232 protein-coding genes, 1 tRNA gene and 2 pseudogenes (2 of these 235 running past the window's edge) are annotated in these 217,657 nt (G+C 68.8%); 92 read left to right on the forward strand and 143 right to left on the reverse strand.

What is annotated here, in order from left to right; genetic code table 11:
• The 3 genes from BUR28_RS11440 to argH all read right to left on the reverse strand — a co-directional run.
• On the reverse strand, positions 1–132 hold the beginning of the coding sequence (locus BUR28_RS11440) for a DUF2834 domain-containing protein (protein ID WP_074220242.1). Its footprint begins 195 nt before the window's first position; the window shows 132 of its 327 coding nt (coding positions 1–132); it begins with the start codon at positions 130–132; its stop codon lies off the left edge, out of view.
• A gap of 138 nt (positions 133–270) precedes the next feature.
• Entirely contained in the window at positions 271–552 is a 282-nt protein-coding gene (locus BUR28_RS11445; RefSeq protein ID WP_139307562.1) for a hypothetical protein, read from the reverse strand.
• Entirely contained in the window at positions 549–1,940 is a 1,392-nt protein-coding gene (argH, locus tag BUR28_RS11450) for an argininosuccinate lyase (RefSeq protein WP_074220244.1), read from the reverse strand. Before argH ends, BUR28_RS11445 begins: the two co-directional genes overlap by 4 nt.
• Before the next feature lie 24 nt (positions 1,941–1,964).
• Here argH and BUR28_RS11455 point away from each other — a divergent pair, with 24 nt between their 5' ends.
• Together BUR28_RS11455 and BUR28_RS11460 are read left to right on the forward strand one after the other, a co-directional pair.
• A complete protein-coding gene (locus BUR28_RS11455; RefSeq protein ID WP_074220245.1) occupies positions 1,965–2,522 on the forward strand; it encodes a TlpA family protein disulfide reductase in 558 nt (185 codons plus the stop codon).
• The gene (locus tag BUR28_RS11460) at positions 2,519–3,052 is read left to right on the forward strand and encodes a CIA30 family protein (protein WP_074220246.1); all 534 of its coding nucleotides are present in this window, start codon (positions 2,519–2,521) and stop codon (positions 3,050–3,052) included. The genes BUR28_RS11455 and BUR28_RS11460 overlap by 4 nt, the downstream gene beginning before the upstream one ends.
• On the opposite strand, the gene BUR28_RS11465 is transcribed toward BUR28_RS11460, so the two are convergent.
• Positions 3,046–3,618, reverse strand: coding sequence for a DNA-3-methyladenine glycosylase I (locus BUR28_RS11465; RefSeq protein ID WP_074220247.1), 573 nt, complete (start codon positions 3,616–3,618; stop codon positions 3,046–3,048). The genes BUR28_RS11460 and BUR28_RS11465 overlap by 7 nt on opposite strands.
• Before the next feature lie 131 nt (positions 3,619–3,749).
• On the opposite strand from BUR28_RS11465, the gene BUR28_RS11470 reads away from it, so the two are divergent.
• The 4 genes from BUR28_RS11470 (at position 3,750) to BUR28_RS11485 (ending at position 7,755) form a co-directional block, all read left to right on the forward strand.
• On the forward strand, positions 3,750–4,589 hold the full coding sequence (locus tag BUR28_RS11470; RefSeq protein WP_074220248.1) for an EAL domain-containing protein: 840 nt from the start codon (positions 3,750–3,752) through the stop codon (positions 4,587–4,589).
• Between the two features lie 152 nt (positions 4,590–4,741).
• Positions 4,742–5,917, forward strand: coding sequence for an acetyl-CoA C-acetyltransferase (locus BUR28_RS11475; RefSeq protein WP_074220249.1), 1,176 nt, complete (start codon positions 4,742–4,744; stop codon positions 5,915–5,917).
• Between the two features lie 98 nt (positions 5,918–6,015).
• Positions 6,016–6,738: an acetoacetyl-CoA reductase gene (gene phbB, locus BUR28_RS11480; protein ID WP_074220250.1), complete on the forward strand. Its 723-nt coding sequence runs from the start codon at positions 6,016–6,018 to the stop codon at positions 6,736–6,738.
• A 144-nt stretch (positions 6,739–6,882) separates the two neighbouring features.
• Positions 6,883–7,755, forward strand: a complete 873-nt coding sequence (locus BUR28_RS11485; protein ID WP_074221617.1) for an aromatic amino acid exporter YddG — start codon at positions 6,883–6,885, stop codon at positions 7,753–7,755.
• Here BUR28_RS11485 and BUR28_RS11490 read toward each other — a convergent pair.
• The 3 genes from BUR28_RS11490 to BUR28_RS11500 all read right to left on the reverse strand — a co-directional run bounded on the left by BUR28_RS11490 (position 7,746) and on the right by BUR28_RS11500 (position 9,000).
• The gene (locus BUR28_RS11490; protein ID WP_074220251.1) at positions 7,746–7,913 is read right to left on the reverse strand and encodes a YdcH family protein; all 168 of its coding nucleotides are present in this window, start codon (positions 7,911–7,913) and stop codon (positions 7,746–7,748) included. The two genes, BUR28_RS11485 and BUR28_RS11490, sit on opposite strands and share 10 nt — an antisense overlap.
• Positions 7,914–8,017: 104 nt before the next feature.
• Complete coding sequence (locus BUR28_RS11495; RefSeq protein WP_254813735.1) at positions 8,018–8,776, reverse strand: tRNA1(Val) (adenine(37)-N6)-methyltransferase; 759 nt, start codon at positions 8,774–8,776, stop codon at positions 8,018–8,020.
• A gap of 2 nt (positions 8,777–8,778) precedes the next feature.
• Positions 8,779–9,000 (reverse strand): putative signal transducing protein, encoded by a 222-nt coding sequence (locus BUR28_RS11500; RefSeq protein ID WP_074220253.1) that lies wholly within the window; start codon positions 8,998–9,000, stop codon positions 8,779–8,781.
• A gap of 55 nt (positions 9,001–9,055) precedes the next feature.
• Here BUR28_RS11500 and BUR28_RS11505 point away from each other — a divergent pair, with 55 nt between their 5' ends.
• Entirely contained in the window at positions 9,056–10,060 is a 1,005-nt protein-coding gene (locus BUR28_RS11505) for a polyprenyl synthetase family protein (RefSeq protein WP_074220254.1), read from the forward strand.
• Here the strand turns inward: BUR28_RS11505 and BUR28_RS11510 are convergent.
• The 3 genes from BUR28_RS11510 to BUR28_RS11520 all read right to left on the reverse strand — a co-directional run bounded on the left by BUR28_RS11510 (position 10,053) and on the right by BUR28_RS11520 (position 14,367).
• Complete coding sequence (locus BUR28_RS11510) at positions 10,053–10,913, reverse strand: 4-(cytidine 5'-diphospho)-2-C-methyl-D-erythritol kinase (protein ID WP_074220255.1); 861 nt, start codon at positions 10,911–10,913, stop codon at positions 10,053–10,055. The two genes, BUR28_RS11505 and BUR28_RS11510, sit on opposite strands and share 8 nt — an antisense overlap.
• Positions 10,903–12,555: a tetratricopeptide repeat protein gene (locus tag BUR28_RS11515; protein ID WP_083626798.1), complete on the reverse strand. Its 1,653-nt coding sequence runs from the start codon at positions 12,553–12,555 to the stop codon at positions 10,903–10,905. The genes BUR28_RS11510 and BUR28_RS11515 overlap by 11 nt, the downstream gene beginning before the upstream one ends.
• 162 nt (positions 12,556–12,717) lie before the next feature.
• Positions 12,718–14,367, reverse strand: coding sequence for an electron transfer flavoprotein-ubiquinone oxidoreductase (locus BUR28_RS11520; protein WP_074220256.1), 1,650 nt, complete (start codon positions 14,365–14,367; stop codon positions 12,718–12,720).
• A gap of 279 nt (positions 14,368–14,646) precedes the next feature.
• Here BUR28_RS11520 and greA point away from each other — a divergent pair, with 279 nt between their 5' ends.
• The 3 genes from greA to BUR28_RS11535 all read left to right on the forward strand — a co-directional run bounded on the left by greA (position 14,647) and on the right by BUR28_RS11535 (position 16,588).
• On the forward strand, positions 14,647–15,117 hold the full coding sequence (gene greA, locus BUR28_RS11525; protein WP_074220257.1) for a transcription elongation factor GreA: 471 nt from the start codon (positions 14,647–14,649) through the stop codon (positions 15,115–15,117).
• Positions 15,118–15,135: 18 nt separating this feature from the next.
• Positions 15,136–16,161: a hypothetical protein gene (locus BUR28_RS11530; RefSeq protein WP_074220258.1), complete on the forward strand. Its 1,026-nt coding sequence runs from the start codon at positions 15,136–15,138 to the stop codon at positions 16,159–16,161.
• A gap of 121 nt (positions 16,162–16,282) precedes the next feature.
• Positions 16,283–16,588, forward strand: coding sequence for a hypothetical protein (locus tag BUR28_RS11535; RefSeq protein ID WP_074220259.1), 306 nt, complete (start codon positions 16,283–16,285; stop codon positions 16,586–16,588).
• Between the two features lie 44 nt (positions 16,589–16,632).
• Here BUR28_RS11535 and mobA read toward each other — a convergent pair whose 3' ends face one another.
• A complete protein-coding gene (gene mobA, locus BUR28_RS11540) occupies positions 16,633–17,238 on the reverse strand; it encodes a molybdenum cofactor guanylyltransferase MobA (protein WP_074220260.1) in 606 nt (201 codons plus the stop codon).
• Positions 17,239–17,317: 79 nt separating this feature from the next.
• Here mobA and BUR28_RS11545 point away from each other — a divergent pair, with 79 nt between their 5' ends.
• Positions 17,318–18,025, forward strand: a complete 708-nt coding sequence (locus BUR28_RS11545; RefSeq protein ID WP_074220261.1) for an AzlC family ABC transporter permease — start codon at positions 17,318–17,320, stop codon at positions 18,023–18,025.
• Entirely contained in the window at positions 18,022–18,351 is a 330-nt protein-coding gene (locus BUR28_RS11550; protein ID WP_074220262.1) for an AzlD domain-containing protein, read from the forward strand. Before BUR28_RS11545 ends, BUR28_RS11550 begins: the two co-directional genes overlap by 4 nt.
• Before the next feature lie 11 nt (positions 18,352–18,362).
• Here the strand turns inward: BUR28_RS11550 and BUR28_RS11555 are convergent, their stop codons facing one another.
• From BUR28_RS11555 to BUR28_RS11570, 4 genes are all read right to left on the reverse strand, one after another.
• Positions 18,363–18,980, reverse strand: a complete 618-nt coding sequence (locus BUR28_RS11555) for a hypothetical protein (RefSeq protein ID WP_371441593.1) — start codon at positions 18,978–18,980, stop codon at positions 18,363–18,365.
• Positions 18,981–19,176: 196 nt separating this feature from the next.
• Positions 19,177–19,626: a DUF6173 family protein gene (locus tag BUR28_RS11560; RefSeq protein ID WP_074220263.1), complete on the reverse strand. Its 450-nt coding sequence runs from the start codon at positions 19,624–19,626 to the stop codon at positions 19,177–19,179.
• On the reverse strand, positions 19,616–20,665 hold the full coding sequence (locus BUR28_RS11565; protein WP_074221620.1) for an MBL fold metallo-hydrolase: 1,050 nt from the start codon (positions 20,663–20,665) through the stop codon (positions 19,616–19,618). The genes BUR28_RS11560 and BUR28_RS11565 overlap by 11 nt, the downstream gene beginning before the upstream one ends.
• Positions 20,665–22,380 carry an acyl-CoA dehydrogenase gene (locus BUR28_RS11570; RefSeq protein WP_074220264.1) on the reverse strand — a complete coding sequence of 572 codons (1,716 nt, stop codon included), beginning with the start codon at positions 22,378–22,380 and terminating at the stop codon, positions 20,665–20,667. The genes BUR28_RS11565 and BUR28_RS11570 overlap by 1 nt, the downstream gene beginning before the upstream one ends.
• Positions 22,381–22,512: 132 nt before the next feature.
• On the opposite strand from BUR28_RS11570, the gene BUR28_RS11575 reads away from it, so the two are divergent.
• Positions 22,513–23,466: an L-threonylcarbamoyladenylate synthase gene (locus BUR28_RS11575; RefSeq protein WP_371441594.1), complete on the forward strand. Its 954-nt coding sequence runs from the start codon at positions 22,513–22,515 to the stop codon at positions 23,464–23,466.
• A 3-nt stretch (positions 23,467–23,469) separates the two neighbouring features.
• Here the strand turns inward: BUR28_RS11575 and BUR28_RS11580 are convergent, their stop codons facing one another.
• Positions 23,470–24,099 carry a YqgE/AlgH family protein gene (locus BUR28_RS11580; RefSeq protein WP_256370884.1) on the reverse strand — a complete coding sequence of 210 codons (630 nt, stop codon included), beginning with the start codon at positions 24,097–24,099 and terminating at the stop codon, positions 23,470–23,472.
• Between the two features lie 65 nt (positions 24,100–24,164).
• Between BUR28_RS11580 and BUR28_RS11585 the strand changes: the two genes are divergently transcribed.
• Positions 24,165–24,977, forward strand: coding sequence for a protein-disulfide reductase DsbD domain-containing protein (locus BUR28_RS11585; RefSeq protein WP_074220267.1), 813 nt, complete (start codon positions 24,165–24,167; stop codon positions 24,975–24,977).
• A 48-nt stretch (positions 24,978–25,025) separates the two neighbouring features.
• On the opposite strand, the gene BUR28_RS11590 is transcribed toward BUR28_RS11585, so the two are convergent.
• The 5 genes from BUR28_RS11590 to BUR28_RS11610 all read right to left on the reverse strand — a co-directional run bounded on the left by BUR28_RS11590 (position 25,026) and on the right by BUR28_RS11610 (position 31,935).
• A complete protein-coding gene (locus BUR28_RS11590) occupies positions 25,026–28,439 on the reverse strand; it encodes an efflux RND transporter permease subunit (protein ID WP_074220268.1) in 3,414 nt (1,137 codons plus the stop codon).
• A gap of 3 nt (positions 28,440–28,442) precedes the next feature.
• On the reverse strand, positions 28,443–29,897 hold the full coding sequence (locus BUR28_RS11595) for an efflux RND transporter periplasmic adaptor subunit (RefSeq protein WP_074220269.1): 1,455 nt from the start codon (positions 29,895–29,897) through the stop codon (positions 28,443–28,445).
• Positions 29,898–29,999: 102 nt separating this feature from the next.
• Positions 30,000–30,542 (reverse strand): molybdenum cofactor biosynthesis protein B, encoded by a 543-nt coding sequence (moaB, locus tag BUR28_RS11600; protein WP_074220270.1) that lies wholly within the window; start codon positions 30,540–30,542, stop codon positions 30,000–30,002.
• Complete coding sequence (locus tag BUR28_RS11605) at positions 30,539–31,144, reverse strand: metallophosphoesterase family protein (protein WP_074220271.1); 606 nt, start codon at positions 31,142–31,144, stop codon at positions 30,539–30,541. Before BUR28_RS11605 ends, moaB begins: the two co-directional genes overlap by 4 nt.
• Positions 31,141–31,935: a uracil-DNA glycosylase gene (locus BUR28_RS11610; RefSeq protein ID WP_074220272.1), complete on the reverse strand. Its 795-nt coding sequence runs from the start codon at positions 31,933–31,935 to the stop codon at positions 31,141–31,143. Before BUR28_RS11610 ends, BUR28_RS11605 begins: the two co-directional genes overlap by 4 nt.
• 103 nt (positions 31,936–32,038) lie before the next feature.
• Here BUR28_RS11610 and BUR28_RS11615 point away from each other — a divergent pair, with 103 nt between their 5' ends.
• Genes BUR28_RS11615 through plsY form a run of 4 tightly spaced genes read left to right on the forward strand, consistent with a single transcriptional unit; the run spans position 32,039 to position 35,302 of the window.
• Positions 32,039–32,998, forward strand: a complete 960-nt coding sequence (locus BUR28_RS11615; protein WP_074220273.1) for an aspartate carbamoyltransferase catalytic subunit — start codon at positions 32,039–32,041, stop codon at positions 32,996–32,998.
• Positions 32,991–33,419 (forward strand): hypothetical protein, encoded by a 429-nt coding sequence (locus BUR28_RS11620; RefSeq protein WP_074220274.1) that lies wholly within the window; start codon positions 32,991–32,993, stop codon positions 33,417–33,419. Before BUR28_RS11615 ends, BUR28_RS11620 begins: the two co-directional genes overlap by 8 nt.
• Positions 33,416–34,690, forward strand: coding sequence for a dihydroorotase (gene pyrC / locus BUR28_RS11625; RefSeq protein ID WP_074220275.1), 1,275 nt, complete (start codon positions 33,416–33,418; stop codon positions 34,688–34,690). The genes BUR28_RS11620 and pyrC overlap by 4 nt, the downstream gene beginning before the upstream one ends.
• 3 nt (positions 34,691–34,693) lie before the next feature.
• Complete coding sequence (gene plsY / locus BUR28_RS11630; protein WP_074220276.1) at positions 34,694–35,302, forward strand: glycerol-3-phosphate 1-O-acyltransferase PlsY; 609 nt, start codon at positions 34,694–34,696, stop codon at positions 35,300–35,302.
• Positions 35,303–35,381: 79 nt separating this feature from the next.
• Here the strand turns inward: plsY and BUR28_RS11635 are convergent, their stop codons facing one another.
• From BUR28_RS11635 to BUR28_RS11645, 3 genes are read right to left on the reverse strand one after another with little or no spacing between them, the layout of a single operon-like run.
• Positions 35,382–36,752 (reverse strand): glutamate--cysteine ligase, encoded by a 1,371-nt coding sequence (locus BUR28_RS11635; protein WP_074220277.1) that lies wholly within the window; start codon positions 36,750–36,752, stop codon positions 35,382–35,384.
• A gap of 60 nt (positions 36,753–36,812) precedes the next feature.
• Positions 36,813–37,328: a hypothetical protein gene (locus BUR28_RS11640; protein ID WP_074220278.1), complete on the reverse strand. Its 516-nt coding sequence runs from the start codon at positions 37,326–37,328 to the stop codon at positions 36,813–36,815.
• Positions 37,325–38,059: a 16S rRNA (uracil(1498)-N(3))-methyltransferase gene (locus BUR28_RS11645; protein ID WP_074220279.1), complete on the reverse strand. Its 735-nt coding sequence runs from the start codon at positions 38,057–38,059 to the stop codon at positions 37,325–37,327. The genes BUR28_RS11640 and BUR28_RS11645 overlap by 4 nt, the downstream gene beginning before the upstream one ends.
• 13 nt (positions 38,060–38,072) lie before the next feature.
• Here BUR28_RS11645 and ubiA point away from each other — a divergent pair, with 13 nt between their 5' ends.
• The 3 genes from ubiA (at position 38,073) to BUR28_RS11660 (ending at position 41,314) form a co-directional block, all read left to right on the forward strand.
• On the forward strand, positions 38,073–39,038 hold the full coding sequence (gene ubiA, locus BUR28_RS11650) for a 4-hydroxybenzoate octaprenyltransferase (protein WP_074221621.1): 966 nt from the start codon (positions 38,073–38,075) through the stop codon (positions 39,036–39,038).
• 64 nt (positions 39,039–39,102) lie between these two features.
• Positions 39,103–41,001: an OmpA family protein gene (locus tag BUR28_RS11655; RefSeq protein ID WP_074220280.1), complete on the forward strand. Its 1,899-nt coding sequence runs from the start codon at positions 39,103–39,105 to the stop codon at positions 40,999–41,001.
• Complete coding sequence (locus BUR28_RS11660; RefSeq protein ID WP_074220281.1) at positions 40,988–41,314, forward strand: hypothetical protein; 327 nt, start codon at positions 40,988–40,990, stop codon at positions 41,312–41,314. Before BUR28_RS11655 ends, BUR28_RS11660 begins: the two co-directional genes overlap by 14 nt.
• A 38-nt stretch (positions 41,315–41,352) precedes the next feature.
• Here the strand turns inward: BUR28_RS11660 and BUR28_RS11665 are convergent, their stop codons facing one another.
• From BUR28_RS11665 to BUR28_RS11745, 17 genes are all read right to left on the reverse strand, one after another.
• Entirely contained in the window at positions 41,353–41,790 is a 438-nt protein-coding gene (locus BUR28_RS11665; protein ID WP_074220282.1) for a molybdenum cofactor biosynthesis protein MoaE, read from the reverse strand.
• A gap of 3 nt (positions 41,791–41,793) precedes the next feature.
• Complete coding sequence (gene moaD, locus BUR28_RS11670) at positions 41,794–42,042, reverse strand: molybdopterin converting factor subunit 1 (protein ID WP_139307563.1); 249 nt, start codon at positions 42,040–42,042, stop codon at positions 41,794–41,796.
• Positions 42,039–42,605, reverse strand: a complete 567-nt coding sequence (gene pgsA / locus BUR28_RS11675; RefSeq protein WP_074220283.1) for a CDP-diacylglycerol--glycerol-3-phosphate 3-phosphatidyltransferase — start codon at positions 42,603–42,605, stop codon at positions 42,039–42,041. Before pgsA ends, moaD begins: the two co-directional genes overlap by 4 nt.
• Before the next feature lie 18 nt (positions 42,606–42,623).
• On the reverse strand, positions 42,624–44,504 hold the full coding sequence (uvrC, locus tag BUR28_RS11680) for an excinuclease ABC subunit UvrC (protein ID WP_074220284.1): 1,881 nt from the start codon (positions 44,502–44,504) through the stop codon (positions 42,624–42,626).
• Between the two features lie 301 nt (positions 44,505–44,805).
• Positions 44,806–45,588, reverse strand: coding sequence for an SDR family oxidoreductase (locus BUR28_RS11685; protein WP_074220285.1), 783 nt, complete (start codon positions 45,586–45,588; stop codon positions 44,806–44,808).
• Positions 45,585–46,589: a calcium/sodium antiporter gene (locus BUR28_RS11690; RefSeq protein ID WP_074221623.1), complete on the reverse strand. Its 1,005-nt coding sequence runs from the start codon at positions 46,587–46,589 to the stop codon at positions 45,585–45,587. Before BUR28_RS11690 ends, BUR28_RS11685 begins: the two co-directional genes overlap by 4 nt.
• Positions 46,590–46,598: 9 nt before the next feature.
• Complete coding sequence (locus tag BUR28_RS11695) at positions 46,599–46,781, reverse strand: hypothetical protein (RefSeq protein ID WP_074220286.1); 183 nt, start codon at positions 46,779–46,781, stop codon at positions 46,599–46,601.
• A gap of 3 nt (positions 46,782–46,784) precedes the next feature.
• Positions 46,785–47,585, reverse strand: coding sequence for a S49 family peptidase (locus BUR28_RS11700; protein ID WP_074220287.1), 801 nt, complete (start codon positions 47,583–47,585; stop codon positions 46,785–46,787).
• A 126-nt stretch (positions 47,586–47,711) separates the two neighbouring features.
• Positions 47,712–47,924, reverse strand: coding sequence for a hypothetical protein (locus tag BUR28_RS11705; RefSeq protein WP_074220288.1), 213 nt, complete (start codon positions 47,922–47,924; stop codon positions 47,712–47,714).
• A gap of 180 nt (positions 47,925–48,104) precedes the next feature.
• Positions 48,105–48,896, reverse strand: a complete 792-nt coding sequence (locus tag BUR28_RS11710; RefSeq protein WP_074220289.1) for an ABC transporter permease — start codon at positions 48,894–48,896, stop codon at positions 48,105–48,107.
• Positions 48,893–49,627: an ABC transporter ATP-binding protein gene (locus BUR28_RS11715; RefSeq protein WP_074220290.1), complete on the reverse strand. Its 735-nt coding sequence runs from the start codon at positions 49,625–49,627 to the stop codon at positions 48,893–48,895. Before BUR28_RS11715 ends, BUR28_RS11710 begins: the two co-directional genes overlap by 4 nt.
• Positions 49,624–50,244 carry an ABC transporter ATP-binding protein gene (locus BUR28_RS11720; RefSeq protein WP_074220291.1) on the reverse strand — a complete coding sequence of 207 codons (621 nt, stop codon included), beginning with the start codon at positions 50,242–50,244 and terminating at the stop codon, positions 49,624–49,626. Before BUR28_RS11720 ends, BUR28_RS11715 begins: the two co-directional genes overlap by 4 nt.
• Positions 50,241–50,990 carry an ABC transporter permease gene (locus BUR28_RS11725; protein ID WP_074220292.1) on the reverse strand — a complete coding sequence of 250 codons (750 nt, stop codon included), beginning with the start codon at positions 50,988–50,990 and terminating at the stop codon, positions 50,241–50,243. The genes BUR28_RS11720 and BUR28_RS11725 overlap by 4 nt, the downstream gene beginning before the upstream one ends.
• Positions 50,991–50,999: 9 nt before the next feature.
• Positions 51,000–51,971 carry an ABC transporter substrate-binding protein gene (locus tag BUR28_RS11730; protein WP_074220293.1) on the reverse strand — a complete coding sequence of 324 codons (972 nt, stop codon included), beginning with the start codon at positions 51,969–51,971 and terminating at the stop codon, positions 51,000–51,002.
• 67 nt (positions 51,972–52,038) lie between these two features.
• Positions 52,039–52,482 carry a cupredoxin domain-containing protein gene (locus BUR28_RS11735; protein ID WP_074219394.1) on the reverse strand — a complete coding sequence of 148 codons (444 nt, stop codon included), beginning with the start codon at positions 52,480–52,482 and terminating at the stop codon, positions 52,039–52,041.
• Positions 52,483–52,519: 37 nt separating this feature from the next.
• Entirely contained in the window at positions 52,520–53,488 is a 969-nt protein-coding gene (locus BUR28_RS11740) for a YVTN family beta-propeller repeat protein (RefSeq protein ID WP_139307564.1), read from the reverse strand.
• Positions 53,489–53,496: 8 nt separating this feature from the next.
• Positions 53,497–54,684, reverse strand: a complete 1,188-nt coding sequence (locus BUR28_RS11745; RefSeq protein WP_074220295.1) for an ABC transporter substrate-binding protein — start codon at positions 54,682–54,684, stop codon at positions 53,497–53,499.
• A gap of 120 nt (positions 54,685–54,804) precedes the next feature.
• Between BUR28_RS11745 and BUR28_RS11750 the strand changes: the two genes are divergently transcribed.
• Positions 54,805–55,323, forward strand: coding sequence for a DUF3280 domain-containing protein (locus BUR28_RS11750; protein WP_083626614.1), 519 nt, complete (start codon positions 54,805–54,807; stop codon positions 55,321–55,323).
• Positions 55,324–55,328: 5 nt separating this feature from the next.
• Positions 55,329–56,156: a quinoprotein dehydrogenase-associated SoxYZ-like carrier gene (locus tag BUR28_RS11755; protein ID WP_074220296.1), complete on the forward strand. Its 828-nt coding sequence runs from the start codon at positions 55,329–55,331 to the stop codon at positions 56,154–56,156.
• Here BUR28_RS11755 and BUR28_RS11760 read toward each other — a convergent pair.
• The 6 genes from BUR28_RS11760 to BUR28_RS11785 all read right to left on the reverse strand — a co-directional run bounded on the left by BUR28_RS11760 (position 56,150) and on the right by BUR28_RS11785 (position 62,102).
• Positions 56,150–56,704: a PQQ-dependent catabolism-associated CXXCW motif protein gene (locus BUR28_RS11760; RefSeq protein ID WP_074220297.1), complete on the reverse strand. Its 555-nt coding sequence runs from the start codon at positions 56,702–56,704 to the stop codon at positions 56,150–56,152. The genes BUR28_RS11755 and BUR28_RS11760 overlap by 7 nt on opposite strands.
• The gene (locus tag BUR28_RS11765; protein WP_074220298.1) at positions 56,701–57,552 is read right to left on the reverse strand and encodes a substrate-binding domain-containing protein; all 852 of its coding nucleotides are present in this window, start codon (positions 57,550–57,552) and stop codon (positions 56,701–56,703) included. The genes BUR28_RS11760 and BUR28_RS11765 overlap by 4 nt, the downstream gene beginning before the upstream one ends.
• Entirely contained in the window at positions 57,530–58,060 is a 531-nt protein-coding gene (locus tag BUR28_RS11770) for a c-type cytochrome, methanol metabolism-related (protein WP_074220299.1), read from the reverse strand. Before BUR28_RS11770 ends, BUR28_RS11765 begins: the two co-directional genes overlap by 23 nt.
• A gap of 89 nt (positions 58,061–58,149) precedes the next feature.
• A complete protein-coding gene (locus BUR28_RS11775) occupies positions 58,150–59,952 on the reverse strand; it encodes a methanol/ethanol family PQQ-dependent dehydrogenase (RefSeq protein WP_074220300.1) in 1,803 nt (600 codons plus the stop codon).
• A 190-nt stretch (positions 59,953–60,142) separates the two neighbouring features.
• Positions 60,143–60,979 carry an S-formylglutathione hydrolase gene (fghA, locus tag BUR28_RS11780; RefSeq protein WP_074220301.1) on the reverse strand — a complete coding sequence of 279 codons (837 nt, stop codon included), beginning with the start codon at positions 60,977–60,979 and terminating at the stop codon, positions 60,143–60,145.
• A 10-nt stretch (positions 60,980–60,989) separates the two neighbouring features.
• Positions 60,990–62,102: an S-(hydroxymethyl)glutathione dehydrogenase/class III alcohol dehydrogenase gene (locus tag BUR28_RS11785; protein WP_074220302.1), complete on the reverse strand. Its 1,113-nt coding sequence runs from the start codon at positions 62,100–62,102 to the stop codon at positions 60,990–60,992.
• Positions 62,103–62,242: 140 nt separating this feature from the next.
• On the opposite strand from BUR28_RS11785, the gene BUR28_RS11790 reads away from it, so the two are divergent.
• On the forward strand, positions 62,243–62,845 hold the full coding sequence (locus tag BUR28_RS11790) for a hypothetical protein (protein ID WP_074220303.1): 603 nt from the start codon (positions 62,243–62,245) through the stop codon (positions 62,843–62,845).
• Positions 62,846–62,848: 3 nt separating this feature from the next.
• Here BUR28_RS11790 and BUR28_RS11795 read toward each other — a convergent pair whose 3' ends face one another.
• A complete protein-coding gene (locus tag BUR28_RS11795; RefSeq protein ID WP_074220304.1) occupies positions 62,849–63,895 on the reverse strand; it encodes a quinoprotein relay system zinc metallohydrolase 2 in 1,047 nt (348 codons plus the stop codon).
• A 143-nt stretch (positions 63,896–64,038) separates the two neighbouring features.
• On the opposite strand from BUR28_RS11795, the gene BUR28_RS11800 reads away from it, so the two are divergent.
• Positions 64,039–64,845, forward strand: coding sequence for a quinoprotein dehydrogenase-associated SoxYZ-like carrier (locus BUR28_RS11800; RefSeq protein WP_074220305.1), 807 nt, complete (start codon positions 64,039–64,041; stop codon positions 64,843–64,845).
• 114 nt (positions 64,846–64,959) lie between these two features.
• Here the strand turns inward: BUR28_RS11800 and BUR28_RS11805 are convergent, their stop codons facing one another.
• The 5 genes from BUR28_RS11805 to BUR28_RS11825 are packed head-to-tail and all read right to left on the reverse strand — an operon-like array spanning position 64,960 to position 70,181.
• Positions 64,960–65,316, reverse strand: coding sequence for a hypothetical protein (locus BUR28_RS11805; protein ID WP_074220306.1), 357 nt, complete (start codon positions 65,314–65,316; stop codon positions 64,960–64,962).
• Positions 65,313–65,993, reverse strand: coding sequence for a hypothetical protein (locus BUR28_RS11810; RefSeq protein ID WP_074220307.1), 681 nt, complete (start codon positions 65,991–65,993; stop codon positions 65,313–65,315). The genes BUR28_RS11805 and BUR28_RS11810 overlap by 4 nt, the downstream gene beginning before the upstream one ends.
• A gap of 46 nt (positions 65,994–66,039) precedes the next feature.
• The gene (locus tag BUR28_RS11815) at positions 66,040–68,274 is read right to left on the reverse strand and encodes a PAS-domain containing protein (protein ID WP_074220308.1); all 2,235 of its coding nucleotides are present in this window, start codon (positions 68,272–68,274) and stop codon (positions 66,040–66,042) included.
• Positions 68,271–69,434 (reverse strand): FIST N-terminal domain-containing protein, encoded by a 1,164-nt coding sequence (locus BUR28_RS11820; RefSeq protein ID WP_074220309.1) that lies wholly within the window; start codon positions 69,432–69,434, stop codon positions 68,271–68,273. Before BUR28_RS11820 ends, BUR28_RS11815 begins: the two co-directional genes overlap by 4 nt.
• Before the next feature lie 12 nt (positions 69,435–69,446).
• Positions 69,447–70,181, reverse strand: coding sequence for a response regulator (locus tag BUR28_RS11825; RefSeq protein ID WP_074220310.1), 735 nt, complete (start codon positions 70,179–70,181; stop codon positions 69,447–69,449).
• A gap of 259 nt (positions 70,182–70,440) precedes the next feature.
• Here BUR28_RS11825 and BUR28_RS11830 point away from each other — a divergent pair, with 259 nt between their 5' ends.
• On the forward strand, positions 70,441–71,286 hold the full coding sequence (locus BUR28_RS11830) for an HTD2 family dehydratase (RefSeq protein WP_074221625.1): 846 nt from the start codon (positions 70,441–70,443) through the stop codon (positions 71,284–71,286).
• Positions 71,283–72,497, forward strand: coding sequence for a CoA transferase (locus BUR28_RS11835; protein WP_139307565.1), 1,215 nt, complete (start codon positions 71,283–71,285; stop codon positions 72,495–72,497). Before BUR28_RS11830 ends, BUR28_RS11835 begins: the two co-directional genes overlap by 4 nt.
• 19 nt (positions 72,498–72,516) lie before the next feature.
• Here the strand turns inward: BUR28_RS11835 and BUR28_RS11840 are convergent, their stop codons facing one another.
• From BUR28_RS11840 to BUR28_RS11900, 13 genes and pseudogenes are all read right to left on the reverse strand, one after another.
• A complete protein-coding gene (locus BUR28_RS11840; protein ID WP_254813737.1) occupies positions 72,517–73,218 on the reverse strand; it encodes a lysozyme family protein in 702 nt (233 codons plus the stop codon).
• A gap of 297 nt (positions 73,219–73,515) precedes the next feature.
• A pseudogene (locus BUR28_RS19050) lies at positions 73,516–74,127 on the reverse strand (ferritin-like domain-containing protein).
• Between the two features lie 140 nt (positions 74,128–74,267).
• Positions 74,268–75,188: a cation diffusion facilitator family transporter gene (locus BUR28_RS11850; protein WP_074220312.1), complete on the reverse strand. Its 921-nt coding sequence runs from the start codon at positions 75,186–75,188 to the stop codon at positions 74,268–74,270.
• A 165-nt stretch (positions 75,189–75,353) separates the two neighbouring features.
• Entirely contained in the window at positions 75,354–75,674 is a 321-nt protein-coding gene (locus BUR28_RS11855) for a hypothetical protein (protein ID WP_074220313.1), read from the reverse strand.
• Positions 75,675–75,832: 158 nt separating this feature from the next.
• On the reverse strand, positions 75,833–76,186 hold the full coding sequence (locus BUR28_RS11860; protein ID WP_074220314.1) for a hypothetical protein: 354 nt from the start codon (positions 76,184–76,186) through the stop codon (positions 75,833–75,835).
• A 197-nt stretch (positions 76,187–76,383) separates the two neighbouring features.
• Positions 76,384–76,950 carry an RNA polymerase sigma factor gene (locus BUR28_RS11865; protein WP_074220315.1) on the reverse strand — a complete coding sequence of 189 codons (567 nt, stop codon included), beginning with the start codon at positions 76,948–76,950 and terminating at the stop codon, positions 76,384–76,386.
• 180 nt (positions 76,951–77,130) lie between these two features.
• The gene (locus tag BUR28_RS20810; RefSeq protein ID WP_217693523.1) at positions 77,131–77,232 is read right to left on the reverse strand and encodes a dodecin domain-containing protein; all 102 of its coding nucleotides are present in this window, start codon (positions 77,230–77,232) and stop codon (positions 77,131–77,133) included.
• A gap of 289 nt (positions 77,233–77,521) precedes the next feature.
• Positions 77,522–78,964, reverse strand: coding sequence for a dihydrolipoyl dehydrogenase (locus tag BUR28_RS11875; protein WP_074220316.1), 1,443 nt, complete (start codon positions 78,962–78,964; stop codon positions 77,522–77,524).
• 301 nt (positions 78,965–79,265) lie between these two features.
• Positions 79,266–79,547 (reverse strand): hypothetical protein, encoded by a 282-nt coding sequence (locus tag BUR28_RS11880; RefSeq protein WP_074220317.1) that lies wholly within the window; start codon positions 79,545–79,547, stop codon positions 79,266–79,268.
• A gap of 116 nt (positions 79,548–79,663) precedes the next feature.
• Positions 79,664–80,020, reverse strand: a complete 357-nt coding sequence (locus tag BUR28_RS11885) for a SpoIIAA family protein (protein WP_175566943.1) — start codon at positions 80,018–80,020, stop codon at positions 79,664–79,666.
• A gap of 61 nt (positions 80,021–80,081) precedes the next feature.
• The gene (locus BUR28_RS11890; RefSeq protein WP_074220319.1) at positions 80,082–80,663 is read right to left on the reverse strand and encodes an HdeD family acid-resistance protein; all 582 of its coding nucleotides are present in this window, start codon (positions 80,661–80,663) and stop codon (positions 80,082–80,084) included.
• Between the two features lie 68 nt (positions 80,664–80,731).
• The gene (locus BUR28_RS11895) at positions 80,732–81,019 is read right to left on the reverse strand and encodes a sll1863 family stress response protein (protein ID WP_074221627.1); all 288 of its coding nucleotides are present in this window, start codon (positions 81,017–81,019) and stop codon (positions 80,732–80,734) included.
• A 34-nt stretch (positions 81,020–81,053) separates the two neighbouring features.
• Complete coding sequence (locus BUR28_RS11900; RefSeq protein ID WP_074220320.1) at positions 81,054–81,488, reverse strand: hypothetical protein; 435 nt, start codon at positions 81,486–81,488, stop codon at positions 81,054–81,056.
• A gap of 260 nt (positions 81,489–81,748) precedes the next feature.
• On the opposite strand from BUR28_RS11900, the gene BUR28_RS11905 reads away from it, so the two are divergent.
• On the forward strand, positions 81,749–82,615 hold the full coding sequence (locus BUR28_RS11905) for a Crp/Fnr family transcriptional regulator (RefSeq protein ID WP_083626620.1): 867 nt from the start codon (positions 81,749–81,751) through the stop codon (positions 82,613–82,615).
• A gap of 14 nt (positions 82,616–82,629) precedes the next feature.
• Here the strand turns inward: BUR28_RS11905 and BUR28_RS11910 are convergent, their stop codons facing one another.
• Entirely contained in the window at positions 82,630–83,022 is a 393-nt protein-coding gene (locus tag BUR28_RS11910; protein WP_254813738.1) for a CBS domain-containing protein, read from the reverse strand.
• 130 nt (positions 83,023–83,152) lie between these two features.
• On the opposite strand from BUR28_RS11910, the gene BUR28_RS20110 reads away from it, so the two are divergent.
• A complete protein-coding gene (locus BUR28_RS20110) occupies positions 83,153–83,317 on the forward strand; it encodes a hypothetical protein (protein WP_175566944.1) in 165 nt (54 codons plus the stop codon).
• Between the two features lie 43 nt (positions 83,318–83,360).
• Here the strand turns inward: BUR28_RS20110 and BUR28_RS11915 are convergent, their stop codons facing one another.
• Positions 83,361–83,624, reverse strand: coding sequence for a hypothetical protein (locus BUR28_RS11915; protein ID WP_074220323.1), 264 nt, complete (start codon positions 83,622–83,624; stop codon positions 83,361–83,363).
• A gap of 122 nt (positions 83,625–83,746) precedes the next feature.
• Between BUR28_RS11915 and BUR28_RS11920 the strand changes: the two genes are divergently transcribed.
• The gene (locus BUR28_RS11920; RefSeq protein ID WP_074220324.1) at positions 83,747–84,385 is read left to right on the forward strand and encodes a hypothetical protein; all 639 of its coding nucleotides are present in this window, start codon (positions 83,747–83,749) and stop codon (positions 84,383–84,385) included.
• Positions 84,386–84,409: 24 nt separating this feature from the next.
• Here BUR28_RS11920 and BUR28_RS20115 read toward each other — a convergent pair whose 3' ends face one another.
• Both BUR28_RS20115 and BUR28_RS20815 read right to left on the reverse strand, forming a co-directional pair.
• Positions 84,410–84,598 carry a hypothetical protein gene (locus BUR28_RS20115; protein ID WP_074220325.1) on the reverse strand — a complete coding sequence of 63 codons (189 nt, stop codon included), beginning with the start codon at positions 84,596–84,598 and terminating at the stop codon, positions 84,410–84,412.
• Between the two features lie 71 nt (positions 84,599–84,669).
• A pseudogene (locus BUR28_RS20815) lies at positions 84,670–84,789 on the reverse strand (hypothetical protein); the annotation flags it as partial.
• Between BUR28_RS20815 and BUR28_RS20120 the strand changes: the two are divergent.
• The 3 genes from BUR28_RS20120 (at position 84,734) to BUR28_RS11935 (ending at position 87,298) form a co-directional block, all read left to right on the forward strand.
• A complete protein-coding gene (locus tag BUR28_RS20120) occupies positions 84,734–84,871 on the forward strand; it encodes a hypothetical protein (RefSeq protein WP_175566945.1) in 138 nt (45 codons plus the stop codon). The pseudogene BUR28_RS20815 and the gene BUR28_RS20120 sit on opposite strands and share 56 nt — an antisense overlap.
• 332 nt (positions 84,872–85,203) lie before the next feature.
• Positions 85,204–86,649 (forward strand): TrkH family potassium uptake protein, encoded by a 1,446-nt coding sequence (locus BUR28_RS11930; RefSeq protein ID WP_074220326.1) that lies wholly within the window; start codon positions 85,204–85,206, stop codon positions 86,647–86,649.
• Between the two features lies 1 nt (position 86,650).
• Positions 86,651–87,298, forward strand: coding sequence for a potassium channel family protein (locus tag BUR28_RS11935; RefSeq protein ID WP_074220327.1), 648 nt, complete (start codon positions 86,651–86,653; stop codon positions 87,296–87,298).
• Here BUR28_RS11935 and BUR28_RS11940 read toward each other — a convergent pair.
• The 6 genes from BUR28_RS11940 to BUR28_RS11965 form a co-directional block, all read right to left on the reverse strand.
• Positions 87,235–87,681, reverse strand: a complete 447-nt coding sequence (locus tag BUR28_RS11940; protein WP_074220328.1) for a YbaN family protein — start codon at positions 87,679–87,681, stop codon at positions 87,235–87,237. The genes BUR28_RS11935 and BUR28_RS11940 overlap by 64 nt on opposite strands.
• Positions 87,682–87,756: 75 nt before the next feature.
• A complete protein-coding gene (locus tag BUR28_RS11945; protein WP_074221628.1) occupies positions 87,757–88,473 on the reverse strand; it encodes a FadR/GntR family transcriptional regulator in 717 nt (238 codons plus the stop codon).
• 16 nt (positions 88,474–88,489) lie between these two features.
• Positions 88,490–89,449, reverse strand: coding sequence for an ABC transporter ATP-binding protein (locus BUR28_RS11950; RefSeq protein WP_139307640.1), 960 nt, complete (start codon positions 89,447–89,449; stop codon positions 88,490–88,492).
• Complete coding sequence (locus BUR28_RS11955; RefSeq protein ID WP_074220330.1) at positions 89,446–91,314, reverse strand: dipeptide/oligopeptide/nickel ABC transporter permease/ATP-binding protein; 1,869 nt, start codon at positions 91,312–91,314, stop codon at positions 89,446–89,448. Before BUR28_RS11955 ends, BUR28_RS11950 begins: the two co-directional genes overlap by 4 nt.
• Before the next feature lie 7 nt (positions 91,315–91,321).
• Positions 91,322–92,269, reverse strand: a complete 948-nt coding sequence (locus BUR28_RS11960) for an ABC transporter permease (protein ID WP_074220331.1) — start codon at positions 92,267–92,269, stop codon at positions 91,322–91,324.
• A gap of 103 nt (positions 92,270–92,372) precedes the next feature.
• Positions 92,373–93,953 carry an ABC transporter substrate-binding protein gene (locus BUR28_RS11965; protein WP_074220332.1) on the reverse strand — a complete coding sequence of 527 codons (1,581 nt, stop codon included), beginning with the start codon at positions 93,951–93,953 and terminating at the stop codon, positions 92,373–92,375.
• A gap of 102 nt (positions 93,954–94,055) precedes the next feature.
• On the opposite strand from BUR28_RS11965, the gene BUR28_RS11970 reads away from it, so the two are divergent.
• The 7 genes from BUR28_RS11970 (at position 94,056) to BUR28_RS12000 (ending at position 101,000) form a co-directional block, all read left to right on the forward strand.
• Positions 94,056–94,724, forward strand: a complete 669-nt coding sequence (locus BUR28_RS11970; protein WP_074220333.1) for a DUF1028 domain-containing protein — start codon at positions 94,056–94,058, stop codon at positions 94,722–94,724.
• Positions 94,714–95,931 (forward strand): M20 family metallo-hydrolase, encoded by a 1,218-nt coding sequence (locus tag BUR28_RS11975; RefSeq protein WP_074220334.1) that lies wholly within the window; start codon positions 94,714–94,716, stop codon positions 95,929–95,931. Before BUR28_RS11970 ends, BUR28_RS11975 begins: the two co-directional genes overlap by 11 nt.
• Positions 95,932–96,054: 123 nt before the next feature.
• Complete coding sequence (locus tag BUR28_RS11980) at positions 96,055–96,879, forward strand: DeoR/GlpR family DNA-binding transcription regulator (RefSeq protein WP_254813739.1); 825 nt, start codon at positions 96,055–96,057, stop codon at positions 96,877–96,879.
• Positions 96,876–97,976 carry an ABC transporter ATP-binding protein gene (locus BUR28_RS11985; RefSeq protein ID WP_074220336.1) on the forward strand — a complete coding sequence of 367 codons (1,101 nt, stop codon included), beginning with the start codon at positions 96,876–96,878 and terminating at the stop codon, positions 97,974–97,976. The genes BUR28_RS11980 and BUR28_RS11985 overlap by 4 nt, the downstream gene beginning before the upstream one ends.
• A gap of 12 nt (positions 97,977–97,988) precedes the next feature.
• Positions 97,989–99,251 (forward strand): ABC transporter substrate-binding protein, encoded by a 1,263-nt coding sequence (locus BUR28_RS11990; protein ID WP_074220337.1) that lies wholly within the window; start codon positions 97,989–97,991, stop codon positions 99,249–99,251.
• Positions 99,252–99,303: 52 nt separating this feature from the next.
• Positions 99,304–100,197 (forward strand): carbohydrate ABC transporter permease, encoded by an 894-nt coding sequence (locus BUR28_RS11995; protein ID WP_074220338.1) that lies wholly within the window; start codon positions 99,304–99,306, stop codon positions 100,195–100,197.
• Positions 100,194–101,000, forward strand: coding sequence for a carbohydrate ABC transporter permease (locus BUR28_RS12000; protein ID WP_074220339.1), 807 nt, complete (start codon positions 100,194–100,196; stop codon positions 100,998–101,000). The genes BUR28_RS11995 and BUR28_RS12000 overlap by 4 nt, the downstream gene beginning before the upstream one ends.
• Positions 101,001–101,130: 130 nt before the next feature.
• On the opposite strand, the gene BUR28_RS12005 is transcribed toward BUR28_RS12000, so the two are convergent.
• Together BUR28_RS12005 and BUR28_RS12010 are read right to left on the reverse strand one after the other, a co-directional pair.
• On the reverse strand, positions 101,131–101,775 hold the full coding sequence (locus BUR28_RS12005) for a cytochrome b/b6 domain-containing protein (protein WP_074220340.1): 645 nt from the start codon (positions 101,773–101,775) through the stop codon (positions 101,131–101,133).
• A complete protein-coding gene (locus BUR28_RS12010; protein ID WP_074220341.1) occupies positions 101,775–102,074 on the reverse strand; it encodes a PepSY domain-containing protein in 300 nt (99 codons plus the stop codon). The genes BUR28_RS12005 and BUR28_RS12010 overlap by 1 nt, the downstream gene beginning before the upstream one ends.
• A gap of 138 nt (positions 102,075–102,212) precedes the next feature.
• Between BUR28_RS12010 and BUR28_RS12015 the strand changes: the two genes are divergently transcribed.
• The 3 genes from BUR28_RS12015 to BUR28_RS12025 are packed head-to-tail and all read left to right on the forward strand — an operon-like array spanning position 102,213 to position 104,538.
• Positions 102,213–102,512, forward strand: coding sequence for a PepSY domain-containing protein (locus BUR28_RS12015; protein ID WP_074220342.1), 300 nt, complete (start codon positions 102,213–102,215; stop codon positions 102,510–102,512).
• Entirely contained in the window at positions 102,512–103,183 is a 672-nt protein-coding gene (locus BUR28_RS12020; RefSeq protein WP_074220343.1) for a response regulator transcription factor, read from the forward strand. Before BUR28_RS12015 ends, BUR28_RS12020 begins: the two co-directional genes overlap by 1 nt.
• Complete coding sequence (locus BUR28_RS12025; RefSeq protein ID WP_074220344.1) at positions 103,180–104,538, forward strand: sensor histidine kinase; 1,359 nt, start codon at positions 103,180–103,182, stop codon at positions 104,536–104,538. Before BUR28_RS12020 ends, BUR28_RS12025 begins: the two co-directional genes overlap by 4 nt.
• A gap of 272 nt (positions 104,539–104,810) precedes the next feature.
• Here the strand turns inward: BUR28_RS12025 and BUR28_RS12030 are convergent, their stop codons facing one another.
• From BUR28_RS12030 to BUR28_RS20125, 9 genes are all read right to left on the reverse strand, one after another.
• Positions 104,811–105,302 carry a hypothetical protein gene (locus BUR28_RS12030; RefSeq protein ID WP_074220345.1) on the reverse strand — a complete coding sequence of 164 codons (492 nt, stop codon included), beginning with the start codon at positions 105,300–105,302 and terminating at the stop codon, positions 104,811–104,813.
• A 136-nt stretch (positions 105,303–105,438) separates the two neighbouring features.
• Positions 105,439–105,795, reverse strand: coding sequence for a GlsB/YeaQ/YmgE family stress response membrane protein (locus tag BUR28_RS12035; protein ID WP_254813740.1), 357 nt, complete (start codon positions 105,793–105,795; stop codon positions 105,439–105,441).
• A 39-nt stretch (positions 105,796–105,834) separates the two neighbouring features.
• Positions 105,835–106,815 (reverse strand): L,D-transpeptidase, encoded by a 981-nt coding sequence (locus BUR28_RS12040; protein WP_074220083.1) that lies wholly within the window; start codon positions 106,813–106,815, stop codon positions 105,835–105,837.
• Positions 106,816–106,876: 61 nt separating this feature from the next.
• Entirely contained in the window at positions 106,877–107,173 is a 297-nt protein-coding gene (locus BUR28_RS12045; protein ID WP_074220346.1) for a hypothetical protein, read from the reverse strand.
• Between the two features lie 117 nt (positions 107,174–107,290).
• Positions 107,291–107,596, reverse strand: a complete 306-nt coding sequence (locus BUR28_RS12050) for a hypothetical protein (RefSeq protein WP_074220347.1) — start codon at positions 107,594–107,596, stop codon at positions 107,291–107,293.
• A gap of 79 nt (positions 107,597–107,675) precedes the next feature.
• On the reverse strand, positions 107,676–107,975 hold the full coding sequence (locus tag BUR28_RS12055) for a hypothetical protein (RefSeq protein ID WP_074220348.1): 300 nt from the start codon (positions 107,973–107,975) through the stop codon (positions 107,676–107,678).
• 24 nt (positions 107,976–107,999) lie between these two features.
• Positions 108,000–109,325: an META domain-containing protein gene (locus BUR28_RS12060; RefSeq protein ID WP_074220349.1), complete on the reverse strand. Its 1,326-nt coding sequence runs from the start codon at positions 109,323–109,325 to the stop codon at positions 108,000–108,002.
• Positions 109,326–109,479: 154 nt separating this feature from the next.
• Complete coding sequence (locus tag BUR28_RS12065; RefSeq protein ID WP_175566946.1) at positions 109,480–109,947, reverse strand: helix-turn-helix transcriptional regulator; 468 nt, start codon at positions 109,945–109,947, stop codon at positions 109,480–109,482.
• An 11-nt stretch (positions 109,948–109,958) separates the two neighbouring features.
• On the reverse strand, positions 109,959–110,513 hold the full coding sequence (locus tag BUR28_RS20125; protein WP_074220351.1) for an AraC-like ligand-binding domain-containing protein: 555 nt from the start codon (positions 110,511–110,513) through the stop codon (positions 109,959–109,961).
• Positions 110,514–110,866: 353 nt separating this feature from the next.
• Here BUR28_RS20125 and BUR28_RS12075 point away from each other — a divergent pair, with 353 nt between their 5' ends.
• Positions 110,867–113,467 carry a response regulator gene (locus BUR28_RS12075; protein ID WP_074220352.1) on the forward strand — a complete coding sequence of 867 codons (2,601 nt, stop codon included), beginning with the start codon at positions 110,867–110,869 and terminating at the stop codon, positions 113,465–113,467.
• Here BUR28_RS12075 and yaaA read toward each other — a convergent pair.
• From yaaA to BUR28_RS12090, 3 genes are all read right to left on the reverse strand, one after another.
• Entirely contained in the window at positions 113,464–114,240 is a 777-nt protein-coding gene (yaaA, locus tag BUR28_RS12080) for a peroxide stress protein YaaA (RefSeq protein WP_074220353.1), read from the reverse strand. The genes BUR28_RS12075 and yaaA overlap by 4 nt on opposite strands.
• A gap of 60 nt (positions 114,241–114,300) precedes the next feature.
• Complete coding sequence (gene recQ / locus BUR28_RS12085; RefSeq protein WP_074221630.1) at positions 114,301–116,343, reverse strand: DNA helicase RecQ; 2,043 nt, start codon at positions 116,341–116,343, stop codon at positions 114,301–114,303.
• A gap of 96 nt (positions 116,344–116,439) precedes the next feature.
• Positions 116,440–116,730, reverse strand: coding sequence for a YggT family protein (locus BUR28_RS12090; protein ID WP_074220354.1), 291 nt, complete (start codon positions 116,728–116,730; stop codon positions 116,440–116,442).
• 143 nt (positions 116,731–116,873) lie between these two features.
• Between BUR28_RS12090 and BUR28_RS12095 the strand changes: the two genes are divergently transcribed.
• The 6 genes from BUR28_RS12095 (at position 116,874) to arfB (ending at position 122,006) form a co-directional block, all read left to right on the forward strand.
• On the forward strand, positions 116,874–117,407 hold the full coding sequence (locus BUR28_RS12095; RefSeq protein WP_074220355.1) for an acyl-CoA thioesterase: 534 nt from the start codon (positions 116,874–116,876) through the stop codon (positions 117,405–117,407).
• 83 nt (positions 117,408–117,490) lie between these two features.
• Complete coding sequence (locus BUR28_RS12100) at positions 117,491–118,843, forward strand: MFS transporter (protein WP_074220356.1); 1,353 nt, start codon at positions 117,491–117,493, stop codon at positions 118,841–118,843.
• Positions 118,828–119,715, forward strand: a complete 888-nt coding sequence (mepA, locus tag BUR28_RS12105) for a penicillin-insensitive murein endopeptidase (protein ID WP_074220357.1) — start codon at positions 118,828–118,830, stop codon at positions 119,713–119,715. Before BUR28_RS12100 ends, mepA begins: the two co-directional genes overlap by 16 nt.
• On the forward strand, positions 119,688–120,644 hold the full coding sequence (locus tag BUR28_RS12110) for an esterase-like activity of phytase family protein (RefSeq protein WP_074220358.1): 957 nt from the start codon (positions 119,688–119,690) through the stop codon (positions 120,642–120,644). The genes mepA and BUR28_RS12110 overlap by 28 nt, the downstream gene beginning before the upstream one ends.
• A 64-nt stretch (positions 120,645–120,708) precedes the next feature.
• The gene (locus BUR28_RS12115; RefSeq protein WP_074220359.1) at positions 120,709–121,329 is read left to right on the forward strand and encodes a queuosine precursor transporter; all 621 of its coding nucleotides are present in this window, start codon (positions 120,709–120,711) and stop codon (positions 121,327–121,329) included.
• A gap of 254 nt (positions 121,330–121,583) precedes the next feature.
• Positions 121,584–122,006: an alternative ribosome rescue aminoacyl-tRNA hydrolase ArfB gene (gene arfB, locus BUR28_RS12120; RefSeq protein WP_074220360.1), complete on the forward strand. Its 423-nt coding sequence runs from the start codon at positions 121,584–121,586 to the stop codon at positions 122,004–122,006.
• A gap of 13 nt (positions 122,007–122,019) precedes the next feature.
• Here the strand turns inward: arfB and serB are convergent, their stop codons facing one another.
• Entirely contained in the window at positions 122,020–122,895 is an 876-nt protein-coding gene (serB, locus tag BUR28_RS12125; protein WP_074220361.1) for a phosphoserine phosphatase SerB, read from the reverse strand.
• Between the two features lie 154 nt (positions 122,896–123,049).
• On the opposite strand from serB, the gene BUR28_RS12130 reads away from it, so the two are divergent.
• The 10 genes from BUR28_RS12130 to pnp all read left to right on the forward strand — a co-directional run bounded on the left by BUR28_RS12130 (position 123,050) and on the right by pnp (position 133,122).
• Complete coding sequence (locus BUR28_RS12130) at positions 123,050–124,207, forward strand: phosphoserine transaminase (RefSeq protein ID WP_074220362.1); 1,158 nt, start codon at positions 123,050–123,052, stop codon at positions 124,205–124,207.
• Positions 124,208–124,290: 83 nt separating this feature from the next.
• Entirely contained in the window at positions 124,291–125,886 is a 1,596-nt protein-coding gene (gene serA / locus BUR28_RS12135; protein WP_074220363.1) for a phosphoglycerate dehydrogenase, read from the forward strand.
• A 79-nt stretch (positions 125,887–125,965) separates the two neighbouring features.
• A complete protein-coding gene (locus BUR28_RS12140; protein ID WP_074220364.1) occupies positions 125,966–126,691 on the forward strand; it encodes a metallophosphoesterase in 726 nt (241 codons plus the stop codon).
• A gap of 4 nt (positions 126,692–126,695) precedes the next feature.
• A complete protein-coding gene (locus BUR28_RS12145; RefSeq protein WP_074220365.1) occupies positions 126,696–127,202 on the forward strand; it encodes a DUF1643 domain-containing protein in 507 nt (168 codons plus the stop codon).
• A 38-nt stretch (positions 127,203–127,240) separates the two neighbouring features.
• Positions 127,241–128,152 carry an alpha/beta fold hydrolase gene (locus BUR28_RS12150; protein WP_074220366.1) on the forward strand — a complete coding sequence of 304 codons (912 nt, stop codon included), beginning with the start codon at positions 127,241–127,243 and terminating at the stop codon, positions 128,150–128,152.
• A 222-nt stretch (positions 128,153–128,374) separates the two neighbouring features.
• Positions 128,375–128,941: a hypothetical protein gene (locus BUR28_RS12155; RefSeq protein ID WP_074220367.1), complete on the forward strand. Its 567-nt coding sequence runs from the start codon at positions 128,375–128,377 to the stop codon at positions 128,939–128,941.
• 75 nt (positions 128,942–129,016) lie between these two features.
• The gene (locus BUR28_RS12160) at positions 129,017–129,316 is read left to right on the forward strand and encodes a DUF5665 domain-containing protein (RefSeq protein ID WP_074220368.1); all 300 of its coding nucleotides are present in this window, start codon (positions 129,017–129,019) and stop codon (positions 129,314–129,316) included.
• A 132-nt stretch (positions 129,317–129,448) separates the two neighbouring features.
• Entirely contained in the window at positions 129,449–129,718 is a 270-nt protein-coding gene (gene rpsO, locus BUR28_RS12165; RefSeq protein WP_074220369.1) for a 30S ribosomal protein S15, read from the forward strand.
• Positions 129,719–129,827: 109 nt separating this feature from the next.
• The gene (locus tag BUR28_RS12170; protein ID WP_074220370.1) at positions 129,828–130,799 is read left to right on the forward strand and encodes an NAD(P)H-binding protein; all 972 of its coding nucleotides are present in this window, start codon (positions 129,828–129,830) and stop codon (positions 130,797–130,799) included.
• A gap of 184 nt (positions 130,800–130,983) precedes the next feature.
• Positions 130,984–133,122 (forward strand): polyribonucleotide nucleotidyltransferase, encoded by a 2,139-nt coding sequence (gene pnp / locus BUR28_RS12175; protein ID WP_074220371.1) that lies wholly within the window; start codon positions 130,984–130,986, stop codon positions 133,120–133,122.
• Between the two features lie 70 nt (positions 133,123–133,192).
• Here pnp and BUR28_RS12180 read toward each other — a convergent pair whose 3' ends face one another.
• Complete coding sequence (locus BUR28_RS12180) at positions 133,193–133,849, reverse strand: peroxiredoxin (protein WP_074220372.1); 657 nt, start codon at positions 133,847–133,849, stop codon at positions 133,193–133,195.
• A gap of 124 nt (positions 133,850–133,973) precedes the next feature.
• Here BUR28_RS12180 and BUR28_RS12185 point away from each other — a divergent pair, with 124 nt between their 5' ends.
• A complete protein-coding gene (locus BUR28_RS12185) occupies positions 133,974–135,455 on the forward strand; it encodes an aldehyde dehydrogenase family protein (protein ID WP_074220373.1) in 1,482 nt (493 codons plus the stop codon).
• 72 nt (positions 135,456–135,527) lie between these two features.
• Here the strand turns inward: BUR28_RS12185 and BUR28_RS12190 are convergent, their stop codons facing one another.
• From BUR28_RS12190 to BUR28_RS12200, 3 genes are read right to left on the reverse strand one after another with little or no spacing between them, the layout of a single operon-like run.
• Positions 135,528–136,175 (reverse strand): RluA family pseudouridine synthase, encoded by a 648-nt coding sequence (locus BUR28_RS12190; protein WP_074220374.1) that lies wholly within the window; start codon positions 136,173–136,175, stop codon positions 135,528–135,530.
• A 52-nt stretch (positions 136,176–136,227) separates the two neighbouring features.
• A complete protein-coding gene (locus BUR28_RS12195; protein WP_074221631.1) occupies positions 136,228–136,680 on the reverse strand; it encodes a GAF domain-containing protein in 453 nt (150 codons plus the stop codon).
• Positions 136,680–137,852: an acetyl-CoA C-acyltransferase gene (locus BUR28_RS12200; protein ID WP_074220375.1), complete on the reverse strand. Its 1,173-nt coding sequence runs from the start codon at positions 137,850–137,852 to the stop codon at positions 136,680–136,682. Before BUR28_RS12200 ends, BUR28_RS12195 begins: the two co-directional genes overlap by 1 nt.
• Before the next feature lie 88 nt (positions 137,853–137,940).
• Here BUR28_RS12200 and BUR28_RS12205 point away from each other — a divergent pair, with 88 nt between their 5' ends.
• The 3 genes from BUR28_RS12205 to BUR28_RS12215 all read left to right on the forward strand — a co-directional run bounded on the left by BUR28_RS12205 (position 137,941) and on the right by BUR28_RS12215 (position 140,585).
• A complete protein-coding gene (locus tag BUR28_RS12205) occupies positions 137,941–138,285 on the forward strand; it encodes an STAS domain-containing protein (RefSeq protein WP_074220376.1) in 345 nt (114 codons plus the stop codon).
• On the forward strand, positions 138,282–138,767 hold the full coding sequence (locus tag BUR28_RS12210; RefSeq protein ID WP_139307566.1) for an ATP-binding protein: 486 nt from the start codon (positions 138,282–138,284) through the stop codon (positions 138,765–138,767). Before BUR28_RS12205 ends, BUR28_RS12210 begins: the two co-directional genes overlap by 4 nt.
• Positions 138,768–139,004: 237 nt before the next feature.
• Entirely contained in the window at positions 139,005–140,585 is a 1,581-nt protein-coding gene (locus BUR28_RS12215; protein ID WP_074220378.1) for a gamma-glutamyltransferase family protein, read from the forward strand.
• 14 nt (positions 140,586–140,599) lie between these two features.
• Here the strand turns inward: BUR28_RS12215 and hspQ are convergent, their stop codons facing one another.
• Entirely contained in the window at positions 140,600–140,926 is a 327-nt protein-coding gene (hspQ, locus tag BUR28_RS12220; protein ID WP_074221632.1) for a heat shock protein HspQ, read from the reverse strand.
• Positions 140,927–141,010: 84 nt separating this feature from the next.
• Here hspQ and BUR28_RS12225 point away from each other — a divergent pair, with 84 nt between their 5' ends.
• Both BUR28_RS12225 and BUR28_RS12230 read left to right on the forward strand, forming a co-directional pair.
• Positions 141,011–141,892 carry an AEC family transporter gene (locus BUR28_RS12225; protein WP_074220379.1) on the forward strand — a complete coding sequence of 294 codons (882 nt, stop codon included), beginning with the start codon at positions 141,011–141,013 and terminating at the stop codon, positions 141,890–141,892.
• Positions 141,893–141,974: 82 nt separating this feature from the next.
• Entirely contained in the window at positions 141,975–142,550 is a 576-nt protein-coding gene (locus tag BUR28_RS12230) for a transglycosylase SLT domain-containing protein (protein ID WP_074220380.1), read from the forward strand.
• A gap of 1 nt (position 142,551) precedes the next feature.
• On the opposite strand, the gene BUR28_RS12235 is transcribed toward BUR28_RS12230, so the two are convergent.
• The 4 genes from BUR28_RS12235 to BUR28_RS12250 all read right to left on the reverse strand — a co-directional run bounded on the left by BUR28_RS12235 (position 142,552) and on the right by BUR28_RS12250 (position 148,600).
• Entirely contained in the window at positions 142,552–143,151 is a 600-nt protein-coding gene (locus BUR28_RS12235) for a LolA family protein (protein ID WP_074221633.1), read from the reverse strand.
• Positions 143,152–143,234: 83 nt separating this feature from the next.
• A complete protein-coding gene (locus BUR28_RS12240; protein ID WP_254813742.1) occupies positions 143,235–145,922 on the reverse strand; it encodes a DNA translocase FtsK in 2,688 nt (895 codons plus the stop codon).
• A gap of 28 nt (positions 145,923–145,950) precedes the next feature.
• Positions 145,951–147,132 (reverse strand): aminotransferase class I/II-fold pyridoxal phosphate-dependent enzyme, encoded by a 1,182-nt coding sequence (locus BUR28_RS12245; RefSeq protein ID WP_074220382.1) that lies wholly within the window; start codon positions 147,130–147,132, stop codon positions 145,951–145,953.
• Positions 147,133–147,268: 136 nt separating this feature from the next.
• Positions 147,269–148,600: an amidase gene (locus tag BUR28_RS12250; RefSeq protein WP_074220383.1), complete on the reverse strand. Its 1,332-nt coding sequence runs from the start codon at positions 148,598–148,600 to the stop codon at positions 147,269–147,271.
• Between the two features lie 85 nt (positions 148,601–148,685).
• Here BUR28_RS12250 and BUR28_RS12255 point away from each other — a divergent pair, with 85 nt between their 5' ends.
• Positions 148,686–149,912 carry an FAD-dependent monooxygenase gene (locus BUR28_RS12255; protein ID WP_074220384.1) on the forward strand — a complete coding sequence of 409 codons (1,227 nt, stop codon included), beginning with the start codon at positions 148,686–148,688 and terminating at the stop codon, positions 149,910–149,912.
• Between the two features lie 75 nt (positions 149,913–149,987).
• Here BUR28_RS12255 and BUR28_RS12260 read toward each other — a convergent pair whose 3' ends face one another.
• The 5 genes from BUR28_RS12260 to BUR28_RS12285 form a co-directional block, all read right to left on the reverse strand.
• A complete protein-coding gene (locus BUR28_RS12260; protein WP_074220385.1) occupies positions 149,988–151,010 on the reverse strand; it encodes an alpha/beta hydrolase family protein in 1,023 nt (340 codons plus the stop codon).
• A gap of 330 nt (positions 151,011–151,340) precedes the next feature.
• Positions 151,341–151,493: a Trm112 family protein gene (locus tag BUR28_RS12270; protein ID WP_139307641.1), complete on the reverse strand. Its 153-nt coding sequence runs from the start codon at positions 151,491–151,493 to the stop codon at positions 151,341–151,343.
• Positions 151,494–151,519: 26 nt separating this feature from the next.
• Positions 151,520–152,164: an LON peptidase substrate-binding domain-containing protein gene (locus tag BUR28_RS12275; RefSeq protein WP_074220388.1), complete on the reverse strand. Its 645-nt coding sequence runs from the start codon at positions 152,162–152,164 to the stop codon at positions 151,520–151,522.
• A gap of 27 nt (positions 152,165–152,191) precedes the next feature.
• Positions 152,192–153,103: a thioredoxin gene (trxA, locus tag BUR28_RS12280; protein ID WP_074221634.1), complete on the reverse strand. Its 912-nt coding sequence runs from the start codon at positions 153,101–153,103 to the stop codon at positions 152,192–152,194.
• Between the two features lie 72 nt (positions 153,104–153,175).
• Positions 153,176–153,964, reverse strand: coding sequence for an exodeoxyribonuclease III (locus tag BUR28_RS12285; protein ID WP_074220389.1), 789 nt, complete (start codon positions 153,962–153,964; stop codon positions 153,176–153,178).
• Between the two features lie 144 nt (positions 153,965–154,108).
• Here BUR28_RS12285 and BUR28_RS12290 point away from each other — a divergent pair, with 144 nt between their 5' ends.
• Positions 154,109–155,512, forward strand: a complete 1,404-nt coding sequence (locus tag BUR28_RS12290) for a methyl-accepting chemotaxis protein (RefSeq protein ID WP_074220390.1) — start codon at positions 154,109–154,111, stop codon at positions 155,510–155,512.
• Positions 155,513–155,718: 206 nt separating this feature from the next.
• Here BUR28_RS12290 and BUR28_RS12295 read toward each other — a convergent pair whose 3' ends face one another.
• The gene (locus BUR28_RS12295) at positions 155,719–157,056 is read right to left on the reverse strand and encodes an alanine/glycine:cation symporter family protein (RefSeq protein ID WP_074220391.1); all 1,338 of its coding nucleotides are present in this window, start codon (positions 157,054–157,056) and stop codon (positions 155,719–155,721) included.
• Between the two features lie 119 nt (positions 157,057–157,175).
• Positions 157,176–157,862: a response regulator transcription factor gene (locus BUR28_RS12300; RefSeq protein ID WP_074220392.1), complete on the reverse strand. Its 687-nt coding sequence runs from the start codon at positions 157,860–157,862 to the stop codon at positions 157,176–157,178.
• Between the two features lie 158 nt (positions 157,863–158,020).
• Here BUR28_RS12300 and ribA point away from each other — a divergent pair, with 158 nt between their 5' ends.
• Positions 158,021–159,100 carry a GTP cyclohydrolase II gene (gene ribA, locus BUR28_RS12305; RefSeq protein ID WP_074220393.1) on the forward strand — a complete coding sequence of 360 codons (1,080 nt, stop codon included), beginning with the start codon at positions 158,021–158,023 and terminating at the stop codon, positions 159,098–159,100.
• A gap of 7 nt (positions 159,101–159,107) precedes the next feature.
• Here the strand turns inward: ribA and BUR28_RS12310 are convergent, their stop codons facing one another.
• Positions 159,108–159,290, reverse strand: a complete 183-nt coding sequence (locus BUR28_RS12310) for a hypothetical protein (RefSeq protein WP_074220394.1) — start codon at positions 159,288–159,290, stop codon at positions 159,108–159,110.
• A 139-nt stretch (positions 159,291–159,429) separates the two neighbouring features.
• Here BUR28_RS12310 and BUR28_RS12315 point away from each other — a divergent pair, with 139 nt between their 5' ends.
• Positions 159,430–159,924, forward strand: a complete 495-nt coding sequence (locus BUR28_RS12315; protein ID WP_074220395.1) for a L,D-transpeptidase family protein — start codon at positions 159,430–159,432, stop codon at positions 159,922–159,924.
• A 9-nt stretch (positions 159,925–159,933) separates the two neighbouring features.
• On the opposite strand, the gene BUR28_RS12320 is transcribed toward BUR28_RS12315, so the two are convergent.
• The 3 genes from BUR28_RS12320 to BUR28_RS12330 all read right to left on the reverse strand — a co-directional run bounded on the left by BUR28_RS12320 (position 159,934) and on the right by BUR28_RS12330 (position 163,920).
• A complete protein-coding gene (locus BUR28_RS12320; protein ID WP_074220396.1) occupies positions 159,934–160,587 on the reverse strand; it encodes a YggS family pyridoxal phosphate-dependent enzyme in 654 nt (217 codons plus the stop codon).
• A 9-nt stretch (positions 160,588–160,596) separates the two neighbouring features.
• Entirely contained in the window at positions 160,597–162,753 is a 2,157-nt protein-coding gene (locus BUR28_RS12325) for a tetratricopeptide repeat-containing sulfotransferase family protein (RefSeq protein WP_074220397.1), read from the reverse strand.
• A gap of 126 nt (positions 162,754–162,879) precedes the next feature.
• On the reverse strand, positions 162,880–163,920 hold the full coding sequence (locus BUR28_RS12330; protein ID WP_074220398.1) for a porin: 1,041 nt from the start codon (positions 163,918–163,920) through the stop codon (positions 162,880–162,882).
• Between the two features lie 244 nt (positions 163,921–164,164).
• On the opposite strand from BUR28_RS12330, the gene BUR28_RS12335 reads away from it, so the two are divergent.
• The 5 genes from BUR28_RS12335 to BUR28_RS12355 all read left to right on the forward strand — a co-directional run bounded on the left by BUR28_RS12335 (position 164,165) and on the right by BUR28_RS12355 (position 169,601).
• Positions 164,165–164,692 (forward strand): DUF3576 domain-containing protein, encoded by a 528-nt coding sequence (locus BUR28_RS12335; protein WP_074220399.1) that lies wholly within the window; start codon positions 164,165–164,167, stop codon positions 164,690–164,692.
• Between the two features lie 113 nt (positions 164,693–164,805).
• Positions 164,806–167,412, forward strand: coding sequence for a leucine--tRNA ligase (gene leuS / locus BUR28_RS12340; RefSeq protein WP_074220400.1), 2,607 nt, complete (start codon positions 164,806–164,808; stop codon positions 167,410–167,412).
• On the forward strand, positions 167,399–167,893 hold the full coding sequence (lptE, locus tag BUR28_RS12345) for an LPS assembly lipoprotein LptE (RefSeq protein ID WP_074220401.1): 495 nt from the start codon (positions 167,399–167,401) through the stop codon (positions 167,891–167,893). The genes leuS and lptE overlap by 14 nt, the downstream gene beginning before the upstream one ends.
• Positions 167,890–168,912, forward strand: a complete 1,023-nt coding sequence (holA, locus tag BUR28_RS12350) for a DNA polymerase III subunit delta (protein WP_074220402.1) — start codon at positions 167,890–167,892, stop codon at positions 168,910–168,912. Before lptE ends, holA begins: the two co-directional genes overlap by 4 nt.
• A gap of 101 nt (positions 168,913–169,013) precedes the next feature.
• The gene (locus BUR28_RS12355; RefSeq protein ID WP_074221635.1) at positions 169,014–169,601 is read left to right on the forward strand and encodes a glutathione S-transferase family protein; all 588 of its coding nucleotides are present in this window, start codon (positions 169,014–169,016) and stop codon (positions 169,599–169,601) included.
• Here BUR28_RS12355 and BUR28_RS12360 read toward each other — a convergent pair.
• Positions 169,577–170,821, reverse strand: coding sequence for a TIGR03862 family flavoprotein (locus BUR28_RS12360; RefSeq protein ID WP_074221636.1), 1,245 nt, complete (start codon positions 170,819–170,821; stop codon positions 169,577–169,579). The genes BUR28_RS12355 and BUR28_RS12360 overlap by 25 nt on opposite strands.
• On the opposite strand from BUR28_RS12360, the gene BUR28_RS12365 reads away from it, so the two are divergent.
• Complete coding sequence (locus BUR28_RS12365) at positions 170,820–171,116, forward strand: HNH endonuclease (RefSeq protein WP_074220403.1); 297 nt, start codon at positions 170,820–170,822, stop codon at positions 171,114–171,116. The two genes, BUR28_RS12360 and BUR28_RS12365, sit on opposite strands and share 2 nt — an antisense overlap.
• Here BUR28_RS12365 and BUR28_RS12370 read toward each other — a convergent pair.
• Together BUR28_RS12370 and BUR28_RS12375 are read right to left on the reverse strand one after the other, a co-directional pair.
• On the reverse strand, positions 171,113–171,739 hold the full coding sequence (locus BUR28_RS12370; RefSeq protein WP_074220404.1) for an enoyl-CoA hydratase/isomerase family protein: 627 nt from the start codon (positions 171,737–171,739) through the stop codon (positions 171,113–171,115). The two genes, BUR28_RS12365 and BUR28_RS12370, sit on opposite strands and share 4 nt — an antisense overlap.
• Positions 171,736–172,491, reverse strand: a complete 756-nt coding sequence (locus tag BUR28_RS12375) for an SDR family oxidoreductase (RefSeq protein WP_074220405.1) — start codon at positions 172,489–172,491, stop codon at positions 171,736–171,738. Before BUR28_RS12375 ends, BUR28_RS12370 begins: the two co-directional genes overlap by 4 nt.
• A gap of 141 nt (positions 172,492–172,632) precedes the next feature.
• Between BUR28_RS12375 and BUR28_RS12380 the strand changes: the two genes are divergently transcribed.
• The 6 genes from BUR28_RS12380 (at position 172,633) to lpxK (ending at position 178,843) form a co-directional block, all read left to right on the forward strand.
• Positions 172,633–174,156 carry a DUF2125 domain-containing protein gene (locus tag BUR28_RS12380; RefSeq protein ID WP_074220406.1) on the forward strand — a complete coding sequence of 508 codons (1,524 nt, stop codon included), beginning with the start codon at positions 172,633–172,635 and terminating at the stop codon, positions 174,154–174,156.
• A 68-nt stretch (positions 174,157–174,224) separates the two neighbouring features.
• Complete coding sequence (locus BUR28_RS12385) at positions 174,225–175,571, forward strand: TldD/PmbA family protein (RefSeq protein ID WP_074220407.1); 1,347 nt, start codon at positions 174,225–174,227, stop codon at positions 175,569–175,571.
• The gene (locus tag BUR28_RS12390; RefSeq protein WP_074220408.1) at positions 175,558–176,331 is read left to right on the forward strand and encodes an inositol monophosphatase family protein; all 774 of its coding nucleotides are present in this window, start codon (positions 175,558–175,560) and stop codon (positions 176,329–176,331) included. The genes BUR28_RS12385 and BUR28_RS12390 overlap by 14 nt, the downstream gene beginning before the upstream one ends.
• 81 nt (positions 176,332–176,412) lie before the next feature.
• Positions 176,413–176,658: a DUF4170 domain-containing protein gene (locus tag BUR28_RS12395; RefSeq protein WP_074220409.1), complete on the forward strand. Its 246-nt coding sequence runs from the start codon at positions 176,413–176,415 to the stop codon at positions 176,656–176,658.
• Positions 176,659–176,669: 11 nt separating this feature from the next.
• Positions 176,670–177,842, forward strand: a complete 1,173-nt coding sequence (locus BUR28_RS12400; RefSeq protein WP_074220410.1) for a 3-deoxy-D-manno-octulosonic acid transferase — start codon at positions 176,670–176,672, stop codon at positions 177,840–177,842.
• Positions 177,842–178,843: a tetraacyldisaccharide 4'-kinase gene (lpxK, locus tag BUR28_RS12405; RefSeq protein ID WP_074220411.1), complete on the forward strand. Its 1,002-nt coding sequence runs from the start codon at positions 177,842–177,844 to the stop codon at positions 178,841–178,843. The genes BUR28_RS12400 and lpxK overlap by 1 nt, the downstream gene beginning before the upstream one ends.
• Here lpxK and BUR28_RS12410 read toward each other — a convergent pair.
• The 3 genes from BUR28_RS12410 to BUR28_RS12420 are packed head-to-tail and all read right to left on the reverse strand — an operon-like array spanning position 178,830 to position 181,177.
• The gene (locus BUR28_RS12410) at positions 178,830–179,972 is read right to left on the reverse strand and encodes a CaiB/BaiF CoA transferase family protein (protein ID WP_074220412.1); all 1,143 of its coding nucleotides are present in this window, start codon (positions 179,970–179,972) and stop codon (positions 178,830–178,832) included. The two genes, lpxK and BUR28_RS12410, sit on opposite strands and share 14 nt — an antisense overlap.
• A gap of 4 nt (positions 179,973–179,976) precedes the next feature.
• Positions 179,977–180,645: a DsbA family protein gene (locus tag BUR28_RS12415; RefSeq protein ID WP_074220413.1), complete on the reverse strand. Its 669-nt coding sequence runs from the start codon at positions 180,643–180,645 to the stop codon at positions 179,977–179,979.
• Between the two features lie 13 nt (positions 180,646–180,658).
• On the reverse strand, positions 180,659–181,177 hold the full coding sequence (locus BUR28_RS12420; RefSeq protein WP_074220414.1) for a DUF721 domain-containing protein: 519 nt from the start codon (positions 181,175–181,177) through the stop codon (positions 180,659–180,661).
• A gap of 84 nt (positions 181,178–181,261) precedes the next feature.
• Between BUR28_RS12420 and mutY the strand changes: the two genes are divergently transcribed.
• Positions 181,262–182,320 carry an A/G-specific adenine glycosylase gene (gene mutY, locus BUR28_RS12425; protein ID WP_371441595.1) on the forward strand — a complete coding sequence of 353 codons (1,059 nt, stop codon included), beginning with the start codon at positions 181,262–181,264 and terminating at the stop codon, positions 182,318–182,320.
• An 88-nt stretch (positions 182,321–182,408) separates the two neighbouring features.
• On the opposite strand, the gene BUR28_RS12430 is transcribed toward mutY, so the two are convergent.
• The 4 genes from BUR28_RS12430 to BUR28_RS12445 all read right to left on the reverse strand — a co-directional run bounded on the left by BUR28_RS12430 (position 182,409) and on the right by BUR28_RS12445 (position 185,623).
• On the reverse strand, positions 182,409–183,044 hold the full coding sequence (locus BUR28_RS12430; protein ID WP_074220416.1) for an NAD(P)-dependent oxidoreductase: 636 nt from the start codon (positions 183,042–183,044) through the stop codon (positions 182,409–182,411).
• Between the two features lie 201 nt (positions 183,045–183,245).
• The gene (locus tag BUR28_RS12435; protein WP_074220417.1) at positions 183,246–184,349 is read right to left on the reverse strand and encodes a site-specific DNA-methyltransferase; all 1,104 of its coding nucleotides are present in this window, start codon (positions 184,347–184,349) and stop codon (positions 183,246–183,248) included.
• Between the two features lie 99 nt (positions 184,350–184,448).
• The gene (locus BUR28_RS12440; protein WP_074221637.1) at positions 184,449–185,087 is read right to left on the reverse strand and encodes a ribonuclease HII; all 639 of its coding nucleotides are present in this window, start codon (positions 185,085–185,087) and stop codon (positions 184,449–184,451) included.
• A 113-nt stretch (positions 185,088–185,200) separates the two neighbouring features.
• The gene (locus BUR28_RS12445; protein WP_074220418.1) at positions 185,201–185,623 is read right to left on the reverse strand and encodes a hypothetical protein; all 423 of its coding nucleotides are present in this window, start codon (positions 185,621–185,623) and stop codon (positions 185,201–185,203) included.
• Between the two features lie 183 nt (positions 185,624–185,806).
• Between BUR28_RS12445 and BUR28_RS12450 the strand changes: the two genes are divergently transcribed.
• From BUR28_RS12450 to BUR28_RS12460, 3 genes are all read left to right on the forward strand, one after another.
• Complete coding sequence (locus BUR28_RS12450; RefSeq protein WP_074221638.1) at positions 185,807–186,100, forward strand: hypothetical protein; 294 nt, start codon at positions 185,807–185,809, stop codon at positions 186,098–186,100.
• A 92-nt stretch (positions 186,101–186,192) separates the two neighbouring features.
• Entirely contained in the window at positions 186,193–186,831 is a 639-nt protein-coding gene (locus BUR28_RS12455) for a winged helix-turn-helix domain-containing protein (protein ID WP_254813809.1), read from the forward strand.
• A gap of 39 nt (positions 186,832–186,870) precedes the next feature.
• Positions 186,871–188,442 (forward strand): hypothetical protein, encoded by a 1,572-nt coding sequence (locus BUR28_RS12460; protein ID WP_074220420.1) that lies wholly within the window; start codon positions 186,871–186,873, stop codon positions 188,440–188,442.
• A gap of 4 nt (positions 188,443–188,446) precedes the next feature.
• On the opposite strand, the gene BUR28_RS12465 is transcribed toward BUR28_RS12460, so the two are convergent.
• The 12 genes from BUR28_RS12465 to BUR28_RS12520 all read right to left on the reverse strand — a co-directional run bounded on the left by BUR28_RS12465 (position 188,447) and on the right by BUR28_RS12520 (position 203,605).
• A complete protein-coding gene (locus BUR28_RS12465; RefSeq protein ID WP_074220421.1) occupies positions 188,447–190,159 on the reverse strand; it encodes a dihydroxy-acid dehydratase in 1,713 nt (570 codons plus the stop codon).
• 9 nt (positions 190,160–190,168) lie between these two features.
• On the reverse strand, positions 190,169–191,611 hold the full coding sequence (locus tag BUR28_RS12470) for an NAD-dependent succinate-semialdehyde dehydrogenase (protein ID WP_074220422.1): 1,443 nt from the start codon (positions 191,609–191,611) through the stop codon (positions 190,169–190,171).
• Positions 191,612–191,619: 8 nt separating this feature from the next.
• Positions 191,620–193,518 carry a thiamine pyrophosphate-binding protein gene (locus tag BUR28_RS12475; protein WP_217693524.1) on the reverse strand — a complete coding sequence of 633 codons (1,899 nt, stop codon included), beginning with the start codon at positions 193,516–193,518 and terminating at the stop codon, positions 191,620–191,622.
• Positions 193,493–195,025 carry a tripartite tricarboxylate transporter permease gene (locus tag BUR28_RS12480; protein WP_074220424.1) on the reverse strand — a complete coding sequence of 511 codons (1,533 nt, stop codon included), beginning with the start codon at positions 195,023–195,025 and terminating at the stop codon, positions 193,493–193,495. Before BUR28_RS12480 ends, BUR28_RS12475 begins: the two co-directional genes overlap by 26 nt.
• A 54-nt stretch (positions 195,026–195,079) precedes the next feature.
• Positions 195,080–195,595 (reverse strand): tripartite tricarboxylate transporter TctB family protein, encoded by a 516-nt coding sequence (locus tag BUR28_RS12485; RefSeq protein WP_074220425.1) that lies wholly within the window; start codon positions 195,593–195,595, stop codon positions 195,080–195,082.
• A 4-nt stretch (positions 195,596–195,599) separates the two neighbouring features.
• A complete protein-coding gene (locus BUR28_RS12490) occupies positions 195,600–196,562 on the reverse strand; it encodes a Bug family tripartite tricarboxylate transporter substrate binding protein (RefSeq protein WP_074220426.1) in 963 nt (320 codons plus the stop codon).
• A gap of 106 nt (positions 196,563–196,668) precedes the next feature.
• Entirely contained in the window at positions 196,669–197,601 is a 933-nt protein-coding gene (locus BUR28_RS12495; protein WP_074220427.1) for a sugar phosphate isomerase/epimerase family protein, read from the reverse strand.
• A gap of 65 nt (positions 197,602–197,666) precedes the next feature.
• Entirely contained in the window at positions 197,667–198,686 is a 1,020-nt protein-coding gene (locus BUR28_RS19510) for a xanthine dehydrogenase family protein molybdopterin-binding subunit (protein ID WP_074220428.1), read from the reverse strand.
• On the reverse strand, positions 198,686–200,563 hold the full coding sequence (locus BUR28_RS19515) for a molybdopterin-dependent oxidoreductase (RefSeq protein WP_074220429.1): 1,878 nt from the start codon (positions 200,561–200,563) through the stop codon (positions 198,686–198,688). Before BUR28_RS19515 ends, BUR28_RS19510 begins: the two co-directional genes overlap by 1 nt.
• The gene (locus BUR28_RS12510) at positions 200,556–201,473 is read right to left on the reverse strand and encodes an FAD binding domain-containing protein (protein ID WP_074220430.1); all 918 of its coding nucleotides are present in this window, start codon (positions 201,471–201,473) and stop codon (positions 200,556–200,558) included. The genes BUR28_RS19515 and BUR28_RS12510 overlap by 8 nt, the downstream gene beginning before the upstream one ends.
• A 60-nt stretch (positions 201,474–201,533) precedes the next feature.
• The gene (locus tag BUR28_RS12515) at positions 201,534–202,697 is read right to left on the reverse strand and encodes a zinc-dependent alcohol dehydrogenase (protein WP_074220431.1); all 1,164 of its coding nucleotides are present in this window, start codon (positions 202,695–202,697) and stop codon (positions 201,534–201,536) included.
• Between the two features lie 62 nt (positions 202,698–202,759).
• Positions 202,760–203,605, reverse strand: coding sequence for an IclR family transcriptional regulator (locus BUR28_RS12520; RefSeq protein ID WP_139307569.1), 846 nt, complete (start codon positions 203,603–203,605; stop codon positions 202,760–202,762).
• Positions 203,606–203,786: 181 nt separating this feature from the next.
• Between BUR28_RS12520 and BUR28_RS12525 the strand changes: the two genes are divergently transcribed.
• On the forward strand, positions 203,787–204,230 hold the full coding sequence (locus BUR28_RS12525) for a BLUF domain-containing protein (RefSeq protein WP_074220433.1): 444 nt from the start codon (positions 203,787–203,789) through the stop codon (positions 204,228–204,230).
• A gap of 29 nt (positions 204,231–204,259) precedes the next feature.
• Here the strand turns inward: BUR28_RS12525 and BUR28_RS12530 are convergent.
• Positions 204,260–204,336, reverse strand: a tRNA-Arg gene (locus BUR28_RS12530).
• A 113-nt stretch (positions 204,337–204,449) separates the two neighbouring features.
• On the opposite strand from BUR28_RS12530, the gene BUR28_RS12535 reads away from it, so the two are divergent.
• Genes BUR28_RS12535 through BUR28_RS12550 form a run of 4 tightly spaced genes read left to right on the forward strand, consistent with a single transcriptional unit; the run spans position 204,450 to position 208,039 of the window.
• Positions 204,450–205,526 carry a LacI family DNA-binding transcriptional regulator gene (locus tag BUR28_RS12535; RefSeq protein WP_074220434.1) on the forward strand — a complete coding sequence of 359 codons (1,077 nt, stop codon included), beginning with the start codon at positions 204,450–204,452 and terminating at the stop codon, positions 205,524–205,526.
• Between the two features lie 45 nt (positions 205,527–205,571).
• Positions 205,572–206,309 carry a glycosyltransferase family 2 protein gene (locus BUR28_RS12540; protein WP_217693525.1) on the forward strand — a complete coding sequence of 246 codons (738 nt, stop codon included), beginning with the start codon at positions 205,572–205,574 and terminating at the stop codon, positions 206,307–206,309.
• The gene (locus tag BUR28_RS12545; RefSeq protein ID WP_074221639.1) at positions 206,299–206,607 is read left to right on the forward strand and encodes a lipid-A-disaccharide synthase N-terminal domain-containing protein; all 309 of its coding nucleotides are present in this window, start codon (positions 206,299–206,301) and stop codon (positions 206,605–206,607) included. Before BUR28_RS12540 ends, BUR28_RS12545 begins: the two co-directional genes overlap by 11 nt.
• A complete protein-coding gene (locus BUR28_RS12550; protein WP_074220436.1) occupies positions 206,585–208,039 on the forward strand; it encodes an ArnT family glycosyltransferase in 1,455 nt (484 codons plus the stop codon). The genes BUR28_RS12545 and BUR28_RS12550 overlap by 23 nt, the downstream gene beginning before the upstream one ends.
• Before the next feature lie 7 nt (positions 208,040–208,046).
• Here the strand turns inward: BUR28_RS12550 and BUR28_RS12555 are convergent, their stop codons facing one another.
• The 3 genes from BUR28_RS12555 to dctP all read right to left on the reverse strand — a co-directional run bounded on the left by BUR28_RS12555 (position 208,047) and on the right by dctP (position 211,914).
• A complete protein-coding gene (locus tag BUR28_RS12555) occupies positions 208,047–209,402 on the reverse strand; it encodes a TRAP transporter large permease (protein ID WP_074220437.1) in 1,356 nt (451 codons plus the stop codon).
• A 3-nt stretch (positions 209,403–209,405) separates the two neighbouring features.
• A complete protein-coding gene (locus BUR28_RS20130; RefSeq protein WP_074220438.1) occupies positions 209,406–210,716 on the reverse strand; it encodes a TRAP transporter small permease subunit in 1,311 nt (436 codons plus the stop codon).
• Positions 210,717–210,813: 97 nt separating this feature from the next.
• Positions 210,814–211,914, reverse strand: coding sequence for a TRAP transporter substrate-binding protein DctP (gene dctP, locus BUR28_RS12565; protein WP_074220439.1), 1,101 nt, complete (start codon positions 211,912–211,914; stop codon positions 210,814–210,816).
• A 196-nt stretch (positions 211,915–212,110) separates the two neighbouring features.
• On the opposite strand from dctP, the gene BUR28_RS12570 reads away from it, so the two are divergent.
• A complete protein-coding gene (locus BUR28_RS12570) occupies positions 212,111–212,728 on the forward strand; it encodes an exopolysaccharide biosynthesis protein (protein ID WP_254813744.1) in 618 nt (205 codons plus the stop codon).
• 20 nt (positions 212,729–212,748) lie between these two features.
• On the opposite strand, the gene BUR28_RS12575 is transcribed toward BUR28_RS12570, so the two are convergent.
• The 6 genes from BUR28_RS12575 to BUR28_RS12600 all read right to left on the reverse strand — a co-directional run.
• Positions 212,749–213,447 carry an acylneuraminate cytidylyltransferase family protein gene (locus BUR28_RS12575; protein WP_074220440.1) on the reverse strand — a complete coding sequence of 233 codons (699 nt, stop codon included), beginning with the start codon at positions 213,445–213,447 and terminating at the stop codon, positions 212,749–212,751.
• Between the two features lie 210 nt (positions 213,448–213,657).
• Positions 213,658–214,326, reverse strand: a complete 669-nt coding sequence (locus tag BUR28_RS12580; protein ID WP_074220441.1) for a class I SAM-dependent methyltransferase — start codon at positions 214,324–214,326, stop codon at positions 213,658–213,660.
• 2 nt (positions 214,327–214,328) lie between these two features.
• Positions 214,329–215,369 carry a GNAT family N-acetyltransferase gene (locus BUR28_RS12585; protein WP_074220442.1) on the reverse strand — a complete coding sequence of 347 codons (1,041 nt, stop codon included), beginning with the start codon at positions 215,367–215,369 and terminating at the stop codon, positions 214,329–214,331.
• Positions 215,370–215,380: 11 nt separating this feature from the next.
• Positions 215,381–216,433: an N-acetylneuraminate synthase family protein gene (locus tag BUR28_RS12590; protein ID WP_083626630.1), complete on the reverse strand. Its 1,053-nt coding sequence runs from the start codon at positions 216,431–216,433 to the stop codon at positions 215,381–215,383.
• Positions 216,430–217,611 carry a UDP-N-acetylglucosamine 2-epimerase gene (gene neuC / locus BUR28_RS12595; protein ID WP_074220443.1) on the reverse strand — a complete coding sequence of 394 codons (1,182 nt, stop codon included), beginning with the start codon at positions 217,609–217,611 and terminating at the stop codon, positions 216,430–216,432. The genes BUR28_RS12590 and neuC overlap by 4 nt, the downstream gene beginning before the upstream one ends.
• Positions 217,612–217,625: 14 nt before the next feature.
• Positions 217,626–217,657 carry the 3' portion of a phenylacetate--CoA ligase family protein gene (locus tag BUR28_RS12600; RefSeq protein ID WP_175566947.1) on the reverse strand. It continues 1,180 nt past the right edge of the window, so the window shows 32 of its 1,212 coding nt (coding positions 1,181–1,212); its start codon lies off the right edge, out of view; its stop codon occupies positions 217,626–217,628.

Below are 217,657 nucleotides of genomic sequence, written 5' to 3' on the forward strand. Positions count from 1 at the left end.
GTTGACATACCACGCGTCGATCATGCCCGCGAAATCCTGGCCGTTGGCGAAATACCAGCTCAGGAAATAATACATCGGGTGAATGGCGCCCCAGATCGCGAGCGCCAGAAAGATCAGTCTCATCGGCGACATCAGCGGTTTCCTCCTGTCACGCCAAACTCGGCCGTGCCGGTGACGGTGATTGCGGGTGACGGCCCGGCGGGGCGTTCGGGCGGGCCGTCGGCGCCGCACCCGGCGAGCAGGGCGGCCAGCAGCGACGCGCGCAGAAGTCTAGAAGCCAAGGCGAATCCCTCCCCTGCCCAGCCCCACGCGCACCGGCAGGCCGCGCGGCGCGACCGAGGCGGTGGCGCCGCCCGTGCCCACGGTGACATCGGTGCTGGCGGTGTCGATCACCCGAACCGCGGCGGCCGGGCCGGACGGCCCGCCCGCGACGGTGACGTTGCCCGAACTGACCCGGCCCGCGGCCTGGCCGTCCGGGGTGACGGCGACCTGCCCCGAGGGCGCGCCGCAGGCGGCGAGCCCCGTCAGCACCATGGCCGCCAGTCCTCTCATCCGAGCCGTTCCTTCCAGCGCGCGATCTGCGCCCGCACCTGGGCGGGCGCGGTACCGCCATAGCTTACACGGCTGGCGACCGAGTTGTGCACCCCCAACACGTCGAACACGTCTTCGCAGATGCCGTCATGCACCAATTGCAAGTCGGCCAGCGTCAGGTCCGGCAGGTCGCAGCCCTTGGCCTCGGCCATCGCGACCAGCCGCCCGGTGACGTGGTGCGCCTCGCGGAAGGGCAGGCCGAGGTCGCGCACCAGCCAGTCGGCGAGGTCGGTGGCGGTGGAAAACCCGCTGGCGGCGGCGGCCTCCAGCGCGGGGCGGTTCGCGGCCATGTCCCTGACCATGCCCTCCATCGCGGCGAGCGCCAGCATCAGGTTGTCGGCCGCGTCGAAGACCTGTTCCTTGTCCTCCTGCATGTCCTTGGAATAGGCCAAGGGCAGGCCCTTCATCACGGTCATCAGCGCCACGTTCGCCCCGAAGATGCGCCCGATCTTGGCGCGGATCAGCTCCGCCGCGTCGGGGTTCTTCTTCTGCGGCATGATCGAGGAGCCGGTGGAGAAGCGGTCGCTGAGCGCAACGAAGCGGAACTGCGCCGAGGACCAGATCACCAGCTCTTCGGCGAAGCGCGACAGGTGCATCGCGCAGATCGAGGCGGCCGAGAGGAAGTCCAGCGCGAAATCGCGGTCGCTGACCGCGTCCAGCGAATTCGCGCAGGGCCGGTCGAAGCCCAGCGCCGCGGCCGTCATCTCGCGGTCGATCGGGAAGGAGGTGCCGGCCAGCGCCGCGGCGCCGAGCGGGCATTCGTTCATCCGGGCGCGCGCGTCGGCAAACCGGCCCATGTCGCGGCCGAACATCTCGACATAGGCCATCATGTGGTGGCCCCAGGTCACCGGCTGCGCCGTCTGCAGATGGGTGAAGCCCGGCATCACCCAGTCGGCGCCGACCTCGGCCTGGTCGACCAGCGCGCGGATCAGCGCCTCCAGCCCGGCGATTGCGGCGTCGATCTGGTCGCGCACCCAGAGCCGGAAATCGGTCGCCACCTGGTCGTTGCGCGAGCGCGCGGTGTGCAGGCGGCCGGCCGGTTCCCCGATGGTCTCCTTCAGCCGCGACTCGACATTCATGTGGATGTCCTCCAGCGCCGAGGAGAACACGAACTTGCCCGACTCGATTTCTGACAAGACCGTGAGCAGCCCTTCCCGGATCGCCTCGGCATCCGTATCGCTAAGGATGCCCGTGGCCGCCAGCATCGCGGCATGGGCCCGCGAACCGGCGATGTCCTGGGCCGCGAGCCGCTGGTCGAACGAGATCGAGGCGTTGATCGCCTCCATGATCGCGTCCGGCCCGGCGGCGAAGCGCCCGCCCCACATCGCGTTGGATTGGTCCTGGGTCATGGGAAAGGCCCTTCGGAGGAATACATGTCGTTGATCAGGTCGCTCGTGCTCTACACGGCCCTCGCGCTCGGTGCAAACGCCGCTCTTGCCGGCACGGCGGCGCTGGAGGCGCTGCGCGAGGGCGGCATGAAGAAGCTGAACTTCCACGCCGCGGCGCGCCCCGTGCCCGAGGCCGTTCTGATCGACGCGACGGGCGCCGAACGGGACCTGTCGGACTATCGCGGCCAGTGGGTGGTGCTGAATTTCTGGGCCACCTGGTGCGCGCCCTGCCGGCACGAACTCCCCGCGCTCGACCGGCTGCAGGCCGAGTTGGGCGGCGACAGCTTCGCCGTGGTCACCGTGGCGACCGGACGCAACTCGCCGCAGGGCATCGACCGGCTGTTTTCCGAGCTTGAAATCCGGCATCTTCCGAAATGGCAGGACAAGGACTCCGCGCTCGCCCGGCAGATGGCGGTGATGGGCCTGCCGGTAACCGTGATCCTCGACCCCGAGGGGCGCGAGATCGCGCGCATGCAGGGCGACGCGGAATGGGACAGCGACAGCGCCAAGGCGATCGTGGCGGCGCTGTTGGACGGGACATGAGGCGGCTGGCGGCGGCGTTCGCGCTGGCGCTCGCGCTGCCCGCAATGGCGGCCGGAGCGATGGAACCGATCACCAAGAAGACCGCGCGCGACTGGTCTTTCCTGAGCGACCAGGTGATGGGCGGCGTGTCCGACGGCCGCGCCGCCTATGCCGAGGAGGGCGAGACGGGCTTCCTGCGCCTCACCGGCGATGTCAGCACCGAGAATCGCGGCGGGTTCCTGCAGATGCGGCGCGATATCGACCCGCCCGAGGGGGCCGAGGGACTCGTTCTGAAGGTGCGCGGCAACGGCGAGCGCTATTACGTGCACCTGCGCACGCGGGGCCTGAAGATGCCCTGGCAGTTCTACCAGGCGCCGTTCGAGACCTCGGCCGACTGGCGCGAGGTCCGCATCCCGTTTTCGGCCTTCGCGCCGAAAGGCGGGTTCCAGCGTGCCACCCTGCGCCCCGGCACCGTCGAAAGCCTCGGCATCGCCGCCTATGGCCGCGACCATGTTGCGGATGTGTCCGTGGCCGGGGTCGGCTTCTACTGACCGAGCTCCGCCACCTGCGCATGGCGCGGGCAGGTCACGAGATGGTCGTTCACCATCCCCACCGCCTGCATGAAGGCATAGGTGATGGTCGGGCCGCAGAACCGGAAGCCGTGGCCGCGCAAGTCCTTCGACACGCGGCGCGAAAGCGGCGTCTCGGCGGGCACCTCGTCGAGCGTGGCGAAGCGGTTCTGCACCGGGCGGCCGTCGACATAGCGCCACAGGAGGTCCGAAAACCCCTCGCGCGATTCGATCTCGAGCCAGGCGCGGGCGTTGCCGATGGTGGCCTCGATCTTGCCGCGATGGCGCACGATTCCGGGGTCGGCCAGCAACCGCGCGACCTCGGCCTCGCCCCAGCCCGCGATCACCTCCGGCTCGAAGCCCGCGAAGGCCGCGCGGAACGCCGCGCGCTTTCTGAGAATCGTGATCCAGCTCAGGCCCGCCTGGAATCCGTCGAGAATCAGCTTCTCGAACAACGCCCTCCCGTCGCGCTCGGGCATGCCCCATTCGGTATCGTGATACGCGACATAAAGCGGATCCGTTCCGCACCAGCCGCACCGCTCTCCCATCGAAATCTCCTTGAAACACGGGCCATTGGCCCCGAAGCCCCAAGTTATGACGAATTGGAACTAAATACGAACATTCATTCCGCTTTAACCGCAGGAGGCCCATCAGGGTCGGGCCGAAGCGGAGGGACAGCATGCCGAGCGCCAAGATCGAACCGAATCTCACCGTCGAAACGGGCCAGGACAGCCCGCTTTCCGCGGCCATCACGCAGCGCGACCGCGACATCATGCAGACGGTGCAAAGCGCGATCAGGCGGCGCGAAGTGCTCTTGGCGTTTCAGCCCGTCGTGCAGGCCGTCGAACACGGCCAGACCGCCTTTTACGAGGGGCTGATCCGGGTGATCGACGAGTCCGGCCGGGTGATTCCCGCGCGCGACTTCATCGACACGATCGAAACCACCGAACTCGGCCGGATGATGGACTGCCTCTCGCTGGAAATGGGCCTGATCGCGCTCGCCGAGGCCCCCGATCTCCGGCTCGCGGTCAACATGTCCGCCCGCTCCATCGGCTATCCGCGCTGGAAGAAGATCCTCGACCAGGGCCTTGCGCGCGACGACACCATCGCCGAGCGGCTGATCCTCGAGATCACGGAAAGCTCGGCCATGGTCATGCCCGACCTCGTCACCGTGTTCATGCGCGACCTGCAATCGCGCGGCATCGCCTTCGCGCTGGACGATTTCGGCGCGGGCTACACCGCGTTCCGCTACCTGCGCGAGTTCTACTTCGACATCCTCAAGATCGACGGCCAGTTCATCCGCGGCATCGCCGACAATCCCGACAACCAGGTGCTGGCCTCGGCGCTGATCGCCATCGCCCAGCATTTCGACATGTTCACCGTGGCCGAGAACGTCGAGACCGCGCGCGACGCCGCCTGGCTGGCGGCCTCGGGAATCGACTGCATGCAGGGCTTCGCCTTCGGCGCGCCCTCGCTGGTGCCGCCCTGGCGCGAGGGCCGCGAGAAGCGCCGCGCCTGACACCGCGCCACGGCGCCGCGGCGGGGCGGCAAGCCATTGCCGACACGTTCTCTTTGCCGCCTGCCTTCCCCCCATGAGGGGGTGCCTTTCCGCGTCCGCATCCCCTATAGTCCGCCGCGATACGCCACCTGAGGGGGAAAGGACCAGAACCCATGACCAACGTCGTCATCGTCTCGGCCGCGCGCACGCCGGTCGGCAGCTTCAACGGCGCCTTCGCCACCGTGCCGGCCCACGACCTGGGCCGCGTGATGCTCGAAGCGCTGGTGGAGCGCGCCGGCATCGACACGTCCGAGGTGTCCGAGACCATTCTGGGCCAGGTGCTGACCGGCGGCCAGGGCCAGAACCCGGCGCGCCAGGCGCATATCAATGCCGGCCTGCCCATCGAATCGGCCGCCTGGGGCATCAACCAGGTCTGCGGCTCGGGCCTGCGGGCGGTGGCGCTGGCGGCGCAGCACATCCAGCTGGGCGACGCGCAGATCGTGGCCGCGGGCGGGCAGGAGAACATGACGATGAGCCCGCATGTCGCCAACCTGCGCGCCGGCCACAAGATGGGCGACATGAAGTTCATCGACTCGATGATCAAGGACGGGCTGTGGGACGCCTTCAACGGCTATCACATGGGCCAGACCGCCGAGAACGTCGCCGAGAAGTGGCAGATCAGCCGCGAGCAGCAGGACGCGTTCGCGCTGGCCAGCCAGAACAAGGCCGAGGCCGCGCAGAAGGCGGGCAGGTTCAAGGACGAGATCGTGCCGGTGACCATCACCCATCGCAAGGGCGAGACGATCGTCGAGGACGACGAATACATCCGCCACGGCGCCACCATCGAGAACATGCAGAAGCTGCGCCCCGCCTTCGCCAAGGACGGCTCGGTCACCGCGGGCAACGCGTCGGGCATCAATGACGGCGCGGCCGGCGTGCTGGCGATGAGCGCGGAAGAGGCCGAGAAGCGCGGGCTGGAACCGCTGGCGCGCATCGTCTCCTACGCGACCGCGGGGCTCGACCCGTCGATCATGGGCACCGGTCCGATCCCGGCCTCGCGCCGCGCCCTGGAGAAAGCCGGCTGGAAACCCGAGGACCTGGACCTCGTCGAGGCGAACGAGGCCTTCGCCGCCCAGGCCTGCGCGGTCAACAAGGACATGGGCTGGGACCCCGAGATCGTGAACGTGAACGGCGGCGCCATCGCCATCGGCCACCCGATCGGGGCCTCGGGCGCGCGCGTGCTCAACACGCTCCTGTTCGAGATGAAGCGCCGCGACGCCAAGAAGGGGCTCGCGACGCTGTGCATCGGCGGCGGCATGGGCGTCGCGATGTGCGTCGAACGGCCCTGACGCCGGGCACGACGGAACGGGCGCGCAATATTGTTGCGCGCCCTCTTCATTTTCCGTAACACCATGTCCGACACACCGGCACCCATTCTGGAGGAATCATGGCAAGAGTTGCACTCGTCACCGGCGGCACCCGTGGCATCGGCGCGGCGATCTCGAAGGCGCTGAAGGACGCGGGCTATTCGGTCGCCGCGACCTATGGCGGCAATGACGAAGCCGCGAAGAAGTTCACCGACGAAACCGGCATCCCCACCTTCAAGTGGAATGCCGCCGACTACGATGCCTCCAAGGCCGGAATCGAGAAGGTCGAGGCCGAGCTGGGCCCCATCGACGTGGTGGTCGCCAACGCGGGCATCACCCGCGACGCGCCGTTCCACAAGATGACGCCGGAGCAGTGGAAAGAGGTGATCGACACCAACCTGACCGGCGTGTTCAACACCATTCACCCGGTCTGGCCCGGCATGCGCGAGCGCAAGTTCGGCCGGGTCATCGTGATCTCGTCGATCAACGGGCAGAAGGGCCAGTTCGCGCAGGTCAACTATGCCGCGACCAAGGCGGGCGATCTGGGCATCGTCAAGTCGCTGGCGCAGGAGGGCGCGCGTTTCGGGATCACCGCGAACGCGATCTGCCCGGGCTATATCGCGACCGAAATGGTGATGGCGGTGCCGGAAAAGGTGCGCGAGGCGATCATCGGGATGATCCCGGCCGGCCGCCTCGGCGAGCCCGAGGAGATCGCGCGCTGCGTCACCTTCCTCGCCTCGGACGAGTCGGAGTTCATCAACGGCTCGACCATCTCGGCCAACGGCGGGCAGTTCTTCGTCTGAGGCGCCGTGCGCCGCCGGCCTCCGGCGGGGATATTTGAAGCCAGAAGAAGGGGGGGAGCGGCGCTCTCCCCTTTTTCGTCGGCCCGCGGGTGCACGCGGGGAACGGTCTGGCCGGCCCGCCGGTCCCGCGTTATGGCTCGGCGCATGTCCCGTAACCGCGCAACCGCCACCGGCTTCGTCGCCGTTCTGCTCTGGGCGCTGCTGGCGCTCTTTACCGTGGGGTCCGCGCCGGTGCCCCCGTTTCAGCTGAACGCGATATGCTTTGCCATCGGCGGGGCGCTCGGGCTCATCTGGGTGGCGAGGACGGGCGGGGCGCAGGCGCTTCGCGCCGTGCCGCTGAGGGTCTATCTCTTCGGCACGGCGGGGCTCTTCGGCTATCACGCCTTCTATTTCTCGGCGCTGCGCCTCGCACCGCCGGCCGAGGCCGGGCTCATCGCCTATATCTGGCCGCTGCTGATCGTGCTGTTCTCGGGGCTTCTGCCCGGCGAACGCCTGGGGGCGGGCCATGTGCTGGGCGCGGTGACGAGCTTTGCCGGGGCGGCGCTGATCGTGGCGAAGGGGGGCGCGGGCTTCGACGGCGCGGCCCTGCCGGGCTACGGGTTCGCGGCCCTGTGCGCGCTGACCTGGTCGAGCTATTCGGTGCTGTCGCGTCGCCTGGGCGCCACGCCGACCGCCACGGTCGCGGTGTTCTGCCTGGCCAGCGCCGCGCTGTCGCTGCCGTTCCATCTGGCGTTGGAGGACACGGCCTGGCCGACCGGGCCGATCGGATGGCTCAGCGTTCTGGCGCTCGGTCTGGGGCCCGTCGGGCTGGCGTTCTATGTCTGGGACATCGGCGTGAAGGGCGGCGACATCCAGCTTCTCGGCGTCGCGAGCTACGCCGCGCCGCTGCTGTCGACGCTTGTCCTTGTCGGGGCGGGCATCGCTGCGCCGACCCCGACCCTTTTCGCCGCCGCGATCCTGATCACCGGCGGGGCAGCGCTGGCCGCGCGGGCCAGCGCCCGGCTGGCTCAGCCGTGAGACAGCCGTTCGATCTGTTCCTTGATCCGGAGCTTCTGTTTCTTGAGTTCGGCGATTTGGAGGCCGTCCGCCGCGGGCGTTCGCTGCGCCTCTTCCACCTGTTCCGAGAGAGCCTGGTGTTTCCTGCGGAGTTCCTGCAGATGCGAACTCAGGTTCATGGGAATGCTCCTCTCCTGGTGCCGTTAGGGGAGTTAAGTGCACCACGAAAACGCCGTCTTGTCACGCCCTTGAAACCGGCGGATTCGCGCTTAACGGGTTCGGGTCAGGCCGGCCAGGCCAGTGCGGCGCCCTGTCGCAGAACCGCGAGGATCGCCGGGGCGTAGCTTTCGCCATCGCGCTCGTGGCGCTCTCCTGCGTGCAAAATCAAGGCATTATGCAACCGGAAGGCGCCTCGCCCGCCCTTGCGCGCGCGCAGCAGCGCGAGCTTGGGGGAACGCCCCGGCCGCGGTGCAAGCGGCAGAACCTCGATACTACCTAAACGTGCGGACTCGGCCGCCGACAGCAGTTCGGGCAGGCGTTCGATTCGCTGGATGGCGGTGAGGCGACCGCCGGGCACCAGCCGCCGCGCGGCGATGCCGAACCACAGCGCGAGCGGCGTATCCTCGCCCAGCGCCCGCTCGCGGCCCGGCTCGGGCGCGCGACTGCCCCGCTCGCGCCGGTGATAGGGCGGGTTGGCGATCACGTGGTCGAAGCTGCGCGCCCTCAGCGGTGCGGGCAGCGTCGCGAGATCGGCGGTCGTCACCTCGAACGCGATCCCCGTCTCGGCGGCATTGCGGCGGGCCAGCGCGGCGTAGGCCTCTTGCAGTTCGACGCCCGCCAGGTCCAGCCCCGGCAGGCGGGCGCCGAGGCACAGGCTCGCCACGCCCACCCCGCAGCCCAGTTCCAGCACCGACTGGCCGGGACGCGCCGGAACGGCGGCCGCCAGGAGCACCGGGTCGATGCCCGCCCGATAGCCTTTCTCGGGCTGCCAGACCGCGAGCCGCCCCCCCAGAAACAGGTCATGCGTCAGGCCGTCTGCCACGCTCAGTCGCCTTCGCTGACCTCGATCCCGTTGTCGCGCAGAACCGCGCGGGCCAGGAACAGGTCCCGGTCCGCCACCATGATCCGGCGCGGCAATACGCCTATTGATCCTTCCAGCACGCTCATGTGGACATCCATATGAAAGCAGTCTATCTCCTCCCCCTGGAGCAGCGCCGAGACATACGCTATGAGCGTCGGGTCATTGGTGCGTATCAGTTCTTTCATGCCAGCGACTTAAGGGCAGAAACTCCCCTTTGTCGAGAAACCTGACGAGGCCGTGATGGGCTTGGACGACGCAATCAGCAAACCGCATGAGCGTCTGGGTGCGCTGCTTTCGGGAGAGATGGCAGAGGTCGACCGGTTGATCCGCGAGCGGATGCGGTCGGAATACGCCCCCCGGATCGACGAGGTCGCCGCCCATATCGTGGGCGCGGGCGGCAAGCGGCTGCGGCCGATGCTGACCATCGCGGCGGCGCGGATGTGCGGCTATGACGGCCCCTATCACGTCTACCTCGCGGCGACGGTGGAGTTCATCCATACCGCCACGCTCTTGCACGACGACGTGGTGGACGAAAGCGGCCAGCGGCGCGGACGGCCCACCGCGAACCTTCTGTGGGACAACAAGTCCAGCGTTCTGGTGGGCGACTACCTGTTCGCGCGGTCGTTCCAGTTGATGGTGGCGCCGGGCAATCTGCAGGTGCTGGACATCCTCTCGAACGCCGCCGCGGTGATCGCCGAGGGCGAGGTGCTGCAACTGACCGCGGCGCGCGACCTGAAGACGACCGAGGAGATCTATCTGAAGGTGGTGCGCGGCAAGACCGCCGCGCTGTTCGCCGCCGCGACCGAGGTGGGCGGCGTGATCGCGGGGATGCCCGAGGAACAGCAACGCGCGCTGCATACCTATGGCGACGCGCTGGGGGTGAGCTTCCAGATCGTCGACGACCTGCTGGATGTGGCGGGCGACGCCAAGACGACCGGCAAGAACATCGGCGACGATTTCCGCGAGCGCAAGCTGACGCTGCCGATCATCAAGACCGTGGCCGCCGCCGACGACGACGAGGAGCGCGCCTTCTGGAAGCGGACCATCGAGAAGGGCGACCAGCGCGAGGGCGACCTGGAGCACGCGCTGTCGCTGATGGCCGGGCACGGCGCGATCGCGGCGACGCGGGATGACGCGCTGGCCTGGTCGGCGCGGGCCAAGGAGGCCCTGACCCACCTGCCGGACCACGAGATCCGCGACATGCTGAGCGATCTGGCCGATTACGTGGTGGCGCGGATCAGCTGAGCGCGCGCGTCTCTGCCCTGTAGGGGCTCGCGGCGGCGACCCACCACCCCGGCGCGCCGGTCCCGATCAGACGGGCCGCGTCCTCGGCCTGGTCGCGGGTGTCGTAGAGTCCGAAACAGGTCGCGCCCGAGCCGGACATGCGGGCCAGGTGGCAGCCCTCGGTCGCGGCGATCACGTCCAGAACCTCGCGGATCACGGGGGCCTGCCGGCGGGCCGGCGGCTCCAGGTCGTTGCGCTGTTCGCGCAACCAGTGCGCCATGACCGCGGCGCTGGACCAGCCGGGCGGGTGCGGCATCGGCGGGTTGTCCTTGCGCGCCAGGGCCTGGAACACCGCCGGCGTCGAGACCTCGACGCCCGGATTGACCAGCAGGAGGCCCATCCGCTCGGGCAGCTTCGGCCCCGCGACGATCTCTTCGCCCACGCCGCGCATCCGCACCGGCCGCGGGTCGAGACAGACCGGCACGTCGGCGCCGAGGCCAAGCACCGCGACGTCGGACGGCAAAGGACGGCCCCAGAGCGCGGCCAGCCCGCGCAATGCCGCCGCCGCGTCGGACGATCCGCCGCCGATGCCGGCCGCGGCGGGCAGGTACTTCTCGAGCGTGATCGCCGCGCCCTCGCGGCCCCCGAACAGCTCGGCCGCCCGCAGCACGAGGTTGCGCCCGTCGGTGGGCACGCCCTCGGCGCGCGGGCCGGTCACCCGGAGCGTCAGGGACTCGGCGGGGGCAAAGCGCAGCCGGTCCCCCGCATCGGCGAAGATCACCAGGCTGTCGAGCAGGTGATAGCCGTCGGCCCGCTGCCCGGTGACATGCAGGGTCAGGTTGATCTTGGCGGGCGCGAAGGCCTCAACCGTCATTGGCGGCACTGAGGGGCGGCGCCCCCTCTTCTTCCAGGACCCGGTCGAGGCCGACCTCCAGCTTGCGGCGGATGCGCTCGGCCTCCTCTTCCTCGGGGTCGAAGGACAGCGCCCGGCGCCACTGGAACCGGGCCTCGGTCTTGCGCCCGACCGCCCAGTAGACGTCGCCGAGATGGTCGTTGACGATGGGGTCGATCGGCATCAGTTCGGCGGCGCGCTCCATGTGCGGCACGGCCTCGCCGTAACGGCCCAGCCGGTAGAGCACCCAGCCGAGGCTGTCGGTGATGTAGCCGTCGCCGGGGCGCGCCTCTACCGCGCGCTCGATCATCCCGAGCGCCTCGTCGAGATTGGTCTGCATCTCGACGAAGGAATAGCCCAGATAGTTCAGCACCTGCGGCTGGTCCGGCTGGAGTTCCAGCGCCTCGCGGAAATCGGCCTCGGCCTCGGGCCACATGTCGAGCCGTTCATGCGCGATGCCCCGGGCGTAATAGACGATCCACTGGGGCTGGGCGGGGTCCTCGAACAGCGCGATGGCGGCGTCATAGGCCTCCAGCGCCGCGTCGTAACGTTCCTCGCCGCGCAGCGTGTCGCCCAGGGTGACATGCACGATGGGCACGTCCGGGAAATCCTCGGTCAGGCCGCGCAGCACCGAGATCGCCCCCTCGACATCGCCCGCCCGGCGCATCGCCTCGGCACGGCCGAGTTCGGCGGCGTAGAAGGCCGGGTCGTCGGAGGGCACGTGCGCGTAGGTCTCGATCGCGAGCTCGTAGCGTTCCTGGGCTTCGAGCAGCGTGGCGGCCAGCAGGATCGCGTCGGCATTCGACGGCGCCAGGTATTCGGCCAGCCGCGCATACATCAGGGTATAGCTGTCGACCGCATCCCCGTTGAGCGCGCCGGCCACAGTGTAGAGCACCTCGGACGCGCCGTCCGTAGCATCCCGGACGATGTCGAAGGCCAGCGTTTCACCGGCGGCGAGCCGCGCGCGGAGCCCCGCGATGCCGGGGTCGAGTTCGATCCCGAAGGTTGCATCGATCAGCTCGATCGCGGCCCCGTTGCGCTCGAGTTGGCTGAGCACCTGGGCGTGCGCGATGATGCCCCGGCGGGTGGCCCGCAACGGCCCCTCGGCCTCGCCCGACAGGATCCGGTCGGCGCCCTCGAAATCGCCGGCCGCGGCCAGCGCAAGCGCCTTGTGATAAAGCCCGAACGCCTTGAGCCCCGTCGTCTCGGCCGCCGCGTCGAACGCCGCGAGCGCCTCGGACATCTGGCCTTCGCCGAAATGCGCCCACGCCGCCAGCAGGGCATCCACCAGCGGCGCGGTCTTCCGGCCCGCCTCCAGGTCGGCCAGGAACTGCGCCCAGTCGCCGCGCCGGGCCTGCTCGACCACGATCACGAGGTTCGCCATCTGGCTGGTATTGGCGCCGGATTCGAGCCGGCGGGCCACCGGCACGGCCTTGTCCACCTGGCCGAGGCCGACATAGGCCGTCAGGGCGTTTTCCAGAAGCCGCGGGTTCGACGGGTCGCGCACCAGCGCCTCGCCGTAATACTGCGCCGCGGCGCGGTAGTCGCCGTACATGCTGGCGTGGCGGGCGGCGAGATAGGCCCCGGAAAGCCCCTGCTGCGCCTTCGCGGGCATCGCCAGCATCAGAACGGAAAGCCCCGCAGCGGCGGCGATGGCAAGGCGCGGGCGGTCAGACGTCAAGATGGAACTCCGGTCGGCATGCGCGACAAGGTAGAGCCCGCGGCGCCGCAAGGCAATGCGCACGCCCCGGCCCCGCGGGGAAAGGGCGTTGCCGTCGCGCGGAAGTTACATGTTCGGATAATTCGGCCCGTCGCCGCCCTGCGGCGTCACCCAGTTGATGTTCTGGCTGGGATCCTTGATGTCGCAGGTCTTGCAGTGCACGCAGTTCTGGAAGTTGATGACGAATTCCGGCTTGCCGTCCTTCTCGACCACCTCGTAGACGCCCGCCGGGCAGTAGCGCGTGGCCGGTTCGGCGTATTCCGGCAGGTTGACGTCGATCGGGATCGACGGGTCCTTGAGCTGCAGGTGGCAGGGCTGGCTTTCCTCGTGGTTGGTGAACGAGGACGCCACGTTGGTCAGCCGGTCGAAGCTGAGCACCCCGTCGGGCTTGGGATAGTCGATCTTCTCGAAATCCCCGGCCTTGCCGGTATGGGCCGCGTCGGTCTTCTGGTGGTGGAGCGTGCCCAGCGGGTTCCGGCCGGTGAGGTTGGCCACCCACATGTCGAACCCGCCCAGCGCGGTGGCCAGGAAGTTGCCGTAATGCGACCAGAGCGGCTTGACGTTCTTCACCCGCTTGAGGTCCTTGGCGATGGGGCCCGCATGCAGCGCGGTGTCGTAGTCTTCGAGCGTATCGCCCGAGCGGCCCGCCTTGATCGCCGCGACCGCGGCCTTGGCCGCCTCGATCCCCGACATCATCGCGTTGTGGTTGCCCTTGATCCGGGGCACGTTCACGAGCCCCGCCGAACAGCCCAGCAGCACGCCGCCGGGGAAGGCCGCCTGCGGGATCGACTGGTAGCCGCCCTCGGAAATCGCCCGCGCGCCGTAGGCGATGCGCTTGCCGCCCTTCAGAAGGTCCGCGACGATCGGGTGATGCTTGAACCGCTGGAACTCCATGTAGGGGTAGAGATACGGGTTCTCGTAGTTCAGGTGCACCACGAAGCCGATGAAGAGCTGGTTGTTCTCGGCGTGGTAGATGAACGAGCCGCCCCCGGCATTGCCGTTGAGCGGCCAGCCCATGGTATGTGTGACGGTCCCCTCACGGTGCTTGGCAGGGTCGATCTCCCAGACTTCCTTCATGCCGATGCCGAATTTCTGGGGATCGCGCCCCTCGGAGAGACCGAACTTGCCGATCACCTGCTTCGACAGCGAGCCGCGCACGCCTTCGCCGAGGAAGACGTACTTGCCGTGCAGTTCCATGCCCGGTTCGTAGTTCGGCCCCGGCGTGCCGTCGGGGTTGCGGCCGAACTCGCCGGCGACCACGCCCTTCACCCGGCCATCGTCACCCCAGACGATTTCCGAGCACGCCATGCCGGGGAAGATCTCCACCCCCAACGCCTCGGCCTGTTCGGCCAGCCAGCGGCAGACATTGCCCATCGAGACGATGTAGTTGCCGTGGTTGTTCATCAGCGGCGGCATCAGCCAGTTGGGGAAGCGCATCTTGCCCGCCTCGCCCAGGAAGATGAAATTGTCCTCCTTGACCGGCACGGTCACCGGCGCGCCGCGGTCCTTCCAGTCGGGGAACAGCGCGTCGAGGCCGACCGGGTCGAGCACCGCGCCCGACAGGATATGCGCCCCCACCTCGGAGCCCTTTTCCAGCACGACGACATCGAGATCGGCGTCGAGTTCCTTGAGCCGGATCGCGGCCGACAGGCCCGACGGCCCCGCCCCCACGATCACGACGTCGTATTCCATGGATTCCCGTTCGATCTCGGCCATCAGACTTCCCCTCTCGACGGGCATCCGCGCCGCCGCGGTTAATACATCCCGCAAACCGTTAGCGCAGCGCGCCGTCCAATTCAATTGCGACGCAACATCATCTCGCTGCTACGCGGCATGGCGCGGTCCGGCGTCTTCCTGGGGGCGGCGGAAGCACGCCCGGCGCCCGACCTGACCCCTTGCAATCCGCCGCAAGCTCGGTTCAGGTGTGGGGCGAAGCCGAGCGGAGGCGGGCCGGATCGAAGCCCGCCCCCGGAACAAATCGTCCTGAAGAGTGCTATGGAAAAGATACCGATGACCCGCGCGGGCCATGCCGCGCTCGATGAAGAACTGAAAGCGCTCAAGAGCGTCGAGCGGCCGGCGGTCATCCGGGCGATCGCCGAGGCCCGCGAGCATGGCGACCTGTCGGAGAACGCCGAATACCATGCCGCGCGCGAGAAGCAGAGCTTCATCGAGGGACGGATCAAGGAACTCGAGGGACTGCTGTCGCGGGCCGACGTGATCGACCCGGCCAGGCTGTCGGGGCCGATCAAGTTCGGCGCCACGGTCACGCTGGTGGACGAGGACACCGACGAGGAGCGGACCTACCAGATCGTCGGCGAGGCCGAGGCCGATATCGAGAACGGGCTGCTGAACATCAAGTCGCCGCTGGCGCGCGCGCTGATCGGCAAGGAGGAGGGCGACAGCGTCGAGGTGCGCACGCCCGGCGGCGAACGCAGCTACGAGGTGCTGCAGATCCGCTACGTCTGACGCCGGGAGCGGGGAAACATGTCCGGGGAGCGCAAGGACAAGCCGTTCGATCTGGGCTTCTTCGTGCCGCTCGGCCGCGAAGGCGGGGTCACGGCCTCGGACATCGTCGCGCTGGCGCTGAGCGTCGCGTGGCTTTGCATCGCCGGCGCGGTCTTCGCCTTCGTGGGGCGCGACGCGGGCGCGCCGGGCGCCGCCCCGCTCGGTCACATCCTGGTGCTGCTGGCGGTCGTCACGCCGGTCGCGCTGATCTGGGTGGGCGCGGCGGCGACAAAGAGCGCCCGCATCATGCGCCAGGAGGCCGCCCGGCTGGAAGCCGCCATCGACGCGTTGCGGCAGAGCCACATCCAGCAACAGCAGAACGCGGGCGTCGACGTCCGCCCGGCGCTCGAGAAAAAGCTGGAAGAACTCGCCCGCGCCCAGCGCCAGACCGAGAGCGCGCTGGCCACCTTCGCCTCGACCCGCGCCAGAGAGCCCGAGCCGGCCGCGCCGCCCCCCGCCGCCCCCCGCGCGGGCGCAGAGCCGGAGGCGCAGGCCTCGCTCGCGCTCGGGGCCCCGGCCGAGGCGTTGCGGCCGCCGCTGGAGACCCACGAGCTGCTGCGCGCGCTCAATTTTCCCGAGACGACCGGCGACCGCGAAGGGTTCCGGGCGCTGCGCCGGGCGCTGGAGGACCGGATGGCCGCCAAGCTGGTGCGCTCGGCCCAGGACGTGCTGACCCTGCTGAGCCAAGACGGCATCTACATGGACGACCTCAAGCCCGACCGGGCCCGCCCCGAGCTTTGGCGCCGTTTCGCGCAGGGCGAACGGGGCCCCGCGGTGGCGGCGCTGGGCGGCGTGCGCGACCGATCCTGCCTTGCGCTGACGGCGGCGCGCATGAAGCAGGACCCGATCTTCCGCGATGTCGCCCACCATTTCCTGCGCCAGTTCGACCGCCTGATGGTCGAGTTCGAACAGACCGCCAGCGACCAGGAGATCAGCGATCTCGCCGAGACCCGCACCTCCCGCGCGTTCATGCTCCTGGGGCGGGTGACGGGGATGTTCGGCTAGGCCCGCCGCGGCCGCGCGGGGCGCGGGACGCTCCGCCTCATTGCGGATCGGTGGCGCACGGGGTAAGGACATCTCCGGTCGGCGGCCCGTATCGCCGACGCAATCGCGAAGGAGGCAAGAGTTGTTCCAGGTCCTTGCGCTATACCTCGTCCTGTCGCTCATGCTGCTGCTCGGCGCCGCCGCGATGGAGCGCAGCGCGATCCTTGCCAAGCGGATGGGGCCGAACGGCCGCGCGCTTTTGCTGGCGCTGGCGATCTCGGCGGCCGGTGCGCTGCTCGTCACCGCGGCGGCGGCCTTCGCCTGGGGATGGATCAACATGCTCCACGTTCTGGGCGGCCTGATCCTCTATCACGGGATCATGGGCGTGTTCCTGGTGCACGGTCTGCAGGAAGTCTCCGCCCGCGCGTTCGGGCACGAGCCGTCCTGACGCCGCCGCGCCACTGAGCGCGGGCCGGCACCGGGCCAGGGGCCTCACCGCGCATTTTCGGCCAGATACCGTTCGGCGCTTGCCAGGTCGTCGGGAGTGTTCACGTTGAAGAACGGGTCCACCGCGCCGATGGCAAACGTCACCGGCACCGCCCCCCGCGCCCCGACGAAAGCCTCCATCCTGCGCGTGCCGGCGGCCAGCGCCGTGCGGAGCGGGCTGCGCAGGTCCACCCGCCAGAGCGCCGCCGTGGGATGGCGCCGCCCGCCGGATTCCGCGAACGCCACCGCGGCGTCGGCCCGCGCGCGCGCCTCGGCCAGCCGCGCCACCAGATCTTGCGGCAGAAACGGCGTGTCGACCGCCACCGTGGCAAGCAGATCGGCCCCCGCGTCCGCCGCCCAGTCGAGCCCGGCGAGAACGCCCGCAAGCGGCCCCTGCCCGCCGGGGCGCGTATCGGCAAGCACCGGCATCCCCGCCGCCGCATAGGCCCGGGGCGGCCCGTTTGCACTGAGGGCGAGCGCGTCCACCTGCGGGCCGAACCGCGCCGCCACACGGGCGAGCAGGGGGGCGCCGCCAAGCCGGATCAGCGCCTTGTCCGCGCCGCCCATCCGCCGCCCCTCTCCACCGGCCAGGATCACCCCGGCGATCCGCATGGCGCCTCCGACCTTACCCGTTGCATCGTGCGTCCCGACGGCGTACCCCCGCCGGGCACCCCCAAGGTAGAGCCCGCGCATGTCCGCCTCCACCGCCAAATCGCAGTATTGGACCGGCGTGCGCCACGGCGCGCCGTTCATGGTGGTCGTGGGGCCCTTCGCCCTGCTGTTCGGCGTGGTGGGCACCGAGGCCGGCCTGAACCTGGCCGAGGTGATGGGCTTTTCGGTCGTCGTGATCGCCGGCGCCTCGCAGTTCACCGCGGTGCAACTGATGGCGGACGAGGCGCCGACGCTCCTGGTGATCGTCACGGCACTGGCGGTGAACCTGCGCATGGCGATGTATTCCGCCGCGCTGACGCCGCATCTGGGCGCCGCGCCGCTCTGGATACGCGCGCTCGCCGCCTATTTCCTGGTCGATCAGACCTACGCGCTCGGCCAGGCGCGGTTCGAGGCGCGCCCCGAGATGACCCTGTCCGACCGGGTCGCCTACTATTTCGGCGCGGTCACGCCGATCTGCCCGCTGTGGTATGCCGCGACCCTGGCCGGCGCGCTGATCGGCGAGGCGATCCCGCCGGGCTACGCGCTCGACTTCGCGGTGCCGATCACCTTCCTCGCGATGGTCGCCCCCGCGCTCCGCACGCTCGCCCATGTGGCCGCGGCGGTCGTCTCGGTGCTGGTGGCGCTGCTGCTGGCCGGGCTGCCCTACAGCCTGGGCGTGCTGGTCGCCGGGGTCGCGGCGATGGCGGCCGGCGCGCAGGTCGAACTGTGGCTGGGGCGGCGCGCATGACCCAGTCGCCGCTGGTGATATGGCTGGTCATCCTCCTGCTCGGGATCGGGACCTTCCTGATCCGGTTCTCGTTCATAGGGCTGATCGGCGACCGCCGCCTGCCCGCCTGGCTGCTGCGCCACCTGCGCTACACGCCCGTCGCAGTGCTCCCCGCCCTGGTGACGCCGCTTGTCGTCTGGCCCGAGGCGACCGGCGGCGAGCCCGACCCCGCGCGCATGCTGGCGGCGCTGGCCACGCTGGGCGTGGGCTACGCCACCAAGAACGTGCTGGCCGCGATCGGGGCGGGCGGGGTGACGCTTTACGGCATGCTGTTCCTGCTGGGCTGACGCCCGCGGCGTCAGCCGTTCGCGCCGGCGGTCTGCTGGGCGCGCAGGAGGTCGCGATTCTCGTCTGCGTCGTCGTCGCGCACCGTCTCGGTCCGAACGCCGGGCAAGGCGCCGAAGGCCGCCATGATCGGCCTCGGCCGCACGGTGCGCGGGATCGTCTCGAAGCCCGGAAGGCGGTTGAGGATATCGCTGGTCGAGCGGCCGCAAAGCGCCTTGGACACGGCGCCGTACTCCCGGGCGATGCGCAGGGCCTGCTCGGCCACGCCGGGGCTGACCTCCACCGTCTGCAGGACCACGCGGTAGGTTTCGCGCGCGTGGTAGTCGAGGTAGAGGTCGAGGATCTGGGGCGTGATGCCGTGATGCAGGTCGTTGCGTTCCGGCGCGGCGCGGTGCCACCAGCTGCCCGCCGGGTCGAACAGCACGCGCTCGCTGGCGTTGATCATCAGCGCGGAATGCGCCCCCGAGTTGGACCGGTTCGAGACGACCGTGATCAGCGTGACGCTGGGCGGCCCCGGATGGCGATAGGCGGCGCGCGCGACGGCCTCGTCGGGCGCCCAGACGGGCTGGGCGCAGCCGGCCAGGAGCGCGGGCAGCAGGAGGCCGAGCAGCAAACGGCGGATGGCGGTCACGCGATCCGTCGGGGCGCCGGAGGGTTGCGCGCGCATCTGCCTGAACGCGCGGGCCCGACGGCGAAAAAGAGCGCCGCCGGCGCAAGCGAAAGCGTCGGTCAGGACCCCGCTGCCGGCGCGGCAGTGGCTTGTCATGGGGCGATTTTCCCGTGTCGGACCCGTTGGGCGTGCACGCTAGTCGATCCGCGCGGGGCTGTCACGCCCCGTCCGGCCCTGCGTCCTCGTCCTCAAGCTCGCGGGCCAGGCGGAAGCCGATGCGGCGGGGCGCCGCCTCGGCCGTGCTGCGCGGCATCGCCCGCAACATGACGTTGAGTTGGCTGACATGCTGGACGAGCTGGGTGCGCGCGCCGGTCCCGTCCGTGCCGTAGAAGGTGATGATATCGGGGTCGAAATAGCCGATCCCCTCGATCCGGATCACCCCGGGCTCGCCCCCGGTCAGCCCGATCGCCACCTCGTGCTCGTTGTCGAGCTGCTCCTCGAAGTTCTGCAGGTAGAGGATCAGCCGCTGATAGGCCCATTCGGCCGGGCTCTTCCGCTTGACCGGCTTGCGCGCCACGGTCTCCGGCAGGGGCCGCTGTTCGGCCGTCTCGGGCGCATCGGGGTCGGCATGGACCGCGCGGGCCTTCGGCGTGTCGTCATCCGGCATGGCGCACCGCCTGGAACAGCCACGCCCCGTCGTCGCGCTGCCAGCGGCGCGCCCGCCCGGTGAGGTAGAGGTGATTGAGATGCCCCACGGCCTCCACCAGCGCGAGCACATATTCCCCCGGCCCGATCTCGCGCTTGAAGAGCGGCAGGAAACAGTCGCAGGCGGTGCGCGGCTCGGCAAGATGCTCGATCAGCCGGGCAAGCGCGCCATGGTGGTTTTCGGCCAGTTGCCGCAACCGCATCGGCAGGCCGGTAAAGGGCAGCTTGTGGCCCGGCAGGACGAGGTGATCCTCGCGGGCGTGGCGCGCGAAACGGGTGCAGCTTTCCAGCCAGCCGGCGACGGAATCGTTCAGCGGCTCGGTCGCGTAGACCCCGAGATTGGGCGAGATCGACGGCAGGAGCTGGTCGCCGCCGATCACCAGGTGGTCGTCGCGGCTCCAGAGCGTGACATGGTCGGGCGCGTGCCCGTCGCCCAGGCGCACGTCCCAGTCGCGCCCGCCGGCGCGGATAACGTCGCCCTCGCCGAGATTGCGGAAGCCCAGCGGCATCGGCGCCACCGTGTCGGCGAAGTTGAAGGGCCGCTGGTTCGCGCGTTCCTCGTAAAGCGCCGGGTCCATTCCCGCGCCCCGCCAATGGGCGAGCGTCTCGGGCGCGGGGCGCTCCTGCTCGTCCATCTGCAGCATGCGGGCGAAGAGCCAGGCCACCCGCGAGGTCCAGAGGTCGGCCCCGGCCTCCTGGAACCAGCCGGCCAGCCCCACGTGGTCGGGGTGGTGGTGGGTCAGGATCACGCGGGTCACGGGCTTGCCCGCGAGCGGGCCGGCCAGCAGCGCTTCCCACAGCGCCCGGCTCTTGCGCGAGGCGATGCCGGTGTCGACGACGCTCCACCCGTCGCCGTCGTCCAGCGCGAAGACGTTGACGTGGTCGAGCGCCATCGGCAGCGGCAGGCGCAGCCAGAGCACGCCCTCGGCGATCTCGACCGCGCCGTCCGGCGCGGGCGGCTCGGGCAGCGGGTAGCGGATGGGAGAGACGGCGCCGTCCATCATGCCGCCAGATCGTCCGGCGAAAGCGCGTAGAGATCCGCCGCCCCCGCCCGCGCCTGCGCCAGAAGCGCGGCATGCTCGGGCAGGCGGCGCGCGATATAGATCCGCGCGAGCGCCGTGCGCGGCCCCGCCCCGCCGGCGGCCATCGCCGCGGCGAGATGCAGATGACCGCCGAGAAGGCGCGCCCACGCCCTGAGGAACGGCACCGCCCCGGCAAAGCGGTCTTCGAGGTCCTGGCTCAGCATCCACTCCGTCGCCTCGCGCAAGCTCTCGGCGGCGGCCCAGACCTCCCCGGCAAGCTCGGGCAGGACGCGCCGCACCGCCTCGGCCGCCTGCTCGATTTCTTCCAGCAGGCGCCAGGCCGCCTCGCCGCCATCGGCGAGCTTGCGGCCGACGAGGTCCATCGCCTGGATGCCGTTGGTGCCCTCGTAGATCGTTGCCACGCGCACGTCCCGCAGGAATTGCGCGGCGCCCGTTTCCTCGACATAGCCCATGCCGCCATGGACCTGGATGCCCTCCGAGGCCACCTCGACCCCGATATCGGTGCCGAACGCCTTGGCGATCGGCGTGAGAAAGGCCGCGCGCGCGGCCCAGTCCGCCTCACCGGTCGCGGTGGACATGTCGATCGCGACGGCGCAGGAGAGCGCGATGGCGCGCGCGGCGAAAATCTCGGCCTTCATCGTGGCCAGCATCCGCCGCACGTCGGCATGGTCGACGATGGCCCCGGAGCCGTCGCCCACCGGCGTCGCCCCCTGCCGACGCTCCGTCGCGTAGGCCAGCGCCTGCTGGTAGGCGGCCTCGGCCACGCCGATCCCTTGCGTCCCGACCGCCAGGCGCGCGTTGTTCATCATGGTGAACATCGCGGCCAGCCCCTTGTTCTCCTCGCCCACCAGCCAGCCGGTCGCGCCGTCATACTGCATTACCGCGGTCGGGCTGCCATGCAGGCCCATCTTGTGTTCCAGGCTGACCACGCGGAGCCGGTTGGCGACACCCGGCGCCCCGTCCGCGCCGGGAATGTTGCGCGGCAACAGGAACAGGCTGATCCCGCGCGACCCCGGCGGGGCATCGGGCAGCCGCGCCAGCACCAGGTGCACCACGTTCTCCATGAAATCGGCGTCGGCCCAGGTGATATAGATCTTCTGCCCGGTGATCGCGTAGGTGCCGTCGCCGTTCGGGCGCGCGACGGTGCGCAGCGCGCCGACATCGCTGCCGGCCTGCGGTTCGGTCAGGTTCATCGTCCCCGACCACGCGCCCGCAATCAGCTTGGGCAGATACAGCGCCTTGATCGCGTCGCTCGCGTGATGGGTCAGCGCCTCGATCTGGCCCTGGGTCAGGAGCGGGTTGGTCTGCAGCGCGAGGCAGGCCCCGCTCATCATGTCGTTGACCGCCGCGGCCAGGGTCTGGGGCAGCCCCATGCCGCCATGGTCCGGGGAGGCGGCAAGCCCGACCCAGCCGCCCTCGGCCAGCGCGCGCTGGCCCTCGGCGAAACCGGGGCTGGTGCGCACCACACCGTTTTCCAGCCGCGCCGGGTGCAGGTCGCCGGCCCGTTGCAGCGGCGCGAGCACCTCGTCGCAGAGCTTGCCGGCCTCCGACAGGATCGCCGCGGCGACATCGGGCGTCGCCTCGGCAAAGCGCGGCGTTGCCGTCACCTGGCCCAGCCCGACGACATGCTCGCAGATGAAGCGGACCTCCTCCACCGGGGCTCGGTACGGCATGGCTTCCTCCCTCGCGATGCGGCCTGTTCCCGCGCCGGCACATCCTGTATGTGACCCCGAAGCGCCCGTCAAAGCGTAACCGAAGCCGCCGGCCCATCAAGGCACGACGCCACGTCAAAGGAGATTGCCGCCGTGTCCGCAGAGCTGCTGCCGCCCGATGCGGCGGGCTTGGCCCGCGCCGCGGAGATGCTACGGGACGGCGGGCTCGTCGCCTTCCCGACCGAGACGGTCTACGGGCTGGGCGCGGATGCGACCTCGGACAGAGCCGTGGCGCGGGTGTTCGAGGCCAAGGGCCGGCCGCGGTTCAACCCGCTCATCATCCACCTGCCCGACATCGCCGCGGCGCGCCGCGTCGCGCGCTTCGGCGACGCGGCCGAGCGGCTGGCCGACGCGTTCTGGCCGGGCGCGCTGACGCTGGTTCTGCCGCTGCGGCCCGAGGCCGGCCTGTCGCCGCTGGTCAGCGCGGGGCTTCCGACCGTGGCGCTGCGCGTGCCAGACCACCCGATGGCGCAGGGGCTGCTTGCCGCGTTCGGCGGCCCGGTGGTCGGGCCCTCGGCGAACCCGTCGGGCAGCGTCAGCCCGACCCGAGCCGCGCATGTGCTGGCCGGGCTGGGCGACCGGATCGCGGCGGTGGTGGACGGCGGCCCCTGCGCGGTGGGCGTGGAATCGACCATCGTGGGCACCGACCCGGCGCCCACGCTGCTGCGCCCCGGCGGGCTCCCCGTCGAGGCGATCGAGGCCTGCCTCGGCGCCCCGCTCGCCTCCCGCGGCGCGGAAGCCGGGGTCACTGCGCCGGGGCAGCTTTCGTCGCATTACGCCCCCGGCGCGCAGGTCGTGCTGGAGGCCTCGACGCCGCCTTCCGGCGCGCTCTGGCTGGGCTTCGGGCCGGGCTGCGACGGGGCGACGCTGAACCTGTCGCCCTCGGGCGATCTGGTCGAGGCGGCGGCCAACCTGTTCCACGCGCTGCGGGAGCTCGACGCCCGCGCCGCGCCCGGACAGCCGATCGCGGTGGCGCCGGTCCCCGACCACGGCCTTGGACGGGCGATCAACGACCGGCTGCGCCGGGCCGCCGCACCGCGAGACTGAGACTCAGGCCCGCCCCGCTGCGGGCGACAGCATCAACGGGTCGATCCCGAGCGTGCCGAGCGCCCGCTCCCATTTGGTCGCATCGCTCTTGTCGAAGACGAGGTCGGGCGCCGCATCGCAGGTGAGCCAGCCGTTCTCCTGGATCTCGCCCTCCAGCTGCCCCGGCCCCCAGCCGGCATAGCCAAGCGCCAGAAGCGACTCGGCGGGGCCCTCGCCCCTGGCGATGTCCTCCAGGATATCCAGCGTCGCGGTCATGCCGAACCGGGTGTCGACCCGCAATGTCGTGTCGCTGCCGGAATTGTAGTCGCCGCTGTGCAGGACGAACCCGCGCGCATGTTCCACCGGCCCGCCGAAATGCACCCGGATGTCGCGCGCGCCGGGGGCCTTTGGAATGTCGAGCTGGTCGAGCAGGTCCGAGAAGGACAATTCCGCCATCGGCTTGTTGACGATCAGCCCCATCGCGCCCTCCTCGGAATAGGCACAGAGGAACACCACGCTCTTGTCGAAGCGCGGGTCGCCCATGCCTGGCATCGCGATCAGAAGCTTGCCGCCAAGTTGCATTCTGCACCTTCCGCTTGTGCGTTCCCTTGACAATGTGGCGCGGGCCGGGCCCGCGCAAGGGCGCGCGGGCACTATTTTCGCGGCCCTCTCGCCCGAAAGTGATTTCCTGCCCGCGGCGGCATCCCTATCTTGGCGGCATGAGTTACACCCTGTTCCGTTCCCTGTGCGCCGCCGCGCTGCTTGCCGCCGCGGCGGTCCCGACCGCAAACGCCGACGCGCCGGAAGGCGTGATCAGCGCCGAGTTCATTCCCGGCTGGCAAACCGACCGCGGCACCTACATGGCCGGTCTGCACCTGCGGCTGGCCCCCGGCTGGAAGACCTACTGGCGCGCGCCCGGCGATGCCGGCATTCCGCCCCGCTTCGACTGGGCGGGGTCGCGGAACATTGCGGGCGCAGAGCTGCACTGGCCGACGCCGCGGGTGTTCGTCTCGAACGGGTTGCGGACGATCGGCTACGAGAACGACGTCGTGCTTCCGATCGAGATCACCCCGCAGGAGGCCGGCCGGCCGATGGACCTGCGCGGCCGGGTCGAACTTGGGGTCTGCCAGGACATCTGCATGCCGCTGGAGCTCAGCCTGACGGGCCACCTGCCCGACGCGCCCCGCCCGGCGCCGATCCGCGCCGCCCTCGCCGACCGGCCGATGAGCGCGGGCGAAGCGCAGGTGCGGGGCGTGCGCTGCGCCGTCGAGCCGATTTCGGACGGGCTGCGGCTGACCGCCGAGATCGACCTGCCCACGCTCGGGGGGCGCGAGGCGGCGGTGTTCGAACTGGCCGACCCGTCGATCTGGATCTCGGAGGCGGACATGACGCGTGACGGCGACCGCCTCGTTGCGCGCGCCGACCTGGTGCCGGTGAGCGGACAGCCCTTCGCGCTCGACCGCTCCACGGTGCGGATCACGCTTCTGGGGGAGAGCCGGGCCGTCGATATCCGCGGCTGCACGGGGCGCTGACCGCCCCAGGGCCGCGCAAGTGCCGCGCCGGGACGTCCCGGAGAATTGTCACGCGCGGCGCGACCGGACCGCACCGCGCCGGCTGAACACGAGGGCAGCGACGGCGTAGACCAGGATCAGGAACACGCCCGACGCGGCGACGAAGAGCGCCAGGGCCACGCCCATGCCCGCCGCCTCGCCCAGCCCGGGCCAGATCGCGGCGAGCGCGCCCGACACGGTGCCCGTCACCATCGCCGCCCCCAGCGTCATCGCGAAGAGCACGCCGAGACCCAGCGCCGCGCCCCCTGCCACGACCGCCATGCCGCGCGCGCGGGAGGACACGCCGAAGGCATGGCGCACGGCCCGCACCTGCCGGCCGATATCGTGCTGCGCCGCCAGCAACGCCGGGACCACCAGCAGCACCAGCACCACGCCGAAGCCCAGCCCGTAGACCAGCGTGATGACGGTGGGTTTCAGGAACTGCGCCTGCTGCGAGGTTTCGAACAGAAGCGGCGCAAGGCCCAGAACGGTCGTCAGCGTGGTCAGGATCACGGGCCGGAGCCGATCCGCCGCCGCATCCACGATGGCCGGCTCCAGCCCGCGCGTTTCGGCGTATTCGTCGACCGTGCTGACCAGGACGATCGAGTCGTTGATGATGATTCCCACCATCCCGATCAGGCCGACCACGGTGAACATCGACAGCGGCACGTCCCAGACCATGTGGCCGTAGATCGTGCCCACCAGCCCGAACGGGATGATCGCCATTACCACCGCGGGCCGCGTCCAGCTCGAGAAGATCCAGGCCAGCACCAGATAGATGCCCAGAAGGCAGAGGATCAGCCCGTCGCGCGCATCCGACAGGAATTCCCGCTCCTGCTCGGCCAGCCCCGACAGCCGCCAGGCGACGCCCTTTTCGCTTTCGATCCGGGGCAGGATCACCTCGCGCAGCTCGTCCATGATCTCTTCGGCGCGGGCCGGATCGTCCTCGGACAGGTCGCCGCTGACCGAGACGACTCTCAGGCCGTTCTCGCGCCGGACGGTCGAGAAGCCGGTGCGCTCTTCCACCGTCACGAGATCGGCCAGCGGCAGGTATTCGCCCGAGGGCGCGCGCAGGAGCGTGCGTTCGAGGAAATCCGACGTCAGCTCGCCCGCGGGCAGTTCCACGCGGATCGCCGAAGACCGCGGGCCGTCGGGGAAGGTGGCGGCCTCGATGCCGTTGAGCCGGTCGCGCAACACCCGCCCGAGGCTGTCGATGGTGAAGCCCAGCGCCGCGCCCTGGGGCGTGAGGTCGAGGATCAGTTCCTCCTTGTCGTAGGCCATGCTGTCCTCGAGCGCGGAGACCTCGCCATAGGGGGCGAGCGCGGTCTTCAGCGCCTCGGCCGCCGATTTCAGCGTGTCGGCCTCGGCGCCGTAGAACTGCACGTCGAGCGCGTCGCCGCCCGGCCCCGACCGCCAGCCGCGGAAACTGACCGTCTCGGCCTTCGGGTGCTGGCGGACCTCGTCCTGCAAGGCGGCCACGAACTGGAACGAGGAATAGGGCCGCAGGTCGGGGTCGATCAGCTCGATCGCGATGGACCCCAGGAGATCGACATCCTTGGTGTCCGCGCCCGACAGCCCGCGCCCGGTATTGCCGCCGATTTCGGCGATCACGTAGTCGACGGGGTTGCGGCCGTGTTCCTCTGCGTAGCGGTCGGCCACCGCCTCGGTCGCGCGCTGCATCTCGCGCATCATCTCCAGCGTGTCGGCGCGGGTGGCGCCCGGCAGCATCGCGAAATTGCCCGAGACGGAACTCTGCTCGGGCGCGTTGAAGAAGCGCCACGGGATGTCGCCGCGGATGAACAGCGCGACCTGGCCGGCCAGCAGCACCACGGTCAACGCCAGAACCGGGTAGCGCGCCCGGATCACGAACCACATGAAGGGCCGGAACAGCCGCTCGCGCGTCCAGCGGAAGGCGCGGTTGAAGACGCGCGAGGGCAGGTCGTACCAGTGGTCTTTCGCCGAGTGCATCAGCGCGTGCGCCATGTGGTTCGGGAGGATCAGGAAGCACTCCACCAGCGAAGCGGTCAGCACCGCGATCACGGTGAAGGGGATGTCGGCGATCATGTGGCCGAACCGCCCGCCCACGGCGACCAGCGCGAAGAAGGCGATGATCGTGGTCAGGGTCGCGGAAAACACCGGCGCCGACATCCGCCGCGCGGCGTTCTCGGCGGCGGTCACCGGGTCCTCGCCCAGCTGGCGCGCCCGGAAATCGGCATGCTCGCCCACCACGATCGCGTCGTCGACCACGATGCCCAGCGTGATGATCAGCGCGAAGAGCGAGATCATGTTGAGGGTGAGTCCCGCCACATACATCAGCGCGATGGTGGCCAGCATCGCGACGGGAATGCCGGCCGCGACCCAGAAGGCGGTGCGCGCGTTGAGAAACAGGAACAACAACGCCAGCACCAGACCCAGCCCCAGCAGCCCGTTGTCGAGCAGGATGTCGAGCCGGCCCGAGATGTATTCGGCGCGGGTGCGGATCAGGTCGACCGAGACGCCTTCGGGCAGGGTCGTCTCGAGATCGGCCACGACGCCCTCGACCCGGCGCTGCAACGCGATCGCGTCGCCCCGGTCGGACCGGTCCACCCGGATCGAGATCGCCGGGTCCTCGCCCACGAAATAGGTGCGCTCGCGGTCCACGCCCTCGACGCGCAATGTGGCGACGTCGCCGACGGTCAGCGCCGAGCCGTCCGGGTTCGAGCGCAGGACCAGCGCGGCGATCTGGTCGGCCGCGCGCGTCTCCACGCCGGTCCGCACCCGCGCGTTGCCGCCGCCCACGTCGCCGGCCGGGGCGGTGTCGACCTCGGCCGCGATCACCGCGGCGATCTCGGCCATGGTCACGTCGTGGCGGATGAGTTCCGCGGACGGCACCTCTATGATGGTCTCGGGCGCGGCGAGCCCCCGTATGGTCGTGCGCGTCACGCCCTCGGCGAAGAGCCGCGCCACCAGTTCGTCGGCGAACCGGCCCAGCTGGTCCACCGCCACGGGCCCGGTGAGGACGATGTCGGTCACCCGGTCGCGCCAGGCGCCGCGGCGCACCTCGGGCTCCTCGGCCTCCTCGGGCAGTTCGGTGATCCCGTCGACGGCAGCCTGCACCTCGTCGGCGGCGCGGCCCATGTCCCAGCCGGGCTCGAAATCCAGCGTGATCGAGGCCCGCCCCTCGGTGGAGCGGGAGCCGGTCTCCTCGACCCCCTCCACCGCCATCAGCGCGGGTTCGAGAAGCTGGACGATCCCGGCATCGACATCCTCGGCCCCCGCCCCTTCCCAGACGACCGAGACGGTGACGTTGTCGATCACGATATCGGGGAAGAACTGCGCCCGCATCCGCGGCGCGGCGGCCAGGCCCAGCGCGATCAGTACGACCAGCAACAGGTTGGCGGCCGTGCGGTGGCGGGCGAAGTAGGACAGAACCCCGCCGGCGGCGCTGGGGATGCGGCGCGCCACGGCCTAGCCCCCCATCCGGGATTCGATCCGCTCGACCATGCCGGCGGGCACGAGGTCCTGTTCCAGCTGGGCCCTGACCCGCGCCTTGGCCTCGCTGGGCATCATCGCGCTGCCCTCGATGAAGGCGATAAGGGCGGCCCGGCGCTCGGGCGTCAGCGCGACCATCTCAGGCGGCGCGGGCGCGGCATCCGCCTCGGGACGGATCGGGCGCACCTTGATGCCGGCGCCCAGAAGCGGTGTGCGTTCGGCCACCACCTCGCGCCCGGCAAGCCCCGCGGCCCGCACGATCACGTCGTCGCCCTGGCGCCGCAACAGTTCCACCGGGGCGCTCTCCAGCCTGTCGTTCCCGGTCAGCACCAGCACCTCGGAGGCGGCGTTCAGCGCCGTCGACGGCAACCGCGCGACCCGGTCGAGCGCCGGCTCCTGCAACCGGACCGTCACGAAATCGCCCGGCCGGAAGCCGGGGGCCGCGTCGAGCCGGGCATAGAGCAGCCGGCCCACCTGCCCCTCGGCCACCGCGCCGCTTTCGCGGGTCAGCTCTCCCGACGCCTCGAGATCGGCACCGAACACGTCCAGCACGGCCGTCACCGGCATCGGCTGCATCGCGCCGTCCTGCAACAGCCGCGTGTATTGCCCGGTCGAGACGCGGAAGGCGACTTCCAGCGCGTCCGGGTCGATCAGGTCGGCCACCCGCTCGTTCGCCGAGACCAGCCCGCCCTCGACCAGCGAGACGTCGCTGAGCACGCCGCCGAAGGCCGCGCGCAACTCGGTGTCGGCAAGGTCGCGCTCGGCCTCGGCCAGGGCGATGCGCGCGCGGGCCAACGCGGTGCGGGCCGTGGCCAGCGCGGCCTCGGCCTGGGCGACGGACTGGCGGCGCGCGACCACCGCCTGGCTCGCGGCCGCCGCGGCGAACTCCGCCTCCTCCACCATGGCGTCGGTGCCGACCCCGCGGTCACGCAGGTCGCGCTGGCGGCCCAGGGCCTGCGCGCGCAACCGCGCCTGGTCTTCGGTCGCGACCAGTTCCTCGCGCGCCAACTCCAGCGTGCGTTCGGCATCGGCCAGGTCGGCCTCGGACTCCTCGAGGTCGGTTCGCGCGATGTCGAGCGCCCATCGCGCGTCGCTCGGGTCCACCCGCAGGATCACCTCGCCCGCCGCGACGCGCCCGCCTTCCTCGAACGCGGGGTGCAGCTCGACCACACGCCCGCCGGCCGCGGCGCGCAGTTCAAGCGTGCGGCGCGAGCGGACCTCGCCGAAGGCGGTCAGGACGGGAGCGATGGTCCGGGGCTCCACCCGCACGACATTGACCGAGAAGACCCGCTCCCGCGCCGGGCGCTCGCGCGGTTCGTCGGACAGACGCGCCTGGATCGCCGAGGTGACGGAATGGCCCGCATAGGCCAGCAGACCGGCAGTCACCGCCAGCAGGAACAGCCCGACGAGGCTCCGGCGGAGAAATCCCATTTGCCAACTTCCTTTTCCGGCCGGGGAAACCGTCACGCGCGTCAATCACATAGTGGCCGGGCGCGCGGGCGCCAAGCCACTAATGCGTTACGCAGGATGCAGCTATTTCCGTCGCCGGTGTTCGTCGAGGCGGGGAAAGATCTCGACGAAGTTGCAGGGGCGGTGCCGGTAATCGAACTGGTGGACGAGGATCTCGTCCCAGGCATCCTTGCAGGCGCCGGGGCTGCCGGGCAGCGCGAAGAGGTAGGTGCCCCGGGCCACCCCGCCGGTCGCGCGGCTTTGCACCGCGGAGGTGCCGATCTTCTGCATCGAGACGATGGTAAAGACCGTGGCGAAGGCCTCGATCTCCTTTTCGTAGACGTCCCGGTGCGCGTCGACGGTGACGTCGCGCCCCGTGAGCCCGGTGCCGCCGGTGGAGATCACCACGTCGATCTCGGGGTCGGCGCACCACGCGCGCAACTGCTCGGCGATGGTCGGCCGCTCGTCGGGCACGATCCTGCGGTCGGCGACGACATGGCCCGCCCCTTCGATCCGGTCGACCAGGGTCTGGCCGGAGCGGTCCTCCTCGGGCGTGCGGGTATCGGACACGGTCAGCACCGCGACCCGGACGGGCACGAACGCCTTGGCCTCGTCGATCCCGCTCACGCCGCGCCCTCGATCTCGAACCAGTTGACCGAGGGGCCGAGATTCACCACGCGGGTCTCGCCGATCATGCCCGCCTTCCCCCAGCAGTCGTGGATGTGGCCACAAAGCGCGAGTTGCGGACGGCAGCGCTTGATGACCTCGCGGATCGCGACGGACCCCACCGACTGGCCCGTGGACGTGACATCGGCCACGCCCTTGGGCGGGGAGTGGACGACCAGCACGTCGGTCTTGACGCAACCGGCCATCAACTCTTCGGCCTCCGCCTCGGTCAGGTCGCAGGACCAGTCGCCGAACGGCGTGGGCGGCACACCGTAACCGAGGCCGAAGAACCGCACGCCGCCGATCTCGCAACCGTCGCCGTGCAGCACATGGGCGCCCCGGGGCGCGGCCAGTCGCAATTCCTCGTCGCTTTCACAATTGCCGGGCACCATCACGAAGGGGCGGTCGATGCCCGACAGCATCTCCATGGCCTGGTCCAACCCCTCGCGGCGGTTGCAGAAATCGCCCGCGCCGATCACCACGTCGGCCTCCGGCGCGGCGGCGACCAGTTGCGCGGCGGCGCGCCGCGAAAGGTGCAGGTCGGAAAAGGCGAGTATCTTCATGGGGTCTCCTTCAGGCGGGCCTGCAGCATCAGCAGATCGTGCCAGGCCTCGCGTTTCGCATGCGGGTTTCGAAGCAGGTAGGCGGGGTGGAACATCGGCAGCGCCGGGCGACCGAGCGCCTCGCCCCACTTGCCGCGCAGGCGCGTGATTCCCTTGCGGCCCAGAAGCGCGCCGCAGGAATGGTTGCCCATCAGCACCAGCACGTCCGGGTCCACCAGCGCCACGTGGCGTTCGACGAAGGGCAGCAGCATCGCCACCTCGTGGGGTTTCGGGTCGCGGTTCTGCGGCGGGCGCCAAGGCAGGATGTTGGTGATGTAGAGCGCCTTTTCGGCCGCCGGGGCCGCCCGGCCCATCCCGATGCAGTCGAACATCCGGTCCAGAAGCTGCCCGGCACGGCCGACGAAGGGCTTGCCCTGGATATCCTCATCGCGGCCCGGCGCCTCGCCGATCACCATGACGCGGGCCGCCGGGTTGCCGTCGGCGAAGACGAGGTTGCGCGCGCCCTTCTTCAGTTCGCAATGGGCGAAGTCGCCAAGCGCCGCGCGCAGCGCGTCGAGATCGCGGGCCGCGGAGGCCGCGGCGTGGGCGACCTCGACCGGGTCCACCTCGGGCGCGGGCGGCGGGAGGTCCGGGCGCGGCGGCGTCTGCGGCCCGGCGGCCGGCACGGCGGGGCGGGGCGGCTCGGCCTCGTAGCGGTTCACGGGCGTATCCCCGATCGCCTCGGTCGCGCCGAGTTCGATCTGCCAGCGCAGCAGCGCCAGCGCCGTATGCCCGTCCAGTCCCGACTCCATGGCCAGAGGCTAGGCCGCGCCGCGGGCGGCGGCAATGGGCATCGGGTCCCTTGCCGGGCCCCGGCACGCTTCCTATAAGCGGGGCGATCATGTCGGAGGCCCCATGACGTTCCGCTTGCGCCACCTGCTGGGCATCGAGCCGCTCGGTCCGGGCGATATCCGCGCCGTCCTCGACCTCGCCGACCAATATGTCGACCTCAGCCGCAGCACGACGAAGCATTCCGATATCCTGGCCGGGCTGACCCAGATCAACATGTTCTTCGAGGCCTCCACCCGCACCCAGGCGAGCTTCGAGATCGCGGGCAAGCGCCTTGGCGCGGACGTGATGAACATGGCGATGCAGGCGTCCAGCATCAAAAAGGGCGAGACGCTGATCGACACGGCGCTGACGCTGAACGCGATGCATCCCGACCTGCTGGTGGTGCGGCATCCGCAATCGGGGGCGGTGGATCTGCTGGCGCAAAAGGTCAATTGCGCGGTGCTGAACGCGGGCGACGGGCGGCACGAACACCCGACCCAGGCGCTTCTCGACGCGTTGACGATCCGGCGGGCCAAGGGGCGGCTGCACCGGCTGGTGGTGGCGATCTGCGGCGACATCGCGCATAGCCGCGTGGCCCGGTCGAACATTCAGCTGCTGGGCAAGATGGAGAACCGGGTGCGCCTGATCGGCCCGCCCACGCTGATCCCCGCGCGGGCCGCCGAGTTCGGGGTCGAGGTCTATGACGACATGCGCGAGGGGCTGGCGGGCGCCGACGTGGTGGTGATGCTGCGCCTCCAGAAAGAGCGGATGGATGGAGGCTTCATCCCCTCGGAGCGCGAATACTACCACCGCTTCGGGCTGGACGCCGAGAAGCTGGCCCATGCCAAGGACGACGCCATCGTGATGCATCCCGGGCCGATGAACCGCGGCGTGGAGATCGACGGCACGCTGGCCGACGACATCAACCGATCCGTGATCCAGGAACAGGTCGAGATGGGGGTGGCGGTCAGGATGGCGGCGATGGACCTTCTGGCGCGGAACCTGCGCGCCGAACGCGCCGGGGAGGGCGGCGTCTATGTTTGATCCGACCAAGGAAACGCCGCCGGAGGCGGACGAGCGGGCGGTGGCGCGCTTCCGCGCCGACCGCGGCACCTACATCAAGGCGCATCTGTTGCTGGCGCTCGTGGGCGGTGCGGTGGCAACGGCCGTGCTGGCGGCGATCGGCAATCCTCACCCCTGGGTCGGGATCGTGGCCGCGGTGCTGGGTGTCGGCGTGCGCGGCGCCTACCTGATGAGCGAGGAACTGTCGGCGGTCTGGACGCTGACCGACCGCGCGCTGGTCGGCCCAGACGGGCGGCGCGTGCTTCTGGAAAACGTCGAGAAGGTGCGCAAGCTCGGCAGCGCGGCGCAGGTGATCACGCGGACCGGCGACAAGCACCTGATCAAGTTCCTCGCCGACCCCGACGCGGTGCGCGCGCAGATCGATGGGGCGCGGGGCGCATGAGGACGGCCTTCACCGACGCCCGCCTGATCGACCCCGAGGCCGGGACCGACGCGCCCGGGTGGCTGCTGGTCGAGGACGGGACGATCCGCGCCACCGGCACCGGCGAGGCGCCCGCGGCCGAGCGTGTCGTCGACTGCGCCGGCAAGTGCCTCGCCCCCGGTATCGTCGATATCGGCGTGAAGGTCTGCGAACCGGGCGAGCGGCACAAGGAGAGCTTCGGCTCGGCCGGAGCGGCGGCCGCGGCCGGCGGCGTGACCACGATGGTCACGCGTCCCGACACGGTGCCGGCCATCGACACCCCCGAAGTGCTGGAATTCGTCATCCGCCGCGCGCGCGAGGCCAGCCCGATCCGCATCAGGCCGATGGCCGCGCTGACAAAGGGGCGCGCCGGGCGCGAGATGGTCGAGATCGGATTCCTGCAGGATGCGGGCGCCGTAGCCTTCACCGATGGCGACAGGGTGGTCGAGAACACCAAGGTGCTGAGCCGCGCCATGACCTATGCGCGCAGCCTGGGCGCGCTGGTCATGGCGCACCCGCAGGAGCCGGGCCTGTCGGACGGGGCCTGCGCGACCAGCGGCAAGTTCGCCTCGCTGCGCGGGCTTCCGGCGGTCTCGCCCATGGCGGAACGCATGGCGCTGGATCGCGACCTGGCGCTGGTCGAGATGACCGGCGTCAAATACCACGCCGACCAGATCACCGCGGCCCGCGCCCTGCCGGCGCTGGAACGCGCCAAAGCCAACGGCCGCGACGTGACCGCGGGCGTGTCGATCCACCACCTCACGCTGAACGAGCTGGACGTCGGCGACTACCGCACCTTCTTCAAGGTGAAACCGCCGCTCAGGGCCGAGGACGACCGGGTGGCCCTGGTGGAGGCGGTCGGCACGGGGCTCATCGACGTGATCTCCTCGATGCACACGCCGCAGGACGAGGAATCGAAACGCCTGCCCTTCGAGGAGGCGGCCAGCGGCGCGGTGGGGCTGGAGACGCTTCTGCCCGCGGCGATGCGGCTGTATCACGCCGGCGCCATCGACCTGCCGCGGCTGTGGCGCGCGCTGTCGCTGAACCCGGCGCGGCGGCTGGGACTGGAGGGCGGCCGCCTGGCGGCAGGCGCGCCGGCGGACCTGGTGCTGTTCGACCCCGAGTCTCCGTTTGTCCTGAACAGGTTCGCGCTTCGGTCGAAGTCGAAGAACACGCCGTTCGACGGGGCCAGGATGCAGGGCCGCGTGCTGGGCACCTGGGTGGCTGGCAGCCGCGTTTTCGGAGAGGACTAGACGATGCCCGTTTTCGACACCGCGCCGCTGATCCTGGGTCTGGTCGCGCTGGCGGCCTATCTGCTGGGTGCGGTGCCCTTCGGCATCGTGATGGCACGCCTGTTCGGGCTGGGCGATTTGCGCAAGATCGGCTCGGGCAATATCGGCGCGACGAACGTGCTGCGCACCGGCAACAAGCTGGCGGCGTTCCTGACGCTGGCGCTGGACGCGGGCAAGGGCGGCATCGCGGTGCTGATCGCCCGTGCGCTGGCCGGCGAGGACGCGGCGCAAGTCGCCGGGCTCGCCGCCTTCCTGGGCCATGTTTTCCCGGTTTACCTGGGGTTCAGGGGCGGCAAGGGCGTGGCCACCTTCCTGGGCACGCTGCTGGCGCTGGCCTGGCCGGTGGGGCTGGCGGCCTGCGGGACGTGGCTGATCGTGGCGGCGGCGCTGCGCTATTCGTCGCTGTCGGCACTTGTCGCGGCGGGGCTGGCGCCGGTCTGGGCGATCGTGCTTGGGCATGGCGACATGGCGGTTCTGGGCGCGCTTCTGGCGGTGCTGATCTATGTCCGCCACGCGGAGAATATCCGCCGGCTGCGGGCCGGGACCGAGACCAGGATCGGCAAGAAGGGCTGACCGGCAAGCGCCGGACGCCATAGCCGCATGTGAGTGCCGTGTGGCCTTTGTCAGCTCCGGTGCGCCCGCCGGGCCGGTGTCAGTAGCTGAACTCGGCGTAAATCCGGCTGAGATCGCCCTGCCAATCGCCGTGATACTGTTCCAGCAACTCGTCCGCGGGCGCCTTGCCGGTCTCGACGCTGTCTTCCAGCGCGTGCAGGAAGTGGCGTTCGTCCTGCACCATGCCGCCGAGGCCGGGGCGCGCCCGCGCCTTGAGGCCCGAGCGGGCGATCAGAACCACCTCGGCGGCGAGCGACAGCATCGAACGCCCGTTCACCACAGCCTGAAGCCCGTCGACCGAGGCGGCCACGCGCCAGGCCTCGCGGGTTTCGGCATCCCAGTGCTTGACCAGGTCCCAGGCGGCATCCAGCGCCGACTGATTGTAGGTCAGCCCCACCCAAAGCGCGGGCAGCGCGCAGAGCCGCCGCCACGGGCCGCCATCGGCGCCACGCATTTCGATGAACTTCTTGATGCGGGCCTCGGGGAAGATCGTGGTCAGGTGGTCGGCCCAGTCCGAGAGCGTCGGCGTCTCGCCCGGCAGGGCCGGCAGCTTGCCGTTCAGGAAATCGCGGAAGGACTGGCCCAGCGCGTCGATGTATTCCCCGTCGCGGTAGACGAAATACATCGGTACGTCCAAGGCATAGTCCACCCACCGCTCGAAGCCGAACCCGTCCTCGAACACGAAGGGCAGCATGCCGGTCCGCGCGGGGTCGAGGTCGCGCCAGACGCGGGAGCGCCAGGACTTGTGACCGTTGGGCTTGCCCTCGAGGAAGGGCGAGTTGGCGAAAAGCGCGGTGGCGACGGGTTGCAGCGCCAGTGCGACGCGCAGCTTTTTCACCATGTCGGCCTCGGAGGCGAAGTCGAGATTCACCTGCACGGTGCAGGTGCGATACATCATCGTCTTGCCCATGGTGCCGACGCGGTCCATGTAGTCGGTCATCAGCCGATAGCGCCCCTTGGGCATCATCGGCATGTCCTCGTGGCGCCAGATCGGTGCGGCGCCGAGGCCGATGAAGCCCACCCCGATCTCGTCGGCGACATCCTTCACCTCGCGCAGGTGCTCGTTCACCTCGTCGCAGGTCTGGTGGATGGTCTCCAGCGGCGCGCCGGAGAGCTCGAGCTGGCCGCCCGGCTCCAGGCTGACATTCGCGCCGTCCTTCTGCAGGCCGATGATGTTGTCCGACTCGAAGATCGGGTCCCAGCCGTGGCGGTCGCGCAGGCCCTCCAGCACCGCCTTGACCGAGTGGGGGCCGTCATAGGGGATGGGCTTCAGCGTATCCTTGCAATAGCCGAACTTCTCGTGCTCGGTGCCGATCCGCCAGTCGTCCTTCGGCTTGCAGCCGGCCTCGAGATATTCAGCCAATTGGGCATGGGACTCGATCGGGCCGCCGCCGGACTGGGGAATGGACATGGGGCAACGGCCTCCGGTTCGTTCGCGTCGTTCGGCCCGTCACCTGCGGCGGTCGGTCGCTCAAGTCAAGGCCGGACGGCCCTCCCGGCGCCAGACCGTGACCGGCCCGTCACTCGGGGGCCTGTCGAGCGCGGCGAGGATATGCCCGGCCCGCGCGCCGGGCAATGAGACGAAAGCATCGAACAGGGCATCCGCACCCTTGGCGGCGGCGGGGATCGTGACTGTCGGATAGCCCTCTTGCGACAGGCGCCAGCAGCGCGCGCCCTGCCGGTCGAAGACCATCTCGACGGTATCGAGTTCGCTGAGCGCGACAAAGCCGCCGTTGTCCGGCGCAAGATAGGTAATCTGGCCCTCGTCCACCTGCACCACGCCCGGCGCGCGGCCCTCGGCATGGAAGCGAAGCTGCCGGATCGCCGCGACGGCCAGTCCGGCCCCGACAAGCACGAAGAGCACCCCCAGCCCCTGATAGAAATAGCCGCCGAAGCCGAACACCCAGCCCCCCACGGCCGCGACGAACAGCGCCCCGAAGAGATCGCGCCAGCGCAACAGCCGCGCGAGGATCTCGGGCCGGATCATGCCCAGTCCCCCAGCGCCTGCTGCCAGACGGTCAGCGCCGCCACCGCCGCCGTGTCGGCGCGCAGCACGCGCGGGCCGAGGCTGACCGGATGCGCAAAGGGCAGCGCGCGGAGGCGGTCGCGCTCGGCCTCCGAGAACCCGCCTTCGGGGCCGATGAGAATTGCCCAGGGGCCGGGGGCGGCGTCGCCCAGCGCGCGGCCCGCACCGGCCAGCATCTCGTCGCAGAACATCAGCCGGCGGCCGTGGGGCCAGCCCTCCAGCACCTCGGACAGTTTCCGCATCTCGCAGACCTCTGGCACGAAGGTGCCGCCGCATTGCTCGGCCGCCTCGACGGCATGGGCCTGCAGCCGGTCGCGGCGGATTCGCTCGGCATTGGTGAAATCGGTCTGCACGGGGCAGATGCGCGCCGCGCCCATCTCGGCCGCCTTCTCGACGATGAAATCGGTGCGCGCCTTCTTGATCGGCGCGAAGAACAGCCACAGGTCCGGGGGCGGCTGCAAGGGCCGGGTTTGCGCCTCGCAGACCAGCGTGCCGCCCTTCTTGCCGGCCTCGGCCACGCGGGCCAGCCATTCGCCCGACCGGCCGTCGAAGACCAGCACCCGGTCGCCGGCGGCAAGCCGCATCACGGAAAAGAGATAATGCGCCTGATCCCGCGACAGAGGAACGGTTTGCCCCTCCCCCAAGGGCTGCTCTACATAGAGCCTGATTTTCGCTGACCGGCTATCGCTCATGGGGGTCATTGATATGCCTGACACCGCCGAAACGCCAGAGCCGCAGGGCCAGGTCGCCGATGCCTACAAGGGCAACTGGGTCGACCGCGAGGCACCCGATTGGGCGCGGCCCTATCTGCGGCTGTCGCGCGCGGACCGTCCGATCGGGACGTGGCTCTTGCTGCTGCCCTGCTGGTGGGGCGTGGCGCTGGCCGCGGCCGGCACGGGGTTCCGCTGGATCGACATCTGGATCGTGCTCGGCACCGGGATCGGCGCGTGGCTGATGCGGGGGGCGGGCTGCACCTGGAACGACATCACCGACCGCGAGATCGACGCGGGCGTGGCGCGCACCCGGTCGCGGCCGATTCCCTCGGGGCAGGTGTCGGTGACGAACGCGGTCGTCTGGATGGTGCTGCAATCGCTGACCGCGTTCCTGATCCTCATCACCTTCAACGGGGCTGCCATCGCCATGGGCGTGGCCTCGCTGGGGCTTGTCGCGATCTATCCCTTCGCCAAGCGGTTCACCTACTGGCCGCAGATCTTCCTTGGGCTCGCGTTCAACTGGGGCGCGCTTCTGGCCTGGGTCGCGCATACCGGCTCGCTGGGCTGGCCGGCGGTGTTCCTCTATGCCGCGGGCATCTGCTGGACGATCTTCTACGACACGATCTACGCCCACCAGGACAAGGAGGACGACGCCCTGATCGGGGTGAAGTCCACCGCCCTGCTGTTCGGCGACCAGACCGCGCTGCGCCTGCAGCAGTTCCTGGTCGCGAGCCTGATCCTGATGGCGCTCGCGGCGCTGGGTGCGATCGGCCCGGCCGAGAACCGGACCGCCGTCATCGTGGCGCTGATGGGGGTGGCGGGCTTCGGCGCGCATCTCTACTGGCAGTTGCGCCAGCTCGATATCGACGACGGCGACACCTGTCTTGCATTGTTCCGCGCGAACCGCGATGCCGGGCTCATTCCGGTGCTGTTCTTCGGCCTCGCGGTCCTGGCATGATGGCGCAGCGCCCGTGCCCGCCCAGAGAGGAACGTCCCGTGACCCCGACCGCCGGGAGACGCGCATGACCCACCTGGCCTATCGCCTGCTGACGCCCGCCGTGATCGCGCTGGCCGCCGGGCTTTGCCTGATCGCGGCGCTGGCGGCGGTGGACCTGCTGGAGTCGCGCACCGGCAAGGCGGTGCGCACCGCGCTTGCCGAGGCGGGGATCGACTGGGCCACCGCGGAGGCCGACGGCATGCTGGTGCATCTCGCCGGCACCGCCCCCGACGAGGCGGCGCGGTTCCACGCGCTTTCGGCGGCCGGGGCGGTGGTCGACGCGGCCCATGTGCTCGACGGGATCGAGGTCGAGCCGCCCAACGCGCTGTCCCCGCCCGAGTTCGGGGTGGAGCTGCTGCGCAACGACGGCGGCATCTCGGTCATCGGGCTGCTGCCCGAGGCCACCGACCGCGACGCGCTGGCCCGCACCCTGTCGCGCATCGCCGGGCGTAAGACCGTCACCGACATGCTGGACAGCGCCAGTCACCCGGCCCCGGACGGGTGGGAAGCCGCGCTCGACTTCGGGCTGGAGGCGCTCGAACGTCTGGAGAGCGCCAAGGTCTCGATCGCGCCCGGCCGCGTGGCGATCAACGCGATCTCGGACAGCGCGGCCCGGAAGGCGCGGCTGGAACGCGATCTTGCCGCCGCGGCGCCCGAGGGGCTGGAACTCGCCCTCGACATTTCCGCGCCCCGGCCGATGATCGCGCCGTTCACCCTGCGCTTCCTGCTGGACGACGGCGGCGCCCGTTTCGACGCCTGCGCCACCGACAGCGCGGTCGCGACCGAGGCGATTCTCGACGCCGCCCGGCAGGTCGGCTATGTCGGCACGCCCGACTGCCTGCTGGGCCTCGGCGTGCCCGATCCGGGCTGGGGGCAGGCGGTGGCCGAGGGGATCGCGGCGCTCGGCCGGATCGGCGGCGGGGCGCTGACCTTCTCGGACGGCGACGTGACGCTGGTGGCCCGGACCGGCAGCGACCGGGCGCGGTTCGACAAGGCCGTCGCCGATTTCGAGGCCGCGCTGCCGGCGCCGTTCGACCTGCACGCGGTCCTTGCCGAACCGGTCAAGGTGGATGGAAGCGGCGGCGAGGACGGTCCCGCCGAGTTCGTCGCCACCCTCAGCCCCGAGGGCCTGGTCCAGTTGCGCGGTCGGGTGCCCGACGCGCTGGCGCTGGCGGCGGCCGAAAGCTATGCGCGGTCGCGCTTCGGCCGCGAGCGCATCCACGCGGCGATGCGCATCGACCCGGCATTGCCCGAGGGCTGGCCGCTGCGCATGCTGGCCGGGCTCGAGGCGCTTTCGCAGCTGCGCAACGGGTCGGTGATCGTGCAGGCCGGCTTCGTGAAACTCAGCGGGCTCACGATGGACGACACCGCGAAGGCGCGAATCGCGCGCACGCTTTCGGACCGGCTGGGGGACGCGCAGGATTTCCAGCTGGAGATCACCTATCGGGCGCCGCCGGCGGTGCCCGACAACCGGCCCTCGCCCGCGCAATGCGTGGCCCGGATCGGCGAGATCCTCGCCAAGGAGAAGATCACCTTCGCGCCCGGCTCGACGGACATCGAGGGGTCGGCGGTGCGGGTGGTCGACCGGATCGCCGACGTGCTGCGCGGCTGCCCCGGCGCACGGATCGAGATCGGCGGGCACACCGACAGCCAGGGCGGCGAGGAAATGAACGCCTCGCTCAGCCAGCGCCGGGCAGAGGCGGTGCTGACCGCGCTGATGGCGCGGCGCGTGCTGACCTCGAACCTGACCGCGAAAGGGTATGGCGAAAGCCGGCCGATCGCGGATAACGGAACCGAGGACGGCCGCGAGGCGAACCGACGGATCGAGTTCCGCCTGATCCCGGCGGAGGATACGGACGCAAGCGAACAACCCGATCAAGACACCGCGACGGCGGGCGACGGAGGAGAGGATGGACAGGACTGAGTTCGTGATCGTTACGGCGCTGGTGTTGTTCGCGGCGTTCCTCCTGGGATGGGCCGCCTCCTGGCTGGTGGGGCGCCTGACGCGCGTGACGCACGAGAACATGGACGATCTCGACCACATGGCGCATGCCCTGCACGAGGCCGAGGAAAGCCGCGACCAGGCGATCGCCTATCTGCATCAGCGCGAAGCCGAGCTGACCAACCGTCTCAGCCAGTCCGAGGCGGAACTGCGCGCGGCGATGGACGGGCTGAGGGACGCGCGCCACGAGGCCGACGAACTGCGCGCCTATGTCGAACGGATCAGCGCGGACTAGCGCCTGACGCCGCGACGGTCGGCCCGCCGCCTGCGGCCTCACCAGCGGCCCAGCGCGGCCTCGTCCTCGTCCTTCGCCGCCACCCAGGCCGCGCCGTCGGCGCCGTATTCCTTCTTCCAGAACGGCGCCCGGGATTTCAGGAAGTCCATCAGGAACTCGGCCGCGGCAAAGGCATCGGCGCGATGCGGCGCGGCGGTGGCGACCATCATGATCGTCTCGCCCGGCCGCATCGGGCCGACGCGGTGGATCACGAGACAGTCCTTCAAGGCCCAGCGCGCGACGGCCTCGGACGCGATCTTCGCGAGCGCCGCCTCGGTCATGCCCGGATAGTGTTCCAGCTCCATCCGGTCGAGCCCGCCATCGTCGCGCACCCGCCCCGCGAAGGTCACCACCGCGCCCACGTCGGGGCGCCCGGCGGCGAAGCTCGCGCATTCCGCGCCGAAATCGAACGGCTCGGCCTGGACGCGCACCCGCACCGGTCAGCCCCCCGTCATCGGCGGGAAGAACGCCACCTCGCGCACGCCGGCCAGCGGCGCGTCGAATTCGGCCAGGTCCTGGTCCACCGCGACGCGCAGCGCCGAAAGGTCGGCGAAGGCCGCGGCATACCGCTCCTCCCGCGCCTTCAACTCCTCGACGAGCTCCGCGACCGTGGCGGCGGAGGTCTCGACCCGTTCCTTCGGCAGGCCGATCCGTTCGCGGACCCAGGCGAAATACAGCACGTCGATCATTTGCCCGTCTCCTCCCGCAGATGGGGCCAGGCCTTGAGAAAATACTCCGTTCCGGTCACGAAGGTCAGCCCCGCGGCAAGCAGCAGCAGCCCCGTGCCCAGCACCTCCACCGCCGCGGAGGCGAAGAGGCCATGGGCGAGCAGCACGGTCAGCGCCACCATCTGCACCGTGGTCTTCCACTTGGCGAGCCTGGTCACCTGAAGCTGGCGCGCGCTCGCGCCCAGGAATTCCCGCAGCCCCGAGACGAACACCTCGCGGAACACGATGACGCCGGCGGCGAGGGTGATCCAGAGCGGCATCCCGAACTGCGCCACCACCACCAGCAGCGCCACCAGCACCATGGCCTTGTCGGCAATCGGGTCGACCATCGCGCCGAAGCGGCTGGTCTGGTTCCAGGCGCGCGCGATGTAGCCGTCCACCCAGTCGGTGATCGAGGCGCCGACGAAGACCAGCACCGCGACGAGGTCGGCGGTCGGGCTGTCCCAGACGAAGTAGATCAGCGGGAACAGCAGCGCGGCGAACAGGCGCAGCACCGAGAGGATGTTGGGCAGGGTCCATGTCATGCCCCGCTCCTTACCGCGTCAGCCGCGCTCATGGAAGAAGGCGTGGATCTTCTCGGCCAGGCTGTCGGAAATGCCGTCCACGGCCTTGAGGTCGGCCAGCCCCGCCCGGCTGACCGCCTTGGCGCTGCCGAAATGGGTGAGCAGCGCGCGCTTGCGGGTAGCACCCACGCCGGGGATTTCGTCCAGCGGCGTCGCGCCCACGGCCTTGGACCGCTTCTGGCGATGCGCGCCGATGGCGAAGCGGTGCGCCTCGTCGCGCAGGCGCTGGGTGAAATACAGCACCGGGTCGTTGCGCTTCAGCGCGAAGGGGCGCTGGCCGGGGCGGTGGAACTCCTCTTTCCCGGCGTCGCGGTCGATGCCCTTGGCGACGCCGACCACGGGGATGTCCTCGACGCCCAGATCGCCGAGGATACCCGCCACCGCCGCGACCTGTCCGGCGCCGCCGTCGATCAGCAGCAGGTCCGGCCAGGTTTCGCCCTCGCGGTCGGGGTCTTCCTTCAGCAGACGCTGGAAGCGGCGGGTGAGAACCTCCTTCATCATGCCGAAATCGTCACCCGGCGTCAGGCTGTCGCCGCGGATGTTGAACTTGCGATACTGGCTTTTGACAAAGCCCTCGGGGCCGGCCACGACCATCGCGCCCACCGCGTTGGTGCCCTGAATGTGGGAGTTGTCGTAGATCTCGATCCGCTTCGGCGGCGCGTCGAGGTCGAACGCCTCGGCCAGCCCGGCGAGCAGCTTGCCCTGGGCGGCGCTTTCGGCCAGCCGGCGGCCCAGGCTTTCGCGGGCGTTGCGGGCGGCGCCGGCGACGAGGTCGGCCTTTTCGCCGCGCTGGGGCATCGCGATCTGGACCTTGCGGCCCGCGCGCTCCGACAGGGCCTCCTGCATCAGCGCCCGGTCCTCGATGTCGTGGGACAGCAGGATCAGCCGGGGCGGCTCCTTGTTCTCGTAGAACTGGCCGAGGAAGCCGCGCAGAACCTCGGCCGCATCGGCGCCCGAGCCGGTTTTCGGATAGTAGTCGCGGTTGCCCCAGTTCTGGTTCGCGCGGATGAAGAACACCTGCACGCAGGCCTGCCCGCCCTCCATGTGGAGCGCGACGACGTCGGCCTCGGCCACGCCGCGGGGGTTGATGCCCTGTACCGACTGCACCTGCGTCAGCGCGCGAATGCGGTCGCGCAGCGCGGCGGCGCGCTCGAATTCCAGCGCCTCGGCGGCGGCCTCCATCTCGGCGGCCAGCGCCTCCTGCACACCGGTGGATTTGCCCTGCAGGAAGCGTTCGGCGTCGCGCACCGAAGCCGCGTACGCCTCTTCGGAGATGCGCCCGACGCAGGGGCCGGAACAGCGCTTGATCTGGTAAAGCAGACAGGGCCGCGTCCGGCTTTCGAACATCGAATCCGAGCAGTTCCTGAGCAGGAACACCTTCTGCAGCTGGTTCAGCGTGCGGTTGACCGCGCCCGCCGACGCGAAGGGGCCGAAATAGGCGCCCTTCTCGGTCTTGGCGCCGCGATGTTTCCGGATCTGGGGGAAGGGATGATCCTTGGGGATCAGGATGTTCGGGAAGCTCTTGTCGTCGCGCAGCAGCACGTTGTAGCGCGGCTTGAGCTGCTTGATGAGGTTCTGCTCCAGCAGGAGCGCCTCGGTCTCGGTGCGCGTGCTGAGGAACATCATCGAAGCGGTCTCGCGGATCATCCGCGCGATCCGCGCCGAATGGCCCGAGGGCTTGGCGTAGTTCGCCACCCGCTTCTTCAGGTTCCGCGCCTTGCCGACGTAAAGGACCCGGCTCTCGGCATCGAGCATCCGGTAGACGCCGGGGGAGTTGTCCAGCGTCGGCAGGTAGGACTGGATGCAGGCATGTCCCGTGGGCCGGGCGTCCACGTCGGGGTCGGTCGTCGGTGCGGTCATGTCAGGCAGATCGTGATTCCTCGCCTTGGCTGCAACGCAAAATGACTTGTATCAAGACAAAACATGTCCACGAAATCTGTGGATAAGTCTGCGCATAAGCTTGGGGCGTCGCGAAATTTTAATTGTTTTCCGCCCCGTTCAATGGTTTGCTCAATTTTTAGGCGACATATCATGCCATTGATTTACAAGGATTATTTCTTGCGCCCGGACAAATCTCTGAAATTCCTAAAGAATTCGTGAAGATAATATGACCCTCCGACGGGCGGTGGAAAAGTTAACGGACGCGGCGAGCGCGGGACGCCTACTCCACCCCGAGCACGTCAGGGGTTTGCCAGGCCAGGTGCTGCCCGCCATCGACGCAGATCAGCTGCCCGGTAACCCCCGGCGCGGCGAGGAAATAATCGAGCGCCGCACAGATCTCGTCGGGGCTTCCGCCGCGCCCGAGGATCGTCGCGGCGCGCTGCCGGGCGAAGTGATCCTCGCTCTGCCGGCCGCCGCGCAGCGTCGGCCCCGGACCGATCGCGTTGACCCGGATCGCCGGGGCCAGCGCCTGGGCCGCCGTGCGGGTAAAGGCCCAAAGGCCCATCTTCGCCAGCGTGTAGGTCATGAACTCGGGCGTCGGCTTCAGCACCCGCTGGTCGATCATGTTGACGACGAGCCCGGAGGCGCAGGGCTCGCCCGCTTCGCAAACCCCATGCTCGGGGGCCTGGTGCGCGAATGCCTGCGTCAGCAGGAACGGGGCGCGCAGGTTCGACCCGATGTGTCGGTCCCAGCTTTCGCGCGTCGCGGTGTGGATCGTGTCGTGTTCGAAGATCGAGGCGTTGTTGACCAGCACGGTCAGCGGCCCGCCCAGCGCCTCGGCCGCGCGGCCGACCAGCGCGCCGGCCTCCGTTTCGTCCAGCAGGTCGGCCTGCAGCGTGGCGGCCCGGCGGCCCAGCGCGCGAATTTCGGCGGCGGTCTCTTCGGCCGCCTCGGCGCTGCCGGCGTAATGCACCGCCACGTCGACGCCGCGCTCGGCCAGGTGAAGCGCCATCGACCGGCCCAGGCGCCTGGCCCCTCCGGTCACGAGTGCCCGTTCCGTCATGTCAGCACCATCAGGATGTAAAGAGCGTACAAGCCGAGGAAAACGGCGCCCCAGGCGCGGCCCAGCCCCCACTTCAGGAAGATGAAGGGCACCAGCAGGACCGAAGCCCCCAGCATCACCCACAGGTCGAACCGCAGCATTTCGGCCGGCACGGGGATATCGCCGACCAGGCTTGCCAAGCCGATGATCGCGAGCAGGTTGAACATGTTCGACCCGATCACGTTGCCCATCGCCACATCCGCCTGCCGGCGCAGCGCCGCCATGACCGTGGTTGCCAGCTCGGGAAGCGAGGTGCCGAGGGCCACCAGCGTGAGGCCGATCACCGTCTCGGACACGCCCAGGGTGCGGGCGATGTTCATGGAACTGTCGACCAGCAGATCGGCGCCCAGGGGCAGGCCCAGCAGGCCGAGCGCCAGGAACACCAGGATCTTGGGCCAGCCGAGGCTGGGGTCGGCGCCTTCGATCTCGTCGATCTCCGGCTCGGCGGGCGCGTCCGGGGCCGCGCCTGCGCCCGGATCAGGCGTTGGCCCTGCCAGCACGGCGTTGTCGCGGCGGTAGTTACGGGCCGACAGGAAGGCGTCGGCCAGCACGACGGTCAGCACCGCCAAGAGCGCGAGCCCATGGACCCAGGTCAATGGCCCGACGAGGCACAACGAGAGGAAGAACAGGCTGGCCGCCAGCATCAGGGTGTAGGTGCGGCGCGTGTCGCATTCGTGGGTGCTGAGCCCCGTCATCAGCGCCGGCACGCCCAGAACGAGCAGCACGTTGGCCGTGTTCGACCCCACGACATTGCCCAACGCGATGCCCGGCGCGTTCTCGAGCACCGCCTTGACGGAGATCAGGAGTTCCGGCGCCGACGTGCCGAAGGCCACGATGGTCAGGCTGACGATCAGCGCCGGCACGCCGAGCCGGAGCGAGAGGTTGACCGCGCCCCGCACCAGGCTGTCGCCGGCCAGAAGCAGGATCGTGAGCCCGAGCGCGGCATAGAGCAGATCGACGATCACGTGGCGTCAGCCCTTTCCGCAGGGGCAGGGCCCGCTGCCGATCCGGTGCCGTCCGCAATGGAGGCATTTCGCTGGCCGCGCCCGGCCCAGCGAGAGACGCCCCGCCCGGGGGCGCGGCAGGCGCAGGCGGCCGAACATGGCGAGCACCGCCATGCCGACCAGGAACAGGGACACGATCTTGACTATCATCGCTCAGAGCCCGTAACGCGCCCAGAGCGCGCGTGCTTCGACTTCCTCGGCGATCGCCGCAACCGAGGGCGCGCCGAGCCGCGTCCACAGCCCCCGGCGCGGCGTGTGCAGCGCGAATCTCACCTTGTCGCCGAATCGTTCCTTCATCTTCGGCACAAGGTGTCCGATGCCGTCGGCCAGGCCGAGCTTGACCGCCTCGTCACCGGCCCAGACATCCCCGGTGAACAGGTTCGTGTCGGTGGCGAGCTTCGCGCCGCGGCGCGCGCGCACATGCGCCTTGAACGCCTCGTGAATCGGGGTCTGAAGCTGCATCAGCCGCTCCACGTCCTCCGATTTCTCCGGCTGGAACGGGTCGAGAAAGCTCTTGCTCTCGCCCGCGGTGTGCACCCGCCGCTCCACGCCGTAGCGGGCGATCAGCTCGGGAAAACCGAAGCCCGCGTAGATCACCCCGATGGAGCCGAGGAGCGAGGCGCGGTCGGCCCAGATCTCGTCCGCCGCGCAGGCGAGCCAGTAGCCGCCCGAGGCGGCCACATCCTCGACGAAGGCATAGACCGGCAGCTCGTGCTCCTGCGCCAGCCGGCGGATCCGGGCGGCGATCAGCGCGCTTTGCACGGGCGACCCGCCGGGCGAGTTGATCGCGAGCGCCACCGCCCTGGGCCGGCCGCGCCGGAACGCCCGCTCGATCACCTGGGCAAGACCCGCGTCGGACAGGCTCGTGCCCCGCGGCGAGGCCGCGATGGGGCCGGAGAGACGGACCACCGACACAAGGGGGCCGGATTTCAGGAAGGGGAGCCAACGTTGCATGGCCTCGCATGTAGGCCGGGCGAAAGCCCCGAACAAGGCGGCAGTTCAAATGGCCCGCACCTGTTGCGCCATCGCCGCCCGCGCTCCCGGCGGCGCCGGTCGCCCAAGCGCGGCGGCCGCACGCGGTCAGACATCCTTTTGCGCGGTATCGAGGTAGCGGCAGGTCCAGCGCGAAATCGTCCAGTCCGGATGCGTCCGCACCCAGCGGGCCAACTCGGGCTGGGCGCCCATCGTGCAGGTCATGGGCGAGATCTCGGTGAAGATCAGGCTGCGTTCCTCGCAGAGGCCGGGGGCGGTCTGGGCCGCGCTGAAACAGGCGATGAAGACGAGTTCGATCATGGGGGACCTCGCTGGTCAGCTCCTGCCGCAAGGTTGGCAGGAAACCCTTCGCGAAGCGTTGACGCACCGCCGGGCGGACGCAATGCTGCGCTGCGGCGCGATGAATGCTGCAGACGCAAATCCGACATTTGAGCAGTCCTTGCGGCATCTGCCCTGTTTCCGGGCAATCCCTGCCCGTCTCTAGCCGCGCCGCCGCATCAGGCCGCGCGCCGGGTCGTACCCGACGAGCGACAGCAGGAAGAAGACGACGAATCCTGCGCAGACCCAGAACAGCGCCCAGGGGTTGAAGCTGCCATAGAGCGAAAACCGGATCAGTTCGACCGCGTGGGTAAAGGGGTTCGCCGCGCAGATGTCGCGCAACAGGTCCGAGCTCTCGGCCATCTTCCACAGCGGGTAGAGCGCCGTGGACAGGAAGAACATCGGGAAGATCACGAAGTTCATCACGCCGGCGAAATTCTCCAGTTGCTTGACCGTCGAGGAGATCAGCAAGCCCAGCGCGCCCAGCATCAGCCCCGAGAGCACCAGCGCCGGAAACACATAGAGATAGCCCAGGGGCGGCATGGCGATCCCGAAGAGGGCGGCGATCCCGAGGAAGGCGTAGACCTGCAACAGCGAAACCGCGACGCCGGCAAGCAGCTTGCAGAACAACAGCCACCAGCGCGGCTGCGGCGAGGTCAGCAAGAGCCGCATCGAACCCATTTCCTGATCGTAGACCAGCGCCAGCGAGGACTGCATCCCGTTGAACAGCTGGATCATCCCGCAAAGGCCGGGGACGATGTAGACCTCATAGGTGATGTAGGTCTGGTAGGGCGGGATAATCGACAGACCCAGCGCCGCGCGGAACCCCGCGGCGAAGACCACGAGCCAGACCAGCGGCCGCACCAGCGCCGAGAGAAAGCGCCCCCGCTGGTGCACGAACCGCAGAGCTTCGCGCGTGACGATGGCGGTCAGGGACGTCAGCCAGCCTTTCATGCCCGCGCCTCGTTGCCGCCGGTCATCTCGATGAAGGCGTCGATCAGCGGGCGGTTGCCCGCCACCTCGGCCGCCGTCGCCTGTTGCAGCACGCGGCCGCGATGCAGCACCACCACGTCATCCCCGGGCTCGATCTCGTCCACCAGATGCGTGGCCCAGAGCACGCTCAGCCCCTCGGCGGCCAGGTCGTGCACATGGTCGGTGATCGCGCGTCGCGCCGCGGTATCGAGGCCGACGGTCGGTTCGTCGAGCAGAAGCACCTCGGGGTCGTGGACCAGCGCACGCGCGATCTCCATCCGCCGCCGGTGCCCGCCGTTCAGCGCGCGCACCGTCTCGCCCGACCGTTCGCGCATGTTGAGCCTGTCGAGGGCGGCGGCGATCCGCCGCTCGGCATCGCGTCCCGACAGGCCATGCAGGGCCGCGAAATAGCGCATGTTGCGCATCACCGTCATGTCGAGGTCCAGCGTCGGCTGCTGAAAGACGATACCGATGCGGCTGAGCGCGTCGAGCGGCGCGCGCGCAATGTCGTGGCCGGCAACCTCGATGGTACCCTGCCGGGTCACCAGAAGCCGCGTGAGCAGGGAAAACAGGCTGGACTTGCCCGCGCCGTTCGGGCCGAGGAGTGCGCAGAACCGGCCACGCCCGAGGGTGAAGGACACGTCGTCCAGCGCCGTCTTCGCCCCATAACTGAGACTGACATGCGCAACGCGGATCGCGGGGCTTCCGGTCATCGGGACGCCTTCGCGCGGGGGGCGGACGGGCGCAGCGTGGCCGGGGTGCCTTCCAGCAGCAGGATGCGGTCGGCCAGCCGCTCGGCCTCCGCCCGCGCATGGGTGACGAAGAGCGTCGCCGGACGCGCCTCTGCGATCAGCGTTTCGGTGAGCGCCAGCATGGTCTCTGCCGTCTCCGCGTCGAGCGAGACGAAGGGTTCGTCCATGATAAGAAGCTCGGGCGGCCCGGCGAAGGCGCGGGCCAGCGCGAGGCGCCGCTGCTGGCCGAGCGAGAGCTGGCCGGGATAGGCGCGCGCCTTGTCGGCGATGCCGACGCGCGCCAGCATCTCGCGCGCTGCCGCCCGCGTCAGGCCGGGATGGACGATGCGCAGGTTGGCCAGCGCGCTCCGCCAGGGCAGGAGTGTCGGCTCCTGGAACACGAAGGCCAGCCGCTCGGGCCGCGCCACCTCGCCCTCGAAGTCCGGGTCGAGGCCCGCGACGATCCTCAGCAGCGTCGACTTGCCGATCCCCGAAGGCCCGAGCAGCGCGACGGTTTCGCCCGGCGCCACCTCGAAGGCGATGGGGCCGAGCACGGGCGTGGACCCGAAGGACTTACCGCGAACATCGACCCGGGTCATGCGTCGCGCCAGCGCCGCGCGCGCCGCTCCCAGGGCTGGAGGATCAGCCACTCGACGGCCAGCATCACCGCGATGAAGGACAGGGCATAGACCAGCACCATGCCCACCTCGAAGAGTTGGAAATAGAGGTGGATCTGGAACCCGATCCCGCTGGACCGGCCCAGGAACTCGACCACGAGGACGATCTTCCAGATCACCGCCACCCCGCCGCGCGCCGCCGCCGCGATGAAAGGCGCGAGTTGCGGCAGCAGCACATGGCGCAGCCGCGCCCGGCCACTCATACGGTAGACCCGCGCCATCGCGTCGAGATCGGGCGACAGCGCGCGCGCGCCCTCGCGGATCGTCACCGTCACGTTCGGCACCTTGTTCAGCGTCACCGCCGTGATCGCCGCGATCTCGTTCAGCCCGATCCAGAGGTAGCACAACACGATCAGCACCAGCGCGGGCAGGTTCAGGAACACCACCAGCCAGGGGTCGAGCCAGCGGTCGAGCCGCGGATTGCGCCCCATCGCGAAGCCCAGGATCAGCCCCAGCCCCATGGCCAGCGCAAAGGCCCAGGCGACGCGGATCAGCGTCTGGCCGAGGTGATACGGCAAGGCCCCCGCGCGCATCTCGGCAAGGAACGGGCCCACCAGGGCGAAGGGCTGCGGCAAGACCTGCGGATCGGCGGTCAACGCCGCCGCGACGACCCAGAGGCCCAGCAGGCCAAGCAGCGAAACCGCCGGGACGCCGAGCCGTGCGAGCATGCGCCGCGCTCACTCGACGTCGACGAACAGGCCCGCGGGCAAGGTCGTGGCCTGGCCCACCAGGTCCTCTCCGCCGAGTTCGGCCATCAGATTCAGGAACATGTCGGCGGCCTCGGGATCGACATTGCCCGCTTGCGGGATCCCGGCGCGCCAGGCGTCGCGCAGCCGCACGAACTCGGCATCGGACTTGGCGTTCATGATCGGGCGGATCGCCTCCCATGCCGCGTCGCTTTCCAGCAGCAGCGCCTTGGCATCGCGCGAAGCGGCGTAAAGCGCCTTGCCGATCCCCGGGTGCGCGTCGAGGAAGCCGTCCTTCAGCACGTAGCTGAGAAGCGGGGTCTCGGGGTCGAGCCCCAGCGCCTCGGACGCCGTGCCGACCGAGATCAGCTCGCGCATGCCGGCCGCCTGCATCTTGGCGAGGAAGTGCCAGAAATTGATCGCCCCGTCGGTCTCGCCCGAAAGCCCGGCCTTGAAGATCAGCGGCGGCGCGCCGAAGACCTGCTCGGTGCGGGCCTGAAGGTCGATGCCGTATTCGCGGCTGGCATAGGCGCGCAGGATCAGCCAGCTCTTGTCGAGCGGGCCGCCGGCGATGCCGATCTTGCCGCCATCCAGATCAGTCAGGTCTTCCGCGTCGCTGTCCTCGGGCACGACCAGCCCGCCCACAGCGGTGGAATAGGGAATCGCCACGTAGTCCTTGCCGGCGGCCCGCTGACGGGCGACCCAGATCCAGTCGGCGACCGCCATGTCGGCCTCGCCGCCCTCCAGCGCCACGCGGGTGCCGCCGTTGTCGGCATAGGGCTCCACCACGAGGTCGAACCCGTGGGCGATATCGAAGCCGTTTGCCTCGATGGTGGCGAGTTCCCAGTTCACGGTGCCGATCTTGAGCACCGCGGCCCGGAGTTTCGGCACGTCCTCGGCAAGTGCCGGCACTACGGCAAGCGCGAGCGCGGCAGCGCAGAGAGCGGTGCGAACGAGGGTCATGGCTGTGCCTCCTGCTGGTTTCGGGCCCGGCCCGGCCCGGAAGCTAGGCGCCGGGCGATATCTCCGGTCAACGGATTGCGAACTGGACGCGCTGGCTGTCCCCGGTGGAGCCGGGGATTTTCAACTCGACGGAGCCGGGCTTGATCGCGACGAAGGAAATCCGCGCCGCGCCGGCGGCGTCGAATTCCAGGCTGTCCACGGCCATCGGGCGGATCTCGATGTCGTTGATGACGATCTCGTTGATCCAGATGTTGCGGAAAAACCCGGGACCCGACAGCGCCAGCTCGGCCGAGCCGTCGGCGGTGATCTCCAGCTCGTAATAGGCGCCCGACTGCAGCTCGACGGGCTGGTCGCCCGAATGCAGCGGCTGGCCCGAGGCCAGCGTCAATTCGATCGGCGCGCCGCGGTTGCAACTGGCCAGAAGCCCGGCGAAACCCAGTTCGTCGCAGAGCGGCGCGGCGGCGGCGGGGCCCGCCATCAGCGCCGCGGCAAGCGCCAGTGAACATCTCATTCCGTTTCCTCCCTCGGTATCCGTTTTTCCTGCCGTCTCACTCCGGCGCCACGACCACGCCCCAGGGCTGCTGGCCGACCTGGACCGAGCGGATCGCCTTGCGGGCTTCGACGTCGATCACCGTGATGTCGTTGGAATTGCCGTTCGTCGTCAGCAGGTATTTCTCGTCAGGCGTGAACGCGAGTTGCCAGACCCGCTGGCCGACCATGATGTAGTCGACGACCTCGTGGCTTTCCTGGTCGATCACCGCCACCCGGTTGGCCGGCCCCAGCGCCACGAAGAGCCACTTGCCGTCCGAGGTCGCCTTGGCGCCCACCGGCTGCAGCCATTCCGGCAGCACGCCCGGCACCTCGAACTCGATCTTGTAGGACAGGCTCGGCGTGCCGTCCCCGGCGATGTCGATCACGCTGACCGTTCCGCCGATCTCGGCGGTCACGAAAAGCTTCTCGCCATCGGCCGTGTATTGCGCGTAGCGGGGGCGCTGGTCGACGAGGATATTGTGCTTGATCTCGAAATCCTCGGTCGAGATGAAATGCGCCATGTTCGTGGTCTCGGAGGTGTTGATGACCACCGAGGCGTCGGGGCTGATCGCCATCCCCTCGGGCTCCACCCCCACCGGCACCTCGGCCAGCACCTGGCGGGTTTCGGTATCGACCACCGTCACCAGGTTGTCGTCCTCGTTGGCGATGTAGAGCGGGTTGCCCGAATGATCGAGCACGAAGAGTTCCGGGTCGGGCCCCGAGGGCAGGGTGTAGAGTTCCTCGTAGGTCTCGGCGTCGAAGACCCGCACCGTGTCGTCGTCCGAGGCGCAGACATAGACCAGCGCGCCGTCCGGGCTCATGGTGATGCCGCGGGGACGGTTGCCGGCCGGAAACTCGTGGATCACCTCCCAGGTATCGCTGTCGATCACCGTGACCGTGTTGCCCTTCTCGTTGGACACGAAGACCTTGTTGGCCAGCGCGGGCGAGGCGAGAAGCGTGGTGGCCAGAAGAGCGATGCGCAGCATCTTGGACCTCATTCGAAAGCGTTGCAGTCGGACTCGGGCGCGTCGAGGCCCATCGTGTCGAGCGGCGAGCGCTGGTGCAGAAAGCCGTCCTGGGGAGAGACGCTTACGTTGATCCGGCCGTCGTAAAGCAGCACCGGCTGACGCAACTGGCCGTTCCAGGGGCGGAACGTCACCGGCACGCCCTTGAACGCCGCGAGTTCGAATTCCTCGCCCAGCACGTACTCCCTGATGGTCGCGGGGTCGGCCGACCCGGTGCGCGTCACCGCCTCGCCGATGACGCGCAGCGCAAGCCAGACCTGGTAGTCCTCGGGGCGGACATAGCGGCCCGTCAGCGCCTCGAAGCGGGTCTGGAACTGCGTCGCGCCCCAGGCCTCCAGCGTGGGATTGAAGGTGTTGGGGCGCAGCCCGGCCGAGCCCAGCACCGGGCGCGGTTCCCACAGGTGGAACGGCAGATAGGGCACGAAGACGTCGGAGGCGTCCGCGGCGATCACCACGTCGTGGTCGCGCGCATCCTGGGTGAAGACCGGCAATTGCCGCTGCACCAGGACATGGCCGGTATCGGTGCGGCGCGAGCCGCCGGTATCCTCGAACTCGCGTTCCTCGACGATCCGTGCGCCGAATTTCCGGGCCGCGGCGCGGTAGGCGTCGGCCAGCGCGCGGTCGGGCGGGTTCGACCCGTGGATCAGGAACCAGCGGTCCCAATTCTTCCAGATCGCGAACTGCGCCACCGCATCGGCCATCATCGCGTTGCTGGGCACCACATGCAGCAGGTTCGCCCGGCACGCCGCGTCGCGGAGCGCCGTTTCCTGCGCCGCTGCATTCAGCACCAGCACATCGGACCCGGCGCGGTCGGCCAGCCGGACCACGTCTTCGCCCCGGCCCAGAACGACGACCAGACCGAGACCGTCGGCAAGCATCTCGTCGAGCGCCGCATCGGCCGCCTCGGGCGGGGCCAGCGCCGTTTCAATGGCGTATGTGTGGCCGAGGAACCGCCCCGTGCTGGCGTTGTCCTCCTCGCCGAGCGCCGCCCCCGCGAAGCCGAGATCGTCGGGCACGATGTCGAACCGCGAAATCGGCGCGAGGCGGGGATAATCGATGCGGAGCACGCCGGCGCGCACCTCGACTGCCCATGCCGCGCCGGCACCGCTGGTCAAAGCCATCAGGCCCGCCAGAAGCAGGCCGTACACCCTTGGCATGCCAATCCTCCCCTGCGCCTCTTTCCGGGCGCCGGATCGATCCTGCCAGAACGCGGGCGCGAGGGGAAACATATACTTAAGGCGCATTGCGCAAAGCCGGGGCCGTACTAGGCTTGGACGATGTTGACGCATGTCCTGACCCGTTGCGCGGCGCTGGTCCTTGCGGGGATCATCGCTGGGCCGCTGGCGGCCCAACCGGCACTGGAGCCCGGGGCAGAGGTGGCCTTCCTGGGCCTGACCTTCATCGACACCTCCACCGAAGGCGCCTATTTCGGCGCGCGCGAGGACGAGCAGGCGCGCATCGGGCTGCTGGAGCGCGAAGTGCGCACGCGGTTCGAGGCCGAAGGCTTCGACCTGGTCGACCTCGCCCCGATCGCCGAGGAACTCGACCGCATCGTGAACCCGGCGGAGTGCTATGGCTGCGACGTGCGCATGGCGCAGAAGCTCGGCGCCGATTACGTTCTGGTCGGCGAAGTGCAGAAGGTGTCGAACCTGATCCTGTCGATGAACCTCGTGATGCGCGAGACGGACGAGGGCGCGATGGTGCGCGGCCTGTCAGTCGATATCCGCTCGAACAGCGACGAGTCCTGGTTGCGGGGCATGCGCTACATCCTGAAAAACCATTTCTTCAAGGAGTGAGGACAATGTCCCCTGCCCGTCTGCCGACAGCCGCCGCGTTGTGCCTGTCGGTCGTGATGCTCGCGGCGCCGGTTACGGCCGCCACCGCATGGGAGGATATCCGCGCAAGCCTTTACGGAGACCGGCCGATCACGGAGGCCGGCACGCATATCGCGGTCGAAAGCCCCTATCGGACCGGCAATGACGCCCGCACGCCCATCGGCATCCGTGTGACGGGGCCGAATGGCCGGCTGGTCGACCGGGTCAGCGTGATCCTCGACGAGAACCCGATGCCGGTCTCGGCGGTGCTCGACCTCGCCCGGCCAATGCCCTCGGTGTTCTTCGAGGTCACGCTGCGCTTCAACGGCCCGACGCCGCTGCACGTGGTGGCCGAAACCGCGGACGGACAACTTTACGTGACCGAGGCCTTCGTGAAGACCTCGGGCCAGGGAGCCTGCGCCGCCCCGCCGGGCACCGACCCCGACGCCGCCCTGGCAAGCCTCGGCGAGATGACCATCGAGATGCAGGCGCCGGCGTCGTCGGGGGATGCGGCGGCACGGCTGGGGGCGCTCGCGGGGCGGGAAGCCCGGGTCGACGTGAATATCAGCCATCCCAGCCATTCCGGCCTGCAGATGGACCAGATCTCGCTGTTGTTCATCCCGATGCGCTATGTCGAAACCCTCGACATCGACCTCGACGGCCAGCCCTATGCGCAGGTGACGGGCAGCATCTCTCTGAGCGAGAATCCGCGGATCGGCCTGTCGGCGCCCGGCGCGACGCGGTCGGTGGGGGTGACCATGACCGATACCGACGGCACCGTGACCCGGGCCGAACGCAGCTTGCCGGGTTACTGAGCGCCGGGTTCGTCCGGTTCGGCCTCCAGCCGCTCGACGGGGTAGTCGAAGAAGGTCCAGCCGTCGGTGCCCTCGGGGAACCAGTAGACTCCGGTGTAGCCGTCCTCGAGCGCGCGCTTGGCGGCGTTCCAGCTCATCCAGCAGTCGTCGAGGCAGAAGAACAGGACCGGATGCGCGGTGTCGCCGCCGGTCGCCTTGTCCAGTCCCGCGCGGAAATAGGCATGGGTCACTTCGGCGATGGCGCCGTAGCCCACGTTCGGCAGCCAGATCGCCCCCGGAATGGAATAGCGCGGCTTGTCGCGCCAGATCGTGCCTTCGGGCAGGTTGGCGGGCCGGGGGGCGCGCGGGTTCACGTCGATGAAGGCCACATCGCCGGTTTCCCAGAGCGCGTGCGCCTCTTCCGGCCCCACCACGGTGCCGCCCGCAAGCGTCTCGGGCACCGGGCTTCGGTAGTCCTCCATCCGATAGCCCTCCGGCTCGGCCACCTGGGCGGCGGCAGGCTGCGCCAGGGCGAGGAGCAGCGCGAGGCCCGCGCTCCGGGCCGTCATTGCCCGCTGTCGAGCACCGACGTCCCGAAATCTTCCAGAAGCGGCACGCCCGCCTCGCGCAGGATCGCGTTGATCTCGTCCTGGTTGCGTCGGATCAGCGAGTTGAGTTGGCGTTGCCAGACCTTCTCGCCCTGCCGGACGCCCATCGTGATGCGGTAGAACAGCCGCGGCGGCAATTCCTCGTGGATCAGCGGAATGACCTTGAACTCGGGGTAGCCCTCCTTGACCAGCGGCCCGCCGATCGGCCCCCAGAGCAGCGCACCGTCGATCTCGCCGGCCTTGAGGGACGCCAGCATGTCGGGACCGGGCGACTCGTAACGCCGGTCGACCATCAGGTGGTAGGGGCGCGCCTTCGCGACCAGCCCATGGCGGGCAATATGCGTCGCCGGCGGGCTGCCCGCGACGACACCGAGCGAACTGCCCTGGAGCGCCGGGTCGGACAGCGCCTCGACCCCGGCCAGCGGCCCGTCCTTCGGCACCACCAGCACATAGGCCGAGGTGAAATAGTGGTTGGTGTTCAGCACCAGCTCGTGGCCCTGGGCATAGCCCATCACCACGTCGCAGCGATTGGCGCGCAGGGTGTTGCGGATGAAGCCGGTCGCCATCGGATACCAGGTGTAGTCGACCGGAAGCTCCAGTTTGGCAGCGAAGAGTTCGGCCAGCCGGTTCTCGTAGCCGGTGCCGTCCTCGCTGGACATCGGATAGTTCGCGGGATCGGCGCAAACCCGGAACGCGGTCTGCGAGACCAGGTCCGAGGTTTGCGCCAGCCCGACACCCGCCTGGGAGGTCAGCAGGGCCGCGCCGATCGTCGCCGCGACGAGGCGTTTAGCCCCCCGCCATGCATGCATCTTCGAACTCGCGAATGGCATCGGCCTTGGCTTCCTTCTGGGCCGGGCGGCCGCGGGGCAACGCACCATCGCCGCGGGCCTCGAGATAGACATAGATGTCGTCGATGTAGCACATCACGTTCTTGTTCGTCCCGAAGGACGGCATCACGTTCTGATGCGAGGCGTCGACATTCTCGATGCCGTTGGAAACCGTGTAGACGAAATCGTAGTAGTCCATGCGCACGACCGCGTCCTTCAGCGGCGGCGCATAGGTCGACCCCATGCCGTCGGGCCCGTGACACACGTGGCATTCCGCGTGGTAGCGACGAAAACCGGAAAAGGTCAGCCAGTCGACGGTCCCGTCCTCGGCAATGAAATAGGTCGGCACGCCGTCGTCGTTGTAGTAGCGCCCTTCCTCCTTGTAGGCGGCCGGGCCGTCACCCGCGATTTCGCGGTTCTCCGTCGCGCCGCCGGCGCCGGCGACACCCGCGACCGCGCTGAAGACCAGCACGCGTGCAATACTCTTCATGGTTCCTCCCTGGACATCGTATCGGTCCCTTCTTGGGAATTGGCACGGGCCCTCGGACCCGTGCCAATCCTTTCGCATATGCGCGCCGATCAGTCGGGCAGCGCGAAGACGGTCAGTTGCCCGCCGAGCGCCGTGTAGTCGCTGAGCGCGGCATAGCCGCCCACGGCGCCCAGACCCTCGTTCGGGTTGGTCAGACCGGCCGCCAGACCGATCCCGGCCCAGCCACCGACACCCGACAGGATGCCGATATACTGCTTGTCGTCATGGGTGTAGGTCATGACGTTGCCGATGATCCCCGACGGGGTCTTGAAGCGGTAAAGCTCCTCGCCGGTCTCCGAGTCCACGGCCTTCAGGTACCCTTCGAGCGTGCCGTAGAACACCACGTCGCCCGCGGTGGCCAGGGCGCCCGACCAGACCGAGAACTGCTCGGGGATCGACCACTTGATCTCGCCGTTGATGTTGTCCCAGGCGATGAAGTTGCCCATGCCGCCATGGCTGTCGGGCGCCGGGTACATCGACAGCGTCGCGCCCACATAGGGCTGGCCGGCGGTGTAGCTGACCCGGAAAGGTTCGTAGTCCATGCAGACATGGTTCGTCGGGATGTAGAACGTTTCGGTCTTCGGCGAGTAGGCCGAGGGCTGCTGGTCCTTGGTGCCGAGCGCCGCCGGGCAGATGCCGGTGGTGTTCACGTCCTCGCCGTTCTGCGCGGTCGAGTATTCCGACACCACCTGCGGCCGGCCGTAGGTCTCGGACTCGGGATCCATGTCGACGCCGGTCGTCCAGTTCACCGCCGGGTCGTACTTCGCGGCAACCAGAAGCTCGCCGGTCTCGCGGTCCATCGTGTAGGACAGGCCGTTCCGGTCGGGATGGGTGAGAAGCTTGCGCATCTCGCCGTCCACTTCCTGATCCGTGAGGATCATCTCGTTGACGCCGTCATAGTCCCACTCGTCATGCGGCGTCATCTGGTAGAGCCACTTGGCCATCCCGGTATCGGGGTCGCGGGCGAAGATCGTCATCGAGTACTTGTTGTCGCCCGGACGCTGGGACGGGTTCCAGGTCGAGGGGTTCCCTGTGCCGTAGTAGAACAGGTCGAGTTCCGGGTCGTAGCTGTACCAGCCCCAGGTGGTGCCGCCGCCGATCTGCCACTGGTCGCCTTCCCAGCTCTCGAGCGACGAGTTCTCGCCGATCGGCTCGCCCAGGTTGGTCGTCGCCTCCGGGTCGACCAGCATTTCCTCGTCCGGGCCCATCGAATAGGCGCGCCAGACCTGCTCGCCCGAGTTCATGTCATATGCGGTCACGTGGCCGCGCACGCCGAACTCGCCGCCCGAGATGCCGACGATGATCTTGTCCTTGACCGGCAGCACGGTCGCGGTGTTCGTCTCGCCCTTGGAGGGATCGCCATTGACCGCGGTCCAGACGACTTCGCCGGTCTCGGCGTCCAGGGCCACGACGGTGGTGTCGGCCTGGTGCAGGAAGATCTTGCCCTCGGCATAGGCCACGCCGCGGTTCACGGTGTCGCAGCACATCACCGGGATGACGCTGGAGTCCTGCTTGGGCTCGTATTTCCACTTGATCCGCCCGTCATCGTTCAGGTCGAGCGCGTAGACGATGTTCGGGAACGGCGTATGCACGTACATCGTGTCGCCGATCACCAGCGGGCTGCCCTCGTGGCCGCGCAGAACGCCGGTCGAGAAGGTCCAGGCCACCTGCAGGTCGCCCACGTTGTCGCGGTTGATCTGGTCGAGCTCGGAATAGCGCTGGTTGGCGTAGTCCCCGGTCTGGATCACCCACTGGCCGGGGTCGTTTATCAGCTCGATCAACGCCTCGTTGGCCATCGCCGCCGTGCCGACGCTCAGCGCCGCGACAGAGGTGAAAGCGAGAAGGTTCTTCATGGTCAACTCCCTAGAGATTCTCTTGGTGGTCTTGGTTCCGCCCGGCCCCCTCGGGCACGGCTCGGAACAGGCGCGTCACCGGCGTTCGTTCTCTCCTCCCCCGCCGGTGCGGCACTCGGGTCTTGTCGGCGGTCTCTCCTCTTTCTTTTCGGCGGATCGGGTGGTCGGCCCGGCTCCACCGTGTTGCGGTTCAGTGCTGTGGCCGGCACAAACGTTCGGCGTGCCATGCCACATGATCCCCGGCGAAGGTCGCCACGAAAAAGTAACTGTGGTCGTAGCCCGGCTGCATCCGGACCACGCCCGATTGCCGCCGTCCGGCGAAGGCTTCGGTCAGCGCCTCCGGGCGTAACAGGTCCAGGAACTGGTCGCCCGCGCCCTGATCGATCAGGATCGAATCCTTCCAGCCATGTTCCCGCAGCAGCAGCGCGGCATCGTAGCACGCCCAGGCGGATTCGTCGTCGCCCAGATAGGCGCTGAGTTGTTTGCGGCCCCAGTCCGACCGGGTCGGATTGGCGATGGGCGCGAAGGCCGAGAGCGATGCGAACCGGTCGGGATTGCGCAGCGCAAGCGTCAGCGCCCCGTGCCCGCCCATCGAATGGCCGGTGATCCCGTGCCGGTCGGCAAGGGGAAACTGGTCGAGCACCACCCCGCGCAACTCCTCCAGCACGTAGTCGTACATCCGGAAATGCGGCTCCCACGGCGCGCGCGTCGCATTCACGTAGAAGCCCGCCCCCTGGCCGAGGTCATAGGCCTCGTCGTCGGCCACCCCCTCGCCCCGCGGCGAGGTGTCGGGAAAGACGACGGCAATCCCGTGCTCGGCGGCATGTTCCTGGAACCCGCCCTTCACCATCGCGTTCTCGTGGGTGCAGGTCAGCCCCGAGAGATACCAGAGGACCGGAACGGGCCCGTCCTCGGCCTGGGGCGGCAGGTAGACGCCGAAGGTCATGTCCACGCCGCAGGCGCGCGACGGGTGGGTGCAGACCATCTGCACGCCCCCGAAGCACCTGTTCTGCGTGACGACGTTCATGCCCGCCCCCTCAATAGACCACCACGCTTCTGATGGATTTTCCTTGGTGCATGAGGTCGAAGCCGTGGTTGATCTCGTCCAGCGTCAGGGTGTGGGTGATCATCGGGTCGATCTCGATCTTGCCGTCCATGTACCACTCCACGATCTTCGGCACGTCGGTCCGGCCGCGCGCACCGCCGAACGCCGTGCCCTTCCAGACCCGCCCGGTGACCAACTGGAACGGCCGGGTCGAAATCTCGGCCCCCGCCGGCGCCACGCCGATGATGATCGACTCGCCCCAGCCCTTGTGCGCGCATTCGAGTGCGGCGCGCATCACGTTCACGTTGCCGGTGCAGTCGAAGCTGTAATCCGCGCCGCCCTTCGTCAGGTCGACCAGATAGGGCACCAGGTCGCCCTCAACCTCGGCCGGATTGACGAAATCGGTCATCCCGAAACGCTCGCCCATCTCGCGCTTCGCGGGGTTGAGGTCGACGCCGACGATCTGGTCTGCGCCCACCAGCCTGAGCCCCTGGATCACGTTCAGACCGATGCCGCCCAGCCCGAACACCACCGCCCGGCAGCCGGGCTCCGCCTTGGCGGTGTTGATCACCGCGCCCACCCCCGTGGTCACGCCGCAGCCGATGTAGCAGACCTTGTCGAAGGGCGCGTCGGGGCGGATCTTCGCCACCGCGATCTCGGGCAGCACGGTGTAGTTCGAAAACGTCGAGCAGCCCATGTAGTGATAGAGCGGGTCGCCATCCAGCGTCTTGAACCGCGAGGTGCCGTCGGGCATCAGGCCCTGGCCCTGCGTCGCGCGGATCGCCTGGCAGAGGTTGGTCTTGGGGTTCAGGCAGTATTCGCATTCGCGGCATTCCGGCGTGTAGAGCGGGATCACGTGATCGCCCGTCTTGACGCTGGTCACGCCGGGGCCGGTCTCCACCACCACGCCCGCGCCCTCGTGGCCCAGGATCGTCGGAAACAGCCCCTCCGGGTCGGCGCCCGAGCGCGTGAACTCGTCGGTGTGGCAAAGCCCCGTGGCCTTGATCTCCACCAGAACCTCGCCCGCCTTCGGGCCGGCAAGCTCCACCTCCGTCACCTCCAAAGGCGAATCCGCCCGAAACGCAACCGCAGCACGCGTCCGCATGCACGTCCTCCCCAATGTCCCATTCGTTCGGCCAAAGTATGAAAGCCGCCCCACGGTGCGACAATTGCGACCTTGGTGGGTATTGGGCGCGATGGACAGCCACGCGATCCTCGCTAGACTTGCGCGCAAGGGAGGGAACGATGCGGACATTCGCGATCATGGCAACGGCCGCGCTGGCGATGACGGCCCCGGCGCAGGCCGCCGATTTCTCCGACCCGACCTGGCCCTGCATCCAGCGCAAGGTCGAGCGGCTCTCACCCGGGCTGATGTGGCCCCACCCCATCGAGGAAATGGAGCATTCGCCGGAAACGGCTGCTGCGATCGACGACCTTGCCGCACGCATCGCGCTGCGTCGGGTATCGCTGGACGAACTCGCGCCGCGGATCGAGGCGTTCGTCGCCGCGCACGGGTCCGACCCCGCGTTGCTCGGCCAGGTGTTCAAGGCCGGCTTCGAACGCCTGTCGGCCCAGCGCCGGGCGATCATCGCGGGCATCGAGGACTATTCGCTCAAGCAGATCGCACTGTCCGAACGGATCGACGAGACGCGGGTCGAGATGAATCGCCTGATGGAAGCAGACGCGCCCGACTACGACCGGGTGGACGCGCTGGAAGAACGGCTCGCCTGGGACGAGCGCATCTTCACCGACCGCGCACAATCGCTGACCTATGTCTGCGAAACGCCGATCCTGCTGGAAAAGCGGTTGCACGCCATCGCGCGGATGCTCCTGGACGCCGCCGGGTAGGCGTCACTCCCACTCCAGTTCGGTGAAGGCCACCGTGGCGTTGCGGGCGTTGAACGCCTCGAAAAGCTCCCAGCGGTCCCGCTCGGATCGCGCGATGCCGTCCACCGCGGCGCCCAACCGCGCGCCCTCCGCAATGGCCGCGCGGGTGTCGCCGGCAAGCACGTCGAGATAGCGCGCGGTGTCCGCGCCCCCCTGGGGCCAGGGCAGCACCGGCCCGCCATGGCCGGGCACCACCCGCGCCGCCGGCATCTGCCGCATCTCACCCAGCACCGCCTGCCAGCCGCGCAGCGACCCGTCGAGCGCCGGCACATGCCTATCGAACACCAGATCACCCGCGATCAGCGTGCCGCTCGCCCGGTCGAACGCGGTCAGGTCGTTGCCGGTATGCGCGGGCGGCCAGGCGCGCAGGTCGAGTTCCCGGTCGCCGAGGTCGATCGTGGCCGTCTCGGCGACGGCGACATCCACCGCCGGGGCGGCGGTGCCGATCAGGGCGTCGGGGCCGATCAGCCGCGCGAAACTCTCCAGGTAGTTCGCCTGCCGGTCGGCCAGGGCGCGGGCGAGCGCCTCATGGGCGACTACCTGCGCGCCGGCCTCGACGAAGGGCGCGGCACCGAAGAGGTGGTCGGGATGCATGTGGGTCAGGATGACGTGGCTGACCGGCAGATCGGTCTGCGCCCGGACGGCCCGCCAGAGCGCCTCGCCCACCGCCCGCGCCCCGCCCGTATCGATCACCGCGACCGACCGCGTGCCGACGATCACGGCAAGGTTGGCCACGTCGGCCCCGTTCGCGCGATCCGGTTCGGCCAACACGCCCCGGTGCACCCAGAGCCCCGGCGCCGCCTCCGACAGGGCCAGCGCCGGGCCGGCCGGGCGGCATGTCGGTTCGCCCTGCGCCACGAGTCCGCCCGCAGCCCCCCCGCCGTCCGGCGGCCGCGCGGCCAGGGCCGCGACGCAGGCGTCCCGCCCGGCCGCCTCGTAGCCCGGCAGCAGGACCGGCCGACAGGTCTCGAGCGCGGCGGCGAGACAGAGCGTCACGACGGCCTCGAACATGGGCATCGCCCCCCGGTGAGATCGCGCATGAAGCGTGCCCGGCCACGCAAGCGTGATCCATACCGACCTTTGGCGGATGTCCTGTGGGGCCTTTTTGTGGCAAGATACCGCATCACGCACGTGCAAGAGGGAGGACGCGTCCGATGAAACTGGCGTTCGCCGCCGCGCTGTCGGCGCTGCTTTGCGCACCCGCGCTGGCCGACGCGCCCAAGGCCAACCCGCTGACCGACAGCCCGATCTGGTCCGATCTCCGTGCCGACATCGTGGGCGATATCCCGATCGCCGAGGCCGCAGGGCTGTTTGAGGTCGAGGCGCCCTACCGCGCCAACGACGCGGCCACCGTGCCGATCACGATCCGCCAGACCGACCCGTCGCGCCCCCTGCGGGGCGCCAAGGTCGTGATCGACGAAAATCCCGCACCCGTCGCGGCCGATTTCACCTTCGGTCCGGCGATGGCCCCGGTCGACTTGGAATTCCGTGTCCGGGTGAACCAGTATTCAAACGTCCGCGTGATCGCCGAGGCCGAGGGCGGTCACTACATGACGGGGCGCTTCGTCAAGGCCTCGGGCGGCTGCTCGGCACCGGCGACGCGCGACCCCGAGCAGGCACTGGCCGCGATGGGGCAGATGCGGCTGAAGCATTTCGGCGACGCGCCGGGGATGTCGACCGCGCGGCGCGAGGCGCAGATCATGATCCGCCACCCGAACTATTCGGGGCTTCAGCGCAACCAGATCACCCAGCTTTTCATCGGGGCGCATTTCATCGACCGGCTCGACGTGTACCAAGGAGACGACCTGCTGTTCAGCATGGCGGGCGGCATCTCGATCAGCGAGAACCCGGTCTTCCGGTTCGCCTACACCGACAACGGCGCGCCGGCGCTCACCGTCAAGGCCCATGACACGGAGGGAAACGTATTCGACCGCGTTCTGCCGAAGGACGGGCAGATCTGACTGTCGCGCGGCCCACCGCTTCTTCTTGGCCCAAATACTCCCGCCGGAGGCGCCGCGCGCTGGCGCGCGGCCACGCGACTGCCGCGCGGGGCCTACCGGACGCGCCGGGGCGCCTCAGAAACAGAGGATCTCGGCCTCGGCCTGGGCGCGGCGCAACTCCGCGACCATCTCGTTCGCCATCGCCGCAGTGCGGAAGATCGACATCCGCTCCCCGCCGACCTGGCGCATCGACAGCACGGTTTCGGCCTCGACATAATCCTCGTAGGGGATGATCGACGCGATCACGTCGATCGAACAGGCGCATTTCTCCAACACGTCGCGCCCCTGCCCGTTTACCGCCATGCAGCCGAACACGTAATCGGCCCGCGCCGCCGTGGGATAGTCGTTCAGCTGCCCGGCCATGTCCTGCGCCCCGCCGCCGGCCGGGATCGCGGCGCCGAGGAGCGCGAGCATCACCGCCAGGCGTTTCATTGCTGCCCCTCCGTCTGCACCGCCCGCAGCGCAAGGCGCGACTCGTAAAGCGGCGGCGCACCGTCTGCCCCGGGCACCTCGGCGCTGAGGGACAGGTACCAGCCGGGCACCTGCTCGGACATGGTGAGGGTCAGCGCCAGCGCGCCGAAGCCCTGCATCCGGTCGCGGTTGGGATCGTCCTGGAACGGGCGCAGCACCAGCCGCCGCGCCAGGACCGGCTCGCCGCGATAGGATGCCTCGACCGTCTCGGCGCCCGCCGGCGCGAACAGCGCGTCCTTGATCCGGTTGCGGATGTAGAACGGGCTGCCCCCCGCGGTCTCGGCCATGTCGCGGATCACGGTTTCCATGAAATACATCGCGACCGGGTTACCGACCGCGGCCGGGAAGGTCCCGATGGCGTGCTGCCCGTCGTCGGCAACGAGCCGAAGAACCGCGTCCCCGCCATCGGCCGCGGCCCCCACGAGTTCGAGTTCCACCGCGCCGCCGATCGGTTCGCCCTCGGGCCCGCCTTCGGCGACGTCGCGGGCATAGACCAGCGTCGCCGCGCCCGGCAGCGCGTCAAGCGTGCCCTTGCGGAACACCAGGTCGAAGCCCGCCGGGTCCGCGCCATCGGCGGCCAGCGCCGCACCGGCCGAGAGCGCCACGCCCGCCAGCGCCGCCACGATTGTCTTGCGCATGCCAAATCCTCCCATCTGGTTCAGCCTAGCCGCCCGGCCGCCCCTGTCATGCGATACTTTCGTCGGAAGCCCGGGACGCGGCCCGGGTCTTCCAGTCGATCAGGGGCCGAAGCCGGGCCGGCTGCACCGGCTTTCGCACCAGCGTGACGTCCTCGCGCTCCGCCGCCCGGTCCAGCGTCTCGCCGCGATCGGCGGTGATCATGATCGCCGGGACATGGGCCCCTGTCGTCCGCCGCAGCGCCCGAATCGTCTTCAGCCCGTTGTCGCCTGCGTCGAGCTGGTAGTCGGCCAGGATCACGTCGGGCGCCATGCCGAGTTCCTCGACGAGGCGCACCGCCTCATCGGTCGAGGCCGCGGCCAGCACACCCGCCCCCCAGCTTTCCAGCTTCCGCGAGGTGGCGAACAGCACCTCGGCATCATTTTCGACGACCAGCACGATCAGGTCCAGATCGTCGCGGTCGGAGCCGGCCCCAGCGCCGTCGGGCGCCGGGCAATCCGGGCGCGTCGGGGCCGTCTCGATCTCGATCGAGAACACCGAGCCGCGGCCGGGCTTCGAGCGCACCGCCAACCTGTGGCCCAGGTGACGGCAGGTCCGTTCGACGATCGACAGGCCCAGCCCCATGCCCGAGCCCGGCGGCACGTTGTCGGCGCGGGTAAATTCTTCGAAGATCCGCGCCTGGTCCTTGCGCGAAATGCCGATGCCGGTATCCCAGACTTCCAGCACCACCTTGTCGCCCCGCCGCCGGCAGCCCACCAGCACCCGGCCGCTCTCGGTATACTGGATCGCGTTCACCACGAGGTTCTGCAGCGACCGGGTCAGGTATTGCCGGTCGCTGCGCACCCACGCCGTGCAGGGCACCACGTCCAGGCGCAGGCCCTTCTCGGCGGCCACCATGGCCTGGTCCTCGGCCACCGACCGCATCACCGTGCCGAGGCAGAACTCGGTCGGGCTGAGCGCCGAGCCGGTGCTTTCCAGCCGCGACAGGTCGAGCAGCGCCTGAAGCAGCGATTCCATCGAGCCGAACGAGCCGGCCAGCCGGTCGACCAGCGCCGCCATCGCCGTGCCTTCGGCCATCTCGGACAGGGTCGCGATCAACAGCTTTGCCGCGTTGACCGGCTGCAGAAGATCATGGCTGGCGGCCGCGAGAAAGCGGGTCTTGGACGACATCGCGGCCTCGACCTCGGCCTTGGCGAGGCGCAACTGCTCCTCGACGCGCATCTGGTCGTCATGCTGCTCGCGCAGCCGCCGGTTGGCCTCGGTCAATTCGCGCGTCCGCTCGCGCACCCGCTCTTCCAGAAGCTCGGTGGCCTGCGATTCCAGCGTCACGTCGGCGATGTCGGCCAGGAACCCCCGGTCGGGCAGCAGATGCACATGGAGGTCGAGCACCCGGCCGCTGGCGTGGTGCAATCGCTTGCGCAGACGCCCGTCGCGGCGCAGGTCGGCCGGCCAGCGGTCGGCATCGGCCATGTCGTCCGCCGCGACCAGCCGGTTGTCGCGCACGTAGCGCAGGATCGCGGAGAACTCGACGCCGGCCTGCACCAGCGTGTAGGGCAGGCCCAGCAACTCGCGGAAGCGCGCGTTGCGGATCGTGACCTCGCCCGCCCTCGAGAACGTGCAAAGCCCCAGCGTCATGTGGTCGAAGGCGGCCTGCAGGTAATGCGCCTGCATGTCGATCAGCAGGTCCTTCTCCAGCCGGTTCTTGCGCACGATGTCGGTGATCTCGGTCTGCAGAAGGATGATGTTGCCGGTGCGGGTGCGCTGCTGGCTGATCTGGAACCACCGGTCGTTCTCGAACTCCAGCACGAAGGTCATGCTGGCGCCGCCTGCCGGCCCCCGGATCGCCTGGGCGAGTTCGCGGCACGCCTTTTCGGGGTCGGCCAGATGGCGGCTGGCCTGAAGCGCGCGAAAATAGTCCTCGACGGTCAGCCCGGGCAGGATGCGCGCCGAGATGTCGGGCAGGATCGACTTGAAGAGGTCGTTGCACACCTCCAGCCGGCCCTCGTTGAAAAGCGCGAAGCCGCCCTCCAGCGCGTCCAGCGCCTCGGACAGCCGGCGCTGGGTCTGCTCGCGGTCGACGCGGGCGAGTTCGAGCTCGGTCGAGGTGCGTTCGAGGTCGCGGGTCTTGGCCCAGACCTGCCCCTGCAGCGCCACCGCCGACTGAAACAGCGCATAGGGCGAATCGCCAACCTCGTGCTGGCGGCTCGCGCGCCGGATCAGTGCGTCGATGATCCTGGCCTGGCGGGCGATCTGTTCCTCTGGCGGGGCATCGCGGTCGATCATGCCAGCGCCCCCCGCCGCGCCTCGAAGAAGGCGACGCCCACGAAGGTCTGGTTCACATGGACGCCGCAATGCTGTTCGCCATATGTGTTGAAGCCCAGCACCCGCCGGTCGCACAATCGACCCGACACCGCCGCGCCCAACTGCTTCTGCTCGATCTCGAGTTTCCTGAGCACGCAGTCGAAACCGAGGATGAAGTCGGGCGCGCGGCCAGCCTCGTCCGTGACGTCGAGCCCTTCTTCGAGGGTGCGCAGGATCTCGCGCCCCCGGCCCAGCGTCAGCAACAGGCCGTCGTCGATGGCCGACAGGAAGGCCAGCGCACCATCGTCGATCACCTTCTGGATGGCGCGGACGTGATACATGCTCTTGTTGCGCACGAGGACCGGGTTCTCGGCGAAGACCTGCGGCGAAAGCTGCTCGACCTGGCAGCCGACGAGGCGGGCGTATTCCTGGGCCGCCGGCGCGCCGTTCAGTTCGATCACCAGCCGTTCCTCGGGCACCGCCTGCGTCACAACCATCAGCCGGTCGGTCGGCAGGAAATGGTCGAATCCGAGCCCCGCGAAATCGCAGGCCGTCTCGATCAGGACCAGCAGCGCGGCGTCGCTGTGGAACCGCCCCTCATGGAACACCGCCGTCCGGCGAAAGTTCAGCCCGTCCCCGGCCGAGCCGCCGAACACCGGCAGGTCCCCGAGCCCGGCGGCGAGCGCGGCCACCAGGTTGTCCTCCTGCTTGGACAACCCGTCGGCGAAGATCAGCGCCAGACGGTTCCACTGGGCGGTATGGGAGAATTTTGCCGTGAGCCTCTGCGCCTCGGCGGTCACCCGGGCGATCGACAGCGGGTTCAGCGGTTCGATCAACAGGGTCGCACAGCGGAAGTGCACGCGCGGGAAGGCGAGCAGCATCAGCGCGTCGTCCTCGTAGCCCGCGGGCGTGATCTGCCCCGCGGTGGTGCACCCGAAGACCGGTATGCCCGCGAAGGTCCGGTCCAATGCCTCGGCCAACGGGCCGAGGGGCAGGGTGTCGGGCACGAACACCAGCACGAAGCAGCTTTGTGCGAGGTCGAGCTGGGCGGCGGCCTCGCGCACGGCGGCCTCGGCATCCCCGGCGCGCGACAGCCCGACCCCGACCGTGCAGGCCCCTGAACTGTCCGCCAGCGTCAGCATTCGGGCGCGCGCCTACTGGCCGAGGAACGCGCGCGCGTCCGGTTCGGCGAAGGCACCGCCCATGTCGAGATTGACGCTTTCGACCAGCACCGCGGCCTGGGTCCGGTTCTGCACGCCGAGCCGGCGCAGAAGCGCGGTGATGTGCGCCTTGACCGTCGCCTCGGCCAGCGAGAGTTCGTGCGCGATCTGCTTGTTCGGCTTGCCCGCGCAGATCAGCCGCATGATGCGGGCCTGCTGCGGCGTCAACTCGGCAATCCTCTGGCTGACCTCCTGGACCGTGGGCATCCGTGCCGGGGCGGCGCCTGCCGCACAGCTTTCGCGAAAGGCCGGCGGCAAGTAGCGGCGACCCGCCGTGACCTCGGTCAGCGCCGCGCGAAGCTCCCCGGTGTCGGCATCCTTGGCAATGAAGCCCGCCGCCCCGCCCTCCATCAGCGCGGCGACCAAATCGGGCGAGGTCAGCGCCGAGATTACCAGCATCGGCACATCCGGGATTCGCTCGCGCACCCGGAAAAAGCCCGAAAGCCCGGTGACGTCGGGCAGCTTGAGGTCCAGCATGACGAGGTCGGGCGCGAAGCCAGGGCCGAGTTGGGCCAGGCCATCGGCAAGGTTGGTCGCGGTGCGGATCTCGCAGGCGTCGAAAACACGGGCAAGAGCGGTGGCAAGGGCGTCACCATAAAGCGGATGATCGTCGATCACCAGGATCGAGCGCACACGGTTCGCGCTCGGTTCAACCGAGTCGTGGTTCATAGAAAGTTCCTCCCGAGCCGAACGATAGCAAACGCCCCCCGCCCTGCGCAACGTCGGCAGGGACCTCTTCCGGGGCGCCGGATGCGGTCACGGCGGGTTTCATCGGTGCGGCGTCGCACCTCTCTTGGCCTGCAAGACCACCCGTGGCATGCGAGGTTGTTGATCCGCGTCGCGGCGACGGAATACCCTTCCCGAACCGGGCGGGAACAACCGGCAAGGGGTTGGCTGTGCAGATCGGAGGAAACGAGCGGTGCTGTCCATGACGGAAACGAAACACGAGGACTGGATCGGCCGCGTCGAGGAGCGGACCGGCTGCCTGACGACGGAGCTTGCCGGCATGCTGATGGGCGCGCTGGGACACGAGGCGGCCGCGGCGCCCGCGATCGAGGCCGGAGCGCCGATGCCGACGCTGTGGCACTGGGCGGCCTTTCCGGAATTCGTGCCCCTCGGCGATCTGGGCACCGACGGCCACCCCCGGCTCGGCCGGTTCCTGCCGCCGCTGTCCTATTCGCGGCGGATGTGGGCCGGCGGACGCCTGCGCTTCGAGGGCGGCTTCGCAATCGGCGAGACGCTGCACAAGCGCTCGGAAATCCTCGGGATCGACGAAAAGCAGGGGGCAACGGGGCCGATGGTCTTCGTCAAGGTCGGCCACGCGATCGAGGGCAAGGACGGCCAGATCGCGGAGGAACAGGATATCGTCTACCTCGACATCCCCGACACGTTCCGGGCTCCGAAGAAGCTGCCGCTGCCCGAGGCCCCGGCCTTCGACGAACCCGTGGCGGTCAACGAGGCGCGGCTCTTCCGCTATTCCGCGGCGACCTACAACGCCCACCGCATCCACTACGACCTGCCCTATGCGCGCGAGGTCGAGAAATACCCCGCCCTCATCGTCCACGGCCCGATGCAGGCCACGCTGCTGATGGAGGCGGGCCTGCGGCACACCGGCGGGGCGCCCCGCGCGTTCCGCTTCCGCGGCGTGCACCCGATGTTCGCCGACGAGGACATGCGCCTTCTGGGCACGCGCGGCGCGGACGGCGCGCTGGAGCTCTGCACCGCCACGCCGTCCGGGCACCAGTGCCTGCAGGCCCGGCTGGAGGTCGCGTGATGGGGGTGCTGAAGGGCATGCGCGTCGTCGAGGGCTCCGCCTTCGTCGCGATTCCGCTCGCGGGGATGACGCTGGCGCAGATGGGCGCGGACGTGATCCGCTTCGACCGGCTGGAAGGCGGTCTCGACTACACACGCTGGCCGGTCACGCAGGACGGCCGCAGCCTGTTCTGGGCCGGGCTCAACAAGGGCAAACGCTCGATCGCGATCGACATGAAGAACCCGCGCGGGCGCGAGTTGATCACCGAGATCATCTGCGCCCCGGGCGAGGATGCGGGGCTGTTCCTGACCAACCTTCGGGTCCGCGGCTGGATGGATTACGAGACGCTGTCCACCCACCGGCCCGACCTGGTCATGGTCTCGCTGCTCGGCGACCGGCACGGGCGGCCGGCGGTGGATTACACCGTGAACCCGTCGGTCGGCTTTCCCGACGCCACCGGCCCCGAGGGCAGCACCGACCCCGTCGCGCATGTGCTGCCCGCCTGGGACTGCATCGCCGGCAACATGGCGGTCTCGGGCCTGCTGGCGGCGGAACGCCACCGGCTGCGCACCGGCGCGGGCCAGTCGGTGGAACTGACGCTGAAGGACGTGGCCGCGGCGATGCTGGGCAATCTCGGCATCATCGGCGAGGTCGCGGTGAACGGGGTCGACCGACCCAAGGGCGGCAACGCCCTTTACGGCGCCTACGGACAGGATTTCGTCTGCGCCGACGGAGAGCGCGTTATGGTGATCGGGCTGACCGAGCGGCAATGGCGCGGCCTGCTGAAAGTCACCGGCATGGCGGACCGGATGGCCGCCCTGGAACTGGAACTCGGCGAAAGCCTCTCGGACGAGGGGGCGCGCTGGCGCCACCGCGCGCGGATCACGCAAGTCCTTGCGCCCTGGTTCGCTTCCCGTGCCCCGGCCGAGTTCGCCGAGGCGTTCGAGGCGGCCGGCATCACCTGGTCGACCTTTCGCAGCTTCGCCCGCGCGGTCCGCGAAGACCCCGACCTGTCGCCCGAGAACCCGCTCTTCTCCGAGTTGGACCAACCCGGCATCGGCCGTTACGCGGTGCCCGGATCGCCGTTCAGCTTCTCGGCCGAGGGCCGCGAGCCCCCCGTGCCGGCCCCGGCGCTCGGCCAGCATACCGAGGAGATCCTGGCCGACGTGGTGCGCCTGCCCGAGGGCGAGATCGGCCGGCTCTTCGACGAGGGCATCGTGAAGGGCGCCTGACCCGCCCCGCGGCCCGAGATCAGCCGGGAAAGATCTTTGCCATCTCGGCGTCGAACCGGGCCCAGGTCATGGTGGCCTTGTTACCGGCGTAACCATGGTAATGCGACCTGCCGCTGGATGTGGGCAGGCCCGCCCAGATCCGCGCGAGATTGTTCATGAAGCGGGTGCGGCCGATCGTGCCGGCGAGAAACGCGCCATACCCCGCCTCCTCCAGCAGGAGGTCGGCAAGACGGTCCTGCACCGCCGGCGAAAAGACCGTGCGATGGTCGAGGCCCAGATGTTTCACCAGCCTTTTCAGCGTGGCCGGAATGAACTGGTAGCGGCCGATGGCATGGGGCTGGCCGGGCGTGGCGGCGATCCAGGCGTAAATCTCCGCGATGGTCATCTCGGTCGGCTTCTCGGCCGGCCGCCGCTTGGCGCCATGCTGGACCGCGTCGTAGCCATGCCGCGGTGATTCGGCACGGCTGATCAAGTGCCGGATCCGCTCGGCCTGGGCTGCCCCGTCGCCAAACGCCGCAGGCGGATGGAAAACCGCAAGGTCAGCCCCCTGGTTCTTTGCCGGCGGCACGTCACCCGGACGGGGCGCGAAAAGGCTTCCGCCCTCGCGCCCGGCGAAAAGGCTTGCGCCGCGGGCCTGACCGGCCGACGCGGGCGCGCGCGGCACCAGGGGGGCCATCGCGCCTTGGGCCCGGAACAGCGAGCTTCCGGCCAGGAGCGACATCGGTTCCGCCTGGGCATCACGCGGGCCGGCCATCGCGACGAGGGCCAGCGCGGTCGCCAGGACCGGGCCTGCAGGGTTCATTCTCACCTCGTTCTGAGCGCAAGATCTCGAGGCGAGAGTCCCCGGAAGAGGTTCACATTTGGTTTCGGACTTGGCGGAATCGGCCGAAAACCGGTTGCCGACCTCCACGCTAAGGACACGGGATGTCGCATGGTCGTCGTCAAACGAGGGCCGTGGTTACCGACCCGGGATCGAAAAGAACGCCCCTTACCGACGCGACCGTGTTGAACCGCCCGGTCAGGCCGCCGCTTGCAGGTTGACCGAGCTACGGGCCAACTCCGTCAGCTTCGCGTCCGCCGCCTTCGCCTCCCCGAGGATGCGCCGCAGCGTCTTAGTGTCGTCCAGCCCGAGTTGCTCGGCCCAGGCGACAAGCGTGCCTTAGACGGCGATCGCATAGTGCTGGATGCGCTGGGCCGGCGCGATGAGTGCGGCGTCGCGCACATTCTCGTCGGCAATGGTGCCGAACCATTTCTGCGTCTCGGCGACGATGGCCTGCATCGCCTGGTCGACATGCAGGCCGGGCGTCGCACCATGCCCCTCGATCAGAGTGCTGACTGTATCGGCATGGGCGCGCGTCTCGCGTATCTCGTCGGCCAGAAACTGCCGAAGTGCCGGGTCCGTCGCCTTGTCGGTCACGACGTGCAGCGCGTTGGCGATCTGCGTCTCGAAGGACCGGGCCTCCTGCAGTTCCGTCAGATCGAGCGTTCGAAGACCCTCGACTTCCATGATGGCTCCTCTTCGCTGAGTATCGCGCAGGTGCGATGGACGGGGCGCCGCCGCGAACGCGCCAGCGGGCAGCCGCCAGGCCCGGGTCGCATCCGCGTCGCGGACCAGCCTCCGTTTCGGCATCGCGAGGGAGACCGGTCCTACCGGACCTTCGCGGTCGTGCCGTCGCCGGTCAGGCTTGCCCCTGTCGTCCGTGTCCGGACAGGACGGTCCATACAGCCCAACGTCCGAAATCGCGCGACGCTCTGGCAGGGGCCGGGCCGCTAGCGCCGCACGCCCCCGTGACCGTAGAGATCGGCGTTCCGGTGCGCATGGTCGGGATGCTCGAATTCCAGCGTGCTGTGGCCGATTCCGAAATCGGCGTGCAGCCGTTCCTTGATCTCGGTCTTGATCGCCTCGATCCGTTGCCAACCCTCCGCCGTCACGACGACGTGACAATCGAGCGCGTTCTCATGCTCCTGCATACGCCAGAGGTGGACATGATGCACGTCGCGCACCTCCGCCACCGACCGCATCGCCGCGATCACCGCGGCGCTGTCGATATCGGGTGGGCTGCCGAGCATCAGGATCCGCACCGGGCCGCCGATCTCGGTCAGCGCGAGGTAGAGGATGTAGAGCGCGATGCCGATGGTGATCGCCGGATCGACCCAGTGGACGCCGTAGAGAATGACCAGCGCGCCGCCCGCTACCACCGCGACCGAAGCAACGGCATCGGTCAGGTTATGCAGGAACAGGGCGCGAATGTTGACGCTGCCGCCCCGGATCGACCAGGTCAGCAGCGCGGTCAACGCGTCGACGACCAGCGCCACGCCCCCCAGCACGACGACGACCCAGCCCGTGACCTCTGGCGGGTCGAGCAGGCGCATGCCGCCCTCGTAGAGCAGGTAGGCGCCAACCAGGATCAGCGTGGTGTAGTTGACCAGCGCCGCCACCACCTCGATCCGGGCATAGCCGAAGGTCATGCGCGCGTCCGGCGGCCGCCGCGCTATCTTGCGCGCGGCAAAGGCGATGGCAAGCGAGGCCATGTCCGAGAAATTGTGCAACGCATCCGCGATCAGCGCGAGACTGCCGGAGAGCAAGCCGCCCAGGACCTGCGCAACGGTCAGCAGCGCGTTCGCCCAGATCGCGATCGAAACCCGCCGGTCGCCGGTCTCGAGGTCGAGATGGACATGGTCATGGGCCACGGGCGCACCTCCGGAGTCTCGCCTGCCGTTCCGACCGTGCCCGCGCCGCGCCCGAGGGCGCCGAGCCGGTCCGCGGGCACCCTAGCGCCAAGCGGGCGGCGCGGACAGGGCCGAGTGTGGGCGCAATGGGCCCGGCCCGCCAGCGCGGCACTCCGGCGCGACGCGTCAGCGTGGCATGCGTCGCCGGGGCGGGCGGCGCACCACCCGGCACGCCGCGAGGACGCCCGCGCCGAGCGAAACCAAGGCGACCGCAACCGCCGTGAGACCGGCCGTCGGCACGCCGCCCGGAAGCAACAGTTGCGCGAGGACCGAAATGAGCCAGAAGGGCGGGGCCGAAACCAGCGCCAGCACCGAAGCGAAGATCAGGTAGGCTGCGAGCGGGCGCTGATCGGGATGGCGCCACCGCTGCGCAAAGGGCCAGCATGCCGCCAACAGCACGACGGCCGCGATCAGCAGGATGGGCGGATAGGGCGGTGGAAAGAACATGGCATGCTCCCCAGAACGGCGGCGGGCTTGGGCGCGCGGACAGCGCGCCCCGGCTGCCAGTTGCACGTGTGGCAGGACGTTTGGCGCAGAGCCGCCGGGACAAGAAGACCTTGGCCGCGCCGTGACCGCGAGGGCGACAGCGAGGTCGCACCTGCAGGCTAGCGGCGGAAGTATCCCCGGACCCGCCGGGCCAGGTTGGTCACGCTGTAGCGGCGCAGGTCGCTGCGCTCGACGCCGCCGTAGTTGTGCACCTCGGGCGCCTCTCTGGGCTCTTCGTCCGCCAGCTTCGCCCGCGCCTGGAGCGCGAAGATGGCCGCCTCGACCTCTTCGGCGGGCGCGCCCTCGGCCTGCCCGTCGGTCACGCGGGCAAGCCATCGCTGCAGCAGGTCCAGCTTGAGCTCGTAGTCGTAGCGCGGCGCGTCGACGATCTCCATCGGGTCGCCAAAGAACCGGTCCGGGTGTTCCCGGAGGTCCTTGAGGCTCCTAACATCGTTATCGGCGTTATCGGCCATGCGCTCCTGTCCATGCCCCGGGCGTCTGTACCCGTGCCGACACCAACGCCCGTAACCCGCGCGCGCTCCGCGTCGGACGTGCGCCGCAGCCGCGCGACCGCAACGCGCCCCAGGGAGAAATCCGGGCGGGCGCGATGGCCCCTTGCGGGGTGTTTTGAGGCGGGCGAGGGATACAGCCCCCGCCCGCCGGGCAACGCCTAGTTGGGGACCACGCCTTCCGCGCCGCCAGAGGCAACGGCCTGATCCGCCAGCGTGGCACGGGCGCGGGATAGGCGGCTGCGCACCGTCCCCTCGGCCACGTCGAGGCGCCGGGCGATCTGTTTCTGGCTCAGCTTCGAGAACGCGCTGAGCATCAGCACGTCGCGGTCGCAACGGCGCAGGCGCCCAAGCCCGCGGGCCAGATCGACGACCTCCATCCAGTCCTCCTGAGAGCCCTTGCGGCTCATCTGCGGGTAGCCTTCCTTCAACTCGACATGGGTGCCGCGGCGCTTGCGCCTGCGGCACTTGTCGAAGTGGATGTTCCGAAGGATCGTGAACAGCCACTTGCCCAGATGGGTGCCTGGCTCGAACCGGTGCTGGTTGCGGATGGCGCGCAGCATGCAGTCCTGGACAAGGTCCTCGGCGTCCACCGGGTCGCGGGTCAGCGACAGGGCATAGTTCCGGAGATCCGGGATCTCGTTAGTCAGATCTTCCTCGAAGCTCTCGGCGTCGCCACGGGGCGGACACGGTCGAGCGGTCGTCTCTGTGAGATTCGTATGTTTCATGTGGGCACCCTAGGCCAGCGCCCCGCCGAGCCAATTATCCGCGGTTAATTGCCGCGGCTTTCCGTGTCGTAAAGCTCTGAACGCTGCGTCGGTCGACCGGCCCGCGCATGACAGCAGCCGGGCACATGCGCAAGCCGACGCCCGGCTGGGTCGGACACCGCGGCACCATGAGCGATCGTCTCAGTCGTCGAGGACGAAGGTCACCTTCATCGTGACCTTGTACTGGTCCTCACCGCTTTCGTTGACGATGAGTGCCTGATCCTTCACCCAGCAGGACTTCACGTCGCGCAGCGTCTCCTTGGCGCGCGCCCCCCTCTTTAAGAGCTTCCTCGAAGCCAGCGCTGGACATCGCGGTCAGTTCGGTCCTGCGTGCAACAGACATGACTCCGCCTTTCCGCTTGCGGTTCACCCCATCAACGCGGCGCATACGGGGACGCTGCGACTCGTCGGGCGGCAGCGCCGCCGCGCCACAAGGCGGACGGACTCGCATATGGTCGGCAAGATGGCCGCGTTGTGGTGGCGGCCGGCGCGGCGCCCAAGGCGCATGGCGCACGGCGCACGCGGCGAAGGCTCAGCCGCGCGCGCAACCCTCGTCGACCGGCACATCCTGACAGGTGATCGCGTCGAGTTCGTCGAGGGACACGTCACAGCCCGCAAGCGCCTCGCGCAGCGCGCGGCGCAGCACTTCCTCGTGGGTCGGGTGATAGGCCGGCATGCGTAGCAATGCGCCAAGATCGGCGTCCTTGTCGATGGCGAAGGCCAAGAGATGGCCCATATGCTCAGCCTCCGGTCCCACGATCGCCGCCCCGAGAAGCCGCGCGGTCGCCTTCTCGGCATAAAGGCGCATGGCGCCTCCCGCCCCCCGCTGCACCAGCACCCGCCCGGTGCTGTCGAGCGATGCGCCGCCGACGGCGATCCGTTCGTGCCGGTCGGCAAGCTCGTCCCATGTCGCGCCCGCGACGGCGATCTGCGGCTCGCAGAAGACCAGCCGAAGCGGCACCCGGCGGCGGAATGCGGCGTCCTGCCCGCGGGCGGCGAAATGGCCGGCGATTCGGCCCTCGTCCGCCGCCTCATGCAACAGCGCCGGCCCAGCGCCCGCGTCTCCGGCGAAATAGAGCCGGGCGCCGGGCGGGTTGAGACAGCCGCGCGGCAGGTCGGGCCGCCCGTCCTCGCCGAGATCGAGCCCCAGCCGGTCGAGCCCGAGCCCGTCGAGATTGGGCGCCCGTCCCATCGCGGCGAGCACGAGGTCGACCTCGACCGCGCCCTCGTCCCAGCGCATCGCGATGGCGCCGCCCTCGCCGGGTTCCGGCGCGGCCTCTGCGCGGACGATGCGCATCTCGCCCTTCAGCGCCTCGCGCAGCCGGTCGAGCAGATCCGGGTCATCGAGGCCGCCAAGCGTCGCCGACGGATCGAACCCCGTGACCTCGACCCCGAGCCGCGCCATCGCCTGGCCGAGTTCGAGCCCGACGGGCCCGAGGCCGACAACGGCCATCCGCCGGGGCAGGGCGTCGAGTTCGAAGACCTCCTCGGTGGTCACGATCCGGTCGCCGAACCGCGCGCGCCAAGGCTCCGGCACGATGGGCCGCGTGCCCGTCGCGATCACGGTCGCGGCGGGGCGGAACCGATGCGCACCGGCGCACAGGACGCCGTCCGGCCCGAAGACCGCGGCGTGCGGCACCAGATGCGTCTCCCGCCAGTCCGCCATGCCGTCCAGCACGCCGCCGACCAGCCGGTCGCGCAATTCGCGGGTGCGGGCAAGGACCATTGCCCCGTCGGCGCGCAGGGCGTCCCCCCCGGCGATGCCGAGATCGGGCAGCGCCTCGCGCCGCTTGAAATCGTGGGCGGATTGCAGCAGCGCCTTGGACGGCATGCAGGCCGCCCGCGCACAGGTCGTGCCCAGCGGGCCGGGGTCGAAGACGCGATAGCTATCGGTGACCTTGGCGACCTCGGCCCGCGCCGAAAGCCCGGCGGTGCCGGCGCCGAGGATCGCGACATCGAGAGGCTGGGAAGTCATCGTGGGTCAGTCTCCGTCGCGGCGTCGTTTTCCGGGCCGCCGATGAGGGGTGCCAGGCTGGCCTGCAGGCCGATATCGCCGGGCATGCGGCTATCAACCATCACGCCGTGAAGGTGGGGCGGGCACCGATGCGGGGGGCGGTCAGAGACGCGGCAGCCGGTGATCTGGTCAGCAGAGGGCTCAGAATGCGCCGCGTTCCCTTCGGCGCATGGCTGACTCTCCTTCGGCGTTGGCGGCTTCCGAACCCCGCGTTCTGCCGGTGCCTGTATCCGCAACCGCCCAAGTCTGCCGGTTTCACGCATCAACTGGCCCCCGGGCGCCCGCCCGCAGGGGGTGGCAGCGTCACGCGGGAGCGGTGGAAGAGCGCGCGGATCGCATGGCGCATCCGCCCCGGTTGGCGGCTCGACGGGAGGTCTTCGCCGGGGAGGGAAAGCCCGTGCCGGGCCGTATGCGGGACACCCGGCGCGGCGTGCAGCAGCGCCGCCAACTGGGCATCGGCCAACAGGACCGTCACCCTCGTCCTGCACGCTGCGGCCGCCATGGCACGGCGAAGTTCGGCATCCGGGTCGAGTTTGCCGGCCATGTTGCACTCCTCCAATCCGCGTTCGTCTCGCCCATCACTGCACGCGGGGCATGCCGCATGCCTTAACGGGGGTTAAGTCGCGCCAGGCGCGGGCGCGTAGCGCGCATGCGCGGCATTCAGCCCGCGGCTCCTTCGGTTTCGGTCGCGGACCGCCCCTCGTCCAGCCACGTCCGCGCGAGCGCTTCCTCCGCGACGGGGAAGAAGCGCATCTCGGCCTTCGCGAAGGGCGCCGACAGGGCAGTGCCCCATTCCTCGAGGGACGTCTCTCCAACCACCGCGATGCGGCCGAAATCGCCGCGGTGCTTCAGATCGAATTTCAGGTCCCGCCAGAGCGCGCTTATGTCCCAGCCACGGAAATCCTCCAGCCGGATCAGCAGGCGCAAAGCTCCGGTCGCCAGGTCGATGGCATGTTCCAGTTCCGGCACCGCATCCTCGTAGTCCCGGACCGTCAGGCCCCCGAAGACCCGAAGCACGATCCGGTCCGTGCCCTATCCATGCTCGATGGTGATAAGGATGTGCGCCTCACGCCTCGCCCTACTGGCGCATGGCCCGTGCCAACGCGATCTCCGAGATTCCGAGGAACAGAAGATCAATGCCCACCAGAAGGCCGATCGCCCAAAGCGCGGTCCCCGGCAGACCGATCAGCAACAGCACCCCGAGAGCGGTGGACAGCAAAGCGGAGAACGCGAACCACCCCCAGCCCCGGAGGCGCGGCAGGTCGGCCCGGCGGCGATAGGGCGGGCTGAGATACCAGCTGGCGACCAGTTTCGCGATGCCGCCGGCGATGAAGAAGGCCGCAAGGATCATCGTCAGCGCCACCACGGCCTCGACCGGATACAGCAGCAGGACCGCGCCGGCCACGACCGACAGCAGGCCGAAGACCAGCGTCCAGAGCTTCGATTCGACGCCCTTGGCGAAAATGGCCCGGGCCAGATGAAACAGGCCCGAGACGGCCAGGGCCGCGCCCAGCACGAGGTTGGTTGCCAGCGTGGCCGCGAACGGAAACAGGATGGCGAGCGCACCGACGACGATCGTGGCCCCGCCGCAGACCAGAAGCCAGGTCGCGACGTTCTGCCGGTCCTCGGGGGCGTTCGGGACGGTCTCGGAGATGCTCATCGTGTCGCCTCTTTCCTGCCAGAACTGCACGCGATGGCGCGGACCGCGCCCGCGCCACCCGCAACGGGTTACGAAAAGCGATTCGCGGCGGATTTCACCGCCGATTCCAGTTCGTTCCAGGCCTTCTCGATGCCGCTCTTCAGGTCCTTCCACGCCTCGCCCCGCGAGCTGTCCAACTCGTCCAGCCTGTCCTGCGCCTCGGCCTGCCGGGCGCGCAGCTTCTCGATCTGCTTGTCATATTCGACCCTGGCATCGGCGCCGGCCTCCACGGCCTTCGCCTGGAGCTTGTCGATCTCGGCGCGCCACTGGTCCAGCCTTGCCTGGATCTTCTGGCGGTATGCGTCCTTCTCGTCCATCTGAACCTCCTTCATATGGTCCTGTAAATCTCGCTCAGACCGGGGTGGCGCCCTTCGTGGAGCGGCGGGCGACCCTGGTCCGCGACACCGCTTCCGCCACGCCTTCATTCGCAGCCTCCACCTCCGCGCTTGCGAGCCGACCGACGCAGCGCGACCACAAATCCACCCAGTCGCCGAGATCGTCGGCAACGCGTTGCATCGACTGACTCTGCCAGTCCGCCATCGCCTGCAGGGCGGCTTGAGGCGCCACCCCCGCACCTTGCATCTCGTGCATGACTTCAAGCGCCGACTGCGCGGCCTCGTGACGGCGCCGAAACCACTTTTTCGCGGCCCCCTCGACCTCCTCGAGGATGTCCTCCTGGGCTCTCCAGAAATGCTCCAGCTGCGGCGCAGCAACGGGCCCAAGAGCAAACACACCCTGCGCCTGGCGCACCATGTCGCCGAGGGTAACGTCCGTTTCCTTCGCCATGGCGGTCGCTCCTGCGCTTTACGTCCAAATTCCGCCCAGTAGATGCGGAGCCGACGCAGACCGCATTAACCTGCGTAAACTGTCGCTCGGCAATCCGACGCCGAGCACCCCATTGGTCGACGCCCGCAAGCGAAAGATGAGAAGCTCCCTTTTTCCAATGGGTTGAACAGCGCCACACCCCGGCGGGACACGCGTGCCCAGCAACGCCAACCGCCGCGCCCGGCCGCCCGGCGCGCTTCCGCATTGAAAAGGGGGCCGAAATGGACAACCATGAGAACAGCAGGGGGTGGGGTTGTATTTCAAGGCTCGTGGCCGATTGGGCGCCTTGGCCACGCGATTCTCTGGGTTCACCGTCACAGCGGGAAGATATGGTACTGGCACCGGAACATTCGAAAGACGAAACCTTGGCGCGGGATATCTTGCCGCCGACGTGGCAGCGCCTTGAAGCCGCGTCCTCTGCGGCGCTGTCGGACACGCTCGGCCGCCACATTCGGGAGCGGCCTGCCGCCGAGACGCTGAAACTGGAAGGCGACGGGGTTCGCTCGGTCTTCTTCCTCCTCTCGGGGTGGTTCGCCGTGTCCAAATCGATGGAGGACGGGCATCGGCAGATTCTCGACCTGATGCTGGCCGGCGACGTTCTCAACCCGGGGTCGGCGGACGCAAGCGCCAGCGCCGTGCATATAGAGGTGCTGGCCGACGTGGCCTTCTCGGCCGTGCCGCTCGACGTCTGGGAACGGTTGCTCGACGAGCAGCCGCAGATACGCAGGCTTCACGATACCAACATGAAGGCGTCCATGGCGCGCATGGCCGAACGCATGCTCCGTTTGGGCAAGGGCAGCGCGGCAAGCCGGATCGCCTACGCGCTCATCGAGCTTTGCATGCGGCTCGACGCGATCGGCGCGGCCGAAGAAGACGGGTTCCACGTGCCGCTCACGCAGCAGCAACTGGGCGATTTCACCGGTCTGTCGGCGGTCCATATCTGCCGCACCCTGCGGCGCATGTCGCGTAAGGAGATCATCTCGGTCGAAGAACACATGCACATCCTGATTCGCGACATGGACGCGCTCGCGGAGATCGCCGAAGTCGATCCCGACAGTTTGCGGAGCCAGATCATCCCGGCGGCCTGACGCAGGGACCGGGGCTAACGCATCTCGGTGATCTCGCCCAGCGCCTGGCCGGCGAGTTCCTCGGACACGTTCTCGGCAATATCGCCGAGCGAGATCATGCCCACGATCCGCCGATCGCCATTGACCACCGGCAGGCGACGGATCTGCATTTCTCCCATCACTTCCGACGCCACGACCACTGGCTGGTCGGCCCGACAGGTCACCGGATCGGGTGACATGACCTCGCCCACCGGCCTGTCGACAGCGCCGTCCGGCATCGCACGTGTCACGATATCGCGGTCGGTGACCACACCGACAAGATCGTCTCCGGCCAGCACCGCAAGCGCCCCCACCCCATGCGCGCGCATCAGCAAGGCCGCCTCGCGAATCGGCATCGACGGGTTTGCCACGACCGCCGGTGAAGACATGACATTTCGGACTTCCATCGGTCTCTTTCCATTGTCTTCATTGGAGTGTCGTGGCGTAACATCCTGCACGGCATTTTTCGTTAACATCGGTCAAGGCACGGGGCCTCTCGCGCCCGACCTCTCGGACCAAATGCTGCAAGAGGTCATCGGCCATCTCGGCCCGTGGCCGCGCGATGCGCTGGCGGCGATGATCGACTACAGCCGCAGCAATACCGACATTGGGCGCTTTTGCGCACTCCCGGAGAAGACGGTCGCCGCGCTCCGCAAGCTTTGGAGCTGCCCCGGAGTGGGCTGATCCCTGGCACGGGCCGGGGCGCTTTCGCCCAACCGCGCCGCTCTCAGGTTTCCGGGTAGTCGGGCCCGGACTCCCCTCCAGTCTTGCCGGCCGCGGGCTTGCCGCTCTGCATCTTCCAGTGCGGGTCTTCACTCTTGATCCAGCGTGAGATCGCGTAGGCCGCCGGCCATGTCAGGACGAGCCCCAAGGCAACGGCAAGCGCGATGGGCTGCCACGCGTAAAAGCCCAGGGCGAGCACGACGATCACGAAACTGCCCACGAGGACGGAGCCCGTCATGAAGGTGAGCACGATGCTCAGGCGATCCAAGAAAGCCTCCTTTCCGGCCCCCGGAAGGTGGGGGTCGCTTGCGGGAGCCTCCGCAAAGGCGCCGGTTGCGGCATTAACGCGCGTTAAGGACCCGCGGGGCGGCTGCTGCCAGCCATGTGCACATGGTATCCTCGACCGCAGCCCCCGCACGGACCGCCGCGCAACTGCCCGACCGTCATGGCACGTTATTTTCGCGCGAGTTGGGCATCGACCTCACGCAGGCGACGCCCGCGCCGCTCTTTCGCTGGCTCTGCGCCGCCTTGCTGATGAGCGCCAGGATTTTGCATCGCACCGCGCTCGATGCCGCGAGGGCGCTGGCCGCGGCCGGGTGGACCACGGCGGACAAGATGGCCGCCAGCGCGTGGAAGGATCGCGTGCGCGTTCTCAACCGCGCGGGCTATGCCCGCTATGACGAAAGCACCGCGCGGATGCTGGGCGAGACGGCGGACCTTCTGATCGCGGAGTATGACGGCGATCTGCGCAACCTGCGTGCGGCCGCGGGCCGGGATTGCGCGGCGCAGCGTGCGCGGCTCAAGGCGTTCAAGGGCATCGGCGATGTCGGCGCCGACATCTTCTTCCGCGAGGTGCAGACGATCTGGACCGAACACTACCCGTTCATGGACGCCATGGCGCGCAAGGCGGCGCGGCGGCAGGGCCTGCCCGACGACGCCGATGCGCTTGCCGAACTGGTCGGGCGCGAACGCTATGCCGCTGTGCTTGCGGCGCTGGTCCGGGCCGAACTGGCCGACGGATCGGACTAGCGGACGGTGCCGTTGCGCGTCAGCTCAGTCCCTGTCCGACTTGCCGCGCGCCGCGCCGCCGGGAGACGGCATCGCGCCGTCATCGTCGTGCCGCGCGACCTGCACCCAGGTCGAAAGCGCCAGAACCGCGCCGAGCGAGAGGATCGCGGCGGCGATGCCCGGCAGGAATACGCCCGAGGTGGCCTCGATCTCGAGCAGGATGAGCTTGCGCACGACGGCAAGGACCCGATCACGATGACCGTCCTGACCTGCACGATTCCGCGCTGTCCGGCCGCCATCTGCTGCACCGAATGCGCCAGGTCGACCGCGATGATCGCGGCCAGCACCCGGTCGAACAGAAGCTGAAAGGTGGGGCAGTCGAGCGGGCTTGCGACATCGAGCGTCGCCTCGAAGGTCGCGCGCAGGAAGCTGAACGTGGCGAGCACGATCACGATGGCCATCCCCGGCAGCAGCGCCGCCGAGATGATCCGCTCGAACCAGGCATAGAGTGTTTCGAGATTCAATTCCTGTCTCCCTTGACTATGGCACAGGGCCAGCGGCCCATCGTTCCAACCAAGGCGCGCGGTCCGGCACCCGTGGCGGACAGACCGGTCACACGGCGCGCGCCGAGTGCGGGCCATGCGGGGAGCGCCTTTCGCAAGGAGCCGGGCCCGGACGGCAACCGGCGGTGACGCGCCGCTGGCCCTTCGGGCACGGGCACCGATGGACTCCGGGCCGCGCAGGTGAAACGCTGTGCGTATACTCCCGGTCTACGGTCGGCCGGGGGTCTTGCGGCCCGCGGAGGGCGTTGGAGCCTGTCGGTCACGAGGGGACCTGCGATGCGAGAGGGAGCCGATACATTGCGTGCCCGCGCGCGGGGCGGCGTTGTCCTACTGACACTCGCCAAGCATGCACCGGCCTTCGCGATGCTCTACCTTCCCCCGGCGATCTGGGCAGCCGCCGATGGCACCTGGGCGCTAGCGGTGCATCTGCTCTGGCCATCCGCGGTTGCGATCGCGGTCTTCGCCGCGGTCTGGCGCATGCCCCTGCCCGACGATCTGGGCGCGCTGGAGGCGATGGTTGCCGTCGCGCTCGTGTTCCTGATCGGCGCGGTCGGGGCCGTGCCCGCGTTCCATGCCCTCGGCATGCCGCTGCCCGACGCGCTGTTCGAGGCGATGAGCGGGCTGACGACGACCGGCCTCTCGGTCGCCAGCGCCCCCGATGCCTGGCCCTTCGCCGCCCATGCCCTGCGCGCCTGGCTGCAATGGGTGGGCGGTCTCGTGATCGCGACGGCTGTGCTGGCGCTGATCCTGCCGGCCGGGGTTCCGACGCGCCGCCTGGGCGAGGCCGGCATGGACGAGGCCGACCGCATCGCCTCTACAAGGCGCAAGGCGCGGCAGCTTCTCTCGGTCTATCTGGGGCTGACGGTGCTGATGGGCGCGGCCACGCTTGCCGCCATCCCGGACGGGCGGGAGGCGGTGGTTCTGACGCTCGCGGCGATCTCGACCGGGGGGTTCGCCCCGCGCGCCGACAGCCTGGCCTCGTATTCGGGGCTTGCGCAGGGCGTCGTGATGCTGACCTGCCTGCTCGGCTCGGTTTCGCTCCTGACCTATGCGCTGGCGCTGAAGGGCCGGTTCGGCGACGCCTGGCACCTGGGGTCTCTGCGACGGGTTCTGTCGGCGCTTGCGATCCTGTGCGCGATCTATGCGGTAGCGCTTGCCGCCTCGGGCGACGTGACCGCGGCAGAGGGCTATCGCCGCCTGCTCGACCTTGTCTCGGCGCTGACGACAGCGGGGTATTCGACAGGCGGCATGCCGTTGCCCGGCTTCGCGATGACGCTGTTCTTCGTTGCCATGATCCTGGGCGCCGATACCGGGTCCACCGGCGGGGGGCTGAAGCTGTCGCGCGCGGTTCTGATGCTGCAGGCGTTCCGCTACGCGCTGCGCGCGCCCTCGATGCCCGAACGCTCGGTCACGCCGCTGCGCCAGGACGGCGAGAAGGTGGCGGATCGCACCATCATCGGTGTGCTGGCCCTCGCCTTCATCTATGCCGGGGCGGCCCTGCTGGTCTGCGGGCATTTCACCTGGCGCGGCTATCCGCTGGCCCCCGCCCTGTTCGAGACGCTCTCGGCGCTCTCGACGGTGGGGCTATCCGCCGGACTCGTGGGCCCAGACCTGCCGTGGGACCTGAAACTGTCGTTGATCTTCGCGATGTGGCTGGGGCGCCTGGAGTTCATCGCGGTGCTCGTGCTGTTCCTGCCCCGCACCTGGCAGAAAGGACGCTGACATGCGCGTTGTAATCCTGGGCGCCTCGCGTTTCGGCGAAACCATCGCCGAATACCTGATCGGCGCCGACCACGAGGTCGTGCTGATCGACAAGGACCGGACCCGGCTGGAAAAGCTCGCCGAACGGCTCGATTGCGGCATGATCGAGGGCGACGGCACGATGCCCACAGTCCTGCGCGAGGCGTTCCGCGACGAGAACGACGTGTTCATCGCAGTGACCAACGCCTCGGACGACAATATACTTGCGTCCGTCGTGGCCCGCTCGGTCGGGTTCGGGCGCGTCATCCCGCAGATCACCGCGAGCGAACTGATCGACGTCTGCCACGAACTCGACCTCAACGACCTGATCAACCCGCATGCCACAGTCGCCGAGAATATCTGTGCGGGGCTCGTCGACCAGACGGCGATCGACGAGGAAACGGCCTTGCGCAACCAGCTGGCGCTGAAACGGGTCTACGTGCCCGAGCGGATGGCCGGCGCAAGGTTCGGCGATATCGAGACCCCCGAGGAGGCGCGCGTTGTCGCCCTGATCCGAGACGAGGACGAGATGTTCGCCACGGAAGAAAGCGAACTCCGCGAGGGCGATTACCTGCTGTTCGTGGTCGACCGCGACATGCTCGATGCCTTGTCGGACGCGTTTGCCGCCTGAGGCGGGGCCGACGATCCGGAGGGCGGCACCGGGCGGGTCCAGATGAACACGGCGACGGCCGACAGGATCACGACCTGAAGCGCAAGGATCGGCACCCCGACACCGAGCGCGAGGCTGATGAGAATCGTCGCCGCCATCGACAGAAGGGCCAGCCGCTTGGCCCGGGTAGAGATCGCGCGATGCTCGCGCCAATGCAGGATCGGGGTCCCGAGATGGGGGTGCCGGAGCAGCCAGTGGTAGAGAACCGGCGACGACCGCGCGAAGCAGAAGGCGGCCAGCAGCAGGAACCCCGTCGTGGGCAGCAGCGGCAGGAAGATGCCCAGAACGCCGAGCCCGAGCGCGACGGCCCCCGTGATCAACCATGCGGCGCGAACGAAGATCATGGCTCGACCCTACAGTGCCGCAACGGCAAGCGCCATGCGGCGGCGGCATCCGGCGGCAAAGGCGTCGCGGGCGCCTCAGTCACCCGAGATGAAGCGTCTCTCGATCTCTGCCTCCTGGCTCCGCATGAGCGCCCAGGCGGTGCGCATATGCGCCTCCATTATCGCGCGGGCGGCCCCGGCATCGCCCGCGCGAAGCGCCATCACCAGACGCACCTGGTAGTCGCGCCCCTTGGCCCAGAGTTCGGTATTGCGGGGCATGTAGAGCCGGCGGTAGACGGTCAGGTCGGACAGCAGGCTCACCATGAAATCGATGATGAAGCCCAGAAGCTGGTTCTCCGCTTGCTCGGCCAGTATCGCGTGGAACTTCAGGGAATTGACGTGCTGCTCGCGCTCTTCGTCGAGCGAGGCGGAGGGCGCGTCATAGGCGGCGATATTGGCCTCGAGCCGCGTGAGAACCTCTTCGGACAGCGTACCCGCCAGTGCGGCGGCGAGCTGGGGTTCCAGCGCAAGGCGCAGCTGGTAGATGTCGCCGAGGGTCAGGTTCTTGAAGTAGAAGTAGTTGCCCAAGAGCGCCTTGGCGCGCTGGCGGCTGACCTCGTGAACGAAACTGCCGCCGCCCGGCCCGGTGCGCGTCCGGATCAGCCCCTGCGCTTCCAGTATCCGCATCGCTTCGCGGATCGTGCCCTTGGACATACCGAAGCGGTCCATGAGGTCGGCCTCGCCCGGCAATCGGTCGCCCGGGCGCAGCTTCTGCGCGACGACCCAATCCTTGATCGCTTCGGCCACGCGGATCGGGCGGCTGGGCCGTTCAGAAGTTGATCGGGTGGTGGCAGGCGGCAAGCTGGTCGGTCCCCTTTTCGGTCAGCGGCGGGTCCTCTTTGCGGCAGATCTCCGTGGCCCGCGGACAGCGCCCGGCAAACGCGCAGCCGGTGGGCGGGTTCAGCGGGTCCGGGAGTTCGCTGTCCTTCTGTTCCGGTGCGGTCAGCGGTCGGCCGACGACGGGCGCGCTTTCCGCAAGAAGCCTTGTATAGGGATGTTTCGGCGCGTTGAAGATGCGCTCGGCCCGGCCGATCTCGACCACCGCGCCGAAGTAGAGCACCACGACCCGGTCGCTGACCGCCTCAACCACCGCCAGATCGTGACTGATGAAGAGATAGGTCAGCGCGAACTCGCGCCGCAGATCGGCCAGCAGATTCAGCACCTGCGCCTGAACCGACACGTCCAGCGCCGAGACCGGTTCGTCGAGGACGATGATCTCTGGCGCGGCGGCCAGAGCGCGCGCGATGCCGATGCGCTGCGCCTGCCCGCCCGAGAACTCGTGCGGGTATCGGCTCAGGAACTCCTCGCGCAGGTTGACGCTGTCGAAAATGTCGGCGATGCGAGTATCCCGGTCCGCGCGGTTCATCCCGTAAAGCCGCTTCAGCGGCGTTTCCATGATCTGCCGGACGGTCTTGCGCGGGTTGAGCGACGAGATCGGGTCCTGGAAGACATATTGGATCAGCCGCCCGAAGGCCGCCGGATCGGCATTGTCGAGCGCCTTGCCGGCGATCTCGATATGGCCGGTGGTGGGCTCCAGCAGGCCCACCAGCATCCGCGCGAGCGTGGACTTGCCGCAGCCGGATTCGCCGACGACCCCCAGCGTCTCGCCCGTCTCGACCGAGAACGACATCGGCCGCACCGCGCGCACGCCGGGCCGCGCCTTGCCGAAGAGCGGCTTGCCGAGGTCGAAGGTCTTGGACAGCTCGGTGACCTTGAGCGCGGGCATCAGACGGCCTCCTCGGGGTGCAGGCAGCGCACGGCGCGCGGCGCGGTGCCCTCCAGCGGGATGGCGCCCTGGCGGCAATCCTCCTGCGCCTTGTCGCAGCGGGGTGCGAAGGCGCAGCCCTCGGGCAGATTGTCGACCACCGGCGGCAGGCCCGGGATCGAGGCGAGCTTGCGCTTGCCGGTGCCGAGTTCCGGCACGCAGGCGATCAGGCGCTTGGTGTAGGGATGCGCGGGGGCGTCGAGCACCTGCCTCGTCGGACCCTCCTCGACGATGCGGCCGGCATACATCACCGCCACCCGGTCGCAAAGCTGTGCCACCACGCCGAAATCGTGGGTGATGAAGATGATCGCCAGCCCCCGCTCGCGCCGCAGGTCATCGAGCAGCGCGAGGATTTGCGCCTGCACCGTGACGTCGAGCGCCGTGGTCGGCTCGTCGGCGATGATCACGTCGGGGTCGTTGGCCATCGCCATCGCGATGCCCACCCGCTGGCGCATTCCGCCCGACATCTCGTGCGGGTAATTGCCGAGCCGGCTTTCCGCATTGGGGATGCGCACCGCCGTCAACAGGTCCAGCGCCTTGGCGCGGGCCGCCCGGTCGGACGTGTCGTGATGCACGCGGATCGCCTCGACCAACTGGTCGCCCACCTTGTAGAGCGGGTGCAGCGTCGCCAGCGGGTCCTGGAAGATATAGGCCACGTTCTCGCCCCGGCGGCGGCGCAGCCGTTCGTAGCGCGCGCCCAGCAGGTCCTCGCCCGCGTAGCGCACCGCGCCGCCGGTGATCACCCCCGGCGGCGAGGGCACGAGCCCCATGACCGACAGCGCGGTGACCGACTTGCCCGACCCGGATTCGCCGATCACGCCGACGCATTCGCCGGGCTTTACGTGCAGCGACACCCCGCCCACCGCGCGATAGACCCGCGTGCCGACATGGAACTGGGTTTCCAGCGCGTCGAGGTCCAGAAGGCCGCGCTGCTCGGCCGCCGGCACCGGCCCCTTGCGGTCGACCAGCGTCACCGCCCGCGGCCGCGACAGCGCGCCCGATTTCAGCCGCGGGTCCAGCGCGTCCCGCACCCCGTCGCCCAGCAGGTTGATGCTCATCACGATCAGGAAGATCATCACGCCCGGCACGATCGAGGTATGGGGCGCCGTGATCAGCGCCGCCCGCGCCTCGCCCAGCATCGAACCCAGATCGGCCACCGGCGGCTGCGAGCCGAGCCCGAGGAAGGAAAGCCCCGCGGTTTCCAGGATCATCCAGCCCACCGTGGTCGACATCGCGATGACGATGGTCGAAAGCACGTTCGGCAAAAGCTCGCCGACCAGGATGCGGGTATGGCCGAGGCCCGAGAGCTTCGCCGCGTCGATGAACTCGCGCCCCGCCAGCCCCACGGTGATTCCGCGGATGTTCCGGGCGAAGAAGGGGATGTTGACCGCCGCCACCGCGATCAGCGCGTTCATCAGCCCAGGGCCGAGGGCCGCGACGATGGCCAGCGCCAGCAAGATGTAGGGAAACGCCATCAGCATGTCGATGCCGCGCATGATGACGTTGTCGATCCGCCCGCCGAAATAGCCCGCGACAATGCCGATGGTCGACCCGATCGTCGCCGCGATCAGCGCCGCGGCGATGCCCACGGCCAGCGACAGCCGCGTCCCATGTAGAAGCCGCGAAAGCAAGTCGCGGCCCAGGTGATCGGTGCCGAGGACATGCCCCTCGGTGAACGGCCGCGCGAAGCGGTCTGCGGTCGCGGTCGCGTTCGGGTCGGGCAGCGGCAGAAGCGGTGTCACCAACACGAGGATCAGGATCGCACCCAGCACCACCGCGCCCAGCGCGGCCAGGCGGTTGCGGAACAGGAGTTTCAGGAACTGCGCCATGCCTGCCTCAGGTCTTGATCCGCGGGTCGAGCAGGCTTTGCGCCACGTCGACGGCGATGTTGAACAGCACATAGCAGGCGGCGACGAAGACCACGCCGCCCTGCACCAGCAGGATGTCGCGCTTCAGGATCGCGTCGACCAGCATCCGGCCCACCCCGGGCCACTGGAACACCATCTCGATATAGACCGCGCCCGACAGCACGAAGCCTGCCTGGATGCCGAGCACCGGGATGATCGACACCATCGCGGCCCGCAGCGCATGGCCCATGATCACGCGCCGTTCCGGCACCCCCTTGGCGCGCGCGGTGCGGATATAGTCCTGCCGCAGCACCTCCAGCATGGCCGAGCGCGACAGCCGCGCGATCACACCGGTCGCCACGACCGCCAGCGCGGTGGCCGGCATGACCAGGTGTTTCAGCAGGTCGGGCAGATCGCCGCCGCCATAGATCGCGTACATCCCCGAGACCGGCAGCCATTGCAGGTTCACCGCGAAGAGGAGGATCATCATCATGCCGAGGAAGAAGGACGGGATCGAGATGCCGATCAGCACGGTGAAGGTGATCGCCTTGTCCGCGATCCCGTATTGCCGTGCGGCCGAGACCACGCCGGCCAGAATGCCCAGAACCGAGCAGATCACGAAGCTCGTGCCGGCCAGGATCAGCGTGGCGTTGAACCGTTCCAGCACCTCGTCGAGCACCGGGCGGTTCAGGCTGAAGCTGCGCCCGAAATCGCCCTGCAGCATGTTGCCGAGCCAGATGAAGTACCGCTGCACCAGGGGCTTGTCCAAGCCGAGGTCGCGGTTCAGCTTTTCCACGTTCTCGGGCGTGGCATAGCTCCCGAGGATCGCGGTCGCCGGATCGCCCGGGATCATCGCCATGATCAGGAAGACGATGATCGTGATCCCCAGGAGCACCGGGATCGCCGAGACCAGTCGTTGCAGGATATAGACGCCCATCGCGGACCTCCAGATGCGGGCAAGAGTCCCCGGGAGTCTTGCCAAGGCTATCGCAGAAGCCTTGGGGGCGGGGTCCGGCCCTCGGCCGGACCCCGCCAGGCCGTCAGTTCTTCACGACGTTCTCAAGCTGCAGCAGGAAGGAGGGTTCGAGCGAGAAGTTGTCGACCCGGTCCGAGGTCACCGCGTTCTGCTTCCAGTTCGCGACGAAGACCCAGGGCGCATCCTCGTGGACGATCTCCTGCATCTCCTTGTAAAGCCGCGCGCGCTCTTGCTGATCGGTCGCCACGCGCGCCTCTTCCAGAAGGCGGTCGACCTCCTCGTTCGAGTAGTAGCCCGAGTTGAACCCGCCTTCGCTCGGCCAGGCCTCGGTCCGGAGCGCCAGATAGGGCAGCGTGTCGGGATCGTTGGTCATCCAGGCCATCTCGGCCATGTCCGCCTTGCCTTCGAGCCCGGGATTCACCTCGCCGAGGAAGGTGTTCCATTCATAGGTCTCGATCCTGACGTCGAAGCCCACGGCGTTCAGGTCGGCCTGGATGGCGGTACCCATCGGGATCGGGTCCAGCATGCCCGAGCCGCCCTCGGTAACGTAGAAGGTCAGCTCGGCCCCTTCCGCGATGCCGGCCTCTTCCAGCAGCGCGCGGGCCTTTTCGGGATCGTAGGGATAGGGTTCCAGCGCCTCGTTATGTGCCCACGCGAAGGCGGGCGGCGTCGGCCCGGCGGCGACCTCGGCCGTGCCTTCCAGCACGTCGTTCACGATCGCCTGCTTGTTGATCGCATAATTCGCCGCCTGGCGCACCCGCTTGTCGGCAAAGGGCCCTTCCTTCGCATTGAGGATCAGGAACCACAGATGGGGACCGGCCTGCTCGACCACGTTGAAGTCCTGGCCCTGGAACTGGCTCAGCGAGGTCGGCGGCACCTCGACCATCATGTCGATCCCGCCCGCCAGCATCTCGGCCACGCGCGTGTTGGCGTCGGTGATCGGCCGGAACACGACCGCATCGGTCCCCGCCGGGTCGCCCCAGTAGTCCGGGTTGCGCTCGATCACCACCGCCTCGTTCGAGCGCCATTCGGCGAAGGTGAAGGGCCCGGTGCCCACCGGATTGCGCCCGAAATCCGCGCCGTCCTTTTCCACCGCAGCGGGCGAGACCATCAGCCCGGTCGGGTAGGCGAGGTTCGACAGGAAGGGCGCATAGGGCTCGCTGAGGGTGAAATTCACGGTGAGGTCGTCCACCGCCTCGGTTTCTTCGATGGACGAGAAGAAGAAGGCCAGCGGAAACGGGCCGGTATCGTGATAGGGGTGATCTTCGTTCAGCATCCGGTCGAAGTTGAACTTCACCGCCTCCGCGTTGAACGGCGTGCCGTCGTGGAAACTCACGCCCTCGCGCAGGGTAAAGGTGTATTCGGTGCCGTCCTCGGAGATTTCCCAGTCCGTGGCCAGCGCGGGCGCCACCTCCAGGGTGCCGGGCTCGTAGCGCACCAACCCCTCGTAGAGATTCACCAGGATCCGGAAATCGTTGACCGCCGTCACCGCCGCGGGGTCGAGCGATTTCGGCTCGGCGATCTGGCCGACGATCAGCACGCCCGGCGGTGTCTGCGCGGATGCGGGCCCGTCGAAGGCGCCCAGCGAAAGCGTTGTCATCGCGGCAAGAATCAGCGCCCGGCGCGTCAGGTCGAGGGTCGTCATGTCGTGAAATCTCCCTGTTGGCAGCATCATTAATTTATCATGATAATTTACACCGATCAATTCATCATGATAATTTGGCACCTCCACCAAGACGCGTGATCCATGACCTTTTCGATTCTTGCGCGCGACCCCGAGAGCGGGGCGATCGGCGGCGCCGCCGCCACGGGCAGCTACTGCGTGGGCGGCTGGGTGTTGCGCGGCGCGCTGGATGCCGGGATGTCGGCCAGCCAGGGCGCGGCCCCGTCGACCTTCTGGGGCGAGGATGTTCTGAGCGCCATGCGCGACGGCATGGGGGCCGCCGACGCGGTCGGCGCGGTCACCGGCACGGATGCGGGGCGGGACTGGCGGCAACTGTCGGCCATGAACCTTGCGGGGGAGGGCGCCGTCTTCACCGGCGTGGCCAACACGGGCGAAACTGCGGAGCGCGTCTTCGAGAACGGGGTGGCCGCGGGCAACCTGCTGGCCTCGGCGGGGGTGGTCGAGGCGATGGTCGAGGAGGTCTTGTCCGCCAAGGGCGCCTTCGACCACCGCCTGCTTTCCGCGCTCCGCGCGGCCGAGGCGGCGGGCAGCGACAGCCGCGGGCTGTTTTCCGCGGCATTGCTGGTACTGCATCCCGAGCGGCCGCCGCTCAGCCTGCGGGTGGATTATGATGCCGACGACCCGGTCGGTGCGCTGGCGGTGCTGCGGGAAAAAACCTCGACGGGCGGCTATGCCGACTGGCTGCGCGAGGTGCCGACCTGGACCGACCGGGGGCGGACCGGTGCGCGGTAAGTGGGGGGCGGAGGCCGCGCGGCGCCTCGCGCGTCTGGCCGAGGTCTCGGAGCCCGGGCCCGGTGTCACCCGCCTGCCCTTCAAGCCCGAGCATCGTGCCGCACTCGACCTGCTGTCGGGCTGGATCGCGGAGGCCGGGCTGAGCGTCACGCTCGACGATGCCGGCACGCTGGTCGGGCGCCATGAGGGGCCGCCCGGCGCCCGCACCTTCTACCTTGGCTCGCACCAGGATTCGGTGCGCGAGGGTGGGGCCTATGACGGCATCATGGGGGTCGTCCTGCCGCTGCTCGCGCTTGAAAAGCTGCGCCGTGACGGGGTTTCGCTGCCCTGCGCCGTCGAGGTGCTGGCCTTCGCCGACGAGGAGGGCGTGCGCTTTCCGACCGCGCTGATCGGCTCGCGGGCGCTCGCGGGTAGCTATGACTCGGCGGTGCTGGAGACGGCCGATGGCGACGGCGTGACCCTGCGCGCGGCGATGGAGGATTTCGGCCTCGACCCCGACCGCATCCCGGAGCTGAAGCGTCCGCGCGAGACCGCTCTCGGCTTTCTGGAGACTCATATCGAGCAAGGCCCGGTGCTGGAAGCGGCGGGCGAGGCGCTTGGCGTCGTCACCGCGATCTGCGGGATCGAGCGGCACCGGATCACCGTCACCGGAAAGACGGGCCATGCCGGCACGCTGCCGATGGCGGGGCGGCGCGACGCACTCGTCGGCGCGGCGGCACTGGTGGAGGAGGTCCGCCGCCTTGCCTTGGCGACGCCCGGCCTGCGCGGCACCGTGGGCTCGCTGAGCATCCGTCCGAACGTGGTGAACGCGGTGCCCCGCGAGGCCCTAATGACGGCCGAGTTTCGCGCGGCCGATGATGCGGACCGCGCGGCGGCAGGCCGCGCGCTTCATCGCTTCGCCGCCGAGTTGGCCGCGCGCGAGGGGCTGCAGATCGATATCGCGCGCAGCTATGTGCAACCGGTGCAGCTCTGCGATCCCGACTTGTCCCGCCGCTTGCGCGCATCGGTGATGGACTCCGGCGGTCGCGGCATGGACGTGCCCTCGGGCGCGACGCACGATGCCTCGGCGATGGCCGATCTCTGCCCGATGGCGATGCTGTTCGTGCGCTGTCGCGGCGGTGTAAGCCACAGCCCCGACGAATATGCCGCCCCGGACGATCTCGACATGGCGATTCGCGCGATCGCGCACTTTCTTGCCAGCCTTTGAACCGGTACGAGACGGCCCGCGAGTATAACGGGCCCCAAGGGCACGAGACGCATTCGCAAGGCACCGCCGTCCATCGCGGGCGGCAAGGCGCATGGACCGAACCCACCCGTTCGGAGAAATCGCGTGGGGTTTCACACGGGTGTCACGCGCGTTGCTCATACGAGCAGGCGAGGTGCGCTTATGGACAGACGGACAGCGATTCTAGAGACGGCGCAAAGCCAGGGACGTGTCACGGTCGACCGCCTGGCCGCGCAATTCGGAGTGTCGGCCCATACGATCCGACGCGATCTCAACGCGCTCTGCGAGGAAGCGAAGCTGCGGCGGTTGCACGGGGGCGCCGAGTTCATCGACGGCAGCGCCAACATGCCCTACGCGGCGCGCGCGATCCTGAACCTGGAGGCGAAGCAGGCAATCGCGACCACGGTCGCGAAGATGGTCTTTGACGGCGCAACCGTCTTCATCTCGATTGGGACGACGCCGGCCATCGTTGCCCGTGCCCTGCTGGCGAAGGAGGGGCTGACCGTCATCACGAACAATCTCAACGCGGCGATGACCCTGTCGGAGAACGCCACCTGCCGGATCATCCTGCCCGGTGGCGAAATGCGCCTACCGGACCGGGACTTTCTCAACGCCGCGGCGATCGGCCTGTTCGATGCCTACAGGGCGGATTTCGGGATTTTCGGCGTCGGCGGCATCGACGAGGACGGCAGCCTGCTGGATTTCCACGCGCCCGAGGTGGCCGCCCGCGAAGCGATCCGCAGAAACAGCCGACGCGCCGTTTTGGTGGCCGACCACACCAAGTTCGGGCGCCGCGCCGCGGCCGTGGGCGGTCGCCTAGACGAGCAGGACCTCGTGGTGCTCGATTCCCGGCCGCAGCCTCCGTTCGCAGCATTGCTTCCCCCCATCGCGGCGCGTCTCGTCATTGCGGACCAGGAGCGGCCGAGATGAGCGAGGAGCCTTATGTTGCGCTGTCGGAGGTGACGCGCCAATGGGCCGGGCACGGGGGCGTGCGCGACATCTCGCTCGACGTCACGCGGGGCAGCTTCGTGTCCGTTCTCGGCCCGTCCGGCTGCGGGAAATCGACCCTGTTGCGCCTGATTTCGGGGTTGGAGCGCCCCGAGGCGGGCCGCGTGCATATCGCCGGTCGCGACGTAACCCACCTGCAAGCCTCGCGCCGGGGTCTGTCGATGGTGTTCCAGTCCTATGCCCTGTTCCCGCACCTGAACGTCCGCGAGAACATCCTGTTCGGCATGCGGGTGCGGCGCGCATCGCGGCACGAGTGCGCGGCCAAGCTCGCCGACGCCGTCGAGATGCTGGGGCTCGCGGGGCTGGAGGGGCGCAAACCCGCGGCGCTCTCGGGCGGTCAGCGGCAGCGCGTCGCCCTGGCCCGCGCCGTTGTGTCGGGCCACCCACTGTGCCTGATGGATGAGCCGCTGTCCAACCTCGACGCCAAGCTGCGGCACTCGGTGCGCCGCGACATCAAGACGTTGCAACGGCGGCTCGGTCTGACGGTCGTCTACGTGACCCACGACCAGACCGAGGCGATGTCGCTGTCGGACAAGGTGGTGCTGATGCGCCAAGGCCGGGTCGAACAGATCGGCGCGCCCGAGGCGCTTTATGCCGCCCCTGTCAGCAGCTTCGCCGCCGAGTTCATCGGCGATCCGCCGATGGCGATGATCGATGGCGCGGCGCTGGGCGCACCCGGCGCGCGGGTCGGCATCCGCCCGGCGCACCTGACCATCGCCGAGCCGCGCCGGGCCGATCTGGAAGGCACGGTCCGCGACGTCGAGTACATGGGCGCGCACACCCACATCGTGATCGACCATCCGGCCGCGCGCGGGCTGGTGATCTCCGTCCAGGGGCATGCCGACCGGCGTCCGGGCGAGGCCATCGGGCTGGTGCTGCCGCGGGAACACCGGGTCCTTTTCGACGCCGACACCGGTCGGGTCAAAAAGGACCCGCAGCAGGATTGCGGGACCAACCATCGCCAAACGGGACCCCGCGATAGCCGCAAGGCACTTCAACCCCATCCGTCAAACGATTGAAGAGGAAGACCCATGCTGCGCTATGCACCTGCCACCGTCATGCTCGCCGCGAGCACGGCGCTTGTCAATCCGGCCGCGGCCGAGACCGAACTGACCATGTATTACCCCATCGCCGTGGGCGGACCGCTGACCCAGGTGGTCGACGGGATCGTCGCCGAGTTCGAGGACCGGAACCCCGACATCACCGTCAACGCGATCTATGCCGGCAATTACGACGACACCCGCATCAAGGCGCTGTCGGCGCTGAACTCGGGCGATCCGGCACAGCTGGCCGTGATGTTCTCGATCGACGTCTACGACCTGATCGAGCAAGACCTGATCGTGCCCTTCGACGACGTGGTCGAGACCGAAGAAGAGCGTGCGTGGCTGGACAGCTTCTACCCCGCGCTGATGGCCAATGGCACCGTCGAGGGCCAGACATGGGGCGTGCCCTTCCAGCGTTCGACCATCGTGGCCTACTACAACAAGGACATGTTCCGCGACGCCGGGCTCGCCCCCGAAAAGGCGCCGACGACGTGGGACGAGATGGTCGAGATGGGCAGGGCGCTGACCACCGACGACCGCTGGGGCCTGATGATCCCGTCGACCGGCTACCCCTACTGGATGTTCCAGGCGCTGGCGATCCAGAACGGCAAGGAGTTGATGTCCGATGACGGGCTCACCACCTATTTCGACGCCCCGGCGGTGGTGGACACGCTGGCGTTCTGGAAATCGCTTTCGACCGAGCATGGCATCATGCCCGAGGGCACGGTCGAATGGGGCACGCTGCGCCAGGCTTTCCTCGAGGGGCAGACCGCGATGATGTGGCATTCCACCGGCAACCTGACCGCGGTCAAGGACAACGCGGAGTTCGATTTCGGGGTCGCCATGCTGCCCGCGAACGGGCGCCTGGGGTCGCCCACCGGCGGCGGCAACTTCTACCTCTTCAAGGACTCGACCGACGAAGAGAAGCAGGCCGCGCTGAAACTGATCAAGTTCATGACCTCGCCCGAGCAGGCCGCCGAATGGTCGATCGCCACCGGCTACATGGGCGTCTCGCCGGCGGCGTATGAAACCGAGGCACTGAAGGCCTATACCGCCGAGTTCCCGCCCGCGCTGGTCGCGCGCGATCAGCTGGACCACGCGGTGGCCGAGTTCTCGACCTTCGAGACCGCTCGCGTGCGCGAGGGGCTGAACAACGCGATCCAGGCCGCGCTGACCGGCACCAAGTCGCCGGAAGAGGCACTGGGCGAGGCGCAGGCCGCCGCCGAACGCCTGCTGTCGGCCTACCAGTAAGCCGATGCACCGGCGCCGGGTCCGCCCGGCGCCGGCACACGAAAGGCCGCGCATGTCCGACCAAGCCGCCCTATGCCGCCGCCGGCAGGCCATCCATGGATGGCTGCTGCTGACGCCCGCGCTCGTGATGCTGACGACCTTCGCCTTCTACCCCACGGTCGCGACGGTCTGGACCAGCCTGTTCTCCCGCGGCACAAGGCGGCGGCCCGCGGAGTTCGTCGGGGCCGAGAACTACCAGCGGCTGTTCGACGACCCGACCTTCTGGCTGGTGGTCAAGAACAACCTCTTCTACGCGGGCGTAACGATCCCGATTTCCATCGCGATCGCGCTGGCCATGGCGCTTTGGGCCAATTCCAGGATCCCCGCGCGCAGCTTCGTGCGCACCGCCTATTTCACGCCGACGGTCCTGCCGATGATAGCAGCGGGCAACCTGTGGCTGTTCTTCTACACCCCCGGTTTCGGCGTGCTCGACCAGATCGGCGCGCTGTTCGGCGCAGGGTCCGTCAACTGGCTGGGCCAGCCGGAAACCGCGCTCTGGGCGGTCTGCGCGGTGACGATCTGGAAGGAGGCGGGGTTCTTCATGATATTCTACCTTGCCGCGCTGCAGACCATCCCGCCCGACCTGAAGGAGGCCGCCGAGATCGAGGGCGCCTCCCGCTGGGCTTATACGCGGCGGGTGGTGCTGCCGCTGTTGATGCCGACGACGCTGTTCATCCTGGTCAACGCGATGATCAACTCGGTCAAGCTGATCGATCATCTGTTCATCCTGACCAAGGGCGGGCCGTCGGATGCCTCGAAACTCATCCTCTACTACATCTGGGAAAACGCCTTCGCCTTCTTCGACGCGCCGGCGGCCGCGGCGATGACGATGCTGGTGCTCTGCGTGCTCGGCGCCCTCGCCGCCTTCCAGTTCTTCGTCATCGACCGCCGGACCCACTACAGATGAGCGTTCTCAACCGTCTCGAACCGTTGCTTGCGCTGCTGCTGGCGATTGCGTGGATCTCGCCGCTTGTCTTCTCGGTCTGGGCGGCATTTCATTCCAGCACCGACGCGGTCAACTTCAACCTGGCCGCGCCATGGACGCTGGAGAATTTCCGCACCGCTTGGGCCGGGGCCGACTGGCTGCGCTATGCGCTCAATTCGTTCCTGCTTGTGACGTCCGTCCTTATCGGGCAGTTCGTCCTCTGCACGCTTGCCGGCTTTGCCTTCGCGCAGGTCGCGTTCCGGGGCAAGGATGTGGTGTTCGTCCTCGTCCTGTTGCAACTGTTCATTCTTCCCGAAGTGCTGATCGTCGAGAACTACAAGGTGGCCACGGAACTGGGCCTGCTCGACAGCATCCTCGGCATCGGCGCGCCCTACATGGCGTCGGCCTTCGGCATCTTCCTGATGCGACAGGCCTTCAAGTCGGTGCCAAAGGAACTGGACGAGGCCGCGCGGGTCGAGGGTTGTTCGCTTCTGGGCGTGCTGTGGCGGGTCTACGTTCCGGCGGCACGGCCCACCTATCTGGCCTATGCGCTGGTCTCGGTTTCGACGCACTGGAACAATTTCCTCTGGCCGCTGGTCGTCACCAATACGGAGGCCGCGCGCCCCCTCACCGTGGGGCTGTCGATCTTCGGCGCGCCGGAGAACGGGGTCGACATATCGGTGATCTCGGCCGCGACCCTGATGGTGATCGCACCACTCCTGGTGCTGTTCCTGCTGTTCCAGAGGCGGTTCGTCCAGGCCTTCCTGCGGGCGGGCATAAAGTAGGACGAGGGCCGGTGGCAGCAGGGCGCGGCGGTCTTTCCCGTGTCGTTCATGGCGCGCGCCCGGTTTCGGCCAAGCCGCCCGGTTCATGCGGACCGCGGGCGGTTGGCCCGCGGTTTGCCATGTTTCGCGTTCAGGCGCGCTTGTCTCCGGTGATCATCGCGTGGGCGAGGTTTTCGCGATGGACCATGCTGGCCCAGGCCACGCCGCCGACATGCAGCAGGATCAAGAGCACGGAGAGGTTCGCGGCGGTCTCGTGGATGTCCTCCCACGCGGTCTCGCCGCCCGCGTGGCCCTCGCGTTCCTCATGTTCCTGGCGCTCGTAGCTTGCGACGCCGCCCTCGCCGCCGCTCTCGCTCTGCGCGATCAGCCCGGCCAGCGGACCTTCGCCTTCCTCTTCGGCCAGCACCGCCATGCCGGAAAACGCGGTGGCGCCCAGCATGACCAGGAGCGCCACGGTCATCGCGCCGCCGGCGGGGCTGTGGCCTATATGGCGTTCGGCCGAGCCCGCGACCAGCCGCTTGAGATAGGCGACGACCTTGCCGGGCCCGGTCACGAAGTCGGAGAAGCGCGCGCGCTCGGGCCCCACGAGGCCCCAGAAGATGCGCAGCGTCACCGTGGCCGCGATCGCGTAGCCGGCCCAGACATGGAGCCATTCCGGCTCGCCCTCGGTGAGGTAGGCGGTGGCGAAACCCGCCACCAGGACCCAGTGCCCGACGCGCACCACCGGGTCCCAGACCCGGACGCGCGCCTCGGCTTGCGCCGTCTGCTCCGCCATCAGTCGTCGTCCCGGCCGAGGCGGGTCGCGGGGGCGCCGGTGGCCGGATCCAGATAGGCCTCGACCACCATCCCGTTGGCGTCGCGCATCTTGACCTCCCAGTAGCGGCCGTCCTCGCGCTCGGCCTCGAGGACGGTGTAGCCCTGGCTCTCCAGTTTCGCGATCAGCTCGCCGAGCGGCATCCACCGGGCGGGCTGGGCCATCGCGGGTGCGGTTTCGGGCGAGGCTTGCGCCTCGCCGAGGGCGACCAGGCCCGCGGCGGAAGCCAGGGCGGCGGTGAACAGGATCGTGCGTTTCATGGGGGTCTCCCGTGCTTGGTTTCACCTTGCCGGCACGTGGACCGGCTGCGATGGGACCGGTCTATCCGCAGGCGCCTGACGCCGGCCTGACCGCGCTTGTCAGCGCCCTGTCAGGCGGGGCAGAGTAGCGCCGTCACCATGAAACGGTTCGCTCTCCTCGCCTCGATCCTGGTCCTCGCCGCGCCCGCGCCGGCCGAGCGCGATCACGACCGCGCGCGCCGCGCCCTTGAACGGGGCGAGATCCGGCCCCTGCACAGAATCCTGCCCGAGGTGGAAGACCGTTTCGACGCGCGGCTTCTGGAGGTCGAGCTGGAACGCGAGGAGGGCCGCCTGGTCTACGAGATGGAACTGATCACGCGGGACGGACGACTTCTGGAGGTGCTCGTCGACGCCGCCTCGGGCCAGGTGCTGGAGCACGAGATCGAGGACGACGACTGATGCGCGTGCTCGCCGTCGAGGACGACCCGCGGATCGCGGCCGACCTGTCGGCCGCGCTGGAAGCCGCGGGGTTCCGCGTGGAAACCTGCGCCGATGGCGAGGAGGCGTGGTTCCTGGGCGATACCGAGGCGTACGGGCTGGTGGTTCTGGATCTCGGCCTGCCGGGGCTCGACGGGCTGACGGTCCTGAAACGCTGGCGCGCGAACGGGCGCGAGATGCCGGTTCTGGTGCTGACCGCGCGCGGCACCTGGACGGAACGCGTCGAGGGCATCGACGCCGGCGCCGACGACTACCTGCCCAAACCGTTCCGGATGGAGGAGCTGGTGGCCCGCGCCCGCGCGCTGGTGCGCCGCTCGGCGGGGCGCGGCAGCGCGCTGCAGGAGGCGGGCGCGCTCGCGCTCGACACGACCCGCATGGCGGTCAGCTTGCGCGGCGTGCCGGTGCAGACCACGGCGCTGGAGTATCGCCTGCTCGCCTACCTGATGCTCAACCGCGACCGCGTGGTGCCGCCCACGGAACTGCTGGAACACCTCTACGGCGACGACGATGCGCGCGAGGCCAACGCGCTGGAGGCGCTGGTGGCGCGGCTGCGGCGCAAGCTGGGCGCGGGCGTGATCGGCACGCGCCGCGGCTTCGGCTATTTCCTCGAAGCCGGGGCGCCCGCGCCGTGAGGCGGCTGTCGCTGCGGCTGCGGCTGGCGCTGGCCGGGGCGGTCGCGGTGACGCTCGCGATCCTCTTGTCCTCGCTGGGGCTCGCCGCGCTCTTCGGCGCGCATGTCGAACGCCGCGCGCTGGCCGAACTCTCGGTGCAGCTCGACCAGGTGCTGGCCGGGGTCGAGCGCGCCCCCGACGGCACGCTGGAACTGACGACCGCCCCCGCCGATCCGCGCTTCCGGCAGGTCTATGGCGGGCTCTACTGGCAGATCGAGGCGGGCGGGCAGGTGCTGCGCGCGCGCGCGCTCTGGGATTACGAAATCCCGCTGCCCGCCGACACGCTGGGCGACGGGGCCGAGCATGTGCACGACCTGCCGGGCCCGGCGGGCCAGCCGCTGCTGGCGATCGAGCGCAGCGTGACCCTGCCCGACCGGCTGGGCGGCGACGCGATGCGCGCGGCCGTGGCGATGGACCGGACGGACCTCGCCGCCGCGCGCGCCGGGTTCCTGCGCGACCTCATCCCCTATTCGGCGCTGCTCGCGGCGGCGCTGATCCTCGCGGGCTGGGCGCAGATCGCCGTGGGTCTCCGCCCGCTCGGCGCGATCCGCGCCCGCGTGGCCGATATCCGCACCGGCCGGGCGCGTCGCGTGGGGGGCGATGTCCCCGCCGAGGTGCAGCCGCTCGCCGCCGAGGTCGACGGCCTGCTGGCCGCCCGCGAACAGGAGGTCGCGCGCGCCCGCACCCGGGCGGGCGACCTCGCGCACGGGCTCAAGACGCCGCTCCAGGCGCTGATGGGCGAGGCCGGGCGGCTCCGGGCCGAGGGGCGCGGTGCCGCGGCCGACGCGGTCGAGGAGATCGCCGGCGCGATGCGCGCCCATGTCGACCGCGAGCTTGCGCGCACCCGCGTCGCCATGCGGGGGCGCCAGGGCCGCGCCGACCTTGCCGATGTCGTCGCGGGGCTCGTGCGGGTCATGCGCCGCACCGGGGAAGGGGCGCGGTGCGACTGGCGCGTGGACCTGCCCGAAGGTCTCGCGGTCGCCGCCGATCCCGGCGACCTCTCCGAGGCGCTGGGGGCGCTGATCGAAAACGCCGCGCGCCATGCCCGCACGCGGGTCGAGATCGGCGCGCAGCCCCGCGGGGGCCGGGTCCAGATCGTCCTCCGCGACGACGGCCCCGGCATCCCGCCCGACCGGATCGACGCGCTGATGGCGCGCGGCGCGCGGGCCGACACCCGCGGCTCGGGCCTCGGCCTCGCCATCGCGCGCGACATCGCCGAGGCGCTGGACGGCACGCTTTCGCTGCGCCCGGCCTCGCCCGGGCTCGAGGCGCGCCTGTCCCTGCCCGCAGCCGACAGCGTCCTGACAGATCGCTGACACCCCGGGTCAGCCCGGTGTCAGCCACCCCGTGCGATGACCGCCGCGGTTGAGGCGTAGGACGCGCGCGACAGCGCGGAGCGGTTTCGGCGAGGACCTTGCCAATGGCGGTTGATCGGCGTTGATCGCGAAGGCCGGCCAAAGTGGGGACGCGCGCAGACATCGGGTTCTGTTGCGAACCGCCTGCCTTCCACACCGCAAGCGTCCGGTGGGACGCATCCTCGTTCCCGACAGGGCCTGCGTTTGGCGCATGGCCCCGTCCGACCGCACGATCATCCGTCCGGTTGCGGCATAACGCTGAGCGCCTGGCCGTTGCTCCAGACCACCGCCTCGTAGCAGACTTGGGCGCCGGCCCCGCCGCACCACCCGCCATCCCGCGCGATGAGCAGGATCGGGCGGCCGTCCCACTCGACCATCCGCCAGCCTTCCGCCTGGAAGGAGCGCACGGCATCCTCGACAACGGCATGCAGCATGCAGCCCCCCGAACCGCAATAGGCCGACATCATCGACGAACAGGAAAAAGCGCTTTCGTCCACGATACGGTCAATCGGCTCCTGACCGTCGAGATTCATCTCGCGAACAGCGGCGCCGGCGTCGAAGCGGCCGTTCTCGTAGCTCTCGCAAAAGGCGCGGGCCTCGCCGAGGATCGCGGCGACCGGGTCGGCCTGCTGTGCGGACGCACCCGCCGCGGCCAAGGACAGGCCTATGCAGGCAAGCAGCCCGCCGGCCGTAGCGGTGACGGGGCCAAGTTGTCTGGGGGTCATGCGGGTCCTCCGGTTCGGGCGGCGCGGCGTCCTGCCGCCTCCGCAGTATTCGCCGTGTCAGTCGATGCCGACGCCGATAACCATGCGACGGGCTGCGCGCCGCCCCGCACTGCGCGTTTCGGATCGGCGTCCGGGCTCAATTCGCGGCCTTGCGGATCAGCCGGACGATCACGATCAGCAGGACGGCGCCAATCACTGCACCGACGAAGCTGCCGACCCAACCGCCGAGCGGGATGCCGAGCGCCGGCAGGACCCGCCCGGCGAGGAGCGCCCCGCCGATGCCGATCAGCACGTCGCCCCAGAAGCCCGAGCCGCTGCCCTTGACGATCAGGCTGGTCAGCCAGCCCACGAGGGCACCGATCAGGATCAGGACAACGATCCCGATCAGTCCGCCGATCACCGCGCCCATGGCGTTCGGCCCCGGCCCCTGGACCTGGGCGAGGGCGGGCGGTGCAACCACCATCGCAGCGGCAAGTATCTGCGTTTTCATCATTCTTCTCTCTCCGATCGCGTTCCGGCTGGCGGACGGTTCTCACGACATGATGACGAAGTCGCGGCCCGAGCGGCGGTCCGGGTGGAGCGGCAGGTCTGTGAAGACGAAGAGCATGCCCGGATGGACGTGGCGCTTGAGGTCGCGGGCGAACTCCGGCTCGGTGCGCACCCGGCGCAGGTCGTGCATCGCCTCTGCCCCCGCGCCGTCATAGCTCAGCGCCGCCCAGTGCATGCCCCGCGCGCCGTCATGGGCGCCGGTCAGCACGTAGACATGGGCCCCCAGCGGGTCGCCGTCCCAGAGCAGCCGCCCCTCGGCCACCGCGCGGTCGTTCTCGATCACCACGAGCTTCGCGTCGTAGGAGGAGGCGATCAGCGAGGTGATCGGATGGGCGTCGTCCAGCGCCCAGTCCGACGGGTGCTTGCGGTCCTCCAGCGTGGCCAGCACCTCCTCGAACTCGGCTTCCGCGTAGCCCGAGAGCACCAGCCCCGGATGCACCACCTCGGCCGGCGCGCTGTGGCTGTCGGCGATGATCACCGGCGTGCCCAGATGCGTGACCTCGAACAGCAGCGCCGAGAATCTCAGCGGCAGCCGCACGCAGCCGTGCGACGCCGGGTAGCCCGGCAGGTTGCCCGCGTGCAGCGCGATCCCGTCCCAGGTCAGCCGGTTGGTGTTGGGCATCGGCGCGTTGTTGTAGGTCGAGGAGCGGTGGTCGCGATCCTTCTGCAGCACCACGAAGACGCCGGTGGGCGTCTCGTGCCCCGGCTTGCCGGTGGAGCAGGTCGAGACCGCGATCCGCACGCCGCCCCGGTAGACATGCACCCGCTGCTCGTCGAGCGACACGATCACCGCCACGGGCCCGCGGGGCTGGCGCTCGGGATGCCAGGTGAACTCGCCGGGCTGCAATTCGTGGAGTTCCTTGAAGACATGCTGGCCCAGCGCGCCCGAGGCCGCCAGCAGCACGCCCCCCGCGCCCGCGAGAAACGCCCGGCGCCCCGGCCGGAACCCGAGATCCTGCGTCATGTCCTGTCCTGTCCCCCCTGCTTCGATTGCCACCCCACCGAAGGGCGGCACCACCGTCCCCTCACTCGGAGGCGGCGGCCCGCATCTCGTCCATGAAGGTAGCGCAATCGGTGGGGCCCTCGGCCATCTCGGTCCCTTCCGGCATCTCGCCGCCCAGCGTCGCGGGCACCCGCGCCAGCACCCGGTCGACCTGCTCTGCGGTCATCAGCCCTTCGTCCTGCGCGGCCTGCACGACCGCGCACACGCCCGTCATCAGGCCGGTGCTGGCGCCGACGCCCATCCCCGCGCCGAGCATCAGGAAGCCGCTGACGCCCCCCAACAGCAGGCCGATAACCAGCCCGATCAAGACTTTACCCATCTTACGTCCTTTCGTTATGCATCAAGACCATCGACGTTCCGACCTGCGCTGCAGCATGCCGCCCAAGCGTGTCGGCATCGCGGCAGTCAGGCGGGGCACCGTGGCCGTTCAGGCCCGTCAAAGCCCGCCTTCGCCGCCCCCGATATATTCGATGCCGGCGGTGGTTCCGTCGCGATAGGCGATGCAGCGCCATGGCGCGCGCCCGTACTCGCCGGCGCCGACCCCCACGATCACCTCTGTCCCGGCTTCGGAGAAGCTCGAGCTCTGGACGATGACGTCCCCGTTGTTGGCCGCGCGCGAGACATCGCGAAGGCAGGCCTGCTCGGCGGGAGTCGGGGTGCCGCTCGACACGCTCGCGGTGTCTTCGATGCATCCCGCAAGGCCGAAAAGCGCGACGGCGCTGAGCGCGAGTTTGAGTTTCATGGGGGGCTCCTCTTGTCTGGATAGCGGTTCGGGATGCCCCGGCGCCGATCTCGAGCGCGCCGGGGCGGCAAGCCTGACCTCAGCAGTCCTCGGCGGGCAGCATGGTGACGTCGGAATACCGCCCGTCCGAGGTGGTGATCCGCGCGCAAGCGCCTGTCGAACGGTTGAAATACCACGTCGTCAGTCCCTGAGAGCGGACGGGTTCGTAGCCGAGATTCCTGATGCCCATCTCCGCCTGCCCGGCGCGGGCGCCCTCGAAGGAGGAAAGGTCGTATTCGCTGCCCACCATCGGGCGGCCCGGCTCGGTCGTGGCGGTTTCCTCGACACAGCCCGCGAGGGCCAGCAAAGCGGCGGCGCCGCCGATCAGTTTGGTCTTCATGGGTGTTGTCGCTCCTTGGTTGGGTCAGCCGCCGTAAAGGACGGCATCGGGAATTTCATAGCGTTCCGCCCCCACCCGGACGCGGATCAGGTCGCCCTCGCGGGCGGCGGAGCTGTCCGGGTAGCCGTCAGCCTGGGACGTATCGGCACTTAGGAACGTGCCGTTTTCGAAGAACAGCGCCCGCCTTTGCGCGTCCGGCCCTATCACGACCACAGTGGCCGAGCCGCCGCCGTCGCGCGCCACGCCGAATTCGCAACGCACCGTGGGCTGACCGGCTGCCTGAGCACAGGGCAGATGCCCGATCGCGTCGAAGATATCCTGGCCCGCGCGGAGCGCGGACCCGGCGGACTCCAGGTAGTCCGCCGCCACCCAGCCGCGGGTCTGCGTTCCGTCCAGCGTCTCGACCTCGCACCAGCGGCGGGCGTCGCCCTCGCGGCAGCCGGCATTGCGCAGGACGCTGCCGGGCAGGAGTTGCGCGAGCACCGCGGCCCCGGCGCTGGCCTCGGCCCGAAGGTTGAGATGGCTGTCGACCCCGACGACGGACCAGTATTCCGCCGCCTCCCCGGGCGCCGGGCTGAAGCCGTGGGCCGCCTCCTCGGTGCCCTGCGCCGTGCCAGGCATCAGCGTCAGCGTGACACCGGCATTCGAAAGCCCGAGCCGGCCGGTCAACGGGTCGAAGGCGACCGCGATCCGGCCCTGCATCGCCGAGAGGATCCGGCTCTCCTGCGCATCCATTGCGCCGGAGCAGGCCATCCGGGTGGTGGCCACCGGGTCCTCGACCACGAGGCTGCCGTCCTCCATGCGGCCCCGCGCCTGGAACCGATTGCAACCCGTGCTGCCCGAGATCGCGCCATCCCGGGCGAAGCCGATCTCGGGCTTTCCCTCGACCGGGGCGCCGTTCACCGCGACAAGGCGCCAGGGCACGGGGTCGTCGGCCTCGGCGGCCGCCGGAGCGGGCGCGCTGCCTTCGGCCAGGAAGCGTGCCGCCGCCCACCCCTCGACGCCTTCGAACACGACACGGCACCAGCGGTCCCGCGCCGCGGCCTCGCGCTCGGCCTCGGTCGCGGCCTGCCAGTCGGCAAAGCCCAGCCCGCCCTTGCAGCCCCTATTGCGCAAGCCATCCGCACCGGGCGGGATTTCCCCGACCTTGCCGGCACGCGCATCCGGCGCCGCACGGATATTCAGAACGTCGTCCGCCGCCACCCCTGTGACACGAAAGAAATCCGGGCCGTCCGCCTCTGCCCGGCCGGGTGGGGCGGCAACGACAAGGCCGATCAGGACACCGGCGCAGCCCAGCGGCGCCAGGCGCCGCGCCGGATGGCCACCGGGCCGGTGCTGGTTTGTCTTCATCGTTCGTCCGCCCCCCCTCTTCGTCGGCTCCTGCCGGCTTGGGCCGCAAGACGCCCGGTGCGGAACGACGCGCGTCACCCCGTCGACGCCGCTGCCGCCTTGCCCACAGATGTCGCGCGGCCCCGGACGCGACACAATCCGATTTGCGCAGGCGTTATCCGAATTCCGCAGCCCCTTGAAAAAATGTCCGCGCGGTGTCTTTTGGGCCATGCCGCACCGCTCCGCGCCGGGACCGCGTCGTCGAGGGCGCTTCGCCGAACCGTGCGCGATAGGCCGCCGCGAACCGGCCAAGATGGCTGAACCCGCACGCGATTGCCGCCTCCGTCACCGTCGGTGCGCTGTCGGGCCGGCTCAGCAGACGCCGCGCCTCTTCCAGGCGGAAGGCGGTCAGCACCGCGTAAGGCCGCGTCCCGAGCACCAGACGAAAGGCGGACTCGAGTGTGCGCGTGCTGATGCCGCAGGCGTCCGCGACCTCGACCATCGTGTCGATATCGGAGAAATGCGCACGCATGTAGTCGAGCGCCGTGCCGACATGCCGGTACGCACGCCGAAGCTCGACCGTGGTGGGCAGGTGCAATACCTCGACCGCCGCGAGCACCTCGACCAGCTTCTCCGAGAGCATGCGGCTCCAGTTCAGGCAGGACGCGGCACGCGCCATCCGGGGCGAGCCCGTTCGAGTTCGGACACGAGAACACGCACGAGACCGAGCAATTCGTCCAGTTCGGGCAACTTGCCGCCGCCCAGCGCCAGCGCGATGCTGCCGAACCGGGAACATCGGATGCGGGTGTCCAGCCGGTTCGCCGCGTCTTCGAGGGTTTCGACCGGAAGAGTGATCGGGGCACCCAGGAACTGACTATCGGCTTCCGGGACCACACGGGTCTGCCGGCGGTTCGGTGAGAACAGCAGCGCCTCGCCCGGCCGTGCGGACAGGCCGGTTTCCCCGACCGCCGACACGAGGCGCCCGGAGAACGGGACGACGAGGCTGACGGCGACATGCTCGGACAGGTCGACTTCGTGTCCGGTCGACCGCACCCGGCCCACCGAGATCGGCCCCAACATCGCGCGGTCGATCCGGCAAAAGCCGTTCGCCGCCGGCAGCAGCGTGAGACTGTCGCATCCGCTGAACAGACCCGAAGGCCGATGTCCGGAGGCGCCGGTCCTGTGCGTCATCAAGGTCTCGAAGCGCATTTCCCGGGCCTGATCCCCCTGCAATGGCCACGCCGCGTTTCCACGGCAGGCTAGCAGGAAACGGCCGCGAAGTCTCGCCCGGCCGGCGCATGCCGGTTCGCAGCGATCTGCCGCACGCGAGACACGGTGGCCCATCGCGGTATCGAATAACGACGCGTGCACGCGGGCGCGGCAGGCGACCGAGAGCGCAAAATCGACGACGCGGTCGCCGGGGCCGGAACGGTCCAAGACTGGCCCGGCGCCGGGCACGCCTAGGTGGACGCGCGGCCCGCAAAACGTTTCCCCGCCCCCGTTAATCGCATGTTCACCTCGATGCGAACAAAGTGCCTGAAACGCAGCGGGAGAATCCGCGTATGGACATGTCCGAGAAACTGGCGGCCGAGCGGCGCAAGCGGCTTGCCGCCGAGCGCCTGCTCGACCAGAAGAGCCGCGAACTGTTCGAGGCCAATCGCCGTCTCGCGCAGCACGCGCGCCATCTCTCGGAAGAAATCATCGAGACCCGACAGACGGCCGAGGAACTGCGCGGGCGCAATTCCGAGGTGCTCTCGGAACTCGCCGAGGTCTCACAGGAGGCCGATGTTGCCAAGCAGCGCCTCTGGGACTCCCTGGAAACGGTGAAGGACGGCTTTGCGCTGTTCGACGCCAAGGACCGGCTGGTGATCGCGAACCGCGCCTATCTGGGCGTGTTCGAGGGGCTCGACGCCATGGTGCCCGGCGTCCGCTACGACGAAATCGTGCGCCTTTCCGTGGAGGAGGGCATCGTCGATATCGGCAAGAAGGACCCGCTGGGCTTCATCGAGGAGATGCTCACCCGCTGGCACGAGGACCCGGTGCCGTCGCGCGTGATCCGCCTGTGGAGCGGCGACTACATCAAGCTGGTGGACCGGCGCACGCCCTCGGGCGACATGGTTTGCCTGTCGATGAACATCACCGAGATGATGCGGATGTGGGCCGCGGTCGAGGCGATCCCCGACGGCTTCGTGCTCTACGATCACGAGGACCGGCTGGTGATGTGCAACGATCGCTACCGCGAGTTCTACACCGAAAGCGCGGACGTGATGGAGCCCGGCACGCGGTTCGAGGACATCCTGCGCCACGGGCTGGAACGCGGCCAGTACCCCGACGCGGTCGGCCGCGAAGAGGAATGGCTGAACGACCGGATGACGCGGCATCACCGGCCCAAGGGCATGGTCGAGCAGCAACTGACCGACGGACGCTGGCTGCGCATACTCGAGCAGCGCACCCCCGATGGCGGGCTGGTCGGGCTGCGCGTCGACATCACCGAGCAGAAGCGCCAGCAGGAGGCGCTGGAGCGCTCGCGCGTTGCTGCCGAGGCCGCCAACCGCGCCAAGTCGGCCTTCCTCGCCAACATGAGCCACGAGTTGCGTACCCCCATGAACGGGGTCGTCGGCATGGCGGAACTGCTGTGCGAAACCCAACTCACCGAGGAACAGCGCCTCTATGCCCATACGATGAAGGAGTCAGGCGAGGCGCTGCTGAGCCTGCTGAACGACGTGCTCGATTATTCCAAGATCGAGGCGGACAAGCTGCAGTTGCACCCCGAGCCGTTCGACCTGGAACGCACGATCTACGAGATCGTGATGCTGCTGCAGGCGCCCGCGCGCGACAAGAATCTCGACGTGCTGATCGACTACGACATGTTCCTGCCGACGCGGTTCATCGGCGACCGGGGGCGCGTCCGCCAGGTCCTGACCAACCTGATCGGCAACGCGGTCAAATTCACCGACGAGGGCCATGTGCTGGTGCGCGTCGTCGGCGTCGAAGCGCCCGACGGCACCCCGCATCACATCCACATCACCGTGGAGGATACCGGGATCGGTGTCAGCGACGAGATGAAGGATCACATCTTCGGCGAGTTCAACCAGGTCGACGATCAGCAGAACCGCAAGTTCGAGGGCACCGGGCTCGGCCTCGCGATCACCAAGCGGCTTGTCCAGATGATGGACGGCGAGATTTGGCTTGACTCGGTCAAGGGCGAGGGCGCCTGCTTCGGCATCCGCCTGCCCCTGCCGGTGGCCGAGGAGCGCGAGACGCTGCCGCAGCCCAGCAACGGCGGGATCCGCAATGTCCTCGTCGTCGACGACCACGAGGTGAACCGCACGATCCTGGAGCGCCAAATCTCGCAGCTCGGGCTGGAGGTGACCTGCCACATGTCCGCCGAGGCGGCGCTTTCGGAAGCCGCCGGCACCGACCTTGTGATCACCGACCACCGGATGCCGGGGATGGACGGCAGCGCCTTCGCCCGCGAATTGCGACGCACCGGGTTCGGCGGCCCGATCCTGATGCTGACCTCGAATCCCGCCCTTCTGGGCAGTTCTTCCGAGGCGGCCGAGGCCGGAATCGATCAGGTGCTGCAGAAGCCGGTCTTGCGCCGTCACCTCTACGCGACGATCGCCGACCTCGCCGGCGCGTCCGAAGTCGAGGACATGCCGGCCGACGCGCCCGCCACCGGTCCCGCCCGGCGAATGCGACTCCTGGCCGCCGAGGACAACCGCACCAATCGCCTCGTGCTGGAAAAGATGATTTCGGGGCTCGATGTCGAGATTCGCTTCGCCGAGGATGGGAACGCCGCCATCGCGGCCTATCGCGAGGAACGCCCCGACCTCGTCTTCATGGACATTTCCATGCCCGGCTGCGACGGAAAGGAAGCGACGCAAACGATCCGGCGCCTCGAAGCGGAAAACGGCGACTCGCCGGTGCCCGTGATCGCGCTGACCGCCCATGCCCTCGCGGGTGACGCCGACGACATCCTGGCCGCCGGGCTCGATGCCTGCCTGACCAAGCCGCTACGCAAGAGCGACATCATCGCCATGATCGAAGCCCACCACCCGGACGAATGTGCGCCCCTCGTGGCGGCCGCAGAGGATCCGGCCCAGTCGCCGCCAGCGGTCGAAAACACGTCGGAAACGCCGACGCGGCTGCGTGCGCTCTAGGCGCCGTCATCCCCCCGCAGATAGACTGGCCGGTCGGGTTCGGACATTTCGGGGACGTAGCGATAGCCGCCCGTGTCGAAATCGGCGAGGCCTTCAGGATCGGTCAACCGCCGCTCGACGATGAAGCGCGCCATCGCGCCGCGCGCCTTCTTGGCGAAGAAGCTGACGATCTTGGGCCCGCTGGGCCGTTCCTCGAAGAACACAGGCGTGATCACCCGCAGTCGCAGCGCTGCCCGGTCCACCGCGCCGAAATACTCCTGGCTCGCGCAATTCACCAGGATGTCCGTCCCCGCCTCCCGCGCGGCCTCGTTCAGCGCATGGGCGAGCCGGTCGCCCCAGTAGTCGTAAAGGCTCTTGCCGTTCTCGGTTTCCAGCCTTGAGCCCATTTCCAACCGATAGGGCTGGATCGCGTCGAGCGGACGCAACAGGCCATAGAGCCCGGAGAGAATCCGCAGACGGTCCTGGGCGACGCGCAGGTCGTCGGGGTCCAGCGATGCGGCCTCGAGCCCGGCATAGGTATCGCCGGCGAAGGCGAGCGCGGCGGGTTTCACCGCCTCGGGCGCGGGATCAGCTGCGAAGTCGCGGAACCGTTCTGCGTTGAGTTTCGCCAGCTTATCGCTGATGCCCATGAGCCTTGACAATTCCGCCGGGCTCAACCCCCGCGCCACCTCGGCCAGATGCACCGCATCGCCCTGAAACGCGGGCGCGGTGCAGGGAACGTCCTCGACGGGCGCGAGGTCCAGGCGTTTCGCGGGCGATATCACGACAAGCATTCGGGTCCCTTCCCAATGGGTCGCCGCCCGATCTAGCAGACTGGCCGGGCGCGTCCAGCCTCACGCCTCGGACAGCACCTCCAGAAAGGCGCGACCGAACCGGTCGGCCCGGCGTGCGCCGACGAGCCGGGTCAGCGCGTCCATGTCGCGCGGCCTCAGCTCGGCGAGCTTGGCCACCAGCGAGGCAGAGCAGGACAGCGGCTTGTCGCAGCCGTCCTCGCCGCGCGAAAGCCGGGACTGCACCTCCATCAGCCGGTCGAACAGGTCCCCGGCATCGCGGCCCGCAAGCCTGCGCCGCGCGGGGTGCGGCAGCTCGGCCGACGCGCCCGTGACGACCTCCAGGAACGCGGCGCCGTAGCGGTCCAGCTTGGTCGCCCCCACACCGCCGATCCGCGCCATCTCGTCGAGGCTTTGGGGGCGCGTTTCCGCCATCTCGATCAGGGTCCGGTCGGTGAATATGATATAGGCGGGCACGCCGGCGGCCTCGGCCAGCGCGCGGCGCTTGGCCTTCAACGCCGAGAGCAGCGGCGCATCCTCCTCCGAGACCAGCGCCTTGACCACGGGCCGCGCCTTCGCCGCGGCGATGGTGTCGCGGCGAAGCTCGATCGTTTGCTCGCCCTTCAGGATCGGCCGCGCGGCCTGCATCATCCTGAGCGCGCCATGCCGCTCGGGGTCGGGGCGCACGAGGTCCCGGCCCATCATCTGGCGGAACACCGCCTGCCAACCGCGCCGGTCGAATTCCCGCCCGACGCCGAAGGTCGGCAGGCGGTCGTGGCCGCGCGCGCGAACCTTGTCGGTCTCGGAGCCGGTCAGGATGTCGACCAGGTGCCCGGTGCCGAAACTCTCACCAGTCCGCAGCATGGCCGAGAGCGCCTTTTGCACCGCCTCCGTTCCATCGAACCGCGCGGGCGGGCTGTCGCAGAGATCGCAATGGCCGCAGGACTCGGGCACCGCCTCTCCGAAATAGGCCAAAAGCGTCTGCCGACGGCAGCCCGGCGCCTCGGCCAGGCCGAGAAGGGCATTCAGCCGCGCATGGTCGGCGGCGCGGCGTTCGGGGGGCGCGAGGCTTTCATCGATCTGCGCACGGCGCAGGCGGATATCGTCGGCACCATACAACGTCATCGTTTCGGACGGCGCCCCGTCACGACCGGCACGCCCGATTTCCTGGTAATAGGCTTCGATGGATTTCGGCAGGTCGGCATGGGCCACCCAGCGGATGTCGGGCTTGTCGACGCCCATGCCGAAGGCCACCGTCGCCACCACGATCAGCCCATCCTCCTGCTGGAATCGCGCCTCGACGTCCCGGCGCGGCCCAGCTTCCATCCCGCCGTGATAGGCGCAGGCGAGATGCCCGGCCTCGGTGAGCGCGGCGGCCAGCGTCTCGGTCTTGGCGCGCGTTGCGCAGTAGACGATGCCGGACTGGCCACGGCGCGCGGCGGCAAAGGTCAGGATCTGCTGGCGCGGCTTGTCCTTGGGGGAAAAGGCGAGGTGGATGTTCGGCCGGTCGAAGCCCCGCAGGAAGGTCTGTGGCGCCGCGCCGTCGAACAGCCGTGCCACGATCTCGTCCCGGGTCTCGGCATCCGCCGTCGCGGTGAAGGCGGCAAGCGGAACGTCGAGCGCCCGGCGCAGGTCGCCGATGCGCAGGTAGTCGGGGCGGAAATCATGGCCCCACTGGCTGACGCAATGCGCCTCGTCCACCGCGATCAGGCCCACGCCGACCCGGCGCAACAGGTTGAGCGTGCCACCGGAGGCCAGCCGTTCGGGCGCCATGTAGAGGAGCTTGAGGTTGCCGACGTCGAGCGCATCGAAGACCGCGCGCGTCTCGTCCTCGGTATTGCCCGAGGTCAGCGCGCCGGCCGCCACGCCCGCCTCGGTCAGCGCACGCACCTGGTCGCGCATCAGCGCGATGAGCGGCGAAATCACCACCGTCACGCCATCGCGCATCAGCGCGGGCAACTGGTAGCACAGAGACTTGCCCCCGCCGGTGGGCATGATCGCCAGCGTGTTCCGGCCCGCAGCGACGGCGGCCACGATGTCTTCCTGGCCCGGCCGGAAGGCGTCGAATCCGAAGACGGATGACAGAAGATCCTGCGCGGGCGGCATCGTCCCCATGGGTGGTCGGAAGAACTGCTCGGGTTTTCACGACCATCCCATACCGGGGTGCGGCAGGCAAGGCCGCCCGCGGGATCAGTAGCGGGATCAGTAGAAGTTCATGGCGATCGACGGCAGGATGATGTCGCGCAGCGCGATCACGATCACGAACACCACCAGCGGGGCCAGATCGAGCGCGCCGGTATTGGGCAGCACGCGGCGGATCGGCGCGTAGATCGGCTCGAGCAGGCGGGAAAGACCGTCCCAGAGCTGCATCACGAATTGCTGGCGCGTGTTCAGCACCTGGAAGGCGATGAGCCAGCTGAGCACGATATGGACGATCATGATGAAGAACACGACGTCCAGGATGAGGTCCAGCACACCAAAGATTGCCATCATGTCGGGGACTTTCCGGATCGGGAACGTTTCCTGACAGGTAAGCCTGTCGTCCCCCGCGCGCAACCGCCTTTCCGCCGCGTTCCCCCTTGACTGGGCCGCAGCCCCGCGCGACCCAGTAGCCTGCGCCCGACGGAGCCCCTCGCATGTATCCCTTCCTGCGCCTGGCCAAGGAATTCCACGTCCATCGCGACGCCCCGCCCCTGCCGCTGACAGGCACGCATGTCTCGCGGCATGTCTGCTGGCCTTGGGATCTCGATATCTGGATGGAGTTGAACAACGGGCGCACGCTGACCCTGCTGGACCTCGGGCGGCTGCCGCTGGCCAAGCGGGTGGGACTGATCGACACGCTGAAGGCCGAGCGTTGGGGGCTGACCATGGCCGGCGTCTCGGTGCGCTATCGCCGCCGCGTGAAGATGTTCGACCGGTTCGAGATTCGCTCGCGTTGCGTCGGCTGGGACGAACGGTTCATCTATATCGAGCAGGGCATGTGGCGCGTGGCCGACTGTGCCAACCACGCGCTCTACCGATCGGCCGTGACCGACGCGAATGGCATCGTCACGCCCGACCGGGTGATGCGCGCCATGGGGCACGACACCGCGTCGCCGCCGCTGCCCCACTGGGTGCGCGCGTGGATCGAAGCCGAGGCACAGCGCCCCTGGCCGCCCATGGCCGACTGACCATAGGTCAACGCCGCAGTTGCGTGCGCGCCGGAACCCCGGTCATATGCACCGAACGACCATGCAATGCGGGGACAGGCGGAATGACGGGCGCGGAGCGGCGGCGCATCTGGGGCTGGTGGTTCTTCGACTGGGCCGCACAGCCCTATGCCACGCTGCTTCTGACCTTCATCTTCGCGCCTTACATAAAGGAGCTCCTGGGCGACGGTAGCGCGGCGCAGGCCGCGTGGGGCTATGGCGTGGGGGCCGCGGGCATCGTCATCGCCGTGCTCGCCCCCATCATCGGCGCCATCGCCGACAAGAGCGGCTACCGCCTGCGCTGGATGGCCTTGTTCTCGGCGCTCTACATGGCCGGCGCGGCGGGGCTGTGGTGGTCGCACCCGGAGGCGTTCAGCCTGGTGTTCCTGCTGGTCTGCTTCGGGCTCGGCCTCGTCGGCATGGAGTTCGCCACGATCTTCGTCAACGCGATGCTGCCCGATCTGGGACCGCGGTCGCGAATGGGACGCATTTCAGGGACGGGCTGGGCCTTCGGCTATGCCGGCGGGCTGCTGTCGCTGATGCTGATGCTGGCGCTGTTCGCGGAGGGCGACACCGGCCTGACCCTTGTCGGTCTCGAACCCGCGCTGGGCCTCGACCCGGAGGCACGGGAGGGCACGCGGTTCGTCGGTCCCTTCACCGCGCTGTGGTACGCGCTCTTCATGATCCCGTTCTTCCTGTGGGTCCGCCTGCCCCGCAAGGCGGATGCGCAACCGCTGCGCCGGTCGCTGTCCGAGGCGCTGCCCGAGTTGCGGGCGACGCTGGCCCGGCTGCCGCGCACGCCCAGCCTTTTCGCCTATCTCGGCTCATCGATGTTCTATCGCGATGCACTGAACGGGATGTATGTCTTCGGCGGCATCTACGCGGCCGGCGTGCTGGACTGGACGGTGGTCGATGTGGGAATCTTCGGCATCGTCGCGGCGCTGGCCGCGGCCGTCTTCTCCTGGGTGGGCGGACAGGCCGACCACGTCTTCGGCCCGAAGCCGGTGATCCTGTTCAACGTGGTCCTGCTCACGCTGGTCGGTATCGCGGTCATCTTCGTCTCGCGCGAGGCGGTGTTCGGAATGCCGGTCGCCGCGGGCTCCGCCCTGCCCGACATCACCTTCTACGTTCTTGGGGCGACGATCGGGGCGGCCGGCGGCGCGCTGCAGACCGCAAGCCGCACGATGATGGTGCGCCAGGCGAATCCTACCCGGATGACCGAGTGCTTCGGCCTCTACGCGCTGGCCGGCAAGGCGACCTCCTTCCTCGCCCCGCTCGCCATCGGCATCATGACCGATGTCACTGGCTCGCAGCAGGCCGGAATTACACCCCTGGTTGTGCTTTTCCTGATCGGGCTCGGTCTGCTATTCTTTGTTCGGGCGGATGGCGAACCGGAGGACCGATGGCACGCATCCTGACGGCACTCATCCTGGGGCTCGGGCTTGCCGGACCGGCGGCCGCAGCCCCGACGGCAAGTGCGCTCTTCGGGGCGCACCGCGACGGATCGAAACAGGCGCCGGAGGCGATCGGCAGTTATGCCAAGGGCTGCGCCGCGGGGCTGGTCCAGTTGCGCGAAACGGGGCCCACCTGGCAGGCGATGCGCCTGTCGCGCAACCGCAACTGGGGCCACCCCGAGACCATTGCCTTCATCGAACGGCTCAGCGCCCAGGCGACCCGCTACGGCTGGAAGGGACTCTATATAGGCGATATCAGCCAGCCGCGTGGCGGACCGATGACCAGCGGTCATCGCAGTCACCAGATCGGGCTCGATGTCGACATCTGGATGCGCCCGCCCCACCGGCTGAACCTTTCGCGCGCCGAACGCGAAAACTTGTCCTCGATCTCCGTGCGCAGCGCGGACCAGCGCCGCGTCAACGGCAATTTCACGCGCACGCACATCGCGATCCTGCAGACCGCGGCGATGGACCCGGCCGTCGACCGCATCTTCGTCACCGCGCCGGTCAAGATCGAGATGTGCAAGCGGGCGACCCGGGCCGACCGGGCCTGGCTGCAGAAGATCCGCCCGCTCTACGGACATCACTACCACTTCCACGTGCGTCTGAAATGCCCGACCGGTAACCGGCAGTGCGAAACCCAGCGCCCGACCGTCGCCAAACTGTCGAAGGGTGGCGACGGCTGCGACGAGACGCTGGACTGGTGGGTGACCGACTACCTCGATCCGCCCAAGCCGAAGCCGGGGGCGAAACCCGCCCCCAAGCGCCGCCACCCGCGGGAATACACGATGGCCGACCTGCCCGCACAATGCCAAAACGTGCTGGCCGCCGACTAGCGGGCGCCCTGCTGCTGGGGCTCGCCTTCGCTTGCCCCGGCGCGGCCGATACGGCGCGTCTGGTGGCCCGGCTGGGCTTGCCCTCCAGCGCCGCGACACACGGCCTGTCGGGCATTGAGATTTCGTCCGGGGGCACCGACCTCCTCGCGATCACGGACAAGGGGCTTTTCGTCACCGGCCGCATCGCGCGGCGCGACGGCCGGCCCGTGACGGTTGACCTCGACCCTCCCCCGATCGAGATGACGGGCTTTCACGAAGTGCACCTGCCCAGCCGCCACGGCGACGCGGAAGGACTAGCGGTCGGGCCAGACGGGCGGGTCCATGTCGCGTTCGAGGGCTATCACCGGGTCCGGGTCTGGAGCGACCTGCGCAAGCCGGCCCACTGGATGCCCGATCTGCCCGACGCCGCGGACCTGGGCTCCAATGCCGGGATGGAGGCGCTGGCCTATGGCCCCGGGGGCGTGCTCTACGCGGTGCCGGAAACGGTGACGCCGGGCACAGGCGGCTTTCGCGTGCTGCGCTTTGTCCTGCCCGCGCCCTGGGCCTACGAGAACGGCGAACCTGTCTACCGCTACCGCTTCACGCCGTGGACCCGGGCGTTCACCCTGCCAAGGCGGGGCCTGTTCCGCCCGGTCGGCGCCGATTTCGGCCCGGACGGGCGGTTCTACCTTCTCGAACGGGCATTCATCCCGCCTCTGGGCTTCCGCACGCGGGTGCGCCGCTTCGTGATGGGGGCCGAGGGCCCCGAGGACGAAACCGTCCTGCTGAGCACGGTCGTGGGGCGCCACGGCAATCTCGAGGGCCTCGCGGTGTGGCGGGACGCGACCGGCGCCATCCGCCTGACGATGGCAGCCGACGACAACGGCGCCTTCTTCCAGCGCAGCGAGATCGTGGAATACCGGGTTGTCAGCGCGCCCGGCGACGGCTAGGAAACCCCGTCCGTCGCCGCTGGCGGACCAAGTCTCCGCAACCTTGCCAAAACGGAAACCAGACATGTCCCGCATTCTTCCCGGCATCCTCGCCATGGCCGCCATCGTTGTGGCCTCGAACATCCTCGTGCAGTTCCTGTTCGGCCAATGGCTGACCTGGGGCGCCTTCACCTACCCGCTGGCCTTCCTCGTCACCGACGTGATGAACCGAGTCTACGGACCCGGCCCGGCGCGCAAGGTCGTCTTCGCGGGCTTCGTGGTGGGCGTGGCCTGTTCCTTCATCGGCACGCAGATCAGCGGCGAGTTCGGCCCGCTGGTGACGCTGCGCATCGCGATGGGCTCGGGCCTCGCCTTCCTGACGGCGCAACTTCTTGACGTGGCCGTGTTCGACCGGCTGCGCGAGGGCCGCTGGTGGCGCGCGCCGCTTGCCTCCACGCTGATCGGGTCGACCGTCGATACGGCGCTCTTCTTCACCATCGCCTTCTCGGGCTGGCTGACCGTGCTGGAGCCCGCGAACGACGTGTCCTGGGCCAACGCGGCGCTGCCGCTGCTGGGCCTTGGGCCGGTCGTCCCGCTGTGGATGTCGCTCGCCGTGGCCGACTGGAGTGTCAAACTCGCCCTCGCCTTGATCGCGCTTGTCCCATTCCGCCTGATTGTTGGGCGGCTCACGGCACAGCTTGCGTGAATAAATTTGACAGATACCAAATCTGTGGCACGCTACCCCTGACGGCAACAGCAGAAAGGAGGTGGTCCAGTGTCTAGAGTGATATTGGAGAGAGGTGTTGGAACAGTCGCGGAGGCCGTGGTCTGAGGGCAGTCCCAAGGACCGAACATTCGCGATTGGGCCCCAAGCTCTAACCGGCCCATCTCCGTAGCTCTCGGGGCCGCCTTCATCAGGCGGCCCTTTCCATTTCCGGCCGGCTGCCCCACCCTGCCCGCATGCTGCGCATCACCGACGACATCGCCATCGCGGACTGGGAACTGACCGAGGTGTTCTCGCGCGCCTCGGGCCCCGGCGGGCAGAACGTCAACAAGGTCTCTACCGCCGTCGACCTGCGATTCGAGGCCGCACGGTCGCCCAACCTGCCCGGACCGGTGAAGACGCGGTTGAAGCGGCTCGCAGGGCGGCGCTGGACCCAGGACGGCGCGGTGCTGATCCAGGTGCAGGAAACGCGCAGCCAGACCCGAAACCGCGAGATCGCCCGCGAACGGCTGGCCGACCTGATCCGAAAGGCGCTGGAACGGCCGAAACGCCGGGTGCCGACGCGGCCGACTTTGGGGGCGAAGAAGCGCCGCCTGAAAGCCAAGAAGGTGCGCGGCGAGGTCAAGGCCCTCCGCGGCAAGGTCGCTCCGGACGAATGACGCGAGCGCCCTCTCAGGCCGCGAACTCCTCCCGCGCGTAGCCCTGCAGATACAACAGCGCCGTGAGGTCCCCTTGATCGATGCGGATATCGCATTGCGCCGCAACCGCCGGCTTGGCGTGCAGCGCGACCCCTGCACCGGCCAGCCCCAGCATGCCCAGGTCGTTCGCCCCGTCGCCGACCGCCATGACTTCGCCAAGGTCCATGCCACGGCCGGCCGCAACGCGGCGCAGCGCCTCGACCTTGGCGTCGCGCCCCAGGATCGGTTCCGCCACGCGTCCTGTCAGGCAGCCGTCCTCGACCAGAAGCGTGTTGGCCTGGTGCTCGTCAAAGCCGAGGTCCTCTGCGACCTTCTCGGCGAAATTCGTGAAGCCGCCCGAAACCAGAACGCAATAAGCACCTTGCGCCTTCATCGTCGCGACAAGCGCGCGCCCGCCCGGCATGTAACTGATCCGCTCGGCCAGAACCTTGCCGATCACGCCCGCGTCGAGCCCGGCAAGCAACCCCACCCGCTCGCGCAGCGCCCCCTCGAAATCGAGCTCGCCATTCATCGCCCGCGCGGTAATCTCGGCCACCTGCCCGCCAACCCCAGCCATATCGGCCAATTCGTCGATGCACTCCTGTTCGATCATGGTGGAGTCCATGTCCGCGATCAGCAGCCGCTTGCGCCGCCCCGCCGCCGGCTGCGCCACAAGGTCGATACCACGCGCGCCCAGTTGGTCCCGCACCGCGGCAATGTTGCCCGGCACCATCTCGACCGGGAATTCGGCGGCGATCTCGGGGGCCAGCCAGCGCAAGCCCCCGCCGCCCCAGGCGTTGCGCAGCGCCGCGACGGTCGCAGGATCGAGCGCGGGGCGGGCAGGATCGGTCAAAAGCGTGATCACATGCATGGGTCGGTTTCCGATCGGCTACGGGGAATGTCGCGAATGGGCGGTCAAGCGGCGCAATAGCGCAGCTTTGCCGCTTGCGCCAGAGCGGGAACGGGCGTAATGGCGGCGGTGGGACACCCCTCCCCAACGAGGGGCGAATATCTGGAAGGATACCATGTCTGAACCGACGAAACCGGCCGCGCGGCCGGCCAATCCGCGCTTTTCCTCTGGCCCCTGCGCCAAGATCCCCGCCTTCACACTCGACAAGCTGAACGATGCCGCTCTCGGCCGCTCGCACCGCGCCGCGGTGGGCAAGGCCAAGCTGAAATCCGCCATCGAGACCACGCGCGAGGTGCTGGGCATTCCCGCCGAGTATCGCATCGGGATCGTGCCCGCCTCCGACACCGGCGCCGTCGAAATGGCGATGTGGTCGATGCTGGGCGCGCGCGGCGTGGAAATGCTGGCCTGGGAAAGTTTCGGCGCGGGCTGGGTGACGGATGTCATCAAGCAACTCAAGCTCGACGCCACCGTGCGCGAGGCGCCCTATGGCGAGATCGTCGATTTTGCGCAGGTCGATTTCGACAAGGACGTGGTGTTCACCTGGAACGGCACGACCTCCGGTGTCCGCCTGCCCGACGGCGCCGCGATCCCGGCCGACCGTGGGGGCCTGACGATCTGCGACGCGACCTCCGCCGCCTTCGCGCAGGACCTGCCGTGGGACAAGCTCGATGTCACGACCTTCTCGTGGCAGAAGGTCATGGGCGGCGAGGCCGCGCATGGCATGCTGATCCTCTCTCCGCGCGCCGTCGAACGGCTGGAAAGCCATACGCCGGCCTGGCCGCTACCCAAGATCTTCCGTATGACGAAGGGCGGCAAGCTGAACGAGGGCATCTTCGAAGGCGCCACGATCAACACGCCGTCGATGCTGGCGGTCGAGGATTACCTCGTCGCGCTGGACTGGGCGAAATCCATCGGCGGGCTGCCGGAACTGATGCGCCGGGCCGACGCGAATTTCACCGCCGTGCAGGAGTTCGTGGACGCCCGCGACTGGATCGAGAACCTCGCCGTCGATTCCGCGACGCGGTCCAACACTTCCGTCTGCCTCAAGTTCACCGATCCGCGGATCGCCGATGGCGCGGCCTTCGCCAAGGCGGTGGTCAAGCGGCTGGAGGCCGAGGGCGTCGCCTATGACATTGGCGCCTATCGCGACGCACCGGCGGGCCTGCGCATCTGGTGCGGCGCGACGGTCGAGACCACCGATGTCGCCGCGCTGATGCCCTGGATCGAATGGGCCTACACCGCCGAGATCGAAGCCCAGAGCCAGGCGGCCTGAGCCCCTTGCGCGCGATTTTGCGACGGGCGCGCCGCCGCGCGCCCGTTCTCCCCTGATATCCCTGTATCGAAGGAGTGCCCGAGATGGCCCCCAAGGTTCTCGTTTCCGACAAGCTGTCCCCCACCGCCGTCCAGATCTTCCGCGACCGCGGGATTGAGGTGGATTTCGAACCCGATCTCGGCAAGGACAAGGAGCGCCTCGCCGAGGTGATCGGCCAGTATGACGGCCTCGCCATCCGCTCGGCGACGAAGGTGACCGAAAAGCTCATCGCCGCTGCCGACAATCTCAAGGTCGTCGGCCGCGCCGGCATCGGGGTCGACAACGTGGATATCCACGCCGCCTCGAAGAAGGGCATCATCGTGATGAACACCCCCTTCGGCAACTCGATCACCACCGCCGAGCACGCGGTCTCGATGATGATGGCGGTCGCCCGCCAGATTCCCGAGGCCAACGCCTCCACCCATGCCGGCAAGTGGGAGAAATCCCGCTTCATGGGGGTCGAGCTGACCGGCAAGACGCTGGGCCTGATCGGCTGCGGCAATATCGGCTCGATCGTGGCCGACCGCGCGCTGGGGCTGAAGATGAAGGTGCTGGCCTACGACCCGTTCCTGTCCGAAGAGCGCGCCGACAAGCTGGGCGTGCACAAGGTTGAGCTGGACGAACTGCTGGGCCGTGCCGATTTTATCACCCTGCACGTTCCGATGACCGAGAAGACGGCGAACATCCTGTCCGCCGAGAACCTCAAGAAGACCAAGAAGGGCGTGCGCATCGTCAACTGCGCCCGCGGCGGCCTTGTGGACGAAGCGGCGCTGGCGGAGCTTCTGAGGGAGGGCCATGTCGCCGGCGCGGCCTTCGACGTGTTCGCCGAGGAACCGGCGAAGGACAACCCGCTGTTCAACCTGTCCAATGTCGTCGTCACCCCGCACTTGGGGGCCTCCACCAGCGAAGCGCAGGAGAACGTCGCCCTGCAGGTGGCCGAGCAGATGTCGGACTACCTGCTGACAGGCGCCGTGACCAACGCGATCAACATGCCTTCGATCACCGCCGAAGAAGCCAAGGTGATGGGCCCCTGGATCGCGCTGGCGGGCCATCTGGGCGCCTTCGTCGGGCAGATGACCGACGAGCCGGTCAAGGCGATCAACATCCTCTACGACGGGATGGCCGCCGGAATGAATACAGAGGCGCTGAACGCCGCCGTCATTGCCGGGGTGCTGAAGGAGGCGAATCCGGCGATCAACATGGTTTCCGCCCCGATCGTGGCAAAGGAACGTGGCATCGCCACCTCGACCACGACGCAAGGCAAATCGGGCGTGTTCGAGGGCTACATCAAGCTGACCGTGGTCACCGACAAGCGCGAGCGGGCGATCGGCGGCACCGTGTTCTCCGACGGCAAGCCCCGATTCATCCAGATCAAGGGCATCAATATCGACGCCGAGATCGGGGAATACATGCTCTACACCACCAACAAGGACGTCCCCGGCATCATCGGCGCGCTGGGCGCCACGATGGGGGCGCATGGGGTGAACATCGCGAACTTCACCCTCGGCCGCACCGGCGCGGGCGAAAGCGCCATTGCGCTTCTGTATCTCGACCAGCCGATCCCGGAGCACGTGGTCGAGGAACTGAAGGCCACCGGCCTGTTCCAGCAGGTGCGCCCGCTGGAGTTCGAGGTCGCCTAACCGCCTCGCGATTTGACAATGACGGGGCCTGCCGCGACATAGGCGGCGGGCCCTTTGCTTTTGCCAGGTCGGGTTTGCCATGCTGAGCTACGCCATCGGCGACATCCACGGACAGCTCGAGAAGCTGCAAGGCGCGCACGAACTGATCGCGGCAGACCGGGCGCGTGTCGGCGAAGCTGACGCGCCCGTGGTGCATCTCGGAGATTACGTCGACCGCGGCCCCGACAGTGCTGGCGTTCTGGAGTTTCTGGCGGCGGCTCTGCGCGCAGGGGAACCCTGGGTTCTTCTCAAGGGCAACCATGACGAGGTGATGCGCGCCACCCTCGACCCGGCCGCGCCCGACAGTTACGCCGCCTCGTGGATCACGGGAAATTTCGGCGGATGGGCGACGCTGCACTCCTACGGGATCGAAACCACGCCGCTGCCCCCACTTCCCGATTTTCGCGCGCGTGCAAGGACGACGGTGCCCGTCGCCCACCAGGCGTTGCTGGACGATCTGGTGCTCTCCTACCGGCGCGACGCCGCGTTCTTTTGCCATGCCGGCGTGCGGCCGGGCCTGCCTTTGGACGCGCAGCGCGAAGACGACCTGATCTGGATCCGCGACGAGTTCCTGCTGGACAGGCGCGACCACGGCGCGCTGGTCGTCCATGGTCATACGCCGGGGGACGCAGTCCGCCATCACGGCAACCGGGTGAATCTCGACACCGGCGCGGGCTTCGGCGGCCCGGTGTCGGCCGTCGCGATCGAAGGGCGCGCGGTGTTCCTGCTGACCCCCGATGGCCGCCAGCCCGTTCTGCCCGAGTAGCCCCATGATCACGCGCACGCACCAGAAGGGCGACGCCGCCTCGGAAGCCGTCTATTCCGATTGCCAGGCCTATCGTTACCTGCTGACCCGCGTCTGGAACCCGGCCGGCCCCAAGGCGCTTTTCGTCATGCTGAACCCCTCCACCGCGACCGAACTGCAGAACGACCCCACCGTGGAGCGCTGCGAACGCCGCGCGCGGACGCTGGGTTTCGGAGCCTTCCGGGTGACCAACATCTTCGCCTACCGCGCCACCAACCCCAAGGTCATGCGCGCCGCCTCCGACCCGGTGGGACCGGACAATGACGCCGCGATCCGCGACAGCGCCCCGTGGGCCGACCGGATCATCTGCGCCTGGGGCGCACATGGGGCGCATCTGGGCCGGGGCCCGACGGTGGAAACGCTGCTGCGCTCGACGGGCCGTCCGCTCTACCATCTGGGCCTCACGCAGGGCGGGCACCCGAAACACCCGCTCTATATCGGCTACGCGCAGGCACCCGAACTGTGGACCTGAACCGGATGGCCCCCTAGGATCCCTTCGGGGGGGCCAGAATGACGTCCGCACTCACCGCGTTCAGGCAAGAGCACATCGCCACCAACGGCATCCGACTGTCGGTCCACCGGGCGGGGAGCGGCGCGCCGCTCATCCTGCTGCACGGCTATCCGCAGAACCACATGTGCTGGCTGAACGTGGCCCCGGCCTTCGCCGAGCATTTCCACGTCATCGTGCCAGACCTGCGCGGCTACGGCGAGAGCGACGCGCCCCCCGACGACGTGGCCCACACCGTCTATTCCAAACGCGAAATGGCCCACGACATTGTCGGGCTGATGGATACGCTCGGCCTGCAGCGGGCCCACATCCTCGGCCACGACCGCGGCGCGCGCGTCGCCTACCGCTTTGCGCTGGACCATCCCGGCCGCCTCGCCCGGCTCGGCATCGTCGAGATCGTGCCCACGGGCGATTTCTGGGCGTCCTGGCAGGCCGATCTCGCGCTCAGAGCCTATCACTGGACCTTCCTCGCCCAGCCCAGCCCCTTGCCGGAACGCCTGATCGGCGCCGATCCGGTCGGCTATATCGAGCATACCTTGGCAAGCTGGACGCGTGCGAAGTCGCTCGAGACGTTCCCGCCCGCTGCGCTCGACGCCTATCGCCGTCAGGCGGCAGACCCTGCCCGCATCGCGGCGATGTGCGCCGACTACCGCGCCGGCGCGACCACCGACCGACAACTCGACGATGACGACCGCGCCGCGGGCCGCCGCATCGCGGCGCCGCTGATGTTCCTGTGGGCGGAAACGGGGTTTCCGGCACAGACCGGGCAGCCCGCGGCGCTGTGGCGGGCCTGGGTCGACGACGTGCGCGATGCCGCCTGCGCCTCGGGCCATTTCCCGATGGAGGAAAACCCGCAAGCGGTTCTGGATGCCTTCCTGCCGTTTTTCTTGGCCTCGGACGGTCCGGCCGGTTAACCAATACGCGCAAAAGTTGCGCCTGAGCGTTCGCGCGATATCAGCGACTTGCAGGAGATCAACCATCCGCACGCGCCTGAAACCCCCTCGTTCGGGTAGTTTTCCGGCCGCCGTGTTTACCAGTTAACCGGAACCGTTTCACACCTGTTGCATCACCGGCGTATGTTGGTGTCGGTAGCGCTGTCGAACGGCGGGGAGTGGGCAAGTGCGAAGGATCGATCGATGATTGCTTTTGCAAGTCTGCTGGGCCTGATGATGGCCGGAACGGTTGTCGATTTCGGCGACGCGGTCGACCGCGCTCCGGATGACGACGACGACATGCCGGACGCGGACGGCAACGGCTACGCGGCCGAGATGCCGCGCTTCAGCTTTGAGGATCTTCTCAGCGGCGCGATGACCACGGAGGCCTTCGCCGATCCCGAATACGAACTGGAAAGCTATCTGGAGGACGAAGCGGCCCTCGACGCCGTGCCCGAGGGCGCGCTGACGAGCGAGGACGCGCCGGACTGGTCCAGCCTGGACGAATGGCTGGCGCTCACCGGCGACGGGCCGACCGTGATCGACGAGTTCGACGAAGCGGAAGACGCGCTTTTCGTCGTCTACGACGCGACCGCGCACCCCGCCCCGGTCCTGACCGTGGAGGCGTCCGATACCGGCGACGAGGACGCGATGCTGATGCTCGACGGCATGCCGCTGGCGGTGGTCGGCGGCGGGGCCGGGCTCGACCCCGACGCGGTGCGCCTGGTGCCCGAGGGCCAGTTGCCGGAGGCGTTGGCCGCCGGCGTCTGATCCGGGCGGCGTGCGCTTGGCGGGGGTCACGACGTTGGTTAGGGTCGAACCCGACCAGTTTAACGCGAGACCCCGATGCCCGACTCCACAGATGCCGCCCGCGCCGAGAACCGGCTTGCCAATGAAGTCGCCGCGCTTCGCCGCGAGGTCGAAGCGCTGAACGGTCAACGCTTCTTCTACATCAACGGCTCCGTCTGGCGGCTGATGGGGGTGCAGTTCCTTCGCGGCCTCGCCATGGGCCTGGGCACCGTCGTCGGGGCAACCGCGCTGGTTTCGGTCATCGCCTATTCGCTCAGCCAGATCGATTTCATCCCGATCATCGGCGACTGGGCCGGCGATATCGCGCGCGAGATCGAGGAAACCGCCGATCAATAGAAACGCCCGGCCTTTACAACGCGGCAGCGAATCCCCTATACGCGCGCATCCGCGCCCTGCGCGGATTTTTCTCCACGGGCCTTGCTGGACGACATCCCGGCTTGTGCCATGGACCCATGAAAGGAGACCCTGATGTCGATCACGGCCGAAGAAAAGACCCGGCTCATCAAGGAATACGGCACCAAGGACGGCGACACCGGCTCGCCGGAGGTCCAGGTGGCGATCCTGACCAGCCGCATTGCGACGCTGACCGAGCATTTCAAGACCCACGCCAAGGACAACCATTCCCGGCGCGGCCTGCTCAAGCTTGTCGCGCAGCGCCGCAAGCTGCTCGACTACCTCAAGGGCAAGGACGAGGGCCGCTACCGCGACCTCATCAAGCGCCTCGGCATCCGCCGCTGAGCAAGCGCCCATCCGACGGAGAGGCCGCCCGACCGAGGCGGCCTTTTTCGTTGGGCGCTCCGCCGGATTTGCCGGTTGCGTTGCCCCGCCCGCCGTCTAGGTTGGCGCCATGAACCAGACGAGCGTAACGGGCAAGACGGTCCTGTTGGTCGGCGGAACCGGCAGCATCGGCCGGGCGACGGCGGCGGCCTTGCGCGCCGCGGGCCACGACGTGACCGCGCTGGTCCGCCCTGGCGCCGACACCAAGGCGCTCGCGGGGTGCACCTTGATCGAGGGCGCGGTGACCGCGCCCGAGACTCGGCAGCGCGCGCTCGCGGGGGGTATCGACGCCGTGGTGTCCTGCCTTGCCTCGCGCATGGGCGGCAAGAAAGACGCCTGGGCCATCGACTATCAGGCGCATTCCGACCTGCTCAAGGACGCCCGCGCAGCCGGTATCGGCCAGTTCGTGCTGCTTTCGGCGATCTGCGTGCAGAAACCGACCCTCGCCTTCCAGCAGGCCAAGCTGGCCTTCGAGGACGAGTTGCAGGCCGCCGGCCTGACCTGGTCCATCGTCCGGCCCACCGCCTTCTTCAAGTCGCTGTCGGGGCAAATCGAGCGGGTGAAGGCAGGCAAGCCCTTCCTCGTGTTCGGCGACGGCCGGCTGACCGCCTGCAAGCCGATCAGTGACGCCGATCTCGGCAGCTACATCGCGCGCTGCCTGACGGATCCGGCGCTGCAGAACCGCATCCTGCCCATCGGCGGCCCGGGCCCCGCGCTCACCCCGCTCGACCAGGGCCGCATGCTCTTCGACCTTGTCGGGCAAGAGCCCCGGTTCCGCCACGTGCCCTTGCGTTTCCTCGACACGATCATCGGCGGGCTCGCCTTGGCCGGCCGCCTTTTCCCCAAAGCCGCCGAAAAGGCCGAATTCGCCAGGATCGGGCGATACTATGCCAGCGAGTCGATGCTGGTGCTCGATCCCGCAACGGGGCGCTACGACGCCGATGCAACACCGGAATTCGGCACCGACACCCTGAGCGAGCATTACCAGAAAGCGCTTCGCGGCGAAATTGCAGACGATCGCGGCGACCACGCGGTGTTCTGACGGGGACCGGCGCGGACAAATTCCTTCCAAAACGCACCCATCTCCTGTATGGCCGCTCCATCTGAGACGTGACGCCTTTGGCCCCCGGGCGCGTGCGAGAGGATTGGGGGCGGCGGCAATGGGGCCGCCAATTCAACGGGAGACCCGGGATACGCCCGGGAGCGCTCCCAGACAGGATAGACGTATGTTCAACGTAACGACGAAATCGATGACGTGGGGGGAGGAAACCCTCACGCTGGAAACGGGCAAGGTTGCCCGTCAGGCCGACGGCTCGGTCGTCGCCACCCTGGGCGAGACCTCGGTCATGGCCAACGTGACCTTCGCGAAGGAACCGAAGCCCGGCCAGGACTTCTTCCCGCTGACGGTCCACTACCAGGAAAAATACTACGCGGCCGGCAAGGTGCCCGGCGGCTTCTTCAAGCGCGAGGCGCGGCCGACCGAGAAGGAAACGCTGACCGCCCGCCTGATCGACCGGCCGATCCGACCGCTCTTCGTGCCCGGCTTCAAGAACGAAGTTCTGGTGATGTGCACGGTGTTGAGCCACGACCTCGTCAACGACCCCGACATCGTGGCGATGATCGCGGCCTCGGCCGCGCTGACCATTTCGGGTGTGCCCTTCATGGGGCCGATCGCGGGCTGTCGCGTGGGGTATGTGGACGGCGACTATGTCCTGAACCCCGATGTCGAGGACATGCAGGACCTGCGCAACAAGCCCGACCAGCGGCTGGACCTCGTGGTCGCGGGCACGCGCGACGCGGTGATGATGGTGGAGTCGGAGGCCTATGAACTGACCGAGTCCGAGATGCTGGGCGCGGTCACCTTCGCGCATGAGCAGATCAAGCCGGTCATCGACCTCATCGTCAGCCTTGCCGAGGAGTCCGCGAAAGAACCCTTCGACTTCACGCCGCCGGACTATTCCGACCTCTACGCCACGGTGAAGGCTGCAGGCGAAGACAAGATGCGCGCGGCCTACGCGATCACCGACAAGCAGGAACGGACCAGCGCCGTTGCCGCCGTCAAGGAAGAGATCAAGGCCGGTCTCACCGAAGACCAGCTGGAGGACCCGAACCTCGGCTCGGCGATCAAGAAGCTGGAATCGGTGGTCCTGCGTGGCGACGTCGTCAAGAACGGCCACCGCATCGACGGCCGCCGGCTGGACGAGGTGCGCCCGATCGTCTGCGAAACCGGGCTGCTGCCCCGGACCCATGGCTCGGCGCTGTTCACCCGCGGCGAGACCCAGGGTCTGGTCGTAACCACGCTGGGCACCGGCGACGACGAGCAGATCATCGACGCGCTGCACGGCAACTTCCGTTCGAACTTCCTGCTGCACTACAACTTCCCGCCCTACTCGGTCGGTGAAGCCGGCCGTGTCGGACCTCCGGGACGTCGCGAGATCGGCCACGGCAAGCTGGCCTGGCGCGCGCTGCAGGCGGTGCTGCCGGCCCCGACCGACTTCCCCTACACGATCCGCGTGGTCTCCGAGATCACCGAGTCGAACGGCTCCTCCTCGATGGCGTCGGTCTGCGGCGGGTCGCTGTCGATGATGGATGCGGGCGTGCCGCTGAAGGCGCCGGTCGCGGGCGTGGCCATGGGCCTTGTGCTGGAGGACGAAGGCTCTTACGCGGTTCTGACCGACATCCTGGGCGACGAGGACCACCTCGGCGACATGGACTTCAAGGTGGCCGGCACCGAGAGCGGCATCACCTCGCTGCAGATGGACATCAAGGTCGCCGGCATCACGCCCGAGATCATGGAAAAGGCGCTGGCCCAAGCGAAAGAGGGCCGGATGCACATTCTCGACGAGATGAACAAGGCGCTGTCCTCGGCCGGTGAATTCTCGGTCCACGCGCCGCGCATCGAGACGATGACCGTGCCCACCGACAAGATCCGCGAAGTGATCGGCTCGGGTGGCAAGGTGATCCGCGAGATCGTCGAGGTCTCGGGCGCCAAGGTCGACATCAACGACGATGGCGTGATCAAGATCGCCTCGCCCAATGCCGACGCCATCCAGAAGGCGCACGACATGATCTACTCGATCGTGGCCGAGCCCGAGGAAGGCAAGATCTACAAGGGCACCGTGGTCAAGATCGTCGATTTCGGCGCCTTCGTGAACTTCTTCGGCAAGCGCGACGGGCTGGTCCATGTCAGCCAGATCGAGAACCGCCGCCTGAATCACCCCTCCGACGTTCTGAAAGAGGGCCAGGAGGTCTGGGTCAAGCTCTTGGGCTTCGACGACCGCGGCAAGGTGCGCCTGTCGATGAAGGTCGTGGACCAGGAAACCGGCGAAGAGGTCACGAAGGAAAAGGAGGAGGTCGACGAGTAAGTCGACCCCTCTTCGGAAACGCGAAAGGCCCCGGATGACCGGGGCCTTTTCTTGTTGGCGGGCGCTGTCCTCAGGCGGCGGGCGACTTCACCTTGCGCAGGTAGGGGAAGATTTCCTCGACCTCGCCGAACCTGGTCTGCGCGTCCTCGGTGCTGACATCGAGGCGCAGGATCACGTCGTCGCCGGGGCGCCAGTCGGCCGGTGTGGCGACGGGGGCAGCGGCATTGTTGCGGATCGCGTCCAGCGCGCGCAGGATCTCGTCGAAGTTCCGGCCGACCGTCATCGGATAGATCAGCATCAGCTCGATCTTCTTGTCCGGATTGATGATGAAGGTCGTCCGCACCGTCGCGGTGTCGGCGCGGGCCTTGCCATCGGCGCCATAGGCCTCGGCCGGCAACATGTCATAGAGTTTCGCGATCTCCAGCCGGTCGTCGGCGATGATCGGGAAGGCCATGTCCGTGCCGGCATATTTCTCTACATCGGCCTTCCATTTCAGGTGCTCGTCCACCGGATCGACCGAGATGCCGATCACCTTGGCGTTGCGCTGGGCGAATTGGTCCGCCAGACGCGCAGCCGCCGCGAACTCAGTGGTGCAGACCGGGGTGAAATCCGCCGGGTGCGAGAACAGCACCGCGTAGCTGTCGCCGATCCATTCGTGGAAATCGATCTTGCCTTCCGTGGTCTCGGCGGTGAAGTTCGGGGCGATATCGTTGATGCGCAGGGTCAAGGTTTGGTCCTTTCCGTGGCTGTTTGAAGGATAGCATTTAGATACATTCTAAATGCACCTTTGACACCCCCGAAATGCGCCTGCGCGGCAGAAAACCGGCATGAAGGTCCCGTGGGAGGAGCGAATGATCGAACGAACGGCGTTCTATATCGGTGGTGCATGGGTTTCGCCCAGCGCCGGAACCCGGGCCGAGGTGATCGACCCCTCCACCGAAGAGCGCTTCGCGGTGATCTCGCTGGGCGGGCAGGCCGACACCGATGCCGCCGTGGCCGCCGCTCGTGCGGCCCAGCCCGGCTGGGCCGCGACGTCCAAGGCCGAGCGGATGGACCTGCTCAAGCGCATCCTGCAGCTTTACAAGGCCCGCGCCGAGGACATGGCCCAGGCGATCAGCCGCGAGATGGGCGCACCCATCGACCTTGCGCGGAGTGCGCAGGTCGGCGCCGGTGCGTGGAACATCAAGGGGTTCATTCACGCGCTCGAGGTCTTCGACTTCGACCGGCCGCTTGGCCCCCACGCCCCGGATGACCGCATCCTGATGGACCCGGCCGGTGTCATCGGGATGATCACGCCATGGAACTGGCCAATGAACCAGATCACGCTCAAGGTGATCCCGGCGCTGGCCACGGGCTGCGCCATGGTGCTGAAGCCTTCCGAAATCGCCCCGCTCTCGGCGATGGTCTTCGCCGAAATCCTGCACGAGGCGGGGGTTCCGCCGGGCGTGTTCAACCTGGTGAACGGCGACGGGGCCGGCGTGGGCACGCAGCTCTCCGCCCACCCGGGGCTCGACATGATCTCCTTCACCGGATCGACACGGGCCGGCATCGCGATCTCCAAGGCCGCCGCCGACACGCTGAAGCGGGTGCATCTGGAACTGGGCGGCAAGGGTGCGAACCTGATCTTCGCTGATGCCGACGACAAGGCGGTGAAGCGCGGCGTTCTGCATTGCTTCAACAACAGCGGGCAGTCCTGCAACGCGCCGACGCGGATGCTGGTCGAACGCTCCGCCTATGACGACGCCGTCGAAACGGCGCGGGCGCTGGCGGAGAAGATGCAGGTCGGCCCCGCCGACCGGGCGGGACGCCACATGGGCCCCGTCGTCAGCGCGGCGCAATTCGAGAAGATCGAGGCGCTGATCCAGGCCGGTCTCGACGAAGGCGCCCGGCTGGTCGCGGGCGGTCCGGGCCGTCCCGAAGGGTTCAACCGCGGCTGGTTCGTCCGACCCACCGTCTTTGCCGACGTGACGAACGACATGACCATCGCACGCGAGGAGATCTTCGGCCCGGCTCTGTCGATCCTGCCCTTCGACACCGAGGAGGACGCCATCGCGATCGCCAACGACACCGAGTACGGCCTGACCAACTACGTGCAGTCCGAGGACGGCGCCCGGCGCAACCGGGTCGCCCGCGCGCTCCGGTCGGGCATGGTCGAGATGAACGGCATGTCACGCGCCGCGGGCAGCCCCTTCGGAGGGGTAAAGCGATCGGGCAACGGGCGCGAGGGCGGCCTCTGGGGTCTTGAGGAGTTCTGCGAGGTCAAGGCGGTCAGCGGCTGGCACGCCGAAGAGCCGTGTAAGACGCACGGTCACGGCGCCCGCGACTGCTGCTGAACTGCGCGCGCTGGCGCACGCATGCCTTTTGCCGCCCTGCGGGCGGGGTGAGTATTTGGGCCAAGAAGAAGCTCAGAAGGGACAGCGGACCCGGAAGCTCATGCCCCGGCCACCATCGGGGTGCCGCAGCCGCAACTCCTCGGCGTGAAGCATCAGGCGCGGGGCCGCGCGGGCGGCCCCCTCGGCGTAGAACGGGTCGCCGAGAATGGGGTGGCCGAGTTCCTTCATGTGGACGCGCAACTGGTGGCTGCGCCCGGTCCTGGGCGAGAGGCGGACACGGGTCGTTTCGCCCTCGTGCCGCTGGACCCGCCAGTTGGTGACGGCGGGCTTGCCGGTGTCGTGGTCGACCTTCTGGCAGGGGCGGTTCGGCCAGTCGACGATCAGCGGCAGGTCCACCGTTCCGGTCTTCGGTTCGAGCCGCCCCCAGACCCTGGCCGCATAGGTCTTCCTGACCTGCCGCTTTTCGAATTGCAGCCCGAGATGACGTTGCGCCGGCGGCGTCAGCGCGAACACCATGACGCCGGAGGTATCCCGGTCGAGCCTGTGCACCAGAAGCGCCTCGGGGAAGGCCGCCAGCACGCGGGCCAGAAGGCAGTCGGCAAGATGCGCGCCCTTGCCCGGCACAGAAAGCAATCCGGACGGCTTGTTCACGACGAGGAGTTCGTGGTCCTGGTGAACGATTTCGAGGGGGGTATCGGGGGGCGCGTAGGTCTCGCTCATGGGAGTGGGCGGTAGCGGCTTCGGCGGTGCGGCGCAAGCGTGCGGCCGTGGTTCACCGGCCGAAGACCTGCGCAAGGAGCGCCGAAAGCCCCGTGGCGTCGGCGTCGGCGAAGGCGGCGGGGCGGTCGCTGTCGACGTCGAGCACGGCGATGAGGTCGCCCGCCGCATCCCGCACAGGCACCACGATCTCCGACCGCGTGGAGGCGGCGCAGGCGATGTGGCCGGGAAAGGCGTCGACATCGGCCACGATCTGCACCTCGCCGGTGCGGGCGGCGGCGCCGCAGACCCCGCGATCGAACGGGATCGTGAGACAGCCATGCCCGCCCTGGTAGGGGCCGATCTTCAGCAGGCCCGGCTCGGTGACGCGATAGAAGCCCGTCCAGTCGAACCGGTCGTCGGCGTGATGCAACTCGCAGACCATCGTCGCCATCAGTGCCACGCTGTCGGTTTCGCCCTCGGTCAGGGTGGCGAGCGTCTTCGCGATTGCTTCGTAGTCTATCCGCATCATGGTCGCTCGATCGCGATCGCGGTGCCTTCGCCGCCGCCGATGCAGATCGCCGCAACGCCCCGTTTCAACCCGCGCTTCTCCAGCGCGTTCAGAAGCGTCACGATGATCCGCGCGCCGGAGACCCCGATCGGGTGGCCCAGCGCGCAGGCACCGCCGTTCACATTCACCTTGTCGCGCGGCAGCCCCAGCTCGTGCATGAATGCCATCGGCACCACGGCGAAGGCCTCGTTCACCTCCCACAGCTCCACGTCATCCGTCGTCCAGCCAAGTCTGGACAGCAGCTTCCGCGCGGCGGGCACGGGCGCGGTGGTGAACCAGCCCGGCGCCTGGGCATGGCCGGCATGTCCGAGGATACGAGCGCGAACCGGCAGGCCGCGCGCCTCGGCCTCGGCGCGGGTGGCCAGCACCAGCGCCGCCGCGCCGTCCGAGATCGACGAGGAATTGGCCGGCGTCACCGTGCCGCCCTTGCGGAAGGCGGGCTTGAGGTGGGGGATCTTTTCGGGGCGCGCATTGCCGGGCTGTTCGTCCTCGTGGATCACCGTATCGACCTTGCGCGAGGTCACGGTGACGGGCGTGATCTCTTCCTCAAAGGCGCCGGATTTCTGCGCTTCGAGCGCGTTCGAGAGCGAGCGCAGCGCGTACTCGTCCTGCGCCTGGCGCGTGAACTGGAAGCTCTCGGCGCAATCCTCGGCAAAGGTCCCCATGAGGCGCCCCGTGTCATAGGCGTCCTCCAGCCCGTCGAGAAACATGTGGTCGATGACCTGGCCATGGCCGATCCGGGCGCCTGCACGCATCGCGGGAAGCAGGTAGGGCGCACCCGTCATGCTCTCCATGCCACCGGCACAAATGACCTGTACGGCCCCGAGCCGCAGCTGGTCATGGGCGATCATCACCGTCTTCATGCCCGAGCCGCACATCTTGTTGAGCGTGGTGGCCGGCACGTCTTCGCCGAGCCCCGCCTTGAACCCGGCCTGGCGCGCGGGGGCCTGGCCCTGCCCGGCCGGCAAAACGCAGCCCATCAACAGTTCATCAACGCGGTCGACTCCCGCGCCCTCCATGGCGGCGCGAATCGCGCGCCCCCCCAGCGTCGGGGCATCGACCCCGGCGAAAACCCCTTGGAACCCGCCCATCGGGGTGCGGGATGCCCCGCAGATCACCACCTCGTCCATGAACACCTCCCTATTTCTCCGGCAAACACTTACCGAATGGTAAGGATTGGCGTCTAGCCTCGGCCGCGCATCACAGGAGAGAGCCCGAATGGAACTCAAGACCGAAGAGCGCGACGACGCCATCCATGTCATCGTCGCCGAACCGCGAATCGACTCTGCCGTGGCCATTCGGTTCAAGGACCGCATGCGCGAGGTTGTGGGCGAGGGCCCCGGACGCGTGGTTCTCGATCTCGGGGCGGTGGATTTCCTCGACAGCAGCGGCCTTGGGGCCGTGGTCGCGGTAATGAAGCTGCTGGGCCCCGATCGCAGGCTGGAACTCTGCAACCTGACCCCGAACGTCGAAAAGGTCTTCCGCCTGACCCGGATGGACCGCGTGTTCACCATTCACGCCGATTGTGAAGCAGCCTTCGCGGAAAAGCGGTCGATCGCATGACACTCTCCACCCCCTCGCCAGAGGATCCGGGGCCTTCCCCGATGCCGGGCGATGGCGCGACGGACCCCATCGTGGTGGAGGCCACGCCCATGGGCGTGCGCGAGGCACTGGCCCGGATGCGCGCGCGCTACACGCCCCTGCAGCAGGGGCCGGACACGCTGGGGATGGCCGAGACGGTTCTTGCCGAGGTGCTGAACAACGTCGTCGAACACGCCTACGGCCAGGGCGACAGCGGGCCCATCGAACTCCGGCTGGAGCGGCGAGGCGGCCGCCTTCTGGTCGATGTGCGCGACTTCGGCATACCGATGCCCGATGGCATCATGCCCTGCGGCACGCTGCCGACCGATGACGACACGGGCGACGGGCCGCCCGAGGGTGGCTTCGGCTGGTTCCTGATCCGCGCCCTCGCCCGGGACCTGTGCTACGCCCGTGTCGGCGATCAGAACCGCCTGTCCTTCTGCGTCCCCCTCGCCGAGACCTGACCACGCCGGCGGAGTAGCCTTGCCGCGGGCCCGATGCGGAAAGCCCGGCACGATGCCGCCCAGCGCACGGCCCAAATCGACTGGCGGATCAAGGCGCCAGCTCAAAGCCGCACGCGCCCTCCTGCAGACGCGCCATCAGGACCATAGCCCCCTCCTCCTTGTCGATCCGCCGCGAAAAACGCGTTGGCTTCGGTCGGCGTGCCGCCTAGGTTGCCTCCGGCAAACAGGGAGGCATGCATGCGGGATTTCCAGGCACCGGGACGCTCGGCTGTTTTCGCCACCAACGGCATGTGCGCGACGTCGCACCCACTCGCGGCCAAGGTCGCCGTCCAGATGCTCGAGTCCGGCGGCAACGCGGCTGACGCGGCCATTGCCGCGGCCGTCCTTCTGGGTATCTGCGAACCCCACATGACCGGGATCGGCGGCGACTGCTTCGTGTTGCTCAAGCCCGCGGGCGAGGACCGCATCCTCGCACTGAACGGGTCGGGGCGGGCACCCGCCGGTCTTAACGCCGAACGCCTGCGCGACCGCGGTCTGTCCGCCATGCCCACCACAACGGCCGATGCCGTGACCGTGCCCGGCGCCATCGACGCGTTCTGCCGGCTGTCGACAGACTGGGCGCGCGCCGGCCTGAAGGCCAGCCTCGCGCCGGCGATCCACTATGCCGAGGCGGGCGTCCCCGTCGGCCCGCGCACCGCCTGGGACTGGAGTTGTACCGAAGCCAACCTGCAGGGCGATGCGCGGCGGTTCTACTTGCTCGACGGCAAGGCCCCGCAACCGGGCCAGGTGTTCCGGGCGCCGCTGCAGGCAGAGGTGCTGCGCCGCGTCGCCCTGGACGGGCGCGCCGGGTTCTACGAGGGCGAGGTGGCCGAAGACATGGTCGACTCGCTGCGCGCGCTGGGCGGCACCCACAGCCTGGACGATTTCGCCGCCACGGCCTGCGACTGGACCGAGCCGGTGAGCGGCACCTACAAGGGCGTCGAGCTGGTTGAGCACCCGCCGAACGGCCAGGGCGCGACCGCGATCCTGATGGCGAACATCCTGTCGCATTTCGATCTCGCGGCACTGGATCCTCTGGGCGCGCAGCGCGCCCACCTGGAAGCGGAGGCAGCGAAACTCGCCTACGACGCGCGCAACCGGTTCATCGCCGACCCGGGTCACGTCGGCCGGCTCGACCACATGCTGGCCCCCGAGACGGCCGCGCGGCTGGCGGCCCTGATCGACCCCGACCGCGCGATGGACAGCCCCGCCGCCCTGTCGGAAGCGGTGCACAAGGAGACCGTCTATCTCACGGTGGTCGATCGCGACCGGATGGCGGTGTCGCTCATCTACTCGATCTTCCACGCCTTCGGATCGGGCCTCGCCTCGGCCAAGTTCGGGATCAACTTCCAGAACCGCGGCGCCGGCTTCACCCTCGCCGCGGGGCATCCGAACGAGGCCGGCGGCGGCAAGCGCCCGATGCACACGATCATCCCGGCCATGCTGCGGCGCAACGGCAAGGTCATCATGCCCTTCGGCGTGATGGGCGGCGCCTATCAGCCAAACGGCCATGCCCGCGTGCTGACCAACATCGTGGATTACGGCATGCACCCACAACAGGCCATCGACGCGCCGCGCAGCTTCAGCGATGCCGGGGTCATGCAGGTGGAGCGGGGCTACCCGGACTCCGTGCGAGAGGCCCTTGCCGCAATGGGACACGAAGCGGTGATCCCGGACAATCCCATCGGCGGCGCCCAGGCAATCCTGATCGACGAGGAAACCGGCGTGCTGCAAGGCGCGTCCGACCCGCGCAAGGACGGCTGCGCGCTGGGCTACTGAGCCACGCGAGCCGGTCAGTTCAGTTGGAACTGCAGCGGGTAATGCCCGTCCTCGAACTCTCCAAACAGATCGGCAAGGTCGGGATGGTCCACGGGCTCGCCGGTGTCGTCGGGCAGCAGGTTCTGCTCCGAGACATAGGCGACGTAATAGCTGTGGTCGTTCTCGGCGAGCAGGTGGTAGAATGGCTGGTCCTTCGAAGGGCGGCTGTCCTCGGGGATGGCGTCATACCATTCGTCGGTGTTCGAGAACATCGCGTCGACATCGAACACGACACCCCGGAACGGGTGCTTCCGATGCCGGACCACCTGCCCAAGATGATATTTCGCGCGTGTCGTCCGCATCATGTTGCAACCCCCTTGTCGTCACACTAAAGCCCCGGATGGGGCAATGTCCATGCGACAGGGCGGATTTCCGGGAAACAGAGTGTGAACCTCGTCCTCACAGTGCTGGAGATCGTCGCGCCGGTTTTTCTGCTGGCGGGCGTTGGGTTTGCATGGGTCCGCCTCGGCAACGAGTACCGCGTCCAGTTCGTCACCCAGCTTGCGATGACGCTGTCGGTGCCCTGCCTGATCTTCACCGCCCTGATGCAGACCGAGATCGACCCCCAGGCGCTTACGGCGCTCTCGCTCGCGGCCTTGGTGGCCTACGGGGTGGTGACGGTGCTGTGCATCGGCGTCGTCGCGCTGGCGCGGCTCGAGCGGCGGACCTACCTCGCCCCGATCATCTTCGGCAACACGGGCAACATGGGCCTGCCGCTGGCGCTGTTCGCGTTCGGCGACGCGGGGCTGGGCTATGCCGTCGTCGTCTTCGCGGTGATGGCGGTCTATTCCTTCACCTTCGGGGTCTGGCTCGTCTCGGGCGGCGGGTCGCTCGTCAAGGTGGTCAAGGAGCCCTTGGTCGCGGCGACTCTTCTGGGCGGGCTGTTCCTGTGGCAGGGCTGGGAAACGCCGGTATTCCTCACCAACACGCTCGAGTTGATTGGGCAAATGGCGATACCACTGATGCTGATCACGCTGGGCGTCGCCATCGCGCGGCTGCATCCGGGCCACCTGCCGCGCGCGATGTGGCTGTCGGCCGTCAAGCTGGCGCTCTGCCTTGCCGCTACCGTCGCCGTGGGGCGCTGGTTCGCCCTCGACCCGGTGCCCTTCGCCGTTCTCGTGCTGCAGATATCCACGCCGGTGGCCGTGACCTCCTATCTGCTGGCCGAGAAATACGGCGCCGATGCGGAGGCTGTCGCGGGTCTCGTCGTCGTCTCCACCCTGCTCTCGGTCATCACGCTGCCCGTCACTCTCGCGTTTCTGATCTGATCGCGCAGCTTTGTCGTTTTCCCGGCGGCCGAATTCGCCTATGCTGGGATCAAACAAAAGAACAAGAGCAGACGAGGGGCAGATGAGCAGACTCCTTCTCGTGGCGACGATTCTGGCGGTTGCGGGCTGTGGCGGCGGGTATTCGCCTCCGCGCGATCTCGACAACGCCTGCGCGATCGCGAAAGAACGGCCGAAATACATGCGCGCGATGGAGCGGACCGAGCGGCGCTGGGGCGTGCCGGTTCCCGTGCAGATGGCGATGATCCACCAGGAAAGCAAGTTCATCGGCGACGCGCGCACACCGCATCGCTACGTGCTGGGTATCATTCCGATGGGGCGGCAAAGCTCGGCCTACGGCTACGCCCAGGCCCTGGACGGGACCTGGGACGATTATCGCCGGGACACCGGCCAGCGCCGCGCCCGCCGCGACGACATCTACGACGCGACGGATTTCATGGGCTGGTACATGGCGCAGACGCGGGAAAAGCTGGGCATTCCGCTGACGGACACCCGCAACCAGTATCTTGCCTACCATGACGGCCATGCGGGCTACGCGCGCGGCAGCTACCGGCGAAAAGGGTGGCTGACGGACGTGTCCAGCCGCGTCGCTGCCCGGGCGCACAGCTACAACGCCCAACTGGCCGCCTGCCGTTACTAGCTCAGTCCTGAATCCGCGCGGCCGTTTCCTGAACGATGCTGAACAGCCGCGCCGAGAGGTCCACGCCGGTCTTCATCTCGCCAAGGATCACCGTCGTCGCCTGGCCGGTATCGTCGGTAATGACCCATTGCCGGAGTTCGACCGGATCTCCGGTGAAGACCAGCGCGATGGTGCCATATTCGGGATGCTCGGGGTCCTGGGCCACCACGCGGGTCGACGTCGCGTCGCCGTCATGGCCCACGACCATCCGCGCGCGCGTCAGGTCAACGTTGCGCTGCAGTATGATGCTCAGCGGCGTCTTGGCCAGCGGGTATTTCTCGGGCGGCTGGTTCGACTTGGCGTCGAAGATCGCCACCTGCCCCCCGCCCGCGATCACCAGCCCCTCGTTCGGCGGGTCGTATTCGAACCGCGCCCGGCCGGGGCGCTGTAGCGATAGCCGCCCGGTCGAGATCGACCCGTCGGCGTTCACCTGGGTGAAATCCGCCTGCGCCGTCGTGAAGCTGTTGAGATAGGCCGAGACCCGCGAAAGCGGAATCCGGTCGGCAAGGCCGGGTGCTGCGGCCGCCACCCAGAGGGCGAGGCATAGGGCAAGGCGCTTCATCATGATGTCAATCTAGGCCCTCTCGCGGCCCGATGCATCTGCCAATGCGTCACGAAAGGGCGAGGGGCTCGCGCCCCCGCCGGTCACGCCTGTTCGGGTACCAGGATTTCCCGCTTGCCCACGTGGTTGGCGGGGCTCACGACGCCCTGCTCCTCCATCTGCTCGACCAGCCGCGCGGCCTTGTTGTAGCCGATGGCAAGTTTGCGCTGGATGTAGGAGGTGGAGCATTTGCGGTCCTTCAACACAATGGCCACCGCCTGGTCGTAAAGCGCGTCCTCGCCGTCGGTGTTGCCGCCGAGCCCCAGAACAAGGTCGATATCGCTTTCCTTGTCGTCGTCGGGGCCTTCGACCACGCCACCGACATAGTCGGGCGGACCATAGGCCTTGAGGAAATTGACGATCTCCTCGACCTCCTCGTCCGACACGAACGGCCCATGCACGCGGCCGATCCGCCCACCGCCGGCCATATAGAGCATGTCGCCCATGCCGAGCAGCTGTTCCGCCCCCTGCTCGCCCAGGATCGTGCGGCTGTCGACCTTGGACGTCACTTGGAAACTGATCCGCGTGGGGAAGTTGGCCTTGATCGTGCCGGTTATCACGTCGACCGAGGGGCGCTGGGTCGCCATGATGAGGTGGATGCCGGAGGCCCGCGCCATCTGCGCCAGGCGCTGGATGCAGGCCTCGATCTCCTTGCCCGCGACCATCATCAGGTCGGCCATCTCGTCGACGATCACGACGATATAAGGCAAGGTCTCGGGCTGGAATTCCTCGGTCTCGAAGACGGGTTCGCCGGTCTCGTCGTCGAAGCCGGTCTGGACCGTGCGCTTGAACATCTCGCCCTTGGCCAGCGCGTCGCGCACCCGGCCGTTATAGCCCTCGATGTTACGCACGCCCATCTTGGACATCTTGCGGTAGCGTTCTTCCATCTCGGCCACGACCCATTTCAGCGCGACGACGGCCTTTTTCGGGTCGGTGACGACGGGCGACAGCAGATGCGGAATGCCGTCATAGACGCTGAGTTCCAGCATCTTCGGGTCGATCATGATCAGCCGGCATTCGTCGGGCGTGAGGCGATAGAGCAACGACAGGATCATGGTGTTGATCGCCACGGATTTCCCCGAGCCGGTGGTCCCCGCGATCAAGAGGTGGGGCATCTTGGCAAGGTTGGCCACGATGGGCTCGCCCCCGATATCCTTGCCAAGCGCCAGCGGCAAGCGCGCCGCGTTGTCTCCGAAATGGCGAGACGACAGGATCTCGCGCAGAACCACCTTTTCACGGTTGGCGTTGGGCAGCTCGATCCCGATGACGCTGCGCCCCGGCACGGTGGACACACGCGCCGACAGTGCCGACATGCTGCGCGCGATGTCATCGGCCAGCCCGATGACGCGCGATGCCTTGAGCCCCGGGGCGGGTTCCAGTTCGTACATCGTGACGACGGGGCCGGGGCGGACACTGACGATCTCGCCCTTCACGCCATAGTCGTCGAGCACGTTTTCCAGCATGCGCGCGTTTTCTTCCAGCGCCTCGTCGGGCAGGACGTGCCGTTCGACCGAGTCGGGCGAGGTCAGAAGCGACAGAGGCGGGTGTTCGTAGCCGTTGGCGGGGTCGTCGAATTGCAGCGCGGGCTGCGCCTCTTCCTGCGCCCGGCGCGACGGCGGCACGGGTTTCTTCGGCGGGTGCTGAACCACGCCGCGGCGCGGCTCCTCGACCGGGGCGCGCGGACCCGGCATGGCGAGGCTTTCGGCGCTTACCGGCGGCTCGGACGGTAGTTCATCGAAGGCGGTCTCGACCCCGCGCACGACGGGGGGCTCGGCGCGGTGCACCGGGCGCGCACCGCCATTGCGGTTGCGGATGACATCGGCGATGCGCGCCTTGATCCGCTCTTCCGAGATCGGGCCGAACGCCTCGGCGTCGAAATCGACGTCGCGCTCGACCAGTTCCGGCTCGGGCTCTGTCACCCGCCGCCGCAGACTGGGAAGACGGGCGAGCAAGCCCGTTCGGGCGGGCGGGGCGGTCACGACCTCGGGCTCCGCCGGGCGGGTCAGGCGCGGCTCGCCCTGGGCCGCCTGCGCCGGTGCTGCGCGGCGGGCGCGGATCTCGGCGCCGATGCGCTGGCCCGCGCCCAGCGCCCCCTGCGCGGATTGCCCCAGCGCCCTCCGCAGGCCCGCATAGGTCAGGATCACCCCGATCAGCAGGAACCGGCCGAACCGGCGCAACTCGTCGCGGTCGGTGCCGAGCACGAACAGCCCCGTCGCCAACGCGCCGAGCCAGACGAGCGCGGCCACCACGCGCAACCCGAATACCGTGTCCACCGGCGCCACGCCGAGGATCGCGCCCAGCACCGTGTCGCCGAAAAGCCCGCCCATGCCGAAGCTGTGGGTCCAGGAGGCGGGCGGCACATGGGTCGAGGCATAGACCGCCGCGAGCGCGATAGCCACCGGCGCGAAGATTAGCCGCGACAGCGCGCGCTCTTCCCCGACATGGGTGACAAAGCGCAGGCCCCAAGCGGCCGGGATCGCGACAAGCCCCCAGGCGCCCCAGCCCACGATGATGAAGAGAGGCGAGGCGATCGAGGCGCCGAACCGGCCCATGACGTTCTCGGCCGGGGCATCGGTGGCCGACAGCCAGCTCGGGTCCTCGGGGACGTAGCTGCCCAGGATCAGCGTCATCAGAATCGCGGCGCCGATCAGCGTGAAGCCGATGAGTTCCTTGCCCCGTCGCTCGATCGCCGCCTGCATGCTGGAATCGAGAAGCGGTTCGCGTCCCTTCATCTGATACGATGCCATACCCTAACCATCCTCAACCAAAGAGGCAGCCACGGAGCCGCGTGAGCCCGTGCCGCAATTCCTGCTCCGGCGCGACCATCGCGACGCGGATATACCCCTTCCCGGGGTTCTCGCCCGCGACCTCGCGCGAGAGATACGCGCCCGGCAGCACCCGCACCCCGGTCATCCGCCAGGTTTCCAGCGCGGCCGCCTCGCCGTCCTCCACCGGCAGCCACAGGAAGAACCCGGCTTCCGGGGGCCGGTACCCAGGCACATCGCCCAGGATTTCGTCGGCGATCTCGTATTTGCGCCGATAAAGTCGGCGGTTCTCTTCCACATGGGCCTCGTCGGCCCAGACCTTCTCGGCCACGCGCTGAAGCGGCAGCGGCATCGGCGCCCCGGCATAGGCGCGCAACTGCCGGATGCGGCTCATGCTTTGCGGACCGCCCGCGCAGAACCCCGAGCGCAGGCCCGGCAGGTTCGACCGCTTGGACAGCGAGTGGAACACCAGCACCCGCTCGGGGTCGGCGCCGATTTCGTCGGCCACCTCCAACGCGCCGGCGGGCGGGTCGTCGCGGTAGACCTCGGAATAGCACTCGTCGGCGAAGACCTGGAAATCGTGCTTCTCGGCAAGGCGCAGCAGGTCCGCCCAGTAGCCCTTGTCGGCGACGGCGCCCTGCGGGTTCGACGGCGAGCAGAGATAGGCGATCGCGACGCGGTCGAGGAGGTCTGGCGCCAACGCCCCGTAATCGGGCAGAAACCCGGTCTCGGCGGTCGCCGGCACGTAGACCGGGTCCGCCGCGACCGCGAGCGCGGCCACGGAATACACCTGGTAGAACGGGTTGGGTGTCAGGACGACCGGGCGGTGCCCCGCCTTTTCCTCGGGGCATAGCGCGAGGGCGGCGTTGAACAGCCCTTCGCGTGTGCCGTTCAGCACGGAAATCCGGCTGTCGGGTTCGACGATCACGCGGTACCGCCGCGCGATCCAGTCCGAGATCGCGCTCAGCAGCTCGGGCGTGCCGTCATTGGGGGGGTATTTGCCGAACTCCTGGGCATGCTCGGCGATTATACCCGCGACCCAGGGCGGGAAGGCGTGCTGGGGCTCGCCAATGCTCATGCGCAGCGGCGCGCCGCCCGGCCCGTGGCAGTCCAGCAGCCGCCGGAGCCGCGGAAACGCGTATTCTGGCAGGTTCGAAAACCGCTTGGGAAAGGTCATGGACCCCTGTCTGCCTGTGCTGCCTCTGATCGGGGCGTCTCCCGCGCCCCGTTTGAGCATCACGATATCGGGTGTTCCCGTTCCGGTCCAGACGCGCACCGGCCCCGCCACAGAGGCAAGGCCCGGGCTGTGGCATTTAGGCCAGCGCCGCCTCGGCCGCCGCGCCCAGGCGCAGCAGACGCTCTTCCGATCCGGCCGGCCCCATCAGGGAAATGCCCGCCGAGGGCACGCCGGTCGGCAGGGTCAGCACCGCAAGACCCATCAGGTTGCCAATCCGCGTATTACGCAACGTCATCAGGTTCTCGGACACGAAGAGGTCCGCATCGGCCAGCAGGGCGGCGGTGTTTGGCGGCAGGATCGGCACCGTCGGCACCAGCACCGCATCGAAGCCCGCCACCCGCGCGGCGTAGCCAAGGCGGAGCCTGTCGAGCTTCTGCGAGGCGGCGACATAGTCCATGCCAGAGAAGTCGCGCCCGCCGCGGAAGCGCTTGAGCACCTCGGGGAACATCTTTTCCGGCGCGGCTTCGATGGCGTCGGACCAAGTCGCATACGCTTCGGTCGCGTAGAGCACGCCGGACAGCGTCATCGCCTCGGACACCTCGGGGATATCGGCCCGCACTACCGTGGCACCGGCCCGTCCGAGGCGATCCACCGCGCTTTCGAAGCCGGTTTTCGGCGCCTCGCGGATATCGTCGAAGGCGACGGTGTCCAGCACCATCAGCCGCGCGCCCTTCAGGGTCGCGCCCCGCAGATCGGCCGGCTGTCCACCCTCCAGCGCGGCCAGCAGCAGGGCCGCGTCCTCCACCGTGCGGGTCAACGGCCCGACCGTGTCGAACCGGGGCGCCAGCGGCACGACCCCCGCCAGCGACACACGGCCCGCCCCGGTCTTGAGCCCGACGAGGTCGTTCCACGCGGCCGGCACCCGGACCGAGCCGCCGGTATCCGACCCGATCCCGCCCGCGGCCAGCCCGAACGCGACTGAGGTCGCCGCCCCCGAAGACGATCCGCCCGGCGCCGCGTCCGGGTCGTTGACGCAAGGCGGCGTCTCGGTCACCGGGTTCAGCCCCAGCCCCGAGAAGGCCAGTTCGGTCATGTGCGTCTTGCCCAGGCAGACGAGGCCGCAAGCGGTCGCATTCGCCAGGACCTCGGCATCGCGTCCCGGGACACGTCCCTTCAGCAGGGACGAGCCCGCCTCGGTCGCCACGCCGGCACTGTCGAACAGGTCCTTCCACGAGATCGGCACCCCGTCGATCGGCCCGCGCCGCAGGCCCAGCCTTGCCCGGGTGCGCGCGGCCTCGGCCTCGGACAGGGCGCGGTCGCGGGTCACGCGGGCATAGATGCGGTCGCCATGCTCATGCGCCGCGATCGCGTCGAGAAAGGCGGCGGTCAGGTCCACCGGGTCGATCTCGCCCGAACCGATCCCCCGGCCCAGCGCCCCCGCGCTCATGCGCCGCCAGTCACTCGCCATCGTCCGTCCTCCAAGCTGGTCCGCGCCGACGCTAGCGGGCGCGCCGCTTATGGACAATCCCGCCCGCACCGCCATATAGCGGGGCATGGCATTCGACTCCGACATCCTGATCGTGGGCGGCGGGCTCAACGGCCCGGCACTGGCCCTGGCACTGGCGCAAGGCGGGCTTTCGGTCACGGTGATCGACGCGCTCCCCAAGGACACGCGGGCGGAGGACAGGTTCGACGGGCGCTCCTATGCGCTGGCGCTGGCCTCGACTCGGCTCCTGCAGGCCATCGGCCTTTGGAACGAAGTGCATGCGCGCAGCCAGCCGATCCTCGAGATCGTCGCCTCGGACGGGCGCGCGGGCGAGGGACCGGCGCCGTTCTTCCTGGATTTCCACCACGGCGAGATCGAGGAAGGCCCGATGGGCTACATGCTGGAGGACCGGTACCTTCGGCGCGCCTTCCTCGACGCGATGGCGGCGGACCCCAGGATCACGACGCTTTCGGAGGAAACCGTCGTCGCGCAGGCGCCGGATGCCACTGGCGTGACGGTAACGCTCGCCTCTGGCAAGACACTGCGGGGCCGGGTTCTCGTGGGCTGCGACGGACGCCGATCCGGCACGGCGATGCGCGCCGGGATCCGGCGCACCGGGTGGGATTACGGGCAGACCGCGCTGGTCTGCGCCATCGCCCACGAGAAACCGCATAACGGCGCGGCGCACCAGTTCTTCATGCCCGAGGGACCGCTCGCGATCCTGCCGCTGCCGGGCAACCGCTCCTCCATCGTGTGGAGCGAGACCCATGCCAATGCCGCGGCGATCGAGGCGATCGACGCCGAGGGCTACCTCGCGGCGCTGCGCCCGCGCTTCGGCGATTTCATGGGCGAAATCGCACTGGAGGGCGACCGCTTCAGCTATCCGTTGAACCTGACGATCGCCAATGCCTTCGTCGCCCCGCGCGTGGCGCTTCTCGGCGATGCGGCGCACGGGGTGCATCCGATCGCCGGGCAGGGACTGAACCTTGGGCTGCGCGACGTGGGCGCGCTGGCGGAAACTCTGGTCGGGGCGCGGCGGCGCGGCGAGGATATCGGCGCGATCGACGTCCTGGAACGCTACCAGGTTTGGCGCCGTTTCGACACGGCGGTGATGGCGATCGGGACAGACGCCTTCAACAGACTGTTTTCGAACGACAACCCCGTGCTTCGGATGGGCCGCGATCTGGGCATGGGGGTGGTCAACGCCCTGCCCGGCCTGCGCCGCCGGTTCATCCGCGAGGCGGCCGGGCTGACCGGCGACCTGCCCCGGCTGATGACCGGCCGGCCGCTGTGACGGGCGGCCCGGTCGGGCCGGAAGCGGCGATATGAGTCGCATATGACCCCGATATGAGGTTTCGCGCCCCCGGCCTCAGCGCCAGCGCGACACCAGCCCGGCATTCGCGCGCCAGAATTGCAGCACCTCGCCGATCGCGTCGATGTCGCAGTGGTTGCTGCCGCAGGGCGGATAGACGCCGCGCGATCCCGCCAGCGTATGCGTCGCGTCGATGCTGTTCAGCCAGACGACGGGCTGGCTGTTCGCCTCGCCGGTGGCGGGCCATTCGCGGCGCACGGTGACGGTCGCATCTTCGCGGCGCGGGCCGAAATCTCGGCCATGGCCGAGATCGGGATAGAGGCTTTCGTGGGCGCGGGGGGCGGGCCGGTTGCGCGCGAGCAGCCAGCGGCGCGTCAGATACCCCTCGTCGATGTAGGTGTTGCCATTCAGCCCCTGCGCCATGAGATAGGCGGCCCAGCAGCGGAATACACCCTCGACCGTCAGCGTGCCGCCCATGTTGCAGTCGCTGGCCGCGAGCTTTTGCTGCGCCCGCGTCGCGGTTCCGGCGGCGACGGCCGCAACCGCGCCGGGCGCGCCGTCGACCAGATCCTGCGTCCGTTCGGTCATCTGCGCAAGCGGCAAGAAGACCCGGTCCGCCGTGTCCTGCTGGCCCAGGAAGGGGTGGTGAACCTCGCGTTCGGCGCCCCACGGCCCCGCGCTGCCGCCGCCCGCCGCGGCCCTCTTTTCGGCGTTGGCGTGGCTGGCCAGCGCCGCAAAGCCCTGGAACCTGGCCGAAAGCGGTGCCGTTATCATCAGCTGGTAGACCATGCCGCCGCCATTGGAAAAGCCCAGCGCGTAATGCGAGGCCCCCGCGATCTCGCCATCAAGCGTGGCCATCAGCGTTTCGACGAAATGCAGGTCGGCATCGTTGTCGGTGGTGTGCGGGGCGGCGCCGGCGGGCGCGGTGCAGGTATGCGCCCCGGTGTCGAGCGCGGCCCAGTCGGCACGCGCCGGGCCCAGGTGCCGCCAAGCCGGAACGCATTCGGCCCCGGATTGCAGCGCCGAGGGCGCGACGAGCACCATCCCCTGTTCGGTCTGGTCGGTCAGGTGACCGCCCATCACACCGCCATCGCCGGTACGCCCATGCCCCCGCCCAGACCACCGGCAGGTTCGCCTGCGGTCTGGCAGGCTCGTGCAGGCAATAATGGCGCAGCACGCCGCCGACATCGATGGCGCAGCTCTGGAACTCGGGATTGTCGCAGAGGGTATCGGACAGGGCGACGGGGCAGGTGGGCGGCGGTTGCGCATGGAGCGCCGGGGCCGCGGCCAGAACCGCCGCCGCGGCGAGCAAGACCGGAATACGCATGACGTTGCTCCCTTCCGGTTCCGGTAAGGGAGCGGCCTAACACAAAAACGCGCGCGTCGTCGGCGACGGCCCCCAACGCTGGGTCAGTCCAACTGGCGCGCCTCGTCAACCAGCATGATGGGGATGCCGCCACGGATCGGGAAGGCGAGACGTGCCGCCCTGGAGATCAGTTCCTGGCGCTCGGCCTCGTAGGTGAGCGTCGCATGGGTAACCGGACAGACCAGTGCCTCCAGCATCTTGCGGTCGGCCGGGGGCAGGTCGCTCACTGCATCTTCTCCTCGTCGGTGCCACTGCGAAGGGCGAATTCGATCAGCGTGACCAGGGTTTCGCGCCGCGTGGCGAGCGACGGCGCCTCGAGCAGCGCCTGCTTGTCCTCGGGCGCGAACGGGCAGAGCATCGACAGCGAGTTGATCAGGAGCTCGTCCTCGGCCTCTTGCAGGCTGTCCCAGTCGGTGGCCAGGCCCCGGCTTGCAAAGAAGCGCCGCAGCAACGCCATGAAGGGCTCGCGATCGAAGCCTTTGTCCTCCTCGCCCGGGCCCAAGTCGCGGGAGAACCCGTCCCACGACACGTCGGCCTTGAGATAGGGCGCGAAGCCCGACACCTCGCGCGTGATGCGATAGCGCGAAATGCCGGAAAGCGTGATCATGTAGCGGCCGTCCTCTGTTTCGGAAAAGGCCGTGACCCGCCCCGCGCAGCCGATGGCATGCAGCTTGCGTTCGCTGCTGCCCGGAATCTCGCGCGGCTGGATCATCCCGATCAGCCGGTGCGGCGTCTTGAGCGTGTCGTCGAGCATTGCCAGGTAGCGCGGCTCGAAGATGTGGAGCGGCAACCGGGCGCGCGGCAGCAACAGCGCGCCCGGAAGCTGGAAGACGGGGATGGTGTCGGGCAGGTCGGCCGCTGAAATCATGACGGGCAAGCTAGGCCGCGCCACCGGTCAGGCAAATATCATCGACGACAGTTTCCGGCGGCCCTTCAGAACGATTGGATCCTGCGGTTTCAGCGCATCGAAAATCGTGAAGAGTTGCGCCTTGGCCGCGCCGTCGTTCCACTCCCGGTCGCGGCGGAACAGCTCCAGCAACTGGTCCACGGCCTCCTCGACCTCGCCCGAGGCATGCAACGCCTTGGCCAGATCGAAGCGCGCCTGGCGGTTGTCGGGGTCGTGGTCGACGGCGGCGCGCAGTTCGGCCACGGGACCCGCCTCCGCCGCTTGGCGCGACAGCTCGAGCTGGGCGCGCGCCGCCTCGATCTCGGGCGCGCCCGCGATGTCCGCCGGGACCGAGGCGAGCAGGCTTTCCGCCTGGTCGGTTTCGCCCAGCGCCAGGTGCGCCCGGATCAGCCCGCCATAGGCCCCCGCGTGGTTGGGCTCCTCGCCAAGGATGGCGGCGAAGGTCTGGGCCGCGTCGACGGCCGCGCCCTCTGCCAGCATCTGCTCGGCGGCCTCGATCGCCTCGCCGAGGCCACCGTCGCCGGCGGCGCCAGCCACGCGCTCGACGAAGGCCTTGATCTCGGATTGCGGCAGCGCGCCCTGGAAGCCGTCGAGCGGCTGGCCCTGGAAGAAGGCATAGACCGTGGGGATCGACTGGATGCGCAGCTGGGCGGCCACCTGCTGGCTCTCGTCGACGTTGAGCTTGACCATCTTGACCCGGCCCTTGGCCTCGGTCACGGCCTGTTCCAGCATCGGGCCCAGGGTCTTGCAGGGTCCGCACCAGGGCGCCCAGAAATCGACGATCACCGGCACCTCTTTCGAGGCCTCTATCACGTCCTCCATGAAGGTCGCCTCGGAGATATCCTTGATCAGATCGCCCTGCGGCTGCGCGCCGCCCGTGTTCCCGCCGAGTTCCAGCATGTCGTTCATCTCCGCCGTTCAAGGATTTTGCACCTTATATGAGTTTCCCGCGGAAAAACCCAAGGGCCAATGCTACAGATCAAAGGACGCAAAGACCGGCGCGTGGTCCGACGGTTTGTCCCAGCCGCGCACGGCGCGCAGGATCCGGCTGGAATGGGCGGCCGACGCGATGTCGGGCGAGGCCCAGACATGGTCGAGCCGCCGGCCCTTGTCGGCGGCGTCCCAGTCTCGCGCCCGGTAGGACCACCATGAATACAGCTTGCCCTCGGGGATGTCGGCGCGGGTGACGTCGACCCAGCCGCCGGCCGCCTGCGCGGCGCCCAGATGTTCAACCTCGACCGGCGTGTGGCTAACCACCTTGAGAAGCTGCTTGTGGGACCAGACGTCGTCCTCGCGGGGCGCGATGTTCAGATCGCCCACCAGGATGGATTTCTCGGGGCGGGTGTCGCGGAACCAGTCGCGCATCTCGGAGACGTAATCGAGCTTTTGCCCGAACTTCTCGTTCACGTCGCGGTCGGGCACGTCGCCGCCCGCGGGGACGTAGAAATTGTGGATCGTTACGCGGTTCTCCAGCCGCGCGGCGACGTGGCGGGCATGGCCGAGGCGGGCGAAATCCATCTCGCCGGCATCCTCCAGCGGCAGCTTCGAAAGCATCGCGACGCCGTTATAGCCCTTCTGCCCGCGGGCGACGATATGGCCGTAGCCAAGCCCCCGGAACGTCTCCAGCGGCATCTTCTCGACCGGGCTCTTGCATTCCTGCAGGCACAGGATGTCGGGGGCCTCCTCGGTCAGAAGCCGCTTGACCAGCGCCTCGCGCAGGCGGATCGAGTTGATGTTCCATGTGGCGAGGGTGAAAGGCATGCGCGTCTCCGCTTCGGGGCAACGGCGCGCAAGCTAGTGCGGGCGGCGCCGGGCCACAAGGGACGGGCCGCGCGAGGGACGGGCATTAACGCCTCGGAAAGTCTCTGGTGAGACAAAGGGGGCGCCCGAAGAATGGACCCTGCCATGCCCCTTGACCCCGGTTTCGACGACCGCGCCAACGACGTGCATCTCAACGCCATCGTCCGCAGCGGCGAGGTGCTGGGGCGCGACATCGTCGAGGTGGCCGCCTTCCTGGATGACCTCGAAAGGACCGCCCAGGCGCAGCTGGGCCATATCAAGGCCGCGCACGAAGCGGCCGCCGCCGTCGCCGCGGCCAATGAAAGCGTGCAAGGCGCGGCCGACCGGGTCACCGGCTCCGCCGAGGAGACGATGGAGGCCGTGTCGGGCTCGGCACAGTTGTTGCGCGACACCAGCGAGAAAAGCCGGAACGTGGCCAACTGGGTCCGCTCGGTCGATTCGCGTCTGGCCGATGTCGTCAGCACGCTGCAGGCCGTGCAGGAATCGAACGCGCAGATCGTGGGCATCGCCAAGCAGGTGAACATCCTTGCCATCAACGCCAAGATCGAGGCGGTGCGGGCCGGCGATGCCGGGCGTGGCTTCGCCGTTGTGGCCGAGGCGGTGAACCAGCTCTCGCAGCAAAGCGCGACCGCGGCCGCCACCATTTCCGAGGCGATCTCGGGGTTGCACGATACGATCACCACCTTTCAGGCCGAGGCGGGCGAGTCCTCGCGCGATGCCGCCGCGGTGCTCGACGCCGCGACCGAGACAGATCAGCGGCTCGGCCAGATGACCGGCTCGGTCGAGGTCACGCGCGCCGCCGCGCTCGACATCGCCAGCCGGGCCGCGGACGTGCGGACCGCCAACGACCGCTTCACCCCCTGTTTCGGCGAACTCATCGACACCACCCGGCGGACGGCCGAGGGCGTCAAGGATGCCCGGGGCCAGGTCGAGGGCCTGGTGCGGCAGGGCGAATCCGTGGTCCAGAACTCGGTTCTGGCGGGCGGGGCCCATGCCGATGCCGCCCTCATCGAGTTCGTGCGCGACGCCGCCGGGCGGATCGGCGGGATGTTCGAGAAAGCCGTCGAGGCGGGCCGGATCCGGGCCGAAACCCTGTTCGACGCAAGCTATACCCCGATCCCGAACACCGATCCGCAGCAGGTCATGGCCCCCTTCACCGCGTTGACCGACAGGCTCTTGCCGGATGTCCAGGAGCCGGCGCTGGAGCTTGACCCGCGCATCGTGTTCTGCGCGGCGGTCGACCGCAACGGCTATCTGCCGACGCACAATCTGAAGTATTCCCACCCCCAGGGCGACGACCCTGTCTGGAATGCCGCCAACTGCCGCAACCGGCGTATCTTCGACGACCGCGTCGGCCTGCGCGCCGGGCAGTCGAAGGACCCGTTCCTGATCCAGGTCTACCGCCGCGACATGGGCGGCGGGAACTTCGCCCTGATGAAGGACCTCTCGGCGCCGATCTCGGTCCGGGGGCGGCACTGGGGCGGGCTGCGCCTGGCCTACCGGTTCTAGACGCCGGCATCGGACCTCTCGGTTCGCGCGACCGCGTCTCCGCGCGGGCGGGCGTCATGCATGCAGGTTCTGACCGGCACGGGCGGAAAAGCTGACTGCCGTTACGGGGCAATCTGCAGGGCCGGTCCAGCGAGTGCCTGGTGCCCTAAGCAGGAAAAACGCCCCGCCGGAAACCGGCGGAGCGTCGTTCCTGGGCCGCAATGGGCTCAGGCCCGTTGCTTCTGCCAATAGGCGCGCGTGACCGCCGCGACCGTCCCGCTCAGCGCGACGAGCGCGATCAGGTTCGGGATGGCCATCAGCGCGTTCATGATGTCCGCGATGATCCAGATCAGGCCGAGATTGGCGACCGCGCCGACCACGACCCCGGCCACCCAGAGCAGACGGAACGGCAGGATCACCTTGACCCCGAACAGATATTCGGCCGCGCGTTCGCCGTAATAGCTCCAGCCCAGCATGGTGGTGAAGGCGAACACGATCAGGCCCAGGCTGACGATCAGTTCGCCGCCCGGCAGACCGGTCTGGAAGGCCAGCGCCGAAAGTTCCGCGCCCGTCTCTCCGCTGGTCCAGGCGCCCGTGGTGATGATCACCAGCGCGGTCATCGTGCAGACGACGATCGTGTCGATGAAGGTGCCCAGCATCGCCACGTTGCCCTGGCGCACCGGATCGTCGGTCAGCGCCGCGGCATGGGCAATGGGGGCCGAGCCCAAGCCCGCCTCGTTCGAGAAGATCCCCCGGGCGACGCCGAAGCGGATCGCGGCCATCACCGCGGCCCCGGCGAAACCGCCCGTCGCAGCCGTTCCGGTGAAGGCGTCCGAAAAGATCAGGCCGAACGCCGCTGGGACATCGACGATGTTCACCGCCAGGATCACCAGCGCGCCCGCGATATAGAGCCCCGCCATCAGGGGCACGAGGTATTCGGCCACCGACGCGATCCGCTTCACCCCGCCGATGATGACGACGAAAACCAGCGCGGCCATGGCCAGCCCCGTCCACAGGTAGGGCACGCCGAAAGTCCCTTCGACCGCGCGGGCGACCGAGTTGGACTGAACGGTATTGCCGATCCCGAACGCGGCGATCGTGGCGAACAGCGCGAAGGCCCAGGCCAGCCAGCCCCACCGCGGCCCCAGACCGTTGCGGATGTAGTACATCGGCCCGCCGACATAACGCCCGCGCTCGTCCTTTTCGCGGAACTTCACCGCCAGCACCGCCTCGGCATATTTCGTGGCCATGCCGACAAGCGCCGTCAGCCACATCCAGAACACCGCGCCGGGCCCGCCGAGGAAGATCGCGGTGGCCACCCCGGCGATGTTGCCGGTCCCGATGGTGGCCGACAGCGCCGTGGTCAGCGCCTGGAAGGGGGTGATGTCGCCTTCATGTCCGGGCTGCTTGCTGCGCCCTTCGAACAGCATGCGAAAGCCGTAGCCCAGCTTGCGCTGCGGCAGCAGGCCCAGCCGCAGGGTGAGGAACAGCCCCGTGCCGAGGAGCAGCACCAGAACCGGTGGCCCCCAAACGAAGGAACTGATTGAATTCAGGATGTCTTGCATCGTTTGCCCCGAGTCCGTTGATGACGGGCGCGTCCCTAGCAGAGGCTCGGGGCATATGCATGGGGCAGAAGACGCACGGTTGCGCGTTGGACAAGGCGGCTATCCTTCCCGCGCATAACTCAGGCGACGAGGCGATAGCCCCCCGATTCGGTCACCAGAAGCCGCGCGTTCGACGGATCGGGCTCGATCTTCTGGCGCAGCCGGTAGATATGGGTTTCCAGCGTGTGCGTGGTCACGCCCGCGTTGTAGCCCCAGACCTCGTGCAGCAGCACGTCGCGCGCCACCACGCCCTCGGACGCGCGGTAGAGGAACTTGAGGATGTTTGTCTCCTTCTCGGTGAGCCGGATTTTCCGCTCTTCCTCGGTGATCAGCATCTTCATCGCGGGCTTGAAGGTATAGGGCCCGAGCTGGAACACCGCGTCCTCGGACTGTTCGTGCTGGCGCAGCTGGGCGCGGATGCGGGCCAGGAGCACGGGGAACTTGAAGGGCTTGGTCACGTAGTCGTTGGCGCCCGCGTCGAGGCCGAGGATCGTGTCGGCATCGCTGTCATGGCCCGTCAGCATCAGGATCGGGCATTTGACGTTCTGCTTGCGCATCAGCCGGCACAGCTCGCGCCCGTCGGTGTCGGGCAGGCCCACGTCCAAGATGACGAGGTCGTAGATCGCGGCCTTGGCCTTCTCCATCGCCTCGGCGCCGGTAGCGGCCTCGAACACGTCGAAGTCCTCGGTGGTGACAAGCTGTTCGCTCAGCGCCTCGCGCAGGTCGTCGTCGTCATCCACAAGAAGGATCTTCTTCAGGGTGCTCATGGTCTGCCTCCTCTGTCTCGTTCCCGCTCAGATGTCGCTGCCTCACGCCCCCGCCAAGATTTGCAACAGCCATTTCACGCAAGCGTGTGGCGGAGACGCCATTTGTTTCATATCTGTCGAATTTGGCGCTAGACCAGAGCCCGTGGAAAGGACCGCAGATGCCCCTTGGCCCCGACAGCACCGAACGCCTCGCCCGTGCCCGCGGCGACCTGCGCATGGGCGTCCCGGTCGTGCTTGGTCCGCTTGTCGTGCTGGCGGCCGAGACGCTGACCCAGCCCCGGCTGCAGGCGCTGCGCGCCCTCGGCGGCACGCCGGTTCTGGCGATCACCGCGCGGCGGGCGGCAACGCTGAAGGCGCGACCCTATGACGGCGATCTCGCGCGGCTGCGCCTGCCCGACGATGTCGGCCCCGATTGGGTGCGCTCGGTCGCCGAGCCCGCGGACGACCTGGCGAAACCGCTCCTCGGCCCGTTCGTCGCGCTGCGCGAGGGCGACGCATCGGCGCATCGGGCCGCGCTCTGGCTGACCAAGACCGCCCGCCTGCTGCCCGCCGCGCTGGCGCTGAACATCGACGACCCCGACGCCTTTGCCGCCGCGCAGGGGCTGACGCGTGTCACCCTCGCCGAGGCGACCTCCGCGATCGAGGCGGCAACCGACATCGCCGAGGTCGTCGCCGCCCGCGTGCCTCTGGCCGTCTCGCAATCGGCCCGCGTGCATGTATTCCGCCCCGGCGATGGTAGCGAAGAGCATTACGCCGTCGAGATCGGCAGCCCGTCGCGCGCCGCGCCCGTTCTGGCAAGGCTGCATTCGGCCTGCTTCACCGGCGACCTGATGGGCAGCCTCAAATGCGATTGCGGCGCGCAACTGACCGCCGCGCTGGCGCAGATGGGGGCCGAGGGCGCGGGCGTGCTGCTTTACCTCAACCAGGAAGGGCGCGGGATCGGCCTGGCCAACAAGATGCGGGCCTATTCCCTGCAGGACCAGGGATTCGACACGGTCGAGGCGAATCATCGCCTGGGCTTCGAGGATGACGAGCGCGATTTCCGCATCGGCGCGGCGATCCTGCGCGAAATGGGGTTCCAAGCCGTGCGGCTGATGACAAACAACCCAGCCAAGATCGACATGATGCGCGCCAACGGGATCGAGGTGACCGAACGGGTGCCCCTAAAGGTAGGGCACACGCCCGAGAACGCCCGCTACCTCGCCACGAAGGCGAAGAAGTCGGGCCACCTTCTGTGACGGGCGCTCACCCCTGATGCGGCGGGCGCATCTGGCGGATCGCCGTCTCGATCGCGCGCCAGGTCTTGGCCTGGTCCTTCTCGCCCGCGGCCTCGTGCGCGGCGGCCTTCTGCGCAGCCTCCGCTTCGGCCTTGTCGCCATGGGCGTCGAGGAGCGAACGGGCATAGTCCATCACCTTGGCCGTTTCCATCTTCAGCCTCCTTCTGTCGTTCCATGCGGCAGACCTAAGGGCCTGCTCGACGTTTTCTTAACACGGGGCGCGGGCGCCGCGCTTGATCGACCTCAAGCACGCCTTCCCCTCGGGGCCCGGCCGGGGCAGAGTGCACAACATGCATGCAACTGACCTGGTTCTGGCCCCGACGCATCTGCGCTTTGCCGGGCGCCGGTTTCCCCGCGCCATCGGTCGCGCCGGCGTCACCGCGCACAAGCGCGAAGGCGACGGCGCCACGCCACGGGGCACGCACCGTATCGTGGGAATGCTCTACCGGCCCGACCGGATGGCCGCGCCCGCCGACTGGGCCGTCCCGATCGGGCCCCCGGACCTCTGGTCGGACGATTCCCGCGACGCAAACTACAACCTGATGGTCCGCGCACCCTACCCTCACAGCCACGAGCGGCTTCGGCGCGCCGACCCACTTTACGACCTGGTGCTGATCACCGACTGGAACTGGCCGCGCGCGGATCGCGGACGCGGCTCGGCGATCTTCCTGCACCAGTGGCGCAAGCCCCGCTACCCCACCGCGGGCTGCGTCGCGCTGCAGCCCGACCACCTGCGATGGATCGCCGCGCGGCTGACCCCGGGGTCCCGGCTCATCGTGCCCTGAACGAGCCCGTCAGCCGTAATCGCGTTCGCCGAAAATGGCGGACCCAACCCGGACGTGGGTCGCGCCCAGCGCAATGGCCTGCTCGAAATCGCCGCTCATCCCCATCGACAGGCCCTCAAGCCCGTTGCGCGCCGCGATCTTGCCGAGGAGCGCGAAATGCGGTGCCGGCGTCTCGTCCAGGGGCGGGATGCACATCAGTCCCCGCAGCGGCAGGTCCATCGCTCGGCACTCGGCGATGAACGCGTCGGCGTCTGCGGGCAGGACGCCGGCCTTCTGCGGTTCCTCGCCGGTGTTGACCTGCACGAACATCTCGGGACAGGCGCCGCGCTCCTGCGCGTGGTCGGCGAGCCGGCGGGCCAGCTTGATCCGGTCGAGCGAATGGATCGCGTCGAACAGCTCCACCGCCGCGCGGCTCTTGTTGCTTTGCAGCGGGCCGACGAGATGCAGCTCGACGCCCTCGAACCGCTCCATGAACGCGGGCCACTTGCCCTGGGCCTCCTGCACCTTGTTCTCGCCGAAGATACGGTGCCCGGCCTCCAGCACCGCCTCGACCCGCTCCAGCGGCTGCACCTTCGACACCGCGATCAGCGTGACCGCGCCGGGCGCGCGCCCCGCCTCGGCCTCCGCCTTCGCCACCCGGTCCCGGATTTCCTCGAGGCTCATGTCGTCTCCTTACTCAGCGGCGTCGCCCAGCGCCTCGATCAGCGGGCGCAATTCCTCGGCGTGGCGTTCCCACGCCTTCATCGACGAGGCATAGATCGGCTGGCGCACCTGGTGAAGGCTGAGCGTGGCGATGCGGCGCTCGGTCTTGTGAAAATCCAGGCAGGCGTCCTCCCACTCCAGCCCGCAGGCGGCGATCAGCGCGCGCGCCTCGCGCTCGGGCGTGGCGATCAGGTCCTCGTAGGCGATCTCATGAAACCCGCCTGGCAGCCGGTCGCGCCAGAACTCCACCATGTCGAGGAACATGCGGTAATAGAGCCCAAGGTCGCGCAGGTCGTAGGCATAGCGATGCGTGCCCTCGGCGAAGATGTTCTTGTAGATCGACAGGCAGGTGTCGCGCGGGTCGCGATGCACGACGACGATGCGCGCCCGCGGCAGGGCCAGCCGCACGAGCCCGGCCATCATGTAGGTCTGGATCGACTTGTCGGTGACGATCTCGGCGCCCGGCAGCCGCATCCTGAAATGCGCCTCGACCTTGTGCCCGAACCCCGCGATCTCGTCATCCGAGAGGCTTTCGAGCGGGCGGAGACCGCCCGAGCCGTCACCCAGAATCCGCATCGCCTCGGGCACGAGGTAGCCCAACTCGCCGCCGCCGGTCACGCGGGAATGGCTGGCGATGATCTGCTCCACCAGCGTGGTGCCCGAGCGCGGCATGCCGGTGACGAAGATCGGCGCGTAGTCGGTCGTGCCCGCGACCTGGCGCCGGGCGAAATCGGTGCCCGCGACACCCGCCCTTACCTGCTCGATTTCGACGCGCCGCTCGGCGATGTCGAAGGGGTGGAGCTTGCGCATCAGCGCATTCGCCGGGTGGAGATAGGCGAAGATGCGGTCGTGGCGGCCGGTATCCTCCATCGCCTTGGCCAGCGCGAAGCCGAGGTTCATCCGGCTGTGGTCGGACAGCGAATCGCCCTCCCAGAGCGTCTCCATCTCGGCGATCAGCGGATCGCCCTCGGCCAGTTTGCGCCCCTTTACCATCAGCCGGTAGGACTCGCCGCTGTCGGGGTCGAGGTCGATCGCCCGACGGAAGCCCGCGTCGGCCTCGTCGAACCGGCCCATCTGTTGCAGGAGGATCGCGCGCAGACCGTGGAACTGGGGCCGGTCCGGCGCGGCCGCCACCGCCGCGTCATGGGCGGCGAGCGCGGCCTCGGGCCGGCCGGCATGCTCCAGCGCGTGGGCGTGCGCCGCGTGGGTCTCCGCCCGGCGGTCACCCAGGTCGATGGCCTTGCCGAAGGCGTCGGCGGCCGCCGCGTAATCCTTCGCCCTCGACAGCGCCTGACCCAGGCGGCGCCGCGGCTCCACGGCCTCGGGCTGCAGGTCCGCGGCCCGGCGCAGCACCTCCACCGCCTCGTCGGTCTCGCCAAGTCGGGTGAGTCCCACGCCAAGCCCCAGCAGCGCGGGGACGAGCGACGGCGCGCGGTCCAGCGCGCCGCGCAACGCGGCCACGCCCTCGGCGGCGGCGCCGGTCTCCACCAGGAACCGGCCGTAATTCGCGCGTGCCTCGGCGAAGTCCGGGTCGAGGCGCAGCGCCTCCTCGAAACTCGCCCGCGCGGCCTCGTGCTGCCCAAGCCGGGCCTGCACGTTCGCATGGATGTCGGCCAGAAGCGCGACGTCCGGGTGACGCCCGCGCAGCGCGGCGGCGCGCGGCTCGGCCTCGTCCATTCGCCCCGCATTGACGAGATCGACCAGGGCGCGGACCTCCTGGGGCGGCACGCCCTTGAGGTCGGGGGCGCTGCGCGGGGCCGCACCGGCCAGCGTGTCCTGAACCCGTGCCACCACATCGGGCGGCAGCTTCGCGGCCTTGACGCGTTTCACGAATCCGCGCGTGCGCCCCTTGTCTGCCAGCGCGGCGATGGCCTGGGCATAGGCGAGCCAGATCGCCGGTTCCCCCGGCTTCGCCTCGGCCGCCTTGTCGAGATGCTGGACCGCCCGCTTGGCCGCGCCCCGGGCCAGCGCGATGCGGCCCATCTGGAACAGCGCCTCCGCCTGGCGGGGGCGCACCGACAGCACCGCGCGCAGCCGCGCCTCCGCGCCGTCGAGATCGCCGGCGGACTGGCGCTGGACGGCCTCGCGATACAGACGGGCGATGTCGTTGGGGCTGGGCGGACGCATCGGAGCAAAACCTGGGGGCGCTTCGCGATGCCCTTAGCACGGGCCGCGGGGCTTGTCGATTTCACGGCCCGAAACGGAAAAGAGCGGGCGCAAGGCCCGCTCTTCCCGAAGGTCACGTCGTGCGACTTAGAAGGACATCGCGACGCCGAAGGACCAGGTCTCAATGTCGTTGGCAATCACGCCGGCGGGGCCGTCACCGTCGCCGTAGCCGAGGTGCAGCGAAGCGCCGCCACCCAGGTCGTAGGCCACCGCGAGGCCGTAGCCGTCGATATCACCCACGTTGTTGACGTCGAAGATGCCGTAGTTGGCGTGGAACGACCAGGCCTGGATTTCGTAACCCATCGAGATCGCCCAGTGATCCGCGTCGTTCGCGGTCTGGAAGTCCCAGTCCGAGTATTCCAGGCCGGCAACGAAGCCGTTCTGGAAGTCGGCGGTGGCAGTGATGCCCACGATGTCGAGGTCATCGCCGGCCGCGGCGTACGGAGCGGCAAGGTAGGAACCCAGGTTGCCCGGGGAGTAGCCGCCAGCATCCACTTCGAGAGTCTGGTAGCCGAGGCCGAAGCCGAGGTCGACACCGGTGACCATCGTCGAGTAGCTCACGGCGATCGCGTAACCGGCATCCGCACCGGACTTGGCATCGTCGATCTCGGTCGAGAGCGAGAGCCCGAAGTCACCGAACTCGTAGTCGTAGCGCAGGATCTGGTTGTCGTAGGCGCCGTCGCCATAGGTACCCATGTAACCGACGTGGATGGTTTCATCGTCGCCGATGGTGCCCGGGTTGCCCATGTTTTCGGTCAGGCGGTTGTCCATGGCGCCGTCGATTTCGCCCAGCGTCAGGGTGCCGAAGGCGCCCGAGACGAAAGCGGCTTCGTTATCGACGCCCAGGTTGCCGTTCGAGTCCGGGTTGTCCTTCGAGATGTCGAAGTTCACGCCGAAGGACAGGCCGGCATCGGTTTCGCCGGACATGCCGACCGACAGGGTCAGGTCGCTGTTGAACTGGGTGGCGCCGCTGGCCGCGTCGACGTTTTCGCCGATGAACGGGCCGACCGGCGCGTCGTCACCGCCGCCGATGATACCCATCTCGGCCGAGCCCGAGAAGGTGATGTCCGCCGCGGCAACGCCGGCCGATGCGACGAGGGCGGTGGTCGCGAAGAGAACCTTTTTCATGGTTTTCCCTCATTCGTTTCAAGATGCACCTCAGGCCGGAGCACCCGATCTGAGTATGCTGTGGGTTTCGCTCTTACCCCCCCGAATTGCAAGGAACAGCGGCGGGGGCTCCAAACGCCGCGCGGGATTGATGCAGGGATGCCACACCGCCCTTGGGGCCAAGCGGACGTGGGAAAAGGGAAAAACCTTGTCCGGCCCGTTTGCCTCGGCTAAAGACCCCGAAGGATCAACGAGGGCGCAGGCCATGACCTTCCACAGCATCTCCCGCGGGGCGCTGATCGGCGTTCTGGCCCTTGGCCTCTCGGGCTGCGGCGGCGGGCTGTTCCAGCGCGACCGCGGCCCCGCCGCCGACAGCGCGCGCGCCGAGAACATCGCGCGCCAGCGCCAGAACACGCCGATCGCCGAGATCGAGCGCGAGCGCGAGCGCCGCGGCTCGATCTTCGAGCTTTTCACCAACGCCGACGATCCGAACACCACGGTCGAGGTCAACAAGTATCTCTGGCAGGCCTCGCTGGAGGTGCTGAACTTCCTTCCCGTGCGCTCGGTCGATCCGTTTTCCGGCGTGATCGCGACCGGCTACGGCACGCCGCCGGGGGGCGGCCGCGCCTATCGCGCCACCGTCTACGTGCAGGACCCTGCGCTTGACGCGCGCTCGCTCAAGGTTTCGCTTCAGACGCGCGGCGGCGCGGTCGACCCGGCCACGGTCCGCGCCGTCGAGGACGCCATCCTGACCCGCGCCCGCCAGATCCGCATGCGCGACAGTCAGCTCTGAGACGCGGGGCCGCCCAGGCCGCCACGCCCCCACTGGACGCCCCGCGCTTCGCGGACTATGCACGGCGCCGGGCCCGACGGCCCCGGCGTTTGACTGCGACGAGGACCCATAGGATGGCGCGCTACGACCCCCGCGAGATCGAGCCGAAATGGCAGGCCGAATGGGAGGCGGACGGCACCTTCACCGCAACGCGCGCGGAGGACCGGCCCAAGTATTACGTGCTGGAGATGTTCCCCTATCCCTCGGGGCGCATCCACATGGGGCACGTGCGCAATTACACCATGGGCGATGTCATCGCGCGTTACAAATCCTCCTGTGGATTCAGTGTGTTGCACCCCATGGGCTGGGACGCGTTCGGGATGCCGGCCGAGAACGCGGCGATGGAACGCGGCGGCCATCCCAAGGACTGGACCTACGGCAACATCGCCGACATGCGCGGCCAGATGAAGCCGCTGGGCCTGTCGATCGACTGGTCCCGCGAATTCGCCACCTGCGACCCGGAGTATTACGGCCAGCAGCAGGCGATGTTCATCGACTTCCTCGAGGCTGGCCTCGTCTACCGCAAGAACGCCACCGTCAACTGGGACCCGGTGGACATGACGGTTCTGGCCAACGAGCAGGTGATCGAGGGCAAGGGCTGGCGCTCGGGCGCGCCGGTGGAACGGCGCGAGTTGACGCAGTGGTTCTTCCGCATCTCGGATTTCGCCGAGGAATTGCTGGAGGCGCTGGACGGGCTGGAGGCCTGGCCCGAGAAGGTCAAGCTGATGCAGCGCAACTGGATCGGCAAGTCGCGCGGGCTGCAGATGAGCTTCCCGCTGGCCGCGCCTGAGGCCGGATTCGACGGCATCGAGATCTATACCACGCGGCCCGACACGCTGTTGGGGGCAAGCTTCGTCGGCATCTCGCCCGACCATCCGCTGGCGAAAGCGCTGGAGGGAGACCGCCCAGACGTGGCCGCCTTCTGCGCCGAGTGCCGCCGGATGGGGACCACCGCAGAAGAGCTGGAAACCGCCGAGAAGAAGGGCTTCGACACCGGGCTGACGGTGCGCCATCCCTTTGACGAGGCGTGGGAATTGCCGGTCTATATCGCCAATTTCATCCTGATGGATTACGGCACCGGGGCGATCTTCGGCTGCCCCGCCCATGACCAGCGCGACCTCGATTTCGCGCGGAAATACGGGTTGCCCGTGGTCTCGACCTTCGCCCCAGCCGAGGATGACGGCAGCGCGATGCCCGAAGACGGCGGCCCCGCCTATGTGCCGCCGAAGTCGGAAAATGTCATCTATGTGCGCGGCTTCGCGGGCGAGACGGAACAGACCGGAGATGTCGCGATCGACGCCGCGATTCGGTTCTGCGAGGAGAAGGGCGTGGGCCACGGCGTGACGAAGTACCGCCTGCGCGACTGGGGGCTCTCGCGGCAGCGCTACTGGGGCTGCCCGATCCCGGTGGTGCATTGCGACGCCTGCGGCGTGGTGCCCGAGAAGAAGGATAACCTGCCGGTGGAGCTGCCCGAGGATGTCAGCTTCGACCAGCCCGGCAACCCGCTCGACCGCCACCCGACCTGGCGCGACACGCCCTGCCCGAAATGCGGGGCGCCCGCGAAGCGCGAGACCGACACGATGGACACCTTCGTGGATTCGTCGTGGTATTTCGCCCGCTTCACCGCGCCCCGGGCCGAGACGCCCACCGACAGGACCGAGGCCGAGTACTGGATGAACGTGGACCAGTATATCGGCGGCATCGAGCACGCGATCCTGCACCTCTTGTATTCCCGCTTTTTCGCGCGAGCGATGATGATCACCGGCCACCTGCCCGAAAAGGCCATCGAGCCCTTCGATGCGCTGTTCACGCAAGGCATGGTGACGCACGAGATCTACATGACCCGCGACGACAAGGGCCGGCCGGTCTATCACCTGCCCGAGGATGTCGAGAACGGCGCGCTGAAGGCGACGGGCGAAAAGGTCGAAATCGTGCCCTCGGCCAAGATGTCGAAATCCAAGAAGAACGTCGTCGACCCGGTCAACATCATCGAAAGCTACGGCGCCGATACCGCGCGCTGGTTCGTGCTGTCCGACAGCCCGCCCGAGCGCGACGTGGAATGGACGGCGGCGGGCGCCGAGGCCGCCTACAAACACCTGGGCCGGGTCTGGCGCCTTGCGAACGGCATCACCGAGGAGATGGATCAGGGGGGTGGGATCGCGGCCTACGAGTCAGAAGGCGAAGGCGCGACGACAGACGGGGGAGACACCCTTGACCTGCGCCGCGCCCTGCACAAGACGATCCATGACGTAACGATGGGGATCGAAAGCTTCGGCTTCAATACCTCGGTCGCGAAATTGTATGCGTTCACCAATGTTTTGGCGAAATCGAAAGCATCGCTTGCCGCGCGGCGAGAGGCCGCGATGGTCATGGCGCAGCTGATGGCCCCGATGACCCCGCACCTGGCCGAAGAAGCCTGGCAGATGCTGGGCGGCGAGGGGCTGGTGGCCCGCGCGCCCTGGCCCAAGGCCGACCCCGCGCTTCTGGTCGAGGATACGGTCACCCTGCCGATCCAGATCAACGGCAAGCGGCGCTCGGAACTCAAGGTCGCCAAGGATCTGCCGAAGACGGAAGTTGAAAAGCTGGTGCTGTCCGACGATGCTGTCATCAAGGCGCTGGCGGGCGGCGCCCCGAAGAAGCTGATCGTCGTGCCGGGCCGCATCGTCAATGTCGTCATCTGACCGCCGCACCTTCCTGTTCGGCCTCTCCGCGCTGGCTTTGGCCGGCTGCGGGTTTCGCCCCGCCTACGGCCCCGGCGGCGCGGCCGAGGGGCTGCGCGACAGCATCGCCGTCGATCCGCCCGACACGCGCAACGGCTTCGCGCTGGTCGAGCGGCTGGAGGCCAGGCTGGGCCGGGCCGAGGCGCCACGCTACCGGCTGAGCTACCGCACCTCGATCGACCGCGAGGGGCTGGGCGTCAGCGCCGTGCAGGAAACGACGCGCTACAACTTGGTGGGCGGCCTGGACTTCCAACTGCGCGACCTCGGCTCGGGCGAGATCGTGCAGTCGGGCAGGGTCGCGGCGTTCACCGCCTATTCCGCGACCGGCAGCACCGTCGCCACGCTTGCCGCCGAACGCGATGCCGAGCGGCGCTTGATGGTGATGCTCGCCGACCGTCTGGTGACCCGCCTGATCGCGACGGCGGACGACAGCGGACCATGAAGCTCTCCCCGCGCGAGGCCGCCCGCTACTTCGCCCGGCCCGAACCGGGGCGGACAGGCCTCTTGCTGTACGGCGCCGACGCGATGCGGGTGGCTCTCAAGCGCCAGGAGGTGATCGCCAATCTGCTCGGCCCGAATGCCGAGGAGGAGATGCGCCTGACCCGGATGCACGCCTCTGACCTGCGCGGAGACCCGGCCGCGCTGGCCGACGCGATCAAGGCGCGCGGCTTTTTTCCCGGGCCGCGGGTCGTGTTCCTCGACGATGCGACCGACGGGCTGGCCGATACCGTTGCCGCGGCGCTGGCCGACTGGCAGGAGGGCGACGCCCAGCTGGTGGTGACCGCGAAGCAACTCACCCCGCGTTCGGGGTTGCGAAAGCTGTTCGAGGGCCATCCCAACGCCTATGCGGCGGGCATCTACGACGACCCGCCCGGACGCGACGAGATCGAGGCGATGCTGGGGCAGGCCGGGCTTGGCCCGATCGACCGGACGGCGATGGCGGCGCTGACCGACCTGGCGATGGCGCTCGGCCCTGGCGATTTCCGCCAGACGGTCGAGAAGATCGCGCTCTACAAGCTCGGCGACGACACACCCCTGACGCCCGACGATGTGGCTGCCTGCGCGCCGCGCTCCACCGAGGCCGAGATGGACGCGCTGATCCACGTGGTGGCCGAAGCGAAGCGCCAGGAGATCGGCCCGCTGCTGAACCGGCTCGCGGCGCAGGGCGCAACGCCGGTCGGCCTCTGCATCGCCGCGACCCGGCATTTCCGGGCGCTGCACACGGCCGCCGCCGACCCCGAAGGCCCGGCCCGCGGCATCGCCCGCGTTCGCCCGCCGGTCCATTTCAAGGCGCGCGACAGAATGGTACGCCAGGCGCAAAGTTGGGGCGTGCGCCGGCTGGAACAGGCGCTGAGCCTTCTGATCGACACTGACCTCGCCTTGCGGTCCTCGCAACGTGCCCCCCAGATGGCGCTGATGGAACGCAGCCTGATCCGCGTTGCGCGGCTCGGCGCGCGGTAGCCGACATTCGCCCCGGCACGCGACGACCCGCGCGGGGCTTTCCGGTCTTGATCGCGCCGGACGAAGCTGAGACCCATTCGGAAACCGACTGGGAGGGCGCGATGTATCGGGTGATCGGCAGCGGCAACAGCCGGGCACGGCGGGTCTTGTGGATGATGGAGGAGCTCGGCCTTTCTTACGACCATCTGCCCGCGCCGCCGCGCTCCGAGGATGTCGTCGCGCTGAACCCGGCCGGCAAGGTGCCGGTGCTGATCATCGACGATGTGCCGATCACCGATTCCACCGCGATCCTGACCTTCCTCGCCGACCGCCACGGGGCGCTGACCTACCCGGCGGGCACGATCGACCGGGCGCAGCAGGACAGCCTGACCCAGTTCCTGCTGGACGAGTTCGATTCTGCGCTGTGGATGGCGGCGCGGCACAGTTTCGTGCTGCCCGAAGCGCTGCGCCAGTCGGCGATCAAGGACAGCCTGAAATGGGAGTTCGAACGCAGCCAGAAGATTCTGGTGGGCCGGATGGCCGAGGGCCCGTTCCTGATGGGCGCGGAGATGACCGTGCCGGACATCATCCTGACCCATTGCGGCGACTGGGCCGAGACGGCGCGTTTCCCGATCACCCAGCCCGCGCTGGCCGACTACCTCGACCGGATGCGCGCCCGGCCCGCCTATCGCCGCGCCCAGGCCGCCTGAAGCCGGTCGGCCGCCGCCTGCCCCGCCCAGCGGCCCGTGGCCAGGCAGCCGGTCAGCAGGTATCCGCCCGTCGGTGCCTCCCAGTCCAGCATCTCGCCGGCCACGAATGTACCGGGCCGCCCCTTGAGCATCAGGCCCGCGTCGACCGCCTCCCAGCACAGCCCGCCTGCGGTCGAGATCGCCTCGTCGATGGGGCGGGGCCCGGCATGGCGGAGCGGCAGCGCCTTGACCAACGCAGCAAGCGCCGCGCCCTCGGGCAGCGGCCGGCCGAACTCCATCAACAGCGCCAGGCGCGCCGGTTCCAGGCCAAGCGCCTTGCGCAGGTGGTTCGACAGGCTCGCCTTGCCGCGCGGGCGCGACAGGCGGGCAGCGACCTTGTCGGCGGACCAGTCCGGCAACAGGTCGGCGGTAAGCGCCGCGCCCTCGCGCAAGAGGCGCGAGAGGGCGTAGATGCCGCCGCCCTCCAGCCCGCGGGCCGAGATCACGAACTCGCCGCGCTGCCACGGACCGCCGCCCGCCCGCAGCGCCACGCCCTTCACCGGCTGGCCGAACTGGCGGGCCATCGGCGCAGACCAGTCGACCCGCAACCCGACATTCGCAGGGGCGAAGGGTGCGCGCGGCACTGCCTCGGCGTCGAGCACCCGCGCCCAGGCACCATCAGACCCTAACCTTGCCCAACTCGCGCCGCCGAGGGCCAGGACGGTAACCCCGGCCCGCACCTGCTGCGGGCCCGCTGGCGTGTCGAACATCACCGCATCGCCCTCCCAACCGGTCCAGCGCCAGCGGGTGCGCAGCGTCGCGCCGTAGCCGTCCAGCCGCTGCAGCCACGCCCGAAGCAGCGGTGAAGCCTTCATCGCCCTGGGGAACACCCGCCCCGTACTGCCGGTGAAGACCGGCTGGCCGAGCCCCTCGGCCCAGGCGCAGACCTGGTCGGGGCCGAACGCCTCCAGCATCGGGCGCAGGCGCGGCGCGGCTTCGGCATAGGCGGAAAGGAAGGCCGCAGCCGGCTGGACCCGGGTCAGGTTCAGCCCGGACTTGCCGGCCATCAGGAATTTGCGCGCCGGACTGGGCTTCGCTTCGGCGATCACCGCAGGCAGACCGGCCGCGCCCAGCGTCTCGGCAGCCATCAGGCCGGCCGGACCCGCCCCGATTACCAGCGCGGAAACCTCCTCAGCGGCCCCTTGCCGCGACACATGTGGCGGCCCATTCTCACCGGCCATGACGGACGCCCCCATCTGCCCACTCTGCGGCCGCCCGATCCCGCGGGAAGCGAAACAGAGCCTGCATCACCTCACGCCGAAGCTGCGCGGCGGCAAGGGCGGGCCCACGGTGCGGCTGCACCAGATATGTCACAACGAGATCCACGCGACGCTGACCGAATCCGAACTCGCCCGCGACTTCAACACGATCGAGGCGCTGAGGAGCCACCCCCGTTTGGCGCGGTTCATCACCTGGGTGGCCAGGCGCCCGCCCAGCTTTCATTCCAAGACCCCAGGCCGGCGGCGGAAGCGTTAGCCGCCGCGGCCCTCACACAGCGCCTTGATCGCGGCCCGGTGGTCGGGCGCGGCGGCCAGCGCGTCGGCCACAAGCGCGTCGACCGCCGCTCCCAGGTCCGCATCGGGCACGACGCGGTCGACCAGGCCAAAGCTCAGCGCCTCGTCCGCCGAGACACGCGCCCCGCCCATCAGCATCAGCTTTGCCCGCGCCGGCCCCACCAAGGCGGCCAGCCGGGCGGGGTCGGAGGGCTGGGGCAGAAACCCGAGCTTCATGACAGGATAGAAGAATTTTGCCCCCGGCACCGCCAGCCGAAGGTCGCAGGCCAGCGCCATCCCGAAGGCGCCCCCCGCGAGCGTGCCGTTCAGCGCCGCCACCGTCAGCGCGTCAAGCGCCGCGATCCTCCCCGAAACCCGCTCCCAAACGGGATCGGTGGCAAGGCCCGCCTTCGCCTCGTCCAGGTCCGCGCCCGCGCTGAAAACCTTGCCCGCGCCGGTGATGACCAGAACCGCGACCTCGCTCCCTGCGGCCGCGGCGAGGATGTCGTCGAGATCGCCCAACATGGCGCGAGTCAGCGAGTTGGCCTTGTCGGCGCGGTTCAAAGTGACCGTCCAGCGCGCCCCGGCCTTGTCCAGCCCGATCACGACGGCAGCCCCACGCGGCGCCGGATCGCGCGTTCCCTGAGCGCGACCTCCTGGCCAAGGAACTCGTCGGCATCGTCGGTGCACATCCACAGAAGCGCCCGCGCCGGCCAGGCCGGCGGGACATGCTCGGACCAGTCGAGCCGGCTGACCGGGTTCACGCCGCTGTCCTTGATCGTCTTCTGCATGTCGGTCGCCACCGTCCCCGGCGACAGGCCGAGCGCCCGGATGCCCTGGGCACGCCCCTCCAGGTCGGCGCATTTCGTCAGCATCGCGGCCCCGGCCTTGGCGGTGCAATAGGCGCTCCAGCCCTCCATCGGGCTGTGCGCCGCCCCCGAACTGATCGTGAGGATGGTGCCGCCATCCATCGCCGCCATAACCGGCATCGCGGCGCGGAAGCCGTGGAACACGCCCTTGAGATTGACGTCGAGCGCCGCCGCCCAGTCGCCCGGCTCGGCGTCCTGCAGCCGCGCGATGGGCTCGATCACGGCGGCGTTGTTCACCAACACGTCGAGCTTGCCGAACGCTTTGACCGTCGCGCGCACCGCGTCGGCGACCTGCCCGAACTCGGCCACGTCGCAGGGCAGCACGATTGCGCCTTGACCCAGTTCGCGCGCGATGGAGCCGATCGCCTCCTCGCTGCGCGCGGCCAGGGCCACATGCGCGCCCGCCTCGGCGAACGCTCGTGCCGCCGCCGCCCCTATGCCCCGGCTCGCCCCGGTGATCAGAACGCTCTTGCCCGTCAGATCGACCATGTCACTCTCCTCGCTGCACCCCGGTCCTTTGCCCGCAACTCCTAGCCCAGCCGAAATGCCCAGGCCAGCGCAACGTGCCGTTGACTTGCCGGGAGCGAGGGCGGATGTTGCGCGCATCACCGCAGCCAGGAAGGGTTCGCCATGCAGTTCCGGACTACCGCCTCCGCCGGGGCCCTTTTCGTCATGCTGGGCGCCGCCACACCGGCCCTGGCCGATCTCAGCGCCGAGGATGTCTGGTCCTCCTGGAAAAACATGGCGGAGGGTTACGGGCAGACGGTCTCGGGCACGGAACGCCGCCAGGGCGACCGTTTGACGATCGGCGACCTCATCCTCTCGTCGACCTTGCCCGAGGGCGGCGCCGTCACGGCCGAGCTCGGCGAACTGGTCTTTACCGAACGCGACGACGGCGCGGTCGAGATCGCCATGCCGGACAGCTTTCCCATCGAGATCGGGGCCGTGGGAAGCGACTCGGAGACGGTCGAGATGGGCATGACCGTAGCGCAGCAAGGCCTGTCCATGGTTGCGACCGGCACACCGGACGAGATCGCCTATGACATGGCCGCGCCGGGGCTGCGGATGACGCTCGACAGCATGCGCGTCGATGGCGAACCGGTCGACGCCACGATGGATATCGCGCTGGAGGAACTGGCGGCGGCCTACACCGTCGCGCGCGGCGCTGCGACCGGTGTCGAGGGCACGGTGGACGTCGCCGCGACACGGTTCGTGCTCGCCGCCGAAGATCCCGCGCAGGGGATGGCGTTCGACTACCAGGGCGCGGTTCGCGAAATCCGGTCGACCGTTTCCAGTTCCGTTCCGCGGGGCATGCAAGATGCCTCGCTCGGCCGGCTGCTGAGCGCCGGCCTGACCGCCAGCGGACGGGTCGACCATCAGGGCTTGGACTATGCGGGCACGATCCGCGACGGCGGCGACCGGACGGAGATCGCGGCGCGCTTCGGACCCGGCTCGGTGGACTATGACCTCGACAGGGGCGGCGTGCTCTACGATGTCCGCTCGGAGAACGGGCAGGTCAGCTTCGCAGGTGCGGACCTCCCGCTGCCGCAGGTCGAGATCGGGTTCGACGACAGCAGCTTCCGCATCGAGATGCCGCTTGTCGAGACCGAGGACCCCACCGATTTCGGCCTGGCCGCGCGTTACACGGGGTTGACGGTCAGCGACGGCATCTGGGCGATGTTCGATCCCGCCGGGCAGTTGCCGAGGGACCCGATGACGCTGGTGCTCGACCTTGGCGGCAAGGCGCGGCTGTTCCGGGACATCACCGACCCGGCGGCGATGGCCGAGGCGCAGGCCGGCGGACAGCCGGTGCCGCCGGGCGAGTTGCATTCGCTGAACGTCAAGGATTTGCAGCTCAGCGTCGCCGGGGCCGACCTGACCGGCTCGGGCGCGTTCACCTTCGACAATGCCGACACCGCCACCTTCGACGGGATGCCGAAGCCAACCGGGAGCCTGACATTGCGGCTGGAGGGCGGCAACACGCTGCTCGACCGCCTGGTGAACATGGGGCTGGTGCCGCAGGACCAGGCCACGGGCCTGCGGATGATGCTGGGCATGTTCGCCAGGCCCACCGGCGCGGGCGACACGCTGGTCTCCGAGATCACCGTGACCGAGGACGGCCAGGTATTGGCGAACGGCCAGCGGCTGCGGTGAGCGACGGGGCGGACTTGCGCCGGTCGCCCGCGCCGCCTACCTGACCTTCATCCTGCACCGGAGGCCCCATGTCCGACCAGATCGAGTCCCTCACCCATGCGCTGCTGGACGCCGCCCGCAAGGCCGGCGCAGAGGCGGCCGATGCGCTGGCGGTTTCGGAAACCGCGCTCGGCATCGACATGCGCGGCGGCGCGCTGGAGCAGGCGGAGCGGGCCGAGTCGGTCGAACTGGGCCTGCGGGTGATGGTCGGGCCGCGGCAGGCCTGCGTGTCCGCCTCGGACACCCGGCCCGAGACGCTGGCCGAGATGGCCGCCCGCGCCGTCGCCATGGCCCGAGAGGCGCCCGAGGACCCGACCGTGGGCCTCGCCGGACTCGACGAGGTCGCCCGCGATCCCGACATCGCTGCGCTCGAACTGGCCGATCCCGCACCCGAGCCCGACCCCGCCGCGCTGGAGGAGGACGCCCGCCGGGCCGAGGCCGCGGCCGCCGCCGTCCGGGGTGTTTCGCAGGTCGATGTGGCCAGCGCGGGCTACGAACGGCGCCGGACCCATCTGGCCGCGACCAACGGCTTCTCGGGCGGCTACACGCGCACCCGGCGGTCGCTGTCCTGCGTGGCGATCAGCGGCACGGGCACGGACATGGAACGCGACTGGAACGCCGAGTCGCGCACCTTCCAGACCGACCTGCCCGACGCGGCGGAGATCGGCCGCATCGCCGGCGAACGCACGGTCGCCCGCGCCGGGGCGCGCCGCCCGAAGACCGGCGCCTACCCCGTGCTCTACGACGAGCGCATCGCCGGGTCGCTGATCGGGCACCTGCTCTCTGCGGTCAACGGCACCGCGATCGTGCGCGGCGCGTCCTGGGCGCGGGACCTGATGGGACAGGCGGTGCTGCCCGCAGGCCTGTCGCTGATCGAGGAGCCGCACCGCCCGCGCATCCTCGGCTCGCGTCCCTTCGATGCCGAGGGGCTGCCCACATCACGGCGCGCGCTTGTCGAGGACGGCCTGCTGGCGGGCTGGATTCTCGACCTCGGCACCGCGCGCAAGCTGGGGCTGCACAGCTCCGCGAACGCCAATCGCGGCCTCACCGCACCGCCCGCACCGGCCGCCGGCAACGTCACGCTGACCCCCGGCGACAAGAGCCGGGACGCGCTGCTCGCCGAGATGGGGACGGGGCTCTTGGTCACCTCGATGATCGGCAGCACGATCAACCCTACAACGGGGGACTATTCCCGCGGCGCCTCCGGCTTCTGGGTCGAGAACGGCGAGATCGCCTATCCGGTCAACGAATGCACCGTGGCCGGCAGCCTGCCCGAGATGCTGCGCCGGATCGTGCCGGCCAACGACGCGCGCCATCACCTGTCGCGGCGCGTGCCGAGCCTTCTGGTCGAAGGGCTGACGCTTGCCGGCGAATGACCTTGCGCTGCTGACCGAGGCGGCGCAGGCGGCCGGGGAGATCGCCGAACGCTACTGGCGCCGGGACCCGCGACGCTGGGACAAGCCGGGCCACCAGGGCCCGGTGACCGAGGCCGACCTGGAAATCGACGCGATGCTGCGCGACCGCCTGACCGCGGCGCGCCCGGCCTATGGCTGGTTGTCGGAGGAGACCGAGGACGACCCCGCGCGTCTGACCGCCGAGCGGCTCTTCGTGGTCGACCCGATCGACGGCACCCGGGCCTTCCTCGACGGCGACACGACCTTCGCCCACGCACTCGCCGTGGCCGAGGCCGGACGGGTGATCGCCGCAGTCGTCTACCTGCCGATGCACGGCAAGCTCTACGCGGCGCAGGCCGGGGCCGGCGCGCGGCTGAACGGCGCCCCGATCCGGGCGAGCGAACGGGCAAGGCTCGAGGGGGCCGCTGTTCTGACGGCGCGCCCCGCGCTCGAACCCCGGCACTGGGCCGGCCCCCCTCCACGGGTGCAGCGGGCGCTGCGGGCCTCGCTCGCCTATCGGCTGTGCCTCGTGGCCGAGGGGCGCTATGACGCGATGCTGACCCTGCGAGAGACTTGGCACTGGGACAGCGCGGCGGGCAGCCTGATCGCCGCCGAGGCCGGGGCTGCGGTGACCGACACGGCCGGTCGCGGGCTGAAGTTCAACACACCCGTTCCGGCCTCGACCGGGGTGATCGCGGCGCCCCCGGACGTTCATTCCGAGGTGATCGCGCGGCTGGCCTGACCCGCCGCCACGCCCTTTCCCCCCGGCCGGGCATGCTCTAGTGTGGCGGCCGGATTCAAGGGGACAACCGGGAGAAAGCCGATGACCCAGCGCCTGCATCTCGTCTTCGGGGGCGAGCTGGTCGACCCGAGCCGCAACGTCTTCCGGAACGTGGACGACATCCACATCGTCGGCATGTATCCGGACTACAAAAGCGCCTACGAAGCCTGGAAGGCCGAGGCCCAGCGCACCGTGGACAACGCGCATATGCGCTACTTCATCGCGCATCTGCACCGCCTGCGCGACGAGGAGGCCGAGGCCGGCCCGACCGAGGAACTGGGCGACTGACCGGAGCCGCAATGGCCCGACACCCCGACTCCACGCGCCCCGACGGGCAGCCCCCCACCGTTTGGCTCCACGCGCCGCCGCCGCAGGACCGCGCGGCCGCGGCCGAGTTGCTGCGCGTTCTCCACGCAGAGCGCCCGGCGCTGCGGTTCGTCGTGACCGGACCGGGCGAGACCGGCGCCTGGCTGGCGACCCGGCCGCAGATGCCGCCGGTCGAGCTTGCGCCCGCGCCGCGCGACAACGCCCGCGCAACCGGCGACTTCCTGGCCAAGTGGCGACCCGATATCGCGGTGTTCTATCCCGAGACCTTGCCGGCCGGCCACGCGAGCCACGCGCATGCGCGCGGCACCGCGCTCTTCCTGATCGCCCGGGACCTGCCGGACTCCTGGCGCAACCGCTGGCGCCTGGGCTCCGGGTTCAACCGGCGGCTCTTGCGCCGGTTCGACCGGGTGTTTGCCCAAAGCCGCCAGAGCGCCGCGCATCTGCAAGTCCTGGGCGTCGCGCCCGGGCAGCTCAGCCCGTGCGGGCCGCTGTCCGAAGGCAGCGCGGTGCTCGGCTGCAGCGAGGCCGAGCGCGAGGCGCTGGCCCGGCTCATGGGCGGACGGCCGGCATGGCTCGCCGCCTGCACCGAGCCGGCGGAAGACAGGGTCGCGGTCGCCGCCCACGCCTCTGCGCTGCGCCAGGCGCACCGGCTGTTGCTGATCCTCGCCCCGGACGACCCCGCCCGCGGCCCCAAGCTCGCCCGGCGGCTCATGGACGAGGGCTGGGCGGTCGCGCTGCGCTCGGATGACGAGGAACCCGAGCCCGAAACCCAGATCTACGTGGCCGATACCGAGGGCGAACTGGGCCTTTGGCTGCGTCTGGCCCCGGTCAGCTTCATCGGCGGCACGCTGGCCAGCGACGCGGGGCCAGACCCCTACCATGCCGCCGCGCTCGGCTCGGCGATCCTGCACGGCCCGGCGACGGGGGCGCATCCGACGCATTACCGCTGGCTCGCCGCGGCGAAAGCCACACGGCTCGTCCGGGGAACGCAGGGGATGACCGAGGTCGTGATGGACCTGATGTCCCCCGACCGCGCAGCAGAGCTCGCCCGCGCGGCCTGGGAAGTCTCGACCGAGGGCACCACGGCCACCGACCGGGTGACGACCCGGATGCTGGAGGCGCTCGACCTCGCGGAGGCGGGCTGATGCGGCCACCTCGATTCTGGCATGCCCCGCCCGACCGGCCGGGGCTCGCTGCGCGCCTCCTGACGCCGCTGGGCGCGCTTTACGCAAGCGGCACGGCACGACGGCTGACCCGCGGCACGCCCGAGCGCTTGGGCGTGCCGGTGATCTGCGTCGGCAACATCAACGCCGGGGGGACCGGCAAGACGCCAACCGTGATCGCCCTCGCCCAGCGGCTCTCGGCGCGGGGAGTGGCCGCCCATGTCGTCAGCCGCGGCTATGGCGGCCATCTCGAAGGGCCCGTCCGGGTCGACGAGCGCCGCCATTCCGCCGCCGAGACAGGCGACGAGCCGCTCCTCCTTTCGGCCTTCGTGCCGACCTGGGTGGCCCGCGACCGGGCGGCCGGCGCCTGCGCGGCGGTGGCGGCGGGCGCGGGTGCCATCCTGCTCGACGACGGCTTTCAGAACCCCGCGCTCGCCAAGGACCTGTCGATTGTGGTGGTCGACGCCGTGAAAGGGTTCGGCAACGGTCGGGTCATTCCCGCCGGTCCGCTGCGCGAACCGCTGCCGGCCGGCCTGTCCCGGGCCGATCTGGTATTGTCCATCGGCCCCGCCACCGCCCAACGCCATTTCGCCGCCACCTGGGGCCCCGCGATCGCCGTGCCCCGCATCGGCGGCACGCTGAAGCCTCCGGAAACCGGGATGGACTGGGCCGGCATGCCGGTGCTCGCCTTCGCGGGAATCGGCCACCCCGAAAAGTTCTTCGCCACGGTCGAGGGGCTTGGCGCGCGGCTCATGCGGGCAGAGGCGCTGGAGGACCACCAGCCGCTGACACCCGCCCTGATGGCCCGGCTCGAAAACGAGGCAAAGCTCCTCGGCGCCCAGCTTGTGACCACCGAAAAGGACGCGGTGCGCCTGCCCGCAAGCTTTCGGCAAAAGGTGCTGACCCTGCCGGTGCGGCTGGAACTCGACGATTGGGCCGAAATAGAGACTGCGTTCGACCGGCTCGGGCTCAGCGCTGCCTGAGCGCGGCGCGGATCGCGTCGCCATGCTCGTCGAGCTTCGGCGCGGCATGGTCGAGGGAAAGCTCCGCGTCCGAGAACACGATGGGCGTGCGCACTCCCGGCACCCCGTCGCGCCTGGCCACCATCGCGCGATGCACGATCTGCGGGTCGGCAAAGACCTCGTCGAGCCTGTTGATCGGCCCCGCGGGCACCCCTTGGGCTTCACAGGCGGCCAGCAGATCAGCCTTGGCGAAACCGCGCGTCGCCGCGGTCAGCCGGTCGGTCAGCGCGGCGCGGTTCTCCACCCGGTCCGCATTGGTGGCAAAGCATGCCTCCCCGGCGAGGTCCGGCAGCCCCAGAAGCCCGCAGAGCCGCGCAAACTGCGCGTCATTGCCGACGGCGATGATGACGTGCCCGTCGGCGCAGTCGAACACCTGGTAGGGCGCGAGGTTGGGATGCGCGTTGCCCATCCGGGACGGTGCCGTCCCGGTGGCAAGGTAGTTCATCGCCTGGTTCGCCGTGATCGCGGTGGCCACGTCGAACAACGCCATGTCGATCTGCTGCCCCTTGCCCGTGGTCTGACGCTGGTGCAGCGCGGCCAGGATCGCCGTCGCGGCATAGACGCCGGTGAAGACGTCGGTCACGGCGACCCCCACCTTCTGGGGCTGGCCGTCAGGCGCCCCGGTGATCGACATCAGGCCCGACATGCCCTGGATGATGAAGTCGTACCCCGCCCGGTGGGCATAGGGGCCGTCCTGTCCGAACCCGGTGATCGAACAGTAGATCAGCCGCGGATTGAGCCGGGACAGAGACGCATAGTCGAGCCCGTACTTCGCCAGCCCACCAACCTTGAAATTCTCGATGACGACATCGGCCCCGGCCACCAGATCGCGGACCAGCGCCTGCCCGTCCGCGTCGCGGAAGTCGCATGTGACGGACTCCTTGCCGCGGTTGCAGGCATGGAAATAGGCGGCCGAGCCGTCCCCGTCGCGGCTGACGAAAGGCGGCCCCCAGCGGCGCGTGTCGTCGCCGTCGGGCGATTCCACCTTGACCACGTCGGCGCCGAGATCGGCCAGCACCTGGCCCGCCCAGGGGCCGGCCAGGATGCGCGCGAGTTCTACGACCCGAAGGCCGGAAAGCGGGGCTGTCATTGCGCTAGCCGGCGAGCTTTTCGTCGAGAATGTCCTTGAGCTGGCGGTAGCGCATGTTCTTGTAGAGTTCGCCGTCGATCCGCAGCGTGGGTGTGGCGTTCACCCCGGCCTCGGACGTGACCCGCTCGGAATAGTCGCGCAGGGCCGTCGCAAGGTCCGCATCGCTCAGGCAGTCTTCCAGCTGGGACTCCGACAACCCGGCGGTGCGGCCGATACGGCGCAGATTCTCGGCCGTCTGGGCGGCGTCCTTCGGATCGATCCAGTCCTTCTGCTTTTCGTAGAGCATCGAGACCACCCCGAAGAACCGCGTCTCGCCGCCGCACCGCGCCAGCATCCCCGCCCAGATCGCATACGGGTCCCAATAGACCTCGCGATAGATGAAATAGACCTTGCCGGTGTCGACATACTCGGATTTCAGCCGCTTGAAGACCTCGTCGTGGAAGGTCCCGCAATGGCCGCAGGTGAAGGAGGCGAACTCCTCCACCGTGACCGGCGCGTCGGGATCGCCCAGCGCATAGGGCTCGATCTCGGGCAACGCGTCCGACGCAGCCTGCTGCGCCTGCGCGGCGCCGGGCGGGGTGAGACCGGGCGCCTGCGGGGCGGCGGTAAGCCAGAGCCCGCCCAGCGCGGCAAGCGCCGCGAGGCCGAGCGAAAGCGAAATCATGCGGAACATCGGACGGGTCTCCCTATCGTTTGGGGCGGGATAGGACGTTTCGGCCCAGGGCTTCAAGGGCGGCGCGCAGATCGCCGTCCCGTACCTCGCCGGACAGTGCAGCGGCCTTGCGGTCGCGCTGGGGGTCCGGGGCGGGCGCAGCGGGCGGGGGCGCAGGGGCGAACCGGGCCTGGCCCTCGGAAAACCCCGTGGGCGCGGTCTGCGTCAGGCGGATGCGCGAGATCGCCGAATACCCGTAGCAGGCGTTCACCTTCTCGCGAATCGTGTCCTTCTGCATCTCCAGCATCGGCGCGTTCGCCCCCGTAGTCAGCAGTGTCAGCGTCGCGCCAAAACCCTCGCGGCCATATTTCACCTCGACCGGCCGGGCGATGCGGGCGACATCCTCGCCCACGATCTCGGCCCAATGGGTCAGGAGGCGCGCAACCGCGAAGCCGCGCTTCTCGCCCGCCCGCCGGATGCGCGGCGCCAGCAGCTTCGAGGTCCGCTCGAACCCCCGCATGCGCCGCGTCGGGCCGTTCGTCGCCTGGGCCATCCTGTCCATTCCCTTGCCTCGGCGCTAACTTACGCGGCAGGACGGCGGCCAGCCAGAGAAATGACCGGAGCGGGAGCATAAAGATTGCGTGACGACGAAATGAGCCGAACGCTGCTCGCCTGGTATGACGTCCATGCGCGCGACTTGCCCTGGCGCGTGGGGCCGGCGGATCGCGCCGCCGGGATCGTCCCCGACCCGTATGCGGTCTGGCTCTCGGAGGTGATGCTCCAGCAAACCACCGTGGCGGCGGTGCGGGACTATTTTCACCGATTCACGGCGCGCTGGCCGACCGTGGGCGACCTCGCAGCGGCAGCCGATGACGAAGTCATGGGCGAATGGGCGGGGCTCGGCTATTACGCGCGGGCCCGCAACCTTTTGAAATGCGCGCGCGAGGTGGCGGGCGCCCATGGCGGCCGCTTCCCCGACACGCGCCCGGCACTGCAGGCGCTGCCCGGCATCGGCCCCTACACGGCCGCCGCGATCGCGGCGATCGCCTTCGACCGGCCCGAAACGGTGGTGGATGGCAACGTGGAACGCGTCATGGCGCGGCTCTTCGCCGTCGAAACGCCGCTTCCCGCCGCCAAGCCCGACCTCACGGGCCTCGCCGCCCGGCTGACCCCGGCGCGGCGGCCGGGCGACCACGCCCAGGCGGTGATGGACCTGGGCGCCACGATCTGCACGCCCAAAAGCCCCGCCTGCGGCCTCTGTCCCCTGATGACCGCCTGTACCGGGCGCGTCCGCGGCCTCGCCGCCGAACTGCCCCGCAAGAGCCCGAAGAAACCCAAGCCTACGCGGTTCGGAATCGCCTATCTGGGCAGACGCCCTGACGGCGCGTGGCTTCTGGAACGCAGGCCCGACCGCGGGCTTCTGGGCGGCATGCTGGGCTGGCCCGGCACGGACTGGGCCGAGACCGAACCGCGGCCCGCACCCCCGGCCGAGGCCGACTGGCGCCCGCTCGACGCGGAGGTGCGCCACACCTTCACCCATTTCCACCTGCGCCTCGCCCTCCGGGTGGCCGATCTGCCGGCCGACTGCGCCCCGCATCGCGGTCGCTTCGTCGCGCCGGACGCGTTTCGACCCTCGGACCTGCCGACCGTGATGCGCAAGGCCTTCGACCTCGCCCGGGCCGACCTCCCGACATAGCAAGCGGCGGTCCGCCCACTTCCTGCTGGTTGTCGCATTCCGGGCGCGCTGCCCGGCCCGCCTGGCGCCCGACAGGCCGCCCCGCGCCTCAGCGGATCAGGACGGGCGCCTCGCCCACATGCGTGCCGTCCTCGGCCGCATGCACCAGGAAATGCGCCACGTCGCCCCGCGAGATCAGGCCATTGCGCCAGCTTTCGGGCTCGGCCAATACGTCATAGCTGTGGCTCGCCGGGCGGTTCATCAGGATACCGGGGCGCGCGATCGTCCAGTCAAGGTCCGAGGCCTTGATCATCTCTTCCTGGACGTCCTTGTCGGCGTAGGCCCGGCCCAGAAGCGTCTTGAATGGAATCTTCTCGACCGTGCTAATCTTCGCCTTGCTCTCGCCGGCGCCGAAGCCGGTCACGACCAGCAGGCGCTTGACCCCGGCCGCCGCCATCGCCGGCAGCAGAACGCGCGTCGCATCCGAGAACAGCGTCGTCTTGCCAAGGCCCTTGAGGGACTTGGGCACGCCAAGCGCGACGATCGCCGCGTCGACGCCCTTCACCGCCTGCCCGACGGCGGCCGCGTCGGTGGCGTCGCCGGCCACCTTTTCCAGCCGCGGGTCGTCGATCTCGATCTCCTCGGCACTTCGCGCGAAGGCCCGCACCTCGTGCCCGCGCTCCAGCGCGCAGCGCACGGTTTCCAGTCCGATTCCCTTGCTCGCTCCGATAACCAATAGCCGCATGGCTCACCTCCTGGTGGCAGAAAACATCCCGTCAGACATAGCCGTTCGGCCGGGGATTCCGAGGGGGCGCAGGACGGGAACCGCGCCCGGAGGCCGCAGAACGGGAGAAAGACACGCGAAAAAAGCCCCGCCATGGGCATGGCGGGGCAAGGTGTGCGCCGCGGCTGGGGGCCGCGGACACAGGCGGTAAGGTGTTGGGGGCTAGTTCGGCCGCTCGACCATCTCGGCGCGGATCTGCTGGCGCAGGACGTCGATGGGCACCGTCTTGCCCTCGCGGCGGAAGTGCCAGTAGGTCCAGCCGTTGCAACTCGGCGCGCCCTCCAGCGCCGCGCCCACCTGGTGGATCGAACCCGTGACGGCCTCGCCCACCAGCGTGCCGTCGGCGCGGACCTTGGCGGTCTTGCCCCGGGGCGAGACCAACACCTCGCCGGGGCGCAGCATGCCCCGCTCGACCAGTTGTCCGAAGGGAACGCGCGGCTCGGCGCGTTTCGAGGACGAGACCAGCAGCGCGTCGCGGTCGAACTTGCGCACCCGCGACAGCCGCTTTTCGGCCACCTTGCGATAGCGTTCCTCGCGCTCGATGCCGATGAAATCCCGGCCCAGCATCTTGGCGACCGCGCCGGTGGTGCCGGTGCCGAAGAACGGGTCCAGCACCACGTCGCCGGGGTTCGTCGTGGCCACCAGCACCCGGTGCAGCAGGCTTTCGGGCTTTTGCGTCGGGTGCGCCTTGTCGCCCTTGTCGTCCTTGAGCCGCTCATGGCCCGTGCAGATCGGCAGAACCCAGTCGCTGCGCATCTGCACGCCCTCGTTCAGGGCCTTCAGCGCCTCGTAGTTGAAGGTGTATTTCGCGCCCTCGGATTTCGACGCCCAGATCAGCGTCTCATGCGCGTTGGTCAGCCGCTTGCCGCGGAAGTTCGGCATCGGGTTCGACTTGCGCCAGACCACGTCGTTGAGGATCCAATAGCCTTGGTTCTGCAATTCCGCGCCGAGGCGGAAGATGTTGTGGTAGCTGCCGATCACCCAGATCGCGCCGTCAGGCTTCAGCACGCGGCGCGCGGCGTTCAGCCAGTCGCGCGTGAACCGGTCATAGGCGGCGAAGCCGTCGAACCGGTCCCACTCGTCGTCGACCGCGTCGACGCGCGAATTGTCGGGACGGTGCAACTCGCCCTTAAGCTGCAGGTTGTAGGGCGGGTCGGCGAAGACAAGGTCGACGCTGGCCTCGGGAAGGCCGTTCATCACCTCGATGGAATCGCCGGGCACAATCGTGTTGAGCGGGAGCGTCTGCGCCCCTTTCGCCTTGGTCATCTGTCTCACTGCCTCTCGATGACGCGCCCGTTTGCGGGCGTCGTTCTTGACCTGATCAATCTGAGTCAAAGGCGATTCGGCGTCAATTTCTTTTTTGAATCAGCCACTTACAGTTTTGGCTTGATACAAGATATTGTGCACCGGCGCGAAGGAACGCCTATGGTGTGGGCTGACCCCAATATCTCGGAGCGCCCGGCGATGCGCCTTGGTTGGGTATCCGGCATTCGTCTCCCAGCCGTAGCCCGGGAAGTGTTGCGCAAGCTCCACCATGAGCGCGTCACGCGCCACCTTGGCCACGATCGAGGCCGCCGCGATCGACAGGCACAGTCCGTCCCCGCCCACCACGGCCAGACCCGGACATGGCAGGTCCTCGGGCAGCAGGTTGCCGTCGACCAGCGCGAAATCGGCCGGCCGGGGCAGGCCGCCCAGCGCCCGGCACATCGCCAGGTGACTGGCGCGCAGGATGTTCAGCCGGTCGATCTCCTCGACGCTGGCATGGGCGATGGAAACCTCGGCCGCGGCATGGAGCGCGTCCGCCAGCGCCCTGCGGCGGGCGGCTGTCAGGCGCTTGGAATCGGCCAGCCCCTCGGGGATCGCCGAGATGTCGAGCCGCACCGCCGCCGCCGTCACCGGCCCCGCGAGCGGCCCCCTGCCCACCTCGTCGACGCCCACGATTACCCGCGCTCCGGCGGCGCGGGCCTGCTCTTCAAGCGCGAAATCGGCGGCGGGACGCGGCATGGGCCAAGACAAGCGCCATTCGCGCCCGGCCTCAAGCGAAAACGGGCGCAGGGTGCGCGCCCCTCCGCCCGTCGCGCGGGGAACCATCCGCCCCGCGCCCTGCTCACCGGCACTCAGTCGCGCCGGCCCTCGACCCGGTAGCCCGCTCGCGCCAGGCAGCGTAGCCCATAGCCGTCGCGTGGGCCGCGCAGCGCGATCTCGCAGCGCCGGGGCAGCCCGCGCACGCCCGCCCGGTTCAGGCAGCGCTCGACGGCCACGCGGCCCCAGCCATTCGGCGTCTCGACGCGGCGGATGCAGCGGGCCGGGATCACGCGCGGCGCGGGACGACGATGGGCGTGCCGACCGCCGAACCGCTCGACCCGCTGCGCCTTCTTTCGGTCCTTCCGGTTGTCCTCGATCTCCTTGACGATCACGAACAGCGCCGCCGCGCCCAGCAGCGCCTTGGCAAGATCGTCGTCGGCACGGGCCGGGGCGGCGCCAACCGGTGTCAAAGCAAGGGCGCCAGCGATCAGCGCGATGAGAAACCTGCGTGTCATGGTCGGTGTCCTTTTCTGTCGGAGCGGACCCGGCGGCCCGCGCATGGAAGCGATGCCCCACGTTCCGGGCCTGCCGCCCTGACAGGCAATAACCGCCACGCGCTATCCGATAACCGCCCCGGCAGGGCGCCGCCGGGCGGGTTGTTATTGAATAGCCGGGCGCCGTGCCGCATGCTCCGGCCCATGATCCCGCGTGTTCTCCTTCTGGCCGCGCTGGCCGTCACGCTGCAGACCGGGGCCGCCGCGGCCGCGTGTTATGCCGATTACAAGGCCAAGCAGGACAACCCGTTGCGGCTGCATTACGGCGTGATCGAGTTGCCTGACTCCGCCTGCGGCAGCCGCAGCGCCGCGGCACAGGAGATCGACCGGCGCATCGGCAGCGGCGGCTGGCAGCTTCTGAACGTCATGTCGATCTTCGGCGCTGACGGGCTGGCCGAGCGCAAGGCGAGCGCCGGGGCCTTCTACCTGCGCTACTGAGGACGCGCGGCATGCGTTCACCGGCCACCGCCGACGCACCGCCCCCCGTCCGGGGCCGCCCTTTGCAGGCCGGCCGGGTGGTCGTGGCCGGCATGGCCGCCATCGTTGCGATCCTGCTGGCCGCCGCCGCGCTGCTGTTCATGAACCTGCCCGACGCCAACGCATTCAACACCCGCGTCGAGCGGATCTTCGTCGAGAACGACGGCCTGACCTCGGGCGCCGAGATCCAGCTCCTGGAAATCCTCGCTCAGTCCGGCACCGCGTTTTCCGACGTGCTGGCCTCCTACCGGGTCGTGATCTTCGTGCTGCTGGTCTTTTCCACGGCCCTGCTGATCGCCGCGCTGGTCTTTCTCGTGACCATCATGACCCTCAATCGCCGGATGTCCGAGATCGAGCGCGCCGGAATCCGGGTGTCGTCTCTGACGGTCAACCGGGCAGAGAATACCGTGATCCTGAACGGCATGGCGTTCAAGCTGACCGCGGCCGCGATCGAGACGCTTTCGGTCCTGGCCGAGGCGCGGATGGACGACGACATGCTCTCGGGCGCCGAGATCGAGGCGATGATCTCGGGACGGCCGGCCACGGACTGCGACGAGGCCGCCGGAGCCACGCGGATCAAGCGGCTGAGGGACGCGCTTGGCAACCAGATGGTCAGCGAACTCCTGATCAAGAACGTCGCGCGCCGCGGCTACATGCTCGCCATCGACAAGGACGTGATCCGGCTGCCCTGAGCGCTGGACGGAACGGCCCCACCGGGCCACATTTCGGCCATGACCCGTGCCTTCGCGTCCCCATGCCTCGCCCTCTGCCTGCTGGCCGGCCTCGCCGCGCCCACCCCCGCCGGGGAGGTGATGCTGACCCACCGCGATCTCGTCCGGGCGGGACCGGCCCTCTGGACGGCGCCAGGCTTCACCCTGCCCGCCCAGGACACCGGCCTGCCGATCGTGGGCGGCGCGAACACCGAAGACGGCGCGCGCCTGCTGCGTCACCTGAACGGCACCCGGGCGATCAACGGGTTCGAGGGGATCGTCTACGACAATCGCGACCGGGGCCATTCGCGGCTGCGCCCCGAGCTTTTTCCGCGGCTGACGCATCTTGTCTACGGCGCCGACCTCAGTGCCGAGAACATGGATTACGGGCTTGCGGGGCGGATCATCCTGCCCGCGGTCGTGTTCGGCAATTCCTCCACCGCTCGGACGGGCGGTCCCGTCGCGCGCAGCCAGACGCGCCTCGCGATGACCAACCCGCGTGCGAGAGAGATCACCACGCGGCTCTATTTCCACAACCATATCTTCGTCTATCCAGAGCACCGCGACCACGATGCCGCGGACCGTTTCCCGGCGAACTGGGCCTACAACCTCACCAGCCAGGGCTCCTCTGGCTCGGACCGGCGGTTTCTCAGCGCGATCGCACTGACGCTTGCGGCGTTTCCGGCCGAAACCTTCGCGAAGCTGCGCGAAGAGCGCCTTGTCACGCCGACCGTCCAGATGATCCTGCGGCGCAACCTCGCCGGCGTCTCGTCGCGCGGGGACTATCTTTCGGGCGGGGCGCATCCGGTGGTCTTTGCCGCGGGCCAGCTTCGGACCGGCCGCATGGTGGCGCTGGCCGCCGACATGCGGCCTGGCGACATCCCGCCCGTGGTACGCCTGGAGGTGGTCGAGGAGAGCTTCACGCCCGCCGCCGGCCTCGCCGGGCGGAACGAGCGATTCTTCGACACGACCTCGGCCATCGCGCGCATCTGGCGGGGCTTTCGCGGACGCAACGCGATGGTGGTCTCGGCCGCAGACACAACGGACCCGAACGGGCGCGCGCTGCGGTTCGAGTGGCGTCTGCTGCAAGGCGATCCCGCACGCGTGCGGATCGAGCCGCTGGACGAGGAAGGTCGCCGCGCACGGATCACGGTGGACTGGCACGACCCCGTCTCCGAGCCCACCCCCGGAGGCGAGGGCCACGAGACCCGCCTCCGGTCCCGCGTCGATATCGGCGTCTTCGCGCATAACGGCGTGCATGACAGCGCGCCCGGTTTCGTCTCGATCAGCTTTCCCGCCCACCAGGCCCGGGTCTATGCGCCGGGGCCGGACGGCGCGCCGCGCCTCGTCTCCATCGACTACGACGCACGGGCGCGGGGGCAGTATTACGACCCGGTCCTGCACTGGTCCGCGCCGTGGAAAGACACGGCACGTTACGACGCCGCCGGCACGCTTGCGGGATGGGACAGGCAGCGCCCCGGCGCGGTCCCGCGCTTCGTGCCCGAGACCGGGGCGGATGCGGACGGGGGCTTCCGCTACAGCGTCGACCGAAGCGATCCGGCCGCGCCGGTTCTACGACCCGCCGGCGAGTGACCGGCTATGTCCGCGGCTTGAGGAAGCCGAAGTCGCAACCCTCATCGGCCTGCAATACCTCCGCGGCATAGAGCCGGTCATAGCCTCGGCGCTGTTCGGGCGGAACGATGTCGCTGCTCCAGTCGGCGCGGCGGCGGTCGAGTTCGGCGTCGTCGACGAGGAGTTCGATGCGCTTTTCGCTGACCGAGAGCCGAATCCGGTCGCCCGTGCGGACAAGGGCGAGCGGGCCGCCGATGGCGGCCTCGGGGGCGACGTGCAGGACGATGGTGCCGAAGGCGGTGCCCGACATCCGCGCATCCGAAATGCGGATCATGTCCTTGAGGCCCTTGGACGACAGCTTTTTCGGGATCGGCAGGTAGCCCGCCTCGGGCATGCCGGAGGCGCTTTTGGGCCCCGCGTTCTGTAGCACCATGATGTCGTCGGGGGCGATGTCGAGGCCGGGGGCGTCCATCCGGGTCGCGAGATCCTCCAGCGAGGAGAAGACCACCGCCCGGCCCTCGTGCTCGAAGAGGGACTTGTCGGCGGCCGAGCGTTTCAGGATCGCGCCGCGGGGCGCGAGATTGCCGAACAGCGCCACGAGGCCGCCTTGCGGTTCCAGCGGTTCCCCGGCGCTGGCGATCACGTTGCGGTCGACAAAGCCGGGATCGGTTTCCAGCCGGTCGCCGAGGGTCTGGCCGGTCACGGTCAGCGTGTCGAGATGCAGCAGCGGCTTGAGTTCCCGCAGCACGGCGCCCACGCCGCCCGCGAAGAAGAAATCCTCCATGTAGTGGTTGCCGACGGGTTTGAGGTTCACCAGCACCGGGGTTTCGTCGGAAAGTTGGTTGAGGCGGGTCAGCGGGATGTCGATCCCCAGCCGCCCCGCCACGGCCGTCAGGTGGATGATCGCGTTGGTCGAGCCGCCCAGCGCCAGAAGGACGCGGAGCGCGTTCTCGACGGATTTCTCGGTGATCACCTCGCTCGGCCGGATCGGGTGGTCGATCATCCTTGCGGCGGCCAGCCCCGAGGCCTCGGCCGCGCGCAGCCGGTCGGCATGGACGGCGGGGATCGCGGCGGTGCCGGGCAGCGCCATGCCCAGCGTCTCGGCGATGCAGGCCATGGTGGACGCCGTGCCCATCACCGCGCAGGTGCCCGCGGTGGTGGCCAGCCGCCCCTCGATATCGTTGATCTCGTCGGTCGAGATCTCGCCCGCGCGGTATTTCCCCCAGAACCGCCGGCAATCGGTGCAGGCGCCCAGCCGTTCATTGCCGTAGCGCGAGGTCATCATAGGCCCGGCGACAAGCTGCACCGCGGGCAGGTCGGCCGACGCCGCGCCCATGAGCTGCGCGGGCACCGTCTTGTCGCAGCCCCCAACCAGCACCACGGCATCCATCGGCTGGGCGCGGATCATCTCCTCGGTGTCCATCGACATCAGGTTGCGGAATTTCAGCGAGGTGGGGTTCAGGAACACCTCGCCCAGCGAGATCGTGGGGAAGTCGATGGGCAGGCCTCCCCCCAGCAGCACGCCGCGCTTCACCGCCTCGATCAGTTCCGGGAAATGGCGGTGGCAGTTGTTGAAGCCCGAGGCGCTGTTGGCGATGCCGATGATGGGCTTTTTCAGAACCTCGCGGGAATAGCCCATCGAGGCCGCGAAGGAGTTGCGCAGGTAGACCGAGAAGTCGCGGTCGCCGTAATTCGTGAGCCCGCGGGCGAAACCGCGCGCCATGTCGTCGTCACTCATTATAACCCCTTACCGCGCGAGCTTTATCTTGACGTATTTCGGGTCGAGGTAGTCATGGATGCCGAGCGCGCCGCCCTCGCGGCCCATTCCGCTTTCCTTGACGCCGCCGAAGGGCGCCTCGGCGGTGGCCAGCAGCATCTCGTTCACGCCGATCATCCCGCATTCGAGATCCTCGTAGGCCTTGGTGGCGGTCGTCAGGTCGTTGGAGAACACATAGCCGGCCAGTCCGAAGGGCAGCGAATTGGCGCGTTCCATCACCTCGTCATAGCTTTGGAAGGGGGTGATCGGCGCGACGGGGCCGAAAGGTTCCTCGTGCATCACGCGGGCCTCATCGCGGACGTGGCCCAGCACCGTGGGGGCGTAGAAGAAGCCGCGGTTGATGCCCTCGGGCCGGCGACCGCCGGCCAGCACCTCGGCACCCTTGTCCACCGCATCGGCCACGAGGTCCTGGATGGTGGAGAGGCCGCGCGCATTCGCCATCGGGCCCATCTGCACGCCCTCGTCGAGCCCGCGGCCGAGCTTCAGACCGTTCGCGACTTCGGCGAAGCGGGCCGAGAACCGGTCATACTGGCTTTCATGGACGTAGAAGCGGGTGGGCGAGATGCAGACCTGCCCGCAATTGCGGAACTTGGTGGCAGCGCAGGTTTCGGCAACGGCTTCGGGGTCCACGTCGTCGAAGATCAGCACAGGCCCGTGGCCGCCGAGTTCCATCGAGACGCGTTTCACGCCGTCGGCGGCCAGCCGCAGGATCTGCTTGCCCACGGGGACCGAGCCCGTGACCGAGACCTTGCGCACGATGGGAGAGGCGATCAGCCGTTCGGCGATCATGCCGGAATTGCCGGTCAGGAAGTTCACGGCCCCCGGGGGCACGCCCGCGTCGTGACAGGCCTTGACCAGCGCGGCGCAGGAGGCCGGGGCCTCACCCGCGGGTTTCACGATGATCGCGCAGCCCGCGCCAAGGGCGGCCGCGATCTTGCGCGCGGGCAGGAGCGCGGGAAAGTTCCAGGCGCTGAAGGCGGCGACCACGCCCACGGGCTGATAGATCACGGCCATGCGGCTGTCGGGGGTGCGGGCCTCGATGATCTGGCCGTAGATGCGCTTGGTCTCCTCGGCATACCATTCGAACTGGTCGGCGGCGGCCCCGGTTTCGCCCTTGGCTTCCGCCAGCGGCTTGCCGGTTTCCAGCGACATCAGCGTGGCGATCTCGTCCACCCGGGCGCGGATCAGCTCGGCCGCCTTGCGCAGGATCGCGCCACGCTCCCAGGTGCCGGTCTGGCGCCACTGGGCGAAGCCCGCCTTTGCGGCCTGAAGCGCCGCGTCGATATCGGCCTCGGTCGCCACGGCGATGGTGCCCAGCCGCTCCTCGGTCGCGGGGTCGTGGACGCCCTTGGTCGCCCCGTCGCTAGCCGCGCGCCAGCCCCCCCCAATGAACAGATCAAGATCGTGATACATGGGTTCCCTCAGATATTCTGTTGCAGGTAGCGCGACTGGACGTCCTCGACCCAGTTGCCGACATTCCAGCTGCCATAGGCGCCCATCTCGGAGATCGGGTCGCGGCCGTTGTAGACGGGGATATGGACCAGCGAGAGGCCGACATGGGAATGCGCCTCGGCCAGCGCGGCCTCGAGGTCGTTCAGGCAATGCCCGCCGCGAACCGCCTTCACACCCGCAACGGCGCTGGCCATCCGGACGTAGTCGACCGGCACGCTGTCATTCGTGGCGAATTCCACCCCGTATTGCGCGTATTGCAGCCCGGTGATCGCGGCCATCCGGCGGTTGTCGAAGAGCGCGATCATGCCCTTCACCCCGTGTTCCACCGCGTCGATCAGCACCTGCGGGTTCATCATGAACGACCCGTCGCCGGTGAACGCGACGGCGTATTTCGGCGCGCTGGCGCCCGCCGCGCCCATCAGCGCCGAGACCGCGAAGCCCATGTAGGAGGCGCCGGCCTCGGTGAAGGTTTCGCCGGGCGCGTCGTCCTCGACGATCTGGAAGCCGTTGGCCTGCACGTCGCCTGCATCGAAGAACTTGATCGCGCCGTGTTTCTTGGCGAAGCGGGCGACGGCGCCGATGGCTGCCGGCTGGGTCAGGCAGTCGCGGCCGAAGGCGGGATCGTGCAAGGGCGGCGCGCTCAGGCGGCTTTCCTTGAACGCGGTCCATTCGGCCTTCTTGGCCGCGCAGGCGGCCAGCCAGTCCGCCCGGTCCGTGCGCTCGGTCGCGGCGATCAAGCGGTCGGCGCAGGCCCCCACGTCCCCCGGCAGGCAGACCGTGTTGGCGTAGTGGCTGACATCGTCCAGATCGTCGTTGATGTTGATGACGGCGCGCGCGTTCGGGTAGCCCACGCCCGAGCAATCGGCCTGGCAGACCCCGCGGGAGCCCGCGAAGATCACCAGATCGGCCTGTTCCATCGCGAAATTGCCGCTGATCGACCCCTTGGAGCCCCCCACATGCATGTTCTGCGGGTGCGCGTCGGGCAGCACGCCGGTGGAGCCCGGGGACAGCACCACTGCCGCGCCCAGATGTTCCGCCAGGCGGCGGATCGCGCCGGGCGCGCCGCGGGTGCCGCCGCCGGCCTTGATGACAGGGCGCTGCGCCGTTTTCAGCACCTCGCCGGCCCGCTCGAACACGCCGCTGCCGCCCGCGGGCGCCATCGGCGGCACGTCCAGACGGCCCGGCAGCGTGACAAGGTTGACCTCTGCCTGCTGCGGCTGGGTGTTGATCGGCAGCAGGATGTAGAACGGCCCCGCCTTGTAGGGGTGATGGGTGCAGGCGGTGCCCCGGCGCAGGCAGTCGCGCAGGGCTTCCGGCGTGTGCAGCGTGTAGGACTGGCCCATCAGCGCGGTGATCCGGCCGAACATGCCCTGCTCGGGCTTCGGCACCTGCTGCATGTTGTAGCCTTCGCCCCGCGTCGTCTCGTCCCCGTAGATGTGGTAGGCGCCGACCCCGTTCGAGGCCGCCGCCAGCGACCCCGCCATCGCCTGCAACGCCCCCGGCCCGATCGAGGTCACCACCGCGGGCGTTTCGCCGTAGACCCAGGCATGCGCGGTGGCGGCATGGGCCATCTCAACCTCGTTGCGGCAGTTGATTACCGCCACCTGCCCTTCCTCGGCATAGACCCTGAGCACGTTGCCGAGATCGGTCGAGCCGTGGCCGAAGATCGCGAAGAAACTGCGCACGCCCTGGCGGAGGAGGCCCAGCACCAGCCCTTCGGAGAGGGTCAGCGTGGCGCGGGCGGGCAGGCGCCCGGCGGCCAGCGCCCGGGCGACGCCCCCCGCCTCTGCCAGCGCGCGGGCGCGCTCGCGCATCTGCGCCTCCAGTGCCGTGTCGGGGCGGTCATTCGGATGGGGTGACTGAAGCACTTGCCTTGTCCTCCGTTCTGCGGGCGGAAATCGTGGCGCGGGTGGCGCGCAGCACCTGGGCGCCGACGACAAGCGCGGCAAGCCCCAGGAAGACCGCGCCGGGAATGCTGGAGACGAACACCGAGGGGTCGCCCTCGGACAGGATCATCGCGGTGCGGAACTCGCGCTCGATGGCGGGGCCCAGCACCAGCCCGAGGATGATCGGGGTGAGCGGAATGTTCACCCGCGACAGGCCGTAGGCGATGGCGCCCAGCACCGCGACCGAGACCACGTCGAACACCGAATTGCGGATCGCGAACGCGCCATAGGCGCACATCACGATGATGCCGACGGCGAGAAGATGCGCGGGCACCCGCAGCACCTGCACGAAGAAGCGGATGCCCAGAAGCTGGATCGCGACGACCGAGACATAGGCCACGATGATCGCGATGTAGATCTGGTAGATTTCGCCCGGGTTCTGAAGAAACAGCATCGGCCCCGGGATCAGCCCGTGGATCAGCAGCCCCGAGAGCAGGATCGCGGTGGCCGGATCGCCCGGGATGCCGAGCGACAGAAGCGGGATCATCGCGCCGCCCGTCACCGCGTTGTTCGCCGTCTCGGGCGCCACGACCCCGCCCATCTCGCCCTTGCCGAAGCGCTCGGGGCGCTTGGCGGTCTTCTTGGCGTGGGCATAGGCGAGGAAGGCCGCGATCGGCCCGCCGGTGCCCGGGATCGCGCCGATGCCCGTGCCCAGAAGCGCGCAGCGCAGCATCAGCCAGAACTGGCCGCCGATATCACGGAGCGTGGGCAGCTCCGCGCGCACGTCCGCCACCTCTTCGGGGCGCCGTTCCTCGGCAAAATAGGTCACGAAGGCCTCGATCACATGCGGCACCGCGAAAAGCGCGATCATCGCGACCAGCAGGCTGACCCCCTGCTGCAGCACCACGGTGCCGAAGGTCAGCCGCTGGACGCCCTCCATCTCGTCGATGCCGATGGTCATCACCAGAAGGCCCAGCACCCCCGCGATCAGCCCCTTGACCAGGGATTTCTGGGCGAGTCCGCAGATCGTCGAAAGCCCGAAGATCAGCAGCCCGAAGGTCTCGGCCGGCCCGAAGCGCAGCGCGAGCTTGGCCACCGTGTCGACCGAGGCGACCATGATCATCAGGCTGACGATGCCCCCGAAGGCCGAGGCCACGACCGCGGTGCCGAGCGCCAGAGACGCCTTGCCCCGCCGCGTGAGCTGGTAGCCGTCGAGCACGGTCGCCGCCGCCGAGGGCGTGCCCGGAATGCCGACCAGGATCGCCGAGACCGAGCCTCCGGTCATGCCCCCGATATAGGTGCCCAGCAGCAGCCCGATGGCCGGCGCGGTGTCGAGCGAAAACGACATCGGCACCACCAGCGCCATCGCGACGGTGAAGGTCAGCCCCGGGATCGCCCCGAAGACCACGCCCAGAAGGCAGCCCGACAGAACCGCGACAAGCGCGGCCGGCGCGAGCGCCACCTGGGCTGCGGCGAGCAGGAGGTCCATCATCCTCTCCGTCGTTTCGGACCGGTCCCCGCGCGCCGGGGAGCGGGGTTGTCCCTAGAAGAGCGAAATCCAGGTTCCGGGCGGCATGTAGGCGCCGAGCAGTTTGCCGAAGGCGAGCCAGGCCCCGAAGGCGATGCCGAAGGCCATGCCGCCGACCACCAGCGGGCGCCGTTCGCCGAGCACGAAAACCAGGGTCGCCGCCACGGTCAGCACCGTCGCCGGGACGAAGCCGATCTTCTGCATCAGGAACCCGAAGCCCGCGATGATCGCGCAGACCGCAACGACGAGCCCAAGCCGGAGCCCCGTCGAGACCGGCGCGGCCGGCCTCTCGTCCGGGTCGGCCACCTCGTCCGGCGGGTAGGCGCCCCTGAGACCCTTGGCCAGCAAGAGCGCCGACAGCACCCCCAGCCCCACGCCCAGCCAGAGCGGGAAGGCCCGGGGGCCCACGCCGTCGAAGCCCGGCGGTACGCTCAGCCAGACCGCCACGGTCCAGGCGACCGCGAAGAGCAGCAGCACGCTCCCCGCGATCACATCCTGGCGTCGCTCGGCCTCCAGAGACGGCACGCCCATGGCCCTATTGCTTCTTCAGGCCGAGATCGCCCATCAGCGCCGAGATCGTCTCGTCGTCGCGCGCGATCACCTCGCCGAAGGCCGCGTGATCGGCGAAGTCGATCTCGAAACCGATGGTCTCGGCGGCGGTCTTGAACGCCTCGGTCTCGGTCGCGGCATGGGCCGCGTCCTGAAGTTTCATGACCACGTCCTCGGGCGTGCCCGCGGGCGCGGCGAGACCGCGCCACATCACGATGTCCATGTCGCCCGCGCCGCTCTCGGCGCAGGTCGGCACGTCGGGCAGCTGGCTGATGCGCTCGGCCGAGGTGACGCAGAGGATCTTCAGCGTGCCCGCCTCGTGATGCGAGATGAACTGGCCCGGCCACTGCACCGCCGCGTCCAGCCGTCCCGCCAGCAGCTCGACCGGCGCGCGGCCCTTGTCGTAGGGCACGTGCGTGGCCATGTCCGACAGCCCGATCGAGGCCAGCACCGCCTCGGTGGTCAGGTGGGTGAACGAGCCCTTGCCCGAGGCCCCGACCTTCAGCTTCTCGCCCGAGGCCTTGATGTCCTCGGCCATGTCGGAGAGAGACTCCCACCCGCTATCGGCGCGCACCGCGACCGCGGGCACCTCGACGCTGACCTTGGCGATGGGTTCGAACGCGGTGTAGTCGAAATCGATCCGCCCGCCGCGATAGCCGGTGATGATGGAGTTCGAGTTCCAGACGATGTTGTAGCCGTCCGCGTCGGTGCCATGGACGTATTGATAGCCCACCGCGCCGCCGCCGCCGTTGCGCGACACCGGCACCACCGGCTCCCCCAGTTCCTTGGACATCAGGTCGGCGAGCAACTGCCCGATGGTCTGGGCGGTGCCGCCGAACAGCACCGTCATCTCGACCGGCTTTTCCGGAAACTCGGCGCGGGCCGGGCCGGCGAGCCCGACGGCCAGCGCGGCCGAGAGCGCGACAGATGCAAGAATCCCCTTGTTCATCTTGGTTCTCCTCCCTTCGATTTGCCGCCCGAGGCGGCGTGCGGCAGTCCTCCACTGCCAGTCCTTTTGTGCCGGGCCGCCCCTCCCCGAGCGACCCGGCCTTTTGTCAGTCCGACCGCTGCGCCAGCGCCCAGGCGTCGCGGATCACCCGCTTGGCATTGGCCATGATCACCTCGGACACCTCGCCCGCCAGCACCGGGCGCACCTCGGCGCTGACCACGGGCCGTTCGGGCTTGTCAAAGAAACCCGCCTTCTTCAGCTCCTTGAAGAAGGTGACGACCTCGGGCGTGTCGGTCTCGCCGCCGGGGATGCCGAAGCGGGGCTGGATATCGCCATAGGCGGGGTGCGACTTGTCGCGGAAGGCGCAGTTGCCCAGATGCACCGCGTCCAGCCACTGGGCCATTTGCGGGATGCTGTCCTCGGGCGTCTCATCCAGCAGCGGGAAGTGGCTGAGATCGGTCAACAGGCCGAAATTCGAGTAGTCGGGTCGGATCGCACGCGCGACGTCCACCGCGTCGCCCACCGGGCCGATCAGATTCTTCTTGTCGATGCCCCGGTCGAAGATCTTCAGCGTGAAGGCCAGCCCATCCTTTTCCTCGGCGGCGTAGTCGAGGATCTGGTGCAGCGAGTCGATCAGCAGCTTCTTGGCCTCCTCGCGCTTCTCGTCGCCGGGGTCCTTGCCCGCGATGAGCCGCACCACCTCGGCGCCCAGTTGGCGCGCCTCGTCGACCGCGCTCTTGATCGCCTCAACGGCCTTCATCCGCTCGCCCGTGTCGAAATGGTTCAGGTTGAACTTGTTGCTCAGCACCTTGGGCTGGGTGGCGTAGGCCACCGACAGGTGGCTCTGGTCCAGCAGGTGGCGCGCGGTGTTGCGCACGCGGTAGTCCTTCATCCAGCCCACCTCGACGGCGGTCCAGAATTCGTCGGCGCAGATCTTCTCCAGCGTCTCGACGATGGGGCCGGCCCCGGTCTCGATGCCGGGGAAGGCCTTGAAATGGACGATGCCGACCCGCATCGCGCTGTACATCGAGGTTTCCATGCGTCGCGTTCTCTCCCTCTTCGGTCGCCGGACGGTTCTGGCAAGCGCCCGTACGGCCTTTCTCGTTACTCTGCAGCGCGGGGCGCGGCCGGCACCCGCGCCTCCTTCTCGGCAATCGCGGCCAGCACCTTCTCGGGCGTCGCGGGCAGCGACTTGATGCGCACGCCGACCGCGTCGTGGATCGCGTTCATGATCGCGGGCGCGGTCGGCACCAGCGCGGGCTCGCCGATCCCCTTGGCGCCGAGCGGGCTGAGCGGGTCGGGATCCTCGACCAGCACCGAGGTGATCTCGGGCACGTCCAGCGCGGTCGGCAGGATGTATTTGGCGAAGCCGTGGGTGACGGGCTGGCCGCCGATGGTCCGGTAATCCTCCATCAGCGCCTGGCCGAGCCCCTGGACCACGCCGCCCTCGATCTGGCCCTCGACGCCGCGGGGGTTGATCACCCGGCCCACGTCATGGGCGGCCCAGAGGCCGAGCACCTGCACCTCGCCGGTGACGGTATCCACCTCGACCTCTGCCACCTGGGTGCCGAAGACGTAGGCCTGCCACGGCGCGCCGGAACCATCCTCGGGGTCCAGACCGGTGCCGTGCGCGGTGAAATGACCCGACCCGACGGGCACCACGCCGCGCTTCTTGGCGATGTCGACCGCCTCGGCCATGGTCATGGCGAGGTTGGTGCCATGCGCCTTTAGTTCCCCGTCAAAGGCGACCAGCGTGCCTTCGTCCACCTCCCAATGGGCGGCGATCTCGGCGAAGAGCCGGGCCTTGGCCTCGCGGCAGGCCAGCGCCACCGAATTGCCGATCATGTAGGTCTGGCGCGTGGCGCCGGCATGGGCGGCCTCGGGCGACCGGGCCGTATCGTTGTCACCGAGGGTCACGTCCTCGGGGCGGATGCCCAGTTCCTCGGCGGCGACCTGGGCCAGCACCGTTAGGATGCCCTCGCCGATCTCGGTCACGCCGGTGACGACCTTGGCGGTGCCGCCGTCGTCCAGCTCCGCCCAGGCGCCGGCGCGGTCCACCGTGGCGGTGCGCGCGATGCCGTACCAGCTTGCCGCGACGCCGCGGCCGCGCCTCTTGCGTTGCATCAGGCCACCCTTTCCTTGCTGTCCTTCGGCGTCTCGAACCGCGCGCCCAGCGTGCAGGGCGCGCGGGTGCCGGGGCCGTTCAGGTCGCCCCGCACCGGCCCGCGCATGGTGGGCGGCCCGGCCTCCCAGTGCGACGCCGCTTCGGCGGCGGCCAGCACCCGGTCGATCGAGGCGGAGTCGAGCCGCTGTTGCGTGTGGGTGAGCGATCCGGCGGTCATCATGTTGCGCCGCCGGATCTCGAACGGGTCGAGGCCGAGGCGTTCGGCGGCGATATCCATCATGCTTTCGGTCGCGAACTGCGCCTGCATGCCGCCGAAGGTGCGGAAGGCGCCCGACGGCGTGTTGTTGGTGTAGACGGCGGTGGTGTCGACCTGCAGGTTTTCCACCTCGTAGGGCCCGCAGGACAGGATCGCGGCCTTGCGCATCACGCCCTCGGACGACATGCCGTAGGCGCCGCCATCGGACAGCATCTCGAACTTGATCGCGGTGATACGGCCGTCGTTTTTCAGCCCCATGCGGTATTTCACGCGCGAGGGGTGGCGCTTGGCCGAGGCGACGATCGATTCCTCGCGGGTGAAGACGAGGCGCACGGGGCGGTACGTCTTCATCGCGGCCAAGGCCAGCATGCCCTGGTAGATCATGTCCTCCTTGCCGCCGAATCCGCCGCCGACGGGGGACATGATGAAGCGCACCTTGTTGATGGGTTTCGCGATGATCCCGGCCAGCATGTGGCGGTGGTGGGTGATGTTCTGGCTGGGCGAAATGACGGTCACGACGTCATCGGCGTCCACATAGGCGAGCCCGGCCTCGGGTTCGAGATAGGCATGTTCGACCTGCTGGGTGGTGAAGGTGTCCTCGAGGATCAGGTCGGCCTCGGCGAAGCCCTTGTCGATATCGCCTTTGCGCAGGGGTATGTGTTTCACGACGTTGCCCGGGGCATAGTCGTGGATGACCGGGGCACCGGGTTTCAGCGCGTCCTCGGGGTCGAAGAGGCCGGGGAGTTCGCGGTACTCGACCTTGATCTTCGCCAGCGCCTTGCGCGCGGTGGCCACGTCCTCGGCGGCGACCGCGGCGACGGCCTCGCCCACGTGACGGACCTTGCCGCGGGCCATGATCGGCTGGTCGTGGACGAAAACGCCGAAGCCGTCGGTGCCCGGCACATCATCGGCGGTGATGACGCAGGCCACGCCCTCCATGGCTTCCGCCTCGGAGGTGTCGATGGAGACGATCTCGGCATGGGCATGGGGCGAGCGCAGGACGGCCATATGCGCCATGTCCGGCATCACCATGTCGCCCGCGTATTTCAGCCGGCCGGTCACCTTCGACGGCGCATCGAGCCGCCGGACATTGTGGCCGATGAAGCTGTCGCCCACGGTGTCGGGCTCCAGCGCGGCGGGGCCGGCGCGGCCCGTCACCACGTCGCGGGCCAGGGCGACCGCCTCGATGATCTTGGAATACCCCGTGCAGCGGCAGATATTGCCGCCCATGCGTTCCTTGATCTCGTCAAGGCTGGCCTCGGGCGCCTCGCGCAGGACGGACGTCGCGGCCATCACCATGCCGGGGATGCAATAGCCGCACTGACTGGCCCCGGTCTTGTGGAACGCCTTCTGGATCGCCTCCAGCTCGCCCGGTTTCGCCAGCCCCTCGACCGTCTGGATCTCGGCGCCTTGCGCCTTGGCGGCCGGCATCAGGCAGGATTTCACCAGCTTGCCGTCGACGAAGACGGAACAGGTGCCGCATTCGCCGGCGCCGCAGCCTTCCTTGGTGCCGGTCAGGTTCAACGCGTCGCGCAGGAAATCCAGCAGGCGCTGGCCGGGATCGGCGAGGCGCGCGACCTTGCGGCCGTTCACCTGCATTTCCAGTTTCATCTCAGGCATGTTCTGCCTCCTTGCGTTCGGCCGTCTGCGGCGCGCTGCGCGCCCGTTCTGTGGCCTCTTCCAGCGCGGCGCGGACGAAGCCCGGCACGACGCGGCGGCGATAGTCGATGCGGCTTCGCGAAGCGACGCGGTCGGCGGCGGTCTCGGCCACCTCGGCGATCAGGCGGGCATCGACGGCCTCCCCCTTCAGCCGGTCCTCGATGTCGCGCAGGCGTTCGGGCACCGGGCCGACGCCGCCCAGCGCCAGGCGCACGTCCTGGAACCGGGTGCCGGTTTCGTCCAGCTTCACCAGCGCGGCGAGGCAGGCGACCGAGATCACCAGCGACCTGCGCAGGCCGACCTTCTGGAAGGACGCGCCGTACCCCTCGGCCACATCGAGCGTGACCGAGTTCACGATCTCGCCCGGGGCAAGCCGCGTGGCACCGGGGCCGGTCACGAAGTCCTCGACCCGCATGGTGCGGCACATGACGTGGTCGCCCGCCCAGCGGCAGAGTTCCAGCTCGCCGTTCAGAGCGAGCACCGGCGGCGTGCCATCGGCGGCGGGCGAGGCGTTGACGAGGTTGCCCGCAAGCGTGGCCTGCTGGCGGATCTGGTCATCGGCGAACCAGACCGAACAATAGGGCATCACCGGCAGCCAGCGGGCAAGTTGCGTGTCGTCGAGGAAATCCTGCCAGACCACGTTCGCGCCCAGCCGCACCCGCGGCCCGTGGCGTTCATAGCCCTGTAACTCGGCGACGCGGCTGAGGTCGATCCCCAGCGGCAGGTGCACATCCCCCGCGCGCCCCTCGCGCGCCCAGGGCAGGATGTCGGTCGCACCTGCAACCAGCCGTGCGCCCTCGGGCGCGTCTGCCCAAAGCGCCAGCGCCTCGGGTAGAGTCGCAGGCATTTCGTATCGGTCGAATGTCAGCATGTCCCTGGCCCCTCCCTTGGCCATGGACGGGGCCGCCCTTCCCAAGGCGGCCCCGGGCCCTTACTCGGCGGCCACCCTCCGGGCTTCGGAATGGGGGTTCTTCACCACCACCTTGATCGCGTCCTCGACGCGGTCCTTGGCGTAGCGGATCGCCTCCTTCAGATCCTCCATCTCGAAGGTGTGGGTGTGGATCAGGGTGGCGTCGAACCGCTTTTGCCGCATGAACGCCTCGGCCCGGTGGGTCGCGGATTTACCTTCGCCGCGAATGCCGTAGACGTAGATGTTGTTGCGCACCAGATGCGCCACGTCGACCTGCGGCGGCTCGCCGGGGAAGGCCGCGAGGCAGACCTTGCCGCCGCGGTTGACCATCTGGCAGGCCTCGTTGATCGCGTTCGCCGCGGCGGAACACTCCAGCACGTAATCGACCCCGATCCCGCCGTTCAGACGCTTGGCCGCCTCGACCGGGTCCTCGTTGCGGACGTTGACCACGTGATCGGCACCCAGCTTCTTGCCGATCTCCAGGCGATTGTCGCGGGTGCCGGTCAGGATGACGGGCTGCGCGCCCAGCGCCTTGGCGACCGCGACGCCGAGCAGGCCGATCGGCCCCGGCCCGGTGACCACCACGCTTTCGCCGGCCACCAACCCGCCCAGTTCCGTCAGCCCGTACATCGCGGTGCCCGCGGTGACGACCAGCGTCGCCTCCTCGTCGGACATGGTGTCATCGACATGGATCAGCGTGTTGATGTTGTTGACCTGGTATTCGCAGAAGCCCCCGTCGGTGGTGAACCCGTTGGCGCGGTGACCCTTGTCCACGTCGCCGTAATTCTTCCCGTAGTTGTGGCAGGACGTGTACATGCCCTGCCGGCAGCGCTTGCACTGGCCGCAGCCGGCGTGAATTTCCACCGTCACCCGCTCACCGATCTCGTATTCGTCGACGCCGGGGCCCAGCGCCACGACGGTGCCCATGTATTCATGGCCCGGCGTGAAGTTCTTGTTGAAGGGCTCCCCGCCCTCGATCTGGGCCGGCGGGCCGTGATAGATGATCTCAAGGTCGGTCGCGCAAATCGCCACCGCGTCGATCCGCACCAGCACCTCGGCCTTTTTCGGTACCGGCACGGGTTTTTCGGCAAGCGTCAACTCGCCCGGATCGCCCAGCACCCAGGCCTTCATCGTTTCGGGGATCGGATAGCTGCTGTCCGTCTTTACGCCCGCCGGCATCGTCATCTCGAAATCCTCCCTGAATTTTTCGAGTTCGCGTGTCTTCCCTTGTCCGTCGCCGCGCGCCCTCACCCCACGCCCAGACGCAGCCGGTCCGACAGCTTGCGGGCGCAAGCCATCACCTCCTGCGTGACGTGATCGCGGCAGGGGTCGGTCGCCAGGGCCACCGGCATCGACGCCGAGATCGAGCCGATCACGGCCCCCTTCTCGTTCCGCAAGGCCGCGCCATAGCAGACGACGCCCTCCTTCAACTCCTCGGTATCCACCGCGAAGCCGTTGCGGCGCACCCAGCGCAGGTCCTCGGTCAGATCGGACAGGCTGGTGATGGTATTCGGCGTGAAGCGCTCCAGACCGTTTTCCGAGATGATCTTCAGAACCTGGTCCTCGGGCAGCCAGGCGAGGATCGCCTTGCCCGTGGCGGTGGCGTGCGCGGCGCGCATCTTGACGATCTCGTCGGCCTCGATGACGTGGGTTTCGGCCACGTTGGCCTTGAACCGCGTGACAAGCGCCGCCCCCTGCATCTCGGCGAGCTGCACCGCGAGCCCCAACTTGCCCGACAGCTCGATCAGATCGGTGCGCGCGAAGTCGGACAGATCGGTCTTGCGCGCGTTGACCTCGGTCAGCTCGTGCAGGCGCGAACTCAGCATGTAGCCGCGGTTGCGCCCGGCATTCAGGACATAACCGCGCTCGACCAGGGTCGCGATCAGGTGGTGGCAGGTCGACACGTTGAGCCCGGCCCGCTCGGCCACCGTGCCAAGCGCGAGCGCCTCCGGCGCGGCGGCCAGGATTTCCAGGATGGTCAGCGCCCGATCCACGGACTGGATGCGACGCGGCGGCCGGTCGCCGCCCGCCCCTCCGCCTTGCAGGGCATCCATCGCGCCCGCCGCAGATCCCGCCATGGTCACTTTCCTCACGAACGCCTCCCTTGGGGCAAAGCGTGGCGCATGATTGAATTTGCGTCAATGGTTTTTCGTGAAATCGAAGTCTATTTGATAATGTGAAATTCTGAACGCGGATCGTGCCTTGACAGATCCTCGGTTGGGGCTATACCGCCGCTTAGGGAGGACTCGGTCACCCCTGAACGGAGCGCCGCACGTGAGCACCCATTACATCGTCTATGTCAGCCAGGCCGATGCCGAGCTGACGCAGCAAGACCTCGAGGACATTCTCGAGGAATCGCGCAGCTACAACCCGCGGCACGGCATCACCGGCATCCTTCTCTTCGCCGAACGCGAAGGGCGTTACCGGGGCAGCTTCATGCAACTGATCGAGGGCGAGGAAGCCGAGCTCGAGACGCTGCGCAAGCGCATATTCTCGGACCCGCGGCACCACACGAAGGTGGTCCTCGAACGCGGCCGGAAGGAGGCGCGCGACTTTCCCGACTGGTCGATGGCCTTCAAGACAGTGGCACGCTCCGAACTCGGCCGCCATCCGGTCTTCTGCGAACTCGGCGACCCGAAATTCCAAGAAAAATGCGCGAACGAGGGCATGGACGGGGCGCTGTCCTTCCTCTGCGATTTCTGGAGCGAAGCCGCCTGACGCCGCCCCCGGGCAACAACAGGCCGACATGGCGACCCCGGCAGGACTCGAACCTGCAACCTATCCCTTAGGAGGGGATTGCTCTATCCTGTTGAGCCACGGGGCCGCGCGGGTCCTTTCTCACCGGAACGGCCCCGGCTTGCAAGCCCGCATACGCTTGGACTCTCCCATGGCCTGCGTTTATCTAGGCCGACCAGCCCAGGCAGGAGCGCCGCGCCCGTGACCATCTCCGACCCGCCCCGACCGCGCAGACCGCTCACGCTCCGCGACGTGTCCGAGGCCTCGGGCGTCAGCGAGATGACCGTCAGCCGGGTTCTGCGCGACAGCGGCGACGTTTCGGCCAAGACCCGCGCGCGCGTGCTCGAGGCGGCCAAGCGGCTGGGCTACGTGCCCAACAAGATCGCCGGCGGGCTGGCCAGCCAGCGCGTGAACCTCGTCGGCGTCATCATCCCCTCGCTGTCGAACATGGTCTTCCCCGAGGTGCTGTCCGGCATCAACGAGGTGCTGGAGGACACGCCGCTGCAACCCGTGTTCGGCCTGTCGCGCTACGATCCGGCGCACGAGGAGAAGGTTCTGTTCGAGATGCTGTCCTGGCGGCCCTCGGGCATGATCGTGACCGGGCTGGAGCATTCCGACGCGTCGCGGGCAATGCTGAGGGCCGCGGGCATCCCGGTGGTCGAGATCATGGATCTCGACGGCGAACCGATCGAGTCGGTCGTCGGCATCTCGCATCGCCGCGCCGGCGGCGAGATGGCACGCACGATCGCCGCCGCGGGCTATCGGCGGATCGGGTTCCTGGGCACCAAGATGCCCCTGGACCATCGCGCGCGAAAGCGGTTCGAGGGCTTCACCGGGGCGCTGGCGCGGGCCGGCATCGAGGTCGCGGATCACGAGTTCTACGCCGGCGGGTCGGGGCTGAAGACCGGGCGCGAGATGACGCGGGCGCTGCTCGACCGCTGCCCCGACCTCGACTTCCTGTATTATTCCAACGACATGATCGCGGCCGGCGGCCTGCTCTACTGCATGGAACGCGGCATCGACGTCCCCGGCCAGGTCGGTCTGGCCGGCTTCAACGGGATAGAGTTGCTGAACGGCCTTCCGCTCCGGCCCGCGACGATGGACATCCAGCGCCGCGAGATCGGCCACCGCGCGGCACGCATCATCGCGACCTGCGTCGAGCAGGGGCTGACCGGCGCGGGCACGCGGGTGGCGCTGACACCCCGGATCGACCCCGGCGACACCCTGCGCCCGGCCGCCGCCCCGCGCGGTGGACAAGCCCCCGCCGATCATGTTTAACCGCGCCGACCCGTCGCCCCGCCCGGCGCCCCGATGAGGCCCAGAATGCCCACCGTCTCGATCGTGATCCCGATGAAGAACGAGTCCGAGAACGTCGCGGTCCTGCTGGACGAGATCGCCGCGGCCTGCGACGCGCTGGACAGCCACGAGGTGATCGTGGTCGATGACGGGTCTACCGACGATACCGCCGCGAAGGTCACCGCGCGGATGGCCGCGGACCCGGCGCTGCGCCTGGTGCGCCACGCCACCTCGGGCGGGCAGAGCGCGGCGGTGCACAGCGGCGTGCTGGCGGCCCGCGCGCCGGTGATCTGCACGCTGGACGGCGACGGCCAGAACCCGCCCGCGGAACTGCCCAAGCTCTGGGCGCCGCTGATCGCCGACACGACCGGGCGGCTGGGTCTGGTCGCGGGCCAGCGGGTGCGCCGGCAGGACACGCTGTCGAAACGCTGGGCCTCGCGCTTCGCCAACGGGCTCCGGTCCTGGCTCCTGAAGGACGGCACCCGCGACACCGGCTGCGGGCTCAAGGGCTTCCGCCGGGACGCATTCCTGCGGCTTCCCTATTTCGACCACATGCACCGCTATCTGCCGGCGCTGTTCAAGCGCGACGGCTGGGAGGTGGCGCTGGTCGATGTCGCGCATCGCGGCCGCCACGCGGGCACGTCGAAATACAACAACCTCCAGCGCGCGCTGGTCGGCCTGCATGACCTGATCGGCGTCGCCTGGCTGATCAGGCGGCGCAAGAAGGCCAGCGCGACCGATGCGGGGGCGGCCGATGTCGGCTGAGGCGCTGTTCCGCCTGCTGCACGTGGCCAACTGGACCGAGTTCTGGTGGGTCGTCATCGGGCTGGGCGGGCAGTTGATGTTCACCGCGCGCTTCCTCGTCCAGTGGATCGCTTCGGAACGGGCGCGCAATTCGGTGGTACCACTGGCATTCTGGTATTTCTCTCTCGCGGGTGGCGCGATCCTGTTCGCCTATGCGGTCTACCGCAAGGACCCGGTCTTCATCCTCGGCCAGTCCATGGGGCTGTTCATCTATTCCCGGAATCTCTGGCTGATCCATGCCCACCGCCGCCGCGCCTGAGCGCCGGGGCTGGCTGATCCCCGCGGCGGCGGCGGTCCTCGCGATCACCGCGGCGCGGGTGGGACTGTTGTGGTTCAACCGGATGGACCTCTTCGTCGACGAGGCCCAGTACTGGCTGTGGGGGCAGGAGCTTGCCTTCGGCTACTACTCCAAACCGCCGATGATCGCCTGGGTGATCCGCGCCGTGACCGACCTGGCGGGCAGCGATGCGCCATTCTGGGTGCGGCTGCCCGCGCCGCTCTTTCACGGCGCGACGGCGCTGATCCTCGGCTGGATCGCGGCGCGGCTCTGGGGTGCGCGGGCGGCGGTCTGGGTGGCGCTCGGCTATGTCACGCTGCCGCTGGTCGCGGTGGGCTCGATCCTGGTCTCGACCGACACGATCATGTTCCCCGTCCTCGCCCTGGCGCTGGGCTTCTGGCTGATCGTGCTGGAGCGCGGCGGGCGCGGCTGGGCCATCGCGGCCGGCGCGGCGCTGGGGCTGGCCTTCCTCTCGAAATATGCGGCGATCTACTATGTGATCTGCGCCGCGCTCGCCGCGCTGATCCTGCCCGCCGCACGGCCCAGGGCGAGCGCAGCGCTCGCCGCGCTGGCGGCCTTCGCGCTGGTGATATCGCCGAACGTGGTCTGGAACATCGCCAACGGGCTGACCACGGTCCAGCACACGCTCGACAATGCCGACTGGGTGCGCGACCCGGCAACGCGCGCGGGCCTGAACCTCGCCGGGCTGGCCGAGTTCCTGGCCAGCCAGTTCGCCGTGTTCGGCCCGGTGCTGTTCGCGGCGCTTGTGGCGATGCTGCTCCGCGCCCGCCAAGCTGACCCGTCGCAACGGCTCATGCTGGTGTTCTCCCTGCCGATCCTCGTGATCGTATCGGCCCAGGCCCTGCTGTCGGGCGCCTATGCAAACTGGGCCGCGGCGGCCTACCTTGCCGGCACGCTCGGCGTCCTGCCCTGGCTGTCATCGCGCTGGCGGGTTGCCTCCTTCGCCGTGAACGGAACTGTGGCGCTGGCCCTGCCCGTGCTCGGCGTTTTCGCCGACACGTCACTGCCGGGGGGGCGCCTGCCCCTGGAACGATATGTCGGCCTGGACGAGATGACCGCCGAGATCGTCGCCACCGCACGCGGCAGCGGCCATGGCATCGTCGTCGCCGAGGACCGCGACCTTCTGGCGGATGTCTTCTACAGCGGCCGCGAGTCGGGCCTGACGTTCCACGCGGTCCCGCCCAAGGGCCGCGCCCCGCATCACTACGCACTGAAATACCCGCTGCCCGAGGACCTCGCCGGCGAAGTCCTGTTCGCCACCTTCGGCGCCGCCCCGGCCTGCGCCCCCGGCGCTGCACCGATCGCCACGATCGCCCCCCAGCGGGGGGCCTATCGCGGCGACCGGGTGTCTCTCTACGCGGTGCCCGCCGGGTGCTGGGCAGGCACGCGCTGAGGCCGGCTCAGCCGTAGACCAGCCGCGGCAGCCAGATGATGACCTCCGGGAACAGCATGCAGACCGCCAGCCCGACCACCTGCAGGAACAGGAACGGCAGCGCCGCCTTGAAGATGTCGGTCATCGGGATTTCCGCCGGCGCCACGCCGCGCAGGTAGAACAGCGCATAGCCGAAGGGCGGCGACAGGAAGCTCATCTGCATGTTCACGAGGTAGAGCACCCCGAACCACAGCACCAGATCGCCCGGGTCGGACAGCCCGAAGGCCTGCGCGCCCAGCGCCTTGATGACCGGCACGAAGATCGGCACGCAGAGGAGCAGGATGCCCACCCAGTCGAGGAACATCCCCAGCACCACCAGGAGAATCTGCATCAGGATGAGAATCCCCCACGGCCCCAGACCCGTCGCCGCCAGGCTGTCCTGCACGAATTGCTGGCCACCTTCGAGCACGTAGAGCCCGACGAAGATCGTCGCGCCGAACATGATCCAGATGACCATCGCCGAGGCTTTCAAGGTGGTCACGCAGGCCTCGCTGACGGTGTACCAGTCGAGCTTGCGGTGGATCGCCGCCACGATGAACGCGCCGAAGGTGCCGATGCCCGCGGCCTCCACCGGGGTCGCGACCCCGGTGAAGATCACACCCAGAACGATCACGATGAGCGCGATGGGCGCGGACATGTTGCCGAGCAGGCGGACCTTCTCGCGCCCCGAGATGCGTTCCTCCACCGGGATCGGCGGCCCGAGTTGCGGGTTCAGATAGCTGCGGACGGTGACATAGAGGATGTAGAGCCCCGACAGCATCAGGCCGGGGATCACCGCTCCGATGAACAGCTCGCCCACCGACTGTTCGGCGACGACCGCATAGATGATGGCGAGGATCGAGGGCGGGATCAGGATGCCGAGCGTCCCGCCGGCCATGATCGAGCCCATCGCGATCTTGGGGTCGTAGTGCCGCTTGAGCATCGCCGGGAGCGCGATGATGCCCATCGTCACCACCGCCGCGCCGATCACGCCGACCATCGCGGCAAGGATCGTCGAGGCGATGATCGTGGCGGACGCAAGCCCCCCCTTCACCGAGCCCAGAACCTTGTAGATCACGTCGAACATGTCGTTGATGATGCCCGCGCGTTCCAGCATCGCCGCCATGAAGATGAAGAGCGGAATCGCCGAGAGCTGATAGTTCGTCATCAGCGGGAAGATGCGGCTTGGCACGATGTTCAGCGCCTGTGCGTCACCCAGGATGAACAGGAACACGCAGGCCAGCCCCCCGGTGACGAAGGCCAGAGGCAGCCCCGCCATCAGCAGCACCAGCAGGCTGCCGAACATTATGAGCGTGAGCCACTCGATACCGATTTCAAGACCCATGGATCACGCCCCCTGCCGGATGGCGCGGATGTCCTTGCCGAACTTCGAGATGCCTTGCAGCACCAGCAGAAGACCGCCCATCACCATCACCCATTTCATCGGCCACAAGGGCACTTCCCATTCGTTGAAGCTGATCTCGCCCCAGCGGATCGCCGGATCGGTCCATTGATCGAGGCTCAGGCTGCCCAGCATCTCGATCAGCGTCAGGTCGCTGCGCGCCCAGTCGGAGATCACCGAGTTGCCCGAAGGCACCGCGATCGCGTCCATCGCGAAGATCCACGAGGTCACCAGAAGCGTGCCCGCGAAGATGAAGAAGAAGACCGAGGTGAACAGGTCCACCCATGCCTTCCTCCGCCGCGACAGCGGCGCGTAGAACACGTCCACCCGCACATGGGTTTCGGTCAGCATCGCGTAGGTGCCCGCGATCAGGTATTGCATGCCGAACATCAGGTACATCGCCTCGTGCGCCCAGTTCGTGGGGCTGTTGAACACGTAGCGGGCGATGACCTCGTAATAGTAGACGAAGACGGCGATCACCGCCCAGTAGGCGACGAACTCGCCGCAGAACAGCGACAGCCGGTCGATCCAGTTCGTGGCATATTCGCGGTCGTGCTTGGGGCCTTCCTCGGCCTCGATCGCCTCCAGCGCCAGTTCGGCTTCCGTCTTGCGCTCGTCGGGCAGGTTGGCGTTGGCCTTGCGCACCATGAAGGGCAAGAGCACCGCGTCGATGGCCAGAAGTGCCAGGATCAGATAGAACGCCCGCCCGGCCCAGTTCGACCAGCCCTGCCGCGCCTCGGCCGCCGCGTCGCGCTGCGGCCCGAACTCCTCTATCGCGGCGCGGGCCTCGACCAGCCGCCGCTCGCCGGTCTCGATGGTCTCCTGCGCGCGCTCCAGCCGCCGCTCGGCGCTGCGCAGCGCGAAACTGCCTTCTTCGGCCCCGGCCACCTCGGCCTCGAGCGCGGGCAGGCTTTCGCGGGCCTCGGCGATCCTTGGCTCCTCGCGGGCCAGCGTCCGCTCGGCCACCCGCATCTGGTTGGCCATGTCGGACAGGACCGACCGCGCGTCCTGCTCCTGGCCGTTGGCATAGAGGATGAACACGAAGATCGGGATGTAGACCAGCCCGACAAGGTTCTTCAGGTAGAAGCGGTGCAGGCCGATGATCCCGCCGGTGACGAGGATCAGGTAGCCCAGCGCCGAGGAATAGCGGCGCTGCGCGGGCCGCGGGCGGCGCGCCAGCACCATGGCGACGATCGGAAACACGATCAGGCCGACCCAGTAGAGCCAGTGCGGCAGCGTAAAGCTGAGACCAGGCATTGCGGAGTCCTGTTGTCGAGAGGTCGAAAATGCCGCCCGGAACGCGTGAGATGCGCGCCCCGGGCGGCCGGTCTGGTGTCGCGGAGTCAGGCCGCGATCAGATGTCGAGGTCCAGCCCCTCGACCTGCTCGGGCGTGACGTAGCCCAGCGAGCCGGACATCATGTAGTCGAGCTGGATCTTGAACACGCGCGCCGCGTTCGGATCGCGGTTGGCGTATTTGAACCAGATCGGCACCGCGACCTCGGTCAGCAGTTCGACGTCGTCCTGGGTCAGGCGCGTGACCTCGGTGCCGTCGGCCTCGAACTTGGCCCAGGCCTCCTGGTCGGCAGCCTGGATCGCGGCGTGGTGCATGTCCGAATAGGTGTGCGTCTCCATCTCGACGAATTGCTGCATCTCGGGGCTCAGCGCGTCCCAGGCCTGCTGGCGCACGGTGATATCCATCAGGTCGACCGGCTGGTAGACCGACATGAAGCCCGGAGGGCCCATCGAGATGTAGTCGGTCACCTGGCTGAAGCCCAGCGCGTAGTTGACCGCCGGGCCGACGTAGTCCGCCACGTCGATGGTGCCCTTTTCCAGCGCCGGGAAGATCTCGGACCCGGGCAGAACCGTGGTTTCCGCCCCGATCTCGGTGAACACCTCGGCCACCATGCCGCCCGGCAGGCGCATCTTGCGGCCGCGGAAATCGTCGATCGAGCGGATCGGCACCTTGGAGTGGATGATGTTCGGCCCGTGATGCACGGGGCCGACGTAATGCATGCCCTGCTGGGCAAACAGCTCGCGCGCGATGTCGATGCCGCCGAGCCCGTAGAAGAACACGTCGAACTCGTGCGGGTTGCGCAGGCCCAGCGGATAGCTGGTCAGGAAGGTCGCGGCCGGCACGATGCCCTGGGCGTAGATCGTGAACGGGTTGATCGCGTCCAGCACGCCGTTCTTCACCGCGTCGTAAAGCTGGAAGTCGCCCACCACGTCATTCGCGCCGAAGGGCTGGAAGGCCAGCTCGCCGCCGGTCTTCTCCTGGATCGTGGCGCACCAGTCCTTGAAGATCTGCAGGCCGGCCCCGCCCGGCCACGAAGTCTGGATCTTCCAGGTGGTGCCGTTGGCCTGGGCACCCGCGATATGCGGCGCGGCCAGGGTCGCCGCGCCAGCCCCGGCCAGGGTGCGAATGGCGTTCCGGCGCGTTGTTCTTGTATCGGTCATGTTATCCTCCCAAGTGATGCAGGCCCCCGCCCGCGGTCGCATACTAGGCGCAGCCGCCGAAATTGGTAAAGGAACTTTTCCAAATGCAGAGGTCGGGCAAGGGGTCAACGTCGCGCTTGCCTTGGCCGTGCCACTCGGGGCAGACCCGTCTGGCCCGCGGCGTAGGACAGCAACAGGGTCGAGAAAGATGAAGGCAATGGCGACGGAACGCGCCGAGACACCGCAGGAGATGCACCTGTCCGCCGCGCGGCCGGTCAGCCATGTGCTCGACAAGGTCGCGCAGGCGGCCGAGGGCGAGGCAATGCGCCTGCGCGAACTGATCGAGGCGCTGGGGGCGGCCTCGTTCCTGCCGCTGATGATGGTGCCCGCGCTTGCCGTGGTGTCGCCGCTGAGCGGCATTCCCGGCTTCTCCAGCCTGTGCGGGCTGACCATCGGCCTCTTCGCCGCGCAGATGATCACGCGGCGGCGCCATGTCTGGGCGCCCCGATGGCTGATGCATCGCGAGATCTCGACCCCGAAGGCCCGCCGCGCCGTCGCGTGGCTGCGCCGTCCCGCGCGGTGGCTGGAACGCACCGCCCGCCCGCGTCTCGGCGCGCTGGTGCGCCCGCCTTTCTCCATCCTGCCGGAACTCGCCTGCCTCGTGGCCGGACTCGCCATGCCGTTTCTCGAACTCTTCCCGTTCTCCTCGTCGCTTCTGGGGCTTTCGGTGGTGGTGTTGAGCGTGGCGATGCTGACCCGCGACGGGCTGCTCGCCCTCGTCGGCATGGCCCCCTTCGCCGGGGCGGTCGCCCTCGTGGTCGCACTGGTCGGCTGACTGGCGCGGACGTCGCTCTTCTAGCCGTCGCCTTCGCCCCGCAGGAGAAGCGACGCAAGTTCGAAGTCGAGCAGGGTATCTATGTCGACCGATCTCTCCGCGGGCATCAAACACGCCCGCGTTTCCTCCGTTACAAACCGGCCTTCCTGCCTGAACCACGCCACGTCCACCACATAAACGGCGCCGTTGATGTGGTATGCGGGCGGCCGATCCTGGCGTCGGCCCGAACTGGCGGGAGGCTCGAGCAAGCGCTGCAGACGGTTGTCCGGGCGGAGTGCGAAGGCCGAGTAGGGGGACTTGGAGGCTTCCGTGACCGTGACGACCGACGGAGCGCCCGTTCCCACGCTTGCCTCGAGACACATGTCGATGTCCTGCGCCCTGCGCAGGGGCGATGTCGGTTGCAGCAAGACGAGCAGGTCGTAATCCCCGGCGAGGCGGTCGAGCGCGTCCAGGACCACCGGCGCGGACCCGGTCTCGTCCGTCGCCAATTCCGCCGGGCGCACGAACGGCGCTTCGGCGCCGGCTTGCACCGCTGCCGCGATGATTTCGCCAGAGTCCGACGAGATCACGATACGGTCGATGTAGCCGGACGCTTTCGCGGCCTCGACGGTCCACGCGACCAACGGGCGGCCCTGCAAGGGGCGCACGTTCTTTCCGGGAAGACCTTTGGAACCTCCGCGCGCGGTGACGAGGGCGAGAACCTTCTTTCCGGCGATCATTCCGCGGCCGTCCCCGGTGCTCTGCCACGCCGTGACGCATCCGAACGGAGGGATCGGGCCTTCCGGCTTCCAAGGACGCCCCCTGAACGATCACCCATCGCGATCACCTCATACCGTTGTGGCAATGCCCGCGCCGGGGCCGAGCGGACTCCGTCGCCTGCAGGAGGAGGCACCCGGAAACGCGGCCCCCCGCTCCGCGCGGTTTCGTCGTCACGGCTTCCGGCCGGAGATGACCCACTCGCGCACCTCGCGAGAGCCGTTTCGATCGCTGCGGATGACATAGTCCACCGAAAGCCCTTCGAAACCGGAATAGAGGTCCTCGATTTCATCTTCGGCGGTCAGTCGCACGACGCCATACCCCTTGTTGAAGGGGCCATCCGGGATTTCCAGGTAGGTGTTGCGCTCGCCTTCGAGGCGCCGACCGGTGGCCTCGCCGGACGTCCCGGTCATGAAGGTCTTCGAGAAGAACAGCCCCCCCGGCTTCAGCACCCGGCGCGCCTCGGCGACAATGCGGCGCGAATCCGCATAGGTGTTGGCATAGATGCATTCGATGTCCAGAACGCAATCGAACGCGCCCTCCGGGTATGGAAGGGCCATGGCGTCCCCCCGGTCCAGGCGGGCTGCCAACCCCCGCGCGGCCAGACGCTCCGCGGCACGATCCAGGGCAACCCGGCTGCCGTCCAGACCCGTCGCATCGAAACCTTCCTGGGCCAGGAACATCAGGTTTGCGCCCGCCCCGCAGCCGAGTTCCAGCACCTTGACCGCGTTGCGCTCGGGCGCGTCGAAATAGGTCCTGCCGATGAAGCGCACGAGCTCTTCGGGGGGATAGCTGCCCCAGTTCTTCGTGCGGAAGACATCGTCCCAGCCTGGGTCCCACATGCTCAATGATACCTGTACTTGAGGAAGCGCTGTCCGAAACGCTCTGCGGCGTCGGGGTGTTCTTCGGCCCACCAATCGCACACGCGGCGATAGGTTTCGTCGTCCGCCAGGTACTTGCCATACTGGAACACGGCACGTTCGGGGGAATACCCGGCCTTGAACTTCAAGAGACTGTCCTTGGGGTCCGGGGTGCGGCCGCCGCCGAAATGGAGCTTCTCCCAGGGGCCGCCCAGCAGATCCATGGCCACGGCGTGCCGCAGCATGTTGTTGGGAACGAGGGCATTGAATGCCGCCAGGCTCGAGGACAGATGGTAATGTGCCCAGCGCCGCGACAAAAGGATCAAGGCACCGCCAAGAAGGCGCCCTTCATGCCGGGCCAGATACACTCTGAACGCCTCTTGCCCCAGATCGGCCATGCGCAGGAAATAGTCCTCGCCGAAGAAGTAGCCTTCGTCGGCGCCAAGCTCCACCATGTGGTCTTCGTACACCGCCGCAAAGGTGCGCAGGGCCTCGGTGTCGCTCCGCGCGACCACCTCGACGCCAGCCTTCTGCCCCTTGCGTACCTTGTTTCGGGTCTGGCCGGAATATTCGGCCCAAACCTCTTCCGGCGACTTGTCCAGGCTCAGGACAACCGTCTCGCGATCCCGAACAACCTCGACGAACGCATCTGGACAGAAACGACCATTCTCAAGCAGCGGATGCAGGCGCATGAAGCCGCAGACGACGTTGCGGTCACGACTGACGTCGCCCAACGCGCGCCATGCCTCGGCCAGAAAATCCGGCGCGCTGCATGTGGCCAGCGGCCCACCATAGCCGTAGGGCGTTTCGAAGTCATAGGCGGGACGGCTGAGGGCGGGGCAATCGATTTGCCGCACCAGCCAGGGCATGAAGAACAGTTCCCCGTCGGCCTCGTAGAGAAAGGCCTCGGGGTGCTCGTCCGGGCCGAGGTGAAGCGCGGCGTAAGAGGCCCGAAAGTAGACATCGTCCAGGCCGACGCGCTCGAAGGCTGACAGGGCGTTCGTCCAATCGCGCGGATCGGTCACTACACGCCCGCTCACCTCAAGTCCTCCCAATGCAGCGGCTCATCCTCCTGAAGATCGCGATTGACGGCGAACCCCAGGCAGGTGTCCAGATGCTCGGGCGCTATGCCGCCACCGGGCCGCTTGCAGGTCAGCATCCCTTGATCCAGCCTGGTGCCGGCAGGGATCGCGTGGGCTGCCACCACGCTGCGCCGGATGCCATCGGAATTCGCAAGCTCGCTGGGTGTCGGCGTCTTCACCCCATCGCCCAGCATCGTCCGCACCTTTCGGATCGAACCGATCAGATGCGCCATTTCGTCGGCAGTCATCGAGGCGTTGTGGTCCGGTCCGGACGGTTTTCTGTCCAGCGTGAAGTGCTTTTCGATGACGCTTGCGCCCATGGCCGTCGCCGCAATGGCCGCCTCCGGCCCGAGGGAATGATCGGACAGACCGACCGGCAGGCCGAACGCGTCGCGCAAGGTTTCCATCGCGCGGAGATTCATCTCGGCGTCCGGCGCCGGGTATTCCGAGGTGCAATGCAGGATCGTGATGTCCGTGGCACCGCCTTCACGCAACGCCGCGAGGGCCTTGTCGACCTCCCCAAGGGTCGACAGGCCCGTGGACAGTATGACGGGCAGGCGCTTGGCGCCGATGGCGTGCAAGAAAGACAGATGGGTGATTTCAGTCGACCCCACCTTGATGACCGGAATACCGACCCGGTCGACCAGAAAATCCAGGCTCTGGAACCCGTCCGGCGTGGACAGGAACGTGATGCCCAGCGCGTCGGCCCGCTCCTTCAGTCCGAAGTGGGCGTCATACGGAAGCGCGAGCCGGGCCGACAGCTCGTAGCGGCTTTCGGCGGCCTCCGTCGACGCCTGCATGTAGCCGACCTTGTCGGTGAAACGCCCCGTTATCTCGCCCGGAAGCCATGTCTGGAACTTGACGATATCGGCACCGGCATGGGCCGCGGCCTCCACAAGCCGCATGGCCGCCGCGGGGTCCCCGTCATGATTGACGCCGGCCTCGGCGATGAAAAGCGGCATGCCGCGCGGCGCAAACCGGGCGAGAGCGGAAGAGAGGTCGCTCATGGATTCACCTTCCCGAAGGCTTCATCAAGTTGGAAGTCGACGTCATGAAAGCGCTTGGCGGCCAAACGGTCCAGCGGGCAGCTGCGCAAGACTGCCAGGATGCGCTCCGCGGCATGGCCATCACCGAAGGGGTTCTTCAGCCCGCGGATCGACGCCCGGAACCCGGACGACAGGATACGGTCGATTGCCTCTGCAATCGCTTCCCGCTCCGGGGCACAATCCACAACGCTGGCCGGACGAAGGCGCCCCTGCTGCCGCGCGCCCACATTGACCGTGCCGATCCCGAAACTCGGTGCCTCGATCAGCCCACTGGATGAATTGCCAACAACCCCGTCGACCAGCGACAAGGCCCCGAGATAGAGGCGGCGCCCCAGCGACTCATGGCAGCTCGCCCGATCCGAATGCCTTGAAACGAAGGCGGAAATCCTCTCGCGGATCAGGTTGTTCTCCGGGTCCGCATTGGGCATGGTGAAAATCACGCGCACATCCGAACGACGCTCAAGCGCCGCCAGAATCTCCTCGATCTGGCACTCGGACGGCACGCGATCGAGTGTCGCCGGGTGGAACGTGACCATGAGGGCGCGTCGGTCAAGAACGATGCCGGTTGCCCGTTCAAATTCCATCCGGTCGGGACGGGGATCGTTGAGGATCGCGTCGAGGCCCAGCGAGCCGACGACGAAAACCCGGCCAGGCTCCTCCCCCAGTTGCACGATGCGTTTCCCATAAGTCTCGGTGGACGTGAAATGCAGATGGGACATTTTCGTCAGGGAATGGCGGATGACGTCGTCCATTGTCCCTTCCGTCAACTGCCCCCCGGCAATATGCGCGACGGGCAGGCTTGCGGGAACTGCGGCGATTGCCGGGCACAGCATTTCAAAGCGATCGCCAAGGATCACAACGATGTCGGGGGCGAGACGGCAAAAGACAGCGGAAAAGCCCGCGATCCCCGTCGCAATGGCTCCGGCGATATCTTGAGCCCCGTCACCCCGTTGCGCCAAGTCCACGCGGGCGGCGACGGGGATGCCATCCGCCTGTATTTCGCGCTCGGTCGTCCCGTGGGCCGGCGACAGGTGGGTGCCGGTTACAACGAGTTGAAGCTCCAGGTCGGGATCGGCCTCGACCATTCGCAACAGGTTCGCCTGCAGGCCGTATTCGGCCCGCGATCCGGTCACGACCATTATGCGGCGCGGCGTCAAGCGTCCTCCCGATCATTCTGCCCATCAC

The sequence above is a fragment of the Rhodovulum sp. ES.010 genome (assembly GCF_900142935.1).
Classification (GTDB): Bacteria; Pseudomonadota; Alphaproteobacteria; order Rhodobacterales; family Rhodobacteraceae; genus Rhodovulum.

Bases quoted from the DNA above. Each gene is read 5' to 3' on its own strand.
- BUR28_RS11445 (WP_139307562.1), bottom strand. From the start codon at position 552: ATGAGAGGACTGGCGGCCATGGTGCTGACGGGGCTCGCCGCCTGCGGC.
- argH (WP_074220244.1), bottom strand. From the start codon at position 1,940: ATGACCCAGGACCAATCCAACGCGATGTGGGGCGGGCGCTTCGCCGCC.
- BUR28_RS11455 (WP_074220245.1), top strand. From the start codon at position 1,965: ATGTCGTTGATCAGGTCGCTCGTGCTCTACACGGCCCTCGCGCTCGGT.
- BUR28_RS11460 (WP_074220246.1), top strand. From the start codon at position 2,519: ATGAGGCGGCTGGCGGCGGCGTTCGCGCTGGCGCTCGCGCTGCCCGCA.
- BUR28_RS11465 (WP_074220247.1), bottom strand. From the start codon at position 3,618: ATGGGAGAGCGGTGCGGCTGGTGCGGAACGGATCCGCTTTATGTCGCG.
- BUR28_RS11470 (WP_074220248.1), top strand. From the start codon at position 3,750: ATGCCGAGCGCCAAGATCGAACCGAATCTCACCGTCGAAACGGGCCAG.
- BUR28_RS11475 (WP_074220249.1), top strand. From the start codon at position 4,742: ATGACCAACGTCGTCATCGTCTCGGCCGCGCGCACGCCGGTCGGCAGC.
- phbB (WP_074220250.1), top strand. From the start codon at position 6,016: ATGGCAAGAGTTGCACTCGTCACCGGCGGCACCCGTGGCATCGGCGCG.
- BUR28_RS11485 (WP_074221617.1), top strand. From the start codon at position 6,883: ATGTCCCGTAACCGCGCAACCGCCACCGGCTTCGTCGCCGTTCTGCTC.
- BUR28_RS11490 (WP_074220251.1), bottom strand. From the start codon at position 7,913: ATGAACCTGAGTTCGCATCTGCAGGAACTCCGCAGGAAACACCAGGCT.
- BUR28_RS11500 (WP_074220253.1), bottom strand. From the start codon at position 9,000: ATGAAAGAACTGATACGCACCAATGACCCGACGCTCATAGCGTATGTC.
- BUR28_RS11505 (WP_074220254.1), top strand. From the start codon at position 9,056: ATGGGCTTGGACGACGCAATCAGCAAACCGCATGAGCGTCTGGGTGCG.
- BUR28_RS11510 (WP_074220255.1), bottom strand. From the start codon at position 10,913: ATGACGGTTGAGGCCTTCGCGCCCGCCAAGATCAACCTGACCCTGCAT.
- BUR28_RS11515 (WP_083626798.1), bottom strand. From the start codon at position 12,555: ATGCTGGCGATGCCCGCGAAGGCGCAGCAGGGGCTTTCCGGGGCCTAT.
- BUR28_RS11520 (WP_074220256.1), bottom strand. From the start codon at position 14,367: ATGGCCGAGATCGAACGGGAATCCATGGAATACGACGTCGTGATCGTG.
- greA (WP_074220257.1), top strand. From the start codon at position 14,647: ATGGAAAAGATACCGATGACCCGCGCGGGCCATGCCGCGCTCGATGAA.
- BUR28_RS11530 (WP_074220258.1), top strand. From the start codon at position 15,136: ATGTCCGGGGAGCGCAAGGACAAGCCGTTCGATCTGGGCTTCTTCGTG.
- mobA (WP_074220260.1), bottom strand. From the start codon at position 17,238: ATGCGGATCGCCGGGGTGATCCTGGCCGGTGGAGAGGGGCGGCGGATG.
- BUR28_RS11545 (WP_074220261.1), top strand. From the start codon at position 17,318: ATGTCCGCCTCCACCGCCAAATCGCAGTATTGGACCGGCGTGCGCCAC.
- BUR28_RS11550 (WP_074220262.1), top strand. From the start codon at position 18,022: ATGACCCAGTCGCCGCTGGTGATATGGCTGGTCATCCTCCTGCTCGGG.
- BUR28_RS11560 (WP_074220263.1), bottom strand. From the start codon at position 19,626: ATGCCGGATGACGACACGCCGAAGGCCCGCGCGGTCCATGCCGACCCC.
- BUR28_RS11565 (WP_074221620.1), bottom strand. From the start codon at position 20,665: ATGGACGGCGCCGTCTCTCCCATCCGCTACCCGCTGCCCGAGCCGCCC.
- BUR28_RS11570 (WP_074220264.1), bottom strand. From the start codon at position 22,380: ATGCCGTACCGAGCCCCGGTGGAGGAGGTCCGCTTCATCTGCGAGCAT.
- BUR28_RS11585 (WP_074220267.1), top strand. From the start codon at position 24,165: ATGAGTTACACCCTGTTCCGTTCCCTGTGCGCCGCCGCGCTGCTTGCC.
- BUR28_RS11595 (WP_074220269.1), bottom strand. From the start codon at position 29,897: ATGGGATTTCTCCGCCGGAGCCTCGTCGGGCTGTTCCTGCTGGCGGTG.
- BUR28_RS11605 (WP_074220271.1), bottom strand. From the start codon at position 31,144: ATGAAGATACTCGCCTTTTCCGACCTGCACCTTTCGCGGCGCGCCGCC.
- BUR28_RS11610 (WP_074220272.1), bottom strand. From the start codon at position 31,935: ATGGAGTCGGGACTGGACGGGCATACGGCGCTGGCGCTGCTGCGCTGG.
- BUR28_RS11615 (WP_074220273.1), top strand. From the start codon at position 32,039: ATGACGTTCCGCTTGCGCCACCTGCTGGGCATCGAGCCGCTCGGTCCG.
- BUR28_RS11620 (WP_074220274.1), top strand. From the start codon at position 32,991: ATGTTTGATCCGACCAAGGAAACGCCGCCGGAGGCGGACGAGCGGGCG.
- pyrC (WP_074220275.1), top strand. From the start codon at position 33,416: ATGAGGACGGCCTTCACCGACGCCCGCCTGATCGACCCCGAGGCCGGG.
- plsY (WP_074220276.1), top strand. From the start codon at position 34,694: ATGCCCGTTTTCGACACCGCGCCGCTGATCCTGGGTCTGGTCGCGCTG.
- BUR28_RS11635 (WP_074220277.1), bottom strand. From the start codon at position 36,752: ATGTCCATTCCCCAGTCCGGCGGCGGCCCGATCGAGTCCCATGCCCAA.
- BUR28_RS11640 (WP_074220278.1), bottom strand. From the start codon at position 37,328: ATGATCCGGCCCGAGATCCTCGCGCGGCTGTTGCGCTGGCGCGATCTC.
- BUR28_RS11645 (WP_074220279.1), bottom strand. From the start codon at position 38,059: ATGAGCGATAGCCGGTCAGCGAAAATCAGGCTCTATGTAGAGCAGCCC.
- ubiA (WP_074221621.1), top strand. From the start codon at position 38,073: ATGCCTGACACCGCCGAAACGCCAGAGCCGCAGGGCCAGGTCGCCGAT.
- BUR28_RS11655 (WP_074220280.1), top strand. From the start codon at position 39,103: ATGACCCACCTGGCCTATCGCCTGCTGACGCCCGCCGTGATCGCGCTG.
- BUR28_RS11660 (WP_074220281.1), top strand. From the start codon at position 40,988: ATGGACAGGACTGAGTTCGTGATCGTTACGGCGCTGGTGTTGTTCGCG.
- moaD (WP_139307563.1), bottom strand. From the start codon at position 42,042: ATGATCGACGTGCTGTATTTCGCCTGGGTCCGCGAACGGATCGGCCTG.
- pgsA (WP_074220283.1), bottom strand. From the start codon at position 42,605: ATGACATGGACCCTGCCCAACATCCTCTCGGTGCTGCGCCTGTTCGCC.
- uvrC (WP_074220284.1), bottom strand. From the start codon at position 44,504: ATGACCGCACCGACGACCGACCCCGACGTGGACGCCCGGCCCACGGGA.
- BUR28_RS11685 (WP_074220285.1), bottom strand. From the start codon at position 45,588: ATGACGGAACGGGCACTCGTGACCGGAGGGGCCAGGCGCCTGGGCCGG.
- BUR28_RS11695 (WP_074220286.1), bottom strand. From the start codon at position 46,781: ATGATAGTCAAGATCGTGTCCCTGTTCCTGGTCGGCATGGCGGTGCTC.
- BUR28_RS11700 (WP_074220287.1), bottom strand. From the start codon at position 47,585: ATGCAACGTTGGCTCCCCTTCCTGAAATCCGGCCCCCTTGTGTCGGTG.
- BUR28_RS11705 (WP_074220288.1), bottom strand. From the start codon at position 47,924: ATGATCGAACTCGTCTTCATCGCCTGTTTCAGCGCGGCCCAGACCGCC.
- BUR28_RS11710 (WP_074220289.1), bottom strand. From the start codon at position 48,896: ATGAAAGGCTGGCTGACGTCCCTGACCGCCATCGTCACGCGCGAAGCT.
- BUR28_RS11715 (WP_074220290.1), bottom strand. From the start codon at position 49,627: ATGACCGGAAGCCCCGCGATCCGCGTTGCGCATGTCAGTCTCAGTTAT.
- BUR28_RS11720 (WP_074220291.1), bottom strand. From the start codon at position 50,244: ATGACCCGGGTCGATGTTCGCGGTAAGTCCTTCGGGTCCACGCCCGTG.
- BUR28_RS11725 (WP_074220292.1), bottom strand. From the start codon at position 50,990: ATGCTCGCACGGCTCGGCGTCCCGGCGGTTTCGCTGCTTGGCCTGCTG.
- BUR28_RS11730 (WP_074220293.1), bottom strand. From the start codon at position 51,971: ATGACCCTCGTTCGCACCGCTCTCTGCGCTGCCGCGCTCGCGCTTGCC.
- BUR28_RS11735 (WP_074219394.1), bottom strand. From the start codon at position 52,482: ATGAGATGTTCACTGGCGCTTGCCGCGGCGCTGATGGCGGGCCCCGCC.
- BUR28_RS11740 (WP_139307564.1), bottom strand. From the start codon at position 53,488: ATGCTGCGCATCGCTCTTCTGGCCACCACGCTTCTCGCCTCGCCCGCG.
- BUR28_RS11745 (WP_074220295.1), bottom strand. From the start codon at position 54,684: ATGCCAAGGGTGTACGGCCTGCTTCTGGCGGGCCTGATGGCTTTGACC.
- BUR28_RS11750 (WP_083626614.1), top strand. From the start codon at position 54,805: ATGTTGACGCATGTCCTGACCCGTTGCGCGGCGCTGGTCCTTGCGGGG.
- BUR28_RS11755 (WP_074220296.1), top strand. From the start codon at position 55,329: ATGTCCCCTGCCCGTCTGCCGACAGCCGCCGCGTTGTGCCTGTCGGTC.
- BUR28_RS11760 (WP_074220297.1), bottom strand. From the start codon at position 56,704: ATGACGGCCCGGAGCGCGGGCCTCGCGCTGCTCCTCGCCCTGGCGCAG.
- BUR28_RS11765 (WP_074220298.1), bottom strand. From the start codon at position 57,552: ATGCATGCATGGCGGGGGGCTAAACGCCTCGTCGCGGCGACGATCGGC.
- BUR28_RS11770 (WP_074220299.1), bottom strand. From the start codon at position 58,060: ATGAAGAGTATTGCACGCGTGCTGGTCTTCAGCGCGGTCGCGGGTGTC.
- BUR28_RS11775 (WP_074220300.1), bottom strand. From the start codon at position 59,952: ATGAAGAACCTTCTCGCTTTCACCTCTGTCGCGGCGCTGAGCGTCGGC.
- fghA (WP_074220301.1), bottom strand. From the start codon at position 60,979: ATGAACGTCGTCACGCAGAACAGGTGCTTCGGGGGCGTGCAGATGGTC.
- BUR28_RS11785 (WP_074220302.1), bottom strand. From the start codon at position 62,102: ATGCGGACGCGTGCTGCGGTTGCGTTTCGGGCGGATTCGCCTTTGGAG.
- BUR28_RS11790 (WP_074220303.1), top strand. From the start codon at position 62,243: ATGCGGACATTCGCGATCATGGCAACGGCCGCGCTGGCGATGACGGCC.
- BUR28_RS11795 (WP_074220304.1), bottom strand. From the start codon at position 63,895: ATGTTCGAGGCCGTCGTGACGCTCTGTCTCGCCGCCGCGCTCGAGACC.
- BUR28_RS11800 (WP_074220305.1), top strand. From the start codon at position 64,039: ATGAAACTGGCGTTCGCCGCCGCGCTGTCGGCGCTGCTTTGCGCACCC.
- BUR28_RS11805 (WP_074220306.1), bottom strand. From the start codon at position 65,316: ATGAAACGCCTGGCGGTGATGCTCGCGCTCCTCGGCGCCGCGATCCCG.
- BUR28_RS11810 (WP_074220307.1), bottom strand. From the start codon at position 65,993: ATGCGCAAGACAATCGTGGCGGCGCTGGCGGGCGTGGCGCTCTCGGCC.
- BUR28_RS11815 (WP_074220308.1), bottom strand. From the start codon at position 68,274: ATGATCGACCGCGATGCCCCGCCAGAGGAACAGATCGCCCGCCAGGCC.
- BUR28_RS11820 (WP_074220309.1), bottom strand. From the start codon at position 69,434: ATGCTGACGCTGGCGGACAGTTCAGGGGCCTGCACGGTCGGGGTCGGG.
- BUR28_RS11825 (WP_074220310.1), bottom strand. From the start codon at position 70,181: ATGAACCACGACTCGGTTGAACCGAGCGCGAACCGTGTGCGCTCGATC.
- BUR28_RS11830 (WP_074221625.1), top strand. From the start codon at position 70,441: ATGACGGAAACGAAACACGAGGACTGGATCGGCCGCGTCGAGGAGCGG.
- BUR28_RS11840 (WP_254813737.1), bottom strand. From the start codon at position 73,218: ATGTCGCTCCTGGCCGGAAGCTCGCTGTTCCGGGCCCAAGGCGCGATG.
- BUR28_RS11855 (WP_074220313.1), bottom strand. From the start codon at position 75,674: ATGTTCTTTCCACCGCCCTATCCGCCCATCCTGCTGATCGCGGCCGTC.
- BUR28_RS11860 (WP_074220314.1), bottom strand. From the start codon at position 76,186: ATGGCCGATAACGCCGATAACGATGTTAGGAGCCTCAAGGACCTCCGG.
- BUR28_RS11865 (WP_074220315.1), bottom strand. From the start codon at position 76,950: ATGAAACATACGAATCTCACAGAGACGACCGCTCGACCGTGTCCGCCC.
- BUR28_RS11875 (WP_074220316.1), bottom strand. From the start codon at position 78,964: ATGACTTCCCAGCCTCTCGATGTCGCGATCCTCGGCGCCGGCACCGCC.
- BUR28_RS11880 (WP_074220317.1), bottom strand. From the start codon at position 79,547: ATGGCCGGCAAACTCGACCCGGATGCCGAACTTCGCCGTGCCATGGCG.
- BUR28_RS11890 (WP_074220319.1), bottom strand. From the start codon at position 80,663: ATGAGCATCTCCGAGACCGTCCCGAACGCCCCCGAGGACCGGCAGAAC.
- BUR28_RS11895 (WP_074221627.1), bottom strand. From the start codon at position 81,019: ATGGACGAGAAGGACGCATACCGCCAGAAGATCCAGGCAAGGCTGGAC.
- BUR28_RS11900 (WP_074220320.1), bottom strand. From the start codon at position 81,488: ATGGCGAAGGAAACGGACGTTACCCTCGGCGACATGGTGCGCCAGGCG.
- BUR28_RS11905 (WP_083626620.1), top strand. From the start codon at position 81,749: ATGGACAACCATGAGAACAGCAGGGGGTGGGGTTGTATTTCAAGGCTC.
- BUR28_RS11910 (WP_254813738.1), bottom strand. From the start codon at position 83,022: ATGTCTTCACCGGCGGTCGTGGCAAACCCGTCGATGCCGATTCGCGAG.
- BUR28_RS20110 (WP_175566944.1), top strand. From the start codon at position 83,153: ATGCTGCAAGAGGTCATCGGCCATCTCGGCCCGTGGCCGCGCGATGCG.
- BUR28_RS11920 (WP_074220324.1), top strand. From the start codon at position 83,747: ATGGTATCCTCGACCGCAGCCCCCGCACGGACCGCCGCGCAACTGCCC.
- BUR28_RS11930 (WP_074220326.1), top strand. From the start codon at position 85,204: ATGCGAGAGGGAGCCGATACATTGCGTGCCCGCGCGCGGGGCGGCGTT.
- BUR28_RS11935 (WP_074220327.1), top strand. From the start codon at position 86,651: ATGCGCGTTGTAATCCTGGGCGCCTCGCGTTTCGGCGAAACCATCGCC.
- BUR28_RS11940 (WP_074220328.1), bottom strand. From the start codon at position 87,681: ATGATCTTCGTTCGCGCCGCATGGTTGATCACGGGGGCCGTCGCGCTC.
- BUR28_RS11955 (WP_074220330.1), bottom strand. From the start codon at position 91,314: ATGGCGCAGTTCCTGAAACTCCTGTTCCGCAACCGCCTGGCCGCGCTG.
- BUR28_RS11960 (WP_074220331.1), bottom strand. From the start codon at position 92,269: ATGGGCGTCTATATCCTGCAACGACTGGTCTCGGCGATCCCGGTGCTC.
- BUR28_RS11965 (WP_074220332.1), bottom strand. From the start codon at position 93,953: ATGACGACCCTCGACCTGACGCGCCGGGCGCTGATTCTTGCCGCGATG.
- BUR28_RS11970 (WP_074220333.1), top strand. From the start codon at position 94,056: ATGACCTTTTCGATTCTTGCGCGCGACCCCGAGAGCGGGGCGATCGGC.
- BUR28_RS11985 (WP_074220336.1), top strand. From the start codon at position 96,876: ATGAGCGAGGAGCCTTATGTTGCGCTGTCGGAGGTGACGCGCCAATGG.
- BUR28_RS11990 (WP_074220337.1), top strand. From the start codon at position 97,989: ATGCTGCGCTATGCACCTGCCACCGTCATGCTCGCCGCGAGCACGGCG.
- BUR28_RS11995 (WP_074220338.1), top strand. From the start codon at position 99,304: ATGTCCGACCAAGCCGCCCTATGCCGCCGCCGGCAGGCCATCCATGGA.
- BUR28_RS12000 (WP_074220339.1), top strand. From the start codon at position 100,194: ATGAGCGTTCTCAACCGTCTCGAACCGTTGCTTGCGCTGCTGCTGGCG.
- BUR28_RS12005 (WP_074220340.1), bottom strand. From the start codon at position 101,775: ATGGCGGAGCAGACGGCGCAAGCCGAGGCGCGCGTCCGGGTCTGGGAC.
- BUR28_RS12010 (WP_074220341.1), bottom strand. From the start codon at position 102,074: ATGAAACGCACGATCCTGTTCACCGCCGCCCTGGCTTCCGCCGCGGGC.
- BUR28_RS12015 (WP_074220342.1), top strand. From the start codon at position 102,213: ATGAAACGGTTCGCTCTCCTCGCCTCGATCCTGGTCCTCGCCGCGCCC.
- BUR28_RS12020 (WP_074220343.1), top strand. From the start codon at position 102,512: ATGCGCGTGCTCGCCGTCGAGGACGACCCGCGGATCGCGGCCGACCTG.
- BUR28_RS12030 (WP_074220345.1), bottom strand. From the start codon at position 105,302: ATGACCCCCAGACAACTTGGCCCCGTCACCGCTACGGCCGGCGGGCTG.
- BUR28_RS12035 (WP_254813740.1), bottom strand. From the start codon at position 105,795: ATGATGAAAACGCAGATACTTGCCGCTGCGATGGTGGTTGCACCGCCC.
- BUR28_RS12040 (WP_074220083.1), bottom strand. From the start codon at position 106,815: ATGACGCAGGATCTCGGGTTCCGGCCGGGGCGCCGGGCGTTTCTCGCG.
- BUR28_RS12045 (WP_074220346.1), bottom strand. From the start codon at position 107,173: ATGGGTAAAGTCTTGATCGGGCTGGTTATCGGCCTGCTGTTGGGGGGC.
- BUR28_RS12050 (WP_074220347.1), bottom strand. From the start codon at position 107,596: ATGAAACTCAAACTCGCGCTCAGCGCCGTCGCGCTTTTCGGCCTTGCG.
- BUR28_RS12055 (WP_074220348.1), bottom strand. From the start codon at position 107,975: ATGAAGACCAAACTGATCGGCGGCGCCGCCGCTTTGCTGGCCCTCGCG.
- BUR28_RS12060 (WP_074220349.1), bottom strand. From the start codon at position 109,325: ATGAAGACAAACCAGCACCGGCCCGGTGGCCATCCGGCGCGGCGCCTG.
- BUR28_RS12065 (WP_175566946.1), bottom strand. From the start codon at position 109,947: ATGCTCTCGGAGAAGCTGGTCGAGGTGCTCGCGGCGGTCGAGGTATTG.
- BUR28_RS20125 (WP_074220351.1), bottom strand. From the start codon at position 110,513: ATGCGCTTCGAGACCTTGATGACGCACAGGACCGGCGCCTCCGGACAT.
- BUR28_RS12075 (WP_074220352.1), top strand. From the start codon at position 110,867: ATGGACATGTCCGAGAAACTGGCGGCCGAGCGGCGCAAGCGGCTTGCC.
- yaaA (WP_074220353.1), bottom strand. From the start codon at position 114,240: ATGCTTGTCGTGATATCGCCCGCGAAACGCCTGGACCTCGCGCCCGTC.
- recQ (WP_074221630.1), bottom strand. From the start codon at position 116,343: ATGCCGCCCGCGCAGGATCTTCTGTCATCCGTCTTCGGATTCGACGCC.
- BUR28_RS12090 (WP_074220354.1), bottom strand. From the start codon at position 116,730: ATGATGGCAATCTTTGGTGTGCTGGACCTCATCCTGGACGTCGTGTTC.
- BUR28_RS12095 (WP_074220355.1), top strand. From the start codon at position 116,874: ATGTATCCCTTCCTGCGCCTGGCCAAGGAATTCCACGTCCATCGCGAC.
- BUR28_RS12100 (WP_074220356.1), top strand. From the start codon at position 117,491: ATGACGGGCGCGGAGCGGCGGCGCATCTGGGGCTGGTGGTTCTTCGAC.
- mepA (WP_074220357.1), top strand. From the start codon at position 118,828: ATGGCACGCATCCTGACGGCACTCATCCTGGGGCTCGGGCTTGCCGGA.
- BUR28_RS12110 (WP_074220358.1), top strand. From the start codon at position 119,688: ATGCCAAAACGTGCTGGCCGCCGACTAGCGGGCGCCCTGCTGCTGGGG.
- BUR28_RS12115 (WP_074220359.1), top strand. From the start codon at position 120,709: ATGTCCCGCATTCTTCCCGGCATCCTCGCCATGGCCGCCATCGTTGTG.
- arfB (WP_074220360.1), top strand. From the start codon at position 121,584: ATGCTGCGCATCACCGACGACATCGCCATCGCGGACTGGGAACTGACC.
- serB (WP_074220361.1), bottom strand. From the start codon at position 122,895: ATGCATGTGATCACGCTTTTGACCGATCCTGCCCGCCCCGCGCTCGAT.
- BUR28_RS12130 (WP_074220362.1), top strand. From the start codon at position 123,050: ATGTCTGAACCGACGAAACCGGCCGCGCGGCCGGCCAATCCGCGCTTT.
- serA (WP_074220363.1), top strand. From the start codon at position 124,291: ATGGCCCCCAAGGTTCTCGTTTCCGACAAGCTGTCCCCCACCGCCGTC.
- BUR28_RS12140 (WP_074220364.1), top strand. From the start codon at position 125,966: ATGCTGAGCTACGCCATCGGCGACATCCACGGACAGCTCGAGAAGCTG.
- BUR28_RS12145 (WP_074220365.1), top strand. From the start codon at position 126,696: ATGATCACGCGCACGCACCAGAAGGGCGACGCCGCCTCGGAAGCCGTC.
- BUR28_RS12150 (WP_074220366.1), top strand. From the start codon at position 127,241: ATGACGTCCGCACTCACCGCGTTCAGGCAAGAGCACATCGCCACCAAC.
- BUR28_RS12155 (WP_074220367.1), top strand. From the start codon at position 128,375: ATGATTGCTTTTGCAAGTCTGCTGGGCCTGATGATGGCCGGAACGGTT.
- BUR28_RS12160 (WP_074220368.1), top strand. From the start codon at position 129,017: ATGCCCGACTCCACAGATGCCGCCCGCGCCGAGAACCGGCTTGCCAAT.
- rpsO (WP_074220369.1), top strand. From the start codon at position 129,449: ATGTCGATCACGGCCGAAGAAAAGACCCGGCTCATCAAGGAATACGGC.
- BUR28_RS12170 (WP_074220370.1), top strand. From the start codon at position 129,828: ATGAACCAGACGAGCGTAACGGGCAAGACGGTCCTGTTGGTCGGCGGA.
- pnp (WP_074220371.1), top strand. From the start codon at position 130,984: ATGTTCAACGTAACGACGAAATCGATGACGTGGGGGGAGGAAACCCTC.
- BUR28_RS12185 (WP_074220373.1), top strand. From the start codon at position 133,974: ATGATCGAACGAACGGCGTTCTATATCGGTGGTGCATGGGTTTCGCCC.
- BUR28_RS12190 (WP_074220374.1), bottom strand. From the start codon at position 136,175: ATGAGCGAGACCTACGCGCCCCCCGATACCCCCCTCGAAATCGTTCAC.
- BUR28_RS12195 (WP_074221631.1), bottom strand. From the start codon at position 136,680: ATGCGGATAGACTACGAAGCAATCGCGAAGACGCTCGCCACCCTGACC.
- BUR28_RS12200 (WP_074220375.1), bottom strand. From the start codon at position 137,852: ATGGACGAGGTGGTGATCTGCGGGGCATCCCGCACCCCGATGGGCGGG.
- BUR28_RS12205 (WP_074220376.1), top strand. From the start codon at position 137,941: ATGGAACTCAAGACCGAAGAGCGCGACGACGCCATCCATGTCATCGTC.
- BUR28_RS12210 (WP_139307566.1), top strand. From the start codon at position 138,282: ATGACACTCTCCACCCCCTCGCCAGAGGATCCGGGGCCTTCCCCGATG.
- BUR28_RS12215 (WP_074220378.1), top strand. From the start codon at position 139,005: ATGCGGGATTTCCAGGCACCGGGACGCTCGGCTGTTTTCGCCACCAAC.
- hspQ (WP_074221632.1), bottom strand. From the start codon at position 140,926: ATGCGGACGACACGCGCGAAATATCATCTTGGGCAGGTGGTCCGGCAT.
- BUR28_RS12230 (WP_074220380.1), top strand. From the start codon at position 141,975: ATGAGCAGACTCCTTCTCGTGGCGACGATTCTGGCGGTTGCGGGCTGT.
- BUR28_RS12235 (WP_074221633.1), bottom strand. From the start codon at position 143,151: ATGAAGCGCCTTGCCCTATGCCTCGCCCTCTGGGTGGCGGCCGCAGCA.
- BUR28_RS12240 (WP_254813742.1), bottom strand. From the start codon at position 145,922: ATGAAGGGACGCGAACCGCTTCTCGATTCCAGCATGCAGGCGGCGATC.
- BUR28_RS12245 (WP_074220382.1), bottom strand. From the start codon at position 147,132: ATGACCTTTCCCAAGCGGTTTTCGAACCTGCCAGAATACGCGTTTCCG.
- BUR28_RS12250 (WP_074220383.1), bottom strand. From the start codon at position 148,600: ATGGCGAGTGACTGGCGGCGCATGAGCGCGGGGGCGCTGGGCCGGGGG.
- BUR28_RS12255 (WP_074220384.1), top strand. From the start codon at position 148,686: ATGGCATTCGACTCCGACATCCTGATCGTGGGCGGCGGGCTCAACGGC.
- BUR28_RS12260 (WP_074220385.1), bottom strand. From the start codon at position 151,010: ATGGGCGGTCACCTGACCGACCAGACCGAACAGGGGATGGTGCTCGTC.
- BUR28_RS12270 (WP_139307641.1), bottom strand. From the start codon at position 151,493: ATGCTGGAGGCACTGGTCTGTCCGGTTACCCATGCGACGCTCACCTAC.
- BUR28_RS12275 (WP_074220388.1), bottom strand. From the start codon at position 152,164: ATGATTTCAGCGGCCGACCTGCCCGACACCATCCCCGTCTTCCAGCTT.
- trxA (WP_074221634.1), bottom strand. From the start codon at position 153,103: ATGCTGGAACTCGGCGGGAACACGGGCGGCGCGCAGCCGCAGGGCGAT.
- BUR28_RS12285 (WP_074220389.1), bottom strand. From the start codon at position 153,964: ATGCCTTTCACCCTCGCCACATGGAACATCAACTCGATCCGCCTGCGC.
- BUR28_RS12290 (WP_074220390.1), top strand. From the start codon at position 154,109: ATGCCCCTTGACCCCGGTTTCGACGACCGCGCCAACGACGTGCATCTC.
- BUR28_RS12295 (WP_074220391.1), bottom strand. From the start codon at position 157,056: ATGCAAGACATCCTGAATTCAATCAGTTCCTTCGTTTGGGGGCCACCG.
- BUR28_RS12300 (WP_074220392.1), bottom strand. From the start codon at position 157,862: ATGAGCACCCTGAAGAAGATCCTTCTTGTGGATGACGACGACGACCTG.
- ribA (WP_074220393.1), top strand. From the start codon at position 158,021: ATGCCCCTTGGCCCCGACAGCACCGAACGCCTCGCCCGTGCCCGCGGC.
- BUR28_RS12310 (WP_074220394.1), bottom strand. From the start codon at position 159,290: ATGGAAACGGCCAAGGTGATGGACTATGCCCGTTCGCTCCTCGACGCC.
- BUR28_RS12315 (WP_074220395.1), top strand. From the start codon at position 159,430: ATGCATGCAACTGACCTGGTTCTGGCCCCGACGCATCTGCGCTTTGCC.
- BUR28_RS12320 (WP_074220396.1), bottom strand. From the start codon at position 160,587: ATGAGCCTCGAGGAAATCCGGGACCGGGTGGCGAAGGCGGAGGCCGAG.
- BUR28_RS12325 (WP_074220397.1), bottom strand. From the start codon at position 162,753: ATGCGTCCGCCCAGCCCCAACGACATCGCCCGTCTGTATCGCGAGGCC.
- BUR28_RS12330 (WP_074220398.1), bottom strand. From the start codon at position 163,920: ATGAAAAAGGTTCTCTTCGCGACCACCGCCCTCGTCGCATCGGCCGGC.
- BUR28_RS12335 (WP_074220399.1), top strand. From the start codon at position 164,165: ATGACCTTCCACAGCATCTCCCGCGGGGCGCTGATCGGCGTTCTGGCC.
- leuS (WP_074220400.1), top strand. From the start codon at position 164,806: ATGGCGCGCTACGACCCCCGCGAGATCGAGCCGAAATGGCAGGCCGAA.
- lptE (WP_074220401.1), top strand. From the start codon at position 167,399: ATGTCGTCATCTGACCGCCGCACCTTCCTGTTCGGCCTCTCCGCGCTG.
- holA (WP_074220402.1), top strand. From the start codon at position 167,890: ATGAAGCTCTCCCCGCGCGAGGCCGCCCGCTACTTCGCCCGGCCCGAA.
- BUR28_RS12355 (WP_074221635.1), top strand. From the start codon at position 169,014: ATGTATCGGGTGATCGGCAGCGGCAACAGCCGGGCACGGCGGGTCTTG.
- BUR28_RS12365 (WP_074220403.1), top strand. From the start codon at position 170,820: ATGACGGACGCCCCCATCTGCCCACTCTGCGGCCGCCCGATCCCGCGG.
- BUR28_RS12360 (WP_074221636.1), bottom strand. From the start codon at position 170,821: ATGGCCGGTGAGAATGGGCCGCCACATGTGTCGCGGCAAGGGGCCGCT.
- BUR28_RS12375 (WP_074220405.1), bottom strand. From the start codon at position 172,491: ATGGTCGATCTGACGGGCAAGAGCGTTCTGATCACCGGGGCGAGCCGG.
- BUR28_RS12380 (WP_074220406.1), top strand. From the start codon at position 172,633: ATGCAGTTCCGGACTACCGCCTCCGCCGGGGCCCTTTTCGTCATGCTG.
- BUR28_RS12385 (WP_074220407.1), top strand. From the start codon at position 174,225: ATGTCCGACCAGATCGAGTCCCTCACCCATGCGCTGCTGGACGCCGCC.
- BUR28_RS12395 (WP_074220409.1), top strand. From the start codon at position 176,413: ATGACCCAGCGCCTGCATCTCGTCTTCGGGGGCGAGCTGGTCGACCCG.
- BUR28_RS12400 (WP_074220410.1), top strand. From the start codon at position 176,670: ATGGCCCGACACCCCGACTCCACGCGCCCCGACGGGCAGCCCCCCACC.
- lpxK (WP_074220411.1), top strand. From the start codon at position 177,842: ATGCGGCCACCTCGATTCTGGCATGCCCCGCCCGACCGGCCGGGGCTC.
- BUR28_RS12410 (WP_074220412.1), bottom strand. From the start codon at position 179,972: ATGACAGCCCCGCTTTCCGGCCTTCGGGTCGTAGAACTCGCGCGCATC.
- BUR28_RS12415 (WP_074220413.1), bottom strand. From the start codon at position 180,645: ATGTTCCGCATGATTTCGCTTTCGCTCGGCCTCGCGGCGCTTGCCGCG.
- BUR28_RS12420 (WP_074220414.1), bottom strand. From the start codon at position 181,177: ATGGCCCAGGCGACGAACGGCCCGACGCGGCGCATGCGGGGGTTCGAG.
- BUR28_RS12430 (WP_074220416.1), bottom strand. From the start codon at position 183,044: ATGCGGCTATTGGTTATCGGAGCGAGCAAGGGAATCGGACTGGAAACC.
- BUR28_RS12435 (WP_074220417.1), bottom strand. From the start codon at position 184,349: ATGACCAAGGCGAAAGGGGCGCAGACGCTCCCGCTCAACACGATTGTG.
- BUR28_RS12440 (WP_074221637.1), bottom strand. From the start codon at position 185,087: ATGCCGCGTCCCGCCGCCGATTTCGCGCTTGAAGAGCAGGCCCGCGCC.
- BUR28_RS12445 (WP_074220418.1), bottom strand. From the start codon at position 185,623: ATGACACGCAGGTTTCTCATCGCGCTGATCGCTGGCGCCCTTGCTTTG.
- BUR28_RS12450 (WP_074221638.1), top strand. From the start codon at position 185,807: ATGATCCCGCGTGTTCTCCTTCTGGCCGCGCTGGCCGTCACGCTGCAG.
- BUR28_RS12455 (WP_254813809.1), top strand. From the start codon at position 186,193: ATGGCCGCCATCGTTGCGATCCTGCTGGCCGCCGCCGCGCTGCTGTTC.
- BUR28_RS12460 (WP_074220420.1), top strand. From the start codon at position 186,871: ATGACCCGTGCCTTCGCGTCCCCATGCCTCGCCCTCTGCCTGCTGGCC.
- BUR28_RS12465 (WP_074220421.1), bottom strand. From the start codon at position 190,159: ATGAGTGACGACGACATGGCGCGCGGTTTCGCCCGCGGGCTCACGAAT.
- BUR28_RS12470 (WP_074220422.1), bottom strand. From the start codon at position 191,611: ATGTATCACGATCTTGATCTGTTCATTGGGGGGGGCTGGCGCGCGGCT.
- BUR28_RS12480 (WP_074220424.1), bottom strand. From the start codon at position 195,025: ATGGACCTCCTGCTCGCCGCAGCCCAGGTGGCGCTCGCGCCGGCCGCG.
- BUR28_RS12485 (WP_074220425.1), bottom strand. From the start codon at position 195,595: ATGGGCGTGCCGTCTCTGGAGGCCGAGCGACGCCAGGATGTGATCGCG.
- BUR28_RS12490 (WP_074220426.1), bottom strand. From the start codon at position 196,562: ATGAACAAGGGGATTCTTGCATCTGTCGCGCTCTCGGCCGCGCTGGCC.
- BUR28_RS12495 (WP_074220427.1), bottom strand. From the start codon at position 197,601: ATGGAAACCTCGATGTACAGCGCGATGCGGGTCGGCATCGTCCATTTC.
- BUR28_RS19510 (WP_074220428.1), bottom strand. From the start codon at position 198,686: ATGCAACGCAAGAGGCGCGGCCGCGGCGTCGCGGCAAGCTGGTACGGC.
- BUR28_RS19515 (WP_074220429.1), bottom strand. From the start codon at position 200,563: ATGCCTGAGATGAAACTGGAAATGCAGGTGAACGGCCGCAAGGTCGCG.
- BUR28_RS12510 (WP_074220430.1), bottom strand. From the start codon at position 201,473: ATGCTGACATTCGACCGATACGAAATGCCTGCGACTCTACCCGAGGCG.
- BUR28_RS12515 (WP_074220431.1), bottom strand. From the start codon at position 202,697: ATGACGATGCCGGCGGGCGTAAAGACGGACAGCAGCTATCCGATCCCC.
- BUR28_RS12540 (WP_217693525.1), top strand. From the start codon at position 205,572: ATGCCCACCGTCTCGATCGTGATCCCGATGAAGAACGAGTCCGAGAAC.
- BUR28_RS12545 (WP_074221639.1), top strand. From the start codon at position 206,299: ATGTCGGCTGAGGCGCTGTTCCGCCTGCTGCACGTGGCCAACTGGACC.
- BUR28_RS12550 (WP_074220436.1), top strand. From the start codon at position 206,585: ATGCCCACCGCCGCCGCGCCTGAGCGCCGGGGCTGGCTGATCCCCGCG.
- BUR28_RS12555 (WP_074220437.1), bottom strand. From the start codon at position 209,402: ATGGGTCTTGAAATCGGTATCGAGTGGCTCACGCTCATAATGTTCGGC.
- BUR28_RS20130 (WP_074220438.1), bottom strand. From the start codon at position 210,716: ATGCCTGGTCTCAGCTTTACGCTGCCGCACTGGCTCTACTGGGTCGGC.
- dctP (WP_074220439.1), bottom strand. From the start codon at position 211,914: ATGACCGATACAAGAACAACGCGCCGGAACGCCATTCGCACCCTGGCC.
- BUR28_RS12570 (WP_254813744.1), top strand. From the start codon at position 212,111: ATGGCGACGGAACGCGCCGAGACACCGCAGGAGATGCACCTGTCCGCC.
- BUR28_RS12575 (WP_074220440.1), bottom strand. From the start codon at position 213,447: ATGATCGCCGGAAAGAAGGTTCTCGCCCTCGTCACCGCGCGCGGAGGT.
- BUR28_RS12580 (WP_074220441.1), bottom strand. From the start codon at position 214,326: ATGTGGGACCCAGGCTGGGACGATGTCTTCCGCACGAAGAACTGGGGC.
- BUR28_RS12590 (WP_083626630.1), bottom strand. From the start codon at position 216,433: ATGAGCGACCTCTCTTCCGCTCTCGCCCGGTTTGCGCCGCGCGGCATG.
- neuC (WP_074220443.1), bottom strand. From the start codon at position 217,611: ATGGTCGTGACCGGATCGCGGGCCGAATACGGCCTGCAGGCGAACCTG.